Source organism: Kitasatospora griseola, from assembly GCF_044999035.1.
Classification (GTDB): Bacteria; Actinomycetota; Actinomycetes; order Streptomycetales; family Streptomycetaceae; genus Kitasatospora; species Kitasatospora griseola.
On the sequence record NZ_CP173360.1, the window covers coordinates 611,383 to 831,659 of the forward strand.

Consider the following 220,277-nt stretch of genomic DNA (forward strand, 5'->3'; position numbering starts at 1 on the left):
GAGCCGATGGCGTCCAGGGAGGCGCCGAGTCGGCGGTGTGCGGTGTGCAGGATGTCGAGGCGTTCGAGGGCGGTCTGCTGTTCGGTGACGTCCTCGATGGCGGCGACCAGGTAGCGGCGGCCGGTGTCGGAGACGACGGGGAAGAAGGAGACGGCGCCGATCATGTCGCGGCGGGGCTCGCCGGGGGTGCGGCCGCGGATCACGTGTTCGCGGATCCAGTCGCCGTCGTCGAGGGCCTGGCGGGCGAGGGATTCGAGTTCGGCGCCGTCGAAGCCGGGGGCGAAGTCGCCGGCGCGGCGACCGGCGGTCCCGGGGTCGGCCCCGACGCCGGGCCGGGTGTCGGCGTTGCGGGCGGCGGCGTTGTGGCGGACCAGCCGCAGATCCTGGTCGAGCAGGTAGAGGCCGACCGGGGCCTGGGCGAACAGGGCGTCGAGCAGTGCCGTGTCGTGGCCTTCGCCGCTTTCGCCGCCATTGCCGTCGGGGCCGCGGTCGGGGCTGTGGCGGTGGGCTGCGTTTGCGCGCCGCACGGGGTCGCCGGCGGGGTGCCCGCCGGCCTGCGCCTCGTCCGGGCCGTCCGGGCCGTCCACGACGTGCCTCCTTTCCGCGTCGCCGTCCGGGGTGGTGTTCATGACGGCCTGCCCGGGGTCGGCGGGGTGGGCCGGAAGGCGATCAGGGCGATGTCGTCACGGAGGTCGACGACGCCGCTCGCCAGGTGTTCGCACAGGTCGGCGAGGGGGCGGTGGCGGGCTTCGGCGGCGGCTTCGCAGAGGCGGGCGATGCCTCGGCCCAGGTGTTCGCCGGGGACTTCGACCAGGCCGTCGGTGTAGAGCAGCAGGGTCTCGCCGGGGCCTATCGGGTCGCGGTGGGTGACGCGGGGGCGGCGCGGGTCGACGGACAGCGGGACGTCGGCGTCCTCGGCGGCCAGCAGTCGGGGCGGGCCGGTGACGGGCACCAGGACGGGTGGCGGGTGGCCGGCGTTGCTCCACTCGACCTCCCAGTAGCCGTCGGCGCCGTGCCGGGTGAGGCGGGCGTGGACGGCGGTGGCGAAGCTGCCGACGCCCAGTCCTTCGGCGGCGGTGTCGAGTTCGCGCAGGGTGTCGGCGGGGGTGTGGCCGTGCGGGCGGATGTAGGCGATGGAGCGCAGCATGGCGCGCAGTTGGCCCATGGTGGTGGCGGCGGCGAGGTCGTGGCCGGCGACGTCGCCGATGGTCATGGCGAGTGCGCCGTCGGGGAGGGTGAACGCGTCGTACCAGTCGCCGCCGACTTCGGCGTTGCGGTTGCCGGGGCGGTAGCGGGCGGCGAGGTCGGCGCCGCCGACCCGGGGCGGGGTGGTGAGCATGGCGCGTTGCAGGACGACGGCGGAGTGCCGGGCGCGTTGCAGGGCGAGGGCCTGGCGCAGCGGGGCCTGGGCCCGTTGCAGGACTTCGTGCTGGAGTTCGATGTCGGCGGGGCCGGGCGGGGGTGCGCCTTCGCAGTCGGCGGTGGCGGCGAGGGCGACGACGGCGCCGTCGACGACGATCGGCAGCAGGGTGACGCTGGTGGCGCGGGCGGCTCTCAGCCAGCGGGCGGAGACCTCGGGGATGCTGCCGCCGGACACATTGCCGTCGGCGAATTCGAGCGTGGTGGGAGTGCGGTCGGAAACCGCTTTCCCCGCGCGTTCTCCGAGGGTGAAGGTCTGCCGGTTGATGGGTGGCAGCGGGGGCAGTCCGGGGCGGGCGACGGAGGCGACCCGGGTGGCGACGACGGCGCCGCCGGCCGCGTCGGGCTCGCGCAGCACGAAGACGGCGCACACGTCGGTGAGGTCGGGGACGAGGGTGGCGGCGAGGGCGGCGAAGGCGTCCTCGGCGCGCTCGGCCTCGGTGACGGCGCCGGCCCGGGCGAGCAGTCGTTCGCGCAGCCGGTTGCGCCACTGGTCCTCGATGTCGGTGGTGGTGCCGATCCATTCGGCGGGTCCGCCGTTGCGGACGATGGGGACGGCGCGGGCCCGGACGTGCCGGTAGCCGCCGTCCTTGCCGCGGACCCGGAAGACGTGCTCGAACGTGGTGGGCAGGTCGCGGACGGCGTCGGCCCAGCGAGTGGCGAGCTGGTCGCGGTCCTGGGGGTGGACGACGTCGAGCCAGCCGGTGCCGACCGCCCCGGGGAACGGGCGGCCGGTGAAGGCCTCCCAGCCGGGGACGAGTTCGTCGGCGGTGCCGTCGGGGTGCACCAGCCACACCATCTGGGCAGCGGCCGCCATCAGGGCCTCGTAGCGCCGCAGGGTCTGCAGCCGTTCGACGGACAGGCGTTCGGCTTCCAGGGCGGAATGCAGTTCGGCGGTGGTGTCGACGGCGGTGGTGAGGATGGCGGGCCCGTGCGGGGTGCCGGGGGCGTGCAGGGTGCCGGCGGGCGAGCTGGAGTAGACGAAGTGCCGGTGGGCCGTCCCGCCGTCGGGGCAGCTCAGGGTGCGTGGCGCGGTGACCTGCCGGGCGGTGCCGTCGGCGAGCACGGCGTCGAGGGTGGCGACGAAGCGCTCGGCACCCGGTTCCGTGAACACCTCACGGGCCGGGACGCCGAGCGGGCGGTCGCCGAACAGGTCGCGGAACGCGTCGTTGACGTACACCAGCCGGTGGTCGTCGCCGGCGGTCAGTGCGATCGCCACGATGGCCCGGTCGAACACCTCGGGTGTCAGTGGTGTGTCCGGCACCCTGCCGGTCCTCCTCCCGCCCGCCTGCCGGCGGGGTCTCAGGCGAGCAGTTTGCTCTTCGCCGCGCGGTACTCGTCCTCGGAGATGGCGCCGCTGTTCTTCAGGTCGGCGAGCCGGGCGAGTTCGTCGACGTGCCGCCGCCCTGCGTCCTGGTTCTCGGTGCCGGCGGCTTTGCGGACGTAGTCCTGGAAGCTGCTCTCCGCCTGCATGGCGAGCGCCCGGTCACGGTTGCCCATGGATTTTCCGCGGGCGATCAGGTAGACGAGCACGCCGATGTAGGGCAGCAGGACGACGAGGACCGTCCAGCCGGCCTGGCCCCAGCCGCTCAGGTCGTGGCTGTGGAAGATGTCGGTGATCACCTTGAACAGCAGGAACAGCCAGAGGATCCAGAGGAAGAACCACATCATCGTCCAGAACAGGTTGAGCAACGGGTAGTCCATCGGGGGCTCCCTTCCACAGGTTCTTCGAGAGGTATCACCACATTCCGGGCACCGCACTCCGGGTGCCTCGGGCGAGCCGTCACCGAGTGTCCGGCGGCAGGTGCACCCGGTGTTCAGCGGTCGTACGGGGAGATCCGCCAGGCGAGCAGCACCACCAGGAAGGAGGCGATGCTGAAGCCGGTGGCCCACCAGGCGGTGGCGATCTCGCCGCGCATCCAGGCGTTGGTGGCGACGGTGAGCCCCCACAGTTGGCCGATGACGACGGTGATGGCGAGGCCGACGCGGGCGGAGAGGATCGCCGAGCGTTCCGGCTGCTGGTCGGTGCCCGCGCCGGGTCCTGGGCCGGTCGCGGTGACCCGGGCGTCGGCGTACCCGGAGGTCGGCCGGATCTGCGGATAGCGTTCGTGGACGGGCCGGTTGAGGTGCGGTTCGTCACTGCCGGGGTGGTAGCCCTCGGGGAAATGACCTTCGGGGACGCTCACCGCACACCCACCAGGCCTTCCTGACGCATCGTCATGTCTCTTTCTTCCAGCATCATTTGCCGCTCTTCCGACTCGGGCATCCGGCGGCTTCGGCCAGCGCCGGGTTGCGGTCGCGCAGGCCCCGGCACAGGCCCGCCTGCTCGTCCTCGCCGGAGCGGGCGGTGCCGATCGCCCAGACCGCGCCCCGGGCATCCTCGACCATGACCACCTTGGGCAGCGGCCGGGGCGGCGGGCCGGCCGTCACCTCGCCGCTGCGGGCGTCGAACTTCCCTTCGTGGCACGGGCAGTAGAGATCGCCGTCGGGGCCGTGGTCACGTCGCCACAGCACGCCGCAGGCCAGGTGGGTGCAGACGGTGGAGTAGCCGACCAGGGTGCCGTCGGGCAGGCGGATCGCCATCGCCCGATCGTCCTCGCCGGGGTAGTCGAAGCTCACCGCCTGCCCGCGCTCCAGCCGGTCGGCGACCTTCAGCGGAGCGGCGATGCCGTCGCCGTGCCGGTGCAGCACGCCCGCCGAGACGACGGCGGAGCCGACCGCGAGGCCGCCGGAGACGGTGGCGACGATCCGCAGGTAGTCGCGGCGGGTGGTGAGCGAGTCGGCGCTGATCCGCTCACGCAGCGCGGCCTGCTCGGCCCGATGGCCGTCCTCGGGGCTGCCCGGCTCGGGCGGGTCGACGGGGCTGCTCACGCCACCGCTCCGTTCCCGGGCGCGGGCCGCCCGTTGACCTCGATCACGTTCATCCGTTCCCGGGCGCGGGCCGCCCGTTGACCTCGATCACGTTCATCCGTTCCCGGGCGCGGGCCGCCCGCTGACCTCGATCACGTTCATCCGTTCCCGGGCGTGGACCGCCCATTGACCTCGATCACGTTCAACAGCCCGCCGGGGACGGGCGCCCGGCGCTCCGGCGGCACCACCATGGCGACGCCGGTGGAGACGGTGGTGGCGCCGAACACGAACTCGGTGGAGACGTCCACGCCGGGCCGTTCTGCCTGCAACTCCTCGGCGGTGCCGTAGAACAGGGCGCCGGTGGGGCAGACGGTGGCGCACATCGGGGCCAGGCCGTAGGAGGTGCGGTCGTAGCAGAGGTTGCACTTCATCTGGAGCTTCGCCTCCAGATCGATCTTGGGCACGCCGAACGGGCAGGCGTTGACGCAGTTCGCGCAGCCGATGCAACGGGTCGGGTCGGCCTCGTGGACGACGCCGTCCGCGGTGATCAGGATCGCCTCGGCGGGGCAGACCTCGGCGCACGGGGCGACCGGGTCCTCGCAGTGCATGCACACGGTGGGCAGCGAGGCGACGGTGCGACCCTCGTCGGTGTAGTCCAGGTGGATCATCGACTTGCCGCGGTGCGAGTCGCATTCGCGGCACGCCGACACGCAGGCCTGGCAGCCGATGCAGCGGCCGGGGTCGATGAAGATGGTGCGTCCCAGCATCGTGGTTCAGCCCCTCTCTCCGGTGCCTACGCCCTGCGACGAGGTCGGCGGCAGCGGGTCGGTGCGCGGCACCTGGGTCTCCGGGTACGCCTCACGGCCCGGCGGGGTGGGCGGCGCGGGCACCTCGTCGACGGCCCGGGCGCGTTCGATCCGCACCGCGCACACCTTGTACTCGGGGATCTTCGAACGCGGGTCGAGGGCGTCGATTGTCAACTCGTTGGCGGCCACCGGGTACGGCCAGTGGTAGGGCACGAACACGTGGTCCGGTCGGATCGCCTCGGTGACCAGCGCCGGCAGCACCGCGCTGCCGCGCCGGGTGACCACCCGCACCGGCTCGCCGTTGCGGAAGCCCTGCGACGGGTGCACCTCCACCCACGGTCGCGGCGTCTGCTCGACCAGCGCGCCGAGCCGGCGGGTCTGGTTGCCGGACAGGAAGTGCGCGACGGTGCGGCCGGTGGTCAGCGTCATCGGGAAGTCGTCGTCGTACGGATCGGCCGGCGGGTGCCACTCGACTGCCTGGAGGTGGATCTTCCCGTCCGGGTGGTAGCTCCTGCCGTCCTCGAACAGCCTTGGCGTGCCCGGGTGTTCGAGGCCCGGGCAGGGCCACACCAGGCCGCCGGTCCGCTCCAGCCGGTCGTAGGTGATGCCGTAGTAGTCGATCACCGTGCCGGCCGAGGCACGGCGCAGTTCGTCGAACACGTCGCGCGAGCCCTCGAAGGCGAACTTGCCTCCGGCGCCCAGGCGCCGGGCCAGTTCGCACATCACCCAGGTGTCGGTGCGGACGCCCTCGGGGGGCTCCTGCGCCTTGTTGTGCTTGACCACCCGGGCCTCGGCGTTGGCCATCACGCCCTCGTCCTCGGCCCAGGTGGTGACGGGGAAGACCACGTGCGCGTTGGCGGCGGTCTCGGACAGGAAGAAGTCGAACTGGGCGTGGAACTCCAGTTTGTCGTAACCGTCCTTCACCACCGCGTAGTTGGGCAGCGAGACGAACGGGTTGTTGCAGACACCGATCAGGCCGCGGATCTCCTGGCGCTGCATCTGCCACACCATCTCCATCATCGACGTTCCGGCGGGCGGGAGTTCGGACTCCTCGATGCCCCAGATCGCGGCGATCTGGCGGCGGTGCGCCGGGTCGTTGATGGAGCGGCCGCCGGGCAGCAGGTCGGACTTCTGGCCGTGTTCGCGGCCGCCCTGCCCGTTGCCCTGGCCGGTGAGGGTGCCGTAACCGGCGCCCGGGCGGCCCAGGTTGCCGGTCGCGGTGCACAGGTTGATGACGGTCAGGCAGTTCTCCACGCCCTGGGTGTGGTGCTCGATGCCGCGCGCGTGCCAGCCCATCGCCCGCCGCGCCCGGCCGAACGACCTTGCCACCTCGACGACTTGCTCGGCGGGGACGCCGCAGATCTCGGCGGCGCGGCGCGGCGGGTACTGCTTGACGGCGGCCTTCACCTCCGCCCAGCCGGTGGTGTTCGCCGCCAGGAACGCCTCGTCGGTCAGTCCCTCCTCGACGATCACGTGCAGCACCGCGTTGAAGAATGCCGAATCCGTACCGGACTTGAGCGCGACGTGGATGTCGGCGGTGCGGGCGACCGCGGTCTGCCGCGGGTCGACGACGATCAGCGTCGCACCCCGGTCCCGGGCCCCCCACACGTACTGGGTCAGCACCGGGAAGCACTCGCCGACGTTCGCCCCGACGATCAACAGGCAGTCCGTCTGCAGGATGTCGGCGAACGGGTTGGCCGCCCGGTCGATGCCGAACGCCAGCTTGTTGGCGCCCGCGGCGCTCACCATGCACAGCCGGCCGTTGTAGTCCACGTGCCGGGTCTTCAGTGCGACCCGGGCGAACTTGCCCACCAGGTAGGTCTTTTCGGAGAACAGGCTGGCCCCGCCGAGCATCCCGAAAGCGTCCCGGCCGTGCTCGCGCTGGATCCGGTTGATCTGCTCGACCGTGAACTCCAGCGCCTCGTCCCAACTCACCTCGCGGAACGGCTGTTCACGGTCGCGGCGGAGCAGCGGCGCGGTCAGCCGGTCCGGGTGGTTGACCTGCTGGTAGGCGTTGATTCCCTTGGGGCACAGGCGCATTCGGTTGATGTCGTGGTTGCGCGGCTCGACCCCGAACACCTTGCCGTGGCCGTCCACCCGCAGGTACATGCCGCACTGGATGCCGCAGAAGCAGCAGTGGGTGGGCACCAGGGTCTGCTCGGTCTGGTCGGCCCGCCAGGCGGCGGCCGGAAGCCCGCCGGCGTCGCGGAACTCGCGGGTGCCGAGCGGGGCGACGCTCGGGTCCAACGGGACGTGCTCGCCGCTCACTTGAACCCTCGCTTGACGTCCGACAGGTACGCGGTGCCGCGCAGCACCCGCTTGCAGCGCGGGCAGTACTCGGCCCACTCGTCGAAGCCGAGCCGCAGGTCGCGCATGGTGGCGCGCAGGTTGTCGACGGCGGCGGCGGTGTCGATCGGCTGCCCGCAGCGGCGGCACGCCCGCAGCTCCTCGGCGTCCGAACCCTTGCGTCGCGCCGTGTACTTGAACAGCTGCATGCCGACCGCGGCCGGGCGCTGCACGATGTGGAAGAACTTCCCGAACGGCAGATAGACCAGGGTGAGCACCACCGACGCCATGTGCAGGATCGCCAGGAACTCGTAGCCGCCGCCGTGCAGGAACATCTCGGAGAAGGTCAGCAGCAGGCCGGTCACCGAGATGGTGAGCAGGGCCAGCAGCGGGAGGAAGTCGTAGCCGAACCGCTGACCGGTGGTCGCCGCCCGGTCCCGCACCCGTCGCCACAGGAAGTAGCCGACGCCGCCGATCACCATCACCGCGGCCAGGTCCAGCCCGTGGTACAGCGCCCAGCCGAGGAAGCTGCCGGAGTCGAAGCCGAACAGCTTCACCCCCCACAGCCGCATCTCGTAACCCGGGCCGGTTGCGCCGGCGGCGGTGAAGGTGAACCAGCCCCAGGTCAGCGGGAAGGTGATGACGGCCGCCAACAGGCAGCCCCAGAAGATGAGTTGGTGCGCTGCCCAGCGGGCGTGCGAGCGGGCGCCGAGGAACTTCTGGAAACCCAGGTAGGTGGCCGCCATCCGCGGCAGCGCGGTCGGCGAGCGTTTCAGGTTCTCCCAGGACAGCGCCGCGGCCCAGCCCTCCCGGAACATTCGGCGGGCGGCCGGGGCGGAGATCCACATCATGTACCGGTACACCACGCCGAAGGTCAGGAACACCGTCGCCACCGCGTACGGCACCAGCGCCGAGTCGAAGTCCCGCAGCTCCCGGCTGCCCAGCAGGATCGCCGCGATCAGCAGCACGCTCGCCGCCCCGGCCACCATCGACGCCCGACCGGCCGGCGAGGTCGTGACGTCCGACCGCGTCTCCACCGGCACCGCTCCCCCGCGGTACGGCGGCGGCCCGTCCCCCGCCGAACCGCCCCCCGCACTCCCGTCCGGCGACCCCCCGGGGGGCGGCGGTGTCGCGGCCACGCGCACTCTCCTAGCGCTCGACTCGATCCGGTTCAAGGCCCGGGCGCCCGGCATTCCGACCCCGGCGCCCGCCCACCCTCGGACGCTAGCCAGCACCTCCGCCTCCCCGCGCGCCCACTGCACCGTCGGTGGCGCGTCGCTGCGCCGAACGGACGAGCGGGCGGCGAGCCGTCAAGCACCGTTCGACTCACCGGGGTTGATCGCCCGTCAATCGCCTCGGGGCTGGACCGGAGAGCCCTCGCCGATTAAGGTACTACTTCATGTTGAAGGACGTACATAACTTGCCCACCCCCGAACCCTCCCTCGCCAACGACCCCGACGGCCACCTCTACGACCCCGGCGTGCGCAGCTCGATGGCCGCGTTCGCACTCGGCGACGACACCCTCGCGCTGGAGGCCGCCGCCGCAGTCCGCTCCGCCTCGCAGTCCATCGATCGCCTTCGCGCCCACGGCGCCGGCGGCCGCGGCCTCAGCGCCGGAGCCCTCGACCTGCTCACCCGGCTCGGCAACGCCGACGCGGACGGCCTCACCATCGGGGCCCTCGCCCGCGCGGCCGGCGTCAGCTCCCGCAACGTCACCGGCCTGGTCGACACACTGGAACGCGAGAACCTGGCCCGCCGCGTCCAGCACCCCGACGACCGGCGCTCGGTCCGCGTCACCATCAGCCCCGCCGGCCGCGAATGGCTCGACGCGTTCCGCCTGCCGACCCAGCGCGCCATGTCCGCCGTCTTCCGCGGCTTCACTCCCGAGGAGCTCGCGCAGTTCCGGCACCTGTGCCTGCGCCTGGTCGTCAACCAGCAGCAGCTGGAGCAGTACCTCGGCGGCATGCAGTCCTGAACGGCCGACCGCGGAGCGGCTGCCCGGACGCCGGCCGGGATGCTCAGCCGACTGCGGCCGCCGACCGGAAGGCGTCGGCGTTGCGCACGCACCAGGCCTCGAACGTGCCCGGCCGGCGTCCGAGGAGCCGCTCCACGGTGTCGGTGCGCATCCCGACGACATCGGCCCGCATCAGCGCGAACCCTTCGACTATGGCGTCGGCCAGCGCCTGCGGCACGCCGCGGGGGAAGCGGGCGCGGACGGCCTCGGCGGGCTTCCGCGCCTCGCGGACCTCGATGTGGCGGCCGAGCGCTCCGGCGAGGATCCGCACCTGCTCGGCGACCGTGAGGCACTCGTCGCCGGTCAGCACGTACTCCTCACCCCGGTGGCCGTCCTCGGTGAGGACCCGGGCGGCGACGGCGGCGATGTCGGCCGGGTCGATCGGCGCGAAGCGGCCCGGACCGACCGGGTCCAGGACGTACCCCTCCGCGCGGATCGTCGGCACCCACTCCAGGGCGTTCGTCATGAACCCGCCGGGCCGCAGAATGGTGGCCGGGATGCCGCAGCCGCGCACGATCTCCTCGCGTTCGTGGTGCCAGCGTCCCATCGCGGGCATCGGATCGCCCAGCACATTGGCGGACGACAGGTGCACCAGGTGGCGCACCCCCGCCGCTTCGGCGGCGGCGACCGCTTGCGCGGTGTGCGCCGTTCCGATGCCGGGCGTGAGCAGGAACAGCTTCTCGACGCCCGCCAACACGGCTGCGGGCGTGGACGGTTCGTCCAGGTCGCCGACGAAACGCTCGGCCCGCGCGGGCAGCGCGGCGGCCCGGGCCGGGTCGCGGACCAGCAGGCGCAGCTCGGCGCCCTGCGCGTCGAGCGCGCGGACCAGCTCCTGGCCGATGTTTCCGGTCGCACCGGTGATCAGTATCATCGTTCCCCCTGGAGACGTTAGCCGTCTAGCGATTCGGCGAGAACGTTAGCCAGGAACTGATTAGCCGTCAATCGATCTGCTGCGCATGCCTGTTCCGCGATCCGCCCGCTCTTTCCCGGAGGCCGAGATGCCCGAGTTCCTGGACCTGCACGGCAAGACCTCGAAGGCGCTCCGGGCGCTCGCCGACGGCGCGATGCGCCGCCACGGCCTCCACCTCGGACAGAACCACCTGCTCGCCGCCCTGTGGGAACAGGACGGCCGCCCGCCCGGCGAGATCGCCGCGGCGCTCAACGTCACCACGCCGACCGTGGTCAAGATGGCCACCCGGATGGCCACCGCCGGGCTCCTCACCCGCCAACGCGACGACCGGGACAACCGCCTGGTCCGCCTCTGGCTCACCGACGCCGGCCGCGCCCTGCAGGAACCGGTCGAGGCCGAACGCTGGGCCATGGAGGACCATGTCCTGGCCGACCTCACCCCGGCCGAGCGCGCACTCCTGCTGGCCGCCCTCACCAAGGTCCACCGGGCCGCGACGAACCTGCTCACCGCCCCGGCCGACACCTGACCCTTGGAGCGGTCCCGCGTGGACCCTCCGCATGGGGCCGACGGTCGGGCGAGGCCCAGCACGGGGAGGCGCGTCTGAACGCCCACCGGCTCGATGTCGTCACGGCGGGTCCGCTCCCACGCGTCCCGCGCCAGCCGCCGGCGCTGGGTCGGCGCACCTCGCCGCGGCGGGTGTCCCACGCGGTGCCGTTCGGCTCGCAACCCAGCGCTCGGGAAACCCTGTTGGACGCGTGGTTGTCGACGAACGATCGGCTCATCGTCCAGCAGCACCACGAAGTACAGCCGCCAGAAGTCCTCGCTCACCCGCGCCCGCCCCGCCCAGATGGCCCGCAGCCACCGCCACTCGCGATCCGGGCTGTCCGCACATAGCGAGCCGGATCGTCGAACGGCCACGGCGGCGCATCGGCAACTCCGGCCCGCATCGCCCATGCGACGCCAAGGCCCTTACCAGCAGGGCTCCTTGGCGCGCCGGCTCCCTACCCGCGTCAGTACAACTCGCACTCCCACCCTTCGAGTTCCGGCTCACCCGGCGGCAACTCCCCGGTGCAGTACCGGTAGAGAAGCGTCGCCGCCCGGCGCTCGGCGTACTTCTCGTTGACCGGCTCCCCGTTCTCGTCCAGCTCAAGGACGTTGACGAACACGGCGAAGCAGGTCTCCGCCTGCGAAGGCGAATCCCGGAGCTCCGCCCAGTAGTCGATCCCCTCCAGCATCGGATGACCGACCGAACCACGCGCGAGCCGGCCGGCGAAACGCCGGATGGTGGCACCGAGGCACCAGGACCGAGATGTGAAGCCATGCCGGGAACCTGTCCCCTGCCACCAACAGGCGCTGCTGCCGCGCGTCGTACGACGACCTGAGCAGCGACCGGCGCAGCCTCACATCCGGGATCTCAGCACGTCGACCTCGCAGCCCGGCGCGAAGGGGTCGAATCCGTGCTCGACCAGCCAGCGAACCGCCAGCAGGCTTCGCAGTGACCACCACCCGTGGATCACGTCGAGGTCGACGTCGGTGCCGTAGCCGACGAGGACGTCGTCGAGGTGCTCCTGGTGTCCGAGCGTGAAGGTGGCGACGTCGTACAGGGCGTCGCCCTGGCCCGCCTCGGACCAGTCGATGATGCCCGTGACCTCGTCGCCGTCGACGAAGACATGGGCGATCTGCAGGTCGCCGTGCGTGAAGGCCGGGGTCCACGGCCGGAGCGCGGCCTCGGAGACCTGGCGGTTGCGGGTGACCAGGTCGGCGGGCAGGACGCCGTTCGTGACGAGCAGTTCGCACTCGGCGTCGAGTTCCGCGACCAGCGCGGCGATGCTCCGGCCGGCCCGCCCCGGCCGGGGCGGCAGCGGCGCGTCGTGCAGCTGCCGGATGGCGGCGCCCGCCGCGGCCCAACCCGCCGACGATCCGGTCGACGGCCCGCCGAGGCGTCCGAGCGTCGTCCCCGACAGGGCGGCCAGCGCGAGTACGGGCGGTTTGCACCACAGGAGTTCCGGCGTCGGGACCGGCGCGAGGGACATCGCCTCGACCTCGGCGTCGATGCGCGCCCGATCGGCATCCACCTTCAGGAACACGTCACCGACGCGCAGCGTCGCCCGCTCGGAATGCGCGACGACGACTTCCACCTCATCCATGGGCACCCAGTATCCCGGGAACGACCACCGACATCGCCGGGTTTGTCACATGCGGCTACGCGGCCGACCGCGCCCCCGCCGTCCGTCGGCGGCCGCCCGCCGGTGCGGCGTCGCAGAGTGGCCCACCGGCTCGCACCTGCTCCAACGGCCGGACGGGTTTGCGCAGTTGTGCCCTGGTGCGACGTCAGTCGACCCGCGGGGCAGCCGTGCTGTCCCGCAGCACCACCTCGGCGTAGGCCGAACTGGTTTCGGCGGCCTCGCGTCGGCCGCCCTCGCGAAGAGCCAGACGGACGGCGGACTCGCCCATCCTGGCGAGCGGAAGGCGGACGGTGCTCAGCGCCGGGGCCAGATCGGTCGCCAATGGGATGTCGTCGAAGCCGGCCACCGAGATCTCGCCGGGGACGGAGATGCCGCGGTCGCGCAGTTCGGCGAGGACACCGGCAGCGCAGATGTCGGAGAGCGCGAGCACGGCCGTGGGCAGCGGAGTTCCACTCTCCCGGGCGACGTCCAGGATCCGGGCCATCGCGGCCCGACCGCCCTCACGGGTGAACTCCGTGCGCTGGAGCATCCCTTCGGCCGGCGTCAGTCCGATCTCGCGCAGGGCGTCCAGCACGCCGTCGAGGCGGTCCTCGGCGACCCGCATCCGCTCGGGGCCGGTGATCACCGCGAAGTGGCGGTGGCCGAGTCGGGCCAGCGAATGGGTGAGCGAGGCGGCGCCCTCCTTGTTGTCCACCTGGACGGTGTCGTACAGCGGGCCGTGATCGGTGATGGCCGCCACGCGGCCGCCCTGCTCCTGATAGGCCGCCAGCGCCTCGTCCAGCTGCTGGATCACCGAGACGTCGTTGTACGCGGACCCGGCCAGAACGATCGCCCGGACCCGGTGCGCGTGCAGCATCCGGATCGCCTCCAGCTCGCGCCGGGGGTCGCCGTCCGTGCTGGTCACCAGCGACAGCAGGCCCGCGCGGGCGGCGGCGTCGCCGACGCCGCGGGCGATCCCGCCGAAGTAAGGGTCGGCCACGTCGTGCAGCAGCACGCCGATCGTCGCGCCGGACGACCGGGCCAGAGCTTGCGCCGGCGCGTTGGGGAGGTAGCCGAGGGCCTCGGCGCTCGCCCGGACCTTCGCCGACAGCTCCTCCGTCACCGACCGCGCCGAGCCGTTAAGGGCCCGGGAGGCGGTGGCCAGCGAGACACCCGCGTGCCGCGCCACATCCCCGAGAGTGACAGCCACCCGATACTCCCCGATTCCCTCGCCCTGCCCGCTGATGATCGAGGGACAGGTTACCGCTCGGCCGGGTCCGGGCGGCCGAGGCGACCACAACGCCTTGACCGAGGCGGGCGGGCCGCCTAGCCTCGGCGCATGGAAAGCGCTTTCCAAGGGTCCTCTCCGACTCGCATGGAAAGCGCTTTCCATCAGCTCTCGCAACACTTCCCCCAGATCTCCGCGCCGACCCCGACACGGGTTCGACGCCGGTCGGCAGCGGGGCATGGAAAGCGCTTTCCCGCACCGACCCGGGGTCTCCCCGGACGGAGTCGGCAAGCGCTTTCCACGCCCCGCTGCCCACCCTCCCCCTCTCCACCTATCGCCCACGGAAAGGACCCCCCATGTCCCGCAGGGTCATCGGCATCGTCATGAACGGCGTCACCGGCCGGATGGGTTACCGCCAGCACCTGGTGCGCTCGATCCTGGCCATCCGCGAACAGGGCGGCCTGCCGCTGGGCGACGGCCAGGTGCTGTGGCCGGAGCCGATCCTGGTCGGGCGCAGCGCCGCCAAGCTGGAGGAGCTGGCGAAGCGGCACGGCCTGTCGCACTGGACCACCTCGCTGGACGAGGCGCTGGCGCACCCGCTGGCGGAGATCTACTTCGACGCGCAGGTCACCCAGGCCCGGGAGTCCGCGATCAAGGCGGCGATCGCGGCCGGGAAGCACATCTACACCGAGAAGCCGACCGCGGAGTCGCTGGACGCGGCGCTGGAGTTGGCGCGGCTGGCGCGGGCCGCCGGGGTCTGCAACGGCGCGGTGCAGGACAAGCTGTTCCTGCCGGGTCTGCTGAAGCTGAAGCGGCTGGTGGACGGCGGTTTCTTCGGTCGCATCCTGTCGGTGCGCGGCGAGTTCGGCTACTGGGTGTTCGAGGGCGACTGGCAGGACGCGCAGCGTCCGTCCTGGAACTACCGGGCCGAGGACGGCGGCGGCATGATCCTGGACATGTTCCCGCACTGGCGCTACGTGCTGGACGGCATCATCGCCCCGGTCCGCTCGGTGTACGCGCACACCGCCACGCACATTCCGCAGCGGGTCGACGAGCAGGGCCGCCCGTACCCGGCGACGGCGGACGACGCGGCGTACGGCGTGTTCGAGCTGGAGGGCGGGATCGTCGCGCAGGTCAACTCGTCGTGGGCGGTCCGGGTGGACCGGGACGAGCTGGTCGAGTTCCAGGTCGACGGCACCGAGGGCAGCGCGGTCGCCGGGCTGCGCAACTGCCGTATTCAGCACCGTGGTTCGACGCCGAAGCCGGTGTGGAACCCGGACCTGCCGGTCACCGAGTCGTTCCGTGAGCAGTGGCAGCAGGTGCCGGACAACGCCGAGTTCGACAACGGCTTCAAGGTGCAGTGGGAGCTGTTCCTCAAGCACGTCGTGACCGGCGCGCCGTACCAGTGGGACCTGCTGGAGGGCGCCAAGGGCGTGCAGCTGGCCGAGCTGGGCCTGCGTTCGGCCCGCGAGGGCCGCCGGCTGGACGTGCCGGAGCTCAGCCTCTGACTCGTCCGGCCGCAACTGCCGGGACCCGGGGTCCGGGACCGACAGCGGGACCGACGGGGCGGTGCGAGCCGAGACCCGGCTCCGCCCACCGCCCCGTCCAACTCGTCTGCGTCGCCCGGCACGTGAACCCCGTCGACAGCCCTTCCCCGCGTCCCCGACCTTCCGCAGGTTGTGGCCGCCGCTTCCACACCCCTCCCCCATCCCGTCGATCCGTGTGATCGCCCGATCCCAAGGCCTGACACCATGACTCATCTCGATCTGCCCGGCATCGGCCGGTACCAGTTGCGCGAGCCCGTGGCGCTCGCCGCCCCGACGGGGCCGGTCTCGTCCCGAGTGGCGTTCGCGGCCGCCCATGTGGTGGCCGATCCGCTGGGCGGGAACGCGCCCGGTGCGCCGGCCGCCGTGGACTGGGAAGGGACGCTCAAGTTCCGGCACCGGCTCTGGGAGTTGGGCCTGGGGGTGGCCGATGCGATGGACACCGCGCAGCGCGGGATGGGCCTGGACTGGGCCGCGACGCAGGAGCTGATCGCCCGTTCGGGTGCGGAGGCGAAGGCCGTCGGCGGCCGACTGGCGTGCGGTGCGGGCACCGATCAACTGGCGTCCGTGAACGTCTCGTTGGCCGAGGTGTCGGCGGCGTACGAGGAGCAGCTCGCGGTGGTCGAGGCGGCGGGTGCGCAGCCGATCCTGATGGCGAGCCGGGCGCTGGCGGCGTCGGCCCGCGGTCCGGAGGACTACCTGTCGGTGTACGGGAAGCTGGTCGAGCAGGCCGAACAGCCGGTGATTCTGCACTGGTTGGGCGAGATGTTCGATCCGGCGCTGGCCGGCTACTGGGGTTCGGCGGATCTGGATGCGGCCGCGCAGACGGTGCTGGAGCTGATTCGCAGCCACCCGGGCCGGATCGACGGCATCAAGGTGTCGCTGCTGGACGCGGGTCGGGAGGTCGCGTTGCGGCGTGAACTGCCGTCCGGGGTGCGGATGTACACGGGTGACGACTTCAACTACCCGGAGCTGGTGCGGGGTGACGAAGTCGGTCACAGTGACGCGCTGCTGGGCGTGTTCGATCCGATCGCGGAGGTCGCGGCGGCGGCGCTGCGGGCTCTGGACGCCGGTGATCTCGCGCGCTACGATGCGCTGTTCGGTCCGACGGTGCCGCTGGCCCGCCATCTGTTCGCGGCGCCGACGTTCCACTACAAGACGGGCATCGTGTTCCTGGCGTGGCTGTGCGGGCACCAGGAGCACTTCACCATGGTGGCCGGTGCGCAGAGCGGCCGTTCGGTGAGTCACCTGGTGGAGCTGTTCCGACTGGCGGACGTGGCCGGGGTGTTGGGCGATCCGGAGTTGGCGGCGGGTCGGATGCGGGAGTTCCTGGCGCTGGCGGGGGTGCGGGCATGAGCGCGGCGGTGCTGAAGGTGGCCGAGGGGTGCGAGCGGCTGTCGCTGAACCAGATCACCACCAAGGGCTGGAGCCTGGAGGAGGCGGTGCGCGGCTGCGTGGACGCCGGGATTCCGGCGATCGGCCTGTGGCGCGACAAGGTCGCCGAGGCAGGCCTGGCCCGGGCGGCGCGACTGTGCCGGGACGCCGGTGTCGCGGTTAGCAGCCTGTGTCGGGGCGGGTTCCTGACGGCCGGTGACGAGGCGGCGCGCCGGGCGGCGTTCGCGGACAACCTGGCGGCGATCGAGGAGGCGGCCGAACTCGGCACCGACACCCTGGTGTTGGTGGTGGGCGGCCTGCCGTCCGGCAGTCGCGACCTGGTCGGGGCGCGCCGCCAGGTGGCCGACATGATCGGTGAACTCGCGCCTCACGCAGGCGACTTCGGCGTCCGGCTGGCGATCGAGCCGCTGCACCCGATGTTCTGCGCGGACCGGGCGGTGGTCTCCACGCTGGGCCAGGCGCTGGATCTGGCGGAGGCCCATCCGGCCGAGCAGGTCGGTGTCGTGGTGGACAGCTACCACGTGTGGTGGGACCCGGAGTTGGAGCAGCAGGTCGCGCGTGCGGGGGCGGGCAACCGGATCGCCTCGTACCAGGTGTGCGACTGGACGCTGCCGCTGCCGGCGGACGCGCTGCTGGGCCGGGGCCATGTCGGCGACGGGCACATCGACTTCGGTTGGCTGACCGACCGGGTGGCCGAGGCCGGCTACGAGGGCTGGATCGAGGTCGAGCTCTTCAACGAGCAGGTGTGGAACACCCCGGGTGAGCAGACCCTCGCCACCCTGAAGGACCGTCACCGCACGCATCTGGTGCGTCGCTGACGCCGGCGGGCGCGCGGGCCGGCACGCGCAGGTAGGTGGAGGGGCGAGCGGGTCGTCGGCCGGCTCGCCCGCCGCTGTCCGACGGTGTCGTGCCTCACCCTGTCGCGCGCGTCGTGTCGAGATGGTGGGCACCTGGAGCGGTCCGGTTGAGTGGTGCCGCGTCGGGATGGATGCTCCGGCGGAATCGGCGGGCCGAAGTGGCCTGTCGGGGTCCTGTCGGGGTCGGCGGGTCGAGATCGAGAGAGGCGGAGGTGGGGCGGATGCGGATCGTCGTGGCGCCGGACTCGTTCAAGGGGACGATCGACGCGGCAGACGCCGCCGAGGCGCTGTCCTCGGGCTGGCGTTCGGTCCGGTCGGCGGACGAGGTGCGGTGCGTGCCGATGGCGGACGGAGGGGAGGGGACGCTCGCGGCCGTCGTCTCGGCCAGTCCCGGTGCGCGGCTGGTCGACGTCCCCGACGTGGCGGGACCGGACGGGCGGCCGGTGCCCGGGCAGTTCGCGCTGCTGCCGGACGGCACGGCGGTGGTCGAGCTGGCCGTGGCCAGTGGACTCCCTTTGTTGGGCCGCGAGTTGCGTCCACTGACCGCGACGACTCGGGGCACCGGCGAGACCATCGCCGCCGCGCTGGACGCCGGGGCGACCCGGCTGCTGGTCGGCCTCGGCGGCTCGGCATCCACCGACGGCGGATTCGGGCTGCTGTCCGCGCTCGGCGCCCGCCTGCTGGACAGCACGGGCCACGTCATTCCTGACGCTTCGTCGGATCTCGATGCCGCGCTCGACGCTGCGACCGCCTTCGACCGTTCGCGGATTCGCTTCGCCCCGCCCGGCGGGGTGGTGCTGCTCACCGACGTGACCAATCCGCTGCTGGGCGAGCGCGGCGCGGCGGCGGTGTACGGCCCGCAGAAGGGTGCCGGTGAGCGGGAACTTCCGTTGTTGGAACGCAGGTTGGAACGCCTGGCGGAGCTGATGGGCGGCAATCCGTCGCATCCGGGCGCAGGCGCGGCGGGCGGGACGGGGTACGGGCTGCTGGCCGGTTGGGGCGCGGTGGTCGAGCCGGGCGCACCGGCGGTGGCTCGACTCCTCGGGTTGCCGGGCCTTTTGGCGTCCGCGGATCTGCTGATCACCGGCGAGGGCCGGTACGACGCGACCAGTCTCCAGGGGAAGGCCGTCGGCGAGGTGGTGCGCCTGGCCGAGGCAGCGGGCGTCCCGTCGAGCGTGGTGGCGGGCGAGTCGTCGGCGGACGGGGTGCTCACCCTCTCCTCGCTGGCGGGATCCGCGTCCGCCGCCCGGTCCGAACCGGCCCGCTGGCTGCACCGGGCGGGAGCCACGCTGGCGGAGCAGTGGGCGGCGCGCACCTGATCGGGCATCGACCCGCCGGGTCCCCGGCCCGCCGACCGACCAGGTGATCGTCCGCCCGGCCGGTCCGATATTTCGTTGACCCATCACCGGCAACCCGGAAGGCTGTGTCGTCATGTCTACTTTCTCCGACGACCTTCCCCAGCCTCCACCCGCCTCCCAGTCCGTCCCGCCCGCCGACTGGACGGACTGGGAGGCGGCCAATCGCGCCAACTGGGACGAGCGGGTGCCGGTCCATGTCGGCGGGGCGTTCTACGACGTTCCGGCGTTCGTGGCCGGAGCGGAGGTGCTGCGGGACTTCGAGCTCGCGGAGGTCGGAGACATTGCCGGAAAGCGCTTGCTGCACCTGCAGTGCCACATCGGCCTGGACACTCTTTCGTGGGCGCGTCGCGGTGCACTGGTGACGGGGCTGGACTTCTCCGAGCCGGCGCTGGTGGAGGCCGCGCAGTTGGCGAAGCAGCTCGGGGTGGAATCGGCGCGCTTCGTCGCCTCCGATGTGTACGGCGCGGTGGAGGCACTCGGCGGCGAGACCTTCGACGTGGTGTACACGGGCATGGGCGCCCTGAACTGGCTTCCGGACCTGACGCGTTGGGCCCGCACGGTGGCGGCGCTGGTCCGTCCGGGCGGGTTCGCCTACCTGTCGGAGTTCCACCCGATCGCCGAACTCGTCGCAGCGGACGGCCGCACCGTGGTGGAGGACTACTTCGACCGCGCGCCGGCCGTGCTGGACACGCCGGGCAGCTACGCCGACCGGGACGCGCCGATGACGGCCACCCGCACGGTGCAGTGGCGGCACGGAATCGGCGACGTGGTCAGCGCGCTGGCAGCCTCCGGCCTGCACCTGGACTTCCTGCACGAACACGCGCACGGACACTTCTTCCTGCCGCCCGGCCCCCGCCTCCCGCTGGTCTATTCGCTGCGCGCCTCCCGACCGTCCTGACGACCGGCCGGCTCCCCCGGCACCGGCCGGGTTCCGGTCCACCGAGGTCCCGCAGCTCAGGGCACCCGACTACGGCACCGGGGCGGCGTGCACGCCGACCTGACAGCCTGCCCGCCCGCTCAGTGCACCTGGCCGACCAGTGCGTCGACGGCTGCGTGGTGCGCTGCCGGGCGGCCGAGCAGGTCGGTGCTGTCGGCCCACTGGTCGACGCTGCCGGTCGGCGGGAGATCGCGCAGGTCGGGGTCGGTGACGGTGCGCCGGAGGGCGTGGACGAAGCGGTCGGCGTGCAGGACCTGGTACGGGCGGCTGTGGTACGGGCGGCAGGTCGGGTCGATCGGCTCGGTGAGAGCCAGCGCATTGTGGGTACGGGCGGCGGATTCGTAGGCGTCGCACAGGTGGCGCTCGCGAGTGCCGTGGTCGGTCGCGGCGAGAGCGGCGCGCAGCGCGGGCCCGAGGGCGGGGTCGGCAGGCAGGCGGGCGAAGGCCCGGCCGAGCCACTTGCTGTAGGGCGCGTAGGTGCGGTGTTGGAGCAGGGCGAGCCGCATCAGGTCGCGGGCCAGGCGGGCGGCGACGATCGCGGCGCCGAGTTCGTCTACGGTTTCGGCGCAGCGGCCGACGAACGCCTCCTCCTGGGCGATGCGCTGCCACTGACAGGCCATCAGGTAGCGCCACAGCTGGTCGGGGTACCAGCGGAGGCGTCGGCGGACGGCGGTGAGGGTGCCGTGGTCGTCGCGCAGGACGGTGCCGGCGGTGAGTTCGGCGAGTCGCTGTTGCGGGAGGGCGAGCCAGTCGGCGGTGGCGGGGTCGGTGTCGATCCAGGCGGCGGCTCGGGGGCCGAGCCCGGTGGTGAGCCAGCCGGGCAGGTGGTGGACGGTGACGCGGTGGTCGACGGTGGCACCGGCGGCGGGTTCGAGGTGGCTGACCGGGTTGTGCGGGTCGCCGGTGCGACGGTAGTGGGTGGACCAGCCGCGGATCTGCCGGGGCAGGTGCTCGGCGAGCAGGGCGGTGATGGCCGCGCCGTACAGTTCGGCGTCCTCGGGGGTGAGGAAGAGCTGGAGTCGTGGCCCCCAGTCGTGGTCGGTGGAGCGGGCGGTGTCGAAGCCGAGCACTTCGGAGCCCGGGCCGATGCGCGCGGCCGCGTAGCGGAGTTGCGGGTAAGCGCTTTCCAGCAGGGGTCGGACGGCGTCCTCGTACAGTGCTGCGGCGAGTTCGAGTCCCGGGACGAACGGCGGTTCCGGCGTGATCACGCCGCTCACTGTGGCAGTGGGCGCCGCCGGGGTCCATCGCATATCCGCGCAGGTCCGGCCCGCCGCGCCGGCTGTGCTTCCGTCCACCCGCAGGGGGTTCAGCCGACGGCGGCCGGGCGTTTGCGGGGCCGTCCGGAGCGGGGGTCGGCGGCGGAGTCGGGGTTCGTTCCGGCGGCGTGGCGCCGGGGAGGCAGGGGTGCGGTGGTGGCTGGGTGATCGTCGGGGTGGGGGCGGATCGGCATGGCGACCAGCAGGGCGAAGGTCAGCAGGACGTAGGCGCTGCCGCCGAACAGGGTGCCGGGGGTGCGTCCGTCGGGGCGCCAGAGCCACACCATGCCGCTGGAGATGACCAGTTGGAGCAGCCAGCTGACGGTGAGCAGGTCGCGGCGGCGGTCGCGCAGGGCGGCGTCGGCGAGGACGACGAGGGCGGGCAGGGCCCACACCAGGTGGTGCACCCAGGTGATCGGGCTGACCAGGCAGCAGGCGAGGCCGGTGAGGCTGTAGGCGGCGAGGGTGTCGCGGGCCCGGGCGGCGCGGCGCAGGCGGTGGGCCCAGATGGCGAGGACGGCGAGCGAGGCGGCCACCCACAGGACCCGGCCAGGGAGTTGGGGTCCGAGGCGGGCGATGAGTCCTTGCAGGGACTGGTTCGACATGTTGGCGAAGCCGCCGACCCGGTCGGTGTCCCAGAGTGTGGTGGTCCAGAACTGGCGGGAGACCTCGGGGCCGATCAGGAAGCCGATTCCGGTGGCGCCCAGCGTGGTGGCGGTGGCGGTCGCGGCGGCGCGCCACTGGCGGGTGATCAGCAGGTGGACGATGAACAGCGCGGGGGTGAGTTTGATCGCGGCGGCCAGTCCGGTGCCGACTCCGGCGAGGAACTTCCAGCGGCTGTCGGCGAGTTGCCGGTCGCCGAGGACCAGGGCGACCAGCAGCAGGTTGACCTGGCCGAAGCTGAAGGTGTCCCGCACCGGGTTGGTGAGGGCGCACAGGCAGGCGGCCAGTCCGAACGTGTACCAGCGGCACCAGCCGCGCCGGCGGGCGATCGGGTCGATCAGCCAGTACAGCAGCAGCGCGGTGGCGACCGCGGACAGCGCGACGCCGACCGCGATCGCGGGGTGCCAGCCGAACAGCCGCATCGGCAGCATGCAGACCGCGGCGAACGGCGGGTAGGTGAACCCGTAGACGGTGCCGGGGCGGACGTAGTCGTAGAGCTGTCCGGTGTCGAGCCAGTGCCGCACGGTGCCGTAGTACACGCCGATGTCGAACCAGCCGCGGTGGCCGGGGATGACCGCCAGGACGACGGCGGTGACGAGCACGGCGGCGGCGAGGATCGCGGCCCGGGCCGTGGTGGTGCCTCGGGTCAGCACGCCAACTGCCTCTCGTGGAGCGGTGTTCCGCGCTCCGCCATCAGCACGGCTGCGGCACCGATCGCGAAGCCGCCCACGGCGAGCACCAGTTCCGCGCCGTCGGGGCTGAAGCCGTCCGGCATCACGGTGAACGCCAGGACGGCGCAGCCGAGTTCGGCGACCCGGCGGACGGCCGGGGTGCGGACGGCGAGTGCGACGGGGAGCACCGCCCACAGGGCGTACCAAGGTCGGAAGGCCGGCCCGAGGGCGATCAGGGCGGTGAAGGCGAGGGCCAGCGCGGCCATCGGTTCGCTCTCCCGGCGAACAACTCGTCGCGCGAGCAGGGTGATTGCCCCGGCCGCGAGCGCCAGGCCGATCAGGCGGGCGGCGGTGACGGCGCCGTCCGGTGCGGTGCCGGTGAGGTCGGCCGCCAGTCGGCCGAGGCTGCTGCTGGGTGACCAACTGGTGCTGGTGGCGGGGGTGGTGAGGGCGGCGATCCAGCCGTAGCCGGTGCCGGCGGCAGCGGTGACGACGAGCACCGTGACGGTGGCGGCCGCCACTGCCTGGGCGGCGGTGCGCAGCTGGTGACGCCAGCTGCGGTCGGCCGAGGCGAGCAGGCACACCACGGGCAGGGCGAGCGCGGCCGGGGCCTTCACCAGGGCGGCGAGCGCGACCAGCACAGCCGCGGGCAGGACCTGTCGCCGGGTGGCGGCGAGCAGTCCGCCGAGGAGGAGGGCGAACGCCAGGGCGTCGTTGTGCGCGCCGGCGATCAGGTGGAGCAGCACCAGCGGGTTGAGCGCGCCCAGCCGCAGCGCGGCGGCGGGGTCGATGCCGAGCGTGCGGGCGAGGGCGGGCAGCAGGGCGGCCAGTGCGGCGACCGCGAGAACGGCGGTCAGGCGCAGGACGATCGCGCCGGCCCAGGGGTGTTCGGCGAGCGGCGCGGTGGCGCGGGTCAGCAGCAGGAAGGCGGGGCCGTAGGGGGCGGGGGTGCGCTGCCAGACCTGCGGTATCTGGGCTGCGGCCGGCCCGCCGAGGTCGGCGGGTCCGTGCGTGTAGACGTCCAACCCGTGGGCGAGCATGGCGCCTTGGGCGAGGTAGCTGTAGACGTCGCGGCTGAACAGCGGCGGCACGAGCAGCAGCGGGGCGGCCCACCAGGCCAGAGTGGTGGTCAACCAGCGGGTGCCGGGCGGGCGTTGGCCGTCGGCGGGCCGTCCGAGGAGCAGCCAGGCGGCGGTGAGGACGGCGAGGCCGGCGAAGACCAGGACGGTGCCGGCGCCGCCGGAGGCCCGCAGGGTGGGGCCGGTGTCGGCGGCGGGGCGGGCGCCTGCGGTGAGGGCGCCGGCGGCCAGGGCGAGCGATCCCAGGAGTCCGAGCCACCGGTACCGGCTCGGGTAGGCGTTCGCGCCCGTGTTCGGCATGCCGGGAACGCTGGCAGAGCGGTGTGGCGGCCGGGCGACGGGCCCGCGTCCGGCTGGTGACCACGGGGCGTCCGAATCGGAGCGGACCCGGGGCCGGGCATCCGGACCACCGCCGGCGGGCTGCGAACTGCCGTACTCCGCTTGGCGAACCGGCCATTCAGCATGTGCACATCTGGTCTCCCTCGGGTGTCCACCTGAGGGCCAGGCGAGTCGGGGAGACATACCCATGCCGCTCGTGACCGGCTCCGCCCGACCGGTGGGCCGGGTGCGGGCGCAGTGTCGTCGCGTGTCGTCCCGTGCTGTTCGCCGCCACCGTATCGCGCCCCGAGACCCCGGAGAGTCCGCCATGACCACCGCTCCTGCCCGCCCCGTCCAGTCGTCCTCGGCCCCGGTACCTGCCGCGGCCGACCAACAGCCCTCGTACCAGCTGGCGTTCGCACGGACCGCGGAGGAGGTGCGGGCCGCGCAGCGGCTGCGCCACCAGGTGTTCGTGCAGGAGATGGGGGCGGTGCTGAACTCGCCGCTGCCCGGCCTGGACGCGGACCCGTTCGACGAGTTCTGCGACCACCTGCTGGTGCGCGAGCAGCAGAGCGGCGAGGTGGTCGGCACGTACCGGCTGCTGCGTCCCGAACAGGCGCGCCGGGCAGGCCGGTTGTACTCGGACACCGAGTTCGACCTGGCCCGGCTCGGCGGGCTGCGGGACGGCATGGTGGAGGTCGGCCGGTCCTGCATCGCCGAGGCGCACCGGGGCAACGGCGCGGTCATCAACCTGATGTGGGGCGGCATCGCCCGCTACATGACGGCCACCGGCAACGCGTGGCTGGCCGGCTGCTGCTCGGTCCCGCTGTCCGACGGCGGCGCGACCGCGGCCGGGGTGTGGGACGCGGTGTCCGCCAAGTACCTTGCGCCGAAGGAGTACCGGGTCACGCCGCTGCGCCCGTGGTCGGCGGACGGGGTGGCCCGGCAGGGGCGGACGCCGATCCCCGCGCTGCTGCGCGGCTACCTGCGCCTCGGCGCGTGGGTGTGCGGGGAGCCCGCGCACGACCCGGACTTCAACGTGGCGGACCTGTACGTGCTGCTGTCGCTGGAGCGGACCGACCCGCGCTACCTTCGGCACTTCCTGGCCGCGGGGGCGGACCTGCCGATCTCCGCCATCAACTCCCGTCACCTGGAGGGGACTTCGGACGAGGCGGCGACGGCGGCATGAGTGTCTGGCTGCCGACCGCGCCGTGCACGCCCGGTGACTGCGTGACGGTCGCCGGGCCGCGAGCGGGAGTGGCGCGCCGGGTGCTGCGGGTGACCGGCTGTCTGGCGGTGCTGCTCGCCGGCGTCGCGGCGGTGCCCGTGGTGCGGACGCTGCGGTGGCTGCCGGCCGAGCGGCTGGTGCGCTGCTGGGCCTGGCTGTTGCTGGCCGCGCTCGGGGTGCGGGTGCGGCCGATCGCCGTGCCGGGCAAGGAGGTCGGCGGCTCGCTGGTGGTGTCCAACCACATCTCGTGGCTGGACATCCTGCTGGTCGCCGCCGTCCGCCCCGGCCGCATGCTGGCCAAGACCGAGGTCGGCCGCTGGCCGCTGCTCGGCCCGCTCACGGCCTGGGGCGGCACCATCTTCATCGACCGGGACCGCCTGCGGGCCCTGCCCGGGACGGTCGAGCAGATCGCGACGGCGCTGCGCCGCGGCGAGCGGGTGGTCGTCTTCCCCGAGGGCAGCACCTGGTGCGGGCGCGGCGGCGGCCGGTTCCGCCCCGCGCTGTTCGAGGCGGCGGTGCGCGCCGACGTCCCCGTCCAGCCGGTGACGCTGCGCTACCGGACGGCGGACGGCCCGAGCACCGTTCCGGCGTTCGTCGGCGAGGACGGGCTGCTGCCTTCGCTGTGGCGGGTGGTGTCGGTGCGCGGCCTGGTCGGCGAGGTCGAGTTCCTGCCGCAGCTGCCGCCTGTGCTGTTCCCGGGCCGACGCCACCTGGCGGCCGCCGCCCAGCGGGTGGTGGAGCGGGGCCGCCACCTGGACCGGCTCGCCCATCCGTCGGAGCCGCCGGTCCGCGTCCCCGACCGCCGGGAGGTTCCGCGGCCCCGGGTGGACGCCGCGCACTGACCCCGGCGGCCCATGCGCGACGGCGACGGCAGGTACGACCGTACGGCTCCCGTATGATCGGGCGAGTTCTGAGAAGGCGAGGAGTGCTCCATGCAGGTGGACGAGGAGGCCGTCGGCGCGGTGCTGAACCGACTGCGCCGAGCCCAGGGCCAACTGACCGGTGTGATCGCGATGATCGAGGCCGGCCGAGACTGCAAGGACGTGGTCACCCAACTCGCCGCAGTCTCACGCGCCCTCGACCGCGCCGGCTTCAAGATCCTGGCGAGCGGCATGCGGCAGTGCCTCGCGTCCACGGACGAGAACACGCCGCCGATGACCGAGGCGGAGCTGGAGAAGCTGTTCCTCACCCTGGCGTAGCGGGACCTTGCTGATCGTTTCAGCATGAGGTTCGGAGCTTGCGCAGGCAGATGATGCTGCAGGCGAGTTGGAGCAGGCCCAGGTGGAGGTCGGCGCGTATCTCGTAGCGGATCCGCAGACGCTTGAACCGGTGGAGCCAGGCGAAGGTTTGCTCGACCACCCGGCAGAAGCTGGGTGACGTCGTGCCGGTTCGCCCGCCGAGGCGTCGACTCCTCCCAGCGCCTCGGCCGACACCGATGGGTGATCGAGCGCACCGTCGCCCGGCTCAGCGGCTTCCGCCGACTCCACCGCCGCTACGAACGCAAGGGCGAGCACGTCGCCGCGTTCGCCAGCATCGCCGCAGCAGCCATCCGTCTCCGGGGAATCCCCAATCGAGATGGCCACTTATTGGAAGTCGAGCCCCACCGGCGTCCCGGTCCTCGATCTGCTGGTTGGCGGTGATGACCATGTCGCGCAGGAGGCGCTGTTCCTGCTGGAGCAGCCCGTTCTGCCGTTCCGCGTCGGCGAGTTCGTCGCGCAGGCGCTGCAGTTGGGCGCCCTTGGGACCGCTCCTCACTGTCACGCTTCTTCAGCGGAATCGCGGTCCCGCCCGCCGACTTCGTCGAGCAACTGATCGCCGACGGCGACCGCGCCCTCGGGGCCGAACTGACAGCCGCCGTGTGCGAATTGGTCCGCGGCCTGCACCGGACGGCCCTCACCGTCGCCAACCCCAGGTCACCCGGGCCGCGTAGCGGGTCGGCGAGATGCCGAGGCAATGGGCCAATTCGCGCAGTGCGAGGGCGAGTTGGTAGCGCTCCTCGCCCACAGCGGCCCGGTCGAGGTCCTTCTGGAAGACCATCGCGCGCGGCCCTTCGTACTGCCGCACCAACTCGCCGACCACGATCTCGGGTTGGCTGCCGTCCAGCTCAACCGCACACTCCCCCACCGGCCGGGCGCACCGTTGCGGGCAACTCGCAACGGTGTGCTCGTGCGGCATCGCTCGGCCGCCCGCAATGATCCAGGCGGTTGATCACCGACTGACTCTGGAGGGGAAATTCCATGCCGCGACGTCCGTCGCCCCGGCCGTCTCTCGCCCGCGCGGCCACCGGGATCGGGGGGGTCGGCGGGTCGACCGGGCTGGGTGTGGTGGCCGGTGCGCCCTGGTGGGCGATTCTCGCCTGCCAGGGCACGGCACTGCTGGTGGCCGCCCTCCACCCGGTGTTCCCGCAGGACTCGGCGGACCGGCTGGAGTGGTGGCGCCTGTGCTGGACTCGCGGGGCCGCGCCGACGAACGACCCGGCCCCGTGAGCCCCGTGAGGGCCTCGTGAGGACCTCGTTGAGTGTCTCGCTCAGGCGAGCGTGAGGAAGAGCTTCTCCAGCTCCGCCTCGCTCATCGGCGCGCCGCCCTCCTCGGCCTCGGCCATGCACTGGCGCATGCCGCTGGCGACGATCTTGAAGCCGGCCCGGTCCAGGGCGCGGGAGACGGCGGCGAGCTGGGTGACGACGTCCTTGCAGTCGCGACCGGCTTCGATCATGGCGATGACGCCGGCCAGTTGGCCCTGGGCTCGGCGCAGCCGGTTCAGTACGGCGCCGACGGCCGCCTCGTCCACCTGCATCGGGTCTCCTCCTCGTACTGGGCCTTGCTGCGGCGGGTGCCGAGCGGGGCCGGTCATACCCCCACCGGTATCAACCGGGGCGGTGGGCGGGGAATTCCCGCCCACCGGTCGGGGTCGTGCGGTCATGGCTGATCAGACTGCGGATTCCCACGCGCCGTAGCCGCCGAGCAGGTCGGAGGTCTGCGGGTGGCCGTGGTGGCGCAGCAGGCTGGCGGCGATGGACGAGCGGTGGCCGCCGGCGCAGTGCACGACGACGGCGCGGTCCTGCGGTATCTCGGCGAGGCGCGTCGGGAGCTCGGCCAGCGGGATGTGCGTCGAGCCGGGGATCAGCCCGCCCTCGCGCTCCGCTCCGCCGCGCACGTCGATCACCAACGGCGGCTCGCTGCCCGCGAGTTCGTCGCGCAGGTCGGCGACGGTACGGCGGGCGGCCTGGCGCATCTGCTCGGGCACCGAGCGGAACGTCGTCTCGGGGTCGGCGAGGTGGCCGGCGACCCGGTCGAAGCCGATCCGGGCGAGGCGGGTGACGGTCTCCTGCTCGCGGCCCTCGGGGGCGACCACCAGCAGCTGCCAGCTCGGGTCCAGGACGGTGCCGGACTGCTCGGCGAAGCGTCCGTCGGCGGGGACGTTGATGGCCCCGGCCAGGTGTCCGGCGGCGAAGTCGAGCGGGTCGCGGGCGTCGACCACGACGGCGCCCTCGGCGCGGCGGGCGAGGAAGGTCTCGGCGTCCAGCGGGGTGGCGAGCGCGGCGGCGTCGAACAGCTCGCGCTCGCGGCGGTTGAGGTCGGCGTCGTAGCCGAAGTAGCCGGGGGCGGCGGGCTGGCCGGCGGTGACGATGGCGACGAACTCGCCCTCGGTCATCGGCGCGCACGCGTAGTTGGTGGCGCGCTGCTGCCCGATGGTGGACTGGAGCTCGGTGGACAGGTTCTTCCCGCAGGCGGAGCCCGCGCCGTGCGCGGGGTAGACCCGGACCTCGTCGGGCAGTGCCATCAGCTTGTGCTGGACGCTGTCGTACAGCATCCGGCCGAGCTCGTCGGCGGTGACGCCGGCGGAGGCGAGCAGGTCGGGGCGGCCGACGTCGCCGATGAACAGGGCGTCGCCGGTGAGCACGCCGTACGGGACGGCGTCCTCGGCGCGCTCGCGCACCAGCACGCTGATCGACTCGGGGGTGTGGCCGGGCGTCTCCAGGATCTCCAGCTCCACCGTGCCGAGGCTGATCCGCTCGCCCTCGGCGAGCTTGCGGACGGGGAACTCGGTCTCGGCGCGGCGGCCGTAGCCGATCCAGGCGCCGGTGCGGGCGGCGAGTTCGAGGTGGCCGGAGAGGAAGTCGGCGTGGAAGTGGGTGTTGATGACGCCCTCGACCGTGAAGCCGCGCGCTTCGGCCTCGGCCAGGTACTCGTCCACGTCACGGCGCGGGTCGACCACCACGGCGCGGCCGGTGGTCTCGTCCGCGATCAGGTACGAGGCCTGGGAGAGGCAGTCGAGGTAGTACTGGGCGAAGAACACGGATGTCCTCATCTCTGCGTCGGCCGGTCACGGCTGGAGGGTGGAGGTGCGGGCGCGGGTACGGCTTCGAGTACGGGCGCGGCTCCGCATGCGGGTGCGGGTACGGGGCCGATACGCCCCACGCCCGGGCCCGCCGATACCCCCATGGGTATTATTGCAGGCAGTTCTCGACTGTAGCGGATCCCGGGAGATACCGGTGGGGGTATATGCTCGATCCCAACGATATACCCCCTCCGGTATCTTTCTCGGAGCGGCTCGCCGCCCCGAGGTACCGCCGGACCTCGCACGACCCCCGAACGCACCACCCTCACCACCGCCCAGGAGGACCCCGTGGCCACGTCCCACCAGCCGCCCGCTCCCGCGCAGATCGACCCCGCCGAGGCGCACCGCCTGGCCGCCGCCGGCGAGGCGCTGCTGCTCGACGTCCGCGAGCCCGCGGAGTACGCGGAGGTGCACGCGCCCGACGCGGTCCTCCTCCCGCTCGGCAGCCTGGACGGTTTCGTCGCCCCCGAGGGCCGCACCGGCGCGGGCGGCGACGGCCCGCTGGTCCTGGCGCTGTGCCGCTCCGGGAACCGTTCGCAGGTGGCCACCGACGTGCTGAACGCGCGCGGCGTGCGGACGGTCAACGTGGTGGGCGGGATGCGCGCCTGGCTGCAGGCGGGTCTTCCGTCGCACCAGGGCGGGTGTTCCTGCGGCGCCGCGATATGACCGCCGTCCTCCTCGCCCTGATCGCCGGCGCGGTGGTCGGGCTGGCCCTCGGCGGACTCGGCGGCGGCGGCAGCATGCTGGCCGTTCCCGCGTTGATCTACCTGCTCGGCCTCACCCCCGGCACCGCGACCACCGCCAGCCTGCTGATCGTCGCCGTGACCTCCCTCACCGGACTGGTCGCGCACGCCCGGGCCGGCCGCGTCCGCTGGCGCAGCGGGCTGCTGTTCGGCGCCGCCGGACTTCCGTTCGCCGCGCTCGGCGGCGCGCTCTCCCGCCACCTGCCCGGCCCGGCGCTGACCGCCGCGTTCGCGCTGCTCGCGGGCCTGGCCGCCTGGCGGATGCTGTCCTCCGGCCGCGCGTCGCGCAGCCGCCGGGTCGCGGGATCGGCTCCGATCCCCGCGCAGCAGGCGGCGCCCGTGCCCGCCGGGGCACCGGCGCAGCTGTCCCACGGTGGGACGGGTGCCGCGGCGCAGGCGACCGCCGACGGCGCGGCGGGTGCGGTCCGGGTCGCGGAACCGCAGACGGAAAACGCTTTCCCGCCGCCCTCCGAGCACTCCGGTGCCGCCACCGCCACGGACCTCGACGACGCCTCGCCCGCTCCGGCGTCCGCGCGGCGCTCCGCGCTGGCGGGCGCGGGGCTGGGCGCGGCCACCGGTGTGCTGGGAGTCGGCGGCGGGTTCCTCGCCGTGCCCGCGCTGGTGTCGTTCCTGGCGTTCCCGATGGCCGAGGCGATCGGCACCAGCCTGCTGGTGATCGTGCTCAACTCGCTGTCCGCGCTGCTGCCCCGGCTCGGCGGCGCCGCCGACATCCCGTGGTCCGTGGTCGGCCCGTTCGCGGCCGCCGCTGTCCTCGGCGCGTGGGACGGCAAGCGGCTGGCGTCGAAGCTGTCGGGACGCACCCTGCAGCGGATCTTCGCCACGGCCCTGTTGGCGGTGGCCGCCCTGATGCTGGTGGACGCGGTGTTCTGACCGCCGGGTCCACAGCCCTGCGGCAGGCACAGCGCGCCACCTGCCCCGCGCAGCCCCGTCTGCGCACTACGCTCCACTTCCCCGCCCGGCGGCAACCGCTTGCCGGGGCACTCCTGCCCGAAAGGCCCCACACTCCATGACCACGCCCCTGACCGTCGACCAGCTCCAGCCCCGGCTTCAGCAGCTGACCGTCATCGACGTGCGGTCGCCCGGCGAGTTCGCCGGCGGCCACATTCCCGGCGCCCACAACGTGCCGCTGGACCAGCTGTCCCAGGCGCTGCCCGCGCTGCGGGCCGCCGCCGCGCGCGGCGAGCTGGCGATCACCTGCGCCTCGGGCGCCCGGGCCGGCAACGCCTGCGAGCAGCTGTCCGCCGCCGGCATCTCGGCCCTGCTGATCTCCGGCGGCACCGCCGCCTGGACGGCCGGCGGCCACCAGCTGAACAAGGTGCCGGGCCAGAAGGTCCGCTGGGCCATGGACCGCCAGGTCCGCATGGTCGCGGGCTCACTGGTGCTGGCCGGCGTCGTCGTCGACGTGGCCGTGCCCGGCGTGCGCTGGGTGTCGGCCGCGGTCGGCTTCGGCCTGCTGTTCTCGGCGGCCACCAACACCTGCGCGATGGGCGCGATGCTCGGCAAGCTGCCGTACAACCGTCCGCGCAACTCCGGCGCCGCGTTCGAGGCGACGCTCGCCGAGCTGCACGGCGGCAAGTGACTCCTGACTCGGCCGCCGTCGAAGCGCCACCCGGCCTCCGGCCCGGACCCGGGTTCGCCCGGCGGTGAGTGAACTCGGCCCTCGGTGCCGCCCGTCGTCGTGACGGGACGTCGGCACCGAGGGCCTACGCGTGCATCGGTCGTTGGCGCCGGACCTCGACTCGCCGGTGCCGTCCGGCAGTCGGCGCGCCCTGCGATCAGGGCCGAGCGGTCAACGCCCGGCGATCAGGGCCGGGTAGTCAGCGCCCGGCGGTCAACGCTTGGCGATCAGTGCCCGGCGGTCAGCGCTTGGCGGTCAGTGCCCGGTCGGGGTGCAGGAGCCGGCGGGTGCGGTGGGCGCCGCGGGTGCCGCCGGTGTGGCAGGTGCTGCGGTGTCGTGGTGTCCGGCCAGCCAGAATCCGATCAGCAGGCCGACGATGCCGACCACCTTGTGGCGGTTGCGTTTCCACCACGAGGGCGTACCGGCGGCCATGAACCGTAGGTTGGTGAAGTCCGGATGTGCAGTGGGCGGGGCGTCTTTGAACAGTCCCATCGCGGATGATCCTCCTCTCGCGTCGGGGAGGTCATGACCATACGCGCGCATCGCACGGGGCGCAGTCCATTAATCCCGTTTCCGGGGTACCCGCGCGCCCCTCGCGCCCCCTGCGACCCGCCACGCCCGTCCACCCGCAGGCCGGACCGGGCCGGGCCCGGCGTCACCAGTGCGCGGGCCGGGCCAGTCCGGTGCCGATGCGGGTGGTGGAGTCGCCCTTGGCGGCGTTGAGTTGGGACTGCGTCAGGAACAGCGCGTCGGTCAGGTCCGCGCCGCGCAGGTCGGCGTCGCGCAGGTCCGCGCCGATCAGGTCGGCGCTGCGCAGATCCGCCCCGGACAGGTCGGCGGCGATCAGGTAGGCGCCGCGCAGGTTCGCCCCGCGCAGGTCGGCGCCCTTCAGCCGGGCCCCGATCAGGTCCGCGCCGCGGTGGTTGCGCTTCTTTCCGGGCAGCGCATTGCGGGTCAACTCACTTGCCTTCAGTAGGAGTTCGCTGGTCTCGGCGCGGATCGCGGGGACGTCGGCGGCGACCAGGGCGGCGGCGTCCCGGCGGGTCAGCTCGTCGATCGCGTCGCTCGCGCGGCGGAGTTCCGCGTGCACCGGACGGGCCCGCGGGAGCTCCATCGCCTCGGTCAAGTACCAGAGCAGTTCGTGGAGTTGACGCATCACCGGAAACGCTTCGAACATCTGCCGGGCGGTGTCCGGGTCGTCCCGCCAGCTGCGCCCGCCGAAGGTGTGCTGCGAGATCTTCTGGCCGGCGCCGAGGCAGTCGAAGACGGTGCAGCCCTGGTAGCCGCGGTCGCGCAGCTTGACGTGGATCCCGCACCGGTAGTCGGCGTCGAGGTTGCTGCAGGGGGTGCCCGCGTTCTTGTTGGCCGCGAAGTCCGCGGACTTCGCGAAGGGCAGGGCGACGCAGCACAGCCCGAAGCAGGAGGAGCAGTCGGCGAGCAGGTCGAGGCGACGGCCGGTCGGGGTGGGGTGCTGCTGGTCGGTCACGGTGCGGGGTCTCCTGCGGAGCGGGGGCGACGGGCCCGGGTCGGTTCCGTCCGGCCACCATTGTCCCCGGTCGCGGGGGTGCCCCGTCCCCGGGGCACTCAAAGCCGCGAGGCCCCTTCTCCGGGCGCGCCGGTGCCAGGGCGTCCGCAGCTCGGGTCATCCGTCGGGCGACGTCCGCGCGTCGCCGCCGCCCGGGCGGCCGGGGGCGGCACAGTGGTGGCTGGCGCGTCCGGGCCGGACGCGGTGGCGGCCGGCAGGGCGGCGGGAGGAGCAGCGTGGGCATCACCGGCGACTGGTACAGCGAACTGGGTTCGCACATGCGGTTGGTGGCGGGTCCGGACGGGTCGCTGACCGGGGCGTACGTCTCGGCGACGGGCCGGGCGAGCGGCGCGTATCCGCTGGTGGGACGCCTGGTGGCACCGGCGCAGCCCGGGCACGGGACGGCGGTGGGCTGGACGGTGGCGTGGCACAACGACAGCGGCGACGCCGGTTCGGTGACCTCGTGGAGCGGCCAGTACCAGCAGAACGGGGCGGAGTGGATCTCCGCCGCCTGGCTGTTGACGCGGTCCGCGGAGGCCCCGGACGAGTGGGAGTCGACGGTGGTCGGGCACGACCTGTTCACTCGGCAGGAGCCCGATCCGGCCCGTTTGGAGGAGGTGCGGCGGCTGGCGCGCCCACTGCCGCATCCGAAACCCTGAGCACGGCCGGCCGGGCCGGCGCCGCCGCCCGCGGTAGCACCCTCCGCCGGTACAGCGCCGCGACCCGCGGTAGTGGCCGTCGTCCGAGCCCGGGCCGAAACGGGTGGCGTGCCGGCGCGGTCGCGCCTTATGGTCATCGGGCCCATGGTGCTTACAAGCTTTGGGAATTGGTCCGGTTGCCGTGCGGTGGCACCTGCTCACGCGGGTTCGCGACAGCGGGCGGCCGCCGGGCCCGCCCCGGACGACCTCGCGCCCGCCCCTTCCCGTGTGGCGGGTCGGGGCGGGCGCGGGGCGGACGGGCCCGCGGCTACGGAACAGGCGTTCCGGTGGCGGTGATCTCTGCGACGCTGGTCCACGGGCCCCGGTTCCCGGCTTCGCCCAGGGCTCGCAGGCGCACGTAACGTCCGTTCTTCGGCGTGAAGTTGACGGTTCTGGCGGCGGCGGTGTCGGCGAACGTGCCGGCGGCCACGGGGGTGCCCCAGTTGGCGGTGCTGTCGGAGACGTAGATCTCGTAGCCGCCGATCCTGCCATTGACGCTGCCGTCCTGGCGGGGCAGACAGGTGAGGCTGTCGACGCTGTAGCGGGCGCAGAGGTCGAGCTGGATCTCGTGCGGCAGCGGGGTGGCGGTGGTGGACCACTGGGTGTGCCAGATGGTGGCGCTGTTGCCGTCGATGGCGTTGGTCGCGGCGCCGTTCTCGGCGGCGGTCTCCTGGCTGCCGACCGAGACGACCTTCCAATTCGGGGCCGCCGGCGTGACGGGCGTGCCGGCGGGCAGGGTGAGGCCGGTCGCGGTGACGGTGAAGGCACCGGTGACGGCGTGGTTGCCGGCCTTGATCCAGAGCGTGCCGGAGCGGTCGGCGGCGTCGATGGCGACGGTGAAGGTGTCGCCGGAGCGCGTGACGCCGGTGGCGTTGCCGGCGGTGGTGGCGCGGGCGGCGGCGGCCGGGCCGACCACGGCGAACAGTGTCGCCGGCATCAGCAGCACGAGCGTGGTTGCGGTGGGGCGCCGGCCGGGCCTCCGCGCCTTCGTGGCCGCCCTGGGCCGGGGAGCGGGGTCCGTGGGGCGGAACGCATCGGGATTCCTCCTGAGCGAGCGGGGACGGAGGGTGGACGGTGCGTCGCCGGGCCGGAACGGAGGGGTGGGGGTGCGCCAAGTCGCTTGCGGAGCCGCGTGGTTGAACGGTGGGCCGATCCGGCGAGTTGAGCGGTACACATCGCAGCAGCAACCCGGCATGGCATCACGCATTCGTTCAATCCACGTTCTGCGCAGTTTTGCGCAACCGGCGCAGGCCGTTTGCGCGAATCGCCGCGGCGACGAGCGATCGGGCCACCCGGGTGTGCGGAAATGGCGGCAGACGTTCGCCTGCGCGAAAGATCCCTTTGTCCGGGCGCATGCCCGGCTTGGCCAGAACGTTGGCATGCGAGTCGCCATCGTCACCGAATCCTTCCCGCCCGAGGTCAACGGCGTGGCCCACAGCGTGCTGCGGGCCGCCGAACACCTCGTCCGGCGGGGTCACCAGCCACTGGTGATCACGCCCGCGCCGGCCCGGGGCGCGCACTGCCCGCCGCAGTCCTTCGGCCCGGACCGGGAACCGCTGCCGGTGGTGCGCATTCCGTCCGTTCCGCTGCCCCGCTACCCGCAGGTGCGCATCGCGCTGCCCAGCCGCCGGCTGGCCGCCGCGCTGACCGCCCACCGGCCGGACGTGGTGCACCTGGCCAGTCCGTTCATCCTCGGCGCGCGCGCGGCCAGGATCACCGAGCGCCTCGACCTGCCGACGGTGGCCGTCTACCAGACCGACCTGGCCGGGTACGCACAGGCGTACCGGATGGGGCGCGGGCTGGGCTCGGCGCTCGCCTGGGCGCGGATCCGCTCCGTGCACCGCTCCGCCGCGCGCAACCTCGCCCCGTCCACCCCGGCCGCCCAGGACCTGACCGCGCACGGCGTGCGCAACGTCCGGATCTGGGCGCGCGGCGTCGACTCGGCGCGGTTCCACCCCGACCACCGGGACGAGGCCCTGCACCGCTCCCTGGCCCCCGGCGGCGAGGTGCTGGTCGGCTACGTCGGACGGCTCGCCCCGGAGAAGCGGGTCGACCTGCTCGCCGAGGCCTCCCGACTGCCCGGGGTGCGGGTGGTGGTGATCGGCGACGGGCCGAGCGCCCCCGCGCTGAAGGCCGCGATGCCCGGCGCGGTGTTCCTCGGCCGCCGCACGGGTGCCGAACTCGCCCGCTGCTTCGCCTCGTTGGACGTGTTCGTGCACACCGGCCCGCTGGAGACCTTCTGCCAGACCATTCAGGAGGCGATGGCCAGCGGCGTCCCCGTGGTCGCGCCGGCCGTCGGCGGCCCGCTCGACCTGGTCGGCCACCACCGCACCGGTCTGCTGGTCGCCCCCCGGGACGCCGGGGCCGTCGCCCGGGCCGTCGCCGCGCTGGCGGCCGCCCCCGACCTCCGCACCCGCTACGGCGCGGCCGGCCGCGCCGACGTCACCGACCGCACCTGGGAGGCCGTCGGCGACCAGCTCGTCCAGCACTACCAGGACGTCCTCGCCGAGCACCGCGCCCGGTCCGGCGCCGCGTCCTCCCCGACCAACCGGAAAACGCTTTCCGATTCCGTCGCCGCCGCCCCCGCGCCAACCTCGGCCGCCGCGGACGGGCCGGCGGCCGCAGCACCGATACCGACGCCCCGTCAGCCCGAGGCGGCGCCTGCCCTGGCCGCTCCGTCCGCCGCGGCCGTCCCCGCCGGTGAGCTGGTCGAGGAGCAGCCGGCGTGAACGGAGAACTGCGAATCGTCCGGGTGGCGAACTTCGTCACCCCGGTGTCCGGCGGCCTGCGCACCGCGCTCCGGCATCTCGGCGCGGGCTACCTGGCGGCGGGCCACCAACCGGTGCTGGTCGTCCCCGGGGAGCGCCGCAGCGACGAGTGGACCGAGCAGGGCCGGGTCATCACCCTGCCCGGGCCCCGGGTGCCGGGCAGCGGCGGCTACCGGGTGCTCCGGGACCGCCGTCAAGTGGCGTCGGTGCTGGCCGAGTTGGCACCGGACCGCCTGGAGGTGTCGGACCGCACCACGCTGCGTTGGACGGGCGCCTGGGCGAAGGCGCACGGGGTGCGGTCGATGATGGTCTCGCACGAGAGCGCCACCGGCGTGCTCGGCACCTGGGGCCTGCCCGGGCGCACGGCGCGCGGCCTCGCCGACCGGCTCAACTCCCGTACCGCGCAGACCTATGACACGGTGCTGTGCACGACGGCGTGGGCCGCCGAGGAGTTCGAACGGATCGGCGCGGGCAACGTCGTCCAGGCCCCGCTGGGAGTCGACCTGACCACCATGCACCCCGCCCGCCACGACCCCGAGCTGCGGGCGCGGCTGGCCGATCCCGGGCAGGTGCTGCTGGTGATGTGCTCGCGACTGTCGGGCGAGAAGCGGCCGGAGCGGGCGATCGAGGCGCTGGCGGAGCTGCGCCGCCACCACCGTGTCCCGGCGGTGCTGGCCGTCGCCGGGACGGGCCCGCTGCGCCATCGGCTGGAGCGGCAGGCCGCCGAGTTGCGGCAGGCCGCCGAGTTGCGGCTGCCCGTGGCCTTCCTCGGCCACCTGGCCGAACGCGCCGCGGTAGCAGCCCTGTTGGCGACGGCGGACGCGGTGATCGCACCGGGCCCGGTGGAGACCTTCGGCCTGGCCGCGCTCGAAACACTGGCCTGCGGCACCCCGGTCGCGGTGAGCCGCTCCTCCGCGCTCCCCCAGGTGGTCGGCCGGGCGGGCCTCGCCGCCACCGACACGGGCAGCGGATTCGCCGACGCGGTACGCCAGTTGCTCGACCGCCCCGAGGCCGAACGGCGGGCCGCCGCCCGTACCCGGGCCGAGGAGTTCGGCTGGGACGCCGCCGTCACCGCCTTCCTCGCCGCCCACCACGCACCACTCCCCTCCCCCGCCGGGCCCGCCGTCCGACACCGCGCCCCGTAGCGGCCGGTCCCCAACCCCCTCCGCCGCCCTCGGGTCCGCTGCCCGCGCCTCGCAGCGCAGCGGACCCACCCCCGACTCCGCCTTCCGCACCGGGCCCGCCGCCCACCACCTCGCACCGCACCGGGGCGGGACCAACTCCCCACTCCCCCACCGCATTCCACCCCCACCGAACCCCACTTGGAGGGACGTGATGACGGTACGATTCGCTGCTCTCGGCGACTCCCTCACCGAGGGTGTCGGCGACCCCGTTCCCGGCGGTTGGCGCGGCTGGGCGGCGCTGCTCGCGCCCAGTCTCTCGCCGGACCCCGTGGACTTCCGCAACCTCGCCAACAGCGGCGCACTCAGCCGCGACCTGCTGGTCTCCCAACTGCCCGCCGCACTCGCCCTGCGCCCGCAGTACGCGGCGGTGGTGGTCGGCGGCAACGACACCCTGCGCGCTTCCTTCGACCTGAATCTGACGGCGCGTCATTTCACAGCCGTCTTCGCCTCGTTGAAGGCAGTCGGCACCGTCCCGCTCACGGCCTGCCTGCCCGATCCGGGGCGGTTGCTGGGGCTGCCGGCGCCGCTCGCCCGCCCGTTGGCGCGCCGGATGCGCGGCGTCAACGCGGTCGTCCATGCGCTGTCCGAGCAGCACCATGCGGTGCATCTGCATCTCGCGGACCTGCCGTGGACGGACCGGCGCGCTCTGCTGAGCGTGGACCGGCTCCATCCCAGCGCCGCCGGGCACCAGTTGATCGCACGCGGCTTCCACACCCTGCTCGCCGAGGCCGGTCACCCGGTGGGCCCGCCGCCCGCCGAACTTCCCGCCCCCGCACCCGCACCAGGCGCGAACCTGTGGTGGATGGCCACCCAGGGCACCCGCTGGCTGGCGGCCCGCTCCACCGACCTGCTCCCGGGCCTCCTCGCCCTCGCCGCGATCGAGGCCCGTCACCTGCTGCGCGGCTCGGCCCGCCGCCTCGACCACGCGGAGGACCGGACCACCGCCGCCGTCATCGCCCGCATCACCGCCCCCGACCCCACACCGCCCTTCGACCACCGGCCCGCAGCATCCACCGCGGAGCCGTCGACGGCCGACACCCCGGCCCCGGGGTAGGGCGGCAGTCGGCCGGCCGACACCCCAACACCTCACCGCCCCAGGCACATTGGGAAAGTGCCCGGCCGTCGGGGTGGTCGTCACTCGGCGTCCTCGGTCGCGCTCGGCGCCGTAGCGGCCGCTGCCCGGTCGAAATCTCCTGGCCGAGGTGCCGTCGGCCAGGATGTGCCCGATCAGTGTCGAGCTCAGGGCTCTCCGGCAACTGCCGACCCTGTGTTCGGGTCCGTCCGAGCGAGCCGAAGAGTTCGGCAACGCCGTCGAGTTGGGCCGGGCCGGGCGGGTCGGCGGTGAGCGCGGCGAGGACGCGATCGGGCTCCTCGGCGAACAGGTGCTGCTCGACGGCCCGGTCGTACCAGGTCGGGCCGCCGGTGTGCGCCCTGGCGGATGCTCCGGCCCGGGCCGGCAGGGCCCGGATCCTTTCGGTCCGGTCAGAAGAGTCCTGTTGGAGCTGCATGGTGAGCCGGGCCTCCGTCTCCCGCACACGGTCCGACCAGGCTTCCAGGTCGCGCCCCGGGTGAACCGCGACAGCCTCGGCCGCGGCACGCATCCCGGCGGGCGCAGCGCCGAGCCGGCACAGCGGCGTCGCTCCCGTTCGGCTTCGACTTCCTGCTCGGCCAATTCCGCCTGCACGTCCCGGGATCCGGTCGGCCTCCGGTCCGCCCGCCATGCGGTGCGGGCCGGGCCGTCGCGCGGCTCGGCGTCGCGGTCGCCGATCCCACCGAGGCTGGTCTCGTGGTGCAGGCTCCGGCAGGCGATCGGCTCGCCGTCGATGTCGTGCACGATGATCGTCGGCCGACCGACCGGTGCACAGGCACCGGTCGTCGGTCCCGCCGTCCACCACGGCCATACAGCCGGGCCGGTTCGGCGATCCCAGCCCCGTTCAGCCAGGTCCGCGCCACGTCCGGGGACTCCGCCTCGTCCGGTGGCCCCTCCACGATCACCACGTACCCGGCGCGGTCGAACACCTCGCGAAGGCGCGTCGTCGTCGGGGCACCGTCGTCCGTTCCCGGCGTTCCTTCGTCGATCACGGCCGCGAGGCTACCGACGCCGGGCCTATCCATTCGGCCGAGGTCGCTGACGCTCCGCACCGGTGTCGAAGTACGCGTCCAGGTACGCACTCGGCTCCAGCGAGCTGTCCCGCAGCAGCGAGAACACCTCCGCGCCCGCCCCCGGCACCCCGCGGTCGCCCAGACGGTAGGACTGCGCGAAGCCGAGGTACTCGACGCCGCTCTCGCGGGCGTACGTCTCGGCCTCCACCTCGGCCAGGGCGATCGCGTCGTCGGCGGACGGAGCCTGCCAGAGGGTGATCCGCTCCTCGTAGGACCGCCCGCTCGCGGCCGTCCACTCGAAAACGCATCGGACCCCGTACCAGTTCATCCGCTGCTCCACTCCCACTGGGCGACGGGAGCATTCTCCCTGCGGGGATCCGACGAGCCTGCCGTCAGGGGGACTTCGGCAGGCGGATCACGGCCGAGCCGCGTGCGAGGTCGATCCGGGTGCGGTTCGGCGGGGCGCCGTCCTCGTCCTCGTCGCGGAGCATCAGCGCCGACTGGCGTTCCTTCAGCTCGTTCTGCTTGCCGGCCGAGAACTGGGCGTGCAGTTGCTCGAAGCCGGTCGCCGAGATCTGTCCCTGCCGGTGGCCGGGGCGCCAGGGCAGCAGGCCGGCGCGCCCGGCGCGCAGCAGGACCTGGTCGACCACGGCGAGTGCGGTGAGCAGCAGCACCAGGCCCGGCAGCGTCATGAAGACGATGAACCCCATACGGCCAGTATCACCCCTGGGCCGCCCGCCGAACAGGGGTCTCAGGCGGTCTCAGGCGGTTCAGGTTCAGGTTCAGGTTCAGGTTCAGGGGGTGACGATGGCGAACCCGGGGTCGGGTTCGTCGAGGACCGACATGAGGGTGGTCAGCACGGTCGGGTCGCCCGTGTGGTCGATGCCGTCGAGGCCGTGGCCGATGAGCAGGCCCATGAGCTGGGGCTCGGTCAGCACGAGCGTGAGGTCGGCGGAGCCGTCGGCGGCGGGGCGGTGGACCAGGACGCCGTTGCGCAGGCTGGTCCGGTACGTCCGGTCGAGGTCGGTGAACCGCCACAGCACGGTCAGCGAGTGGTCCCACGCCTTGGGGCCGTTGACGCGGATGGCGAGCGAGTCGAAGACCTGCTCGACGGAGAGTGCGGCGGCCATGCTGCCGGCGGTGATCGGGGTGGGCCTGACACCGGTGCGGAGTTCCTGCGCGGCCATCAGGTAGTTGTTGCGCCAAGTGCCGCATTCGGCGCCGTGGCCGAGGCGTTCGAAGGTCTCGGCGAGGAGTTCCTTGGCGCGGGTGTCGTCGGGGGCGGCGAAGGTGGCGTGCTTGAGGAGCTGGGCGGCGAAGCGCAGATCGCCGGCGTCCAGGTAGGAACGGGCCTTGGCGAGGACCTGGTCGAGGCCGCCCATGCAGGCGACGTACCGCTCGGCGGAGGCGGTGGGCGGGTGCTCCCACAGGGAGGCCGGGTGTCCGTCGTACCAGCCCATGTAGCGCTGGTAGATCGCCTTCACGTTGTGGCTCACCGAGCCGTAGTAGCCACGGGCGTGCCAGGCGTGCGCCAGCCGGGGCGGCAACTCGATCAGCTCGGCGATCTCGATGCCGGTGTGGCCCTGGTTGAGCAGGCGCAGCGTCTGGTCGTGGAGGTAGCCGTAGAGGTCGCGCTGCTCCGACAGGAAGGTGGTGAGGCGCTCGGTGCCCCAGGTCGGCCAGTGGTGGGAGGCGAACACGACGTCGGAGTCGGCGGCGAACAGGTCGATCGCCTCGGTCAGGCAGCGCGACCAGACGCGGGCGTCGCGGACCAGGGCGCCGCGCAGGGTCAGGATGTTGTGCAGGTTGTGGGTGGCGTTCTCGGCCATGCACAGGGCGCGCCGCTGGGGCAGGTGGAAGTTCAGCTCGGACGGGGCTTCGGTGTCCGGGGTGAGCTGGAAGCGGAACAGGACCCCGTCGAGGTGTTCCTCCTGTCCGGTGCGAGTGATCTCGACGGTGGGCCGCAGCAGACCGGCTCGTCCCCGGGAGGCGGTGAAGCCGAGGCCGACGCCGATCAGGCCGCGCGGTCCGGGTTCGAGTTCGGCGCCGGTGTGGTAGACGCCGCGGCGGAGCATGGCGGTGCCGGCGTAGACGTTCTCGGCGACGGAGTGCTCCATGAAGCCCTCGGGTGCGACGATCGGGACGTCGTCGTCGGGGCCGATCACGCCGAGCGTCCCGCCGAAGTGGTCGATGTGGGAGTGGGTGAACAGCACCGCAGTGACGGGCCGGTCGCCCCGGTGGGCCCGGTAGAGGGCGAGTCCTTCGGCGGCGCACTCCTCGGACACCAGCGGGTCGACGACCACGACTCCGCGCTCGCCCTCGATCAGGGTCATGTTCGACAGGTCGAAGCCGCGGAGCTGGTACACGCCGTCGGTGACTTCGTACAAGCCGGCCCGGGCGCACAGTTGGGACTGGCGCCACAGGCTCGGATGCGCGGTGTCCGGGCAGTCGCCGCGCAGGAACGCGGTCGCCTCGAAGTCCCAGACCAGGTGCCCGTCCTCCGCCGTGATCCTCGGCTTCGCCGGGCCGGCCACCAGGCCCCGGTCGGCGTCCTCGAAGTCGGTGCGATCAGCGGAGTCGGGGGCGATGTCGGCGGTGCTCACAGCGGGGACCTCCGGATCGGACGGGCGCGCCGGGGCCGGTATGCGCCCGGGCCCCGTCATCCTCGCCAGCCTGGGCGGACGCCGCCCGACGGGAGCGGGCCGAACGGGTGACCGCCGTTCCCCCCGGCGCTCACCCGGCCGTCGGCGATGCCCGAACGCCTCGGCAGGTTCACCGGCCGGTCGGAGAGCGAACGTCGTAGCATCGCCCTCGGAGCATCGTTCGCACCCTGCTGGGAGGCAGTGAACATGAACGTCGGTTTCGTCGGTCTGGGCGCGATGGGCCGGGCGATGGCTCGTCGGCTGCTGGAGGCTGGGCATTCGGTGCGGGTGTGGAACCGGTCGCCGGAGCCGGTGGCGGAGCTGGTCGCGGACGGGGCGTCGGCGGCGACGACGCTCGCGGAGGCGTTCGACGCGGAGGTGGCGATCTCCATGCTGGCGGACGACCGGGTGGTCGAACGCCTGTTGCTGAACGAGGAGTTGCTTTCGTCGGCGCGGGTCGCCGTGCACGTCAACATGGCCACCGTCTCGCCCGGTTTGGCACGCCGTGCGGCGGAGCTGCACGCGCAGCACGGGCTCGGCTACATCGCCGCGCCGGTGCTGGGCCGCTCCGAGGCCGCGGCGGCCGGGAACCTGAACATCCTGGCGTCCGGCCCGGCGGCCGAACTCGACTGGGTGGCACCGCTGTTCGACGCGATGGGCCGACGTACCTGGCATCTCGGCGAGGACCCGGCTGCGGCGAACGTGGCGAAGGTCAGCGCCAACTTCCTCCTGGTGTCGGCGATCGAGGCGTTCTCGGAGGCCGCTGTGCTCGCCGAGGCGAACGGACTCGCCCCGGCCGCGCTGCTCGACGTCCTCGCCAACTCCATCTTCCCCGGCCCGGTTTACGCCGGCTACGGAGCGATGATCGCCGAACAGTCCTTCGATCCGGCCGGGTTCCGCCTCGCGCTCGGGCTGAAGGACGTGAACCTCGCCCTCGGCACCGCCGCCGACGCCAACGTGCCGCTGCCCCTCGGCTCGCTGCTGCGCGACTCCCTGCTCCAGGCCGTCGCCCACGGCCACGGCGAGCAGGACCTCGCCGCGATCTCCACCACCTCCCGCACCCGCGCCGCACTCTGACGCATCGGCAGCTCACCGCCTCGCGCCACCCCGCCCCGACCGCCGCCGCAATCCCGCCGGCGACCTCCGCAGCGACCCCTACCGCGCACCTCCGGGCGCGCGGCGCATCGGCATGCCCACCCCTCTTTTCGTCGTATTGACGACAAGCAATCTTCCGACTTATCGTCGTAGAGACGAAAAGAAAGGACGGTCGCGATCTCCATGGCCGACATCACCCGCCGCTTCGGCTTCCGCCACCTGCGTTCCGCCCCGACCAGCCACATCCGTCACCTGCGGGGCGGGCAGCTCGCCCACGAAGGAGTCGGCCTGGCGTTCTGGTTCCGGCCGCTCACCGCCGCGATATCCGAAGTACCGGCGGACGACCGCGAGTTGGCGATGATGTTCCACGCCCGCACGGCCGATTTCCAGGACCTCGCGGTACAGGCCACCGTCACCTACCGGATCAGCGACCCGGCGATCGCCGCCACCCGCATGGACTTCGGCATCGACCCCGACACCGGCGCATGGCGGGCCGAACCGCTCGCCCAGCTCGCCACCCTGCTCACCGAGACCGCCCAGCAGCACGCCCTCCAGCTGATCGCCCGAACTCCGCTGGCGGACACCCTGGTTGACGGGGTGACAGCGGTCCGCGAACGGATCTCCGAGGGGCTGGCCGCCGAACCCCGGCTGGGCGAGATCGGGCTGACGGTGCTCGCGGTGCGCGTCACCGCCGTCCGGCCCGAGGCCGAACTGGAGCGGGCGCTGCGCACCCCGGCCCGGGAGCAGGTCCAGCAGGAGGCGGACCGGGCGACCTACGAGCGCCGCGCGGTCGCGGTCGAGCGGGAACGCGCCATCGCCGAGAACGAACTCGCCAGCCAGATCGAACTCGCGCGCCGCGAAGAGGAGTTGGTGGCGCAGCAGGGCACGAACGCGCGCCGCGAGGCGGAGCAGAAGGCCGCCGCGGACGCGGTGCGCACCGACGCCGAGGCGTCCCGCCGTACCCGCCTGGCGGTGGCGGAGGCCGAGGCAGCGGGCACGCTGGCCGCCCAACAGGCCGAGGCCGCACGGGCGATGGGCGAGGCGAAGGCCGCCGCCGAGGCGGCGTGGCTGACGGCGCACCAGCAGGTCGGGCCGGAGATCCTGCAGGCGCTGGCGCTGATCCGACTCGCCGAGCACCTGCCGCGGATCGACAGCATCACCCTCACCCCGGACGTGCTGACCGGCCTGCTCACCCGGCTGTCCACCCCGCTCCCCGCCGCCGGCACCGACGCCCCGACCGTCCCGACCGCCCCGGCTGCCCCGGCCCGCGACACGGATCGGCCGGGACGGTGAGTCTCGCGCCGCGCGTGGTGCTGGTCCACCGGCGCACCGAGTACCAGGAGTTGATCGCCCACCACGGCACGCACGGCCAGGCCGAGTTCTTCCTCGCCGGCCGGGGCCGCTCCCTCGACGAGGCGGAGCGCCGGCACGACCTCGCCCGGGAGGCGCTGGCGGAGGTGTCGGCAGCAGTGCCGATGGACTGGCGGCAGACCCGGGTGGAGCGGGCCGACCTGGACCGGTTCCTGTTCGCCCCCGAGGATCTGGTGGTCGTGGTCGGCCAGGACGGGCTGGTCGCCAACACCGCCAAGTACCTGACGGGGCAGCCGGTGATCGGCATCGACGCGGAGCCTGGCCGCAACCCCGGCGTCCTGGTCCGGCACCGCGCCGGCCGGGCCGGGGCGCTGCTGCGGGCGGCCGTCGGACCGGGCGCGGAGCGGCGGCTGGAGCTGCGCACCATGGTGGAGGCGGTGGCGGACGACACCCAGCGGCTGCTGGCGCTGAACGAGATCTACCTCGGACAGCCCGGCCACCAGACGGCCCGCTACCGGCTGTCCGCGCCCGGCGGCGACCCGGAGTCGCAGGCGTCCTCGGGCGTGCTCGTCGGCACCGGCACCGGTGCGACCGGGTGGTGCCGCTCGGCCTGGCTGGAACGGTCCAGCCGGCTGCCACTGCCCGGGCCCATGACGGCGCAGCTGTCCTGGTTCGTCCGGGAGGCCTGGCCGTCCCCCGTGACCGGCACGTCCCGGGTCGAGGGCCTGCTGACCGCCGAGCAGCAGCTGACCCTCACCGTGGAGAGCGAGCGGCTGGTGGCGTTCGGCGACGGCATCGAGTCCGATGCCCTGCACCTCACCTGGGGCCAGACCGTCCGGGTCGGCCCCGCCGAGCAGCGCCTCCACCTGCTCGCCTGACCCGGCCACCCGACCGGGCCGCCGGCCCCGCTGCCTGGGAGCGACCGTCGGCGGCGGCGCTGCCTAGGATGGAACGAACGACGGGAAGGAGGTCCGGCCATGGCTCGACGATTCGCTCTCACCTTCCCCGGGGAGACCGGAGGCCACGCCGACCAGGACGTGGTGGTGGTCGAGGCGACCGGCACCCGAGGACCCGGCGGGCACCTCGTGTACGCGGACGCGTCCGGCATCGTGCAGGCCGAGATCAGCGACGCCGGCGAGGTCCGGATGATGGCCAGCGGCGGCCACCAGACCCCCCGAACGCCCATGCACGCCGAGCCACTGCCCTGAGCGTCGGCCTCCCCGCCGCCGGCTGCCGACCGGCAACGGGAAAGCGCTTGCCGAACACCTTCGGTAAGCGCTTTCCCGTTCCTTTCGGTCAACCGGCCGCCGTCGGTCCCTCAAGCGCTCACCAACGCGAGTGCACCTGCGCCCGCAGGCGGCGGTCGTAGATGTCCTGGACGGCGTGCAGGGTCTGCGGCGACAGCGGCGGGAGAGCGGCCGTCTCGGCGTTGGCCCGAGCCTGCTCGGGGCTGCGGGCGCCGGGGATGACGGTGGTGACACCGGGCTGCTGGACGATCCAGCGCAGCGCGGTCTGCGCGGAGGTGGCACCGGGCGGGGCGAGGCGGGCGAACTCGTCGGCGGCCTCGACACCGGTCACGAAGTCGACACCGGAGAACGTCTCGCCCTGGTCGAACGCGGAGCCGTCCCGGTTGTAGGTGCGGTGGTCGTCCGCACCGAACAGGGTCTCCTTGGTGTACTTGCCGGACAGCAGGCCGGACGCCAGCGGAACGCGGGCGATGATGCCGACGCCGGCCTTCTCGGCCGCGGGCAGCACCTCGTCCAGCGGCTTCAGCCGGAACGGGTTGAGGATGATCTGCACGCTGGCGACACCGGGCCGGGCGATCGCGGTCAGCGCCTCCGCGCAGGTCTCCACGCTGACGCCGTACGCGGCGGTGCGGCCTTCCTCGACCAGGGTGTCGAGCGCGTCGAACACCTCGTCGCTGGAGTACACCGCGGTGGGCGGGCAGTGCAGCTGCACCAGGTCGAGCCGGTCCACCCCCAGGTTGCGGCGCGAACGGTCGGTCCACTCACGGAAGTTGGCGAGGGTGTAGTTCTCCGGCAGCTGCGGCAGCCGGCGGCCGAGCTTGGTGGCGACCATCAGGCCTTCACCCTGCCGGGACTTCAGGAAACGGCCGATCAACTGCTCGCTGCGGCCGTCCCCGTAGACGTCGGCGGTGTCGAAGAACGTCACCCCGGCATCCGCCGCGGCGTCCAGCACCGCCAGCGCGTCGTCCTCCAGCACCACGCCCCAGTCGGCACCCAACTGCCACGTCCCGAGACCCACCACCGACACCGGACGCCCGGTCCTGCCAAGTACACGCTGTTCCATGCGCCGAGCCTGCCACAACGCCCCCCAACGCCCAACCCCCGACACTCCCCGACCTGGAGTGTTGGGGCTTGTGGTGCCCTTCACGCCGCCCTTCGGCCGGCACTCCAGCCGGGCTTCGATCACCGATCAGATGATCTACCGGACGCGGACGCGGACGCGGACGCGGGCGCGGGCGCGGGCGCGGGCGCGGGCGCGGACGCGGGCGCGGGCGCGGGCGCGGGCGCGGCAAGCCGATGCCGGTGCCGGCGCCGGCCTGGTGGCCCCGCACCGTCGGCCCAGAGACGGCGAACCGGCCGACCGGCAGACCGAGCACAACCACGATCACAAAAAGGGTCTGCGCCCGGGCACGCGCCGAGCACGCCTTCGGCCGACTGTGCCCGGTTTCGTTCCGACGATGGAGAAGATCCGGGCCCCGCGGCTCGGGTTGGGCAGGTCCTGCAGGAAGCCCGACAGCGCTGCGGCCGAAGTGGCCTGCAGCAATTGGTCGGTGCGGCCGCCGCGCTGGTGGAGGACTTCGCCGAGCGGCTGCGCGGCCGGACGGGGACGGGCCTGCGCAAGATTGTGCGCACCCTAGCGATCCCGGGCTACCGGCTCGGAGCCGACAAGCCCCTCAGCGAGCGTGACAGCTACGACCTGGCCCAGCCGGACGGCCACCTCGCGACCGAGCCCGTCTACCGGCTCCTGCGCACCCGCGGCCTGCCCGCCGACGATCCCGATCTGCACCATGACCGCGACCTGGCCCGGATCGACAGGGTGCTGGACGAGCTGCCGCAACGCGTCACCGAGAAGGTCCGGGCGTGGGTGGACGTGCTGCGCACCCAGGAGCCCCGACATGACGAGCCGCGCAACTGGGACGGCATCCGCCGCTACCCGACCCGCCTGCGGCCGGTGCCGACCGCCTGGACGCAGGCCGGGACGACCGGCCACCGCAGACCACCGCCAGGACGCGTTGGACGCCCTGGCGGGACCGGCCGACGCGGGCTCACCATCGCGCTGCGCAACCTGCCCCGGGTGCTCATGCGCGAGCGTCCGGTCTTCCGCGACCTGGCCCGCCGCCTTCCGGTGGGAGATCTGACGGGCATTCCGCGACCGGGCCCCCTCCGACCTACTGGCCGACCAGGAGTTCACCCACTGCCCGGCCGCCGACCGGTTCACCTACCGCCACCGGCGCCGGCCCACCAGCGTCAACCCCACCTGCTGGTCACCCAGAAGCCGGCCCTCGACCCGGACCACCCGGCCGTGGCCCGGACGACCATCCAGCTGAATCCGTTCCCGCCCAGGGGGCGCACCCTCACGAGGCCTTCGCCACCGGCAGCCCGCTCAGCGGCGTCGGGGCGGTGAGGGTGAAGCTCTGGTTTTCATCAAATCGCTTCGCTGAGTGGGCAGTTGACCGAATACTGTCAGTCGGTTCGCGTGCTCGCTTCACGGAACATGGGGGTCTCATGACCAGCAAGGAAGTCCCGGACAGCACGTGGTCCGAGGCGGCCCGCCCGGGGCCGGGGGCCCAGGTCCGCCGATTGCGCGTGGTCGTCCCGCTCGCGGTCGTCCTGGCCGCGCTCGTCGCGGGGCTGGTGTGGTGGCAGTGGCCCTCCGACGCGGGCAGCGGGTCGGCCCCGGTGGCGGGGACGGTCCAGGCGACCGTGCTCTCCTCGAAGGAGGTCAGTGCCGCCGTCGGGGAGACGCTGAGCAGCGAGACCCGTGCGAGCAGGCCTGCGGGCCCGCTGCAGGCCGACCCGCCAGGGTGCTCCGTGGCGGTGGGCCCTGCGACCACAGCCGTGTACGAGGGGGGTTGGACGGCCTTCCTGACGGTGGTCCACCAGGATTCCGCCGCCGCCCCCGAGTACACCGCGACCCAGACCGTGGGCCGCTACGCGACCGCGGACCAGGCCCGCTCTGCGTTCGAGAACCTCTCCGAAGGAATCGGTGCCTGCAAGAGCGCCGTACGGGCCGCCCCGGCCGGCGGCACCGCGTCGAAGTGGACCTACCAGGTGGAGGGTTCCACGGCGGAGACTCTGCTTTGGACCGCTGCGCAGGACCAGGCCGGGAGGTGGTCCTGCTACCGGGAAGCCCGACTGAAGTCATCGACGCTCCTTCAGGTCGCGGTCTGCGAGGCAGGCGACGGCCGCACGGCCGCCCACTCGATCGCCGACCGGATCGCGGGGCGGGTGCAGTGACGAATCGGATGCGCCGTCTGTCGACGCTCGCCCTGACCCTGCTCCTGACCGTGCTCGCCCCCACCATGCCGACTCGGGCCGCCACCGCGCCGACTCGGGCCGCCACCGGCTCGTCCGAAGCGGGCGGGGCCGCGATCGAAGCCCTCGCCACCGGTGCCGCCTACCCAGCCTCGCTCAACGCGCAGATCAGGGCGTTCGACCAGCAACTGTCCGCCCTGCCCACCCAGAAGGACCTCGACGACCAGCAGAGCGCGCTCGACAAGCGGACCGCCGCCTACAACGAGCAGTCCCGCGCGGTACTGGACGCGCTCGACGCCAACGACCGGAAGATCGACGCCCACAACGCCGAGGTCGCCCAGTACCCCGACGGCGCACCGCCGTCGGTTGCCGACGCGCTCAACGCCGAGGCCCAGGCCATCAACAGCGAGCAGCAGCAGCTCAAGGACCAGGCCGGGAAGATCGCCGACGAGGGCGACTCGATCAAGACCGACCAGAAGGCCCTGGACGGTCGGAAGTCGGACCTGGACACCAAACGCAGCACCCTGCGGACCACCCGCGGAACCCTGATAGTGCAGATGGCGACCGCCCTCGCAACCCTGCTCACCCCGCCGCCCCCGGGCGCAGGCCGGGCGGACGGGGGCGACCCGGCCCACCCCGCTGCCGCAGCGCCCCAGGTCGACGGCGGCGACAGCGTTTCGGGCGCCACCTCGGGCAAGCCGTTGGACCAGTACGCCGCCCGCACCGGCGAGAAGGTCGACAAACGGCCGGTCACCGCCGTCCTGTCCCCGAACGCCGTATCCAGGGCGAGCTCCGACCACGCAGGCGCCCTCCCGCCGTTGCGGTTCTACGACGGGCTGGTCAAGAAACCCGACGGCACCTACCGCGCCCTGTACTTGAGCAACTCCGCCCGGAAGCCGACCGCGGCCGAGACGGCGTTCGACGACACCGTCGGCCGGGGCGCAGCGGGAATCGCCGTCGTCGACGGCAAGAAGATCCTCATCACCGAGGTCCGGCCGGTCGACGCGCCTGCCGCGCCCCAGCCCGACCAGCAGGTCCGCCACCTGGCCCTCGGGCTGTCGTCCGGAGGGATCAAGGGCTTCGCAGAGGCCCACAGCTTCGAGCACCTGATGAGGAGGGACATCACGAGGGCCGAGCTGCGCCGGGAAACCCTCAGCCGGCTGAACTCGCCGAACTACCGGATCCACTTCTCGCTCAAGGACATGAGCGGGACGGACTACCCCAATATCCTGCTCCGCGGCTACACCTGGGAGACGGACCCCAGATGGAGGGGAAAGATCCCCCAGGTCAACGGCAAGATCCTGCCGTTCGCCGAGAAGTGGGAGTTCGCTCCGAGCGTCACCGACTGGGAGCTGTACATGGTCCACACTCTGCCGGGCGTCCTCGAACGGACCACCTTCTACGACGAGAACGGCACCGTCATGGAGAGCAGTCCCTTCCTCCCCTACTTGGCGCAGCTGCCCCAGTAGCAGCACCAGGCGCCGGAGAGACCGGCGATGCAGGCCGCGTGCCGGCCCGTCAGCGGCATCCTGGCGTCGCTCCGGGCCCACTACCTGAACCACCCGTGGAACAACCGGGCGGCGGAGCACACGGCGGCCCAGCTCGGCACCGCGCAGCGCAGCGGTTTCGCCGTCCCCGGCACCTTGGCCACCAACGCCCCCCCGACAGAGCACGGGAGTTCATTGACCGTCAGTCGGATGCCAGTGGTCTACAAGCCGCTGTGGAACACCCCGTACCAGGAGGACGGCCGGGCGCGACAGGTGTGGGTACGAGAGGTGCACGCGCACGAGATCACCGGCGCGGTGGCCGCCCGCCCCACCTGTTCCAGGCCCTGGTGGCGAAGGCGTTCGACTTCGCCGTCACCGCGGCCGGTGCCCGGTGCTTTCTTGTATGCAAACCCAACGGGCCGTGGGCATGGCAACCCTGCTCGATCTTTCGCTGTCGCTGACCGACTCCAGAAAGGCTCCGAGGCATGAACCGGCCCGCCGCCACCAGTGCTGCCTGAACCCCGCGACCGCCCTGACCGTCCTCTGACGACCCGGCACACGTATGGCACGATGACGGTCTTTCGAGGAGTGGGCCGAGGACGGGTGCGGCGATGGACGACCGGCGGAGCAGGGCGCAGGCCGCGGCGATCCGCTGGGTGGTGCTGGTGGTCGCGCTGCTGTTGCTGATGGTGGGCGCCGGGTATGCGGCGTCGGGCCGGGCGGTGGCGCGGGGCGAAGGCAGTCCAGGGGCGTTCACCGTCACCAAGGAGGCCGTGGACTGCGGCCGTTGCGTGGTCGAGGGCACCTTCACGCCGGACGATCCGGCCGAACCCGCCCTGACCGGCGCCCAGGTGATGGGCCGTCTCCCGGTCCGTGTGCTGGGCGATCAGGCCCGGGCGGTCGGCCACGACGGCAAGGTGTACCCGCCGGACGGCGGCGGGGCGGCGCAGCGCGGCCTGGGGATCGCCGCCGGCGGGCTCGCAGGGCTGCTGCTCTGGCTCTGGTCGGCCGTCCAGGCCCGCCGCCGACGCCGTTCCGCCTCGTTCGCAGGCTGACGGCCGACCGTCACCGATGGCGGCCTGCCGGTGCCGCAACCTGCCCCTCCGCCGACGGGCGGGAGTCGGGGCGTGCACCACGCGACAGGAGGACCGGCCTGAGCCGGGCGGCCTGCCCGGGTGAACACGTGGTGGGCGCGCCGAGCCACCGTGATCGGGCTGGGTCTACTGGTGGCACGGCGGCGGAGACGATCAATGCCGAGCGGGCGTTTCACTGTGCCGCAGGAGCCCTCGCAGGTGCGGCCACCTCCGACCCACCCCCGGCAGCGCCTCGTGGCAGCCATGACCTCCTCGAATGCGGGCACGTCGCCGGCCTGGCCGGGCGTGAGGTGGAAGGCGAGCGGCCTGCAGCGCCCGTCGGCGGCGAGGTGGATCTTCGTGATCGGCCCGCCGCGGAGCGTCCGAGGGCATGGTCGCGCGGCTCGCCGTCCGGAGCCCCTTCTGCCGGGCCCCGGCGGCGTGTTGGTGGGCGCGCACGATCGTCGAGTCGACCGCCACCACCCGGCCCAGGTCGCCCTCGGCGTCGGCCTGGGCGAGCAGGACGGTGAACACTTTCTCCCACGTGCCGTCGAGCGCCCACATCCGCAGCCGGTTGTGGGCGGCCCTCCACGACCCGAAACGCTCCGGCAGGTCCATCCACGGCGTCCCGGTGCGGCACTTGAAAGCGATCGCGTCGATCACATCCCGGTGATCCCGCCACCGCCCGCCCCGACGAGGCGTCCGGTCCGGCGACAACGGCTCTGTCCGGGCCCATTGGGCATCAGTAAACGACGCACCGGATCCAACGATCAGATGATCTGAAAGAAACGGCCCAGGAGCTGTCCGGTCGATCACGTGACCGCGGTCGATTGGCTCGTTGTTCCGGGCATGGGGCGGGCCGAAGGTGGTGAGGGCCCGGGACCGGAGGAAGGCGGGTTGCCCTGCGCAGCCCTCTTCTGAAGCCGGTGTCGGGCCACTACTCTTTCACGAACTCGCCACTCTGGGTGGGGAGTTGACCTCCGAGTGCAACTCGGAGAAGGGGAGGGCCGAACCATGCGTACGCGTAAGGGCTCAGCACTGCTCGCCGCCACGGTGACCGTCGGCATGGCCGCTCTGGGGCTGTCCCAGACTGCGAGCGCCGCCACCACCACCGGGGCACCGACGGTGATCGATGTGACCTCGATGTCGCAGATCCCGACGACGCACAGCAAGCCCGCCGGCCAGGCGGTGGCAAGTGCGACCTACCGCGTCACCATGCGCAACAACCATGGTGGGCAATGTCTGGACGGGGATCTGAACGGCATCGGCAACAACGGCGCCAAGGTGCAGCTCTGGAGCTGCAACGGCTGGGACAACCAGACGTGGATCTGGGTGCCCGACGCGGCGCGCGGTGCGGGCTGGTACACCATCCTGAACGCCCACGGTGGGCAGTGTCTGGACGGGGATCTGGGCCGCATCGGCACCAACGGCGACACGGTGTGGCTCTGGAGCTGCAACAACTGGGACAACCAGGCGTGGGGCTGGAACGGCAGCGTGCTGGTGAACCGGAACGGTGGGCAGTGTCTGGACGGGGATCTGGGCCGCATCGGCACCAACGGCGACACGGTGTGGCTCTGGGGCTGCAACGGCTGGGACAACCAGGCGTGGAAGCTCTACCAGGCCTGACCGGTGACGCGTGGTCGAGAGGCCAGGGCGCGGCCCGGCCGCCCTCGCCGCTGAGCTCGACGGACGACCGCACCGGACGCTCGGCCGGGGTTTCCCGGCCGAGCGCCCGGCTGAACAGCCGCACTCGTCATCCGGCTCCGCTTGCGATCGGCGGGACCCTGCCCAGGTCCTCTCTTCCGGATCTTGTCGGATCAGCGTGCGGCTCCTTCGGCCTCCTGGGGCTGGGGGTGGACGCGCCTCCCGGCCGCCAGGCTGGGGACGGATGATCCGGCGTCGCGCGCCCGGCAAGACCCGGAAGAGAGGGCCTAGCCGGCAAGCGGGGCCTCGAAGCCGGTGACCGCGCCCGGATGCCCGGTCGCGTCGCCGGCCGCACCCGGCCAAATGGTCACCTGGCCCGCCGGGTTCTGCCCGTACAGGTCCGGAACGCCGTCTCCGGTCAGGTCGCCGACCGAGCCGACGACGGGGTAGGCGATGGGGGCGATGCTGTTGCCGATGACGGTGCCCTGGGCCGGGTCGGCGAGCGCGGAGTAGTCGATGGCGCAGTTGTTGGCGGGGTTCCTGGTGATCGGGTACGCGAGGATCCGGCCGGTGCTCCGCTCGCGGGTCCACAGGGTGGCCTGCGAGGTGGTGGTGGTCGTCCCGGCAGCGTCGGTGCAGGTGGTGGTGCCGTTGGCGGGGCCGGGGCCGATCAGGTCGTAGTCGCTCCAGTCGAGGGCGGAGAGCAGCGTGTCCGTCGGGGCGAGCAGCTTGACGCTGTTGCTCCCCGGGGAGAACAGCCAGAGCTTCGTGCCGATCACCGCGACGAGGTTGGTCCTGGCCGGGGTGCTGGTGGTCTCGTTGTTGACGGAGCCGATGGCGAGGATCTGGTTGGCGTTGCTCCAGTCGGTGCCGAGCTCGGACGGGCAGGTGATCGTGACGCCGCCGGCGCTGAGGCAGGTGACCGCGCCCTGGGTGGTGCTGCCGTTGAGGAAGAACGAGGTGCTGTCGGCCAGCCCGGTGGTCCAAGTCCGGTAGAGAGACAGCCGCGGGCTGCCGGCCGAATGGGCGATAAGCTCGTCGTGGCCGATGCCGCCGCGCAGTGAGCCATGATGGGTGATCTGGACGCCCTGCCAAGTGCCGGTGGGCGAGCTGGCTGCGAACCCGAAGAGCTGGCCCGTGTCGGCCGTGTCGGTGGTGTTCTGGATGACGCGGAGGTTGCCGGCGCTGTCCGGCAGCAGGATGTCAGGTTGCCCGTCGCTGTTGATGTCGCCGTAGACAATGCCCTCGGTCGTGAACGCCGTGGCCGGGGACAGAGAGGCGTCGAAGCTGGTCGCGCCGGCAGCCGGGATCCCGAGCAGGCCAAGTCCGAGGGTTCCGGAGGCGATCAAGGCGAGCAGGCGTGGCAACTGCCGCGCCTCGGGGCCGGAAATCCGCAATTTGTGCAGGTCGGAAGTTCGATCGGACATGAATCGCACCCAATTCCTGTGAGTCGCCGACCGGGTGGACGGCTTTGGTTCCCAGATGTTCTCTGTGCAGGATCGAAATGTGAAGCGCCAATGTCGCCATATACCTGAGATCTCCACTTCGAAGTCCCGCAACGATCCCGCGACGGCAGCCCGACCGGTGCGCGATGCACCCCGAACTCACGCAACAGGGACATGCACTGACAAGCCGTCCGGAAGTTCGACAACGACTGCATCGGCGGTGCGGGCCGATTGCCGCCTTCCTCGGCCCGAGCCTTTGCGGATCCACCGGGTCCGAGCGAGGTGCGCGAATGAGAAATTGCACGTCTATGGGTGATCTGAATCCGCTCGGAGAATTCGGCCGCAGTCACGGCCTCGAAACCCGAGAGCCCAACTGGCCGGGCCGCGAGGGCGGTCCACAACGATGCGCGCGGGGAGTACCGGCCCCGGAGTAGGTGGCCCACAGCTCGCCGCCGCCGTCGGACCGGCGCTCGTGCCCGAAGGAGTCGGACTCGCCGAGGATCCGCAGCAGTTCAAGGTGTGACTCGTCGGCGAGGGACGGTGCTCGGAATCGGAGCCGGACGCCGTCCGCCAGGTGCGCCAGCCGTACTTCCTCCCCGGTCAGCGCGACCAGTTGGGCAGCCGCGTCCCACGCCCGGTCGGCAGGCTCCGTCACCGCGGCAGAGCGATTCGCTGCGGCGGGGACAAGTCGTCGAGCGACGTGACGCCCTCCCGTCCGTCCCGCACCCGCCGCACGAACACGCCGCACTCGTGAATGGCCATCACCCGCACGTCCTGGCCCGACCGTTGGTCGTGAGCAGCGCGACCCTCCCGGGGCCGCCACGGCTCCGCCAGGGATTCCACCCATCGGATGGCTTCGGTGAAGCTGTGGAAGGCCAGGGGCTCGCCGTCCGGCCCGGATACGAGGCAACCTCGGTCGCCCTCCACGACCACGCCCCACAGGTCGACCGCGCCCCACAGGTCGACCGCGCCCCACAGGTCGACCGCGCCAGGAGGCGAGGGCAGGGGTACGACCCTGCACCTGGGCGGGAGTTGGACGACTGTCGACATGAGGGTGCTCCTGTGCGCCGCGCTGTGCTTTCCGCTACAAGAGTCGGCCTGCGGGGCTACGCTGAGTAGGCGTCAGGTCGTGACATCGGGGCCTGTCACCGGAGGGAGCACGGGTGGGCCGTCGGGAGGCCGTTCGGGAACAGGCGTTCTGCTCACCGGGGTTCTTCGCCTCGGAGCTGTCGGAGGCCCGCGAGCGCGCGGGGCTGTCACAGGGCGAGCTGGCGCGGCTGATCCCCTGCGACCGGTCGCTGATCAGCCGGATCGAGGCCGCCGAGCGCGTACCGCAGGAGGACTTCGTCCACGCCTGCGACAAGCTCCTGGGCACGGGAGGCATGCTGCTGCGCGTCTGGCAGAAGGTCCCGTGGCACCGGGAGGTCGAACACCCGGACTGGTTCCGCCGCTTCGCCGAGATGGAGGCGCGGGCCACCGTCCTCCGGCAGTACGAGATCGCTTGGATTCCCGGCCTGCTGCAGACGCCGGCCTACGCTCGGGCGCTACTCGCACAGGGCGACGCAGCGGGCGATCAGGACTTGATCGATGAGCGGGTCGCGGCACGGCTGGGTCGACAGGCACGGTTCCTCGAAGCGGACTCGGCACCGTTCCTGGTGGTCATCCTGGACGAGGCAGTGCTGCACCGGGCGGTCGGCGGCCCGATGGTCATGGCCGACCAACTGCGCCACTTGCTGAGACTGGCGCAGCGCCCCAACATCGTTCTCCAGGTGGCGCCTTACGGCATCGGAGAGCGTGCGCCGTTCGGCGCGTCGTTCACTCTGCTGAGACTGCCCGAGGGGCCGGAGTGGCAGTACGCGGAATCGCTCAGCAGAGGTGCGTTCTCCAACAATCCGAGACAGGTCGGTGAGCGATCCCGCGCCTATGATCGGCTCCGGGCCGAAGTCCTGTCGGCACCGGAATCGTCCCGCCTGATCCTCCGCATCATGGAAGGGCTGTTGAACATGAGTCCGAAGGTCGACCTGTCCGCCGCCCGGTGGTTCAAGAGCAGCTACAGCGGCAGCGACGGCGGGCAGTGCATCGAAGCGGCATACGACTTCGTCGACGCCGGCGTGGTGCCGGTGCGTGACTCCAAGGACCCCGGCGGCCCCGTTCTGGGGTTCTCGACCGACACCTGGCAGGCGTTCGTCTCGGCGGTGAAGTCCGGGAGCCTCCCTGCTCTGTGACGGGCTCTCAACCCTGCCGGGACGGAGAATGCAGGAAGGGCCGGATCCCTAGAAACTACCTCAGGATCCGGCCCTTTCCGGGTGTCAGACGTTGACGCCGTAGTCGAGTGCGATGCCGCGCAGGCCGGAGGCGTAGCCCTGGCCGATGGCGCGGAACTTCCATTCGGTGCCGTAGCGGTAGAGCTCGCCGAAGACCATCGCGGTCTCGGTGGAGGCGTCCTCCGACAGGTCGTAGCGGGCGACCTCGGTGCCGTCGGCCTCGTTGACGACTCGGATGAAGGCGTTGCGGACCTGGCCGAAGCTCTGACGGCGCTGTTCGGCGTCGTAGATCGACACCGGGAAGACGACCTTCGCGACCTGCGGCGGGACGGCCGTCAGGTCGACCTTGATCTGCTCGTCGTCGCCGTCGCCGCCGCCGGTCAGGTTGTCGCCGCTGTGCTCGACCGAACCCTCGGGGCTGCGCAGGTTGTTGTAGAAGACGAAGTGCTGGTCGCTGAGGACCCGGCCGGCCTCGTTGCACAGCAGTGCGCTGGCGTCGAGGTCGAAGTCGGCGCCCGTGGTGGCCCGGACGTCCCAGCCGAGGCCGACGATGACGGTGGTGAGTCCCGGGGCCTCCTTAGTCAGCGAGACGTTTCCGCCCTTGGCGAGCGAGACTCCCATATTGCCCTCCTGTGGTATCCCCGTGCCGGGACCGGCAGTTCGGCCCGGCGGCCGGCCCCCGGCCGCGTCCGCGGGCCCAGGCCCCGCAATTGAATCTACAGCACTGTAGATCAGGACGGAATCCACCTTCACGCCGTCAGCACCCCAACGGACGGCAAAGAAACGCCCCACCCGGGAGGCGCGCCGCGCCGGGAGCCGCCTACCGGCGTCGGCCGCCGCCCCGGGCATACCCTTTCCGAGGAGGTGCCCGAGATGAGTGACGACACGACGATCCCCGGTATCGACCCGAAGGTGCCGCCCAGTGGCGACGGCTGCGTGGAGTGTCTGGCCGGCGAGGGCCAGGGCTGGTGGTTCCACCTGCGCCGGTGCGCGGCGTGCGGACACATCGGGTGCTGCGACTCCTCGCCGTCCCAGCACGCCAGCGCGCACGCCCGGTCGGCCGGCCACCCGTTCCTGACCAGTTTCGAACCGGGCGAGGACTGGTTCTGGAACACCGAGACCGAGCAGTTCTACGAGGGCCCGCCGCTGGCCGGTCCGTCCGCGCACCCGGTCACCCAGCCCACCCCGGGCCCGGCCGGGCACGTCCCGATCGACTGGCAGCAGCGCCTGCGCTGACTCCCCCGCCCTGCCGTGACGACCGCACTCGTCCGGCCGCAACGACCGTAGTCGGCCCTGGCCACCGCCCGCGCCGGGTACGGTCGTTGCGGCAGGACGAGTGACGGCGGCGAAGGGGCGGGAACGTGGACGCGCAGCAGTGGGAGACGGTGCGGCGGCTGGCGGCGTGGCTGGCCGACGGCAGTACTCAACCCGCGGAGATGCAGCGGGTGTTGCAGTGCCTGAAGGTCAGCGAGGAGGCCGGGGAGGTGGCCGAGGCGGTGATCGGCGTGCTCGGTCAGAATCCGCGCAAGGGCTTCTCGCACACCTGGGACGACGTCGCGGGCGAGCTGTGCGACGTGATGATCACCGCGATGGTCGCGCTGGTCCGGGTGCACCCGGATCCGGCCGCCGCGTTCGACGCGCACCTGGCCGAGGTCGCGGCCCGGGCGCTGCCCGCACCGGGGGCCGACGCCACCGCGCACTGACAGCCGGGGGGCTCCGTCAGCGGTGCCCGACGACGAACAGCAGGCCCACGAAGCCGGCGAACAGGTGGGTCCCCACGATGTAGATCAGCGCGCGGATCATCATCTGCTTGCGACGCGCCTTCTCATCGCGCACGCCGTCGCTGGTCACACCCGTTCTCCTGTCGTTCTGGGTTCTGCTGCGGTCGTTCGGTCGTTTCGAACCCTTGCAGGGTAGCTCGGCGGGGGCCCGTGGCGGAGATCACGGGGCACTTGGGGCCACCTACGGTGGCGTAGGTCACTTCACACAGTGAACTATCTCCTCCATGGCCGACTACCAGGAGACCCCCGACCTCAATTCGTACGCCGCGCTCGGTGACAGTTTCACCGAGGGCCTGAACGATCCCGGCCCCGACGGGCAGTTCGCCGGCTGGGCCGACCGGCTCGCCGGGATGCTGGCCGGACGGCGGCCGGAGTCCGACTTCCGGTACGCCAACCTGGCCGTGCGCGGCCGCCTGCTGGACCAGATCGTCGCGGAGCAGGTCCCGAAGGTCCGCCAACTCCAGCCCGAACTCGTGACGTTGTGCGCGGGCGGCAACGACATCCTGCGCCCGGGCAGCGACCCGGACCTGATCGCCGCGCACTTCGAGTCGGCCGTCCTGGAGCTGCGCGAGAACGCCGGGCGGGTGCTGATCTGCACCGGCTTCGACACCCGCAACGTGCCCGTGCTGCGCCACCTGCGCGGCAAGGTCGCCACGTACAACTCCCACCTGTGGGCGATCGCCGACCGCAACGGTCTGGCCGTCGCGGACCTGTGGTCGCTGCGCGCGGTGCACGACCGCCGGGCCTGGTCGGACGACCGGCTGCACCTGTCGCCGGAGGGCCACCAGCGAGTGGCGCTGCTGGCGGCGCGCGCCCTGGGCCTCACCGCGGTCGACGACCCGGAGGCCGCCTGGCCGCCCGCGCCGACCACCACCCCGGCGGACCAGCGCCGGGAGAACCTCCAGTGGGCCCGCACCTACCTGCTGCCGTGGGTGGGGCGCCGACTGCGCGGCGAGTCGTCCGGCGACCACGTCGAGGCGAAGCGCCCGGAGCTGCTCCCGCTCTGACCCGAAACGCGGAACCGGGCCCGAGACACCGGACCCGGATACGGGGCCCGAACCGGAGTACCGGACCCGGACCGCGATGCGGGGCCCGGACCGAGACACCGGCCCCGGACCGGAGTACGGGGCCCGACGCGCCGCCGGGCCCGAAATGCGCCTGGACACCACTGCGGGCCGCCCCGCCCCCACGCGGAATGCGGCCCGCAGCCCCCAGGTGAGAACCCTGCCTCGCCCTACTCGACGATCAGCTCCACCGGAACGTTCCCGCTGATCGCCTTGGAGTACGGGCAGACCTGGTGGGCCTGCTTGACCAGGAGCTCGCCGGGCTCGCCGACCAGCGCCTCCGGCAGTTCCACCCGGATCACGACGGCCAGGCCGAGACCGGTGTCGTCCTTGCCGATGGTGACCTCGGCGGTGACGGAGACGTCCGAGACGTCGGTCTTCGACTGGCGGGCGACCAGGCCGAGCGCGCCGGAGAAGCAGGCCGCGTACCCGGCGGCGAACAGCTGCTCGGGGTTGGTGCCCACGCCGTCGCCGCCCAGCGACGGCGGCATCGACAGCTTGAGGTCGAGCTTGCCGTCCGAGGTGACGGAGCGACCGTCGCGGCCGTTCGAGGTGGCAACGGCGGTGTAGAGCGGTTCCATGTCGAGCTCTCCTGTCGTCCTGATCCCAAGTCCTTGACGGACCGGTTCCCGGTGTCCGGCGGTGTGGTCCGCCGGCGCCGTCCCCGGCCTGCCCTGCTCCAGAAGTAAAGCACGCGATTCAATTGCGCACAACTCAATCGTCCACAACTTGGCCGCTTGCTACCCTTGAACCATGACCAGGCACGACGAGAACCGAACTCCCGCGGGGCCCACCGAGGTTGACGCGATGCTGGACGACCTCGCGGCCGCAGGCGCCGACCTGCGCTCCGACCTGCTCCTGCTCGACCAGCAGCTCTGCTTCTCGCTGAACGCCGCCACCCGCGCGTTCGGCAGCGTCTACCGGACGGCGCTGAAGGACCTGGGCCTGACCTACCCCCAGTACCTCGTGATGCTGGTGCTCTGGGAGCACGGCGAACTCCCCGTCAAGCGGCTCGGCGAGCGCCTGCGGCTGGACTCCGGCACGCTCTCCCCGCTGCTCAAGCGGCTGGAGGCGACGGGGCTGGTGGCGCGCGAGCGCAGCCCGCAGGACGAGCGGTCGGTGATCGTCTCGCTCACCCCGGCCGGCCGCGACCTGCGCGACCCCGCCCGCGCCGTCCCCCGCCACATCGGCGCCGCGGCCGGGCTCTCCCTCGCCGAGCTGCGCACCCTGCGCGAACTGCTCACCCGCCTGACCGCGAACCTGGACGCGGCCGAGGCCTGAGGCAACGAACCCGGCCGAGGCCCGAGCGGCGGACGCGGCCGGAGCCCGAGCAGCGAATCCGATCGAAGCCCCAGCGACCGACGCGGCCGAAGCCCGAGCGGCCGACGCGGCCGAAGCCCGAACAGCGAACCCGGCCGAAGCCCGAGCGACCGACGCGGCCGGGGCCCGGACGCAGTACACGCCCGGGCCCCGTTCGCCGCAGTGACCTACCGGTGCCGCAGGTACGCCGCCGCGGTCGCGCGCAGCCGCTCGTGCAGGCCGTCGTACGCGCGGGCCCGGCCGAGGACGGACTTCGGCAGCTTGGCGACCATCGTGTAGTTGGTGTCGCAGACGTTCGCGGCCGGCGCCAGGCCCGCCTGGCTGACCAGCTGGTAGGCGTCGAGCTGGTCCAGGCCGAGGAGTTCGCCGGTCCAGCCGACCAGGTCGTGCTGGCTGATCCGGAACGCGTCCTCCAGCGGGCGGGCGGAGCCGGTGCTGATCAGGTAGTCGTCGTTCTCCAGGCGGGGCCAGGCCGGTCCGCCGCCCTTGACCAGGTCGACGATGACGGTGGTGCGCATCGCGGCCTCGACGGCGGTGCCGCACACCTCGCCCTCGCCCTGGCGGGCGTGGCCGTCGCCGATGGCCAGCAGGCCGCCGTCGACGTTGACGCCGAAGTAGGCGGTGGCGCCGGCCCGCATCTCGGGGGTGTCGAGGTTGCCGCCGTGCGCGCCGGGCGTGATCGAGGCGAGCACCTCGCCGGCGGCGGGGGCGACGCCGACGGTGCCGTGCATCGGGTCCAGCGGCAGGGCGACCGTGAAGTCGCCGCCCCGGGCGCGGAAGTGGCACAGGCCGGCGGCGACGTCGAGGTCGTAGATCCAGACCCGTTCCTCCAGCGCGGGGTGCAGCATCGCGGTCTGGTGGGTGGCGGTGAGTGCGCCGAAGTGCGGGAAGGTGCTGGAGATGCCGTGGTCGCGGGCGGGGGTGATCTCGACGAAGTGCACGGCGAGGACGTCCCCGGGCTCGGCGCCGGCGACGGCGATCGGGCCGGTGACGGGGTTGAGGTAGGGGAAGACGCAGACCTGGCTGGGCAGGTCGCCGATGCCGCGGACCTTGCCGCCGAAGCAGTCCTCGGTGGTCAGTTCGACGATGCTGCCGGGTTGAACGGTCGTCAGCGGGGCGCGTCCGCCGAAGGTGTAGGCCCATTCCTCCGGCGCGGGGGTGAGCTGGACGATCTCGGGCAGTGTCACTTCTCGGTCTCCTCGAGGGTCGGGTCGGCGACGGCCAGTCGGGGCTTGCGGCCGGTCAGCATCAGGCCGGTCAGCACGATCCCGCCGATCAACAGCCAGACGAAGCCCAGCCGTTGGGCCGCGATGTTGGCGTTGACGACCACGTAGCCGAGGATCGCGAAGCCGAGCACCGGGGCGATCAGGTGGCGCCAGTAGTCCTTGCTGCGGTTGCGGATCAGGAAGTGGACGACGACGGCGACGTGCAGCACCAGGAAGGTGGTCAGCGCGCCGAAGTTGACCAGGGTGCTGAGCAGGGTGATGCCGTCGGTGCGCGAGGCCATGTACAGGCCGAGCACCAGCGAGATGCCGGCGGTCAGCAGGGTGGCGTTGACGGGCACCCGGCGGGTGGGGTGGATCTTGGCGAGGAAGCGGGGCAGTTGGCGGTCGCGGGCCATCGCGAACAGCAGCCGGGAGGTGGCGGCCTGCGCGACCAGGGAGTTGGCGAAGCCCCAGGCGACGGCGGTGGACGCGGCGGTCAGGGTGGCCAGCCAGCCGCCGGCGGCGGTGCGGGCGGCGTCGTAGAAGGCGGTGCCGTTCGGGTCGCCGTCGCGGATCAGCGCGTCCGGGTCGGCGACCAGCAGCGACGCCACCCAGGTCTGCACGATGAACAGTGTGCCCGCGAGCAGCAGTGCGGCGACCATCGACCGGCCGATCGCCTTGGTGGAGTCGCGGTTCTCCTCCGAGAGGGTGGAGATGCCGTCGAAGCCGAGGAAGCTGAGCACGGCGATCGAGACCGCGCCGAAGGCCAACGGCCACGAGAAGGTGTCCGAGTTGTACAGCGGCGTGAAGTCGAAGCCGCGGCCCTTGCCGTTGGCGAGCGCGATCACGCCGACCACCAGGAACACGGCGAGCACGACGAGTTCGCCGATCAGCACGGCCTTGTTGACCTTGGCGGTGGTCTCGATGCCCAGGTAGTTGACGACGGTGTTGAGCAGCACGAAGCCGATCAGCCACAGCCAGACCGGGACGGACGGCACCAGCGAGTTCATCGCGACGCCGGCGATCAGGTAGAGCAGGCCGGGCACCAGCACGTAGTCCAGCAGGATCATCCAGCCGGACAGGAAGCCGACGGGTGCGCCGATGCCGCGTCCGGCGTAGGTGTAGACCGAGCCGGCCATCGGGAACGCCCGGGACATCTGGGCGTACGACAGGGCGGTGAACATCATCGCCACCATGCCGAGGACGTAGGCCAGGGCGACCATGCCGCCGGAGCCCTGGAAGACGCCGCCGAAGATGCCGAAGGGGGCGATCGGCACCATGAAGACCAGCCCGTAGACGAGCAGGTCGGTGAAGGTCAGGGACCGGCGGAGCTCCTGTTGGTAGCCGTAGTTCTCGATGCTCCGGGGCGCGGGTGTGTCGGCCATGGTGCTCTCTCTCCGTGACGACCCTGCGGATGTGTGGGGGATGCGTGGGGGAGACTGTAGAGGCAAGTATTTCCATATGGAAGGGTTTTGCGGCTGCGTTCTGCCGGTCGAGACGGCGGGCGCCCGTCGGTACTCGCAGGTCAGCGTGCGGGAAGCGGCGGCAGGACGGTGAAACCGAGGCCCTCGGCCCGGGCCAGGTGCACGGTGCGCAGCTCTCCGTGCAGCAGCCGCCCGGCCGCCCGGGCCAGGCCGTGCGGCTCCAGCGCGTGACGGTCGGCGAGTGTCGCGAGCAGCTGCAGGCCGTCGTAGAGGCCGACCGCGTAGGCGTCCAGGACGGGCGCCCACGGCCCGCACAGTGCCCGGTGCCGCTCGCCCAGCAGCTGCCGGGGCTCCTCGGCCAGGGTGGCGAAGGACGGCATGGCGGCGTACAGCGTCCCGGTGTCGTCGCCGCCGAGCGCGAGCAGGCCGTTCTCCTCCAACGCGCCGGACAGCCGCACCAGTCGGCGGTCGAGTCCGCTGCGGCGCAGCGCGCGGTTGAAGTGGACCAGGTCGCGGCCGATCAGGCTGAGCAGCAGGGCGTCGGCGCGGGCGGTGCGCAGCTCGTCGAGCAGTGGTTCGACGGCCGGCTGGACGGCGCCGAACGGGATGCGGCGCTCCAGGACGATCCGGGCTCCGGCCCGGGTGGCGAGGGCGGCGGCGGCGCGGTGGACGGAACGCGGCCAGATGTAGTCGTTGCCGATCAGCGCCCAGCGTCGGAGTCGGTGACGCTGCGTCAGTTCGTCGACGGCGAGGCCGAGTTGCCCGGACGGGTCGGTGCCGGTGCACAGGACGCCGGGGCGGCGGGTCCCGCCTTCGTGCGGCGGGGTGTAGATGTAGGCGATGCGTCCGGCGGCGACGGTCTCGACGGCGCGGTGGACGTCGCTGGTGTGGCAGCCGGCGAGGGCGTCCAGGGCGCCGGCGTCGAGCAGGCGGCGGACTTCGGCGGCCACGGGGCGGGGTGCGCCGCCGCCGTCGACCAGGACGAGGTCGAGGGGGCGGCCGTGGATGCCGCCGCGGGTGTTGATCTCGTGCGCGGCGAGCAGTGCGCCGTCGAGTGCGGAGGGGCCGGTCAGGCCGAGCGGGCCGGACTGCGGGACGACGAGGCCGACGCGGAACGCGCCGCCCTCCCTGGGGAGGTGCAGCGCGTCGAGCGGGTCGACCAGCCTGGCATCCAGCGTCACCAGTGCGAGTATGGTCGGGATGTCGGCCCCGGGAAAGCCCGCGAGGCTCGGGGGGACCGCGGAACGGGAGGGTCGGATGGCCATCGAGGGTGCGGCTGCCGCGCACGGAACCGTCGCGCCGGGGTCGGCGGGCTCGCCACCGTTGTTGGTGGAGCTGGTGGCACTCGCGCATCGTCGGCTCACGTCCGGTCTGGCGGCGGCGCTCGCGGAGGAGGACTGCACGGTCGACCAGTGGCGGGTGCTGCGGGCGCTGGCGGACGGCGAGGGCCGGTCGATGGGCGAGTTGGCGCAGGCGCTGCTGATTCCACAGGCGAGCCTGAGCCGCCTGGTGGACGCCCTCGCGGATGCGGGGCTGGTCTACCGTCGCCAGGACGACCGGGACCGCCGTCGGATCACCGCCCACCTCTCCCGCCAGGGCGGCTCCCGCCTGTCGCGGCTCGACGCGCTGGCCGCCGCCCACGACCGCGCCGTCCGCGCGGCCTGCGGCCTCCCCGACCCCGCCGGCCCGCTCGCCCGCCTCGCGGCCCTCTGAGCGCCCTCGCGGGCCTCCTACTCAACTCCCGCCGCTCTCACGCCAGTTGCGCCTCCACGTGATCCAGCGCGACCCGCACCGCCCCCAGCGCGACCGCGTCCTCGCCGAGCGTCGAGGAGGCGACCCGGGGCGGCATCGGGCAGAGGGTGTCGAGGGCGTGCTGCACGGGCTCCCGGACGAGGTCGTCGGCGCGGGAGAATCCGCCGCCGACGACGACGAGTTCGGGGTCGAAGGCGAGGGCGACGGTCGCCGCGCCGAGGGTGATGGCGCCGAGGAAGCGGCGGATCCGGTCGGCCGCGTTCGCATCTCCCGATCGCGCGGCGGCGATGAGCGCGGCGACGGCCTGTTCGGAGGATTCCGCGTCGGGGTCGTCGACCAGGTGGCCGGGGGCGGCGTTCCAGCCGATCTCGGGGAGCGCCCCGATCTCGCCGAGCGAGCCGTTGTGGCCGCGTTGCAGGACGCCGCCGTTGAGGACGCCGACGCCCATCCGCATGCCCGCGAGCAGGTAGACGACACCGCCTCGTACTCCGACATCGTGTTCGGCCTGCTCACCCTGGCCGGGTTCTCCTACGCCCCGCAGTTGGCCGATCTGCCCGACCAGAAGCTGTGGCGCATCGACCGCACCGCCGACTACGACGCCTTCAACGAAGCCACCCGCGGCCGCATCGACCTGAAGCGCATCAAGCGGAACTGGGAGGATGTGCTGCGGATCGCAGGGCGTGTCGGGCCGCGGGCGGCCGAGGTGTTTCGGCGGTACGAGGGCTTCAGGCCTCTTCTTCCGGTGCGCGGGCGGTGCTGTCGGCCGGGGTGAGGCAGCGGCGCACGAGGGCGAGGGTGCGCTGTGTGACCGTATCGAGGGGGGTGCCGTTCTCGACGGCGGCCAAGGCGGTGTGCAGCATTCCGGCGATCAGGTCGGCCGTGAGCGCGGGCTCGGGAGCGCCGAGCTCCCGGACGGCGGCGCGGAACGGTTCGACCTGGTCCAGGTGGAGTTCCATCAGCCGTTGCTGGCAGGCCGGAGGGAGGCCGGCGTTCATGAGAGCGAGGGCGGGCCGGTGTGCGCCTTCGGCGCCCAGGCGGAGGCTTTCCCCGAAGAACGCCTCGACGCGTTCCAGTGGGCCGTTCGCGGTGGCGATGGCGCGGGTGAGTGCCTCGTTGGAGCGCCGGAAGGCTTCCTCCGTGATGGTGGCGAGGAGGGCTGCCGAGGAGTCGAAGTACTGGTAGACGCTGGAGCGGGCCAGGCCCGCGCGGGCGCCGACCGCCGCCGGTGTGACGGCGGCGGCGCCCTCGTTGACCAGGATGTCGATCGCCGCTCCGATCAGCGCCTCGCGTTGCTGGGCACGGTGCTCGGCGACGGTGGAGGCGTTGATCTTCGGCATGCGGGCGGGCTCCTGGAGGGGTGGAGAGGGCCGGGAATGCGGTGCCGGTTGGCGGCCGCCCGTCAGGACAGGCGTCCGTCGACCATCTCGTACACCCGGTCGGCAGCGTCCATTATCGCCGTGTCGTGGGTGACCATGACCGTGGCCGTTCCGCGCTCATGGGTCTGTTCGGCGATCAGTCGTACCGCCTCGGCGGACCGTACCCGGTCCAGTGCCGAGGTGGGTTCGTCCACCAGCAGGACGGCGGGGGAGGTCATCAGGGCGCGGGCCAGACCGGCGCGCTGGCGCTCGCCGCCCGACAGCTGGTGCGGACGGGAGCCGGCGCGGTGGGTCAGCCCGACAGCTTCGATGAGTTCGTCTGCGCGGGCCCGGGCAGTGGTGTCGAGGCGTCCGTCGATGTGCAGGGGCAAGAGGAGCTGTTCCCTGACGGTGAGGGAGGCCAGCAGGTTCGACTGCTGGAAGACGAAGCCGATGTGGCGAAGGCGGACGGCGGTGCGTTCCTTGTCCGACAGGGCGGTCAGCTCGGTGCCGGCAATGTGCACGGTGCCCGAGGTGGGCCGCTGGAGGCCGCCGGCGACGGCGAGGAGGCTGGACTTGCCGGATCCGGAGGGGCCGACGACGGCGACGAACTCGCCGGGGGCGACGGTCAGGCCGACGTGGTCGAGGGCGGTGACGGCGGTATCGCCGTCTCCGAGGGTGAGGGTGACGTCGTCCAGGCGCAGCCCGCCGGAGCGGTCGGTGTCCGCGGCGGCCTGGTGGTCGGTGGCGGGTGTGGTCATCGGGTGGCTCCCAGAGCGGTCAGGGGGTCGACGGCGGTGATGCGGCGGACGGCGACGACGGCGCCCACGGTCCCGAGGACGACGAGGAGGCCGGAGGAGGTGGCGATGGCCGGGGCGGAGAGGGAGAAGGGGGCCTTGCCGATCATCGCGCTGCCCAGGGCCAGGCCGACGGCGGTGCCGAGGGCCGTGGCTCCGACGAGCACGGCGACGACCTGGGCGAGCGCGTCGCGCAGGATGTACCCGGTGCGGGCGCCCAGTGCCTTCAGCAGGGCGATCTCGGGCTTGCGCTGGACGGTCCAGACGGTGAAGAACGCGCCGACGACCAAGGCGGAGATGACGTACAGGAATCCCTTGATCAGGGCCATGGTGCTCGACTCGGCCTCATAACCGGGGGACGCGTCGAACGTGGCCTCCTTGGTCTCGGCGAGGGTCCCGGTTGCCTTTTCCGCCGCGGCGACGTCGGTGCCCGGCTTCAGGGTCAGGGCGACGGCGGTGGCCTGTCGGCTCGCGGCCTCGGGCAGGTCGCCGGGCAGGCCGTAGTGCAGATGCCGCCACGTGTCGAGGTCTGCGTAGACGACGCCGATGTGGCCGTAGGAGACGGTCTCGTCGACCAGTCCCACGACCTTCAGCCGCACCTCGCTCTTGTCCGCGGTCAGCACATCGCCGATCTCCACGCCCAGGTCGGCGATCTCCCGGGTGATCACGATGCCCGCACTGCCCTCCTTCAGGCCCTCACCCTTGCCGGGGCTGGGTGCCAGGGGGGAGTCCGGTGCCATGCCGAAGACGGCGAGGTTGACCTGCTCGCCCTTCATGGCGCCCTGGGTCACCTGGGCATTGGCCAGGGTGTTCCCGAACGGCTCCGCGCGCTCCACTCCTGGGGTCTTGGACCAGGTCTGCCAGTCCTCCTGCTCCACGGTTGAGCGGGAGAACTGCTCGCTGGTCGCCTTCTCGTCGAAGGCCATGTGGGTCACGGGCAGCGCGCGCAGCCCGGATATACCGGCGTCCGCCAGACCGGAGGCGAGTCCGGACAGGAGGACACCGAGTACGGCGATGAGCGCGACCACCGCGCCCATCAGGGCGAAGCGACCGCGGGCGAAGCGCAGATCGCGTAGGGCAAGGAACACGGAGCTCTCCGAGCGAGGAAGGAAATGAGGACACGACAGGCTGGCCACGCCGCCTCTTTGCCTAAACTTGACGACGCAGATGTCGGCATCTTATCGGATGTTGCCGACGCACCTGTCGGCATGTTGTTGTCGCGTACGTCGGCCGGATCCTCCCCGCCAGGCCGCCCCTGTGCGGGTGCGGCCTGGCTTCGCCTGGGGTTGTACCCGGTCCGCCGACCGGCCGGATCGCTCGCGAGGCCTGGCCGCCGAGCTGTTGATCACGACGTCGGAGCAGGTTGAAGAAACCGCCGTCACACCCCGAGAGCCGGCGGACCGCCGTCGCAGAGAGTTCCTTCTCACCGGACTGCGTCGTCGGGAGAACAGCACTGACGCCTCGTGCAGTCGGCACCGGCCAGACCAGGGGAATGCTGGGGGTGAGGGCCTGCCTGCAGGAGCTGCGCGATCTCGCCCGGGGCATCCACCCTGCGGTGCTGACCGACCAGCTCCTGCAGTCAGCGACGGCTGTCGCCGGGAGCGAGCAGGCTGGTGAGCTCGGCGATCGCCTCCGGGGGCGGCTTGAAGTAGCGGCGGACGTTCTCCGGATTCTTGTGCCGGGACTTCGCCATCAGCATCAGCAACGACGCGCCCTGTTCGCCGAGGTGGGTCAGGGAAGAATGGCGGTACTCGTGCAGATCCCAGCCCGTTCCAGGTCCGCGTACGGCGGTGTGCTCGTCCAGCAGGGCGCGGGCTTGCCCGTACGACAGCCGGGCGAACCCGGTGTCCGGGCAGACGTCACGCGCGCAGAGCACCTTGCCGGGCCCCGGGCGGCGGTGGGTGACGAACACCGGCCCGCGGGTTCGGCCCTTCAGCAGGCGGGGCAGGAGCCGGGCGGTGCCGGCGTCCCAGTACACGGTCTCCAGCACGTAGTCCTCGCGGGCCCGGCCCCGACGGCGGGCCTTGGTCCGGGCGCCCTTCGCCTTGACCGGGCAGCGACGCCCGGCGAAGTCCAGGTCCTCGATGTTCACACCGAGGACCTCCTCCGCCCTGGCCGAGGTCTCGTAGAGCATCCGCCACAGGGTCTTCTCCCGCAGGTGGACCTCGCGCCGGGCGATCAGCCGGTCGACGGCCATCTTCGATCGGGCCGGGGTCTCGGAGTCCGGTACTGCCAGCCGCTCTGCCCAGGCCGGGACCGTCGGGCCCTCGTACCCGCGCTCGGAGCACCAGCCCGTCCAGGACAGCACGGCGCCGCGGCGGGCGTTCCAGGTGTTCACCGCCGAGCGGCCCCACAGCAGTTCCAGCGCCTCGCCGATCTCGGCGTCCTCCACCACGGGATGACCCTCGGCGCGACCAAGTAGCCGCCCCCGCAGTCGGGTTCGGTCCGACTGCTCGCACGGCCCCCGTGAACCCCACGCCAGGAGAGGGCAGCACGTGACCCCGGTTCCCGCACGCCTGAGCGGCCTGAGCGGCCTGGGCGCGCTCACCCTGGCCGCCGCGGCGCTCACCACGTTCGCGGCCCCGGCGGCGCACGCCGCCGGCACCACCTACTACGTGTCCGCCTCGGCGGGCAGCGACACCAACGGCGGCACCTCTCCCGACGCGCCGTGGAAGTCGCTGGCGCAGGTCGGCAGGCAGACCTTCCAGCCCGGCCTTCCGCCGAACGCCGCCGCCCACATCCTGGGCGCCCAGGGCTGCCTGTGGACCGAACTGATGCCCACCGCCCGCCAGGTCGAGTACATGGCCTTCCCCCGCCTCTGCGCCCTCGCCGAAGCCCTCTGGGGCACCGCCGGCGACTACCCCGAGTTCGCCTTCCGCCTCACCAAACACCTCCGCCGCCTCACCCGCCTGAACGTCACCCCCGGCCCCTCCCACCCACCCGCCCGTCCGTGGCACCCGGGCCCGGTAGGCCGTGTCCGTGTCAGGGCTCCGTGGGACAGTCGGGCCCCAACCGCGAGGGTTAGGCAGAGGAGCGTCCAGGTGTTGCCGGAGATCATCGGGCGGGACGAGTTCGCCGCTCTGATCGTCAGGACCGCTTACCCTCTCGCGCGGCAGCGAGCTCGGCACGGATGTCCTCCAACGAAGCGGTCAGCTCGACGCTCTTCTGCTCCAGTCCGGTGATCGTTCGTTGGAGTTCGTCGATGTCGGCTGGGGCGCCCAACCCCGACTCGCGCCAGGCCTGTTCGCCCAGAACCTGTGACAGCCGGAGCTCCAACTGCTGGATGCGGGCGGCAAGGCGCGCGTTGCGGGCTTGGGCATGTGCGAGGTCTGCCTGGAGCGAGGCCCGGCTGACCGGCGGCCCCGCAGCCGGGTCATGGCCAGTCGGCTCAAGTTCAGCGGCGTGGACCAGGACGAGGAGGTCGCGGTGGCGGTAGAGGAATGTTCGATCCACCCCGGCCTGGCGGGCGATGCCTGAGACGCTGATCGGGGTGCCGTTCTTCGCGGCGTTCTTGATCGCGGCGACCACCCGCTGGCGGCGCCGGTCGGAGTCGGCCTGTCGGCCGGCGTGCATCGCGGGGATCACACGGACGTCCACGGACGGGCGTCCAGCAGCCCGTGCTGGACTCGCGGCTGCGGCATTCCGAGAAGGACGGTCCGTCCGCGGCGGACGACGGCGACCGCTTCCTCGATCCGGGCGCGGTCTTCGGCGGTCAGGCCGGCAAGGTCCGCCCTGACCCGTGAGATCAACCGGCGAACGCGGTGGATTTCTTCTTCGGAGGGCATCGCCTCGGAGCGGGCCCAGTCGTCCGCCTCGAACGCGGACATCAGTTTCTCGCGGCTCCGCAGGAGGTCGGCGAGGTAGCGTTCCGGATCTGGAAGGTAGGACACGTCGGTCTGGAAGTGCTCGCAGCCCAGGCAGTGGAAGCGGAGCGGACAGGCATGGCCGCCGGCCGCGACGTTGGAAGGTTCCTTGCAGACGCCGTAGGCGGTCGCGATCTCGCCGATCGCGCGCCGCACGTGCTCGGAGTCCAGCAGTCCCTGGACCTGGCACCAGACCCGGCTCCCGTGCCGGTCGAACTGCAGGGCCGTGACCCGGTCCACCGCTTCGCGCTCGCGCTCGTCCCGTACTAACGGTGACGTCGGGTATTGGAACTGTCCGAATGTCCCGGGGCCTTTCTGTCCGCTGCCGGTTGTCACGATCGGCTGGCCCCGGATGAGGGAAGGCCAGGCCGGCGGCCGGGCGTGCAGCGGACCTGCTCGGGCAAGCACATCGCTCCGCGTGGTCGCCCCGGCCTGCCGGATGTCGGGGCCTGCACCGCTGCTAGGAACGCTTCCTCGCCGCGGTCGGCATAGCCGCAATCCTGATCGCCTACCGCCGCGCTGGAACAACGGCTAGGATCCACGGCAACATCGCGTGCCGGTCGCCGACTGGGTGAGGCATGGAGGTGTCGGGAGATGCCCTCGGAGGCATTCCTTGTCAGTTGAGTTGAACCACACGATCGTCCATGCCCGGGACAATCGGGAGTCTGCCGAGTTCTTCACGGACTTGCTGGGCGTTGAGATCACCGCAGAGTGGGGCCCGTTCATCGCGGTCGACCTGAGTAATGGCGTCACGCTGGACTTCGCTACGATCCCCGCAGACAAGATCACCCCGCAGCACTACGCCTTCCTGGTCTCCGAGGCGGAGTTCGATGCGGCATACGCGCGGATCACACAGCGCGGTATCGAGCACTACGCCGACCCGCACCGGCAGCACCCTGGCGCGATCAATCACAACGATGGCGGACGCGGCGTGTACTTCATGGACCCGGTCGGCCACGCGATGGAACTCATCACCGTGCCGTATGGCGGCTGGCCTTCGTAAGCACTTGCGCCGAGGGCTGCAGTCTGCGTCGGGGTGCAGCCCTCAACTGCTGCTTGGGCCGAGGAACGCAGTCAGTATCTTTGCGTTCGCCTCCCGATGCCGGCCGTGGCGACGAAGGCCACGGAAGCGACACCCGTGCGTAAGCCGGGGTACAGGGCCACACCGTCGGCATGGGCCTTGGTCGTCGATTCCGCGCGCGAACGCGCGAACCGAAGATGACGCAACCACCGATCGGCGATGGACACCACCTGCAACTCGTCGTCGATCGCGTCGACGGTCACGCCGTACTGGACAGCCACCTCATGCACGCGGTCGCCGAGGCCGGCCAGAAGCGATCGAGCACCTCCTGAGGACGAGGCAGAATGATCGTCATGACGACTTGAAGAGCACCGGCCGGACGCAAGGCCTGGCGCAGGGGCGAAACCGGCTGGTGCGTTCGTGACCGTGAACGCTGGGTCTGCACGGTGCGCCGGGAGCCACTCCGCTCCTACCAGTACCGTGTGCATTCGCCTGAGTCCTCCAGGTTCGAGCGATGCATCGGATTCAACTGGTGCTCGGGGTGCCGGATCTATTCGGGCAACATGGTCTACGTCCACCGCGAGCGGGTCTTGCTCGACGCCCTTGCGTCGCTGTCGGCCGATGACCGCGAACGGTTGCTGCGCAAGGAAGCCGCGCTGATCGACTATCTCGACAGCCGAGACCTCGATCACCGCTGAGCCGAGCATCATGCTGAGCCCCCGGGAGTATCGAGTTCGAGCGAGAAGCGCCGTCAACGGTCTGACGAAGCGTCGGGGCCGTCCCGGAGTTCATCGTGGTGTCCCTGGACGGGCTGATGATGAACACCACGGTCCGGAGTGATGGCACCGTCAGTACCATCGCCATCCGCCCTGAGCCCGATCCGCGACCGGGTCCGGGTCCGGGTCCGGTACGACCGGAACCGCCCGGCGATCTCGGCGCCCCTGGGCACGAGGAGACGGTCCTTGGCACTTGACGGGGTATCCCGGCCGTCGGCGGGCCGACCCGTCGCCGGGCTCCTGGCGGGCGGTCAGGTCTGCCTGTCAGGAGCCCGGCGACGCGGGCACGGGCCCGGCCTCACTTCATCGCGGCCTCCCGGGGGATCTCCTTGACCTCGGCGGTCGGGGCGTTCCGCTTGACCGAGTCGATGCCTTTCTCGCAGGCGCCTTTGGAGTTGTATGCCTCGCCGACCGCGATGATCTCGCCGTTGCCGGCCTTCAGCCGGAACCGGAACTTGCCGGCCTTGTCCTCGTAGATCTCGAACTTCCCGGACATGACGTCTTCCTTCCTGACGTGGGTGTCTGGGCGCGTTCCCGAGGAGTTGCCCGCGAAGGCCGGTCGGCGCTGCAGGACCCTCGTCTGCGTGAGCGTCACCACCCGTCCGGCGGCCGGTTCCCGGGGCGCTGAGGCAGCGCACCGGCCCGATCCCGTGCCGAGGCCGGCATCCGCCGACGCGCGGGGCCGGCCGACGGCACCGCACCGATCGAGGACTGGGCCGTCCTGATGCCCGACGACCCCGAGACCGTGGGCCTGAGACTGTCCGCCCACCACCCTCTCTTCGCCCACCAGGCCGGGGACGGCGTCGGTCTGGGCCGGGGATCGACCGGGCCGGGCGTCGACGGAAGCCTCGGCCGGGCGACCGTGAAGTGCCCCGGCGGCACGGCCGAGGATCCGGGGAGCCGCCTCGAACCGATGAACTCCTCGACGCGGGACGCCCTTGCCGCGGTCGCCCGGCACTCCGCCGAGCGCCACGGCTGCTCGGCACCGGCACCGCCCTGACGGCCCGCCACTCGGAGGCCCGGGAGAGGGGTGGTCAGGCGAACGTGCCGGCAATCCGGTCGGGCCGGGTCGGGCCGTGCGGATCCTGCTGGGCGTCCGGCTCGCCGAGGCGGGCGAGGACGGCCCGGCAGGCGCGCTGCAGTTCCTCGTCCTCCTCGATCGTCGTGAACAGGTTCTTGCCCCGTCCGGGCAGCGCCAGTTGGGCCTGCAGTGCGGGGGCGGCCGGGCGGGCGGCGAGGCCCATCCGCTCCAGGCAGGGCACGACGACGCGGCCGGTGCACGGGTTGTCCGCCCAGGCCGGGAGCAGGACGTCCAGCACCGTCTCGGCCTCGTGCTCGCCGCCGACGTCCCAGAGCGCGGCCGCACAGTGCACGCCGGGCCAGCCCCGGCCCGACGCCCGCTCCCGCAGGCGCGGCAGTGCGGCGGCGGCCGCGGGGCCGATCGCGCCGAGCAGGCCCGCGACGTCGTCGATGTCGCCGGCCCTGAACGGCCCGCCGTCACCGTCCAGCCCGGGCAGCAGCAGCGGCAGAACCTCGTCCGGGTCGGCGCCGACCGCCCAGAGCGCGGTGACCGCGGCGAGCGCCGTCTCGGCGTCCCCCGGCCCGCCGGGCTCGGCCAGGGCACGGATCGCCGACCGGGCGGACGCCGCCGCCGGCCCGAACTGCCGCAGCGCCCGCAGTGCGAAGTGGACGATCGGCCACTGTCCGCCCCGCATCGCGCGGTCGAGCACCTCCTCGACCGCGCCCAGCCCCGCCGGGTCCGCCAGGTCGCCCAACGCGGCCAGGACCCCCACCACCTCCTGCTCGGTCCGCTCCTGATCCAGGTCGAACCCGCGCAGCCGGTCGACCAGCCGGGGCGCCAACTCCCCTGCCGCACCCGGCAGGCGCCCCGCGGCGCGGACCGCGCGCCAGGCGTCCACCCCGTCGTCCAGTGCCACCAGCAGGCTCGGCAGCGCCCGCTCGTCGCCGAGACCGGCCAGCGCGAGGACGGCTTCCTGGTGGGCCCGGCGCAGCTCGCGCCGGGGATGGGCCCACGTGCGGGGCCCGCACTGCCCGCACTGGCCGCCGCACTGCTCGGTGACGAAGGCGGCCAGGGCCGGGCGGGCGGGTTCGGCGAGCGGACCGCACGCGGCGAGGGCGGCGGCGGCCTCCGCGACGACCTGGGGGTGCGGGTCGGCGAGGTGGTCGCCGATCAGCGCGACGAGCGGGCCGTGGTCGCCGCGCCAGGCCTGGATCAGCTCCTTCGCCATCCGCAGGGCGTCCACCCGGGCGCCCGCGTCCTCGCTGCGCAGCTGCTGGGCCAGGAGCTCGGTGCGCTCGGCCACCCGACCGTCCAGCACTTCGTGGAAGGTGTTCAGCAGTGCGGTGACCGGCGAGTGGACCTTGCCGTGCCGGGCGAGTTCCTCGAACGCGGCGATGATGTGGGCCGGCGCGCTGCCGGGCTCGATCGCGGGCTGCGGCGCGGCCGGGGCCGGGGAGTGCCACCAGTCCTCGGCCGGGGCGGGCTGCTCACGCAGCAGGCCGACCGCCGCCCGGACCGCCTCCTGGGCGTCGAACTCCGGGACGCAGCGGGCGCGCTGGACCAGTGCGCCCAGCCGGACGGTCGGATCCAGCGCCGCGTCGTCGAGGAGCTCGCCAAACCATGCGGTCGCGAACTCCGACACCTCCGGCCGCCGCAGCGCCAGCACGGCCGTCGTCCGGAGGACCAGCAGGCGCTCCACCGCACCCGGCTCGGCCGCGAGCCGCTCGCGCAGCACGGCGACGGCGCGCTGCGCGTCGTCGACGAACAGCCCGAGCGCCGGGATCGCCGCCTGCCTCACCAGCCGGTCCGCCGCCGCGGCGAATCCGATGAACGCCTCGGCCCGCTCCCGTACCAGCGTCGCCGCCCCGGGGTGTCCGACGTAGTCCCAGTAGTCGTCCTCGGCGTCCTCGGCGGCAGCGTCCGCTTCCTCGTTGTCCTGTGCGTGGTCTCGCTCGAACGCGAGGCGCTCGATTGCCGATTCACCTATGCTCACCAGCAGCTCGATCACCGCCGCCCGCCCCGGCGCGGCAGCGTCCTGCGCCAGCTCGAACAGGAACGGCAGGCTCGCGGCCGTGCACCCGTACACATCGCCCTGGTGGTGCACGGCACTGTAGAACCTGCTGAGCGCACGGCTGCGCGTCTCCTCCTCGGCGGAGCCGAGCTCGCGCAGTAGCGCCGGCACCTCCTCCGCGGTGCCGTAGGCGTGGTGCATCTTCGACCAGTCGATGTCGTCAAGTCCCTCGAACATGCCCGGCACTCTGCCCACTGCCACTGACACCGGGACGCCGCGGGCACACGGAGGGACCTCCGGCCGGCCGCCGAACTTCCGACCGGGGCAGCAGGCACCGGGGCACCCGTCGTCCTGCACTGAAGCTTCGTCACCCGCCGACTGTCGGCCGTTCCCTCAACGCCTCGGCCTGGAATCCGGCGTGCTCCCATCCCCGGGTCCCGGTCTCGAAGCTGTCGCGCGCCGCGTAATGGCGGCGGTGATCGACGCCTGCCCGCACGGCGTCGCCGGAGCCGACCAGGCCGAGCGCCTGGTCGAGGACGTCCTCGCCGTCGAAGGCCACGCGGTGCGCCTGCCGGAGAATGGCCGGCGTCTCCGGCATCGGCTGCGAGATCGTCCACGTACCGCGGCCGTGAACCCGGGCGGCAACGGGGGGTTGTGCCGTGCGCCTGACCCCGGGTCAGGCGGAGCGGATCGCTCGGGTCGGGGAAGCTCCGAAGGCCGGCGCCGAGGTGTGTCTCGGTGGCGGCCTTCGGCGTAGCCAGTCCGGGTCTCGGCCCGGACTGCCGGCCGGCACGAACGACATCGCCGCGGCTCCGTCGCACCGCTCGAAGAGGCGGAAGCGGATCCGGTTTGCCGCCGGCGGCTACTGGCGAGGCTCGTCCACTGACCGGGTACGGGCGGCTGTGGGCGTCGGCAGGCCCTGGACCCGGTGGGAGATTTCGCGGGCGACGGCGCGACTGCGGCGGACCGCAGGCATCGCCTTTCCCCACGGGGCTGCCCGCCGAGTAGCTGAACGTAGCTGCGGATCGAGTCATGTCGCTCCCCCCGTCCTGTCGCCCGACGGCCGTCAGGTGCGCAGGTGTATCGGCCGGTCTCACCGGTGAGGGTGGGTCCGGCGACGAGCCAGCAGCCTTGGGACGACCGCGCCATCGGCGTACCCCTCGACCGGTAGCCGCAGGTACCGCAGCTGACTCGGAGATTGCTGTCGTTGACCTGGTTGCCCGTCGCGGGGCCGGTGCCGGCACCCGGACGCATCCGCAGGCGGCCGCACGTCGCGGCCACCCCGGACGAGCGCGCCCGAGCAGCGCCGCGCGTCCAGGCACGCCGAACCCGGCGGCCAGGGCACCGAACCGCCCCGCCGCCCCGGTCCGTGGCGTTGCTACTCGCCCGTGACGACTTCCACCCCGCGCCAGAACGCGACCCGGTCACGGACGTGCTCGGCCTCCGGCTTCGGCTCCGGGTAGTACCAGGCGGCGTCCGAGTTCTCGACGCCGTCCACCGAGACCGTCCAGTAGCGGGCCGTGCCCTTCCAGGGACAGGCCGTCGTCGTGTCGCTGGGCACGAACAAGTCCCAGTTCAACGCGTCCGGCGGGAAGTAGTGGTTGCCCTCCACGAGCACCGTGTCCCGGGACTCGGCCAACACCGCGCCGTTCCACACCGCACGCACCATCCGTGCCACCGCCTTCCCCGCTGCACCGACAAGCCCTGTCCCACCGTCAACTCCCCGCACCACCATCGCATTCCGAGCCCGCCCCGCCACCACGGCACGGAGGAACGCCGACACCGATCAGGTACGGGCCGTGGGTGCCGGGGGTGCCGGCACTGGATCAGGCACAGCGCGGCGGCCTCAGACCGGCCTCGTACGCGGCGATGGCCGCCTCCACCCGGTTGCGCACGCCCAACTTCGAGAACACTGCGCTCACATGGGCTTTCACCGTGCCCTCGACCAGATGCAGACCACCCGCGATCTCCGCGTTGGACCACCCCGCAGCCAGTCCGGCCAGCACCTCGCGCTCCCGCTCCGTGAGCCCCTCCAGCGAACGACGCGGATACGCCACCCGACGGGCACGCAGCCCTGCAACCACCCGACCCGCGACCCGGGGGGACAGGTAGGCACCGCCGGCGCCCACCGCCCGCACACCGTTCAGCAACTCCCTCGGATCATCGGCCTTCAACAGGAAGCCGTCGGCGCCGTCCTCCAGAGCGCGAGTGATGTACTCGTTCTGACCGAAGGTCGTCAGCATGATCACACCCACTCCGGCCGACTCCTGACGGAGCCGCGCGGCCGCCGTCAGCCCGTCCATGCCGGGCATCTGAATGTCCAGCAGGACCACGTCCGGCCGGTGCAGGCGGGCGAGCACGAGAGCCTCCCGACCGTCGCCCGCCTCGGTGACCACGTCGACCTGCGGGTCCCTGGCCAGAACGGCCAACACCCCGGCCCGGACCATCGCCTCGTCATCGGCCACCAGGACCCGGACCCGGCGGCCGCCGGCTGTCGTCGATTCCACGCGGCGAGCCTACGACCGGTGCCCCGACGGCTCCTCGGACGAGTGCTGACCGCGGCGACGCGGGCTCCCTCCAGCGGGAACCTCCAGCCGTGGCACACCTATGTCGTGGCCGGCGAGCCCCTGGCCCAGCTGAAGAGTCGTACGACGGCCAGGGCGCTGGCGGGCGACCCGGGCGACGCACGCGAGTACCCGATGTACCCGGACGAGCTGGCCTCGCCGTACACGGACCGCTTCGCCGCCGCGGCCGCCCAGCGGTACGAAGCACTGGGCATCGAGCGCGACGACCCCGACCGGGTCACCAAGATCGCCGCTTTGAACTCGAACGCCTTCGGGGCGCCGGTCGTCCTGTTCTGCTACCTCGACCGGACGATGGGCCCCGGGCAGTGGGCGGACGCGGGGATGTACGTGCAGACGGTCATGCTGCTCCTGAGGGCGGAAGGGCTGCACAGCTGCCCTCAGGTGATGTGGACGATGTATCACCGGACCGTCGGCCAACTGGTCGGGGCCGACGCCCGGCTCGTACTGCTCTGTGGTGTCTCGGTCGGGTTCGAGAAGGAGGACGTGCCGCGGCTGCACACCGGGCGGGCGGACCTGGCGCAGACAGTGGACTTCATCGGAATGTGACGACCGGGCGGTCGAGGCGCCCGCTCCGCCGACGGCCACCGGCGCGGTTGCCCATGCCGACGAGCCGACAGCCACCGGCGCGGCTGCCCCGACGAGCCGACGGCCGTCACCGCCCGGGAATGCCGGACGGCCTGCTGGGGCCGGGCGGCCCTGAGGTGGCGGCTGTCGAGCGGGCGAAGGGTATCTGCGGGAGGCCGTCTCTCCAGGTCTTCACGCCGGCACTGTCCTCGATGGCCCACGCGGACCGGCGTCCAGCCGGCTGCGCACCGTCGCCACCGACGCCGCCCGGTGTGGTGCCCGGGCCGCGCGCGAAGGCGTCGAGCAGCTGCGCGCCCTCGGCATCACCGCCATCACGGCGACCAGAAGCAGGAGGACCCGGTGACCGAGCAGGCCGGGAAGGCCGACGTGCGGACCGAGGTGCCGGACGGCGCAGCGGCCGCAGAGCTGGCGGACGGGCTGCACGGGCGGCGCGCGTTCGGGCTGTTCGGACTTGCGGTCCTCCCTGCCTGGCGCCGGCGACACGTCGCCACCCGGCGATCCCGGTGACGGTCCCGCCGGGTGGTCTGCCGCCCAGGGTCGGGCCCCGGTCCGGCGCGCCCACGACCGGAGGCGGATCTCCGACGTCGGCGGGCGGGCCCGGTACGGATGCCGCGTGATCATTCCTCGCCGGTCCTGGCGCCGTGCCTCGGCCGCCCTCGTCGCCCTGTCCGGCGCGCTCGCCCTCTCCGCCGCGCTCGTCCTGGCCGCCGTTCAGTGCTGCCATGCGGTGGCGGCGGCGAGGGCGGTGAGCTGGTCGAGCGTCAGGGCCGGGTTGCCGGGCTGGGCGTCGTAGCCGGTGGTGCCGTTGTTCTCGGAGATGCTCACGCGGGTGCCGTCGGGGAGGAGTGCGTCGACGAGCCAGCGGACGGGCGGAGTGGGGGAGCTCTTGGTGGCGCCGGAGGTCGAGGTGACGACGTCGGCGCCGCTCTGGGTGCGGGTCGGCTGCCCGCCGGTGGCGAGGTCGGCGAAGAGGCTTCGCGGATTGCCGTCCCTCATCCACTGCGGCGTGACCGAGATGGACAGCAGACTGGTCCGCCCGTCGACGGTCACGATGAGATGGGCCGCGCCCGGGGTGGTCTGCGGAGTGCTGCCGCGGTCACGCTGGACGTCCGACGGCAAGAGGCTTTCGGCCGTGGCCAAGATGGCGTCGGGAAGCGGGAGTTGGGAGCTCGCAGGAGTGTTGGTCGAGGTGGCGAACACCTCGAACACCGGGTTCCACGCCGGGCTGCTGACCACCGCGGCCAACTGCTCGACGGACAGGGCGGGTTCGGTGCGGGTCAGTGGCAGGCCGGCCGTGCGGGAGTTCAGTTCGGAGAGGCGGACGCGGCGGCCGTCGGAGCCGGTCCAGATCGCGGTCCAGGTGGAGGTGGGGCCGCCACCGGGTTCGGGGGTGAACTTCTGAATGACGAGGATCGAGCCGTCCGTACCCACGGTCCGGGTACAGCCGGCGGTGGGACGCTCGGTCGGATCCACGCACTGGGTGCCCTCGGTCCCCGGGCCGATCGGCAGCGCGACCCAGTCGGTGCTGACGGTCATCGCCGAAGCGCCCCGGCCGTCGTCGTACGCGATGTGCGCAAAGGGGCCGCCGAACTGGGCGTCCGAGCCCTCGCCGTACGTGTCGTCGACCCGACCGGGCGGCAACAGCGACGTCAAGGTGTCGATCATGAACTGGCCCGTGACGGCCGGGTTGGCTGTCCGGCGGACGGCCGCGGGTGCGTTCGCACCGCCCGACTGCACAGCGATGCCGCCCAGAGCGACCAGTGTCACCGCGGCGCCCGCTGCTGCGGCCACGGCAGCGCGTCGGCGCAGGACACGTCGCCGACCGAGGCGTTCGCCGGCATCGGCCAGCATCTCGCCGGGCGTGTCGGGGGCGAGATCGGCGGCGTCCCGCAGCAGTTCGGAGACGGCGTTGTCGGAAGGCATGGGGAGAACTCTCCTGCGAGGGTCAGTGACGGACGAGCTCGTCGAGTTGGTCGCCGAGGACGGCGCGGATGCGCTCCAGCGCCCGGCTGCTGCGCGAGCGGACACCGCTGGCGCTCAGTTGGAACACGGCGGCGGTCTCCTCGACGCTGCGGTCCTCCCAGAAACGCAGGACCAGCACGGCGCGGTCCTGCGGGGGCAGCGCACTCAACGCCCGTAGCAGGGTCAGCCGCAGCGAGGGATCGGGATCGCTGACCGTGACCTCGTCGAAGGTGTCGGTCGCCTGCTCACTGCTCGCCCGCCGTCGACGGTGGGACAGAAAGGTATTGACCAGCACGGTCTGGGCATAGCCGGCCGGATTCCCCAACCGGGCTATCTTGCGCCACCGTCCGTAGACCCTGCCCAGGGCCTCCTGCACCAGGTCCTCCGCGAGATGCGCGTCACCGCCCGTCAACAGGTACGCAGTGCGCAGGAGATGACGTCCTCGCGAGACCGCGAACTCCCGGAAGTCCGGAGGCTGCGCCGGATCGGGACTGGCCGATGGATGCTTCATGTCTGTTTAACGCGACGTGCCTGCCGCCGCGTCCCGGGCGGGGCGGCTCATAAGGACGAACGAGAGCTGCAAACGCCGGGCCGATCCACAGGTGGGCGCCTGCGGGCGAGGCTCCGATAAGGTGAGCTGATTTCCGGACTCGTACGCGTGGGGGCGCAGCAGTGACGACCGAGGTGACGACCGACGTGACGCCCGAACTGGCCGAGGCGATCCAGCGTGGCTACGACCAGCGCGACCGGGCGAACATGGCGCCGACGATCGCCTACTTCCAGGCGCTGCTTGCCGAACACCCGGACCACCCGGTCCTCGTGTACGAGGTGGGTGGCGCCTACGACACTGCGGGCCAGGAAGAGACCGCCCGCGGCTACTACGAGCGCGCGCTCGCCCTCGGCCTCGAAGGCGACGTCCTGCGCCGGTGCCTGTGCCAGTACGCCAGCACCCTGAGGTGGCTGGCCGAGTTGGACGAGTCGCTGGCAGTGCTCGACCGCGCCCGCAGGGAATTCCCCGACTCCGACTCCGTCCGCGTCTTCCGCGCCCTGACCCTCAACGATGCCCAGCGGCCGGACGAGGCGGTGGCCGAGTTGCTCTCCGTCGTCACCGACCATACCGAGGTCACCGACCTCGGACGGTGGGCGGTCGGGCTGCGCGGCCTCGCCCAGTGGCTCGCCGACGGCCGCCCCGAATAGGAAGCAGCCGCCCTGCACCTCGGCTGGTGCGCGCACCCGAAACTGGCATGCAAACGGCAGTGCCCAACGGAAGATCGGCTCTCTGTCGCGATGAGTGGCTGTGGGGGCGAGGGCTCCTCTCTCATTCCAGTCAATGACCACTCGATCTGACGACGTCGCACACCTGAGGTGCCACGCCGATCGTGACGGTGAGCCGACATGGGACATCACCGATGGGGCCGGCTCCGAGGCGTGCACCTTCAGCTGTACACAGCGGTGCACACTGGCCCGTACGCCGACAAATGTCGGCGTGCGTATGAATGTGCTCAGCGACGAACGAGTGAACGTGCCCAGTTCCTGAGGTGCGGACAGTCCTCGTTCGGCAGGTCTGCTGTGTCGCCTGTTCGGGTGACAGAGGGCGGCTGACGATGGGATCGGACCCGCGCGCTGGAAGAACGGCGTCAACTGTCCGAGTCGGCCCATACGCTCATCGGGTGACCGATGACGAGATCATTGACGTCTGCCGGAGGATCGCCCAGGAACGGCAGGCGCCCCCGCCGGCGCCGCCCGAAGCCGTTGCCGAGGCGGAACGCGTCATCGGGTTCGCCTTCCCCGCGCTTCTCCGGCGTCTCTACACCGAGGTGTCCAACGGCGGCTTCGGCCCCATCGACGGGGTCCCGCCAGTTGATGTGGGGTCGTGGCAGGAGCACATCGCAGTTCCCTACGAGAACGGGCCGGACCCCAGCGGGCGCATTCCTGCAGGTGTCGTGCCGCTCTACGACTGGGGCTGCACGATGTGGTCGATGATCGACTTCCGCGACCCGGACGGCGCGATGTGGTCCAACGCGGACGGTGACTGCTGGCGGCAAGGGATCACCTTTGGCCAGTGGCTGGTCGCCGCGACGGACGGGAAGTTGCGCTTCGCCTGGCCGGACGGGGTGCCCCCGGAGAGCGAATGGCACCGACCGAACGCACCGGCTGGCCAACAGGAGAGCTAACTCCGGCCGCTACTGAACTTGATTGGGTGATGTCGGAGCCGTTCGCCTGACAGTGGTGGGTGGGCTCCGGTAGCTCTGGGTTCGTGAGGTACGCGCAGGGCGGCGGGCTGACCGACGCCGAGAGGGCCGCGCGGGAGCGGATCCGGCTGCAGGCCGTGGAACGCTTCGAGGGCGGGCAGAAGAACCGGGAGATCGCTGTCGCGCTGCGGGTGAGCGAGCGGTCGGTCGAGCGGTGGCGCCGGTCCTGGCGCGAGCGGGGCGAGGCCGGCCTCCAGTCGAAGGGCTCACCAGGCCGCCCGAGACTCGGCCCGGACCAGATTGCCAGGCTGGAGAGGGAGTTGGAGCGTGGCCCGCTCGCCCACGGCTGGGCGGATCAGCGGTGGACGCTCGCGCGGATCAAGACGCTGATCGGCCGACTGTTCCACGTTTCCTACACGGTCGAGGGCACGTGGCAGTTACTCAAGCGGCACGGCTGGTCGTGGCAGCAGCCCGCCCGCCGGGCGATCGAGCGCGACGACGCGGCGGTCGAGGTGTGGAAGAAGGAGACCTGGCCGCGGGTAAAAGCTGTGCGGCGGCCCTCGGAGCCTGGATCGTCTTCGAGGACGAAGCAGGGCAGTCGATGACGCCGCCGCGCGCCAGGACATGGGGCCGGATCGGCCGGACCCCCGTCGTTCGAGTCCGGGGGCGGGGTTCCGGCCGGGTGTCGATGGCGGGCATGACCTGCTACAAACCCGGCGAACGGTCCCGGCTGATCTACCGCATTCGCGAGTACCGGGGCCGCAAGGACGAGCCGAAGGGCTTCGGCTGGCGCGACTTCCGGGACCTGATCGTCCGCGCCCGGATCCAGCTCGGCGGCCCGATCGTACTGGTCTGGGACAACGTCCGCCTCCACCTGACCAAGCCGCTGCGGGAGTTCATCGCCGCGAACTCCGACTGGCTCACCGTGTTCCAGCTGCCCACCTACGCGCCGGACCTCAACCCACAGGAGGGCATCTGGTCGCTGGTCAAACGCGACATCGGCAACCTCGCCGCCGCCGACCTCGGCCAGATCACCCGAGCCGTGAAGCACCGGCTCAAACAGATCCAGCACCACCCCGACCTCGTCGACGGCTGCCTCGTCGGCACCGGCCTGATCATGGACGGCTGACCGACATCACCCAATCAAGTTCAGTATCAAGCGCCCATCTCGCTGAGCACGTTCATCTGTACTCGGCTGAGCACTTCAACAAGTGCTGTGACCGCATAGGTTTACCGAGGTGGTACCGGTGAATCGGGCTGGATGCCCCAAGGCAGTCCGTCCGAGGGGGTCAGAAGCAGTGCTGGACTCGGTCGGCCCGCGAGCGGCTTCCGCTGCTCGTCCGGTCAGTGGGTGAAACGCGGGTCCGATGCGTCGTACTGGTATCCCCGGGACAGAACCCCCGCGACCTCGATCTCGCCGTGTGCCTCGGCCCACGCGCGGATCAACGCCTTTGCGGCGCTGTGGCGTTCGGCCACCTCGCGCAGCGGCACCACGACTTCGGCCACCACCTCGCCTTCCGGCATGCCCTCGTCGTCGGCGGCCCCGGCGTTGCCGTCATTCACTGCGGCAACCCTGACCCGGCGCGGCGTCCCGGGGGCGTCCGGCAGCGGGATCTGTTTGACGAAGTACGAACCCTCGAAGAAGTAGAAATCATGGACTTCACCGTCGAGCGCCCCTGCCACCGCGGCCCCCATCGAGCCGAGCACGGAGAGAACCGCATCCGTCCACCCTGGGAACGGGAACTCCTGGCTGCCCAGCGTCAGCCAGGCCGGGCCGTCGACGAAGAGGGGATCGCGGGAGTCGACCTTGATCCTGTCCGGAACGACCTGCACGTCGAACAACTGCCACCGCTCCCGTGTACCCGAAACCGCACCGGCTGCGGCCCGTGTTCAGCCTAGTTCTGTGACCGAGGCGTTCGCCAGGTTGCTTGATCACATTGCGAGGGCGGGTCTGCCGCCCCACCGGATGCCTTTCTCGCTGCGAATTCTGGCGCGCTCACGTCGTTGGGCGGCCGGGACATCGGCGTGGCGGGCGTTGGCGTTGCGCCAGCGCAGGAAGCGGTGCAATTTGCGGGTCTGGACCGGGTGGTTCGGGTGGTTGGAGTTGGCGAGCGTGAACTGCCGCAACGGTCCGAAATGTGCCTCGATCGGGTTCGCCCAGGAGGTGTTGGTGGGGGTGAAGCACAGGTGGACGTTGTTGTTCTTCGCCCAGCGCCGGATCTTCTTGCCGTTGTGGGCGGAGAGGCTGTCGAGGATCACGTGGACCGGGGCGCCGTCCGGGCGGGTGGCCCGGATCGACCTGAGGGCGGCCGGCGTGTTCGTGGTGCCCTGTGGCACCTGTTCACACCCCAGAGCGTGTCGTCGCCGACCGAGTAGCAGCCGTGGAAGTGGGTCACGCCATGGGTCCGCTTGCAGGTCGCCGGCAGCCGGTCCGGCCGTCCCTGTTCGGCCCAGCAGCTGCCCGCAGTGGGGCGGATGCCGAGCGGCCCGAACTCGTCGAACGCGAACGTGCGGTCGGGGAAGCGGTCCCGGACGTGTTCGATCCGGTCGAGCTTGGCGTCGCAGTCGGGATCGGTGGACTCCTTCCACGTCTTGGCGCGCTGGAAGGTGACGCCGCGTCGGGCCAGCAGGCAGCGCAGGGCCTCCCGGCCGATCCGGATCACCCGACCGTGGACCCGGCGCAGGAAGGCGAGCAGTTTGCGGATCGACCAGCGGGTGAAGGGCCGGCCGAGCTTGGTCGGGCGAGTGGTGGCCGTCCACACCCCGACATCTCGTCCTTCAAGCCCCAGCCCCCGTCATCGCCAAGGCCCTCGGCTGTCACGGCAGAACAGCCACCCGGCTCGTCACCGAAGCCGGTGGAACCTTCAGCCGATGCATCAGCCGGGATCGAGTCCCATGACCCGTGGGCTGCCAGACGAGAACTCACACGACCGAGGCCCTGAAGGGGTCGGTGGGAACCATCTCGGCCTCGTCGAAGAGTTGCTCCAGCGCCTCGTGGCCATGACGCCGACGGAACTCGTTCTCGGTTGCCGTCACTGGCAAAGCCCACAGGATGCGGGCGTGTCCAGCGGGCAACGCGCAGCGCTCAAGCTCGGGCCCGTGGAGATAGGGCAAGCTGATCAGCAGGTGGTCGCAGACCGAACCCGGCACCCACGGTTCACCGATCGGCATGCTGTGCTCCAGGTCGAGCCGATGCCCTCCGCGGTGGTAGTACGCGATCATCGCCACGAGTTCGACGAACCGCTGGTCACGGACATGGGCGGTCATGACGAACTCAAGTCCGTGGCCGTCCCGCTCCTCCGCAGACCAGCAACCGGCCGTCACATAGGCCCAGCAATCGCTGCGCGGGCCGGGACCCACGACGAGAACTCGTAGGTCGGCCAGCACCTCTCGCCGCCCCGGCCCGATGTCGTACTCGACGACCTCCACAAGATGCCCGTCGAAGAACTTTCGGACATGTGACTCGACGACCTCCGCCGCCCGCACCGTCGCAACACTCACCGCGCGATCATGTCAGACCGCCGACGGGCGCTTTCGACCAATCACTCAGTGTCATACAGCGCTGGCATCTGCGAAGACGGGCGCGGGCGGCCGAGCGGGTCTCGACGACCACCTGGCGAGACGGTCGTGGCCGAGGCCGGGGCGGTTTCCGGCTCCAGGAACGGCGAGCGCTCCACGGACGGCAGGCGCGGGAGGCGGTCGGCGGCAACCGGCTCGTCGATGGCGGACGAGGAGAAAACCAGCCCCACCGGGCTGTGATCGGTACTCATCGCCACAGTCTGTCCCATCGCCGGCACCGCGATCGCACCGGGTCGTTCGACTGCACCTCGATCGCACCGGGTCGTTCGACTGCACCTCGCTGTCGGGCAACAGGCCGGACGGCCCGGACTGTTTCGGCATGACATCCGGCACGGAGTCCGGCACAGCGCCCCGGTGGGCCGCACCTCGTCGGTGGCGCGAAGACGGCGCGGCGAACGGCCTCCCGGTCCTCCCGGTGCCACCAGTGGCAACCTCCGGGTCCGGCCGGTAGTCGTCGGAGGTGGGAGCGGGTGGCCGCCGCGGGTGTGCGGGGGCCACCCGTGGGGGGTCAGAAGCTGTTGAAGGTCAGGCTTTCGTTCCGCGGCCGGTCTTCGTCCTCGTCGGAGGCCATCGCGCTGCCGAATCCGAGGGCGGCGACGACAAGCGCTCCAGCGATGGCGGACAGCGAGGTGAGGACCGCGTGCCAGCCGGAGGGCGCGGTCACGTGCAGGCCGACCTTGTGGGCCACCCACACTGCTGCGAGGAAGCCGCGCGAGGGTACCCAGATGAAGTCGATCGCCGCTCCGGCGATCCCCAGGAGGATGGCGATTCCGACAATCGCACCGGCGGCCACCCGCCCGGCGCCGGAGTAGTTGTCGAACGGTTCCTTGGCGTTGAGCCAGGAAATCACCCCGATGCCCAGGCCCACCACCGGCAGGAAGCCGAGAACGGTGAGGATGGTTCCGACGAACCCGTGGACCGCGCCGAGCAGCAACAGGGCCAGGATCTTCTGCCCCGGCTGCGTGGGCAGGACGAAGTCATGGGCCCACCAGGTGGCCGTCCACAGCCCTGCGGCCGAAGCGCAGACGAACAGCAACCACAGGGTGATCCTGGCGAGTTCCCGGATCGCGCCGCGGTGGGCCTTCCGGTAGTGGTTGACCTCCTTCTCCCGCGCCTTGAGCCGCTGGGCGAGTTCGGTGGCCAGTTCGTTGGCGACCGGCCGCCCTTCGGAGCCGCCGCGGGCGATCATGTCGACCCGGTTCGGGTTGCGGGCCAGGCGGATCGGGCCGTCGACCGAGATGACACTGAGCGTCGGCGTCTGTGGGGCTTCCTGCTCGCGCACCCGGTTGCTGATGAACCCGTACAGGTCGTCGACCGTCACATGGCCGTCCTGGTCCAGGTCGGCTTCGCCGGTGCGCAGACCGTGGACGATGGCGGCCGTGAACAGGGAGGGGGTGCCCGCCTGCCGGCTCCCCATCAAGTCCCGTTCGAAGGCGTACTGGAGCGCGGTGGAGGAGGTGATGACGACACGTCCGCTGCCCTCGAACGTCTCGCTCACATTGACGTCCATCGCCTCGCCGCGTGCGCGCATGGCCCGGTTGAAGGCACCGCTGTAGCAGCAGTCCAGGAGGAGGACGATGCTGCGGCTGGAACTGCTCTCCATGCAGTCGGCAAGGAATTCGGCGCTGACCGACGTCGCCTCGACCAGGTCCGCATCGCTGTCGCGGGCGATGAAGTGGAGACGGTTCCGGCTGTCCTTCTGCCCGTGGCAGGACAGGTGGAGGAGCAGGACGTCGTCGTGCTCCGCCTGTTGGAAGAACTTCTGGATCGAACGCTTCCACTCGGTGGCGGTCGCGTCCCGCAGCACGGTGACGGAGAACCCACCGATCTCGGAGTCCCGGAGCACCGCGCTGAGCTCCCTCGCATCGGCGGCCGCGCCCGGGAGTTCGGCGAAGTTGCGGTCGTCGTGGGACTGGTTGGCGATGATGAGGGCGCGCTTACTCATCGTCCTGCTCCTGCGCAGCCGTTGCCACGAGGCTGGTGAACGCTTCGATGGCAGCCGCCGTCTGTCGCGGCTTTCCGGCGGTGATCTCAAGTACGTTGTCGCCGACCTTGATGTGGATCGTGCCGCTGTTGCGACGGGCCAGCCAGTCCTGCGCCAGCAGGATGAGCGCTCGCAGCGCGGGCGTTCCGGCCAGGCTGAGCAGCAGGGAACTGTAGACGACCGTCTCACCGGCCCTGGTGCCCGTCGGCGCCGACCCTCCCGGAGCGTGGGCAAGGCGCAGAACGCGCAACTGGCGGACCTCCTCCACCAGGAACTCCATTGCCCGGTCGGCGGCTTCAGGGCCTCTCGGGTCACTGAGGTCGAGTCTGACCTCATGTGGTGCTCTGTCCATCTCTCCTACCCCCAAAATGAGGTTGTCGCGATCGGAGCGGCCGACAAGCGCCTCGGAACTCCACTGCCCCGTCCCGACCCGCCGGCTGCCGCAGCCCGGCCCGACCCGATCTCGACGGCCAAGTATGCCGACTCCTGGACGAGTTGACCGGAGAAGACGATCCACTCGCCGACTGACACATACCCCCGGAAGGGCACAGCTCGAACCCGACGCCACCCCTTCCGGCATGTCCCGTTCCGGAACCTGGCGAAGCACGTTGCCGCCCGCCCGGTTGAGGGGTGCGGGGCGACGCTCCGGCGGTCCCGCACTCAACGGCTTGCCCTCGAAACCAGATGCACGAGGGGACTCGCGCGGCTGGAACAGCCGCATGACGATCTTCACCTGTGCAGGATGCGGTGCTGTCCTGACAGCCCCACACCTGCCCGGCGTGTGAGCAGGCCTGGCGGTGTACGGGGAAAATCCAGGGGGCGGACGGCCTCGCGCTGCTACGGTCGGGCGCCATGAGCTGGCTTCCTGATGACTTCGTCCACCCCGTCCTGGTACCGCTGCCGGGCGGTGGCCATCACCTGCGGCCGATCCGGGAGGCGGACACCCCGCTCGACTATCCGGCTGTGATGGGTTCGCGCGAGCGGCTGTGGACCATCTTCGGCCCGGCCTGGGGCTGGCCCGCGGCCACCATGACCTACGAGGCCGACCAGGCCGACCTGTTGCGGCACGAGAAGGAGATCGCCGCACACCAGTCCTTCAACTACGCGCTGTTCGACTCGGCGGAGACAGCCCTGCTCGGCTGTGTCTACATCGACCCACCCGAGAGGGCCGGCGCGGACGGCGAGATCTCCTGGTGGGTGGTGGACGAGCTGGTGGGCAGCAAGGTCGAGCAGGCCCTCGACGCGCTGGTGCCGCAGTGGATCGCCGCCGACTGGCCGTTCGAGCAGCCGCGCTTCCTCGGCCACGAGATCTCCTGGTCGGACTGGCTCGCCCTGCCTGAGCATCCCGACAGGTAAGTGGTTGCTGCCCGCACCGATCTCGAAGGCTGTCGATCGAACGGGAGTCTCGACCGGGTGACTGCGGCGGTTTCCACGCGTGACAGCAGTGCGTCCAGGTGGCTCCGGGGTGCGATCCCATTCCGAATGGTTCCCGGACGCCCTGTTGTCGTTGTTGTACGTGCCTGTGCATGTTGACCTCAACTCGCCTGCAGTGTCGCGCAATTGCCTCGCGCACGTGTACGGCGACGCGGCCGACCATCAGGACCGGGCACACCGGTGTCCGTCGGACAGGACGAACGCGGAGTGCGCGGCCGTCCGGCCCCCGCAGCACCGCCCTGGCAGTGTCCGTCCTCCCCGAGCCAGCGGGGGTCTGTGGGAGCCGGAGGTGGAGGCGGAGGCGGAGGCGGGCAAGGGTGGCCATGGCGTGACGGTGGACAGCTCGTTCGTCGTCGTAGGTGGCCAGGGCCCGGTTCTGTTTGAGCTGGCTGAAACCGCACATCGACGACGTTGCGCCGCCGGTACAGGTCCCTGCCGAGCCTGCCGACGGGTCAGGAACCCGGGCAGAACTCCGCCTTCAGCTCGGCGGTGAAGAGGTCGATCGGCCCGTTGCCGCCGTTCAGCCAGTCTCCGTTGACGTTGGTGGAGAGCAGGTGGCGGCCGTCGCGGCTGCCGTAGGTGTAGGTCCACGAGCCGTTGATGGCGCCGCCCATGCCCCAGACGGTGGTGCAGGGCAGATCGACGGAACTGACGCCCAGGCCGTAGGCGGTGTCCTTGATCCACTTGTCCGCCGGGGTCCGGACCATGGTGAACATCTCCTGCTGCTGGGCCGGCGGCAGCAGTCGTCCGGCCAGCAGGGCGGCGAAGAAGGTGTTGAGGTCGCGGGTGGTGGAGATCATGTCGCCGGACGCCCAGCCCCAGGACGGGCTCAGCTCGGTCACGTCGTAGTCCGGGGTGTTCGGGTCGGTGTACCCGAGGTGGGAGTACTCCCGCCCGTGCGGCCCGTGGAGGGTGACGTCGTCGGCGGCGGGCTCGTAGGTGCTGGTGAGGCCCAGCGGGGCGGTGATGCGCTGTCGGATCTGCTGGGCCAGGGTGCTGCCGGAGGCCCGTTCGACGATCATCCCGGCGAGGACGTAGTTGGTGTCGGAGTACGTCCAGCCGGTGCCGGGGGCGAAGTCGGGCCGGTGGGCGCGGGCGATGCCGACGAGCCGCTCGGGGGTGAAGTGGTCGAAGCGGTGCTGCAGGAAGGGCTCGTGCCAGAACTCCTTCCCGATCTCGTCGTCCGTGGCGAAGTTGGGGACGCCGCTGGTGTGGTTGAGCAACTGCCGGACGGTGATCCGGTCGGGCTGGTAGCCGGGGGCGTCGAGGACGCCGGGCAGCCAGTGCTCCATGCTGTCGTCCAGGCTCAGCCGGCCCTCGGCGGCGAGCTGGAGCACGACCGTGGAGACGAAGGTCTTGGTGGTGCTGCCGATCCGGAACCGGTCCTGCTCCTGGCGGGGCCGTCCGGTGGCGATGTCTGCGACGCCCGCGTCGCCGAACCAACGGTGGCGCCCGTCCCGCACCTCGGCGACGGCTCCGGGGAGTCCACCGGCCGTCACACCCCGGTCGAGCACGGCCTGCACACCCGGGTGACGGTCCCGCTGCCCGGTCTGCTCGGCGAACACCGGTGCGGCGGTGGTCACGGTGGCGGCGAGCACGGCCCCGGCGAGCAGGGCGGTGACGGTGGCGCGGGTGGTGGTCCTCATGGCGTGTTCCCCCTCGACGGTGCTTCCCGTTGACGGAGAGAACGCTCCCGTCAGTTGACGAAGCCGTCAACACAAACTCCATCGGCACGCTCACATCTCCGCAGGTCAGGTGGCGTATTTCCTTGCAATGGGACTGCCCATGAATGCAACACCTCCACACTCCCATTGCAACAACGCGAGCATCGGGCGGATACTCCCCTGACCATCGCAAGGAACCTGCGCAAGGAACCCGCGCAAGGAACCCGCGCAAGGAACCCGAGAGAACGATGAGACGAGGGGACGAGGGGACGAGGACGGATGCCCGGAGGCCGACTGACCCTGCAGGACCGCCGCCAGATCGCCACCGGCCTGGCCGAGGGGCTCGGCTACGGCGAGATCGCCCGCGGCCTCGGTCGGCCGACCTCGACCGTCACCCGCGAGATCGGCCGCAACGGCGGCCCGTCCGGCTACCGGGCCGAGCGCGCCCAGCACGCGACCGCCCAGCGCTCCCGTCGCAGCCGTACCGCGCCCGCCCCGCGCCGGACCGTCCCGGCCCGCGCCGGCCTCGACCGGGACCCGGTCGCCGTCAGCCGCGACCGGGACCCCGCCGCCGTCGGCGAATTCGCCGACCAGCTGGCCGAGTTGCTGGTGCACGTCGGCATGCCCCGGATGGCGGCCCGGGTGCTCGGCTGCCTCTACGTCACCGACGAGGGCAGCCTGACCTCCGGCGACCTGGTGCAGCGACTGCAGGTCAGCCCGGCCGCCGTCTCCAAGGCGATCGGCTACCTGGAGGGGCAGGCGCTGGTCCATCGGGAGCGCGACGACCGGCAGCGCCGCGAGCGGTACGTCATCGGCGCCGACATCTGGTACCGCGCCCTGCTGGCCAGCGCCGAACGCAACGCGATGCTCGCCGGGATCACCCGCCACGGCGCCGAGCTGCTCGGGCCCGCCACCCCCGCGGGCGCCCGGATGGACGACGCGTCCGCGCTGCTGGAGCGGATCGGCCAGGACATCGTGCGGTCCGTCCGGCAGTGGTACGAGGAGCGCGGCCCGGTCCCGTCCTGATCGCCCGACGACCCGCCCCCTCCCGGCCGCCGACGTACGGGCCCGCGGAGCCCGTACGCGCCGTCGCCGGCTCAAATGCAGCGGCCCGGCGCCGACAACGAATCGCCAACGCCAGTGACTCGTCCGTCAGTTCAGGTCGAAGCAGCACGAACGGAACAACGACCGACCCACTCCGCGGACGCGAGCCTAGGACTCGTAGCGCTCGACCTCCTCGACGCTGCGCACACTGGCCTGGTTCGGGTCCTCGCCGGCGTCGGTGCGGGCGCGGCGCTGGCGCAGCAGGTCCCAGCACTGGTCGAGCTGTTCCTCGAGGTCCTTGAGTTCGCGCTGTTCGGTGGACTGGTCGATGCGGCCCTCCAGGAGGGCGGCGCGCAGCTTCCGTTCCGTCTCAACCATGTCGCTGATCCGGTCCAGGATGCGGCGGTCGGCGCCGCCCGTGCTCTGCTCGTCCATCGGGGCTCTCCTCGCGGTCGTCTGCGCCTCACTGTAGGTAGCGGGGGTGCGGGCCGCCAGCAGGGCGGATCGGGGCGGCGTTCCGGCGTGGCGTGGCGCGTTGCCCCGAACGGGGGAGCGTAATTGACAGGGCGTCAGGGGGTTGCCAGGATCGCTTATTGAAAACGACTTCCACTTCCAGTCGCTCCGAAAGGCGCTACCCCCATGTCCCTGGACGTCTCCCCCTCCCTGCTGGCGCTGGCCGAACGCGACGAGGTCGCCGACGCCGACTTCCTCGCCACCGTCCGCACCTCGCTGCCCTACGCGTACCGGCTGGTCAACGACCTGACGGCGGAACTCGCCACCACGGACGCCGAGTTCGCGGACAACACGGTCGCCCCGACGGACGCCGAGCGGGCCCAGCTGCTGCGCGCGCTGGCCAGCGACTCGATCCGCGGGGCGCTGGAGCGGCACTTCTCGGTGAAGCTGGCCTTCCAGAACTGCCACCGGCTGGCGGCCTTCCACCCGAACGCCGAACAGACGGACGCCTACCGGAGGTTCACCTCGCCGCGGGCCCAACTTCTCAACCAGTCACCCGAGTTGCGGGACTGCTGACCCCGTTCACCGCCGCAGCGCCCGAACGCCCGTCGCCCCCGACACGGAGTCCGGGGGCGCCGGGCGTTCGGCGGGCGTCCGCCCAACTCGCCTCAGCCGGCGCCGACTTCGGCGTCCCGCTGGGGCGCCGCCGGCTCCACCGGCGCGGCCACCGGCCGGCCGCGACGGGAGGGCACCAGCAGCGCCGCGAACGCCGCGGCCAGGCAGAACGCCGCGAGCAGCGCGAAGCCGTCGGTGTAGCCGGACTCCAGCGGGCGGCCGGAGGGCTGCAGCTGGCCGGTGACCAGGCAGGTCATCAGCGCGGCGCCCATCGAGCCGCCGATGGTGCGGATGTTGGCGTTCATGCCGGTGGCGGCGCCGGTCTGGGCGGGCGAGACGCTCTGCACGATCAGGTTGCTCATCGAGGCGAACGCCAGGCCGACGCCGAGGCCGAACACGCCGGACGCGACGGCGACGTCCGCCTGCGTGCCGTGCCGGGCGGCGAGCAGCGCGCAGGCGACGGCGCCGAACAGCGCGCCGGTGACCAGCTGCGCCTTGGCGGGGAAGCGACCGGCCAGGCGTCCGCCGAGGATGCCGGAGACGAACATCGCGCCGACCATCGGCAGCATCAGCAGCCCGGCCCCGGTGACGGTGGAGCCGAAGCCGTAGCCCGCACTGGCGGGGGTCTGGACGAATCCGGGAAGGAACGCCCATACGGCGTACATGCCGCCGCCGAACAGCAGGGCGGCGGTGTTGGTGGTCCACACGGCGGGCAGTCGCATCACCCGCAGGTCGATCAGCGGGTTGCGGGAGCGGGCTTCGTTGAACGCCCAGAGCGCGAACAGTGCGACGGCGGCGGCGAGCAGGCCGAGCACCCGGGCCGATCCCCAGCCCCACTGGGCGGCCTGACTGACCGGCAGCAGCAGGGCGACCAGCCAGCCGGAGAGCAGCAGGGCGGAGATCCAGTCGACGCTGCCCTCGCTGCGGGTCGGCGACTCGGGGACGTAGCGCCAGGCGAGCAGCACGGTGCCGGCCACCACGATGACGGGCAGCCAGAACAGCCAGCGGTAGTCCAGCGCGCCGACGATCGGGCCGGCCAGCACCATGCCGAGGCCGCTGCCGACGGCGATCACCGCGGACAGGTTGCTGATGCCGGTGGGGACCCGCCCGGGCGGGAACTCGTCGCGGATGATGCCGAAGGACAGCGGGAACAGCGCGCCCGCGATGCCCTGGAGCACCCGGGCGGCCAGCAGCACCGCGATGTTGGGGGCGAGCGCGGCGACCAGGCAGCCGGTCAGCAGGGCGACCAGCGCGGCCACCAGGGTGCGCTTCTTGCCGACCAGGTCGCCGACCCGGCCGAGGATCGGGGTGAACACCGAAGCGGACAGCAGGTAGGCGGTCATCACCCAGGTGACGGTGGACTGCGAGGTGTGCATCGCCTCTTGGACGATCGGCAGGGCCGGCGTGATCAGCGACTGGAGCAGCGCGAACACGCCCGCTCCGGCGGCGAGCACGCCGAAGGTGAGGCGGTGGGACTGGCGGTTCATCGAACCCTCTCGGGACTCGGGTCGCGGCGCACGGAGACAACGCCGCAGCGGCGTGCAATGGCAGGCAGGCGCCCGAACGGGCGATGGTACGGAGAAGGAGTGATCCGTGGTGCAGAACGGTCGATGCCGACGTGGCCGTCACCGGCACGGCCAATGCCAGTACGGTCAAACGGAATTGACGACGACGAGGCGGCTTCCGTCAATCGCGATTGACGGAAGTGGTGCAGGTCCGGTCAACCCCGGTTGACGACAGGGGTGCCGGCGCGGGTGACACGGGCGGCCCGCCGCCGATGGTGGGGCAGGCCGAAGTTCGGGCCCCGATGCTAAAGTCGAGGCATGCCTCCAGATTAGCGGAGGTGAGCCTCCGGTTCAATTCGGATGTGTCGAAACGAGGTCCCCGTGTCCGAACCGATCTCCGTCGGCGAGTTCCTCGCCGCCCAGCGCCCGCGCCGCGCCGACGCCGCGCGCAACTTCGACGCGCTGCTCACCGCCGCCCGCGAGGCCTTCGCCGAACACGGCGCCGAGGCCTCCCTGGAGGACATCGCCCGCCGGGCCGGCGTCGGCATCGGCACCCTCTACCGCAACTTCCCGACCCGCCGGCACCTCTTCGAGGCGGTCTACGCCAACGAGGTCGACGACCTCGGCCGGGTGGCGGCCGCGCTGGCCGACCTGCCTTCCTGGGACGCCCTGACCGCGTGGCTGCGCCGCTTCGTCGACTACGCGATGACCAAGCGCGCCATCCGCGAGGCCCTCCAGGGCGAGGAGACCGCTGTCTTCCTCGCCTGCCGCCGCTCCATGTACGACGCCGGCACTCCCCTGCTGGAACGCGCCCAGCAGGACGGCGCCGTCCGCGCCGACATGGACATGGACGACCTGCTCCGGATGGTCTCCGGCATCGCCTCCGTCGCCTTCCCGGACGAGGAGCAGCGCGCCAAGGTCCTCGCCATCGCCCTGGACGGCATCCGCCCCCGCCCCTGACGCCGGCCCCCTGAACCTCCTCCCCTCCCCCGCTCCTGACGTCTCCTCAGTTCTCGCCGAACGGGTCCGCGGGGTCGCGGCCCACCAGGCCCAGCAGCCGGTCCTGCGGATCGGCGTCGGCCGGCACCGGCACCGCGTCCGCGAACAGGCCCGAGGCCGACAACGCACCGGCCTGCGGGGCGATCTCGGCCAGCGCGAAGCTCGCCGCCGCCGGGTCCATCCGAGCGTCCGCACCGATCCCCGTGGCCAGGTCCCAGCCGTGCACGATCGCGTCCACCGTCATCTCCCGGCAGTACCCGGCCGCCCGCCGCCGCCCGTACGAGAGATGGACGGTCCGCCGCAGCGCGCCCGGCTCGGCGAACGCGGCCCGGGCGGCGTCGGCGGCGGCCGTCCAGGCCGCCACCGGGTCGTCGCCGAGCACGTCGCCGTCGTAGCGGTCACCGACCTCGGCGACCGTCGCACCGGCGAGCAGGTCCGGCACCCACAGCTGTTCGTAGGTCAGGTGCCCGACCAGTTGGCGGACCGTCCAGTCGGTGCACGGCGTGCGGGCCTGCCAACGGTCGTCGGGGACGGCGCGGACCAGCCGGCCGAAGTGGTCCAGGGCGCCGGCGTGCAGCGCGAGCAGGTCCTGGTCGTCGAGGTGCGTCGCCATGGGCCCACGCTTGCCCGCCCGCGCCGCCCGGGCAAGGCGACACCCCGCAGCGACACCCCGCAGCGACGGCGGGCTACTCGACCGGCGCCTTCTCGCGCAGCAGCTGCACGAACGCCCGCATCCACCCCGGGTGGTCGGGCCAGGCACGGGCGGAGACCACCGCGCCGTCCACCACCGCGTCCCCGTCCACGAAGTCCGCCCCGCCGGCGGCCACGTCCGGCTCCAGCGCCGGGTACGCGGCCGTGCGGCGGCCGGCCATCGAACCGGTCCGCAGGGTGATCAGCGGCCCGTGGCAGATCTGCGCGAGCGGCTTGTCGTCGGCCACGAAGTGCGACACGATCCGCTGCACCTCGGGGTCGTTGCGCAGGTATTCGGGCGCCCGGCCGCCGGGCAGCACCAGCGCCACGTACTGCGCCGGGTCCACGTCCGCGAACGCCAGGTCGGCGGGCCAGGTGTAGCCGGCCTTCTCGGTGTAGGTGTCGAACCCGGGGACGAAGTCGTGCACCACGAACTGCAGGGTCTTCTTGGTCGGCGCGGCGATGTCCACCTCGTACCCCTCCTCCAGCAGCCGCTGGTAGGGGTAGAACACCTCCAGCGACTCGGCCGCGTCACCGGTGATGATCAGGATCCTTGCTGCCATTCGTGGCTCCCGTCCCGTTCCTCGCGCCTGGCGCGTCGCCCACCCCCGACGGGGCCGACGCTGCCACCCTGCCCGCTGACACGCCGTCAAATCAATGGGGCGCGCGCAGCACGGCGCACGGCCGGGGCGTGCGCTCCGCCGCTCGATGCAGTGTCCGCCCGGCCGGGGGTACTCCGGGGGCGACCCGCCCGGGGCGCGCCTAGCGTGCTGACGGGGCCGGCCTCGGGTTGACGCTCGCGGTGCCGCCGGGCCCGGCCGCCACCACAAGTCCGCCGGCACGGGAGGTCGTCATGCAGCACTCGCACATCGTTGACTCCGCCACCGTCGCCAACCTGCGCGATCTCGGCGGCATCGACCTGCCCGGCGGCGCCCGGGTCCGGTCCGGACTGGCGTTGCGTTCCGGCCAGTTGGACCGGCTCGACGCGGCCGGGGACCCGATGTTCGACGCGCTCGGCGTGCGCACCGTCATCGACCTGCGCAGCGGCCCCGACCGCGCCGCCCACCCGGACCGGGTGCCCCGCGGGGCACACCTGCTGGTCGCCGACGTGCTCGCCGATCGGGCGGGCCACAGCGTCACCGCCACGCTGATCGCCGCACTCGACGACCCCGCCACCGCCAACCGCACCCTCGGCCGCGGCCGCGCGGCCCTCGCCCTCCGCGAGGACTACCGCGCCTTCGTCACCTCCACGGCCGCCCGGCAGGCCTACAAGCAGCTGCTCACCGCGCTCGCCCACCAGGGCGGCGGCCCGGTGCTGTTCCACTGCACCGCCGGCAAGGACCGCACCGGCTGGGGCGCCAGCCTGATCCTGCTGCTGCTCGGCGCGGACGAGGAGACCGTCCGCACCGAGTACCTGTCCGTGGACCCGGCGGTGCACATCCGGTACGCGCCGATGCTGGAACGTTTCCTCTCCGGTGGCGGCGACCCGGAGATCGCCGACGCGATCCTGTCGGTCCGCGCCGAGTACCTGGCCGCCGCCCTCGACACCCTCGCCGACCACTGGGGCGACCCGGAGAGCTACGCCCGCGCCGCGCTCGGCCTCAAGGACGAGACCCTGGACAGCCTCCGCAACCGCTTGGTGCGGGCGTCCTGACGGGTCGTCGGCGGGCGGCCGGAAAGCGCCTTCCCGTTGGTTCGGCGACTCGTGCGCACAGCGACGGGAAGGCGTTTTCCGGCCGCCCCTGACACGCGCACGCCCCTCGGAGAGCAGGCTCGTCTCGGAGAGCAGGCTCGTCTCGGAGAGCAGGCTCGTCTCGGAGGGCAGGATCGTCCGTCGCCAGGTGGCCACCACAGGAGCCGGAGAGCGGTTTCCGCAGGCCGTCCGGCTCTCGGGCAGCCACCCGACCTGACCCGGCGTCAGCCGGTCGCGCCGGCCGCTCCGACGCAGGCCTCGTTGCCCTCGGGGTCGGCCAGGATCCAGAGGGCGGGGGCGTCCGCGTCCGTGACCAGGCGGCCGCCGGCGGCGAGGGCGGCGGCGACCCGCTGCGCGGCGATGTCGTGCGGGACCCACACGTCCACGTGCACGCGGTTGCGCTGGGGCCGGGGCTCGTCCATCTGCTGGAAGTAGAACGGCGCGCCGCGGCGGGCCGGGTCGAGCAGGTCCTCGGGGCTGCCGGCGCGGTCGCGGTAGCCGAGCAGGGCCCGCCAGAAGGCGACCACGGCGGGCCGTTCCAGGGCGTCCACGGTGACCTGCACGGTCTGCACGGCGTGCGGGTCGGCGCTCGCGCCGAACTCGCGGGCGGCGGCGGAGATCCGCCGGGCTAGCTCGACGTGACGCTCCGTCAGGCCGTAGAACTCCTCGCCCGGCTTGATCAGTCGGACGGTGACGCCGTCGGGCCGCAGGTCCACGTCCGGTGCGCCGAGACCGTCCACGGCGGTGGCGATCGCGGCCACCAGCCGGGCGCCGTCGGCGAAGGAGCCGGTGCGGAAGAACGTGCACGCCCCTTCGCCCAGGACCCGCCAGTCCTCCGTACCGGACGCGGCGTGGAACGCCGACGGCCGGATCCTGACGTCCGCCTCGACCTGCTCGCCCTGCCCGCCCTGCCCGGCCTGCCCGCCCTGTCCGGCCTGCCCGACCTGCCCGCCCTGCCCGCCCTGCCCGACCTGCCCGCCCTGCCCGCCCTGCCCGACCTGCCCGCCCTGCAACTGAAGCTCTGTCATCCGGGCAGCGTAGCGCCGCAGTCCGACAGAATGATCACCACCACGGGTCAGCGGGCCCCCGTCCAGGCCAGCAGGTGGTCGACCGACCAGGCGTTGATGATCCGCTCGGCGTCCAGGCCCAGCGCGACGGCCCGTTCGCAGCCGGCGATCTGCCAGTCGAGCTGGCCGGGGGCGTGCGCGTCGGTGTCCACGGCGAACAGGCAGCCGAGGTCGACGGCGAGGGCGAGCAGGTCGTCCGGCGGATCCTGGCGGTCCGGGCGGCAGTTGATCTCGACGGCGGTGTCGTGCTCCCGGCAGGCGGTGAACACCGCCTCCGCGTCGAACTCGGACTGCGGGCGCGGCTTGTCGCCGAGCCGCCGCCCGGTGCAGTGGCCGAGCACGTCGACCAGCGGGTTGCGGACCGCGGCCAGCATCCGGCGGGTCATCGCGGCGCCGTCCATCCGCAGCTTGGAGTGCACCGAGGCGACCACCACGTCCAGCCGGCCCAGCAGTTCCTCGTCCTGGTCGAGCGAGCCGTCGTCGAGGATGTCGCACTCGATGCCGGACAGCAGCCGGAACGGGGTGAGCCGGCCGTTCAGGTCCTCGATCACGTCGAGCTGGTCGCGCAGCCGCTCGGCGCTCAGGCCGTTGGCGACCGTCAGGCGCGGCGAGTGGTCGGTGAGCGCGGCCCACGAGTGGCCGAGGTCGCGGGCGGTACGGGCCATCAGTTCGATCGGGGCCCCGCCGTCGGACCAGTCCGAGTGCAGGTGGCAGTCGCCGCGGAGCTGCTCGCGCAGCCGGAGCGCGGCGGTGGACGGCGCGGGCCCGGCGGCCGCCCGGGCCTCCGTCTCCAGCAGGTACTGCGGGGTGCGGCCCGCCGTGGCGTCGACGATCACCCGGGCGGTGACGGGGCCGACGCCCGGCAGGCGTTCCGCGGCGGCGACGTCGACCGGCCCCGGGGGCAGCCCGGCGGCGGCTTCGGCGGCGGTGCGGAACGCCTTCACCCGGTAGGGGGAGGCGAGTTCACGCTCCAGCAGGAAGGCGATGCGTTCCAGGGCGGTGACCGGATCCATGCGGCCAGTCTGCGCGGGGCGGTACCGGGCCGCATGCGGGTTGCCGCCGGACGGCCGTGGGGTCGGACGGGCGCACGTGACGGGAGCGGCGGCGGGTGCTGCGGGGCCTCTGATCTGCCCCAAACCCTTGTTGACAGTCTGTCTCATTGGTTTACTCCTCCTGGAGCCCCTGCCCCCGCCACCCTCCGGAGCCCGCCCATGCCCGACACCGCCGCCCCCACCGGGACGATCGCCCAGCAGCGCAACGCCGACCGCGAGCTCAACGCGTCCCGCCTGCTGCGCGCCTCCGCCAAGCACTCCCACGACCCGCTCACCGAGGTCGACTGGACCGCCCCCGTCGACCCCGACCACTACGCGCTGCCCGCCCACCGCGTCACCCTGTACGGCACTCCGCTCTGGGAACGCCTCGACGAACGGCAGCGCGCGCAGCTGAGCGTCCATCAACTCGCCTCCACCACGGCGGCCGGCATCTGGTTCGAACTGGTCCTGATGGAGGGCCTGATCCGGCACGTCTACGCGAACGACCTCACCACCGGGCACGCCCAGTACGCGCTGACCGAGGTCGCGGACGAGTGCCGGCACTCCACCATGTTCGCCCGCTACATCACCGCCACCGGGTACCCGTCGGCCCGGCCCACCAAGCGCGCGGACCGGCTCGGGCGGCTGCACTTCCTGCTCAACGACACCACGATGACCTTCGCCGGGGCGATATTCGTCGAGGAGTTCACGGACGCGATGCAGCGGGAGATGATCCGGGACGAGAGCCTGCAGCCGCTGGCCCGCTCGGTCGCCCGGATCCACGTCATCGAGGAGGCCCGGCACATCGGCTACGCCAAGCCCGAACTCGAACGCCGCTGGGCCCGGATGACCCCCGCCCGCCGCGCCGTCTTCCGCCGCGCCCTCGCGCTCCTGGCCCGCCAGTCCGTCGCGGAGATCGTCAACCCCCGCGTCTACGCCCTCGCCGGCCTCGACCCCGCCGAGGCCGCCCGCGCCGCCGCCGCCAACCCCCACTGGCGCCAGGCCCGCATCGACTGGTCCCGCAAGGCCCTCGACTTCTTCGCCGACCTCGGCATCATCACCCCCTCCACCACCCGCCGCTGGCAACGCGCCTCGCTCCTCCCCTGACCCGGTCGCCCGCCCGTACCCCTCCGCCGCCGACTGTCCGGAGGGGCGTGGCGGACTGGGCGCGGGGGTGGGTTCTGACGGAGGATTCGTTGCGTGAGTGATGCTGCGGGTGCGGTCGGCGGGATTCGGCTGGGGACGGGGCGTGGGCGGTGGGTCGTCGCGGCGACCGCGCTGGGGTCCGGGATGGCGATGCTGGACGGCACGGTGGTGAACGTCGCGTTGCCGCGGATCGGGGAGGACCTGGGGGCGAATCTCGCCTCGTTGCAGTGGACGATCAACGCCTACATGCTGACTCTCGCCGCGTTGATCCTGCTGGGCGGTTCGCTCGGTGACCGGTACGGCCGCCGTCGGGTGTTCCTGATCGGGGTGTGCTGGTTCGCGTTGGCGTCGGCGGGCTGCGCGGCGGCGCCGAACGTCGACGTGCTGATTCTGGCCCGGGCGCTGCAGGGCATCGGTGGCGCGTTGTTGACGCCGGGTTCGCTGGCGATGCTGCAGGCGGTGTTCCACGAGGACGACCGGGCGGGCGCGGTGGGTGCCTGGTCGGGTCTGGGCGGTGTCGCGGCGGCGGTCGGTCCGTTCCTCGGGGGTTGGCTGGTGGACGGTCCGGGCTGGCGGTGGATCTTTCTGCTGAACCTGCCATTGGCGGCGGTCGTGGTGGCGGTGACGGTCCGTCATGTCCCGGAGACCCGTGATCCGGACGAGCAGGGCCGCTTCGACGTGCTGGGCGCGCTGCTCGCGGCGCTGGCGCTGGCGGGGCTCACGTACGCGTTGACGGAGGCGGGTTCCGGGCTGACGCCGGGCGCGATCGTCGCGGGGCTGGCGGGTGTGGCGCTGACGGCCGCGTTCATCCTGGTCGAGCACCGGTCGCCGAACCCGATGCTGCCGCTGTCACTGTTCCGGTCGCGGCTGTTCACCTCGGTCAACCTGGTGACGCTGTGCGTGTACGCGGCGTTCAGCGGGGTGTTCCTGCTGCTGACGGTGCAGTTGCAGATCGTCGCCGGGTTCACGCCGCTGCTGTCGGGAGTGGCGCTGGTGCCGATCACGGTGCTGATGCTGCTGTTCTCGGGGCGGGCCGGCCAGTTCGGCCGCACGGTCGGGCCCCGGCTGCCGCTGACGGTCGGCCCGTTGCTGGTGGCGGCCGGGGTGCTGCTGATGCTGCGGATCGGCCCGGACGCGAACTACTGGCTGGACGTGCTGCCCGCGGTGACCGTCCAGGGCGCGGGCATGACCCTGCTGGTGGCGCCGTTGACCGCGACCGTCCTCGCCGCCGTCGACGTCCGCCGGGCCGGCATCGCGTCCGGTGTGAACAATGCCGCCGCCCGCGCCGCGGGGCTGTTCGCGGTGGCGGCGATCCCGCCGCTGGCCGGTCTGAGCGGTGACGCGTACCGGATCCCGTCCGAGGTGGACAGCGCTTTCCGTACGTCCATGCTGATCTGCGCCGCGCTGCTCGCCGCCGGCGCCGCGATCGCGTTCACGACCATTCGCGCGGACTCGCTCGCCCCGCCCCACCCCGTCGCCGAACCGGACTGCGACTGGTACTGCGCGCCGACCTCCCCGCCGATCCATCCGAACCACGAGGAGGCCTGACGGCGTGTCGCCCGGAGCCGTTACTTCAGGACGACGGTCACGGTGGGAACCGGCATCGTGTGGGGCCCGGTCGGTCCGGGGGTCGGCGCCCCCGTCGGCTGCGGTGGCGCCGTCGTCGTCGGCGCGGGGTGGACCGGCTCGGCAGGAGTGATCGGCACCCCGGTGGGCGCGGGCCGCTGGGTGACCGGTGTCCCGGTGGGCGTGGGCGCCTTCGTGGTTCCGGTGGGGGCCGGCATGGTCGTGCCGATGGGTCCCGGCCCCGGAGGCGTCGTCGTCGAGCCCGGTGAGGTCTCGACGTACCCCCAGCTGACGTCGATGGGGCCGCCCTTGGGGTCACCGCCGAGCGCCACGAAAGCCCCGAGCGACAGATCGAGGTCGTGGAGCGGCATGCCGGCGGGCGCGCGGTCGAGGACGGTCGCGACGATCGACGTCCCCCCGTGCTGGATCCAGACCGACTGGAAGCAGTGCGGCGCCGAGTATCCGTTGCCGAACTCGGCGGGGCTCAGTGCCACCACCAGGTCGCCCGGTACGGATGCCTGGCCGCAGGCGCCGAGACCCACGGGGTAGTGCGTCGCCCGTCCCGTGTAGGCGGCGCTGGGCGAGGCCGTCGCCAGCGTGATGCCGCCGGCGAGCAGCAGCGCAGCCGCTCCGGTCTTCGCCGTTCGTGCCCTCATGAACTCCTCTTCTCTGCCTGCCTGCGCCGACCGGCGCCGGTGGGCACCACGCTCGCAGCCCCCGCTCACGCCCGGCTCACGTCCGGCGTGCGCGGGCCGGCTCAGCGGTGCGGCCGTTCCGGCCGGTGCATGCGCGAAGCCCCGGAGGGCTCCTGCGGGTGCAGGAGCCCTCCGGGGCTTCGCGACGGCGACGGGGCGTCAGCGTCAGAGGATGTCGCCCGGGACGTACTTGGCGGCCTCGGGGTGGGCGGCGGCGACGGCCTCGATGCGGCGGACGATCTCGCCGACCTGGGCGGCGGCGGCGCCGGTGAAGGAGAGGCGGTCGGCGAGCAGGGCGTCGATCGCTGCGCGATCGAGCGGGATCCGGGTGTCGGCGGCGAGCGCCGGGACCAGGGTGTTCTCGCGGGCGCCCTCGCGCATGGCCAGCGCGGCGGCCACGGCGTGCTCCTTGATGACCTCGTGCGCGGTCTCCCGGCCGACGCCGGCCCGGACGGCCGCCATCAGGACCTTGGTGGTGGCCAGGAACGGGAGGTAGCGGTCGAGCTCGGCCTCGATGACGGCGGGGAAGGCGCCGAACTCGTCGAGAACGGTGAGGAAGGTCTCCAGCAGGCCGTCGAAGGCGAAGAACGCGTCCGGCAGCGCGACCCGGCGGACCACGGAGCAGGAGACGTCGCCCTCGTTCCACTGGTCGCCGCCGAGCTCGGCGGTCATCGAGGCGTAGCCGCGCAGGATGACGGCGAGGCCGTTGACGCGCTCGCAGGAGCGGGTGTTCATCTTGTGCGGCATGGCCGAGGAGCCGACCTGGCCGGCCTTGAAGCCCTCGGTGACCAGCTCGTGGCCGGCCATCAGGCGGATGGTCTTGGCGATGCTGGACGGGCCGGCGGAGAGCTGGACCAGGGTGGAGACCACGTCGTAGTCGAGCGAGCGCGGGTAGACCTGGCCGACCGAGGTGAGGACGTTGTCGAAGCCGAGGTGGCCCGCCACCCGGCGCTCCAGCTCGGCGAGCTTCTGGGCGTCGCCGCCGAGGAGGTCGAGCATGTCCTGGGAGGTGCCGACCGGGCCCTTGACGCCGCGCAGCGGGTAGCGGGCGATCAGCTCTTCCAGGCGGGCGAAGGCGGCCAGGACCTCGTCGGCGGCGGTCGCGAAACGCTTGCCGAGGGTGGTGGCCTGGGCGGCGACGTTGTGCGAGCGGCCGGCCATGACGAGCTCGCCGTACTGGGCGGAGAGCCGGCCGAGGCGGACCAGGACGGCCACCGTGCGGTCGCGGACGTGCTCCAGGGACTGGCGGATCTGCAGCTGCTCGACGTTCTCGGTGAGGTCGCGCGAGGTCATGCCCTTGTGGATCTGCTCGTGCCCGGCGAGTTCGGAGAACTCCTCGATGCGGGCCTTCACGTCGTGCCGGGTGACCTTCTCGCGGGCGGCGATGGACGCCAGGTCGACCTGGTCGACGACGCGCTCGTAGTCGGCGATCGCGGTGGGCGGCACCTCGATGCCGAGGTCCTGCTGGGCCTTCAGGACGGCCAGCCACAGGTGGCGCTCCAGTACCACCTTGTGCTCGGGGGACCACAGCTGGGCCAGGGTCGCCGAGGCGTACCGGGAGGCCAGGACATTGGGGATCTTGGGCTTCGCGCTCACGCTTCGCAAGCCTAACAGTCGAGGTCAGGAGGGAACGCAGCGCCTCCGCCGCGAGGAGGGGTAGCATGGCCGGTTGAACATTGACTCACATGCCACCGTAGAACTTCCTCAGGGCAAGGATATCACGTTGACCGAAGAGATGGCAAGCGACGTCGTCCTGGCAGCCGAACTCCGCACCGAGCAGCGCCGGTTGACGGAGCTGTACGCCCGACTGGACGCCACCCGCGAACAGGCCCGCGCCGCGCTGGAACAGGCCGGCGCCGAGAGCGCGCGGCCCGGCGGCACCCGGCAGGCCCGGCTGGAGCAGGAGGTGGTGCTCGCCGAGCGCACCCGCCGGCTGGCCCGGCTGACCGCCGTCGAACGCGGCCTGTGCTTCGGCCGGATCGACGGCCGCGACGGCGCCGTCCACCACCTCGGCCGGATCGGCCTGCTGGACGAGGAGTTCGAACCGGTGCTGCTGGACTGGCGGGCCCCCGCCGCCCGCCCGTTCTACACCGCGAGCGCCGCCGACCCGGCCGGTCTGCTGCGCCGCCGCCACCTGCGCACCCGGGGCCGGCAGGTGGTCGGCCTGGACGACGAGGCGTTCGACCTGGACGCGCTGGACGCCGACGGCCGCCGCACCCTGGTCGGCGAGGCCGCGCTGCTGGCCGAGCTGCGCCGGGCCCGGACGGGGCGGATGCGCGAGGTGGTGGCGACCATCCAGGCCGAGCAGGACCGGGTGATTCGCTCCGGGCTGCACGGCGCGGTGGTGGTGCACGGCGGCCCCGGCACCGGCAAGACGGTGGCCGCGCTGCACCGGGCCGCGTACCTGCTGTACACCCACCGGGAGGTGCTGGAGCGGCGCGGCGTGCTGGTGATCGGCCCCAACCCGGCGTTCCTGCGCTACATCGAGCAGGTGCTGCCCTCGCTCGGCGAGACCGAGGTGCTGCTGCGCACCCTCGGCGAGCTGTTCCCGGGCGTGCACGCGGTTGACGCGGACCGACCGGAAACCGCTTTCCTGAAGGGTTCGCCGAAGATGGCCGAGGTGCTCGCCGAGGCGGTGCGCCTGCACCAGCGGCTGCCCGCCGGGGACGGCCTGATCACCGCGCTCGACCTGCCGCTCCCCCGCCGGCTGCTGGCCGCCGCCCGGGACGGCGCCCGGGGCCTGCGGCTGCCGCACAACGCGGCCCGCGCCGAGTTCCTGCGCACCGCCCTGCGCGGCCTGGCCCGGGCCCGCGCGGACGCGATCGGCCGCCCGTGGGACGAGGAGGAGGCCCGGTACGCGCCGGGCGAGCTGTGGGCCGAGCCGGAGGTGCGGGCCGCCCTGGACGCGATGTGGCCGCTGCTGACGCCGCAGCGGCTGGTCACGTCGCTGCTCGCCGACCCGGAGCGCCTCGCCCCGTCCCTGACCCCCGCCGAACGCGCCGCGCTGCACCGCGCGCCCGGCGCACCGTGGACGGTGGAGGACGTCCCGCTGCTGGACGAGGCCGCCGAACTGCTCGGCAGCGACGGCGCGGAGCAGCGCCGGGCCGCCGCCGAGCGGGGACGGGCCCGGGCCGATGCCGAGCAGTACGCCCGTGGAGTGCTCCAAGTGACCGACCAGGAGGGCGAGTTGGAAGCGGCGGCGCTGGCGGACCGGCACGCCGAGGAGGGGCCGTACCGGTCGACGGCCGAGCGGGCGGCGGCGGACCGGGAGTGGACGTTCGGGCATGTGGTGGTCGACGAGGCGCAGGAGGTGTCGGCGCTGGCCTGGCGGATGGTGATGCGGCGGATCCCGACCCGGTCGCTGACGGTGGTGGGCGATCTGGCGCAGACCTCGTCGGCGGCGGGCACGCACGACTGGCAGGAGATGCTGGGCCGCTACCTGGGCACGCGCTGGCGGGAGGAGCGCCTGACCGTCAACTACCGCACCCCGGCGCCGATCATGGCGGTGGCGGCGGCGCTGCTGGCGGCCGTCGATCCGGCGGCGCGGGCGCCCGAGTCGGTGCGGGCCGAGGGCGAGGCGCCGCGGGCGGTGATGGTCGGGGACTACGCGGCGCAACTGCCCGCGCTGCTGGCGCCGGACGGGCCGGGCACCACGGGGCTGGTGGTGCCGGACGACCGGCTGGCGGAGTTGGCGCACCTGGGGGCGCTGACTGCCGCGCAGAGCAAGGGACTCGAGTTCGACGCGGTGGTGGTGGCCGATCCGGCGGCGATCCTGGCGCAGTCCCCGCGCGGCGGCCATGACCTGTACGTGGCGCTGACCCGGGCCACCCGCCGGCTGACCGTCGCCCACCACGGCCCGCTGCCGGAGCCGCTGCGGGCGGCGTTCCAACGAGCGGCTGTCGACCGGGTGGCTGTCGACCGGACAGGGTCGGCGAAAATGGGGTGATCCGGACGGGCGGGACGGGTTAGGGTCCCGCCATGACGACTCGTACGTTCCGCATCATGGTGCGCGGCGCCTTCGACGCCCTCACCCCCGAGCAGCACGCCGAACTGACGGCCGCCGCGGCCGAGCACGACGTGCTGAAGGCGCAGTTCACCGACGAGGGCCATCTGACGTACGACCTGTCGGCGCGCCCGTTCTTCACCTTCCGGTTCCTGGAGTACGGCGAGGCGGAGGAGGACGTCGTGGCGGCGTCGGTGCGGGCGGAGACGGCGGCGGAGCTGTGGCTGACGGACCGCGGGTACGGCTACAAGAACCTGAAGTCGCAGGCGCAGGACATGTCGCTGGCGGCGGTGGGCGCGCGGGGCAAGCAGGAGGCCCGGCGGAAGTCCTGACGGCCGGTCAGAACAGCGTGTCCTGTTCGGCGGCGGGGCGGGCCCGGGGCAGCAGGGTGAGGCCGTCGCAGGTGTCCGCGGGTTCGGCGTGCAGGGTCCAGCCGGTGAGCAGGCGGGTGTCGAGGAGCAGCGGGGGCCCGGCGGGCGGGTCGAGGAAGAGGTGGCCGCCGATCGGTCGGCGCAGTCGGCCGGTCAGGCGGGCGCCGTCGCTGAGGGCCTTGACCTGCTGGTACTGATCGGGGGCGCCGGCGGTGAGGCCGTACAGCTCGACCTGGTCGGTGACGGGGTGGTCGGGCAGCAGGGTGAGCGGGTGCCCCGCGGGCGGTTGCCGGGCGAGCAGGTGCAGGGCGCGGGTGCGGCCGGCGGTGAGTTCGGCGTGCCGGTCGGCGGCGGTGGGGAGCGTCCACCAGGCGGGGTACTTGGTGGCGGCGGGGATCCGTTCGCGGGCCAGTTTGGCGTGGGCGAGGGCGAGTTCGGCGCGGCGGACGGCGGGCAGCGGGCCGTGGGCGACGAACGTCCAGGTGAGGGCGGCCTGTTCGAGCAGGCGGACGGTGCCGCGTTCTTCGGCGGTGAGGCCGACCTTGAGCAGGCCGGGGCCGAACCAGGCGAGGTAGAGGCGGTAGCTGCGGCCGTCGTCGAGGATCCGGTCGCGGGCGAGTTGCAGGCCGCGGTCGGCGCTCTGGCAGGTGGGGCACTGGGTGGTGGTGCCGTCGGGTTCGATGGCGGCGTGGTGCGGGCAGGGGCGGTGGCCACGGGCGGTGGAGGCGCCGGTGCAGCGGCGCGGGCCGGCGATCCGCCAGGCGACGGGGAGTCCGTCGGTGAGCGGCCGGTCGTGGCGGGTGCGGCCGTCGGTGGCGGTGAGGCGGGGTGCGCCGTCCAGCCAGCGCAGTCCGGTCGAGGTCCATCCGTTCGCCTGGTGCATCCGGCGAGCGTAGGGCATGGGACCGACAGCGGGCACCCGAGGGGCGACGGCCGGTCAGGGGCGGAGCAGCGGCAGGACCTGTTGGCAGAGCCGGGACAGTGCGGCGCGTTGCTCGGCGTCGAGGCTGTCGAAGGCCTGGCGGGCACGGGTCATGTCGTCACGGATCCGGTCGAGGACGGTGCGGCCGTCGTCGGTGATGGTGACGATCTTGACGCGGCGGTCGGCGGCGGCGGCTTCGCGGTGGGCGTAGCCGAGTGCTTCGAGGCGGTCGACGATGCCGGTGACGTTGGAGGCGTCGCAGCCGAGGCGTCCGGCGAGGGCGCGCATCGGAACGGGTTCGAGGACGGCCTTGAGTGCTTTGGCCTGCGAGGAGTTGAGTCCGTGGCGGGCCGCGGCGGCGGCGAAGTCCTGGAAGTAGGCCGTGCCGACGGCCGCGACCTGCTCCATCAGCTCGGTGGTGGAGGGGGTGGTGCCGGTGCCTGTGGTGCTGCCCATGGCGGTCAGGGTACGCCCATCGTTTCAGTGCCTCCAGTATTGAGTGAGGCAAGTAATCAAAATGTCCAGGAACGGCGGGCGTTACAGCACCAGACGGTCGAACAGGTGGTGGAGTTCCGCCTCCGGGTCGGCGGTCAGGCCGGTGTGCACGGGGCCGGGCTGGACGACGGCGCTGCGCGGGGCGGTGAGCCAGCGGAAGCGCTGCCCGGGGTTGTCCGCGGCGGCCGGTCCGGCGGCCTCGCCGCCCGCGCAGACCGCTGCGATGCCGCGCAGGGCGCGCCGCACGCCGGCCACGTCGGCGACCGCGTCGAGGGCGAGCAGCCGGCCCTGGTCGAGGTGGGTGCGGGCGCCGAGGTAGCCGGAGTCGCGGCAGTACAGCAGCACGCCGATGTTGACGCACTCGCCGCGCTCGACCCGGGGGACGGCGCGGATCAGCGCGTACTCGTAGTCCTTGGGGTGCTGGTCCATCAGCCGGCCACCTCCGGGAGCCAGTCGCGGGGCCCGGCGAGGCGGGCGGTGAGCTGCGCGGTGTAGGCGGCGCGGACGGCGTCGGGGCCGTCGAAGCCGGGCTCGTCGGCGAGCCAGACGTCCGGGACGGCCGCGACGGCGGCGGGCAGGGCGGCCTCGGCCAGCGCGGCGAGTTCGGCGTCCACCTTCGACAGGTGGCCGGCGGCGTGCCGCAGGGCGTGGTCGGAGGCGTCGTAGGGCTTGCGCCGCCAGGCTTCGGCGCGCGCCCAGCTGTGGTGGAAGATCAGGCTGGCGCCGTGGTCGATGACCCGCAGGCCGCCGGCGGCGACCAGCAGGTTGGGGTTGCGCCAGGACCGGTCGACGTTGCCGATCAGCGCGTCGAACCAGAGCACCCGGGCGGCGGTGTCGACGTCGACGTCGAAGCAGAGCGGGTCGAAGTTGAGCGCCCCGGACACGAACGCCATGCCGAGGTTGGCGCCGCCGCTGGCCCGCATCTGGTCCTGGATCTGCACCTCGGGCTCGCTGCGGGCGAGCACCGGGTCGAGGTCGACCAGAGCCAGTTCGGGCACCGGCAGGCCGAGCCCGCGGCCGAGTTCACCGGCCAGCACCTCGGCGACCAGCGCCTTGCGGCCCTGGGCCGCGCCGACCCATTTCAACACGTACAGACGGCGGTCGTCGGCCTCGATCAGGCCGGGCATCGAACCGCCTTCGCGCAGCGGCGTCGCGTAGCGGACGGCCGTCACCTCGGAGAGCATCCCGACAGCCTAGCGGCCCTCATCGGCGGCTCCGGCCGGGAGCCGCTGGAGATGCACCCTCCGTGGGCCCGTGCGAGTGTGGCCAACAGTCGTCCTTAAGTCAGTCACGGACTCAGTCACGGACCCGCAAACGTAGGGGATGAACGATGGAACGACCTCGGATCCTGATCGTCGGCGGCGGCTTCGCCGGGCTGGAGTGCGCGCGCCGCCTGGAGCGCAAGCTCGCCCCTTCCGAGGCGGAGATCTCCCTGGTCACGCCGTTCAGTTACCAGCTGTACCTGCCGCTGCTGCCGCACGTCGCCGCCGGGGTGCTGACCCCGCAGTCGGTGGCGATCTCGCTGCGGCGCACGCTGCGCCGCACCCACATAGTCCCCGGCGGGGCGATCGGCATCGACCCGCGCTCCAGGGTGGCGGTGGTCCGCAAGATCACCGACGAGGTGGTGGCGGAGAAGTACGACTACCTGGTGCTGTCACCGGGCAGCGTCACCCGGACCTTCGACATCCCGGGCCTGCCGGACTACGCCCGCGGCATGAAGACCCTCGCCGAGGCGACGTACATCCGCGACCACGTGATCGCGCAGCTCGACCTGGCCTCCGCGTCGATGGACGAGAAGGAGCGGGCCTCACGGCTGCAGTTCGTGGTGGTCGGCGGCGGCTACGCGGGCACCGAGACGGCGGCCTGTCTGCAACGGCTGACCACGGCGGCGATCCGGCGCTACCCGCGACTGGACCCGGACCTGATCAAGTGGCACCTGATCGACATCGCGCCGAAGTTGATGCCGGAGCTGGGCGACAAGCTCGGCGAGACCGCGATGGAGATCCTCCGCGGCCGCGGCGTGGACGTGTCGCTGGGCGTGTCGGTCGCGGAGGTCGGCGCGGAGACGGTGAAGTTCACCGACGGCCGCACGCTGCCGTGCCGGACGCTGATCTGGACGGCGGGCGTGGCCGCGTCCCCGCTGATCGGCACGCTGGACGCGGAGACGGTGCGCGGACGCCTCGCGGTGACCGCGGAGATGCGGGTACCGCAGTTCGAGGGCATGTTCGCGCTCGGCGACGCCGCCGCGGTGCCGGACCTCGCCAAGGGCGACGGCGCGGTCTGCCCGCCGACCGCGCAGCACTCGGCGCGGCAGGGCCGGCAGCTCGCCGACAACCTGGTGGCGGCGGTCCGCAACCAGCCGCTGCAGCCGTACTTCCACAAGGACCTGGGCCTGGTGGTCGACCTCGGCGGAAAGGACGCGGTGTCCAAGCCGATGGGCGTGGAACTGCACGGCCTGCCCGCCCAGTTGGTGGCGCGCGGCTACCACGTGATGGCGATGCGCACCAACGCCGCGAAGTACCGCACCAGCGCGAACTGGCTGCTGAACGCCACCGCCGGCGACGACTTCGTCCGCACCGGCTTCCTGGCCCGCCAGCCCGCCCGCCTGCGGGACTTCGAGTACACCGACGCCTACCTCTCCCGCGACCAGGTCCGCGAACACGCCCAGGCCCTGCTGGCCAAGGGCTGACCTTTCGGCGCGGTGGAGCCCCCGCCCCCGGGCGGGGGCTTCGTCACACGGTGTACGGGTACAGCTCGGCGTGCTCACGCGGGACGGCGACCTCCAACGGGCCGGGCAGCCGGCCGGGCAGGTCCAGCAGGACCAGGCTGTCGCCGATCCGCAGCGCCGCCTCGCCGTCGAACTCGCCCACCAGCACCACCAGTTCACCGTCGACGCGGACCTCCGGCCCGGGTCCGGCGGCCGGGCGGACGGCGGCGTGCTCCTCGTCGATCGTCCACTCCACGACGTACGGCCCGGGCAGATCGGCCGGGTCTCCGCACCAGCGGGCGACGGCCGGGCCGTACGGGGTCACCACCTCGGCGAGCCCGGCGCGCAGCCTCCGGAGGAGCTCGACCCGCATCTCAGGTCACCCGCGATCCGTGGCCCGGGCCGCGCAGGGCGGCGGCGATGGCGGCGGCCAGGGCGGGGGCTTCGGCGGGGTCGAGGGGGGCGATGCCGATCCGGATGGCGGGCGGGGAGGCGAGGCGGAAGCGGGAGCCGGGGGCGACCACCCAGCCGCGGTGCAGCAGGGCGGCGGCGACGGCGGTCTCGTCGGGCACGGGCACCCAGACGTTGACGCCGCTCTCGCCGTGGGCCCGGACGCCCTGCGCGGCGAGCGCGGTGAGCAGCGCGTCGCGGCGGGCCCGGTAGGCGGCGGCGATCGGGGCGGCGGGGGCGGCGTCGGTGCGACGCAGCTCGACGACGGCGCGTTGCAGCAGGTGGCTGACCCAGCCGGCGTCCAGGCGTTGGCGGCCGAGGACCCGGGCGACGGTATCCGCGTCGCCGGTGACGACGGCGACCCGCAGATCGGGGCCGAGGGCCTTGGCGGCGGAGCGCACCAGCGCCCAGTGGGTGACGGTGGTGCCGCCGCGGCCGTCGGCGGCGAGCGACTGGAAGGGCTGGTCGACCATGCCGTGGCCGTGGTCGTCCTCGATCAGGACGGTGCCGGGGCGGGCGGCGAGGACGGTGCGCAGTGCGGCGGCGCGGGCGGGGGTGAGGGCGGCGCCGGTGGGGTTCTGGGCGCGGCTGGTGACGATCAGGGCGCGGGCGCCGGCGTCGAGGGCGGCGGCGACGGCGTGCGGGAGCGGGCCTTCGTCGTCGACCGGGACGGGGGCGGTGCGCAGGCCGAGGGCGGGCAGCAGGTCGAGGACGCTGCCCCAGCCGGGGTCTTCGACGGCGACGGTGTCGCCGGTGCGCAGGGTGGCGGCGAGGACGCGGCCGATGGTGTCCAGGGCGCCGGAGCAGACGGCGAGTTCGCCGTCGGGGGCGCCGTCGGCGCGGAATTCGGCGCGGAAGCCGTCGAGGAGTTCGGGTTCGGCGACGGGGTCGCCGTACAGGACGGCGGGGCCGGCCGCGGCAGCGGCCAGGGCGGGGCCGAGCGGGGGCAGCAGGGCGGGGTCGGGGTTGCCGGCCGACAGGTCGCGGGCGCCGGGCGGGACGGGCAGCCGGGCTTCGTCGCGGGGCGTGGTGGCGGGGCGGGGCCGGATCCGGCTGCCGCGGCGGCCGGCGGTCTCGATGACGCCGCGTTCGCGCAGCAGGCGGTAGGCGGCGGCGGCGGTGTTGGGGTTGACGCCGAGTTCGGCGGCCAGGTCGCGCATCGGCGGCAGGGCGGCTCCGGGTTCCAACCTCCCGTCGGCGACGGCGCGTTCGATGTCGGCGGCGATCTCGCTGGCTCGCCGACCCGTGATCCGATACTCTCCTAGCACAAAGGGAATTATGCACTAGTACATTGGGGGTTGTCATGTCGGACACGCCGAGGGACACGTACGCCCGGAACGATCTCACCACCCCCACCCGGGACAAGGAGCGGGCCGCCTGGGACCGGGACGCGGTGCACGCGATCCTGGACGCCGGGTACCTGTGCCACCTGGGCTTCGTCCGGGACGGCGCGCCGGTGGTGCTGCCCACGCTGTACGCGCGGGTCGGCGAGCGGCTGTACATCCACGGCTCGACCGGCAGCCGCCCGCTGCGCGGGGCGCGCGACGAGCAGGGCCTGGCGGTGTGCGTGACGGTGACGCACCTGGACGGCCTGGTGCTGGCGAAGTCGGCGTTCAACCACTCCGTCAACTACCGCTCGGTGGTGGCGCACGGCACCGCCCACCAGGTCACCGACCCCGAGGAGCTGCGGATCGCGCTGGACGCGATCGTCGAGCAGGTGGCGCCGGGGCGGGCCGCGGACTGCCGGCCGGGCAGTGCGAAGGAGCTGGCGGCGACGGCGGTGATCCGGCTGGAGCTGGACCAGGTGTCGGCGAAGTCCCGCACGGGCGACGTGGTCGACGACGAGGCGGACCTCGACCTGCCGTACTGGGCGGGCGTGGTCCCCGTCGCCCCGGTCTACGGCACGCCGCAGGCCTCGCCGCACTCGGACCTCCCGCTGCCCGGGTACCTGGCCGGCCCGACGTGCTGATCCGCGGCTGGGACCACGGCACCGAGCAGGAGTGGCAGGAGTGGCTGGCGGCCGGACGGGACTTCGGCACGCTGGCCGCCAACGGGCCCGAGGGCCCGGTCCTGGTGCCCACGCACTTCCTGCTGGACGTCGCGGCGGGCGAGATCCTGCTGCACCTGGCCGCCCCCAATCCGCTGCTGGCGGCGGTGCGGGCCGACCCGCACGTGACGTTGGCGGTCACCGACGACTACGCGTTCGCGCCGGGCCGCTGGCGCGGCGCGCCGTACACGCCGACCAGCTACTACGCCTCGGTGCAGTTCTCCTGCACCGCCGAGCTGGTGGAGGACCCGGCCGGCAAGGCGGAGATCCTCAACCGGCAGCTGGCGCACTTCCAGCCCGAGTGGCCCGAGGACCGGGTGGTGGTCGGGGCGGCGCCGTACGGGCCGCAGCTGACCGGCCTGCGCGGGCTGCGGCTGACGGTGCGCCGGGTGCGGGCGAAGTTCAAGTACGACGACAAGAAGCCGGTGGAGGTGCAGCTGGAGATCGCGGAGCGGCTGGCCGAGCGGTACGCGGCGACCGGGAACCCGCAGGACGCGGCGGCCCGGGCGCAGCTGCTGCGGCGACGCACCCGTCGCCCCGCCCTCGGCGGTTCATCGGACTGACAGCTCATCGGTTCCGGGCGTGTCGAAGCCGCGCCGCGGGGTAGCCGCTGGTCGAATTACCTCCGGATAAATCCGCCCGTGACCGGACGGATCATCACGTAGGGAGAGAGCACTGGCTACCCACTCCGCCGTCCGGGACGAGCACCTCGGCCATGTGGTGTTCATCTCCGCCGCCGCCGCGATGGGCGGCTTCCTGTTCGGCTACGACAGTGCGGTGATCAACGGCGCGGTCACCGGCATCCAGAAGCACTTCGGCGTCGGCAACGGCGAGACCGCGTTCGTGGTGGCCATCGCCCTGCTGGGCTCGGCGGCCGGCGCGGTGATGGCCGGCTGGCTGGCCGACCACCTGGGCCGGGTGCGGACCATGCTGCTGGCCGCGACGCTGTTCGCGATCAGCGGCATCGGGTCGATGTTCCCGCCCAGCATCGAGGTGCTGGGGGTGTGGCGCGTGCTCGGCGGCATCGCGATCGGCATCGCCTCGGTGATCGCCCCCACCTACATCGCCGAGGTCGCGCCGACCGCCTACCGGGGCCGCCTCGCCTCGTTCCAGCAGATGGCGATCGTGCTCGGCATCACCGTCTCGCAGCTCGCCAACTGGGCGCTCAACCAGGCCGCGGGCGGCGAGTCCACCAACCACCTGGCGGGCATCCAGGCCTGGCAGTGGATGCTCGGCGTGGAGGCGGTGCCCGCCCTGGTCTACGGGCTGATGGCGATGGCCATCCCCGAGTCGCCGCGCTACCTGATCGCCGACGGGCGCGAGGAGCAGGCCCGCAAGGTGCTGGTCGAGGTGGAGGGCCCGGCCGTCGACCTGGACAGCCGGGTGGCGGAGATCCGCCGGGTGCTGGACACCCGGCGCAAGCCGCGGCTGACGGACCTGCTCGGCGGGCGGTTCGGGCTGCTGCCGATCGTCTGGGTCGGCATCGGCGCCTCGGTGTTCCAGCAGTTCGTCGGCATCAACGTGATCTTCTACTACTCGTCGTTCCTGTGGCAGTCGGTCGGCATCAACGAGTCCAACTCGCTGCTGATCTCGCTGTCCACCTCGATCGTCAACGTCATCGGCACGGTGGTCGCGATGGCGCTGGTCGACCGGATCGGCCGCAAGCCGCTGGCGCTGGCCGGGTCGGTCGGCATGGCGATCGCGCTCGCGCTGGCCGCCTGGGCGTTCTCCTTCCGGCACGGCACCGGCAACACCGCCACCCTGGACAACACGCACGCCACCGTCGCACTGGTCGCCGCGCACGTCTTCGTGTTCTGCTTCGCGTTCTCCTGGGGCGTGGTGGTGTGGGTGCTGCTCGGCGAGATGTTCCCGAACACGATCCGGGCACTGGCCCTGTCGGTCGCCGCGTCGGCGCAGTGGATCGCCAACTGGGCGATCACCGTCAGCTTCCCGAACCTGGCGGACTGGAACCTGTCCGCGACGTACGTCATCTACGCCTGCTTCGCCCTGCTGTCGATCCCGTTCGTGGCCTTCTGCATCAAGGAGACCAAGGGCAAAGCGCTGGAAGAGATGGGCTGAACTCTCGCTGACACACCGTCACTGTGGCGGTGCGGGAGGTGGATCCGGGCCTAGAGTGCCAGACGAACCTTCCTGCCCGCCGCCGCGCGCGGCCACCCCGACGGAGAGGCCATGGACGCTGCCCGCCAGAACGTCAGCTTCGCCGGCCCCTCCGGCCGGACCGTGCACGGCTACCTGGCGGTGCCGCCCGCCGGGGTCGGCCCCGGAGTCCTGGTGATCCAGGAGTGGTGGGGCCTGACCCGGCACATCGCGGAACTCACCGACCGGCTCGCCGCCGAGGGCTTCCTCGCCCTCGCGCCCGACCTGTACGGCGGCACCGTCACCCACGACCGGGACGCGGCCGCCCGGATGAAGCGCGAACTGCCGCCCGAACGCGCCGCGGAGGAGCTCGCCGCGGCCGTCTCGCACCTGCTGGCGCACCCCGGGGCGGTCGGCGACGCGATCGGCGTGACCGGCTTCTGCATGGGCGGCGGCCTCGCCCTGCAGCTCGCCGCCCGCGAGGGCGACCGGGTCGCCGCCGTCGTCCCGTTCTACGGCCTGCCCGGCGACCCCGACTACGACTACCGCGGCCTGACCGCGCACGTCCTCGGCCACTTCGGCGAGCAGGACGCCTCGCTGCCCGCCGCCGTGGTCGACGAGGCCGCGATCCGGATCGGCGAGGCCACCGGCCGCCGCCCCGAGATCCACTTCTACCCGGCCGACCACGCCTTCATGAACGACGAGAAGACCCCCAGCAGCTACGACCCGCTGCAGGCCGCCATCGCCTGGCGCCGCACCCTCACCTTCCTCTGGGCGCACCTGGGTTGACGGAAAACCCCTGGTCCGGGCCGGGCGGCGGGTGGTAGTCCTGGCGGATGCCGATCGGGGAGAAGGTCCTGCTGCGGGCTCGGCAGGAGAGCGATGTCGCGGTGCTGCACGCGGAGTTGTACGAGGACGTCGCGATGCGCACCCGCACCGACGGGCGGCCCTGGCGGCCGCTGCCCGTCGAGGCCTCGCCGTTCCGGACGACGGGGGCCGAGGAGCCGGCGGTGTTCTCGGCGGTGGAGCGCGCGAGCGGCGAACTCGCCGGCGCCGCGGTGCTGTGGGGCGTCAACACCCATCACCGCTCCGCCCACCTGGGGATGTCCCTGCGGCCCGCTGTGCGCGGGCGCGGCCTCGGGACGGACGTGGTGCGGGTCCTGTGCCGGTACGGCTTCGAGGTGCGCGGCCTGCACCGCCTGCAGGTGGACACGCCGGCGGACAACACGGCGATGATCGGCGCCGCCGAACGGGCCGGGTTCCGCGTCGAGGGGACGATGCGCGGGGCCGCCCGGGTGTCCGGCCGGTTCGTCGACGAGGTGGTACTGGGGCTGCTCGCGGAGGACTGGGCGCCCTGAAATTCGGTGGACAGGGCGGTCGCCTGCGGGCCATCGTCGGGCGGTGCGAATCACCTACCCGGCCTGGGCCGGCCGCAACTACCGGATTCAGACCGCCGCCACGGTGGTGAGCGGCCTGGGCAACGCCGCCGCGCCGATCGCCACCGCGTTCGCCGTGCTGGGCGCGGGCTGGGGCACCGCCGAGGTGGGCTACGTGACGGCGGCGCGGACGGTGCCGCTGGTGGTGCTGATGCTGATCGGCGGGGCAGTGGCCGACCGCTGGCCGCGGCACGTGGTGATGGTGGGCGCCAACGCCTTCAACGCGGTGTCGCAGGCGGCGCTGGCCGCGCTGGTGCTGATCGGGCATCCGCCGCTGTGGGCGCTGCTGGCGCTGGCCGCGGCGGGCGGCGCCGGGCAGGCGTTCTACACCCCGGCCGCGGAGGGCGTGATCCTCCAGGCGGTGTCGGCCGAGCACGCGTCGAAGGCGCTCTCGGTGTTCAAGATGGGCACGAACGGCGCGCAGATCGCCGGCGCCGCGCTCGGCGGCCTGCTCGCCGCGGCGACCGACCCCGGCTGGGTGCTGGCGGGCGACGCGGCCTGTTTCGCGGTGGCCGCGCTGATGCGCACCGGCCTGACGCAGGTCGGCGGGCAGCGCGCGGCCGGGCCCAGCCTGGTGCACGAACTGCGGGTCGGCTGGCGGGAGTTCGTCTCGCGCCGCTGGCTGTGGGCGATCGTCGTGCAGTTCTCCCTGATGAACGCCTGTGTGCTGGCCGTCGAGACGGTTTACGGGCCGGTGATCGCCGAGGACCGGATGGGCGGAGCCGGGGCGTGGGGCACCGCGATGGCCGCGCTCAGCGTCGGCATGGTGGTGAGCGCGGTGCTGATGGCCCGTTGGCAGCCGCGCCGGATCCTGCTGGTCGGCAACGGCGGCGTGTTCCTGTTCGGCCTGCCCGCGCTGGCGCTGGCGCTCGACCTGCCGCTGGTCCCCGTCGTGGTGGCGATGTTCCTGTCCGGCGTCGGCGTCACGGTGTTCGTGGTGGGCTGGCTGGTGGCGCTCCGTCAGGAGATCCCCGAGGAGCTGCTGTCGCGGATCTCCGCGTACGACGCCTTCGGCTCCTTCGCGCTGATGCCGGCGGGCACCGCGCTGGCCGGTCCGGCGGCGGACGTGCTGGGCCGCTCCGGCGCGCTGTGGGCCTGCGCGTTGACGTGCCTGGGCCTGGCCGCGGCGGTGCTGCTGGTGCCGGAGGTACGGCAGTTGGAGCGCAAGGTGCCCGAGGCGCGCGGCAACCTGCCGCAACCGGAGCCTGCCACGTCCGGGTGACTGCCGCCCCGGTCTGCAACCCCCGGGGGCCGGAATGCGTCCGTGCGGGCAACTGGCCACGACCCGGTGAGGAACCCGCATGGGCAAGCCGCTGCTGTACGTTGACGTCGACGGGGTGCTGAACCCGGTGTTCCCGCACCCCGACGAGGACTTCGACTCCCATACCCTGCTGGGCTATTCGGTGCTGCTGTCACCGCGCCACGGCGAGTGGCTGCACGAACTGGCCGAGCGCTACGACCTGGTGTGGGCGACCACCTGGGAGTTCGAGGCGAATCGGTACATCGCCCCGCTGCTGGGTCTGCCCGACCTCCCGGTGGTCAAGTTCAGCGGCTACGTCCCGCAGCCGGGCGACCCGCGAGTGCCGCTGATGGAGCTGTTCTCCGCCTTCAAGTGGGCGCCGCTGCTGCGCTACGCCCAGGGCCGCCCGTTCGCCTGGATCGACGACTGCATCCCCGCGCGGCTGGTGCGCCGCAGCCTGCTGCGCCCGGACCGGCTGCTGATGCCGATCGACCCGGCGCAGGGCCTGCAGCGCGAGCACGTGGAGCGGCTGCTGCGCCGTCCCCCGTCGCAGACCTGGCTCAACCGGTGGGCGGGCTGACCGGCGCCGAACCGGCGCCCCGGCGCGCGCCCACCTCGACCCAGACGTGCTCCCAGCGGGCGGTGCGGGCGTGCCCGAAGCGGTCGCCGTGGCGCAGCACCCGCAGCACCGCCAACGTCTGGGTGCGGTCGGGTCGTTCGACGACCTTGAGGCTGACCTTGGTGGCGCCGCCGTTGCGGTCGTGCTCGACCAGGGGCCGGCGGCCGGTGAGCTTGTGCAGCGCGTCCGCGATCCGGCGGGCGCGCTCCTGGTCCCGCTCCCGCTCGCCGTGCCACCCCTGCTGCCCGCCCATGCCGCTCCCGTTCCCCTGCCTGCGGGCACGCCGCGCGCCCGCCGGGCGTCACCCTACTCGCAGCTGACCGCCCGTCAGGAACGGGCGTTTCAGGACGGCAGCCAGCTGACGTGCCCGGCCAGCAGGGCGTAGCCGACGAAGGCCACGGTGTCGATCAGGGCGTGCGCGGCGACCAGCGGGCCGACCCGGCGCCAGCGGCGGTACAGCAGGCAGAACACCACGCCCATCACCATGTTGCCGACCAGGCCGCCGACGCCCTGGTACAGGTGGTAGGAGCCGCGCAGGACGGCGCTGGCGGTGATGATCGCGGGCCAGGACCAGCCGATCTGGTGCAGGCGGCGCACCAGGTAGCCGACCACCACGACCTCTTCGAGGATGGCGTTCTGCCAGGCGGCGGCGACCAGCACCGGGATCCGCCACCACACGTCGGGCAGGCCGGAGGGGGCGACGGTCAGGTTGAAGCCCGCCGCCTGCGCGCCGAGGTAGAGGGCGAGCCCGGAGCCGCCGATGGCCGCGGCGAGGAGCGTGCCGCGGCCGAGGTCGGAGAGCTTGCGGCGCAGGTCGAAGCCGATGGTGCGCAGCGAGGCGCCTTCGCGGACCAGCAGGTAGCCGACCAGCACGACGGGCATCAGGCCGCGGGCGATGTAGTACAGCTGCCAGGCGAGGTCGAGCCAGGGGCGGCCGGGGGCGCGGGAGGCGTTGAGGGTGGCGACCTGCTGGCCGAGGCCGACGGGTTCGGTGAGCGAGCCGGCGAAGCTGATCAGCGCGGAGACGCCGCTCGCGCCGAGCGAGAGCCCGAGCACGATGAGCAGTTCGACGGCGAGCAGCCGGCGGGAGGGGGTCTTGGTGGTGGCTGGCTCGGCCGAGGCGGTGGTCACTGGTCTCCCCGAGGGCGGATGCGGCCCGGAGCTCACGGTCGGCTCCGGGCCGATCATCCTTTCACAGGACGATGAGACGTTCCTGGACCCTGTTCAGGGGCGTCGGTGCGGTCAGTCCACCGGCCAGGTGTGCACGGGCTCGCCGCTGCGCATGCCCTCGATGTAGCGCCGGGTCATCTCGGCGATCGCCGCGTTCGGGTCGAGGCCGCGGCGTTCGCGCAGCCGGTGCACGGTGGCCGCCTGCCAGGCGGCGCCGTTGGTGCGGCGCAGGCAGCGCTGCTCGATGATCCCGAGGTAGTGGTCGCGGTCGCGGGCGGCGATGCCCCACCGGTCCAGCCCCTGGTGGGCGAGCGGCAGCAGTTCGTTCAGCACCAGGTCGGTGGCGGGCAGTTCGATCAGGCCCCGGGCCCCGCGCCCGGAGCGGGGCCACCACTGGACGGCGTCGATGCCGTGCCGGGCGCCGTTGAGGAAGTTCTGGTCGGCCTTCTCGTACGGCAGCCTGGTCCAGATCGGGCGGGGCTGTTCGGCCAGCATCCGGACCAGGCCGTAGAAGAAGGCGGCGTTGGCCAGGATGTCGGCGACGGTCGGGCCGGCGGGCAGGCAGCGGTTCTCCACCCGCAGGTGGGCGACGCCGCCGGCGACGTCGTACACGGGGCGGTTCCAGCGGTAGATGGTGCCGTTGTGCAGCCGCATCTCGCCGAGCCGGGGCGCGCCGCCGGAGGCCAGCACCTTGACCGGGTCCTCGTCGTCGCAGATCGGCAGCAGCGCCGGGAAGTACTTCAGGTTCTCCTCGAACAGGTCGTAGGCGGAGTCGACCCAGCGCTCCCCGAACCAGGTGATCGGGCGCACCCCCTGGGCCTTGAGCTCGGCCGTACGGGTGTCGCAGGCCTGCTGGAACAGCACCGGGCGGGTCTCGCGCCACAGCTCGCGGCCGAACAGGAACGGCGAGTTCGCGCCGAGCGCGAGCTGGACGCCGCAGATCGCCTGGGCGGCGTTCCACACCGAGGCGAACCGGGCGGGGGTGACCTGGAGGTGCAGTTGCAGGGAGGTGGCGGCGGCCTCGGCGACCATCGACACCGAGTCGATGGTGAGCCGCTCCACGCCGTCGATGTCGAGCGCGATGTCCTCGCCGCGGGCGGCCAGGATCTGGTCGCTGAGCAGGGTGTAGCGGTCGTTGCTGGACATCGCCTCCAGCCCGGCGTGCTCCAGGTCCAGGGTGGGCAGGATGCCGACCATGACGAGCCGTCCGCCGGCCTGCCCGGCCCGCCGGTCGGCGTAGCGCAGGGCGGTGCCGAGTTCCTCGCGCAGGTCCTCGAAGACGTGTCCGCCCAGGCGGCGCGGGGCGATGTTGAGCTCGACGTTGAAGCGGCCGAGCTCGGTCTGGAAGTCGGTGGAGGCGATCGCGTCCAGCACCGCTTCGTTGCCGAGCATGGGCTGCCCCTGCTCGTCGGCCAGATTGAGTTCGATCTCCAGGCCCATCATGGCCTTCGGCCGGTCGAACCGTTCCTCCCTGAGCATCCGCCCCAGGACGTCCAGACAGGACTGGAGCTTGCGGCGGTACAGCTGCCGGTCGGCCAGCTCCGCCCGGGTCGCCACGACCTTCTCGCCCACGGGTGCCTTCCCTCCCCTCGGTCGACAGTGCCTGTGCATCATGCCCCGCGCGAAGATTTATAGCCCACGGTCCGAACAGCCGAACGCCACACCGTTTCTGACGACACGTCAGCTCAAACCCACTTGCGCGACGCCACGGAACGTGATATGAAGGTCACCCTGCGCACTTGTTCGAGTAGAATTCGCACGCCGCTCAGGCCAGGTCAGGGCCGTCCGAGACTCCCCCACCGTCGAGGGACTCGTCGACGACCCGCCCACCCCCTCGGCGATCTTGCCCAACCGGACACGGCCAGACCCCTCGCTGTCGAAGCCATGCCGGTATGCCGCAGTACGCCGATCTCGAACGGAGAGGCGACTCACCATGACGTTGCACCTGTCCCAGCCCCCGGCCGGCGCCCTGCACGCCGTCCGCTCGGCCCTCGCGCCCGGGGCGGCCCTGCCGCCGTCCGCGGCCGCCGTGCTCCGCCATAGCGCCGACCGCCCCGAGCCGCTGCTCGCGCTGCCCGTGCACGCCCTGCGCGGGCCCGCGCCCCGGCTGGCCGACGCGGACTGCATCGGCTGGCGGTTCCTGCTGTGCGCGGCCCGCCCGGACGCGGCGGGGCCGCCGTGCCCGCACGGGGACTGCGACGGCGCGGGCGGGGCGGCGCACGGGCGGCCGGAGCACCGCCCGCTGGTCACGGGCGAGTTCACCGAGGACGGGCTGGAGCACGTGGTGGCCGCCGCCGAGGTCGCCGCCGGCGCGGACGGGCCGGTGTTCTCGCACCTGACCGCCGGCCCCTACCTGGACTCCACCGTCCGGGCGCTGCGCCAGGCCTGGCAGCTGGTGCACCCCTCCCACACCCACTACGAGCCGCGGCTGCTCTCGCTGCCCGAGCACTACGCGTCCGCGCTGTGGCTGCACAGCGCGCTGCCCGGTGAGGACCTGCTGATCCCGCTGGCCCCCGCCCCGCTCGGGATGGCGGCCCATCAGGTGCTGTCCGCCGCCGAACTGCCCGTCCGGCTGGCGAACGCCCCGGCGGCGCGGCCGACGGCGCTGATCGGCTGACGCCCCGCCCGGCCCTGTTCCCCGGTGCCATCGCTCGGCGTACCACCCCAACGGGCCATGCCGTAATGATCCGATCGGATCGTTCCGGGATGGCCCGTTCGGGCGCGGACCGGGCCGCCCGACGCCCGGTAGGGTGATCTCGCCCGATCTTCTGTGGCGCATGTCACCAAATGCCTGCGCGAGCGCCCGGAGAGTCGGACACTGGTGTCGGCCCGGGGGAAGACCACACGTCCTACCCGGCTGACGCCGTTTCACACCTGATGCGGCGAGAAAGTTTCCGTCGACAGGGCGGGCGCCCCGGGGGGTGACCGTGCGACGGCGCGAATCCCGAGCGAAGCGAGGTACAACGATGTGCCAGCACCGAACCGACTGCCCGTCCGCCGAGTCCTCGGACCGTGAGGCGGCCGAGCCGGTCGCCCGCCACCCCGAGCAGGGCTGGAGCCTGCTCTGCAACGGGGTGCTGCTGTTCGACGACACCGGCGAACTGCTGCCGGACGGCCGCGTGATCGCCCCGCGCCGCACCTTGCTGATCGCCGCCTGAACGCGATTCGAGCTGTCTTCGCCGATCGTCGCCCGCCCGGAGTGCGCCCTCCCGGCGGGCTTCGGCATTTTCCGGCCCTTCGTCGGGAAACCGCCCCGGGGGGCCGGTTCAGGATCCGCCGAGCGGGAGATCGGCCGGCGTGGACGGGTCGTACCAGAAACTGAGCATCGGGGCGTGCCACTGCCAGTCGAGGGCGCTGTAGAGGGCGCGCCCCTCGGTGGTGCCGACCAGCAGGCCGGTGCGCGCGCCGGCCGCGTGCGCCTCGCTCTGCAGGGTGCGCATCAGCAGTGAGCCGAGGCCGCGGCGGCGGTGCTCGGGGGCCGTCTCCACCTGGTCGACGGCGGCGAGCAGCGAACCCTCGGAGTCGGGCGCGATGCCGATCTGCCCCCGTGCGGCGTACTCGCCCTCGACGGTGCGCACCATCGCGCGGACGACGCCGCCGCGGCTCCAGGTGGTGATCCGGTAGCCGGCCGGGACGGCCGGGTGCTCGGGGCGCAGCCGACAGGTCATCAGGTGGCCGGGGACGTCCACGTGCCAGCCCGGTCCGATCCACGGCAGGGCGCGCTCGTCGACGTCGAACAGCTTGAGCCAGGTCCACGGGACGGTGGTGCCCCCGGTGAGTGTGCGGACGTCCGACTCGACGGGGGCGGGCAGCACGTGCCGCCAAGGGTGGCGGGGTTGGCCGACGTCGATGCTCCAGCCCCAGGGTTCGGGCCGCGGGTCGGCGGCGCCGCGGGCGACCGTCCAGCCGCAGAGCCAGTCCCGGACGAGGGCGGGCACGGTCGGGTCGTCGGGCATGGGCACACTCCGAGATCGGTAAGGGTCCATTTGGTAAGGGTCCAATTGCACCCGGGGATATTACCTGCCGACGGTGCGGACGTCCCGGGCTTTTCCTCGCGCGCCCCGCCGCACCGAGATGTCTGTACAGGTTGCGGAGCGCGTCATCCACCGGCCATCCGCCGCACTGGTCCAGTCCACCTGGGCGGCCTAGGAATGGTCGCGGCCGGGCGGAGCGAAGCCCGGAACCGTGCACGAGGAGCCCCCGATGAGTCCCGAACTGTCGCGCCGTACCCTGCTGGGCGGTGCCGCCGCCGCGACCGTGCTGTCCGCACTGCCGCTGAGTGTCCGTCAGGCGCTGGCCGCGCCGGCCCGCCCGGGCAAGCTGGAGGACATCCAGCACGTGGTGGTCTTCATGCAGGAGAACCGGGCGTTCGACCACTACTTCGGCACCCTGCCGGGTGTCCGCGGCTTCGGCGACCGCGCCGCCGTGCGCGGCGTCAACGGCCGCTCGATCTTCCACCAGCCCGACCCGTCGCGGCCCGAGGGCCACCTGCTGCCCTTCCCGATGAACGCCGCCCACACCAGCGCCTACCAGCAGGGCGCGCCCGCGTTCGGCTACGTCGACTCGATGAGCGCCTGGAACGACGGCCGGGCGGACGGCTCGGTGACCCGGCGCTCCTCCGGCTGGCTCGGCCAGGGCTACTACGAGAGCGCCGACATGCCCTTCTACCACGCGCTGGCCTCGGTGTTCACCACCTGCGACGCGTACTACGCCTCGGTGCAGTGCAACACCAACACCAACCGCGAGCACCTGATGTCGGGCACCAGCGGCGGCACCGTCCGCGACACCCCGGTGACCGACAACTCCGAGCCCGCCGCCGGGTTCGAGTGGACCACCTACGCGGAGCGCCTGGAGCGCGCCGGGGTCAGCTGGCGGACGTACCAGGCGCTGGACAACTTCGACGACAACGCGCTCGCCTGGTTCACCAACTTCATCAAGGCGAAGCCCGGTTCGGCGCTGTACGAGCGCGGACTGCGGCAGGTCGGCGACCCGGCGAAGCAGGGCGACCCGTTCGCGATGGGCGACGCGCTGGTCGAGGCGTTCGCCGCCGACGTGCGGGACGACAGGCTGCCGCAGGTGTCCTGGCTGATCGCGCCCGCCGCGCTGTCCGAGCACGCCAACTACGCCCCGCCGAACGGCGAGCACCTGACGGCCCGGCTGCTGGCGGCGCTGACCGCCAACCCGGACGTGTGGGCGAAGACCGTGTTCATCCTCAACTACGACGAGCACGGCGGCTTCTTCGACCACCAGCTGCCGCCGGTGCCGCCGCTGGCCGCCGGGCGCGGCGCCTCCACCGTCCCCGTGGACGGCGAGGTGGTGGTGCGGGTGTCCAAGGGCGGCTCGACCTACCACCGGGTGGTCGGGCAGGACGGCCGCTACCGGGTCAGGAACGCGGACGGCAGCCTGGGTTGGTCCACCGCGCTGCCCGCCGGGGAGACCCTGGTGGCTGGCCCGTTCCCGATGGGCCTGGGCGTGCGGGTGCCGATGGTGGTGGTCTCGCCGTGGACCCGCGGCGGCGTGGTCGACTCGACGGTGTACGACCACACCTCGGTGATCCGCTTCCTGGAGCAGCGGTTCGGCGTCGCCGAGCCGAACATCTCGCCGTGGCGGCGGGCGGTCACCGGCGACCTCACCAACCTGTTCGACTTCTCCGGGCAGGACCCGGCGTGGCCCGCGCTGCCCGACACCTCCGGCAACCGGCAGAAGGTCACCGACACCGGCAAGCTGCCCGCGCCGACCGTCCCCAAGCCGCAGCGCTTCCCGCAGCAGCCGCGCGCCACCCGCACCGCCCGGCCGGTCCCGTACCACCTGCAGGTCAAGGCGCGGGTCCGCAAGGGCGTGCTCACCCTGGACCTGGCCAACCCCGGCCGGCAGGGCGCGGTGATCGCCGCCTACCCGGAGCCCGGCGCCGCGCCCCGGCACTACACGGTGGACGTGAAGGGCAAGCTCTCCGACAGCTGGCAGCTCGGCCCGGACGGTTACGACCTGCGCCTGCACGGCCCGAACGGCGCGCTGTGGCACCTGCGCGGCGACGCGGCCGGCTCCTACGAGGCGTCGGTCTCCGAGGACGGCGGCGGCGGTTGGCAGTTGGCCGTCGAGGTCGCCAACCGCACCTCCGTCAGCCGGGTGATGACCATCGGCGACCTGGCCTACGGCGGCGGGCAGCGCGAGGTGCGGCTCGGCGCGGGCGAGTCCGCGGTCGTCAACCTGCCGGTGGGCAAGGAGGGTTGGTACGACGTGGTGGTCACCGCCCGGGACGACGCCCGCTACCGGTTCCGCCGGGCCGGCCGACTGCCGAACCGGGCCGTGGGCTTCACCGACCCGGCGATCGGCCTGGCCGACCCGCTGACCGTCGACGTCACGCTGGGCTCCGCGTCCGCCACCATCGACGAGCCGCTGCTGCTACCCGGCCGGCCCGCCCGGCTCAAGGCCCGGTTCACCGCCACCGCCGACCTCGCCGCGCTGGAGGCCTCGCCGCTGCTGCCCGACGGCTGGCCCGCGGCCCGGGTGGTGACCGCACCGCCGTCGGCCGTCCCCGCCGGCGCCGTCGTCGAAGCCGAGTGGGAGGTCGTGCCGCCCGCGGCGCTCCCCGCGACCGGTGCCAGCCGCCTGCTGGTCACCGCCCGTGCCACCGCCGCCGACCGGTACGCCGTCGCCGACGGCGAGCTCGCGGCGCGCACCGCACCCTCGATGGCCGGGTACCTGCTCGGCGAGGACTTCGAGTCGCTGGCCCCGCAGCTCGCCCCCGTCGCGGGGGTGCTGGGCTGGACCGCGAAGGCGCCCGCCGGCTGGTCGGTGGTCAACGCGCCCGGCATGCCGCAGGGCACCGTCCGCCTCCAGGGCTGGACCTTCCACACCAAGCGCGAGTGGTCCACCCCCGCCGGCCAGGACCGCGGCAACTTCACCCGCGGCCTCGGCATCCTCGCCGTCGCCGACCCCGACGACTGGGACGACACCGGATCCCCGTCCGCCAAGGGCAGGTTCGACTCCACCCTGGTCTCCCCCGCCGTCCCGATCCCGCCCGGCGCCACCACCCTGCACCTCGCCTTCGACTCCCACTACCGCCAGGAGGCCCCCCAGAAGGCCACCGTCACCGCCGTCTTCGACACCGGCGCCGAGACCCGCCTGCTCACCTACAGCAGCGACGCCACCGGCAACGACAACGCCGGCAAGGACGCCGAGAACGCCTTCGTCACCCGCCAGTTCGCCGTCCCGCCGAACGCGGGCACGGTCACCCTGAAGTTCCGCATGTACGACGCGGGCAACAACTGGTACTGGGCCGTCGACCACGTCCGCCTGGACGTCCGCCCGATCAGCGGCTGAGCCGAAGAAAGCCGGGCCCCGCTCCTGATGTGCCGTCAGGAGCGAGGCCCGGCTTCGCCGTTCAGACGATCTGGATGGCCCGGACCCGGGGCGGGTTGTTGGGGAAGGTGATGTCCGTCCAACGGTCGATCCGCACCGAGTCGCCGTTGACGTCGTAGTAGATCAGGTCGTTGTTGCCGGTGGAGATGCGGTCCACCCACCAGCTGCCGAAGTCGGTGGTGCCGCCGTTGGCATAGCAGTCGACGCTCTGCCGGCCGTCCAGGTGCGACCAGATCTTCAGGAAGTTCTCGCCGCCGACGCACTGCACGTGGTCGATGGCGAACGCGTGGCCGCTCGGCACGGTGATGGTGAACGCGATCGCCGCCGCGAACGCCGTGGCCAGCGAACAGACGACCCTCTTGGTCCTCGAGAACACGGGATTCCCCTTCGCACGAAGCCTGCCGGCGAACGGCCCACTGCCGCCCACCCGCTCCGGGAGCCCTCAAGTTAGCGAGGGCGGTCCCCCGTTCGGCCGCAACACTCCGAACGCGAACCACCCCCGCGCGACTTCACCCGTTCGTGTCAGGGCAGTTGTCGAGGCGCTTGTCAGGGCACGTGTCAGGGCGCTTGTCAGGGACGAGCGAAGAACGGTTTCTGGTCGAGTTGCCGGGGCAGGAACGCCAGTTGCAGGCCGTGGTCCAGCCGGAGGCGCAGGGTGTCGTCGGCGGCCAGGGCCTGGGCGAGGCGGGTGGCCAGCGGGCGGGGGTCGGCGGCGGGGTCGGCGAGGACCAGGGCGAGGGTGGCGTCCGCCTCGGTGGAGGGGACGAGGTGGGCGGCGGCGATCTCCGGCTCGGGGGCGAGCAGGTCGCGCAGCGCCCGGTGCACCTCGGGGTCGGCGTGCGGCGGGAGGTAGGGCCGGTTCTCGGCGACGGCGCGCAGGCGGGCGCCGGTCAGCAGGTAGGTGACGGGGCCCGCCGGGTCGACCAGCAGGATCTCGGCGCGCTCGGAGAAGGCGACCATCGCGGCCTGCGGGGCGGCCACCGGCGCGGGCCGGGCGTCCGCGCGCCAGGCGGCCATGGTCTCCATCGAGGTGAACGCGGGCAGGGCGCGCCGGCCGTCGGCGGACTCCAGCACCGGCACCGCCATGTCGCTGGTCTTCTCGCGCTTGTGCCCGTTCTCGTCGTACTCCACCTCCCCGAGCACGGCCACGATCGGCACCATCAGCCGGCTCGGCGTCAACGCGGACAGCAACTCGCCCTCGGTGGACGGGTCCTGCTGCCAGGCGGCGAGGGCTGCGGCGAGGACGGGATCGGCGGTGCCGTCGTCCTCGGCGAACCCGGGATCGGGGATGTTCTTGCGCTCCACCCGTCGAGCGTATGCCACGTTTACGTCGGGGCGGTCGGCGGTGCGCGTGCGGGGCGCGGGCGCGCCGTGGGAGGAGTGCGGCCGGCTCCTGTGCGCGTGACTCCGGCGGTTCGCCCCACGGACGCGGCGGCGGTGCGGCACGCTGGGCGCAGATGGTGCCGGTGGAAGGGGAGATGGTGGGGTACGACCCGATGTTCGCGGTCCGCGGGGCGGCCGATGCGGTGGCCGAGGCGGCGAAGGACGTGGCCGGCGGGCATGCCGCCTGGGACCGGCCGGCGGACGCCGTCAATTCGCTGGAGCAGATGGAGAAGCTGACCGTCGCGCTCGCGGATCTGCTGCGGCAGCAGGCCGACGCGCTGCCGAGGCTGACCGCGGACCCGCAGGCCGGGGACGCGGCCAAGCTGGTCTCGGAGGCGGCGGCCACCGCCGCGAAGCTGGTGGAGCAGATCCGGAAGGCCGGTGGCACGGCGCGTTCCGTCCGCTGACCCGGGCCACCGAGACCCGTCCCCGCCCGGTGCCGCCATGATGATCGGACGGGCCCACCCGGTGTGGGCGGATCGTCGGGCGGGAGTGGTGCGGGCATGGGTGGGTTGCGGATCGGCGTGCTGGCTCCGTTGAGCCGGCCGGGCTGGGTCGAGGCGGGTCAGCAACTGCTGGGCGGAATGGAGTTGGCCGTCCGGGAGGCCGAGGCGGCGGGCGGCGTCGGCGGCCGGCCGGTGGAGCTGCTGGTGCGGGACACGGCGGCCGATCCGCAGCGGGCGACAGCGGCGGTCGACGAGCTGGCCGCGCTCGGCGTGCGCGCGATCGCGGGCGAGTTCCACAGCGTGGCGGCCCGGGCGGCCGCGACCCGGGCGGACCGGCTCGGGGTGCCGTTCCTCTGCTCGTCGGCGGTGCTGGACGCCCTGACCGACCGCCCGACGGAGCTGGTGGCCCGACTGGCGCCCGCCCAGTCGCACGGCTGGCGGGTGTACGCGGAGTTCCTGCTCGCCGCCGGCCACCGCCGCGTCGCGGTGGCGACCCAACACGGCGCGTACTGGGAGGCCGGCGCCCGCATCCTGCACGAGCGCCTCGCGGCGGACGGCGGCGGCGTGGTCGAGCTGGACGCCGATCCCGGCACGGTCGGCGACGCCCTCGCCGCGTCGGGGGCGAGCGCCGTCCTGCTGCTGACGGGCTTCCCCGACCCGGCGGTCCCGATCGTCCGGGCCGTCCGCCGGGACCGGCGGCTGGCCGGTGTGCTGATCGGCGCGCCGGCCGGACAGCCCGAATTCGCCGAATGGGAACGCCTGTTGGGCGCGGACGCCGCCGGAATCCCCTTCCTGCGCTACCTGCCGGAGCGCCTCGACCCGCTCGGCGCGCGGGTCGAGGCGGCGCTGCGCGAACACCTGGGCGCGGAGCCGTCGTTCGTCGCGTTCGAGGGCTGGGACACCGTCACCGTGCTGACGGCGATGGCGAGTTCGGGCGCCGCCGACTGGTCCGACGTCCGGGTGACGGGCAGCCGGGGGCCGATCCGGTTCGACCGGGTGCCGGGGATCGGTGTGCGGCAGTGGGCCTGGGCTCCCGTCCAGGTGGCCGACCGTGACCCGGCCGCACCAGGCCGGTGGCGGGTGCTGCACACCGGCTGAACAGCACGACGGTGCCCGCCCCGGGGCGGGGGCGGGCACTCGTCGGCGCGCGCACGCCCGGCAGGCGGGCGCGGAGAAGTCGGGAAATCAGTCTGATGAACTACCCGGAACGGGGGCCTACCGCCCGGTAGGGGGATGTGGCAGTCTGCGGCCATGGCTCTCGCTGAAACCACCGCTCCCGGCGGCACCGTGTCCGAGCGCGCCCGGTACGACCGGGCGACGGCCCACCTGGAAGCGCCGCTGGCGATCGTCGACCTGGCGGCGTTCGACGCCAATGCGGCGGACCTGGTGCGGCGGGCCGGCGGGAAGCCGGTCCGGGTGGCGTCCAAGTCGGTGCGCTGCCGGGCGCTGCTGGCCCGGGTGTTGGCCCGGGACGGCTTCGCGGGCGTCATGAGTTTCACGCTCGCGGAGTCGCTGTGGCTGGTGCGCAGCGGGTTCACGGACGTGCTGCTGGCGTACCCGTCGGCGGACCGGGCCGGGTTCGGGCGGCTGACCGCGGATCCGGAGCTGGCCCGGCAGGTGACCCTGCTGGTCGACGACGTGGCGCAGCTGGATCTGATCGACGCGGCCCGGGAGGGCTCGGCGACGGTGCGGGTCTGCCTGGAGCTGGACACCTCGCTGCACCTGCTGGGCGGCCGGGTCCGGGTCGGGGCGCGGCGGTCGCCGCTGCGCACGCCCGAGCAGCTGGGCCGGTTCGCCGAGCTGGTGAACGGGCGGCGCGGCTTCCAGGTGGTCGGGCTGATGGCGTACGAGGGCCATGTTGCGGGTGTCGGCGACGCGGTTCCGGGCCGGGCGGTGCGGTCGGCGGCGATCCGGCTGATGCAGGCGAAGGCGCGGGCCGAGCTGGCGCACCGGCGGGCCGAGGTGGTGCGCCGGGTGCGGCAGGTCGCCGAGCTGGAGTTCGTGAACGGCGGCGGCACCGGCAGCGTGGAGTCCACGGTGGCGGAGCGCGCGGTGACCGAGGTGGCGGCCGGTTCGGGCCTGTTCGTTCCGCGATTGTTCGACAACTACCGTTCGTTCCGGGGCCGTCCGGCGGCGCTGTTCGCGCAGCCGGTGGTGCGGCGGCCCGGGGTCGGCGTGGTGACGGTGCTCGGCGGCGGCTACCCGGCGTCCGGCCCGGCGGGGGCGGACCGCTCCCCCGTCCCGTACCTGCCGGCCGGTCTGCGCTACGACCCGCAGGAGGGCGCGGGCGAGGTGCAGACGCCGCTGCTGGGTTCGGCGGCGGACGACCTGCTGATCGGCGACCGGGTGTGGTTCCGGCACGCGAAGGCCGGCGAGCTGTGCGAGCGGTTCGCACAGCTGCACCTGGTCGAGGGCGACGCGGTGGTGGAGACCGTACCGACCTACCGCGGCGAGGGTCACACCTTCCTGTAGGCCGTCCGGGAGGCGCTGGTGTCGCGGGCTGCTTCGTAGGCGGTTCCGATGCGCAGGAGGACGGGCTCGGCGAGTTCCCCCGCGATCAGCTGCAGGCCGATGGGAAGGCCCGCACCGTCCAGCCCGATCGGCAGCGTCAGGGCGGGCAGACCGGTGACGTTGGCCGGCGCCGTGAGTCGCACGTACGCGTCGGTGACGGTCTCGGTCGAGCCGTCCGGCCAGTGCACCTCGGACTGTTCGCGCTCGGTGGCCGTGCAGGCGACCGTCGGTGCGGCGATCACGTCGATGCGGCCGAACAGGTCGCGCCAGGCCTGCCGGACGACGGTGCGGGCGCGTTGCGCCCGCAGGTAGTCGCCGGCCGGGAGGAGACTCCCGGCTTCGAGCAGCACCCGCACGTCCTCGCCGAACAGGTCCGGGCTGTGCCGCAGGTGGTGTTCGTGGGCGGAGGCCGCTTCCGGTCCCATCAGGCCCCACACGACGGGCAGCAGGTAGTCGGTCAGCGGGACCTCCACCTCGACCGCCGTCGCGCCGAGGCCGGTGAGGAGGTCGACGGAGGCCCGGACCGCTTCCTCCACGTCCGGTGTCACCCGGTCGAAGAAGTGGTTCCGGGGGATGCCGATGCGCAGGCCCCGCAGGTCCGTCGAGCCGTCGTACGCACCATGGGTGCGGGGCGGGGCGATGCTCGCCGGGTCGCGCGGATCGCGGCCGGCGAGTGCGTCGAGGACGAGTGCGGCGTCGAGGGTGCTCCGGGTGATCGGGCCGACGTGGTCCAGGGACCACGACAGCGGTGCGACGCCGTGCCGGGAGACCAGGCCGTAGGTGGGCTTGAGTCCCACGACGCCGTTGAGGGCCGCGGGAACCCTGATGGAGCCGGCGGTGTCGGTCCCCAGCGCGAAGACGGCCGAGCCGACCGCCACGGCCACCGCCGAACCGCCGCTGGAACCGCCGGCGATGCGGCCGGGGTGCCGGGCGTTGGTCGTCCGGGGCGTGATCAGGCCGTAGGCGAACTCGTGGGTGTGCGTCTTGCCGATCAGCACGGCGCCCGCGGTCGCCAGCCGGGCGGCCACCGTGCTGTCCGCCGCGGGCAGGCGGCCGGCCCAGACCCGGGAGCCTGCCGTGGTGGGCACCCCGGCGGTGTCGATGTTGTCCTTGAGCGCGAAGGGAATTCCGTGGAGGGGGCCGCGGTGCCGGCCCGCCAGCACGTCCCGCTCCGCTCGCGCCGCTGCCGCCCTGGCGGCCTCGGCGGTGACGGTGGCGTACGCGTGGAGGCCGCCCTCGGTCTCGTCGAGGCGTCCCAGGACCGATTCGGTCAGCTCGACGGGCGAGAGGTCCTTCGCCGCGACGGCCTCGGCGGCGGCGGCGAGCGTGAGCTCATAGGGCTGCATCGTCGGGCCCTCCGGGCGCGGCCGCGGGGTCGTCGACGGCCTGGAAGACCGGTGCCGGGGCGACCCCGGTGAGGTCGAGCTCGCACAGTGTGCCGATCTGGCCGTGGAGCCGGCTGCTCAGCGCGATGGCCGCGAGCAGCCGGTCGTCCACCGGCGGCGGTTCCGAGTGCGGCGCGGGCGGGGCCCCTTGGGCGGCCGGCTCGGGCGGGACGGTGGGCAAGGACACTGACGCTTCCTCTCGGGAAAGCCCGACGGCCCTGCTGACCGGGGAGATCGACAGGGCCGCCGGGCGGAATCAGGCCCGCGTGCCGGTCACGGCCGGCACGCGGGGCGTGCGGTGCGCGGGGGCCGTACGAGGGGAGCGGGGTGGCCGGGCCGGGTCACAGGTCCACGGTGACGTCGTACTTCTCGAGCCACGCGTTGATCGAGAGCGGCACCTCCAGATCGATGCGGGTGATCTGCGTGCTCTCGGAGCTGACGGGACGGTTCAGGCGGTCCGTGACCCGGTCCAGGTCCAGGAGCGGCAGGATGGGCGCCTTGCCGTCGGCGATGACCTCCGCCAGCCGGTCGCGGAGCTTCTTCTCGTAACCGGAGTCCTGGGTGCTCGGGTAGGGGGCCTTGACGCGCTCCACGATGGACTGGGGCAGCACGTCACGGGTGGCCGCGCGCAGCAGGCTCTTCTCCCGGCCGTCGAACTTCTTCATGGCCCAGGGGGTGTTGAAGACGTACTCGACGAGCCGGTGGTCGCAGAACGGGACGCGGACCTCCAGCCCCACGGCCATGCTCATCCGGTCCTTGCGGTCCAGGAGGGTGTTCACGAAGCGGGTGAGGTTGAGGTAGCCGAGCTCCCGCATCCTCTTCTCAAGACCGGTCTCCCCGGCGAGCACGGGGACTTCGGCTATCGCCTCGTGGTAGCTCTGGCGCCGGCGCCCGGGGATGTCGAGCCGCCCCAGGAGGCTCCGGTCGAACAGCGGGGTGCCGTCGTAGAACGGGCCGGGTGTGCTGGTGAGCCAGGGGAAGGTCTCGGCGGTGAGCACCTCCGGGTCGTGGAACCAGCTGTAGCCGCCGAAGAGTTCGTCCGCCGATTCGCCGGACAGGGCGACGGTGGACCGTTCGCGCACGGCACGGAAGAGCAGGTACAGGGAGGGCCACAGGTCCCCGTACCACACGGGCGGCAGGTCGGTGGCGGCCAGGACGGCGGCGCGGATCGCCGGGTCGCTCAGGTCGTCGCTGTCGAGCAGGATCTCCTTGTGGTCCGCCTTGACGAGTTCGGCGAGGTCGCGGACGAACGGCGCGTCGGGGGTGCTGCGCAGGGGGTCCGGCACGAAGTTCTCGGCGGCGCCGACGAAGTCGACGGAGAAGGAGCGCACGGGGCCGGCGCCCTCGGCCTTGAGGGCCTTGGCGGCGAGCGCGGTCACGGCCGAGGAGTCCAGGCCGCCCGAGAGGAGGCTGCACAGCGGGACGTCGGAGACGAGCTGCCGGGAGACGATGTCCTCCAGCAGTTCCCGCACGGTTCCGATCGTCCTGTCCAGCGGGTCGGTGTGCTCCTTGGCCTCGAGCGCCCAGTACCGGTGCTTGCTCAGGCCCTGGCGGGTCACCCGGACGATGTGCCCGGGGCGGACCTCCGACATGCCGGTGAAGATGGCGTGCTCAGGGGTCTTGACCATGTCCAGCAGTTCCCGCAGGCCGTCGGCGTTCACCCGCCGGGGAACCTCCCGGTTCGCCAGGATCGCCTTGGGCTCCGAGCCGAACAGGACCCCGTGGCGGGTGGGGAAGTAGTAGAGCGGCTTGACGCCCATCCGGTCGCGGACCAGGAGCAGTTCCTCGCGGCGGACGTCCCAGACGGCGAACGCGAACATGCCGTTGAGCCGGTCGACCATGCCCTGGCCCCACGCGAGGTAGGCCTGCAGGACGACCTCGGTGTCGCTCTCGGTACGGAAGCGGTGGCCCCGGGAGACCAGCTCGGCGCGCAGCTCCCGGTAGTTGTATATCTCGCCGCTGAAGGTCAGGACGGCCAGCGGGCGGCCGTCCTCCTCCGCGACCATCGGCTGCCGGCCGCCCTCGAGGTCGATCACGGACAGCCTGCGGTGACCGATGGCCGCGTGCCGGTCGAGCCAGGTTCCCCCGGCGTCCGGACCGCGGCAGGCCATGGTCTCCGTCATGGCGTCGATCGTGGAGCGCTCGAGTGTCAGATCACGCTCGAAGTCCACCCAGCCGACAATTCCGCACATGTGTGTTGTCCTCTCCGTAAGGTGTGGCACCGGGGGCGCGGCGCACGGGCCGCGGCGGGGCGCCGGAATCCCGTGCGGGACGGGATTCCGGGCGACCCGGGGGTGACGGTAGGAACCAGGTCTACGAGCCGCTCAGGAGCGCGTGGCGCTCGGCCAGCTGAGACCGCGGGCGAAGTGGATCAAGGTGACCAGGACCATCAGGGCGGCCGTGATGCCGCCGAGGGTCATGACCGTGGACGGGGAGGTGCGGTCCACGATGCTCCCCCCGACCAGCGCGCCGATCGAGATCGTCGCCTGGAAGGAGGCGGTGAACAGCACCGAGGCCGCCTCGGGCGCGTTGGGCGCCGCCTTGGCGAACCAGGTCTGGGACGACACGGGGACCGCTCCGTAGGCGACGCCCCAGACGATCAGCAGCGCCACCGCCCCGACGTTCGAGCCGCCGAGCACCGGCAGCAGCAGGGTGGCCCCGGCGAGCAGGGCGGCCGCCGCGCCGAACCCGACGCGGGGACGCCGGGCGACCAGGGAGCTGCCCACGAAGTTGCCGACGATTCCGGCGACTCCGTAGATCAGCAGGAAGACGGTGATCAGCTTGGGGCCCGCATGCGTGACCTGTTCGAGGAACGGGGTCACGTAGGTGTAGGTCCCGAAGTGGGCCAGCACGATGAGGAAGGTCAGCAGCAGGGCGAAGCGGGTGTTCACGCTGCGGAACATGCCGCCCAGCACGCTCATCCGGGTGGTCTCGATCGGCGGCAGCGGCGGCATGACGAGCAGCAGCATGACGAGCACGCCGACCGTCAGGACGCCCATGACGACGAACGCCGTCCGCCAGCCCGCCACATCGCCGATGAACGTGCCGACCGGGACGCCGAGCACAGACCCCAGCGGGACGGCCGAGAAGATCACCGAGACGGCCCGGCCGACCTTCTCCGCCGGCACCAGCCGGTCGGCGAGTCCGGCCCCGATCGACCAGAACCCTCCGATGGTGATGCCCACCATGACCCGCGACACCAGGACCAGCCAGTAGTCCGGCGCCACGGCGGCCAGGCCGTTCGCCAGGGCCAGCAGCAGCATGAACGCGCACAGCATCTTCCGGCGGTCGATGCGCGCGGTCGCCATCGTGACCAGCGGCGCCGAGATCGCTGCAAGGAATCCGGGCATGGTCATCATCAGTCCTGCCATCCCGTCCGAGATGGTGAAACTGGATCCGATCGAAGTGAGCAGGCCGATCGGCAGGATCTCGGTGGTGACGATCGAGAAGATCCCCAGCATTACTGACAATACGGCCAGCCATTCGATCACTGGTGATCGGGCCGGCAGGCCGGTTCCGCCGGGGTGCGAAGTGGCGGTAGTTGTTGAGGCCATGAATTCCGTCCTTGAAGTGCCTTTCGGTGCCCGGCAAGTCCAGCAGGTTCCCCGGGATGCGGGCTGGCGGCTTTACGACATCACCGTTACGAGGGACGGCCGGCGACCCGAATCCGCCGCCCCGGAGCACTGTTGCCGCAGGTCGAAGCGGCCTTTCCGGGGCGACGGCCGCGCCTGAAGGGGCGTCAAGTCGGCTGCTACTTAGGCAGGTTGCCGACCAGGAACTGGCATGCCCGGCCCGCCGCCGGTGCTACGCTGAATCCGCAGGGCGTCGGACTCTTCTCCGGGGCCGGCGCCGCGTCGCGGCAATTCACGGATACTTTGGCAAATCCGCATTGACCCGGGCCGGTTCGACGGTGACGGTATGAGCCATGCCGATCCCGATAGCCCTCGTTTTCGCTGCAGGAATCTCAAGCCTCGACCTTGCGGCCGCGCGTGAGATGTTCGGCGTCAATCGCGCCGGCGCTGGTCTGGTCGACCCGTGGTACGACTTCGCCGCGTACGTCGTGGACCCTGTACAGAGTTGTGACGCATGCCGTATTGATCGGCTGTGCAGTCTCGACGAACTGGCCAAGGCCCACACCGTGATCGTCCCGGGCTGGCCGGACGTCACGCAGGCGCCGCCCACTGCTCTGGTGAACGCGATCCGCGACGCGCACGAGGCCGGTGCGCGCATCGTCTCCGCCGGCACGGGCGCCTTCGTGCTGGCGGCGGCCGGCCTGCTGGACGGGCGGCGGGTCGCCACCCACTGGGCCCATGCCGACCTGCTGGCGGCCCGGTACCCCCGCGTGCGGGTCGACACGGACGCCCTCTACGTCGACGAGGGGGACATCCTCAGCTCCGCCGGCGGAGCGGCCACCATCGACCTGTTCCTGCACCTGGTGCGGCTGGACCACGGGGCCGCCGTCGCCAAGGCCCTGGCACACCGGCTGGTCATGCCCCACCAGACCACCGACGAGCAGGCGCCGCCCTCCGCCCCGTCCGAGCCCGGCGCCGAGGACCGGGTGCTCACCGAGGTGCTGTCCTGGGCCGCCGGGCGACTGGACCAGCAGGTGACCGTCGAGGACATGGCGCAGCAGGCGAACGTCAGCCGCCGCACCCTGGTCCGCCGGTTCCGGGCCGGCACCGGCATGGCCCCCCTCCAGTGGCTCCTGACCCAGCGCGTTCAACTCGCCCAACGGCTGCTGGAGACCACCCACCTCAGCATCGAGCAGGTCGCCACGCAGACCGGCATGGGCACGGCGGCCACCCTGCGCCGGCACTTCAGCCGCACGGTCGGGGTGCCGCCGGACTCCTACCGGCGCTGGTTCCGCGGCCGGGGCCGGGGCGACTGGAGTCCGGTGCCGTTGGCGTAGCGCCGGCCTCCGGGAGGGCGGCCCCGCGGCGCTCCCCGACCACGACGCCCCTGATCGATTTCCGCAGCCCCGAAGGGAGAACCCGTTCATGAACACCGAGGACGCGTCCGTGCAGGCGCGGTCCGTACCACCGCACCTGCCCGAGGCCTTCTACCGCGAGCTGGGGCCCGGCAGGTTCGCCAGCAGTCCGGCCACCGCGGGGCCGTGGAGCGCGAAGTTCCAGCACGGCGGTCCCCCGTCGGCCCTGCTCGGGCGGGCACTGGAACGGCACGAACCGCGGGAGGGCCTGCGGATCGCCCGGGTCACGGTGGAACTGCCGCGTCCGGTCCCGGTCGCCGAACTCCGGGTCGAGGTACGGACCGTGCGTTCCGGCCGGCGCGCGGAACTGGTCGAGGGGGAGATCAGCTCCGGCGGGCAGACGGTGATGCTGGCCCGGGCCTGGCGGCTGGCCGCGAGCCCGCCGGACACCCCGTCCCTGTACCCCGGGCCGAAGCCCCCGCCGCTGCCCGGCGCGCAGCCACCGCACACCATGGCCGACGCCCACCTGGACGGCTACATCGCGGCCATGGAGTGGCGGTTCGAACCGGGAAAGGGCTTCGACGCGATGGGGCCCGGCACGGTCTGGGCGCGTCAGCGCGTCCCGCTGCTCGCGGGTCACGAGGACACGCCGCTGACCCGCGCGCTGACGCTGGCGGACAGCAACTGGGCCGTCGCCTTCGAGCTCGACCACCGCGGGCGATTCGTCATCAACACCGACGTGACGCTGCTCCTGCACCGCGATCCCGTCGGGGAGTGGCTCTGCCTGCGCTCCACCACGGAGGCGAGCCCCGACGGCTCGGGTCTGGCCCAGGGACGGCTGGCCGATGTCGTGGGGGACTGCGGCCGGGTGCTGCAGACGCTGCTGGTCGATGAACGCTGACTGCGGGAGCTCGTCGCCGGCCCTTCCAGCACGTGCAGACGCGGGAGGGCCGGCGGCGGATGCGCGGCGAGCCGGCCGCGCGGCGACCGGGACCGGCGACGGGAGGCGCCGGCTACTGCGGCCAGTCGACCAGCAGTTTGCGCGGGCCGCGGAAGGAGACGTTGGCGGGGAAGTCGAAGTCCTGGTCCTCGACGAGGCGCATCCCGGGCGCCCGCTGGGCCAGCAGGTCGAGGGCGATCCGCGCCTCCATGCGCGCGAGCGGGGCGCCTATGCAGTAGTGGATGCCCTGGCCGAAGGAGAGGTGCTTGCGGGAGTCCTCGCGGTGGACGTCGAAGGTCTCCGGGGCTTCGAAGTGCTTCGCGTCCCGGTTGGCCGCGCCGAGCAGCAGCAGGATCTTCGCGTTCGCGGGGATCTCGACTCCGCCCACGGTGACCGCCCTGGTGGTGATGCGTCGCCAGGCGGGGATGCTGCTGTCGTAGCGGAGGATCTCCTCGACGGCCTTGGGGATGAGCGACCGGTCGGCGCACAGGTCGTCCCACTGCCCGCGGTTGACGAGCAGCCGGCGGACCGCGTTGCCGGTGAAGCTCGTGGTGGTCTCGTGACCGGCGAAGCTCAGCCCGTACGCGACGTTCGTGATGTCCGGGATCGACAGGCTCTCGGGATCCGCCTGGTGGATGCGGATCAGGTCGCTGGTGAAGTCGTCGACCGGTTCGGCCAGGCGCCTGGCGACGAACTCCTCGCAGTACTGCCAGTAGTTGACCATGTTGTTGGCGATGTCGCGCTGCTCGTCGACCGTCGGCCGGCCCCAGCTGAAGGCGATGCGGTTGCCGCACCACGACTTCAACATGTCCATGTCCTCATCGGGAAAGCCGATGAACGTGAAGATCATGTACGCGGGGAGCGGATAGGTCAGCGCCGACACCAGGTCGACCACGCCGGGTTCGATCGCGTCGACCAGCTCCGTGGCCTTGGCCCAGACCTTCGGTTCCAGGGTCGCGATCCGTCGCGCGGAGAACGCCTTCTGGTTGTGGCGGCGGATCCGGGTGTGCCGGGGCGGGTCGCAGTCGGACATCACCGGGTAGGCGTGGAAGCCGCCCTTGAGGATGGACTGGGCCTCCTCGGCCAGTGGGAAGACCGGACGCTGCCCGACCGCCGCGGAGAACGTCCCGGGGTCCATCAGGGCGCTCTGAATGTCGTCGAAGCGGGTGATCACCCACATGTCGATCGCCGGCGCGTAGAAAGCCGCAGCCTCTTCTCGCACTCCGGAAAGGATCGGATACGGGTCGGCGACATAGGCGTCGCCCAGCGGATCGAAGCTGTGATTGACGGGGCACGCCATCGCGTCCGTCATGACGGAACCTCCTGGGTTCGGTGATCTCCAGTGTCGCCGGGCCCGGCTCTCCTGGAAAGGTGATTGATATGGACGGAAACCCGGGTTTTTCTCATGGCTGAGCGCATGAGCCTGCGTCAGTTGGACTATTTCGTGACGGCCGCCGAAGTCGGCACGATGACCGCCGCCGCCCAGCTGCTGTACGTCTCGCAGTCCGCGGTGTCCGCGGGGATCGGCGAGCTGGAGCACCAGCTCGGAGTGCAGTTGCTGGTCCGCGCGAAGGCGAAGGGGCTCACCCTCACACCCGCCGGACGCCTGTTCCTGCCGGAGGCCCGGGCGCTGCTCGCCCGCAGCGAGGAACTCCGGCTCGGAATGCGGGAGGCGGGCCGCGGGCTGGCCGGCCGGCTGACGATCGGCTGTTTCAGCACCTTGGCGCCGTTCCTGCTGCCGTGCGTGCTGGAGGAATTCCGGACCGTCTGTCCCGATGTCACCCTCGATTTCGTCGAAGGATCCCTCGACGAATTGCAGCATCTGCTGCGCGAGGGGACATGCGAATCGGCCCTGCTCTACGGCGCCGACATTCAGGCCGGAATCGACTTCGACGCGCTGTACTCCGTCGTGCCGCACGTCCTGCTGCCGCAGGGGCATGCACTGGCCGGGGCGGAGGCGGTCCGGCTCGCGGAGCTCGCCGAGCACGACATGATCATGCTCGACGTGCCGCCCAGCCTCCGCTATTTCACCGAGGTGCTCGCCGCCGCCGGGGTCGGCCCCCGGATCCGGTACAGCACCGAGAGCTTCGAGACGGTCCGCAGCCTGGTCGCCCGCGGCGCCGGCTACTCCCTGCTCATCCAGCGCCCCGCCCTGGCCGTCAGCTACGAAGGGTTGGGCCTGCAGGTGCGGCGCATCGCCGACGACGTCGCCCCGCTCCCCGTCGGACTGGCCCGGCTCTCGGGCACCCGGCCCACCCGGCGGGCGGCGGCGTTCGCCGCGTTCTGCCGCGAGCGGGTCGCGGGCGCGGCGGACGCGACGCGGCGTGCTTCCCCGGCGGCCGGCGCGACGACCCCGCTGCCGCGGCAGCGCCGGGGGCACCGAGAGGCGGCCGGCACCGGGACCGTCTCATGACGCCGGATCGGCCTGCGGCCGGGCCGCCACCAGCGGGTGGTCGGCGTCCGCGGGGTCCGTCGCCGAGGCTCCGCCGGGCGAGCCGAGCTCGACGAAGAACCCGCGGTCGGCAGCGGCGTAGTCCGCCCACTCGGCCGGCACGTGGTCCTCGTAGAAGACCGCTTCGACCGGGCAGACCGGCTCACAGGCGCCGCAGTCGACGCACTCGTCGGGCTGGATGTACATCTTGCGCGGGCCCTCGTAGATGCAGTCGACGGGGCACTCCTCGATGCACGCCTTGTCCTTGACGTCCACACAGGGCTGGGCGATGACGAAAGCCATGGTTCAGTCCTCCACTTTCCGGGTGTCGGCGCCGGCGGGCAGCGCCGCGAGGTCGCCCTCGCCCCGCTGTTCGCCGGCGGCGTCGAGTTGTTCGGCCGTCGGTGGCCGCAGGGGCTCACGGGTCGCCGCGGGGTGCTCGCTCCAGAGCTCGGCCGTGACCGGGCCGGGGAGCACGACGGCGCCGGCGGTCCCGGGGGCGGGAGAGGTCGGGTGCTCCCCTGCGGGGGTGATCAGGGCCAGCTGCGGCTGCGGGGCGCTCGGGGCCGTCGTCAGGCCGACCAGCAGGAGGTTCCCCACGATCGCCGTGCGGGCCCGCCGCGGGCCCGTCAGCTCGGACGGGGCGGTCGCGGAGGTCTGCAGCAGCGTTTCGTAGAGCCGGACGGCGCCCGGGAAGTCGTCGTCGTGCACGGCGCGCCGCACCAGCAGCCGTGGCGTCGCGAGGTGCGGGTCGGTGGAGACGCCGTCCCGGCCCTCGGACGGGCGGGCCTCCTCGCCCTTCCACGGGCGGTGCTCGACCAGTTCGGCCACCGTGCCGTCGGGGTAGCGGACCCGGGCCCGGGCTCCCGGCAGGATGGGCTCGGGCGGTTCGAGAACGGTGGTGCCGGTGCCGTCCAGCAGCGCCAGCTGCCGGTCGAGCGACGGCACGATCAGGGAGTAGGCGGTCTGCCGTTGGACCGCGGTGAAGGGGCGTTCGCTGGCGATGAGGAGGAGGTTTCCGACGGCGGCCAGCTCCAGGCCGCCGAAGTCGGGGATGGGCATCCGCAGGTCGGCGGGCACGCCGAGCAGGCGCTCGTAGAAGGCGAGGTGATCGTCGAGGTCGCGCACGTCGATGAGCGACCGGGCGAGCAGCCGCGGCCGGGGCAGCGCCGAGGAGTCGGGCCGGGCGCGGAACCAGCGCTCGGGGTTGGCGGGTCGTCGGGGCACGGACATCGTCAGCCCTTCTTCGGGTCGGGGGCCGGGGCGCACCACCACGGCCGCGCGGTCAGCCCCCAGGCCGTCAGCTCCTCGGCCACCAGCCGGTGCAGCGAGGTGGAGTCGCCGAAGTGGTCGGGCATGCCGGTGACGGTCAGGGCCATGCGGGAGCCCAGCCGGCACAGGCACAGCGAGGCCCGGAGCCGGGCCTTGTCCGGGTGCAGGCCCGGCACGTTCATGGTGCGCAGGGCCACGGACTCGGCGGTGCGGCCGGCGAGACGGGCCACGGCGTCGGGGGCCTGCCCGAAGTTCGAGGCCACCGCGTCGGTCTGCTGCGCACCGGGATTCTTCAGCGCACCGGCGAGGCGGGTCGGCAGCAGGTGCCACAGCGGTGCGGGCACCAGCGTGGCGCTGTGCGCGCCGGAGCCCTCCAGGAGCGTCTTCGTCGCCTGCCGGGTCCGGCGCAGGTCTTCGTGCTGCACGGGGCGGTCCGGCACGCCCAGGGGTACGACGACCAGGGCGTTGGCGCGTTCGTCGGCCGCGCCGCGGCGCAGGTTCATCGGGATGCCGAGCTCGATGTCGCTCCGCTCCTGGCGTGGCACGTGGGCGCGGACGAGGTTGGCGGCGATCTCCAGGAACAGGCTGTTGGTCGTGCCGCCGCAGGCGCGGGCCCGCTCCTCCCACGCGGCGGCGTCCACGTCGACGATGGCCGTGGTGAAGAAGCGGGGCTGCGCCGGGGGGCCGGGCGGCGGGGCGGGGCGCCGGCGCAGTGCCGTGCCGATCAGCGCGCGTCGGCGGGGGTTCCCGGCCAGCTCCAGGGACCAGCGGGCCGACTGGACGACGGCCCCTCCCACTTGCCGCAGGGCGTCGGCGGCATCGCTGTGGCGCAGGCCGGCGGGCCGGCGGGCGACGGTGCTGCCGGCGAGCGCGTTGAGGATGCCCAGGCCGTCGCTGCGGAAGTGCGGCACGGTCAGTGAGACCAGGCAGCCGCCCCGGTAGGGGGCGGCCGCGAGGCGCCACAGGGCCGCGGAGTCGGTCGGCAGGGGCTCCTGGATCTGGGCGTCGATCCACTGCGGCGCGGTGGCGTCGGTCAGCGGCCGCTGCTCCAGGTGCAGCGGCTGCGTGTTGGCGGCCCGGACCCAGGCGCGGCGGGCTCCCGGGAAGCGCACCGGGGCCGCTCGGCGGCTGAGCAGTCCCCCGTCGAGACGTCGCCATTCGGCCTGCAGCGCCTCGGCGGGGAGCGGGGCGGAGAAGCGCCACAGGACCTGGACGACGCGGGAGGAGCCGAGCGACTGCGCCGCGTGGTGCAGCATCTCGTCGGTGGGGTTGAGCCGCCAGGACGTCGCGTCGTTCATCGGGCGACCGCCTTGAGCAGTTCGTCGGCCGCGTGCCGGCCGACGGCGGGGGCGAGCTTGAAGCCGCCCCCGTTCCAGCCGACGGCGGTGACCAGGCCCCGGGGGTGGGGCCAGCTCGTGACCGCTCCCGGGCCGTCGGGGGTGAGGGCGTCGTAGGCGGCGACGCCGCCGACGGCACGGGCGCCCGACAGCTGCGGGCACCGGTGCCGGACGACGCCGCGGACGCGTTGCTCCTCGGCGGCCGGAACGGTCTGCCGCACGGTGGCGGGCACACCGGTCCGGGTGGAGGACACGCCCGCCAGGACGACTCCGTCGGTGTCCCACCGCCGCAGCCACGCCCCGGTGCTGCCGTCGACGACGGTGGGCAGGTTCGCCAGGCTCGCGGTGTCCTCGCAGCGGAACAGGCAGTAGCCGACCGCCCGGGTGCGCATGGGCAGCCGGACGCCCACGGATGCGGCCAGGGGCTCGCTCTCGGCGCCGGCCGCGAGCAGGACGGCGTCCGCATACACGGGGCCCGAGGTGGTCCGGACGCCGCGGATGCGGGACAGGGGGCGCGTCAGCAGCGCGGTGGCCCGGGCGGTGAGCAGGCGCAGCGTGCTCCCGGCGTCGCGCAGCACGGCCCGGGCGACGGCCGTGACCGGCAGCCAGCCGGCGCGCGGTTCGAGGACGCCGAGCAGGTGCTCGGGGACGGCGAGGCCGGGGAACGTCCTTCCGATCTCGCCGGAGTCGAGGACGACGGTCTCGTGCCCGGCGGCGTGTGCCGCCTCCAGTGCCGCCCCGGCGCGGACCAGGGAGTCGCGGTCGAGCAGCGTCAGGCTGCCGTGTTCGCGCAGCTCGGGCCAGGTGCCGTGCCAGCCGCGCCGCTGGTAGAGCGCACAGCCTTCGGCGGCCCAGGCGGCGTGGGCGCCGGTGGGCTCGAAGGCGCGCACGAGCCCGCCGGAGGCGCTGGTCGCCCCGCCGGTGGCCCCCGTGTCGTCGATCAGGACCACCGATGCGCCGTGGGCGGTGAGCCGTTCGGCGGTGGCCAGGCCGATGATGCCTCCGCCGACGATCGCCACGTCCGCCGTGAGGGCCGTCGTCACTGCAGGACCCGTTCGGCCAGCCGGTGCCGGGGCGCGTCCGCGTCCCGCAGCAGCAGGAGCGATTCGGTGACGTCGGAGGACCGTGCCGACAGCATGGCCAGGGCCCCGGCGTCGCCCATGCCGTGGCTGGCCTCGCACAGTCCGTTGAGGTAGACCTTCAGCGGGCGCGGGGCGGTGGCGGAGGCCTTGAGCGCGATCGAGTAGTCGCGGTCCACGACGGGGACGCCGTCGTCGTCCAGGGGCAGGCGGTGGGCCACGCCCTCCAGGAGCGGGTGGTAGCGCTCGTCGCCCGCACCGGTGCCGAAGTCCTTGAAGCCGGTGGCCAGGATGACGACGTCGGCGTCGACGGTTTCCGGGGTGAAGTGGTTGATGTCGCGCACCGTCAGGCGGTGCGGTCCGCCCGGTGCCGCGGCGGCGACCTCGGTGACCTCGGTGAACGGCAGCAGGCGCAGGCGGTCGGACCCGGTGAGCTCGTACTCGCGCTGGACGCCCACGAGCCGGTCGATCACGTCCTGGTCGCAGGCGGCGTAGTTGATGGAGCGCAGCTCCTCGCGCAGGCGTCGCTTCGTCGCGGTGGGCAGGGGGTGGAAGTAGTCGACGAACTCCGGCAGGAACACCTGGCGGCTGTAGGGGCTGGTGTCCTTGAGCCGGAACCCGATGCCGCGGTGGATGGAGGTGACCTGCCGGACGTTCGGGCGCTCCAGCAGGTCGAGCACGATCTCGATGGCGCTCTGGCTGGCCCCCACGACCGCGACCCGGATGTCCTCGTGCGCCAGGGCCCTGATGGAGGAGAGGTAGCGGGCCGAGTGGAAGACGGTCCTGCCGAGGGCGTGGTGGAAGGCGGACGGGATCCGGGGAGAGCGGCCGGTGCCCACGATGACGGTCTCGCCGAGATAGCGCCGGCCCTCCCGGGTCTCCACGCAGAACAGCTCGCCGCCGTCCGCGTCGTCGACGAGGGAGAGCGCCGTGGCGGACTGCTGGTAGTCCACGGAGGGTGCGAAGGACTCCGCGACCCAGGCGAGGTAGCCGGCGTACTCACGACGCAGCGGGAACTTGGTGTTCAGGTGCAGGTAGTCGGTCAGCATCCCCCGGGAGGCGAGGTACTTGATGAAGGTGTGGGGGCTGTCCTGGTTGCGCTGCATGACCAGGTCGCGGAACGGGTTGTTCTGGATGTCCGCGCCGGGCAGCAGCTGTTCGTCCTGCCACTGGAAGCCGGGCGACCGCTCGATGAAGTGGACCTCGTGCAGGCGGCCGAGTTCCTCGAGCGCCACGGCCAGAGAGAGGTTCGCCGGCCCGAAGCCGATACCCAATATCGGATGAACCTTGTCCTTCGTCACTCTTCACGCATCCTCAGCTTGTCGCGTGTGCGGGAGGGTCCGCGCCGGGCGGGGCGCTTGCGGGCGCCCCGCCCGGCGCGGTCGTTCCCGCCCCGGCGGGATTGACGGGTCCGGCGGTGGGTCAGGAGCTCAGCAGGGTCGTCTCGGTGATCGCGTTGGCGTCGTCGACGTGGACGACACGGGACTTGAATCCGACCTGCTCGTCCTCGTTCAGCTGCGCGTAGCTGATGATGATGACCTTGTCGCCCGGCTGGACGAGGCGGGCGGCGGCGCCGTTGATCACGATCTGCCCCGCCGGGGGTTCCGGGGAGTCGTCCAGGATGGTGTAGGTCTCGAACCGGGCGCCGTTGTTGACGTTGACGACGTGGACCAGTTCGTGGACTCCGATCTCGGCGGCCTCCAGCAGTTCCGGCGAGATGGTGATCGAACCGACGTAGTTCAGGTTGCTGTCGGTGACGGTCGCGCGATGGATCTTCGAGTGCATGAAGGTGCGCTGCATGATGCGTCTCCCTGACGGTGTGTGGTGTGCGGGTCGGCGCGGGACGGCGGGTGGGACGGTCGGTTGCGCGGCGGATCAGCTGCCCTCGGGCGCCGGGAGGCTGCGGCCGACGGACAACCGGGCGAATGCGGCCGGCGGTCGGCGGTCGAGGTCTGCCAGCAGGGGCGGGTTCCCCACCGTGGAGGGGGCGCCGAAGGCGTCGGACACCTGCTCGGCGAGGTCCGGGGTCACGGGCCAGGCCAGGGTGCGCAGCGTCCAGAGGTACTGCAGGGCGCCGGAGACCTCGCCGGGGTCGTCGGTGTCGAGGTCCGCGCAGCGCAGGGCGAGGACCTCCAGGTGCAGGGCGAGTGCCTCCGCCGCCCTGCGGATGGAGAAGGTCTCCAGTCGGTAGGCGTCCTCGAAGCGCCGGCGGGACGCCTGCAGCGCGGTGGTCCACCAGGGCGACGGCTCGGCGTCGACGGACCGCCCGGCCAGGGCGGCGGTGAACTTCCCGGCGATGGTCGCGACGGGGGCGTCGAACCGGGTGGCCAGGGTGGAGGCGGCGACCGGCTCGCTGAATTCGGACTGTTGCAGCTCGGGACTGGTCAGGGACAGCACGAAGCGGGTCCGGTCGCGGCCGAACGCCTCCAGGAACTCCCCGGCCCAGCGCACGTCGCCCTTGCTGGTGGAGAACTTGCGGCCCTCCAGCAGGTAGTACTGGTTGGTGAGGGTCCGGGTCCTGGGCAGCTCGACCGGCAGCCCGTGCCGCACGGCCAGCAGCGACAGGGCGACGTAGACGAACGCGTTGTAGAAGCCGTTGTCGATGCCGATGAACTGGACCAGCTCGTCCGCGCCGGCCTGCCGGCTCGCCCGGGCCCGGTCGAGCCAGTACAGGTGGCCGACGTAGATCTCCGGCCAGGCGTTGACGGCCTGGCCCGGAGCGTCGGGGCCGTCCCAGTCCACCTGGATCCCCCAGCTGCTGGGGTAGGTGACCGGAATGTACGGCAGCGGCCCGGCGAGGGACTGTTCGACGACCCGCTCCAGATCGGGACGGAGCCTGATGTCCGAGGACCGGTACCAGTTGGTGAGCATCGACCGGTAGCGCTCCAGGTCCAGGACCCAGATGGAGACCGGCCGGCGGGGCAGGGCCGAGGCCGTGTCGGCCACGGGCAGCAGCGCGCCCGGCAGGTTGTACAGACCGCAGGCCTCGCAGACGCCGGCCCGGGCGTGCGCCAGACAGGTCGGGCAGCGCCCGGTGACGAAGGCCTCGGCCCGGTACTCGCCCGCGACCTCGTCGTAGGGCAGCTCCACCTCACGGCGGTCGAAGGCGCCGTGCCGCCACAGGTGGGTGAAGAAGTTCTCGACGAAGGCGGTGTAGTCGGCGTCGGGACGCTCGAAGAGATCGACGTCGACGCCGGCCAGCGCCAGGGTCTTGGTCACGCTGTCGAAGGCCTGCCGGATGAGCGACTCGGGTTCCGTGCCGAGCCGCTCGGCGGTCGTGACGACATAGGTCTGGTTGTCGTCGGTGCTGGTGCCGAAGGCCACGTCGTGCCCGTGGATCTTCTGCGCCCGGGCGCACACGTCGCTGCCCAGCACCGGCCCCGACAGGTGTCCGAGGTGGAGGTCCCCGTTGGGGGTGGGCGGCGAGAAGGTGACGTTGATCCGTCGCCGTCCCCGGTCGGCGCCGCGCGAGGCGTCGGTCGTCATGGAACCCCTCCTCACTGAGCGGGCTGGAGCCAGTAGATGCTGACGAAGGTCAGCGGCTCGTCGGCGCTGACGTTGGTGACGATGTGGTCGGTGCCGTGGGGGATGTAGATGACGTCGCCGGGGACGACGTCCCGCTCCTCGTCGGCCACCCGTGCCCGGCCGCGCCCGCTGACGAAGATGAACGTCTCGTCGGTGGCGTGCCCGTGCGGGGTGCTGGACTCCGTGGGCCTGATGGAGCACAGGGTGCTGTTCCACGGCGGGGTGACGACGCCGTCCCAGGGGTAGAGCTGGCGGATGTCGCACCCGTTCTTGCGGATCAGTTCGTCACCGGTCGCTGTCTTGACGTGCATGCGGTGTCCTCTCGTGTCTGCCGCCGCGCGCCCCGCCCCGCGACGGGAGCCGGCGTGCCTGGCGTGCCTGGTGTGCTGCGGAGTGGCTCCGGTCCCGGAGGCCGGGTCATCCCAGGGCGAAGAGGCGCTCGATGACCTCGGGTTCGAAGGACTCGGGGGGCACCTGGAAGGGGCCCTTGAAGGTGGCCATCCGCGATCCCGCCAACACCGGGTCGGTGGGCCACACTTCGGCGTACGCCCGGCGGCGGGCGACACCCGCGGGCGTGAAGGTCATGTTCATCGTGGTGCGCACCGAGCCGGAGATCCGCAGGCGGTGCATCCGGATCTCGCGCTCCCGGGCGTAGGGTTCGAGGGCCTTCGGCTCCCACGTGCTGGAGGACCGCAGGGCGTCGCGCACCATGCGCGCGTCCCGCAGCGCGATGGACAGCCCCTGCCCGATGACCGGATCGGTCCACCCGGCCGCGTCCCCGACCAGTACCGCCCCCGGGGCGAAGGGCAGATCGGCCCACGCGTCGTTCATCGGGTAGAAGGCGCAGGTCGCGGACGGCGTGGCCGTGGCGAACATCTCGCGGTCGGGAAGGCAGTCGAGCTGGAAGGCCTGCAGGAACTCGGCGTGCCGGTTCGGCCCGGAGAATCGGCCCTTCTGGGCGACGTCGTGCAGCAGGTACAGCCTTGCGCGGCCGCCCTCGCGCGGGAAGACGAAGTACAGCAGGTCCCCCTCGGTGCCGATGGAGGTGACGTTCACCGGCCAGGCGTCCAGGTTCTCCACCAGCATCCCGCCGCCGAGGGAGTTCGGCGGGGTCTGGGTCAGGCCGATGCCCAGCTGCCGGCGCACGGTCGACATCCGCCCGTCGGCGCCCACCACGAGGCGGCAGTCCACCTCGTACTCGAGGTCGTTGTGCTCGTAGCGGACCCGGGGGTTGGCTCCACCGCTCACCAGGACGTCGCCCACGCCCCGTACGACGGTGGCGCCGGCGTCCTCCGCCGCGTTGGACAGCGCCTCGCAGGCCTCGGGGTGCCCGACGTCCAGCACTCCGCGGATTCCGGGAAGCATTTTGTCCAGGTGCAGGGCTCTGGCCCGGGCGGTTTCCGGGTCGACTATTTCGTCGAATCCGACGAAGCGGTCGACGTAGGTGCCACCGGCCTTGAGAATGCACTCCTCCAGTCCCAGCTCAAGGAGTTCCGCGACACCCCAGCAGTTGATCACTTCACCGCGGACCTTGTCCCGGTAGACGGTCTGCCGTTCGAGGAGCAGCACCTGGTGCCCGTCCCCGGCCAAGGCGGCGGCCAGCGCGGATCCGGCGATCCCGCCGCCGACGATGACCGCGTCAATGCGTTCAGCTTTCGCCATGGAATCCCCTCCGGAACATGAATACGAGCACGCCGGGCAGGGCCGAGGAAATCGTCGGCCGAACCTGTTGTGCCGAGTTCGTCATGAATTGAATCATCGCTGCCGCATCGGGCCGGGACGAGACGAGGACGTGACACTCGTCGTTCACTTTGGGCCACGGCGCGAATGCCCCGGAAGGAATCTTGACCGAGGGGCGTGCCGGACACCACCGGCCTTCCGCCGAATTCCGACCGGGCAGATGTCCTGTTCGGCCCTGTTATTCAGCGAACGGGACATTGACGTCGTGCGGGATCCCGGGCGGTGTTCCCCGAGATGCGGAACGGAAGAAGTGGGTCGGATGGGTCTCGTGAGAGGAAAGGAGATCCGCGCTGCAAAAAGCGGTCAAACTGCTCAGGCTTCCCGGTCGGCGCAGATTCCGTGCAGGGTGATGTCCCAGATCTGCCGGAGCTGCTCCACGGCGTCCGGTTTCCTGGCTTCCTCGAGGGCGGTACGTGTCCGGGCCTCGGTCCCGGTGAGCAGGTGCGCGACCAGGGAGGCCAGGGCGGCCGGGGACGTGCCGGCCCGCAACTGGCCCGCACGGTGGGCGTGGCGGGCCAGTTCGCCGACCGCCGGCAGCCAGCAGGCCGACAACCCGGGCCGGCTGTCGGGGCGTTCGCGCATGAGCCGGGCGGTCGACCGTACGGCGATGTCGTCCTCCAGGAGCCTGGCGAGATGCATCGTGAGTTCGACGATCAGATCGAGGGGAGGACCGGCGCCCGCCGTCACGCGGTCGACGACGGCGCGGACCGCACTGCGCCCGAGGTCCTGGACGGCGTCCGCCAGTTCGATCTTCGAGCCGAAGTGGAAGGTGAGGGCGCCGGTGGTGGTCCCCGCCGCTTTGGACACCTGCAGCATTGACGTGCCCGCATAGCCGTGTCGATCGAACTCCGCGGCGGCTGCGTGGACCAGAGCGATTCGGGTTCGTACTGCTCGTGCCTGCATGTGGTGGCTCCGGGGCATTGGCTGGTCGCAGGGGCTGGGAGGCTGGAACTCCCCAGGGAAGCATTTGCAATCACGGCCGGTACAGGGAGGCGGCGCGAAGATCAGCCACCTGATGGTGCTGAGCGACGCGGCACGCGGCATCGCAGCCGCAGTGCGATTGCACCGGGTTTGAACCCTCGGACCAGCCGGTGGCCGAATCCTTCCACATCCCGAGCAATGACCTCGATATGAAGTCGATTTGCCCCGATGTGTGCTGTCTGGTTTCCAGTCTCTGAAAACATCGTCGACTCAATTATTCTTGGCTCCGGGAGCGACGCTTCAAAGGGAAGGGTGCCAATGCAGTTACGCTGCTCCATTGCCGCCGGTTCAGTGCCCTCCACTGATCAGTTGTCCGCCTTTGTGGACTCCGTGTTCGTCCATCTGCAGCGTGCCGATCAGCGCCGCCGGGGCCACGCCTACCTCCACGGGCTGCTCACCGTCCCGGGCAAGAAAACGGTCCGGAGCGTGGCGGCCGCCGCCACGGACTCGCCGACCGCCTCGCAATCGCTCCAGCAGTTCGTCAACTCCAGTCCGTGGCACTGGGAAGCCGTCCGTCATGAGCTGGCCTGTTGGGCCGAAACGCGACTGCGGCCCCAGGCATGGACGGTCGCCACCACGGTGCTGCCCAAGCGCGGAGACCACTCGTGCGGGGTGCACCGGCGCTTCGTTCCCCAGCTGGGTCGGACGGTGAACTGCCAGGTGGGGATCGGGCTGTTCCTGTCCGACCGGGCTTCGGCGGTGCCCGTCGACTGGCGTCTGCACCTCCCGGAGGACTGGTCGCTCCCCTACCTTCGCGGGCAGGCGCGCGTCCCGAGCAACGTGCGGCCCCTGCCCATCTGGGCCGACGCCCTCGACATGGTGGATCGGCTGAAACACTCCGGTGACCTGGCCCCCGCCCCGCTCGTGGCCGACATACGCGGCACCAGGAGGACATCGGACCTGCTGCGTCTCCTGCTGCGCCATGGCCACGACTTCGTACTCGCCGTCCCCGGCGACCTCATGGTCGTACCGGTCTCCGAGGCCGGCCGCGAACTCCAGGCAGCCACGTCCGCGTCCTCGCTGGGCGCCCCGCACAGCCTGGTCCGGCTGCCCTCCACCACCGGCGGCTGGTCGCGGGAGACGTACCGCCTGGTCACCGAGCGGCGGCGCCCCTCGGTCGTCTGGATCACCAACATGGTGCGGCAGCGGACGGACGAACTGCTCTCCCTCCTCGAATGCCACGCGGCCACCGGTGAGGCGGCGCGCGAACTGGCGCTGGACTTCGGGCTGCAGGACTTCGAGGGCCGCTCCTACCCGGGCTGGCACCGTTACATGACCCTGATGTCCGCGGCCTACGCCTACCGGAGGCTGGCCGACGTCCCGTAGGACCGGGCGTGAGCCGGACGCCCGCCACTGCCGACCGGAAGGCCGGCGTCCGGCCTGCCGGGACGGGCGGCGACGGACGGCGACGGGCGGCGGAAAAGATTTTTCGGAGCCGTGTCGAGAACCCCGGCACGGCTCCGTCCCCGGGGTGAAGGCGACCACAATGGGTCGCGTCACCACTGAGGAGTGAGAACGATGGCGAAGTACCTGCTGCTGAAGCACTACCGCGGCAACCCGCCGGCGGTGAACTGCGTGCCGATGGACCAGTGGACGCCCGAGGAGGTCACCGCGCACATCGACTACATGAACGCCTTCGCGGACCGGCTGAAGGAGACCGGCGAGTTCGTCGACGCGCAGGCGCTGGCCCCGCAGGGCACCTGGGTGCGGTCCGACGGCGAGGGCCGCCCGCCGGTCACCGACGGACCGTTCGCCGAGACCAAGGACCTGATCGCCGGCTGGATGGCGATCGACGTGGACTCCTACGAGCGGGCACTGGAGCTGGCCGCCGAACTCTCCGCGGCGCCGGGCGCGAACGGCGAGCCGATCCACGAGTGGCTGGAGCTGCGCCCGTTCCTCACCGAGATGCCGAACACCGTCACCGAGTGAACGACCACCGTCACCGAATGGACGGCCACGAGCGGGACGGCCGGGCGGACGCCATGGACGAGACACTGCTGCGCGTCCTGACGCCGGAGGTGCTGGCCGTCCTGGTCCGTCGCGGCGCGGACTTCGCGGCCGCCGAGGACGCCGTCCAGGAGGCGCTGCTGGAGGCGGTGCGGACCTGGCCGGCCGATCCGCCGCGCGACCCGAAGGGCTGGCTGATCACCGTCGGCTGGCGGCGTTTCCTGGACGCGGCCCGCTCGGACGCCTCGCGCCGCCGCCGCGAGGACCTGGTGGACGAGCAGCCGGAGCCCGGGCCGGTGCCGGCCGTCGACGACTCCCTGCGGCTGTACTTCCTGTGCGCGCACCCGTCGTTGACGCCGGCCTCGGCGGTGGCGCTGACGCTGCGCGCCGTCGGCGGGCTGACCACCCGTCAGATCGCGCAGGCGTACCTGGTGCCGGAGGCGACGATGGCCCAGCGGATCAGTCGCGCGAAGCGGACGGTGAGCGGGGCGCGGCTGGACCGGCCCGGCGACCTGGCGACGGTGCTGCGGGTGCTGTACCTGGTGTTCAACGAGGGCTACTCGGGGGACGTCGACCTGGCGGCGGAGGCGATCCGGCTGACCCGGCAGCTGGCCGCCCGGGTCGACCACCCGGAGGTGTCCGGCCTGCTGGCGCTGATGCTGCTGCACCACGCCCGCCGGGCCGGGCGCACCGCGCCGGACGGCAGCCTCGTCCCGCTGGCCGAGCAGGACCGCACCCGGTGGGACACCGCGCTGATCGCCGAGGGGGTGACGGTCCTTCAGGCCGCGCTGGCCCGTGACCGGTTGGGCGAGTTCCAGGCGCAGGCCGCGATCGCCGCGCTGCACGCGGACGCGCCGAGGGCCGAGGAGACGGACTGGGTGCAGATCGTGGAGTGGTACGACGAGTTGGCCGCGCTGACGGACAGTCCGGTGGTGCGGCTCAACCGGGCCGTCGCGGTCGGCGAGGCGGACGGCCCGCGGGCGGGCCTGGCCGCGCTCGCCGCGCTGGACGACGCGCTGCCCCGGCACACCGCCGCGTCCGCGTACCTGCACGAGCGCTCCGGCGACCTGCGGGCGGCGGCCCGGCTGTACGCCGAGGCCGCGGCGAAGGCCGGCGCGGTGGCCGAGCGGGACCATCTGGTGCGGCAGGCCGCGCGGCTCAACACCCTTCTGCGCGAAGAGGGTTGAGCCGCGCGGCGGCCGGCGTTCAGGTGGTGGTGCCGGTGCCCGCCGGGCCGCCCTGGACGGTGGCGATGCCCTTGACGATGGCGTCCATCTGGTCGACGCCCGGGGCCTTGTCGGCGATGTCGAAGCCGAAGCGGACGGCGGTCAGCGCCTTGCCGTCGGCGGTCGGGAAGACCACCGTCTCCACGTACCCGTTGTTGCCCTTGGACACGTTCACCTGCCAGCGCACCAGGTAGCCGGCGCGGCCGAGCACCGTGACCGCCTCGCTCTTCAGCTCCTGGTGCCCGGTGATGTCGCCGTAGGACTCCTTCGCGGCGTCCGCGATGTCCTGCTGCGCGGCCTGCTTGGCGTCGGTGCCGCTGATCCGGCTGGTGGAGACGCCGCCCAGCGAGCAGGTGTCCGATCCGTCGGCACAGGTGTACGCGCCGACGAACGCGCTGGCGAAGCCCTTCGTGGTGGTGCCGCCCGTCCAGCCGTCCGGGACCGTCAACGAGATGCCGTTGACCATGTCGACGGCGAGGTTCGTGCTCGCGCCGCCGCCCTTGCCGCTTCCCCCGCCGCCCTGGCCCGGGAAGCTCGGCAGGCCGTTGCCGGGGCCGCCGCCCTTGCCGTTCCCGCCGCCCTGGCCGTTCTGACCGCCCTGGCCGTTCCCGCCGCCGTAGCCGTCGCCGGGGGTGCCGTTGGACCCGTGGCGGCCCTGCGGCGCCTGGTGGGCGGAGGCGGACCTGTCCGAACGCCCGTCCATCGCCAGGTAGGTGGCGCCGGAGCCGACGGCCAGGCCGAGCAGCGCGGCCGCCGAGGCCGCGATCAGCACCGGCTTGGCCGGGCCGCGGCGCCGCTTGACCGGCGGCTGCTCGCCGTACGGGGGCAGCGGCGGATAGTGGACGGCCTGCCCGGAGGCGTCCAGCACGGTGCCCTCCAGGACGCTGGTGTCCTCGGTGCCGGACGCGGGCGGCGGCACGGCGTCGGCCGGTGTGTCGGCGGGCGCGTCGGTGGGCGCGGCCGAGGCCGGGCGGGTGCTGGCGGTCCAGCCCTTGCCGTCCCACCAGCGCTCGGGGCGGGGGTCGCTGTCGGTGTCGACGGGGTCCGGGTACCACCCGGCCGGAATCTGCTGCTCGGTCACACCCAAGACCCTAAGCGGCCCCGGATAAGCGGGAAATCAGCGTGCGGCCACAATCCGGGGTCCGGCGATGAGATTCGGGTGAGAATCGCGCACAACCGCCGTTCGGGTGGTCCGGGTACGCCGACCGGGGCGTGTTCTGTGCTCCACGCGCCTGACAGGCGCACGCCGGTGGAGCGTCGCACTACCGGGGGCGCGGCAGCGGGACAGAATGCGCGCCATGACCTCTCGCCCCGTGATCGGCATCAGCACCTTCCTCACCGACGCCGGCTGGGGGCGGTGGGACTCCATGCGGTCGGTCCTGCTCCCCGAGCGCTACCCGGCCCTGTTCCAGCAGGCCGGCGGCATCGCCGTCATGCTGCCGCCCGACGCCCCCGAGCACGCGGCCACCGCGGTGGCCCGCCTCGACGGCCTGGTGCTGGCCGGCGGCGAGGACGTCTCCCCCGCGCTGTACGGCGAACCCGCCCACCCGCGGACGGTGGCCTCCGCCCCCGAGCGCGACCTGTGGGAGGCCGCGCTGATCCGCGCCGCGCTCGCCTCCGGCACCCCGCTGCTGGGCATCTGCCGCGGCATGCAACTGCTCAACGTGGTCTGCGGCGGCTCGCTGATCCAGCACCTCCCGGACGTGGTCGGCGAGGACCACGACCACCTCGGCGCGCCCACCGAGTACGGCCGCCACCCGATCCACCCCGTCGCCGGCACCCTGCTCGCCGACCTGCTCCCCGAACCATCCGTCGTCGTCCCCACCTACCACCACCAGGCCGTCGCCCGCCTCGGCGAAGGCCTCACCGCCTGCGCCCACGCCACCGACGGCACCGTCGAGGCCATCGAGGGCCCCGGCTTCACCCTCGGCGTCCAATGGCACCCCGAACAGGGCGACGACACCCGCCTCGCCCACGCCCTCCTCCACGCCACCCGCCGAACCCCGATCCCGGTCCCGGCCGCCTGACCGGAGGTCGGTATCGGGCCTCCTGGGCGTGAGCCCTGGCGCCGTCGCCCTACGGGAGCGTGAGGCCGGAGATCGCGGCGAGGGTGCCGAGGGTGGCGGCGGCCAGCAGGCAGGGGACGACGGTGCGGCGCAGGAGGAGCAGCCAGGCGGCGGCGAGGGCGAGGATCGCGTACTGCCAGGGCTGGTGCAGGGCCAGCGCCAGCGGGATCGCGGAGCCGGCGATGGCGCCGATGACGGCCGGTCCGGCGCCGGTGAGGAAGTCCTGGACGGCGGTGTTGGCGCGCAGGCGGTCGAAGTGGGCGGCGCCCAGCAGGACGAGCAGGAAGGAGGGGCCGAAGGCCACGGCCGCGGCGAACAGTCCGCCGAGGACGCCGGCCGCCGCGTAGCCGACCACGGCGACGGTCTGGACGACCGGGCCGGGGGTGATCTGGCCGAGGGCGACGGCGTTCAGGAACTGGCCGTCCGTCATCCAGTGGTAGCGGTGCACCGCGTCCTGCTGCATCAGCGGGATGATCACGAAGCCGCCGCCGTAGGAGAGCGCGCCCACCTTGAAGGCGACCCAGGCGAGCGCGCCGAACCCGCCGGTCGCGGCCAGGCCGGGGACGAGCAGCGGCAGCGCGGCGCGCGGGGCGTCACCCTTCGGTCGCGGCGGCGCGGTGTCACCCGTTCGGCTGATTCGGCGGGCACCGCGCCGGAAGGCGATCTCGGCGGTGCCGGTGGCCAGCAGGACCAGCACCAGCCACGGGCCGGTGAGGATCGCGGCCGCCGCGCCGAGCAGCAGGTAGCAGACCCAGCGGACCCGGGCCGCGCCGGCGCCCGAGCGCTGCAGGCTGGCCGGGACGAGCGCGCTCGCGGCCTGCGCGGCGACGGCGGCGACCGCCGCGCCGGCCCCGGCGGCCGCGCCGAGCACCCAGCGCGGCGGGTTGCCGGCCAGGAACAGCGCGGACAGCAGCAGGATCAGCACCAGCCCGGGCAGGATGAACGCCGCCCCGCCGACCAGCGCGCCGGCCGTTCCGCGCACCCGCCAGGCGGTGAAGATCGCCAGCTGGGTGGAGGCGGGTCCGGGCAGCAGATTGGTGGCGGCGATGCCGTCCTCGAACTCGCTCGCGGCGAGCCAGCCGCGCTGCTCCACGCACAGCCGGCGCAGCAGCAGGATGTGCGCGGGCGGCCCGCCGAACCCGAGCACGCCGATCCGGCCCCACTCCTTGGCGATCACCGTCAGCGGCACCTGCTCCGTCACCACTCCGCACTCCCGTCGGCGCCTCGAAAACCCGCACGACCTGCGCGGATGCGGGCCGCACCCTACCTGACCCGAATGGCCTACAGGAGAACGACAACGGTCACCAGTGCAACCTTTGGATCTTCCTCCGAATTGGGGTTCACTTCGGGGTCGGAGACCGCAGCGGAGGAGCCTCGATGGCCGAGCACGAGCACGCGCACGCGCACGACGACCACGATCGCGATCACGACGACCACGGGCACGACCACGGGCGCGGTGGCCACGCGGGCCACAGCCACGCCGTCGCGGCGGACGCGGACCGCCGGTGGCTGTGGAGCGCGCTGATCCTGCTGGTGGTGTTCATGGCCGGCGAGGTGGTGGTCGGTTTCGCCGCCCAGTCGCTGGCGCTGATCTCGGACGCGGCGCACATGCTGACGGACGCGGCGTCGATCGCGCTGGCGCTGGTGGCGATGCGGCTGGCGGCGCGTCCGGCGCGCGGCGGCTACACGTTCGGGCTGAAGCGGGCGGAGATCCTGTCCGCGCAGGCGAACGGGGTGACGCTGCTGGTGCTGTCGGCGTGGCTGGGCTACGAGGCGGTCGCCCGGCTGATCTCGCCGCCGGCGGTGACGGGGTCGCTGGTGCTGGTGACGGCGCTGGTGGGCGTGGTGGTGAACATCGCGGCGACCTGGTGCATGTCGAAGGCGAACCGGTCCTCGCTGAACGTGGAAGGCGCCTTCCAGCACGTCCTGACCGACCTGTACGCGTTCATCGCGACGGCGGTGGCCGGTGCGGTGGTGCTGTTCACCGGATTCGTCCGGGCGGACGCGATCGCCTCGCTGGTGGTGGTGGCGCTGATGCTGCGGGCCGGGATCGGGCTGGTCCGGGACTCGGCGCGGATCTTCCTGGAGGCGGCGCCCGCCGGCATCGACCCGGACCAGGTCGCGGACCGGCTGGTGGACACCGACCAGGTGGAGGAGATCCACGACCTGCACATCTGGGAGATCACCTCCAACCAGCCGGCGCTGTCGGCGCACATCCTGGTCGCCCCGGGCGGCGACTGCCACGCGGTGCAGCGCGAGCTGCAGCGGCGGCTGCGCGAGGAGTACCGGATCACCCACGCCACCCTCCAGGTCGACCACGTCGGCGAGAGCGGCGCGGACGGGCTGCTGCAGATCTCCTCCAGCAGCGCGGCGGCAGCTGCCGAGCAGGAGGCCCGCGAGCACTGCGAGGACGCCCACGGCCCGGTGCACCGCTCGGGCCCGCACCCGCACTGACCCGGCGTCGACCGCACCGGCCCGCGCCCGCACCCGCACTGACCCGGCGTCGACCGCACCGGCCCTCGCCCGCGCCCGTGCCGACCGGACGTCGACCGCGCTGTCGGCGGCATGCGGCATGATCGGAGGGTGACCGCACCGAACGCACCGCGCCTGATGCTGCTCGACACCGCCAGCCTCTACTTCCGCGCCTACTTCGGCGTACCGGATTCACTGCGCTCGCCGCAGGGCGAGCCGGTGAACGCGGTGCGCGGGCTGCTGGACTTCATCACCCGCCTGGTCCAGGACCACGGCCCGGACCACCTGGTGGCCTGCATGGACGCCGACTGGCGGCCGCAGTGGCGGGTCGACCTGATCCCGACCTACAAGACGCACCGCGTCGCGGAGGCCGCGACCGACGGCGAGGAGGAGGTGCCGGACACCCTCGCCCCGCAGGTCCCGGTGATCGAGCAGGTGCTGGACGCCATCGGCCTGGCCCGGGTCGGCGTGCCCGACTACGAGGCGGACGACGTGATCGGCACCCTGGCCACCCGCGCCACCGGCCCGGTCGAGATCGTCACCGGCGACCGGGACCTGTTCCAACTGGTCGACGACGCCCGCGCCGTGACGGTGCTGTACCCGGCGAAGGGCATCGGCGCGGCCCAGCGCATGGACGACGCGGCCCTGCTGGAGAAGTACGGCGTCCCCGGCTCGTCCTACGCCGACCTCGCGGCCCTGCGCGGCGACGCCAGCGACGGCCTGCCGGGCGTGAAGGGCATCGGCGAGAAGACCGCCACCCAACTGATCCGGACCTACGGCGACTTGGCGGCCGTCCGCGCCGCCGCCGCCGACCCCGCCTCCAAGCTCACCCCGGCCCGCCGCAAGAACCTCCTCGAAGCGGCCCCGTACCTGGACGTCGCCCCGACCGTGGTCCGGGTCGCCACCGACATCCGACTCCCCGCCTTCGACCCGCGGTTGCCCCGCGAGCCGCGCGACCCCATGGCCCTGGAGTCGCTCGCCGACCGCTGGGGCCTGGGCACCTCCCTGACCCGCCTGCTGGAGACCCTCGCCGCTGCCGGAACCGGGGTGGCGTCCTGATGCCGACAGCGACGGACGGCCCGGAGGCAGCGGCCTAGATGTAGCCCTCGCGCAGGGCGTAGGCCACCGCGTGGGCGCGGTTGCGGAGTTGGAAGCGGGTGGTGACGGTGTGGATGATGTTCTTGATCGTCCGCTCCGAGTAGAGGAGTTTGACGGCGATCTCCCCGGTGTCCATGCCGTCGGCGACCAGGCGCAGGACGTCGACCTCGCGGGGCAGCATGCCGTAGTCGGCGGGGTTGTTGTCCGGGCCGTCGCCGGTGCGTCGGCGGCCCATGCAGCCGATCAGTTTGCCGAGCAGGTCCGGGGGCAGGTCGCCGTGGCCGCGGACGGCGGTGCGGACGGCCTGGCGCAGGCGTTCGCCGGTGACCTCGCGGCGCCACAGGATGGTGGTGACGCCGAGCGAGACCACGTTGAGCAGCTCGGGCTCCTGGATCCGGTCCAGGATCAGCACCACGCGCGTCCGTTCGGCCTTGACCAGCCGGGACAGGCCGGCCATGGCGGCCTCGTCGAAGGTGTCGGCGACCAGCAGGGCGACGCCGGTGCCGGCCTGGTGGTGGTCCTCCTCGACGAGCGATATCTCCGGGCACTGCCGGAGGTAGCTCACCACTCCGGCTCGGGAGAGCGGGTCCAGGGCGTGGACGGCGACCGGGGTCGGCCGGGCGGTCTGGGCCGGGATCGTTCGGGCGGTCTGCGTCGGGATCGTTCGGGTCGTCGTCGCGCGGACGTCGTCGGCGTACTGAAGCACGGCGCTGGATTCCTTTCGTTGCGCTTGGCGGTGCGCCCACCGCCCCCCACTGGCGGCGGCGCACCGTCGGAACCGGTCGGCTGGCGTCGTCCGCACGAGACGCCGTCTCTCCTCCTCCTGCGGCCCGGCTGGCACCGCGGGAGCTCCCGTGTCCGTCTGAGGTCCGACGGACATGTGCACCGGGGCCGACGCTATCCGCCGCCGATCAATAAAAGATTGACGGATCCGCATCCGCGTCATCGGTTCCCGTTCGGCGGGGGAAGTTTTCTTTTTTCCGGGCCCGCCGGGCGGACGATCCGCGCCGCGGCCGTTTCCGCGGCCGGTCGCGGCGGAATCGAAAGCGCGCGGACGGGCGGCCGACAAGGCCCCGGCGCGGCGGCGGAATTGCGCCCGCCCCGGCACCGCGGCCGGTTGGTCGGAACCGCTACCGTCTGACGATGACGGAAATCGGAGAGCCCCGCGGCACGTCGGCTTCGGAGCCGGACGGCGGGGAACGGCTGCGCCTGGGTCTGCTCGGGCCGGTGCAGGCCTGGTGCGGGGAGCGCGAGTTGGAGCTCGGTCCGCCGCAGCAGCGGGCACTGCTCACCGCGTTGGCGCTGCGGGCGCGCCGGATCGTGTCGGTCGACGAGTTGCTCGACGCGCTGTGGGAGGAGCCGCCGGCCCGGGCCGCCACCGTCGTGCGGACGTACGTGTCGCGGCTGCGGCGGGTGCTGGAGCCGGACCGGGTGCACCCGACGGTGCTGGTGTCCTCGGGCAGCGGCTACGTGCTGCGGCTCCCGGCGGACTGCGTGGACGCCGAGGTGTTCGAGAGCCGGGTCGCGGCGGCGGGCCGGGCCCGCGCGCTGGGGGACGTCGCCGGGGCGCTCGGGCTGCTGCGGGAGGCGTGCGGGCTGTGGCACGGCGAGCCGCTGGCCGGGCTGCCGGGGCCGTTCGCCCAGGCGCACCGGGCCCGGCTGGTCGAGCGTCGGCTGAACGCCGTCCAGGCCTGGCTGGAGACCGAGTTGGAGGCGGGGCGGCACGCGGAGGTGATCGGTGAGCTGACCATCTGGGTCAGCCAGTACCCGCTGCTGGAGCCGATGCGGGAGCTGCTGATGCTGGCGCTGTACCGCAGCGGACGGCAGGCCGAGGCGCTGGGCGTGTACGCGGACGCCCGCCGCACGCTGCTGGAGCAGCTGGGGGTCGATCCGGGGCCGCGGCTGCGCGAGCTGCACCTGGGCGTCCTGTCGGGCGATCCGCAGCTGGCCGCGCCGGCCGCCGCGCCCGCGCCGGTGGTCGAGGCGGGCGGCGGGCCGACCGGGCCGGTGCCGGTCGCGCCGGCCCAGCTGCCCGCCGACCTCTCCGACTGGACCGGCCGGGACGAGCTGTGCGCGGCGCTGTGCGCGGACCTGGCGCCCGGCGGTCCGGCCATGCCGGTGGTGGGGGTGTCGGGCCTGGGCGGGGTCGGCAAGTCGGCGCTGGCGGTGCACGTCGCGCACGCGGTGGGCGGGCTGTACCCGGACGCCCAGCTGTACGTGAACCTGCAGGGGGCGGGGGCGTTCCCGGCCGATCCGGGCGAGGTGCTGGCCGGTTTCCTCGGCGCGCTGGGCGTGGCCGACGCGGCGATCCCGCAGGGGACGGCGGAGCGGGCCGCCCTGTTCCGGTCCCGGGTGGCGGGCCTGCGGGTGCTGATCGTGCTGGACGACGCCCGCGACAGCCGGCAGATCGGGCCGCTGCTGCCCGGCAGCCGCTCCTGCGCGGTGCTGGTGACCGGCCGGGCCTGGCTGTCAGGGGTTCCGATGACCCGTCGGGTCGCCCTGGAGCCGCTGACCTCGGAGGAGTCGGTGCGGCTGCTCACCGCGATCGCCGGGGCGTCCCGGGTGGCGGCCGAGCCGGCGGCGGCCCGGCGGCTGGCGGCGGCCTGCGGGTTCCTGCCGCTGGCGGTGCGGACGGCGGCGTCCCGGCTGGCGGCCCGTCCGGCCTGGCAGCTGTCGCACATGGCGGACCGGCTGGCCTCGGAGCGGCGGCGGCTGGCCGAGCTGGAGACCGGGGAGCTGGCGGTCGCCGCGTCGTTCCGGCTCAGCTACGACCAGCTCGACCCGGAGACCGCCCGCGCGTTCCGGCTGCTGTCGCTGGCGGACGGCCCGGGCGTGTCCTCGGCGGCGGCCGCGGTGCTGCTGGAGCTGCCGGAGCCGGCGGCCGAGCGGCTGGCCGAGGCGCTGACCGACCTGGGGCTGCTGTCCTGCCCGTTCCCGGGCCGTTACCAGTACCACGACCTGCTGCGGCTGTTCGCCCGCGAGCTGGTCCGGGAGGTGGACGGGGAGGCGGTCGGGCGGGCCGCCGTCGAGCGGCTGCTGCGGCACTACCTGGCGACGGTGGCGGGCCTGTACCGGGTGGTCCGGCCCGGCTACCCGTTCCCGGACCTGGTGGCGGCGGAGGTCGCCGGGCCGGCGCCCGCCGTTCCGGCCTTCGCCGGGCCGGCCGAGGGGCTGCGCTGGGCCCGGCAGGAGGTCGCCGCCGTGCTGGCGGTCGCCGAGCAGGTCACCCGGGACCCGGACGGCCCGCTGGCGGTGGTCGCGGACCTGACGCTGGTGCTGATCCAGCTGATCGACCTGGGCATGGCCGTGCCGGAGCTGTGCGACCTGGCCGGACGGGTGGCCGAGGCCGCCGGGGCGGCGGGCCTGCCGGAGAGCGAGGCGCGGGCCCGGTACACGCTGATGTGGGCGCAGCGGGAGTTCCAGCGCACCTGGCAGGCCCGGTCCGAGGCGGCCCGGGTGGTGACGCTGGCCCGGCGGACGGGGCAGACGGCGCTGCTGCCGGGGGCGCTGATCGTGCTGGCGCTGACCGGTCTCCCGCGCTGCACCGACGAGGAGGTCACCGCCTGGTGCGACGAGGCCGTCGCGCTGAGCGTCGAGCTGGGCAACCGGTCCTCGCACGCCTTCGTCGAGGGGATGGCGGCGCTGGCCGACCTCGCCGTCGACCGGCCGGAGTCGGCCCTGGCCCGGGCCGAGCGCAGCCTGGTGACGTTCCGGGAGCTGGGCGACTTCGTCGGCCAGGTGCACGTGCTGTACGCGCGGGCGACGGCGCTGCACGGGCTGGGCCGGTTCGAGGAGGCGTGCGAGGACTTCCGGGAGTGCCTGGGGGCGCTGCGCGCGCTCGGCGCCCGGGACCGGATGCCGGGCGTGCTGCTGGGCCTGGCCGAGTCCTGCCGGGCCGCCGGGCTGCCGGCCCGGGCGCTGGAGGCGGCCGAGCAGGCGCTGGCGATCGCCCGGAAGGTCGGCCTGGAGCACCGCGGGGCGAGCGCGCTGGCCGCCATCGGGCGGGCGCTGTTCGACCTCGGGGAGCGCGACCGGGGCCGGGCCTGCCTGGCGTAGCCGGCCCTTCCGGGGCGGTCCGGAAGTAAAGGTCTTCGCCGTCTCCGGAACATCTCCACCGCAAATCCGTTATCTTCCCGAGATATTCGGCGCAGGCTGCGCAACGATCATCACGGATCAATTTCGACGTGAACGCCCGCGCGGCGAATTGACATTCCGGAGATCATTCGCTCGGAGCGGGCGCCGGGCCACCGGACTTCGGGTACGGAAGTCGGGCCGCACCGGCCGCCGACGATTCCCGGCCGGATTCCGCACGACCGTTCTCCGTTCACCTGGAGGACCCCGGGGCGCACTCGAACCATTTCGCGCAGGGGTCCGTCCGGGCGCCGGTCCGAGGCCGCCCCGGGGCAGGGCAGGCTGCCCCATCGGGCAGTGTCGGCGGGCGGTGCGGGCGGCCCGGGAGCAGAGCGTTGACACTCCGGATTGGTCCAGTCCACTGTGGGGCGACCAGGTCATCCACGGTGCCGCCGCAGCCCTCCGCCCGCGCCGGCGAGCTCGTCCGGGACGGCGCGACGGACCGGCCCCGGCCGCTCCCCCGCTCGACCGCCGAGCGTCGCAACGAATCTGACGATCAGACGGAGATTCCCATCACCATGCAACGAGTCTGCCTCGCCCTGCCCACCATGCGGGCCTGCCCCGGCACCATCGCGGACCTCACCGAGGAGGCGGCCTACGCCGTCGAGACCTTCGGGGTCGAGGTCCACCTCCTCGTCCTCGACACCACCGAGGACGCCGAGTTCGCGAAGAACGCGGACGCCGTGGCCGCGCTGACGCCCGCCCCCGGCGTGTTCGTCCACCACCTCGGCAACGAGGCGCAGCGCGAGTTCTTCCTCGACGTGGCGCGGCGCTCCGGCGGCGCCGACCCCGAGCTGCTGCTCGACCTGATGCTGCCGCCGACCGTCGCGTACGGCTCCTGCGTCAACCGGATCTTCCTGGGCGCCGCCGCCCTGGGCTGCACCTCGGCGCACCTGCGCAACGACGACTTCGACTACCAGGTCGTCGACGGCGAGAAGATGTTCCCGATCCACCACGAGCTGCTGTCGATCGGCAAGCCGGCCGGCCGGGCGGTGGCCGGGGTGGCCCGCTCCGAGCTCGACCCGGCGGACGCGGACAAGCCGGTGATGCTGGTCAGCGCCGCCTTCATGGGCGAACTCAACGTGGACATCGGCGAGATCAACGAGCTGGACCCCGAGGTCTACCGGGACCTGGTACGACTGTGGACGCCGCGGGTGTGGACCCGGGAGCAGCAGGACGCCATGGTGGACGTCTCCTTCAAGGGCGCCGAGCCGGAGACCTTCGACAGCGACGACTCGGTGCTCGGCGTGCCGGACATCTGGGACGTCTACATGTGCAACGTCGCCCTGGACCACCGGGGTTACGAGGTGCTGCCGCTGGTGCCGTCGCTGCGCACCATCGGCGCCGACTACGCGCTGCTGCACGCCCTGGTGCACTCCAAGCTGCCCGCCGTCATCCACAAGCGGCACATCGTCAACTACTACACGCCCGAACGCCGGGTCGGCGCCGGGTTCGTCTCGTACCAGCTGCGCTTCGTCAAGATGCTGCTCTCGATGCTGTACCTGTACCCGGTCTACGGCCAGATGATCGACCTCGGCCGCGGGCTGCTGGACGAGCGGCACGAGCTGCTGGTGGAGCCGATCCTAGGACTGGTGCGGGGCACCGTCGACCTGGACCGGGACGTGAACGAGCAGTGCCTGGACGAGGTGGACCGGCTCTACCGCAAGCTGGGCGGCAAGTACGCCGAGCTGGCGGACGTGGTGGCCGGGCAGCGGCAGCAACTGCTGGACGAGGCCCGGGAGGACGCCGAGCGCTGGGCCGTGCTGATCGAGGCCTGGGCCCCGATGGTGGCCGCCGCCCGCGAGCGGGGGCTCGTCGGGTGAGCGGGGAGTTCCTGATCCGTCAACTGGCCGACGGGGACTGGGACGCGGTGGTCGCGCTGGAGCACGACGCCTACGCGGCCGACGGCCTGTCGGAGGGCCGGGAGGCGCTGCAGTCCCGGGCCCGCTGCTCGCCGGAGACCTGCTTCGTGCTGGAACAGCACGGCGTCGTCCGCGGCTACCTGCTGAGCCTGCCGTACCCGCCGCTGCGCTGCCCGGACCTCGCCGTGGCGGAGGCCGGGGCGTTCGAGTCGGACAACCTGCACGTCCACGACCTGGTGCTGGCCGAGGAGCTGCGCGGCCGGGAGCTCGCCGCGAACCTGATGGAGCACGCGCAGGCGCGGGCGGCGGAGGGGGGCTTCGCGCAGATCTCGATGATCGCGGTGCGCGGCTCCGACATCCTGCTGCGCTTCTACGGCTACCGCGCGCACCGGGAGGTGGCCGTGCCCGCGTCCTACGGGCGGCGTGCGGTCTACATGTCGAGGCCGGTGGGCTGACCGCGGCAGTACTTGAGGAGCCCGACCGGCCTGGCTGCCGGTCGGGCTCAACGCGTCTGCGCAGAAAGGAAGTTCGGTTCAGGAGGGGGCGGCCCAGGTGCGGTGGCGGACGGTGAAGGGGCGGTCCTCGTCGACGGCGACCGCCGCGCGGAACGGGCCCGGGACGGGGACGTCGGCGAGCCGGAGCGGGCCGGGGCCGAGCGGGCCCGGGTCGGCCAGGCGCAGCGGGGAGGGGCCGGCCAGCGGGAGGCCGAGGCCCTGGGCGAGCCGGCCGCCGTAGACCTTGACGCAGGCCTCGCGGCGGCACCAGAGCCGGGTGAAGCGGTCGGCGCCGTCGGCCGGGGTGGGCGCGTCGAGGACGAGTGCCGCGTCGGCGGGCGGGAAGTGCCGGCGGGCGATCCGGATGCCGACGCCGGGCGGGCGGAGCTGCTCGACGTCCGCGCCGACCCGGCGCCCGTCCGCGACGGCGAGCAGCGCGAGGGCGCCCGAGGCGGACCAGTTGACGTCGATCCGGCCGCCGGCCGCGGGGCTGGGCCTGCCGTGCGGGCCGCGTCGCCACGCCAGGTCGGTGGGCGCGACGTCGAGCCGTTCGGCGATCAGCAGCCGGACGGCGCCGCGGACCACGGTGAACCGCTCGCCCTGCCGCGGGTCGCGGGCCCGGTCGGCCCGCTCCCGTTCCTCGGCGTCGAGCAGGCCGTACAGCCGGCGGACGACGGCCGGGGGCTGGTCGGTGGGGATGCTCCAGACGTCGACGACGTCGGTGGCGCTTTCCCGTGCAGGGGCGTTCACGGCAGGGTCAGGGTGCTGAGCCGGCCCAGGCGGCGGTCGTGGTCGGCGACCAGCAGCGGGCCGGGCCCGGGGAGGCGGTCGGCGAGCAGGCTCCAGACGCCGGTGAACGGCTGTCCGGGCCGGGCCGCCCGGGCGCCTTCGGGGGTGTCGCCGGAGGCGAGGTCCGCGGCGAGCAACAGCCCGGCGCCCGGCCCGAGTCGACGGTGTTCGTCGAGAGCGGAGCGCAGCGCCTGCGCGCTGTCCGGCTCGGCCTGCTGGCGGACCCGCATCCCCTCCCCCGGGGCCTCCTCGCAGACCAGGACGACGGCCCGGTGCTCGGCGGGCAGCTCGACGGGCTCGGCGGGCCGGTAGTGCAGGGCGCTCTGCTCGGCGAGCACGATCACGGCCCGCCGGCAGCCGCCGGTGCGGTGGTGGGCGGCGGCGATCCGCAGCGCGGCGAAGGCGGTGGCGCTGCCCTGGTCGCAGACGGCGAAGGCGGTCGGCTGCCCGGGGCAGTGGCGGCTGAGCCGGAGCGAGGAGGGCGCGGCGGGCAGGACGTCCGGGGAGGAGAAGGCGAGGATCAGCAGGTCCGCGGGTTCGCCCCCGGGCAGCGCCTGTTCGACCAGGCCGGCGGCCATCTCGCCGTAGTCGTACCCGGCGCCTTCGGCCAGCAGGTCCTCGCGCAGCGGCAGGCCGTACGGGCGGACCAGGTCGCCGGTGAAGACGCGCAGGTCGGGGTGGAGCGCGGCGGCGGAGTGGCCGTCGAATCCGGCGGCGACCGCCCTGGTCACGCGCAGGCCGCGGGTCTCGGCGGGCATCGGGTCAGTCCTCGTCGGCGTAGTGCCCGACGACGTAGTCGGTGAGGCTGTCGACGGTGCGGATGTCGTCGATGCCGAGGTGCTCGACGTCGACCTGGATGGCGAGCGTCTCCTCGATGTCCAGGACCAGTTCGACGATGCCGGAGGAGGTGAGGCCGTAGTCGTCGAAGAAGCAGGCGTTCGCGGGGATGTCGGCGAGTTCGACGCCCAGGACGCGCGGCAGCACGTCCTCGATGCCGCGCCGGATGCGGCCGCGCACCTCGGGGTCGACCGACTTGGTGGTGGGCAGGGCGGAGTCTGACATGGGTGGACCGTCCAGTGCTGGGTGGGGAGGAACGAGGGTGCGGCGGCGGGTCAGTGCTGCAGGACCATGGCCGCGAAGGTGGCGCCGACGCCGGCGGCGGCGATCAGGTAGTGGTCGCCGGGCCGGAGCGCTCCGCCGGTGGTGGCGGTGCGGAGGTTGACGAAGGCGTCCGCGGCGAAGCTGTGCCCGACCGTGAGCACGTTGTCCAGGACCACCCGCTCGACGGGGTGGCCGAGTTGGCGGCAGATCATCCGCCAGGAGGCCTGGTTGACGTTGTGCGGGAGCAGCAGCGCGATGTCGGAGAGGTCCAGACCGGCCTGGTCGAGCGCGGCCTGCACGGTCTCGATCATGGTGGGCTGGTACTCCCGCTGGTAGCGGACCATCAGCTCCGGGTCCTCGGCCGGCCGGCCGTAGAACTCGGGGCGCTGGCGGACCGCGTAGGACAGCACCCGGTTCCGGTCGCCGCCGGGGCTGACCAGGCAGGCCGTCGAGGCCTCGGCGAAGATCGTGGTCTCGGGGAGGACCTGGGCGTCCCGGGTGAAGGTCTTCTCCCCCGCCACCACCAGGGCCAGCGCCGACGGGTCGCCGTCGTCCGCGAGCAGTCGCCCGGCCAGGTCGACGGCCAACAGCGAGGCGGCGCAGGCCTGTTGGGTGACGGTGAAGGCGTCGGCGCGGGTGAGGCCGAAGCGTTCCCGGAGCTGGTGCAGGGGGTTGAGCGGGTAGGGCACGGCGACCGGTGTGTTGCGGGCGTGCAGCAGGTACCGGACCCGGTGTTCGTTGCCGCGCAGTTCGGGCAGGGCCCGGACGGCGGCGTCCAGCAGGTCGAGCAGCGTCCCGTCCGGGTCCAGGCGCACCTGGTCCAGGCCGTGGAAGCGGCGGAAGAGTCGGAGTTGACGTGGGGTAAGGCCGATCCGGGCGCCCACGTCCTCGATCGATTCGAGTCGCGGGGGGAGGTGGACGGCCACTGCCTCCAGTGCGGTCACGCCGGTTAGTATTCCCACGCTCCGCGGGTCGCACAAGCGATCACCGCCCTGGAGCCCCCTCCCTCACCCCCGTTGCCGTCGAGCCGGTGGAGCCTTCCGATGACTGATCCCCAGCACTACTCCGCATACCGAGAAACCGCTTCCGACCTGGCCTCCGGGCCTCCCGCCGCCCTCGACCCGGGGTTGCTGGCCGCGCTGGCCGAGGCCGCCGACGCGCTGCCCGATTGGGCAGAGTCGCTCGCCCCCGAGGACCGACTCGACGGTGATCTCGCCCTGGACGAAAGCGAGTTCGCCGCCCTGGACGCGCTGCTGCGGGAGCGCTTCGGCACCGACCTGGGCGCGCTGCGGGCCGGCCTCGGCCTGGACCAACTGGCTGCGCTGACCGTCGGCGACCTGGCGGAGCTGGTGCGCCGATGAGCCGCTTCCTGATGGCAGTGCCCCCGCTGGCCGGGCACGTCAATCCGGCGGCCGGGATCGCGAACGAGCTGGTCGCGCGCGGCCACGAGGTCGCCTGGACCGGCACCGAGACGATGCTGCGGCCGCTGCTCGGCCCCGACGCCCGGATCTTCGGCACCGGCAACCGGATGTTCCGGCCGATGGGCGGCCACGGCCTGGCCTCGCTGCGTTCGCTGTGGGAGGGCTTCGTCGTCCCGTACGCCAGGTTCACCCTGAAGCCGCTGGACGCGGTGGTCCGGGAGTTCCGGCCGGACGCGCTGCTGGTGGACCAGCACACCCCGGCGGGCGCGCTGGTCGCGCACCGGCACGGGCTGCCGTGGGCGACGCTGGCGCCGGGGGCGATGGAGCTGGGCCGCCCGTACCGGCACCTGCCGCAGGTCGAGGCCTGGACGGCGGGCCTGCTGGCGGGCCTGTGGGAGCGGGCGCAGCTGCCCGCCGAGGAGTTCGCCGATCCGCGCCTCTCGCCGCACCTGGTGCTGGCCACCACCGGGCGGGCGCTGCTCGGCGACCTGCCGACGCTGCCGCAACTCGCCCTGGTGGGGCCGGTGCTGACCGAGCGGCCGGCCGACCCGGCGTTCCCGTGGGAGCGCCTGGAGCCGGGCCGGCGCACCGTGCTGGTCACCATGGGGACAATGTCGGACGTCGTCGGCGCGGACTTCCTGCACCGCACCGTCGAGGCGCTGGCGCTGCTCGGCGGCGACGTTCGTGCGGTGATCGCCGCGCCCCGCGGGGCACTGCCGGCTGCCCTTCCGGACTCCGTCACGGTGGTCGATCGGGCACCGATCCTGGAGCTGCTGTCCGGGGGCCGCTTGGACGCGGTGCTCTGCCATGGTGGGATGAACACCGTGGTCGAGTCGCTGGCGCACGGTGTCCCCGTGCTGGCGGCGCCGATCCGCAACGACCAGCCGTTCGTGGCGCAGCGGGTCGTGGAGGCCGGGGCCGGCCTCCGGGTCCCGTTCGCCCGGGTCAGTCCGCCGGTGATCGCCGAGCGGCTGCGGCGGGTGCTCGACGAGCCCTCCCACCGGACGGCCGCCGAGCTGATCGGTCGTCAACTTCTGTCCGGCGGAGGGGCGTCGACCGCCGCCGACCGGATGGAAGCGCTGGTCGCCCCCTGATTCCGCCTCGCGCCCGCCAACCCCCGCCTTCTGCGCGGGAGTTGACGGGCGTGAGCCCCCGTACACCGCCCCAGCCCGGGAGTTCTGGTTGATCGAGACCAAGGGACTTCGCAAGTCCTATCCGTCCGGTAAGCACGGCCGCACCGTCGTCGACGCCGTCCGCGGCATCGATCTGGAGGTCCGAGCGGGCGAGATCTTCGGCTTCCTCGGCCCGAACGGCGCCGGGAAGACCACCACCCTGCGCATGCTCGCGACGCTCATCCGCCCGGACGGCGGCGAAGCCCTGATCGCCGGCGCCGACCTGCTGGCCGACCCGGCCGGGGTCCGCCGGCGGATCGGCTACGTCGCCCAGGGCGGCGGCACCGCCGACGCGGTCACCGGCCGGGAGGAGCTGGTGATGCAGGCCCGGATGTACGGCAGCCGCAAGGCCGACGCCCGGTGCCAGGCCGAGGACGCCCTGAAGGCCTTCGACCTGACCGAGTTCGCCGACCGCCACTGCAGCACCTACTCCGGCGGCCAGCGCCGCCGGGTGGACATCGCCCTCGGGGTGATCCACTCCCCGAAGGTGCTGTTCCTGGACGAGCCGACGGTCGGCCTCGACCCGGCCAGCCGCGGCCAGGTGTGGGCCGAGATCAAGCGGCTGCGCACCGAGGGCATGACCGTGGTGGTGACCACCCACTACCTGGACGAGGCCGACGCGCTCTGCGACCGGGTCGCGATCGTCGACCACGGCCAGGTCGTCGTCGAGGGCACGCCCGAGGCGCTCAAGCGCGAGATCTCCGGCGACGTCGTCCTGCTCGGCCTCGCCGCCGGGGAGGCCGAGCCCGCGGCCGACGCCCTGCGCGGTCAGCCCTGCCTGCACCGGCTGGAGCCGGGCGAGGACGGCCTGCGGCTCTACCTGGACGACGGTGCGGCGGCGATCCCGCTGCTGCTGAGCGTCCTGAACGGGGCGGGCATCGTCCCCGGCACGGTGCAGCTCCAACGGCCGAGCCTGGACGACGTGTTCCTGGCCCGCACCGGCCGATCCATCGAACAGTCCTGACGAGAGATCCCTGGGGTTCCTTCCGTGAAGCTCGCCCGTGACACCTGGCTGGTCTTCCAGCGGCAAGTGCTGCTGATGTGGCGCACACCGATCTGGATCGTCATCGGCATCACCCAGCCGGTCTTCTACCTGCTGCTGTTCGCCCCGCTGCTCAAAAAGGTGCTCGCCCCCATGGGCGCCACCAGCTACGCCGAGGCCTACCAGATCTACGTCCCCGGCCTGTTGGCGGTGCTCTGCATCTTCGGCGGCCTCTACACCGGCTTCAGCCTGCTCGGCGAGCTGAAGGCCGGCATCATCGAGCGCTCCCGGGTGACCCCGGTCAGCCGGCTCGCCCTGCTGCTGGGGCGGGCGCTGCGCGAGACGGTCGGGCTGCTCGTCCAGGCGGTCATCATCACGCTGGTCGCGCTGCCGTTCGGCCTGCGGGTCGACCCGGGGAGCCTGCTGCTGGCCTACCTGCTGCTCGCCCTGCTGGCGCTGATGACCTCGGCCGTCTCGTACGGCATCGCCCTCGCCCTGCCCAACGACGCCGCGATGGCGCCGGTGGTGAACACCATCGCCCAGCCGATCGGCCTGCTCTCCGGCGTGCTGCTGCCGCTGGCGCTGGCGCCGATGTGGCTGCAGCGGGTGGCGGAGTGGAACCCCTTCTACTGGGCGGTGGAGGGCATGCGGGCGCTGTTCTCCGGGCACCCCGGCGACAGCGTGGTCTGGCAGGGGCTGCTGATCGTCACGGTGCTGACGGTCGCGGCCGTGTTCTACTCGGCCCGGCTGTTCTCGGCCCGGATCCGGTAGCCGCACCCGGCCGGGGAGCGGGGAGGGGCTGCGGCCCCTCCCCGCTCCGTCGTGCTCAGCCCGCGGCTGCCCGGACGAAGTCGGCCAGCCGGGCCACGCCCTCCTCGATCTGCTGCTCGCTCAGGGCGCTGATCGACAGCCGCAGGCGGCGCTCGCCGCCGCCCGCCGGGTAGAACGGGGCCATCGGCGTCCAGAGCACGCCGTGTTCGCGGGCGCAGCGCTCCATCGCCGCCTCGTCGGCGGTGAACGGCACCTGGAGCACGGCGAAGAAGCCGCCCGCCGGCTCGTTCCAGGACACGCCGAGCCGGGCCCGTTCGGCCGGCGGGAAGTGCCGCGCCAACTCCCGCAGCAGCGCGGCGAGGTTGGCCGCGTAGTGGGCGCGGGCGGGGGCGTTGGCGTCCCGCAGCCGGCAGTCGTGCCGGAGCAGCATGCCGCCGATCACGGCCTGGCTGAGCGCCGGGGTGTTGACCGTCGTCATGCTCTTCAGCTTGGCCAGCTCGTCGGCGAGCAGCGTGGTGCGGCCGTCGGGGGCGAGCACCTGCTGGTCGGCGACGACGTAGCCGAGCCGGGCGCCGGGGAAGCAGGTCTTGGCGAAGGAGCCGAGGTAGATCACCTGGCGGCGCCGGTCCAGCGCCTTCAGGGTCGGGCGGTCGCCGGCCTCGCGGGCGAAGAAGCCGTACGGGTTGTCCTCGATCACCAGCAGCCCCTCCTCGGCCGCCGCGTCCAGCAGCCCGGCGCGCGCCTCGACCGGCATGCTGGTGCCGGACGGGTTGGCGAAGTCGGGGACGACGTACAGCGCGCGCGGACGGCGGCCGGCCGCCCGGACGGCGCGGGCCGCCGCCCGCACGGCCTGCGGGTCGGGGCCGCCGTCGGGGCCCTCCGGGACGGGGACGGTCGCCACGTCGAGCAGCCGGGCGGCGCCGGTGACGCCGACGTAGCAGGGCGAGCTGACCAGCAGGACGTCCTCGGGCGTGGCGCACAGCGCGCGCAGCACCAGCAGCATGCCCTCCTGGGCGCCGACGGTGAGCACCAGCGACTCGGGGGCGGCGTGCAGGCCCTCGTCGTTGGCGAGGGTGCGGGCGACCAGGTCGGCGATGATGCCCTTGGTCGGCCCGTACTGGAACAGCGCGGTCCGCACGGCGCTGCCGCTGAGGCCGCGTTCGGCGAGGTGGGCGAGGTAGGCGTCCAGGTGGCCGTGGACGTCCTCGGGCTCGAAGAAGCCCTCGTGCGGCCGGCCCGGGGCGAAGGACAGCGCGTCCGGGTAGCGCTCGGTGACCTCGTTGAGGAACGTCATCGCGTCCAGCAGCGGGTCGGCCAGGCTGGCGTGCAGCTCGCCCAGCCGGAGCGTGGTGGTCGTCGTCACCGCAGGGCCTCCCGCAGTCGGTCGGCGGCGTGGCGCTGGGCGTCGCGGCCGTCGTCCAGGACGCCGGCCATCGCGAAGAAGCCGTGCGGCATGCCGTCGTAGCGGCGCAGCTCGACGGGGACGCCGGCGGCGCGCAGGGCTCGTGCGTACGCCTCGCCCTCGTCGCGCAGCGGATCGTACTCGGCGGTGATCACCGTCGCGGGCGGCAGCCCGGCCAGCGAGGGGGCGCGCAGCGGGGACGCCAGCGGGTCCGCGCCGTCGGCCGGGTCGGCGAGGTAGTGGCCCCAGTACCAGGCGACCGAGCGGCGGTTGAACAGCAGCGGGTCGTCGTGCTCGCGGACGGACGGGGTGTCCGCGGCGTGGTCCGTGTTGGGGTAGACCAGCAGCTGGTGACGCAGCGCCGGGCCCCCGCGCTCCCGGGCGGCCAGGGTGAGCGCGGCGGCCAGGTTGCCGCCGGCGCTGTCGCCGCCGACCGCGATCCGCTCGGGATCGACGCCCAGTTCGGCGGCGTTCGCGGCGATCCACTCGGCGCCGGCGATCACGTCGTGCACGGCGGCCGGGAAGGGGTGCTCGGGGGCGAGCCGGTAACCGACCGAGACGGTCACGCAGCCGACGGCGTTGGTGAGGCGACGGCAGATCGCGTCGCCGGTGTCCGGCGAGCCGAGAGTCCAGCCGCCGCCGAACAGGTAGAGCAGGACGGGGAGTCGGCCGTCGCGCTCGGGACGATAGACCCGCAGCGGCAGCGGACCGCCGGGGCCGGGAACGGTCAACTCCTCGACCGAGCCCACCGGTTCGGGGTTCCCGGCGGCGGCCCGGATGTCGGCGAGATCCGCGGCGCGGGCCTCGGCGAGCGTACGGGTGTACAACGGCGGCGTACCGGCCGCGGCGCGCTGCGCGCGCATGGCCTCGGCCTGGGGATGCAGTGGCAAGGGACGTTCCTGGAGGATCGGGCCGCCGGTCAGTGGCGGCGGGTCGGTACGGGGTTCTGCGAGGGTGCGAAACCAGGGAGCCCAACCAGGGGCGCGTGGGGGCACCTCCCGGCCCGCTAGGGCTGGGGGAGAACTGCGCGAAGCGGAAGGCACTCACCCGCAAGATCGCGACGCAGGAGAATGACCTGCACGTGTCCGCGACCTTACGGACTGGTTGGCGCTTGTCGCGCAGTTCCGCCCCCCCTCGGCTTCGCCTGGGGGTACCTCCGGCGCTCGCGTGTTCTCACCCGCCTGCGTTCAGCGACCGTCGGGGACGACCGCACTGCGGTCGAGGTCGGTCAGGCGTGGGCGGCCCAACAGGGCGAGGGTGTCGTCGAGTTCGGCCTTCAGCAGGTCGAGGACCCGCGTGGCGCCGTTCTCGCCGTCGGCGGCGAGGCCCCACAGCAGGGGCCGGCCGATCAGGACGGCTCGGGCGCCGAGGGCGATCGCGAGGGCAACATCCGTGCCCGTCCGGACACCGCCGTCCAGGAGGACGGGCAGGTTCGGCGGTACGGCGTCGGCCACTTCGGGCAGTGCGGCGAGGGACGGGAGGGCACCGTCGAGCTGGCGGCCGCCGTGGTTGGAGACCAGGACGGCGTCGACGCCGTGCTCGGCGGCGAGCCGGGCGTCCTCCGCGGTGAGGATCCCCTTGAGGACGATCGGCAGGCGGGTGCGTTCGCGCAGCCAGGCGAGGTCGGCCCAGGTCAGGGTGGGGTCGAACTGCTCCTTGGCGTGGTCGGCGAGGCCCGAACTGCCGTGGCCGGCGCGGTGGCTGGCAGCCATCACGGCCTGGTCGACGTTGACGGCGCGGACGTGCGCGGGGATGGCGAAGCTGTTACGGGCGTCGCGCAGGCGGCGACCGATCCGGGGGGCGTCGACGGTCAGCACCAGAGCGCGGAATCCGGCGGCTTCGGCGCGTTCGACCAGGGCGGCCAGCACGTCGCGGCGGCGCAGCCAGTACAGCTGGAGCCAGAGCGGGCCGGTGGCGGCCTCGGCGATGGATTCCAGGGTGCGGCTGGCGAAGATCCCGGCCACCATGAGCGCGCCGGCGCGGCCCGCGGCGCGGGCGGTGGCGACCTCGCCCTCGGGATGGAACAGCTGGTGGTAGGCCATCGGGGCGATGCCGATCGGGGTCTCCAGGCGGCTGCCGAGCAGGGTGAGGCCCTGGTCGGTGGCAGAGACGTCGACCATGGTGCGCGGGCGCAGCCGGCACTCCTCGAACCCGGCCCGGTTGGCGGCGAGGGTGCGTTCGGCGCCGCTGCCGCCCTGCACGAAGTCCCAGATCTCGGCGGGGAGTCGGTCGCGGGCGGCGCGTTCGAAGTCGGCCGGTTCCAGCGCTTCCACGGGTCTGCCTTTCCGGGCAGGCCTCGGTCGGGCCCGCTCCGGCCCGGCAGCGTAGGAGGCCACGCCCCCAATGGTCTAGACATTGCTTCGACTCAAACGCCTGTGCAATCGTCAGAAAGCCGAACCGACCCCGTTCGTCGTGACCGGCGTCCTTCCAACCTCCCCTTCGTGGAGTGGCGTTGACCGGATCTTCTTCTCTCCCCGCCCAGCCGTACGAGGCCGCCGAGGCCCCGCACGACTGGGTGGACCGCTACCTGCTGGCCGGCCCCGCCGACCAGGAGTGCCTGCGCTTCGGCGCCCCCGTGGACCGGGCGGCGCTGCGCGCCCTGGTCGCCGAGCAGGCCGCCCGGCTCACCGCCGCCGGTCTGCGCCGCGGCGGCACGGCCGCGCTGCGGCTGGCGCCCTCGCTCGGCTACGTCGCCGCGCTGCTCGCCTGCTGGCAGCTGGGCGCCCAGGCCGTCCTGCTGGACCACCGGCTCACCGACCGCGAGGTCGCGCTCGCCGTCGAACGGCTGGCGCCCGAGGTGCTGGTCGGGTCGGCGCACGGCCCGGCGGCGGCGCTGCGGGGGTTCGCCGAGACCGACCCGGTGCCGGTGGCGCTGCCGAACGGCCGCCCGGCCGCGACCGGCCACGCCCTGGTGCAGCTCAGCTCGGGCTCGACCGGCCCGGCCAAGGTGATCGCCCGTACCGCCGCCGACCTGCTGCGCGAACTCGACTGCTACGCACGGCTGGAGGCGTTCCCGAAGGCCGGCGGCCGGGTGGTCCTGCTCTCCTCGGTGGTGCACGTCCTCGGCCTGGTCGGCGGGCTGCTCAACAGCCTGTACGCCCGGGTGCCGCTGACCGTCCCCGCGCGGATGACCACGGCGGGCATCCTGGCCACGATCGCCGCGGACGACCGGCCGACCACCGTGATCGGCGTCCCGTTCCACGCCGAGCTGCTGGCGGGGGCGACCGACGCGCCGCCGCTGCCGCAACTGCGCCGGATGATCGTCGCCGGCGAGCTGGTCCGCCCGGGCCTGCCCGCCGCCTTCGCCGACCGGTACGGCGTGCCGCTGGGCACCATGTACGGGATGACCGAGCTCGGCGTCATCGCCACCGACCTCGACGGTGCCCTGCACCCCGAGGCCGTGCCCGTCCACGGCATGGACGTGCGCGAGGACGGCGGCGAACTGCACATCGCGACGCCCGTCTCCCCGTACCCCGGCCTCACCGACCCCACCCGCTGGTCGGACGGCCGGCTGCACACCCGCGACGCCGGCCGGGTCGACCCGGCGACCGGCCGGATCACCGTGCTCGGCCGCCGCGACTCGCAGGTCTCGATCGGCGGCCTCAAGGTCGACCTCAACGAGGTCGAGCACACCCTGGCCGCCCTGCCGGAGGTCCGCGAGGCCGTGGTGGTCTTCGTCGACGGCGCCATCGAGGCCTACCTGGCCACCGAGAGCGCCGGAACCGCGGATCGGGCCGACGCCGTCCGCGAGGCGCTGACCCGCGAGTTGGCCGCCTTCAAGCGGCCCCGGCAGCTCACCTTCCTCCCGGCGCTGCCCCGCACCGCCACCGGCAAGCTCGTCCGCGACACCGCCGCGCTGCGCGCCGCCGCACCCTGATCACGCCTTGATCGACCGCACACCGTTCCGAACCCCGACCCAGCACGAGGAGCACACCATGCAGGAGCGCATCCACGAGTTCGTCATCGCGGCACTCGCCGGGATGAACTACGACGTCGACGAGGTCACCGGCGACACCGACCTCGGCCCGGCCGGCCTCGACCTCGAGTCGCTGGCGCTCGCCGAGCTCTCGGTCCAGGTCGAGGACGAGTTCGGGGTCAAGTTCGAGGTGGAGGAGATGGAGACCACCGCGCTGATGACCCTCGACCAGTTCACCGCCGACGTGGCCCGCCGGATCGCCGCCGACTCCACCGCTGCCGCCGGTACCGCCGCGTGAGCACGACCGTGCTGCCGGACCGGACCGAGGTCGTGGCGATGCTCGCGGCGTTCGGGCAGCGGCCCGCGGACCGCGTGCCCGAGAACCTCGGCTCGCTCGAACTCACCTGGCTGACCACCGAGTTCGAGCAGCGCTACGGCATCGAGCTGGAGCTCTCGGACGAGCGGTTCGCCGCCGTCCGCACGGTGGACGACGCCGTCGCGGTGCTGCGCGAGGCCGTGCTCGCCGCCGCGCCCTCCCCGGGCGGGGTCGCCCGGTCATGAGCAGCAGCGCACCGCCGGCCGGACGGCCGGTGTTCACCGGCCTCGGGGTGCTCAGCACCTTCGGCGCCGGGCTCGCCCCGCTGGCCGCCGCGACCGCCACGGCCGGGGCCGGCTTCGCCGAGGTGACCCGCTTCGACGTCGCCCGGCGCGGCACCCGGCGGGCGGCTCTGCTGGCCGACCCACCACCGCTCGCCGACGCAGTGCTCGGCGCCGTCACCGACGCCTGCGCGCAGTCCGAACTTCCGTCCGGTGCACCGCTGTTGCTCGCCCTGCACAGTGACCTGCGCACTCGCGGGGTCGCCGAGGAGGTGTCGCGGGGCGCCGCCGCCCTCGGCCTGGCCGGGGTGACCCGGGTCTACACCGGCGCCTGCGTGGCCGCCGCCACCGCGGTGGCCGACGCGGCCGCCATGGTCGGCTCCGGCCGGCACCCCCGGGTGCTGGTCGCGGCCGGGCACCTGGTGGAGCCGGGCGTCTTCGCGGCCTTCGACGCGGGCCGGGCGCTGGCCCGCGACGGCGAGCTGCGGCCGTTCAGCACCGGGCGCAGCGGCACCCTGCTCGGGGACGCCGCGGTGGCCGTGGTGGTCGAGGCGGCGGACGCCGCCGCCGGGCGCGGTGCCCGTCCGCTGGCCCGGCTGGCGGGCTGGGGCCGCTCCGGGGACGCGCACCACGTGTGCCGGCCGCGGCCGGACGGCGCGGGCGTGGCCCGGGCTGCCCGGTCCGCGCTGGCCCGGGCGGGGGTCGCCCCGTCCGAGGTGGGCTACGTCAACGCCAACGGCACCGGTTCGCCGATGTCCGACCTGGCGGAGGCCCGGGCGCTGCGCGAGGTGTTCGGCGACGCACTGGCCGGGTTGCCGGTCAGCTCCAGCAAGTCCGTCCACGGGCACGCCCTGGAGGCCTCCGCGCTGCTCGAACTCGCCGTCACCATCGGCGCGTTGGGCAGCGGGCGGCTGCCGGTGAACGCCGGCTGGCTGGGCCCGGACCCGGAGATCGGGCTGAACCTGGTGCTGGCCGGGCCCCGCGAGGACGCCCGTCCCCGCTACGCGCTGAGCCTCAACTCGGCGTTCGGCGGCGCGAACACCGCACTCCTGGTGGCCGCCGCATGAACCACCTGCGCACGCTCGCCACCGCGGCCTGGACCGACGGCGAGCCGCCGCCCCCGCTGCCCGGCTTCTCGGCCTCGACCTTCAACCCACTGGTCGCGGCCGTCGCCGAACGCTGCCTGGCCGCGCACTACGGCGCACCAGGCGAGCGGGGCAAGCCCGGCCAGCCCGGGGAACGCGGGGAAACCGGCGGGCCCGGCGGAGCCGAGGAGCCCAACGGACACATCGAGCCGAACAAGCCGGGGGAACCCGGGGAACCCGGTGGACCTGCGTTGCCAGGCACACCCGGCACACCCGGCACACCCGGGGACTGCGGGTTGCCAGGCGTGCCCGGCGGACCCGGATTGCCTGGCAGCCCAGAGACGAAGCCCGGTGAGCCTCGCGGACCCATCGCCTCCGGCGGCCTCGGGGACTGCGAGTTGCCTGGTGGACCCGGGTTGCCCAGCGAACCCGGGGCGCCCGGCGAGCCCGGCGAACCCGGTGGACCTGCGTTGCCAGGCGCACCCGGCACACCCGGCACGCCCGGGGACTGCGGGTTGCCAGGCGTGCCCGGCGGACCCGGATTGCCTGGCGGCCCCGGGACGAAGCCCGGTGAGCCTCGCGGACCCATCGCCTCCGGCAGCCCCGGGGACTGCGGGTTGCCTGGTGGACCCGGGTTGCCCAGCGAGCCCAGCGAGCCCGGCGAACCCGGGGCGCCCGGCGGACCTGGGTCGCCCAACAAGCCTGGCGAGCCCGAGTTGCCCGGCGGACCTCGCGGACCCGACAAGCCTGGGTTTCCCGGGGAGTCGCGTCGCACCGGCCTGCTGCTCGCCAGCGCCGGGGGTGACCGCGCCACCGCGCTGGCCATCGACACCGGCGCGGCGGGGCATCGGATGCCGCCGCTGCTGTTCTTCCAGTCCAACCCGAACGCCGTCCTCGGGCACATCGCCGCCCGCTGGGGCCTGACCGGCCCGGTCGTCGCGATCAGCCTCGCGACCGCCGCCGCACCTGGTGAAGTCCCGCCGGACGCACTGGAGTTGGCCGCCCTGCTGCTCGCGGACGGCGACGCCGACCAGGTCCTGGTCATCGCCGCCGAGCAGCCCGACCAGCCCAACCAGCCCGAACACGCCGAACACGCTCGGAGCAAGGTCGGCCACGCCACCGCCGTCCTGGTCACCGCCGCCTGAGCCCTCGTCCGCGCGCACCCCGCTTTCCGACACCCCGTCCGTACGCGTCCCCGCACACCGCACACCGCATGGTCAGCACCATGGGAGGGATCCATCACCATGAGCACCCGCAGCATCCGCAGCCTCCTGGCGAACGACCCGGACGTCGGCGCCGGGAACGTGCTGACCAGCAGGATCGCCCTGGGCATCGGCCTGGACGAGCCGGCGCTGACCTTCGACACCCCGGTGGACGGCCACGCCGCCCGGGAGGCCCTCACCCTGCGCGAGGCCGACCGCGCCGTCCGGGCCCGGGCGGCCGCGCTGCACGCCCTCGGGGTCGGCCGGCGGGACGTGGTGGTGGTGTACGTGAGCGCCGCCGCCGACCAGGTGCTGTCCTTCCTGGCGCTGACCCGGCTCGGCGCGATCCCGGCGCTGCTCAACCCCGGAGTGGAGGGCGAGCGCGCGGCCCGCTACATCGCCCGGCTCGGCGCCGCCGGCATCCTCACCGACCCCGCGCACCGGGCCGAACTCGCCGAGTACGACCCGGCGGCCCCGGTGCTCGCCGACGCCGCCGACCTCGGCGCCGCCGACCCGGACGCGGCGCCCGCCCCCTACCGCCACCACGCGGACGACCCGATCGCGATCACCCACTCCTCCGGCACCACCGGGATGCCCAAGGCGGTGGTGCACTCGCACGCCAGCCTGTACGCGTCGATCCGGCACCGCGCCGCGCTGCCCCGGCCGCAGGGCATCGACCGGGTGCTCAGCGTGCTGCCCGCCGCGCACGCCGCGACGCTGATCGCGCTCAATCTGGCGCTCAGCTTCGAGGCCCGACTGCACCTGATCTCGCAGCAGACCGGCCCGGCCGTGCCGGAGGCGATCGAGCGCTGGCGGCCGCAGAGCGTGTTCGGCTTCGCCACCACCTGGGCCGACCTGGCCCGGCAGGACCTGTCCGCCCGCGACCTGTCCTCGGTCGGCCTGTGGTGGAACACCGGCGACTGCGCGCACGAGGCGCACATCCGCCGCCTGATCGCCCAGGGTTCGCGCGAGACCGTCACCCGCGAGGGCCGCGTCCGCCTGCCGGGCTCGGTGTTCGTCGACGGCCTGGGCTCGACCGAGATGGGCCACTCGCACTTCCACATCACCCACGCCCCCGGCACCGAGAAGTACGGCCGCTGCGTCGGCCGTCCGCACACCTTCGTCGACTGCGAGGTGGTCGGCCCGGACGGCGAGCCGCTCGGCCCCGGCGAGGTCGGCGAACTCGCCACCGCCTCCCCGACCCTGGCGCCCGGCTACTGGAACGACTCGGTCACCACCTACCGCACCCGGCTGCGCGGCCGCTTCCTCACCGGCGACCTGATGTACCGGGACGAGGAGGGCTACTACTACCACGTCGACCGGCTGGTCGACTCGGTCGACCTCGGCGGCGGCCGGCGGCTGTACACCGCGATGTCCGAGGAACGGGTGCTGGCCGACGTCCCCGGCGTGCAGGACTGCACGGTCGTCGCGGTGAAGGACGGCGACCGGGTGGTCACCGACGTGCTGCTGCTGCTCGCGGCCGGCGCCGACCCGGCCGTCGACCGCACCGAGGAGGTGGTCGCCGCGCTCGACGAGCACACCGCCGCCACCGTCCGCTCGGTCCTGGTGGTCGACGACGCGGACATCCCGCTCGGCCCGACCGGCAAGGTCCGCAAGGTCCTGCTGCGCGAGCGCCACCTCGGCGCGCTGAACCTCGCGGCCGGCGCCCCTTCGACGACCGCCCTGTCGACGACCGCCCCCTCGACGACCGCCCTGTCGACGACCGCCCTCTCGGCTGCCGCCCGATGACCCGGGTCGGACGGCCGGGCGCCGTCGTCACCGGCCTGGGCATGGTCACCTCGCTGGGCCGCAGGCCGGGCGACGTCTTCGAGGCGCTGACCTCCGGGTTCAGCGGCATCACCGCCGTACCGGAGGGCCACGTCGCGCACGGCTGGCTGCCCGCCGCCGGGATCGCCCCGCACATCGACGGCCGGGAGGTGCTGCCGCCGACCGAGACCCGCTGCGTCGACCGCTTCGCGCTGCTGGCGATGGCCGCCGCGGACGACGCGCTGGCCGACGCCGGGCTGGTGGTCGGCCGCGACGTCGACGCCCGCCGCACCGCCGTGGTGCTGGGCACCGGCGGCGGCGGCCTGGAGACCTACGAGCAGCAGGCGCAGCGCCGCCGGGAGCGCGGCCGCCCCGGCGTCAGCCCGTACCTGTTGCCCGGGATGCTCTCCAACATGGCCACCGCCCGGGTCGCGATCAAGCACGGCATCCGCGGCTTCAGCACCGCGATCGTGACGGCCTGCGCGGCCGGCGCCCAGGCGGTGGCCGAGGGGCTGCGGCTGATCCGGGCCGGCGACGCGGACGTGGTGGTGTGCGGCGGGACGGACGCCTCGCTGCATCCGACGATCGTCTCCGCCTTCGCCAACGCCCGTGCGCTGGCCCAGGGTTGGGAGGATCCGGCGCAGGCGTCCCGGCCGTTCGACGCCCGCCGCAACGGCTTCGTGCTGGGCGACGGCAGCGCCGTCCTGGTCCTGGAGAGCGCCGAGCACGCGGCTGCCCGCGGCGCGGCCGGGTACGCCGAACTGATCGGTTGGGGCTCCAGCACCGACGCCCACCACCCGACCATGCCCCGCCCCGACGGCGCGGGCGCCGCCGACGCCATGCGCGCCGCCCTCGCCAACGCCGGCCTGGCCCCGTCCGACATCGGCTACGTCAACGCGCACGGCACCGGCACCAAACTCGGCGACGTCGCCGAATCGGCCGCGCTGAACGCCGTGTTCGGCGAGCACCGGCCCGCCGTCAGCTCCACCAAGGGCGCCACCGGCCACCTGCTGGGCGCGGCCGGGGCGGTGGAGGCCGCCGTCACCGCGCTGGCCGTGGCCCGCGGCCTGCTCCCGCCGACCCTCAACCTGGACGACCCCGACCCGGCGTGCGCGCTGGACCACGTCCGCGGCGCCGCCCGGCCGGTCCGGCTGCGGGCCGCGCTCAGCAACGCGTTCGCGTTCGGCGGCCACAACACCAGTCTGGTCTTCGGGCCGACGCCCACCAGCACCGTCAAGTAAGGCCACCAGCGCCGAAGAGGCCGCCACGGCCCGCTGCCTTCGCGCTCGAATCCCAGCTGCCAGGAGCCCAGTTGCCCATCCAGACGATCACCCACGTCGAGTACCACTGCGCGGATGCCGCGCGGACCGCCGCCGAGCTGCAGGACGGCTTCGGCTTCCGGCGCGACGCCGACCAGCCCGTGTGGACGCCCGCGCTGCGGGCCGTCCACCTGGTCCAGGGCGGCATCCGGCTGCGGCTGCTGTCCAGCGGGATCGGCGGCCACCCGGTGGCCGACTGGGTGGAGCGGCACGGCGAAGGCGTCGCCGTGCTGGCGCTCGGCTGCGCCGACCCGGCGGCGGCGCTGGAGCGGGCCGAGCGGCACGGCGCCGAGGTGCTGGACCGCGCCGGCGCGCTGATCGCCGGCTTCGGCGACACCGCGCTGCGCTTCGTCCCGCTGCCGGAGAGCGCGCCGGAGCCTGCCGGCGGCGACCTGCTGGACGCCCTCGACCACGTCGCGATCTGCGTGCCCGCCGGGCGGCTCGCCGCGTCCGTGCGGTTCTGCGAAGCCGCGCTCGGCATGCGCCTGATCTTCGGCGAGTACATCGAGGTCGGCGAGCAGGCGATGGACTCCAGCGTGGTGCAGAGCGCCTCCGGGGACGTCACCTTCACCCTGATCGAGCCGGACACCGACCGCCGGGCCGGCCAGATCGACACCTTCCTCGCCGACCACGACGGCGCGGGCGTCCAGCACCTGGCCCTGCGCACCGACGACATCGCCACCGCCGTCCGCACCGCCCGCTCGCGCGGCGTCGAGTTCCTGGCCACTCCCGGCGCCTACTACGACGGCCTGGCCGAGCGGCTCGGCGACACCGCGATCCCGGTCGGGACGCTGCGAGAACTGGACGTGCTGGTCGACCAGGACCACGGCGGCCAGCTGTTCCAGATCTTCGCCCGCTCCACCCACCCCCGGCGGACCTTCTTCCTGGAACTGATCGAACGCCAGGGCGCGGGCACCTTCGGCACCGCCAACATCAAGGCCCTGTACGAGGCGGTCGAGCGCCAGCGCGCCGCCGCCGCCGTCTGACCGGCCGCTCCCACCCGACCCGACCGCCCTCCGAGGAGGACCGCCCCATGACCGTCGCACCCGAGTTCGTCCTGACCCCGGCCGAGACCGCCCTGCTGCCCACGCCCGAGGACGTGGCCGGCTACCGCGAGCACGGCTGGTACCTGTCCGGGCGGCTGTTCACCGACCAGGAGCTCGACACCCTCCAGGCCGCCACCGACGACTACTACGAGGGCCGGCGCGACCGCACCCTCGCCGTCCGGCCGCCGCGGCTGGCCGCCTGGGAGCCCGCGCACGGGCCGGTCCAGCGGCACAACGACTACGTGCACTACGAGAGCGACGCGATCGCCGCGATCCTGCGCAAACCGCTGGTCGGCGCCGTCGCCGCGGTGCTCGCCGGGGCCGAGGAGATCCGGATCTTCCAGTCGACGCTGATCTTCAAGCCGCCGGTGCCGGAGGAGCCCTCCAACCAGGTGCCGTGGCACTTCGACAAGCACTACTGGCACACCTCGACCTCGGAGGAGATGCTGACCGCCTTCATCCCGTTCCACGACTGCGGGGTGGAGAACGGCACCATCACCATGGTCGACGGCAGCAACCGCTGGACGGAGCTGCCCTCCGAGGAGGACGCCACCCGGCACTTCGCCCAGCGCGACCGCGCCGAGCTGGAGTCGATCCTGGCCGCCAACGCGCGCCACAACGGCGCCGAGGTGCGCAAGGTCCCGGTGGTGATCCCGCGCGGGCACGTCAGCTTCCACCACTGCCGCACCTACCACGGCAGTGGCGCCAACCTGGCCGACTTCCCGCGCCGGGCGATCTCGCTGCACCTCCAGGACGGCGCCAACGCGTACCGCCACGCCACCCGCCCGGACGGCAGCCCCGCCTCGTACAACCACGACGTGCTGGTCCGCCGCACCGCCGACGGCCGCCCCGACTACGCCGACCCGGAGATCTGCCCGGTCGTCTGGCGGGGAGCCCGGTGACGGGCCTGCCCGGCTCGGCCGACCTCGGCTCCCCCGCCGGGCGCTACCGGATGCTGCGGCTGATCCGCGGCTTCGAGGAGCTCGCGCTCGGCCTGGTGAAGTCCGGGGAGATCACCGGCGGCATCCACCCGTACATCGGGCAGGAGGCGGTGGCGGTCGGCGTCTGCGCCGCACTGCGCCCGCAGGACCGGATCACCTCCACCCACCGGGGCCACGGCCACGTGCTCGCCAAGGGCGCGGACCCGAGCCGGCTGCTGGCCGAACTGCTGGGCCGCACCGGCGGGTTGAACCGGGGGCGGGGCGGCTCGATGCACGCCGCGGACTTCTCGCTCGGCATCCTGGGCGCCAACGGCATGGTCGGCGCCGGCGGCGCGATCGCGGTCGGCGCCGCCTGGTCGGCCCGGCAGGCCGACGAGGACCGGATCGCCGTCGCGTTCTTCGGCGACGGCGCGCTCAACCAGGGCGTCCTGCTGGAGTCGTTCAACCTGGCCGCGATGTGGCGGCTGCCGGTGCTGTTCGTCTGCGAGAACAACGGCTACGCCACCACGCTGCCGGCCGCCACCGCGGTGGCCGGCAGCGCCACCGGTCGGGCCGCCGCCTTCGGGATCCCCGCCGTCGAGGTGGACGGGATGGACACCGAGGCCGTCCGGACGGCGGCCGCCGAGGCCGTCGCCCGGGCCGCGGCCGGCGGCGGCCCGGGCTTCCTGGAGTGCCGCACCTACCGCTTCGAGGGGCACCACACCATGGAACGGCTGATGAAACTGCGCTACCGCACCCCGGAGGAGGTCGCCGACTGGCGCGCCCTCGACCCGCTGCCGCGCGCCGCCGCGCTGCTGCCGCCCGGCCTGGCCGAGCGGCTGGACGACTCGGTCGCGCAACAGCTGGCCGCCGCCCGGCAGTTCGCGCTCGACTCCGAACTCCCCTCCCCCGACGGCGCGTCGGAGCACCTCTACGCGGACGGGATGCGTCCGAGGGCGGGGTCCGGGGCATGAGGCTCTCCTACACCAAGGCGCTCAACCGGGCGCTCACCGACGCCCTCGCCGAGGACCCGGCGGTCTGCGTGTTCGGCGAGGACATCGGCGCCGGAATGGCCGGCCCCACCCTCAACCTGCTCGACCGCTTCGGCCCCGGCCGGATCGTCGACACCCCGCTCTCCGAGCAGGCGTTCACCTCGATGGCGATCGGCGCCGCGCTGACCGGGCGGCGGCCGGTGATCGAGTTCCAGATCCCCTCGCTGCTGTTCCTGGTCTTCGAGCAACTCGTCAACCAGGCGCACAAGTTCTCGCTGATGACCGGCGGCCAGGCGAACGTCCCGCTGACCTGCCTGGTGCCGGGCTCCGGCTCCCGGGACGGCTGGGCCGGGCAGCACTCCGACCACCCGTACAGCCTGTTCGCGCACGCCGGGATGAAGACCGTGGTCCCGGCCACGCCCACCGACGCCTACGGGCTGCTCCGGTCGGCGATCGCCGACCCGGACCCGGTGGTCGTCTTCGCCCCGGCCGGCGCCCTGCCGGTGCGCGAGACCGTGACCCGGGAGCTGGCGCCGATCCCGCTCGGCTCGGCCCGGATCCACCGCGAGGGCGCCGACGTCACCGTGGTCGCCGTCGGCCACCTGGTGCACGACGCGCTGGCCGTCGCGGAGGAACTCGCCCCGGAGGTCTCCGTCGAGGTGTTCGACCCGCGCACCCTGTACCCGTTCGACTGGACGGCACTGGCCGCCTCGCTGGAGCGCACCGGCCGGCTGGTCGTCGTCGACGACTCCAACCGCAGCTGCGGCATCGGCGGCGAGATCGTCGCCACCGCCGCCGAGGAGATGCGCCTGATCGCCCCGCCCCGGCGGATCACCCGCCCGGACGGCACCGTGCTGCCGTTCGCCCCCGCACTGGACCGCGCCCTGCAGCCGAGCCGCGACCACCTGCGCGACGCCGTCCGTGCGGTGATGAAGCATCGGCCGACCTCCAGCCGCGAGGACCTGGGCCGTTGAACCTGACCGCCGAACTCACCTCCCTCAGCCCGGCCTTGCGCTCCGCCCTGGCGGCGTCCGGCGACGACCGGATCTTCTACGACCTGGCCGGCATCACCCGCCGCTACACCGCGCTGCGGGACGAACTCCCGGGCGTCGCCGTCCGGTTCGCCATGAAGGCCTGCCCGGTGGACGAGGTGCTGGCCGAACTCGCCGCGCTCGGCGCCGGTTTCGACGCCGCCGGCCCGAACGAGATCGCCCAGGCGCTGCGCACCGGCGTCCCGGCCGAGCGGGTGCACTACGGCAACACCGTCAAGTCGGACCGGGGCATCGCCGAGGCCCACCGCCTGGGCATCCGGGACTTCGCCACCGACAGCCTCGCGGACGTCGCCGCGATCGCCGAACACGCCCCGGGCGCCCGGGTGTTCTGCCGGCTCGCCACCACCGGCAAGGGCGCGCTCTGGGGCCTGAGCCGCAAGTACGGCTGCTCGGCGGCGGACGCCGTCCGGGTGATGACCGCGGCCCGGGCGGCCGGGCTGACCCCCGCCGGGCTCTCGGTGCACGTCGGCTCGCAGCAGCTGACCGCCGAGGCCTGGGCGGCGGCCTTCGACCTGCTCGCCGACGCCATGGTGGAGCTCGAACGGGACGGGATCCGGCTCGACCACGTCAACCTCGGCGGCGGCCTGCCCGCCCTCGGCTACGTCGACCGGCACGGCACCGCGCTCGAACCACCGCTCGACGAGATCTTCCGCACCGTCCGGCAGGGCCTCGACCGGCTGCGCCGCCTGCACGGCGGCGAGCTGGCGTTCGTCCTGGAGCCCGGCCGCCACCTGGTCGCCGACCAGGGCGCGATCCGCACCCACGTCTACCGACTGACGGACCGTCAGCAGCCGGACGGCGAGCGGGAGCACTGGCTCTACCTGGGCTGCGGGAAGTTCAACGGGCTGTACGAGATGGACCAGGTGCAGTACCGGCTGGTCTTCCCGACCCACCCGGACGAGGACCGCGTTCCCGCCGTGATCGCCGGCCCGACCTGCGACAGCGACGACACCTTCCCGCACGGGCGCACCACCGGCCGGGTGCCGGTGCCCCGGGGGGTGGCCTCCGGCGACCCGGTGTGGATCCTCGCCAGCGGCGCGTACGCGGTCAGCTACCTCACCCAGGGATTCAACGGCTTCGACCCGCTGCCGTGCACGGTGCTCCCGGCCGACGCCTGACCCCGGTCCGGGCGTCCCCGGCTCGACCACACCGACGAGGACGGACGCGAACGGGCCCGGCCGCCGACCGGCCGGGCCCGCTGCGCAGGTACCGCTACCCGACGGACGAGTACGCGATGATGCCGCGCCGCATGCCGTCGACGGCCTTGCGGGCGGTGCGGCGGAGCTCGACGTTGTCGCCGGCGGCGTCCTGGATCTGGCCGAGGACGTCGATCAGCTGCTTGGTCCAGCGGACGAAGTCGCCGGCGGGCATGTCGGCGTCGCGCAGGACGGCGTCCAGGTCGTGGCCGAGGGCCCAGCGGTAGGCGGCCCAGGCGAAGCCCAGGTCGGGTTCGCGCTGGCCGACGCCCTCCGCGGTGGAGATCTTGTGCTGCTCCTCCAGGGCGTCGAGCTTGCCCCAGATCCGGACCATCCGGCCGAGCGCGTCCTTCGCGCCGCCCTCGGGGACCCGGGGGGCGGTGGCGTCGTCGGACTGCCGGGCCTCGTAGACCAGCGCGGAGGCGCAGGCGGCGAGTTCGGCGGCGGCGAGACCGTCCCAGACGCCTTCGCGGATGCACTCGGAGGCGAGCAGGTCGAGCTCGCCGTAGAGCCGGGCCAGCCGCTTGCCGTCGTCGGTGACGGTGTCGCCGCTGAGGTAGCCGAGCTCGGTGAGCAGGCCGCAGACCCGGTCGAAGGTGCGGGCGATGGTGTGGGTGCGGGAGCGCATCCGGCGTTCCAGCAGTTCGGTGTCGCGGTGCAGGCGGTGGTAGCGCTCGGACCAGCGGGCGTGGTCCTCGCGTTCGTCGCAGCCGTGGCAGGGGTGCTGGCGCAGCGCGGCGCGCAGCCGGGCGATCTCGGGGTCGTCGGCGGCGGCGGCGCGGCCCTTGCGGAACCGCTCGGGTTCGAGGTGGCCGGCCTTGGTGCGCAGCGCGGAGGCGAGGTCGCGGCGGGACTGCGGGCTGCGCGGGTTGAAGGACTTGGGGATGCGCATCCGGTCCATGGCGGCGACCGGGTGCGGGAAGTCGATCATCGCGAGGCGCTTGACCTGGCGTTCGGCGGTGAGCACGACGGGGCGCGGCCCGTCCTGGTAGTCGGGGTGGCGGGGGCCGGTGCGCCCGTGCCGGCCCCGGACGTCCGGCGGGAGGCCGGGGTCGAGGACGAGCGCGAGGCCGGCGAACTTGCCGGTGGGGACGTGGATGATGTCGCCGGGCTTGAGCTGCTCGATGGAGTCGACGGCGGCGGCGCGGCGCTGCGTGGAGCCCTCGCGGGCGAGCTCGTTCTCTCGGTCCTTGAGCTGCCGGCGAAGCGACATGTACTCGTCGAAGTCGCCGAGGTGGCAGGTCATCGACTCGCGATAGCCGTCCAGGCCCTCCTCGTTGCGCTGGACCTGGCGGGCGATGCCGACCACCGAGCGGTCCGCCTGGAACTGCGCGAAGGAGGTCTCCAGCAGTTCGCGGGAGCGGTGCCGCCCGAACTGGCCGACCAGGTTGACGGCCATGTTGTAGGACGGGCGGAAGGAGGACTTCAGCGGGTAGGTGCGGGTGCCGGCCAGGCCGGCCAGCGCCTCCGGGTCGAGGCCGCGCTGCCACAGCACCACGGCGTGGCCCTCGATGTCGATGCCGCGGCGGCCGGCCCGGCCGGTGAGCTGGGTGTACTCGCCGGGGGTGATGTCGGCGTGGGTCTCGCCGTTCCACTTGACCAGCTTCTCCATGACCACCGAGCGGGCGGGCATGTTGATGCCGAGGGCGAGCGTCTCGGTGGCGAAGACCGCCTTGACCAGGCCCTTGACGAAGAGTTCCTCGACGACTTCCTTGAACCTGGGCAGCATGCCGGCGTGGTGGGCGGCGATGCCGCGCTCCAGGCCGTCGAGCCACTCGAAGTAGCCGAGCACGTTGAGGTCCTCGTCGGGGATGTCGCGGCAGCGTTCCTCGACGAACCGGCGGACGGTGGCGCGGTCGGCCTCGCGGTTCAGCCGCAGGCCGGAGTTGAGGCACTGCTGGACGGCGGCCTCGCAGCCGGCCCGGCTGAAGATGAAGGTGATCGCGGGGAGCAGGCCTTCGGCGTCCAGCCGGTCGATGACGTCGACCCGGCTCGGCGTCCAGACCCGGCCGGGGCGGCCGGCGGGCATCGAGCGGCCGCGGCCGCGGGCGAACCTGTCCCGGCCGCGGTCGGCCTCGGAGCGGGCCAGGCGCACCAGCTCGGGGTTGACCGCCTTCGCCGGGTTCTTCAGGCTGCCCTTGGGGCGGCCGTCCCGGTCGGGGCTGGCGAACAGGTCGTACATCCGGTTGCCGGCCATCACGTGCTGCCAGAGCGGGACGGGGCGGTGCTCGGAGACGATCACCTCGGTGCCGCCGCGCACGGTGTCCAGCCAGTCGCCGAACTCCTCGGCGTTGGAGACGGTCGCGGACAGCGACGCCAGGATCACGGATTCGGGGAGGTGGATGATGACCTCCTCCCAGACGGCGCCGCGGAAGCGGTCGGCGAGGTAGTGCACCTCGTCCATCACCACGTAGCCGAGGCCGTCGAGGGCGCTGGAGCCCGCGTACAGCATGTTGCGCAGCACCTCGGTGGTCATCACGACCACCGGCGCATCGCCGTTGACGGAGTTGTCGCCGGTGAGCAGGCCGACCTTGGCCTGGCCGTAGCGCTTGACCAGGTCGCCGTACTTCTGGTTGGACAGCGCCTTGATCGGCGTGGTGTAGAAGCACTTGCGCCCGGCGGCCAGCGCCAGGTGGACGGCGAACTCGCCGACGATGGTCTTGCCGCTGCCGGTGGGGGCGGCGACCAGGACGCCCTTGCCGCTCTCCAGCGTCTCGCAGGCGCGGACCTGGAAGTCGTCGAGCGGGAAGTCGTACAACTGCTGGAAGCCGTAGAGGGCCGTCGCCTGCTCCCTGGCGCGTTCGCGGGAGGCCGCGTACCGCTCGGCGGGGCTGAGCTGCTCTTCGGGCGTGGGGCTGCCGTGCACTGGCGTCACCTTTTCTTCCCGTGGGTGTGGCTGGACGGGGGCGCAGACGGCGACGCCTGCGGCTGCGGGGCCGCGGCCCTGGCGGGCGACGGGGCGCAGCGGGTGCTTGGGGTGTGGTGATCGAGCATCTCAGCCTGAGATTACCCGTCTGGAGTGACATCAACAGCCGACTTTTCCGGCAGCTGAAATCGCCGGCGGGAGACGGTGCGATGCGTGATCGGACGGCTGCTCGGGGTGAGCGTCGCCGCAGGTGGGCCGGGCCGCGAAAATCCGGTGCGGGTCGAACGGGCGTTCCGCTAGCGTCCTCGTCGTGGCCAAGTTGAACCAGATCATCGCCGTGGAAAAAGGCGTCAAGTCGAAGTCGTTCCAGGAGCTGACGCAGGCTCACCAGGATCTGCAGAAGCCCGCCCTGCTGGCCGGCATCTCCCGGACGTACCAGCCGAAGGACGAGGAGGGCGAGCAGTTGCCGCCCGAGTCGACGCGGGTGCAGGTCAAGGCGGAGGACGTGCTGCGCACCACCGCCGCCACGCTCACCCGGCTGTTCGACGTCACCGCGACGAAGGACTGGGCCAACACCGAGGCCCGGGCCGACGTGGTGGTGGACGGGCGGACGCTGGTGGCCGACGCGCCCGTCACGTACCTGCTGTTCCTGGAGAAGCAGCTGACCGACCTGCGGACGTTCGTCCGCAAGCTGCCGGTGCTGGACGCCGCCGAGTCCTGGTCGCACGACCCGTCCTCGGACGCGTGGAAGACCGAGGCGGTGCGCACCATCCGCACCAAGAAGGTGCCGCGCAACCACGTGAAGGCGGAGGCGACGGAGAAGCACCCGGCGCAGGTCGAGGTCTACTACGAGGACGTCGCGATCGGGTACTGGACGACCGTGAAGTTCTCCGGCGCGCTGCCCGCGCGCCGGGTGAACGAGCTGCTGGAGCGGGTGGAGAAGCTCCAGCAGGCGGTGCAGTTCGCCCGTGAGGAGGCGAACGCCGCGGAGGTCACCGACCGCCGGGTCGGCGACGCCGTGTTCGGCTACCTGTTCGGGTAGCCCCAAGAGCCCCCCGGGTGAGACCGGGGGTGGCGCGAGAAGCGCAAGCTGACACTGAAGTTGAAGCTGACTTCGGGGCACAGGTGGAGGTTCGAGTCCTCCCCCCGGCACCACACGCGCCGGGGTGGCCCAACCAGGCAGAGGCAACCCCGTCAATCTCAGACTCTCGCTCAAGTCTCAGCATTCGCCGCCGAGCGCCGGATCGACCGGTCGAGGGCCGGTAACGTCGGATGCGGGTTCGACTCCCGCCTGCGCCTCTTCCTGGCGCGGTAGCTTCAATGGCAAAGCACGACGTTGTGAGAGTGACCCTCGGCCTTAAACGTGCCGGCGCAGAGCAATTGGGTGGCACCTCAGGAGCCCGGGAGCTGGATACCGCTCCCGGGCTCCGTCACGTTCGGGGGCCGGCTTTCCCGAGTGGGCGTTTCCGAGAAGTGTTCACATCCTGAGTTTCAAATGTCTTCAAGTGATCAGCGATTCGACGTTTTTCGATCGGAGGTCGCCCAGCTTCGAACGATTCCGGTCAACACTCGGCCGAAGTGCGATCCGGTTCCTACAGTCGTGCCGACCGAGCAGGCCGCGACAGCAGCAGGAGGACAGGCGATGGCGAATCTCGAAACCTCGCTCAAGGAAGCCATGACCATCGAAGGAGCCATCGGCGTGGCGCTGGTGGACTACGGCAGCGGAATGGCGCTGGGGACTCTCGGCGACGGCGGGGAGATCGACCTGAATGTCGCCGCGGCCGCCAACACCGACCTGGTGCGTGCCAAGATGCGGGCGATGGAGCTGCTCAACCTCCACGACGACGGGATCGAGGACATCCTGGTCACCCTGACCGGGCAGTACCACCTGATCCGCCCGCTGACCACGGCCGGCGGGCGCGGGCTGTTCCTCTACCTCGCGCTCAACCGCAGCCGGTCCAACCTGGCGATGGCCCGGCACCAGTTGAAGCGGATCGAGGCGTCCCTGGAGGTCTGAGCGCGGGGCGGCGGCCCACGGGCCGCCGGAGACAAGGGGAGGAAGCATGCCCGTACCGCTGTACCAGGCCAAGGCCGAGTTCTTCCGGATGCTCGGCCATCCGGTCCGGATCCGAGTGCTCGAACTGCTCCAGGCGGGGCCGACGCCCGTCCGCGAGCTGCTGCCCGAACTCGACGTCGAACCGTCCAGCCTCTCCCAGCAGTTGGCCATCCTGCGCCGCTCCGGCCTGGTCACCGCCACCCGCGAGGGTTCCACGGTGGTCTACGCGCTGGCCGGCGCCGACGTCGCCGAACTGCTGCGCACCGCCCGCCGGATACTCACCGAGCTGCTCGCCGATCAGGGCATGCTGCTGGAGGAGCTCCGCGCTTCCCCCTGACACGCCGACGGGCCACCCGCCCCCAGCACCGGGTGGCCCAGCCGGGTGCACTCGCGAGTATCTGTGCTGTGTGACATTTCACAGGTCATACTTCTAGCCGAACCCACCCCTGCCCCGCAACGATCGGCTGGTGACTCACACCGACCCCTTTCTCGCGCTGAGCGCCGCCACCGGCCGCTTCAGCTACGGCTCGCCCCGCGCCGTCACCCTCGCCGCCGACGCCCGCCGCGCCCTGTTCCTGCGCTCCACCGGCCCGACCGACCCGGTCGAGCGCCTGTGGAGCTTCGACCTGACGACCCGCCAGGAGCACCTGGTGGCCGACCCGTTGGCGCTGGCGCCCGGGCGCACCGGCGCGGTCGCGGACCTGCCGCCGGTGGAGCGCCGGCTGCGCGAGCGGATCCGGGTATGGGCGCCCGGCATCGGCTCGTTCGCGGCCACGGCCGATCTCGCCACGGCGGTCTTCACCCTCGACGGCCGGCTGTTCCGGTGCGACACCGCGACCGGCTCCTGCACCGAACTCCCGGTCGCCGGTCCCGCGTTCGACCCGCGCCCGAGCGCGGACGGCGCGCTGGTCGCGTACGTCGCCGACGACGCGCTGCACCTGACCTCGGGCGGCCGGCTCAGCCCGGCGGACGGGGCCCGCTGGGGCGTGGCGGAGTTCGCGGCGGCGGAGGAGCTGGGCCGCTCCCGGGGCCACTGGTGGTCGCCCGACGGCTCCGCGGTGCTGGCCGCCCGGGTGGACGAATCGGCGGTGCCGCTCCGGCACTTCGCCGACCCGGCGCACCCGGAGCGGGAGCCGGAGTCGTTCGCGTACCCGCAGGCGGGCGGCCCGAACGCGGACGTCCAGCTGTGGGTGCTGCGGCTGTCCGGCGACCGCACCCGGCTGCGCTGGGACGACGCCGAGTTCCCGTACCTGCTGGCGGCCGACTGGGAGGGCGACGGGGAGATCCTGCTGACCGTCGCGGACCGCCTGCAGCAGCGGGTGCTGCTGCTGAGCGCCGACCCGGCCACCGGCGTCACGCGCGAACTCTCCCGCACCGAGGACGAGTTCTGGGTGGACCCGCTGCCGGGCACGCCGCTGCGGCTGCCCGACGGGCGGGTGCTGACCTCGGCGGACACCCCGGCGGCGCGCGGGCTGGCGCTGGACGGCAAGGCGCTGACGGACGAGCGCCTGCAGGTGCGCCGGGTGGTCGGGCCGTGGCACGGCGGACTGCTGGTCGAGGCGGGCGACGGCGACCCGGCCGACCAGCAGGTGTTCTTGCTGGACCCGGACGGCGGCGCGCCGGAGCGGCTCACCGAGGGCCCGGGCGTGCACACCGTGGCCGCGCACGGCGAGGGCGTGCTGCTGCTCGTCTCGGCGTCCCTCGACGGCGTCCGCCGCGAGCTGGTCGGGCCCGGCGGCGCCCGCACCGCGTTCCCCGACCTGTCGGCCGAACTCCCCTACCGGCCGGAGCCGTTGCTGCGACGGGCCACCGAGCACGGGCTGCCCTCGGCGGTGCTGTACCCGCGCGGGCACGTGGCGGGGAACCGACTGCCGGTGCTGCTGGACGTGTACGGCGGGCCGGGCTTCCAGGCGGTGGCGAACGAGCCGCGCCGCTGGCAGCTGAAGCAGTGGTGGGCCGACCAGGGCTTCGCGGTGGTGACCGTGGACAACCGCGGAACGCCTTTCGTGTCACCGGAGTTCACCCGGGCGATCTTCCGCCGCTTCTCGCAGGTGGCGATCGACGACCAGGTGGCGGCGCTGCAGGCGCTGGGCGCGGAGCACCCGGATCTGGACCTGACCCGGGTGGGCGTGCGCGGCTGGTCGTACGGCGGATACTTCGCGGCGCTGGCGGTGCTGCGCCGCCCGGACGTGTTCCACGTGGCGAGCGCGGGTGCGCCGCCGACCGACTTCCGGCTGTACGACACGGCGTACACCGAGCGGTACTTGGGGCTGCCGCAGGACAACCCGCAGGGGTACGAGGCGGACTGCCTGCTGGCCGACGCGCCGTCACTGCGCCGTCCGCTGCTGCTGATCCACGGGTTGGCGGACGACAACGTGCACCCGTCGCACTCGCTGCTGCTGTCGCAGGCGCTGAACCGGGCGGGGCGTCCGCACGCGGTGCTGCCGCTGCCGGGGGTGAGCCACATGCTGCCGGACGGCGAGCTGGAGCGGGTGGCGGCGGTGGAGCTCGCCTTCCTCCGCGAGAACTTGGGCCTGCGGCAGGAGTTGGGCACTACCCCTTCCACCTGATGCATGACATGTGAAATATTACCGACCATTCCTTTACCTCCCCCTTTCCTACTGAGGAGCGGGTCACTTGCGCAGACTCCCCACAGCCCTGCTGGCTGCCCTGACCACCGGCGCGATAGCCCTGGCCGCCGCCCCCGCCCAGGCCCAACCGTCCACCGCCGCCCCGCAGTCGGCGACCGACGGCCGGGAGGCGCCGCCCTCGCCGGTGCCGCCGCAGGAGCGGGCCCGGCAGGCGCTCAAGGCGCAGGCCATGGCACAGGTCAACCAGGGCAAGGTCGCCAAGAGCGACAAGGGCACCACCCCGGCCAAGGTCAAGATCGGCAACGACTACGTCCAGCTGGCCCACCAGCGCACCGACAAGGTGTTCGTGATCCTCGCCCAGTTCGGCGACCAGGTCGACAACACCACGCTGTACGACGGCAAGCCGCGCTACGGCGGCACCCCCGGCCCGCAGCACAACCGGATTCCGCAGCCGGGCGCGAACGACACCCACACCTACTGGCAGAACGACTTCAGCCGCGACTTCTACCGGAAGATGTTCTTCGACGACGCGCCGGGCGCGAACTCGATGCGCAACTTCTACCGCACCCAGTCCTCGGGCCGGTACGACATCGAGGGCACCGTCACCGACTGGGTCACCCTGCCGTGGAACGAGGCCCGCTACGGCTCCAACAAGGGCCCGCAGGGCGGCGGCGGCTGGACCCAGGCGCAGGAGTTCGTCCGGGACGCCACCAAGGCCTGGTACGACGGCGAGATCGCCAAGGGCCGCACGGCCGCGGACGTCAAGGCGGAGCTGGCGCAGTACGACGTCCAGGACCGCTACGACTACGACAAGGACGGCAACTTCGACGAGCCGGACGGCTACCTCGACAACGTGATCGTGGTGCACGCCGGCGTCGACGAGACCTGGGGCGGCGGCGCGCAGGGCGGCGACGCCCTGTGGGCGCACCGCAGCTGGACCTTCCCCGACCCGACCGGGCAGACCGGCCCGGCGGGCAACCGGATCGGCGGCGCGCCGGTCGGCGACACCGGCCTGTACGTGTACGACTACGTGCAGGCGGGTGAGAACAGCGGCGTGGGCCTGTTCTCCCACGAGTTCGGGCACAACCTGGGCCTGCCGGACCTGTACTCGACCAACGGCGGCGACAACTCCGTCAGCTTCTGGTCGCTGATGTCCTCGGGCTCGTACCTGGGCAAGGGGCGCAACACCACCGGCGCGTACCCGGGCGACCTGGACGCCTGGAGCAAGCTGCAGATGGGCTGGCTGAACTACGACGAGGCGCAGGCCGCCACCCGTTCCAGCCACACCCTGGGCGTGTCCGGCTACAACACCGACCAGGCGCAGGCCGTCCTGGTGCACCTGCCGCCGGCTTCGACCACGACCACGCTGGCCGACCCGTTCGAGGGTGGCGCGCAGTGGTGGAGCGACAGCGGCGACAACATGGACGCCTCGCTGTCGCGCACCGTGGACCTGACCGGGAAGACCTCCTCGGCCGCCCTCGACGCCGCGGCCTGGTGGGACACCGAGCAGGACTACGACTTCTTCACGGTGGAGGCGTCCGCGGACGGCGGCCGTACCTGGACGCCACTGCACGGCACCGTCGACGGGCTGCCGATCGGCGACACCACGGCGAACACGCCCGGCCTGAGCGGCAGTTCGGGCGGCTGGCGACAGCTGCACCTCCCGCTGGACGGGTACCTCGGCAAGCAGGTGCAGGTGCGCTTCCACGTCACCTCCGACACCAACACGCACGGCCGGGGCGTGCTGGTGGACGCGGTGAAGCTGACCGCGGACGGCGCGGTGCTGCTGGCCGACGGCGCGGAGGGCGGCCCGGGCGACTGGGCGGCCGTCGGGTTCTCGGTCATCCACGGCAAGGACGCCGTCAAGCAGCACCCGCGGGCCTACCTGGTGGAGAACCGCCGCTACACCGGGTACGGCGCGTTCCTGAAGACCGGGCCGTACAACTTCGGCTACTCGGGTGTGCCGGGCAAGGCCGACGTGATCGACAACTACCCGTACCAGGAGGGGGTGTTGGTCTGGCTGTGGGACACCTCCTACGAGAACAACAACACCGTCGACCACCTGGGCGGCGGGCTGATCCTGCCGGTGGACGCGCACCCGAAGGCGCTGCGGTTCGCGGACGGCTCGCTCACCAACGGGCGTTCGCAGTCCTACGACGCGACGTTCTCGCTGAAGAAGACCGACGCGTTCACGCTGCACAAGGCGGGCGTGGCGACCAGGGTTCCCTCGGAGCCGGCGGTGCCGGCCTTCGACGACCACAGCGGGGTGTACACCGACCCGGCGATCCCGCAGCTCGGGGTGAAGGTGCCCGACACCAACACCCGGATCGAGGTGGTCCGCGAGACCCAGGGCGGCAAGCTGACCACCGTCCGGGTGGGCCCGGCGTCCTGAGCTCCGCGGTGATCCGAAGTACCGGTCGGCCGAAGGCCGTTCCTCTTGTAAAGGCTTCTTTAGAAAGATAGCTTTGGATACATGAGCGAACAGCCGTCGGCCGTCCGGCTGACCGACCCGCGCGCCCTGCGCGCCTACGCCCATCCGACCCGGATGACCCTGGTGGGCCTGCTCCGCGTGCACGGGCCGCTGACCGCGACCCGGGCCGCGGAGCTGCTCGGCACCGAGTCCGTCGCCAGCTGCTCCTTCCACCTGCGCCAACTCGCCAAGTACGGGCTGGTGGAGGAGGCCGGCGGCGGGCGCGGGCGGGAGAAGCCCTGGCAGGCCACCGCCGACCTCACCAGCTGGGACTCCTCCCCCGCCGACCCCGATCAGGCCGCCGCCGTCGACACCCTGCAACGCGCGGTGCTGGACGGCTACTTCGCCCGCGCCACCGGCTGGCTGACGCACCGCGCCGAGGAGACGCCCGAGTGGCGCGAGGCGGCCGGCTTCGGCGACACCGTGGTGCGGGTCACCCCCGAGGAGCTCACCGAACTCCTCACCCGCATCGAGGAATTGACCCGCCCCTACCTGGAGCGCACGGCCGACCGGCCGGAGGGCGCGCGCGCCGTCCAGCTGATGCAGCTGGCCGTGCCGACGGACGTGCGGCCGTGATCGGCCGGCTCCGGATACCCGAACTGCTGCGCGAGACGGCCTTCCGCCGCTACTGGACCGGACAGACCGTCTCCTCGCTGGGCGACCAGGTCACCCTGCTGGTGATCCCGCTGATCGCGGTCTCCGCGCTGCACGCGGACGCCGCGCAGATGGGCTACCTGGCCGCCGCCGGCTACCTGCCGTACCTGCTGCTGTCGCTGCACGCGGGCAGCTGGGCCGACCGCTCCCGGCAGCGGCGCCGGGTGATGATCGTCACCGACCTGGGCCGCGCTGCGGCGCTGCTGACCGTACCGATCGCCTGGGCCGCCGGGCTGTTGACGCTCTTTCAGCTGTACGCCGTGGTGCTGGCCGTCGGCTCGCTGTCGGTGTTCTTCAACGTCTGCAACGCGCCGCTGTTCGTCGCCCTGGTCCCCGCCGAGCAGTACCTGAGCGGCAACGCGCTGATCAACGGCAGCCGCGCGGCCAGCTTCGTGGTGGGCCCGGGCCTCGGCGGCCTGCTGGTCCAACTGCTGTCCGCGCCATTGGCGTTGGTGGCGGACGCGCTGTCCTTCGTGGCGTCCGCGCTGTTCCTGCGCCGGATCAGCCCCGAGGAGCCGCCGCCCGCCGAGGCCGGGCGCGGCTCGACCGGCGAGGGCCTGCGCTGGATCCGCCGCTCCCCCGTGATGCGCGCGGCGCTGCTCGGCACCGCCACGGTCAACCTGTTCACCTTCGTCCTCAGCGCCCTGTTCGTGCTCTACGCGACCCGTGAACTCGGCTTCAGCGCGGGCCTGTTGGGCGCGGTGTTGGGCGCCGCCGCGGTCGGCACGCTGCTCGGCGCGGCGCTCACCGGGCGGGTGGCGGCCCGGATCGGCATCGGCCCGGCCTTCCTGTTCGGCCTGGTGGCGTTCGCCGCGCCGATGCTGCTGATCCCGCTGGCCGGCGGGTCGCGCGTCACGGCCGCCGCCCTGCTGTTCGCCGCGGAGTTCCTGTCCGGCATCGGCATGATGATCCTCGACATCTCGGCGGGCACCATCTTCGCCGCCTGCATCCCGGACGCCCTGCGCTCCCGGGTCTCCGGCGCCTACCAGGCCGTCAACTACGGCGTGCGGCCGCTCGGTTCGCTGCTCGGCGGGCTGCTCGGCTCCACCCTGGGCCTGCGCCCCGCGCTCTGGATCGCCGCGATCGGAGCGATCGCTTCCGGACTGTGGGTGGTCTTCTCGCCGATCCCGCGGCTGCGCGAACTGCCCGGTCGGGACGGGGCGGTGGACCCGGAGAATCCCGCTGACCAGGAGGAACGACTCGAACATTCGACCTGACGTCGGGTCGGGATTCCGGGGCACGATAGCGCATTCGGGCATATGCCCGACGGATATGGCCGAAAGTCTCGCCCCGCGGGGGCCCCGCCGGTAGCGTTGCGTCCCGGTCAGACTACCGCAGGTGAAAGCGGTGGCAGCGACGCACCGTGTCCGGCACGGTGGGGAGGGAACGCCGTACGTGTCCGGGATCGAAGAGTGCCTTGCGGAAGCCATGGGGATCACCGGCGCCCTGGGGGTCAGCCTGGTCGACTGGACCAACGGCCTGGCCATCGGCACCGCCGGACTGGGCCCCGACGGCGACCACGAGGTCGGGGCGGCCGACGCCACCGAACTGGCCCGGGCCGTCACCCAGACCCCGTCGTTCGCCGACCCGGACTCCGGCGCCCCGCCCGCCGAGGACGTCATCGTCACCTCGGCCGGCAACTACCACCTGATCCGGTTCGTCCCCGCCGCCTTCGACGCGAACGTCTTCCTCTACCTCCGGCTGGACCGCGACCACGCCAACCTGGCGATGGCCCGGCTCCGCCTCGCCGCCATCGCCGACCGACTGGTGCTCACCTGATGTGGTCCGCCGACACCCTCACGCCCGCCTCCACCACCGGCCCCTACCGCGTCCCGCCGATGCCGACCGTGCCGCCGCTGCTGGTCGCCTCCCCTCAACTCGCCGCCCCGGCCCCGCAGTCGATCCCCCGCCCGCGGCGCACCCAGGCCGCGCCGCTCCCCCGCCGTCGACGCTCCGCCTGCGCGCCCGCCACCACGTTCGAGGCGGCGCTCACCGACCTCGCCACCGAGGGCGCCACCGGCGTCCTGCACGGCCCGGACGGCGCGGTGCACCTGGCGGCCGGCCTGGTGGTGCACGCCGAGTCCCCGCGCGGGGCGAGCGTCGGCCACCTGCTCACCGCCGCCGGCCGGGTCACCGTCCGCGCCTGGGAGGAGAGCATGGCGCTGACCGGCGGACACCCCGCCGACCACCTGCTCGCCGCCGGACTGGTCGGCCGCGGCGAACTCGAACTCGCCCGCTTGGCCGCCACCTTGGACGGCGCCCACGACGCGCTCGCCCAGCACGGCGGCGAGCTGCGCTTCGACTCCGCCGCCCGCCCCGGCTTCCGGCTCGCCCGCCCGCTGTCCGTCCTGGAGCTGCGCGGCGCGGTCGGCCGACGCCGCGCCCTGCTGGACTCCTGCTGGCCGTCCGCCGAACTCGACTCCGCCCCGCCGGTCGCCACCGGCGCCGTCCCGGTCCGCCGCACCGCCGTGCCGCGCCACCGCCGGCAGGCGCTGCTGGCCGCCGCCGACGGCACCCGCACCGTGCCCGAACTGGCCCGGCTGCTGGGCCGCACCACCTTCGGCGCCCTGCTGGACGTCCGGCAGCTGGCCGCCGCCGGGCTGCTCTCGGCCGGCCGGCCCGCCGTCCTCCCCGACCCGCCACCGGCCGCCGCGCCCGGTCCGGCGCCGCCGGACGTGCTGCTGCCGCCCGGCCCGCGCTCCTACGACTCCTCGGACCCGGAGGTGGGCCTGCTGCTCCGACTACGTGCCGCCCTGGAGGCCCTGTGACCGCCCTGTCCGCCCGCACCTGCCCGCCGTCCGAGTCATGAAGCGCACGTTCCGTCAACTGACCGCGAGGAGGACGCCCGTGCTGCCCGAAGCCGAGGTGCAGGCCGAACTGCGGGGCCTGCGGTCCCGCGTCCCGCATCTGACGGGTTCGCTGGTCGCCACCGTCGACGGCCTGGTGGTGGCCCATGACACCAGCGCCCTGGAGGCGGAGAGCGTGGCCGCGCTCACCGCCGCCGCGCTCGGCGTGGGCGCGCGGCTCACGGAGGCCACCGGGCAGGGCGCCTTCCTGGAGCTGATCACGCGCGGCGAGCGCGGCTACACGGCGACGTACGCCGCCGGCGCGTACACGGTGCTCACGCTGCTGGCCGACGCGCAGGCCAACGTCGGCCGCCTGCACCTGGAGGCCCGCCGCGCCGGCGCGCGGATAGCCGCCCTGGCCGACGCGGACCTCGACCGCAGCCCGCTCTGACCCTCCCGTTCTCCCCCTTCGACGTTCGTCCCGTCTCCGCACCACCCGTCCCGTCGATCTGACGTGCCGTCAATTCGCTTACCGGAAGAGGTACTTGCACCATGTCTACGCTGGAAACCGCGCTCAAGGAGATCATGGGGTCGGTCGAGGGCGCCATCGGTGTCGCCCTGGTCGACTACAACAGCGGCATGGCCCTGGGCCTGATCGGCGGCGGCCCCGACCTGGACCTGAACGTCGCCGCCGCCGGCAACACCGACGTGGTCCGGGCCAAGCTCCGCGCGATGGAACTGCTCAACCTGAACGAGGCGATCGAGGACATCCTGATCACCCTCTCCTCCCAGTACCACCTGATCCGCCCGCTCACCTCCCGCTCCGGCAAGGGCCTGTTCCTCTACCTGGCGCTGGACCGCAACCGGGCGAACCTGGCGATGGCCCGCCACCAGCTGAAGAAGGTCGAGACCGACCTGGAGGTCTGAGGTCAGCCGACCCGGCCGAGGGTGAGCAGGCCCCCGGTGGGCACCCGGACGGCGAGTTCCGTCCCGTCGACCGGGGTCTGCGCCCGCGCCACCTCCCCGCCCAGGCAGTCCTGCACCAGCAGTTCGACCGGGCCCGGCGCCCGGTCGAACTCGATCCGCACCAGGGTGTCCGGGTCGGCGTTCGCCACCAGCAGCCTCCGCCAGTGGCCCGCGGCGCGCAGCGGCAGCGGGGCGTAGCGGCCGAACGCCAGCGCGCCCGCGCGCCGCGCCTCGATCACGGGGTACGCCAACTCGGGCCGGTGCGGGCGCAGTTCGCCGCGCTGGAGCAGCTCGCGGTGCTCGGCCATGACGCCCAGCCAGAACCTCAGTGCGGCCAGCTGCTCCGGGCGCTGCGCGGCGAGGTCGACGGAGACCTGGGCGGTGGCGAACAGCACCGACTGGAGCAGCACGGCGATCTGTTCCGGGCTCTCCTCGGGGTGCCAGGTCAGCGGGTCGGCGTGCACGGCGAGCGGCCCGGCGGTGAGGCGCAGGTCGGCGGTGCGGACCCGGTTCTCCACGGCGTTGTGCGGGCAGTCGGCGGCCCGGACCATGGTGGCGTAGGGCCACAGGCCGGGGCCGAGGTAGTCCTGGCGGTGTTCGACCAGCACGTCGGGGCGGGTGGCGCGGAGCCGTTCGTCGAGGGCGGCGAGCAGTCTCTGCACGCCTTCGGCGACGGTGGCGCAGTCCGCTTCGGGCGAGGCGGTGTGGGGCGCGGCGCCGGCTGCGGGCCGGTGGGCGAAGGTGTCGACGAAGTCGATCTTCAGGCCGTCGACGCCGTGCTGCTCGACGGCGGCGCCGAGCCGGTCGACCTGGTGGGCGCGGACGGTGGGGCTGCGCGGGTCGAGCAGGTAGGTCTCCAGTGTCGGCAGGTGGGCGAGGGTGTGGCCGGCCAGCCGGGTCGCCGCTTCGCTGCGGTCGCCGACGAACGGGACGGCGTGCCACAGCAGGTAGTTCAGGCCGAGGTCGCGGACCCGGGCGACGTGCGCGGCGAAGTCCGGGAAGTCGGTGGGGGCGGGCTGCCAGTCGCCGGTGGTGGCGTAGGAGCGGGTGCGCTCGTCGGTCTGCCAGCCGTCGTCGACGATCAGGCTGCGGAAGCCGAGCGGTGCGGCGAGTTCGGCGAGGCGCTCGACGTCGGTGGCGGCCATCGCCAGGTGCAGGGCGTACCAGGTGCAGAACACCGGCTCGAACGCGGCGTCGGGGACGGCGCGGACGGGCGCGAGGCCGGCCCACCAGTCGGCGCACTCCCGGACGGTGTCGGCGAAGTGACGGCCGCTCAGGTCGAGGCGCAGGGCGATCCCGGGGCCGTCCTGCTCGATCCACCAGCTGTAGCGCCCGGTCTCCTCGACCGCGCCTTCGCCGATGGCGACGGGTCGGACGAGTTCGCCGACCGCGAAGGTGCACAGCGCGCTGTCGCCCTGGCCGACCAGGCTGCCGACGGGTGCGCCCTTGGGCAGTGACGCCTCCCGGGGGTTCGCCCAGCTCGGCGGCAGCCAGCGGGCGTTGGTGTTGGGCGTCCAGTAGCCGGTGGCGCCGATGCAGGGCAGTTGCCATTCGATCCGCAGGCGGGCGTCCGGCTCGACGGTGGTCGCCTCGATCAGCAGCACGCCGGGGACGGCGAGTTCGGTCACGGTCACGGCCGGGGCGCTCACGCTCCCGACCGCCGTCACCCGGAGGGTGAGCAGGCCGGCGTCGACGGTGCGGGAGGTCTCGGTGCGACCGGACGGCGGTGCGGAGCCGTCCCAGGACAGTGCGGTCACGCGGGGTTTCCTTTCGCGGGAAGTGGTCCCACTCCGGCCGGCCGCGGAAGCGGGAGAACGGCCGGCCGGAGCGGGGGTTCGAGGCGTCGGCCCGGCGACGCGCGCCGGTCGGCGGCGCAGCGGGCCTTCGCAGGTGTGGTCGGCGGGAGAGCGTGGGCTCTCCCGTCCCGCCCGCGAGGTGCGCTACGTCTCGGGGAAGTGGCAGGCGACCTGGCGGGTGGGCGTGTCGGGGGCGAGCACCGGCGCCTCGGTCCGGCAGATTGCCTGCGCCTTGGGGCAGCGCGGGTGGAAGGTACAGCCGGGCGGGGGGCTGGCGGGGCTGGGCGGGTCGCCGAGCAGGACGATGCGTTCGCGGGCGCGCTCGGCGGCCGGGTCGGGCAGCGGGACGGCGGACAGCAGCGCCTTGGTGTACGGGTGGGCGGGGCGCTCGTACACGTCCGCCCGGTCGCCGAGTTCGACGATCCGGCCGAGGTACATGACGGCGACCCGGTGGCTGAGGTGTTTGACCACGGCGAGGTCGTGCGCGATGAAGACGTAGGCGACGCCGAGTTCGGCCTGCAGGCGTTCCATCAGGCCGACGATCTGCGCCTGGATGGAGACGTCGAGCGCGGACACCGGCTCGTCCGCGACGACGAGTTCGGGCCGGGTCGCGAGCGCCCGGGCGATGCCGATGCGTTGGGCCTGGCCCCCGGAGAACTGGTGCGGGTAGCGCTCCAGGTGTTCGGGGGCGAGCCCGACCAGCCGGATCAGGTCCCGGACCTCCTCGCGGATCGTCGAAGGGGAGGCGCCCTGCGCACGCAGCGGGGCCGCGATGATCTGCTGGACGGTCTTGCGCGGGTTGAGCGAGGCGAACGGGTCCTGGAAGATCATCTGGAACTTGCTGCGCAGCGGCCGCAGTTGGCGCTGCGGGGCCCGGGTGATGTCCTGTCCGCGGAAGCTGACCTGCCCGGCCGTCGGGTCGAGCAGGCGGACCAGCATCCGTCCGGTGGTGGACTTGCCGCAGCCGGATTCGCCGACCAGTCCGAGGGTCTCGCCGGGGCGGACGTCGAAGCTGACGCCGTCCACGGCGCGGACGCCGGGGGCCCGGCGCAGGACGCCGCGCGGGCCGGGGAAGGTCATGCCGAGGTCGCGGACGCTCAGCACCGCGGTGTCGGTGGTCATGCGGTCACCTCGTCGTGGATGCAGGCGCTGCGGTGGCCGCCGGCGACGGTGCGCAGCGGCGGCCGTTCGCCGGTGCAGCGGGTGTCGGGCGTGGCGGCGTACGCGGGGCAGCGGGGGTGGAAGGCGCAGCCGGCGGGCGGGGCGAGCAGGGACGGCGGGGTGCCGGGGATCGCGCGCAGGGCGGTGTCGGGCGCCGCGTCGAGGCGGGGCAGGGAGTCGAGCAGCCCGCGGGTGTACGGGTGCCGGGGGGTGGTGAACAGCGCTTCGGCGTCGGCCTGTTCGACCGCGGAGCCGCCGTACATGACGAGGACGTCGTCGGCGGCGCGGGCGATGACGCCGAGGTCGTGGGTGATCAGGACGAGGCCGAGGCCGCGCTCGCGCTGGAGGCGGGTCAGCAGGTCGAGGACCTGGGCCTGGACGGTGACGTCGAGGGCGGTGGTGGGTTCGTCGGCGATGATCAGGTCGGGTTCGCAGGACAGCGCGAGGGCGATCATGGCGCGTTGGCGCATGCCGCCGGAGAACTGGTGCGGGTGTTCGCGGGCGCGCCGGGCGGGTTCGGGGATGCCGACGTCGCCGAGGACGTCGACGGCGCGGGCGTGGGCGGCTTTCCGGGTGCCGCCGAAGTGGCTGCGGTAGGCCTCGGCGATCTGGTCGCCGACGGTGAAGTAGGGGTGCAGGGCGGTGAGGGCGTCCTGGAACACCATCGCCATTTTCCGTCCGCGCAGGGTGCGCAGGTGGTCGTCAGGGGCGCCGATCAGCTCGGTGCCGTCGAGTTGCGCGGAGCCGGTGACGGTGGCGCCGCGGTGCAGTCCCATGACGGCGAGGGAGGTGACGGACTTTCCGGAGCCGGATTCGCCGACGATGCCGAGGGTGCGTCCGCGTTCGACGGTGAAGTCGATGCCTTTGACGGCGTGGACGGTGCCTTCGGCGGTGTCGAAGGTGACGGCGAGGTTCTGTACGGCGAGCAGGGGTGTGGTCATGCGAGCCTCGCCCTCGGGTCGATCCAGGCGTAGAGGAGGTCCACGACCAGGTTGGAGCTGACGATGAAGAAGGAGGCGAGCAGGGTGACGCCCATGACGACGGGCTGGTCGGACTTGTTGAGGGAGTCGGCGAAGAGTTTGCCGATGCCGGGGAGGCTGAACAGGGATTCGGTGATCAGGGCGCCGGCCAGCAGTCCGCCGAGGTCCATGCCGAGCATGGTGACGACGGGGGTGAGGGCGGGGCGCAGGCCGTGCTTGCCGACGACGCGGCGCTCGCGCAGGCCTTTGGCGCGGGCGGTGCGCACGTACGGTTCGGCCATCGTCTCGATGACGGAGTTGCGCGTCATCCGGGCGTAGATGGCGGCGTTCAGCAGGGCGAGGGTGATCCACGGCAGGATCAGGTTGGAGATCCACTGGCCGGGGTGCTCGGTGAAGGCGATGTAGCGGGGGTAGGGCAGCAGGCCGGCCACTGTGACGACCAGGTAGAGCAGGATCATCGCGGTGAAGTAGACCGGCAGGGCGGCGATGCCGATGGTGCCGACCATCAGGGTGCGGTCGAGGCGGGTGCCGCGGCGCAGCGCGGAGACCACGCCGGTGCCGACGCCGAGGAGCAGCCAGAGGGCGGCGGCGCCGAGGGCGAGGGAGATGCTGGTGGGCAGCCGGTCCATCATCAGGTCCCAGACGGGCTGGGCGGACTGGAAGGAGTAGCCGAAGCAGGGGAAGCCGCACTGGACGGCGTACTGGCCGGTGCCGAGGGTCTGGCCGGCGAAGATGCCGGTGACGTAGTGCCAGAACTGGACGATCAGGGGGTCGGCCAGTCCGAGCTGTTGGCGGACGAGTTCGATGCGTTCGGTGGAGCAGTCCTTGCCGCAGAACTGGACGGCGGGGTCGGCGGGGAACAGGTAGAAGACGGCGAAGGTGAGCGCGCAGACGACCAGCAGGGTGGCGGCCATAGCAGCGAGCCGGCGGAGCAGGTATCCGATCACGTCCGGCTGCCCTTCGGGTCGAGGGCGTCCCGCAGGGCGTCGCCGACCAGGGTGAAGGCCAGGACCACCAGGAACAGGCAGGCGCTGGGGAGGATGAAGAACATCGGGTCGACCTTGTAGTAGAGCACCGCGTCGGAGATCATCTGCCCCCACGAGGGGGTGGGCGGGCGGATGCCGACGCCGAGGAAGCTGAGTGCGGCCTCGGTGCCGATCAGGCCGGGGACGGCGAGGGTGACGTAGACGATGATGGTGCCGGTGAGGTTGGGCAGGATCTCGCCGAACAGGATGCGGCTGTTGCGGGTGCCGCTGGCGCGGGCGGCCTCGACGTACTCGCGGTGTTTGAGGGAGAGGGTCTGGCCGCGGACCACGCGGGCGATGTAGGGCCAGGAGAACAGCGACATGACACCGATCAGCAGCAGGACGCGGTTGACGTCCCGGGCGACGGAGAGCAGCGCGATCATGAAGATCAGGCTGGGGAACGACATCATGACGTCCATGAACCGGCTGATCAGGGCGTCGGTGCGGCCGCCGAAGTAGCCGGCGGTGATGCCGAGGACGGTGCCGATCAGGGTGATCATCAGGGCGGCGCTGAACGCGACCAGGAGGCTGATCTGGGCGCCGTAGAGCAGCCGGGCGAAGATGTCGCGGCCGAGCAGCGGTTCGACGCCGAGCCAGTGCTGGGGGCTGATGCCGCCGAGGGCGCCGCGGGGCAGGCCGCCGAGGTAGGGGTCGACGGCTTTCTTGTCGACGGTGTCGGGGCGGGTGCCGCTGATCGCGGTGAGCACCGGCGCGAGGAGTGCGGCCAGGACGAAGAAGGCGATGATGGCGGCGCCGACAAGGGCGGCCTTCTGACGGCGCAGGCGGTGCAGGGCGAGCTTCCAGGGGGACGCGGGGGCCTCGGTGGTGTCCGGGGCCCCCGCCCCCTCGGCCGCGGCCGTCGGGAGCGGGGTGGTCATGGTGGGAACTCCCGCTCTACTTGACGGACTTGAGGCCGATGCCCGCGTAGTCGAGCTGCCCGGCCCAGACCGGGTGGGCGTACGCTCCGGCGATGTTGGAGCCGACCAGGACGGGCTTCTTCTGCCAGATCAGCGGGACGGCGGGCGAGGCCTCCATGATCTTGGCGTCCAGCGCGAGCCAGGCCTCGTTGGCCTTCTTCAGGTCGTCCAGGCCGGCGATCCGGTCGAGTTCGGCGTTGACCGTCGGGTCGTCGAACCGGGTCATGTTGCCGTTGTTGCCCTTGTCCTTGACCGCCCGGCCGTCGAAGATCATCGGCAGGAAGGTGCCGGCGGACGGGTAGTCGGGGCACCAGCCGAGGCTGGTGAGTCCGGGCTGCTTCTCCTTGTCGCCGACGATCGAGTTGACGGCGGTGGGGTCGACGGTGGTGATCGTGACGTTCACCCCCGCGCGCTTGAGGGCGGCCTGGATGGCCTCGGCCTGCGCCTTGCCGCCGGTGGAGGTGACGAAGTCGGTGGAGAAGCCGTTCGGGAAGCCCGCCTCGGCGAGCAGCTGCTTGGCCTTCTCGGGGTCGCCGCCGGGCTTGATCTTGAAGTGGTCGACGGCCGTGCCGGCGGTGAGCATCGGGGGCAGGTAGGTGGTGGCGATGTCGTTGAACGCGGGGCCGCCGGTGGCGGCGGCGAAGGACTCCTTGTCCACCGCGTACTGCATCGCCAGACGGACCTTGGCGTTGTCGAACGGCGCCTTGGTGGTGTTCATGTCCAGCTTGGTGGTGCAGCCCGCGTTCTCGCTGATCAGGCGCTTCTTGACGTCGGGGTTGGTGAGCACCTCGGAGATCTTCGCGGGCGTCAGGTCCACGTAGGAGATGGCGCTCTTGTCGTCGCCCTGGTCGGCGATCAGGCGGTCGGCGATGCCGGTGCCCTTGAGGGTCTGGTCGACCACGATCTTGTCGGGGTACGCCTTGCGGACCGGGTCGGTGGCCTGGTCCCAGTTGGTGTTGCGGACCAGCACCATGCGCTTGCCGCGGTCGTAGCTCTCGATCTTGTACGGGCCGGAGGAGACCGGGTGGTTGGAGTAGTTGGCGCCCGCCTCCTTGGCCTTGGGGACGGGCGAGAAGGTGGGCAGGGTGACGGTGTAGCCGAACTCGGCGACCGGGCGCTTGAGGTGGAAGACGATCGTCTTGGCGTCCGGGACCTCGATGGCGTCGCTGCCGAGCCGTTCGCCGCCCAGCGGGCCCTTGTACCCGGCCGGGGCGTTGAGGTAGCGCACCGCGTAGTCGGGCCCGCCGGCCAGTTCCGGCGAGTACGACCGCTCGACGTTGTACTTGATGTCGTCGGCGGTGATCGGGGTGCCGTCCTCGTACTTGAGGTTGTCCTTCAGATGGAAGGTCCAGGTCTTCGCGCCGTCGCTGGAGGTGCCGAGGTCGGTGGCCAGGTCGGGTTCGATCTTCAGGCCCTCGGCGCCGGGGGCGGCCTTGAAGGTGGTCAGGGTGCGGTAGAGCATTCGCACGCCGACGTCCATCACCGGCATGGTCCAGTTGCGGGCGGGGTCGAGCTGGTCGAAGTCCTGGTTCGACAGGATCGTCAGGGTGCCGCCCTTGACGGGGGTGCCGCCGACGATGCCGTTGCCTTCGGTGGTCACACCCTGCGGTCCGCCGCTGTCGTCACCGCCGCCGCCGTTGCTGCCGCACGCGGCGAGGACGAGGGTGAGGGACGCCGCGATGGCCGCCGCGAGGGCGGCGTGGGTACGCCTGTTCATGTGCATCTCCGGAACTGGGGGCTGCTCAACGGGGATCAGGTCACCGAGAGTTCGGCGCCTCCGGGGATCGATGCCGCCGGGGTCTGGCCCGCTCTGAGGTGTGACCCGTAACATAGTAATGTGAAATTGCACTGCGCAATGAGGTGGCCCGACTGTTACCGAGCCGTGTCATTGCTCGCCGCTCAGCAGTGCAATTTCCTTGCCGCTCACACCCGTTGTCCCTGTTTCGCCCCCGCTCGGAGGAGTTCCACCCGATGGCCGACCAGCCCGCACTGAACACCGGCAGCCACGACCTGCCCATCACCCCCGCCCTGGCCGCCTTCATGGCCGACCAGTGGGCCGCCACCCCGCTGCCCGCCGACAGCCGCGTCCCCGGCCACGCGTACTTCCCGGCCCGCCGGGCCCGGATCGCCGCCGCCTTCCCCGGCGAGCGACTGCTCGTCCCCGCGGGGCAGTTGAAGATCCGCAGCAACGACTGCGACTACCGCTTCCGCCCGAACAGCGCCTACGCCCACCTCACCGGGCTGACCGGTGAGGAGCAGGTCGGCCACGTCCTGGTGATCGAGCCCGACGGCGAGGCCGTGCTGTACCTGCGGCCCCGCTCCGACCGGGCCGGCGGCTCCGCCGAGTTCTACCGCGACCGCCGCTACGGCGAGTTCTGGGTCGGCCGGCGCGCCGACCTCGCCGAGGCCGCCCAGCTCACCGGCCTGCGCACCGCCCACCTCGACGACCTGCCGAAGCTGTTCACCACCGGCGCGCCCACCCGCGTCCTCGCCGACGTCGACCCCGTCCTGGACGCCCTGGCCGGCCGCCCGTCCGCCGACCACGCCGCCCGCGACGGCCAACTCGCCGCCGCGCTCAGCGAGTTGCGCCTGATCAAGGACCCGTGGGAGGTCGACCAGCTCCAGCTCTCCGTCGACCACACCGCCGCGGGCTTCGCCGACGTGGTCCGCGCGCTGCCCGCCGCACTGCGCCACCACCGCGGCGAGCGCATCCTGGAGGGCGCGTTCAACGCCCGCGCCCGCGCCGAGGGCAACGGCACCGGCTACGAGACCATCGTCGCCTCCGGCGCGCACGCCTGCGTGCTGCACTGGATCCGCAACGACGGCCCGCTCGACCCGGCCCAGCTCCTGCTGCTCGACGCGGGCGTGGAGACCGACACCCTCTACACCGCCGACATCACCCGCACCCTGCCGCTGTCCGGAACCTTCTCCCCCGCCCAGCGCGACGCCTACGAACTCGTCCTCGCCGCGCAGAACGCCGGCATCGCCACGCTGCGCCCCGGCGCGTCCTTCCGCGACTTCCACCGTGCCGCGATGCGGGTGATCGCCGAGGGCCTCGCCGAGTGGGGCGTGCTGCCCGTCTCCGCCGAGGAGGCGCTGCGCGAGGACTCCGGCCTGTACCGCCGCTACACCCTCTGCGCCAGCGGCCACATGCTCGGCCTGGACGTCCACGACTGCGCGAAGGCCCGCGCCGAGACGTACCTGGACGGCGTGCTGGAGGAAGGCATGGTCCTCACCGTCGAGCCGGGCCTCTACCTCCAGCCCGACGACCTCACCCTGCCGCCCGCGCTGCGCGGCATCGGCATCCGCATCGAGGACGACCTGGTGATCACCGCCGACGGCGCCCGCCTGATGTCCGCCGAGCTGCCGCGCACGGTGGACGGCATCGAGTCCTGGATGGGCGAGCTGCTGGGCTGATGTCCGGATGAACGATCGGGTCACGGGTGCGCAGGCCCAGCCCCCGTGACCGACCGTGGCCTCCGTACCGATCGCATCGCCCGCATCGCCCGCATCGTGGCGGACCTCCCCGTCTCAACGACGTCGACAGCGTCTACGCGACGGCCCGGGAGCAACTCGCGCGGGGCGACGCCGCGTTCCTCGCCTAAGGGCTGTCTTCAAACCGCCGTCGCAGCCCTGCGGCGTCCGGTGCGTGCTCTCGGCGTGCCGGGTGGAAGGCCTCGTACTGGGTGTACTCGGCTTTTCGCCCGGTGCGGCGAGAGTGCGTGCCAGGGGGCGTGGGGCAGGCGGCGGTTTGAAGACAGGCCCCAGCTCGGCCTCGCCCTCGCCGGGCACCTCGGCGGGGCGGAGCCGAAGTGGCAGTACCGCAGCGTCCTCGACCACCTGGTCCGGCTCCTGGCCGCCCGGCCCGGCGCCGAGAACGTCCGGCAGGCGCTGCGGCTGCTCACCGCGGCACCCGGCTCCGGCCGCCCCGCATCCTCGCTGCCGGCGTCCGGCCACCGCCCGGCCACCGTCCGGCCGACCTCGCCGCCGCGTTCGCCGAGCCCGCCCCGAACGAGCTACGGGCCTGCCCGGTCCACGAGTTGATCCTGCGCGGCGTGGACCTCGACACCGTCGCCGGCGCCTCCGCGTGGGCGGGCCGCCCCGCAGTTCGCCCACCACCCACTGGGCGCGCTGCCCCTGACGCCCTCCCCGCTGGAGGCGCTCGCCGACCTGCCCGGCCACGGCCCGTACGGCAGTTGCCACGCGCTGCCGTCCGGGGGTTCGGAAGGCGAGCAGTTGACGGCCCGCCGCACCACCGAACCGCTGCCGCCCGCCGCCGAAACGACCACCCCGGAGGCGGCCGAGGCCCTGGGCCGGGCCGTCGCGAACTGGGCCGAGGGGTCCAACGGCCGCATCGAGGCCGGGTGTTCGAGTTCGCCGCACCGCTGCCCGTCGAGTCCGTCCCGGTCGCCCTGCTCGCCCTCGGCCTGGACTGCCTCGCCGGCGCCGAGCCCTCCGCGCTCTCCGTCACCGCCTGCCCACCGGCCGAGGCCTGGAGCGTCCTGTTCGCCGCCGCCTCCACCGGCGGCGCCTACAACCACGGCGTGCAGGGCGCCTACGGCCGCCTCGCCGCGTGGCAGTCGCCGGCCGCACTGGCCGACGCCGGCCTCCCCACCGCCGAGGCCCGCGCCACCGCCTGTCACTGGTTCACCTTCGACGCCCCCGCCCCCTGGTTCGACCGCATCGCCTGGGACTTCGGCCCCGCCGCCCTCACCCCCGACCGCCGCCGCCTCGCCGTCCTCGCGGCCACCGACACGGACACCGACACCGACTGACGCCCCCTCACGGGGCGTAGCGCAACAGCACCACATCGCCCACCGTCTCGGCCCCCAGCAACGTCATCCGATGCGTGCTGCCGCCCGGGAACGCGGCCGGATACACGAAACGCGGCGCACCCGCCTCGCCGACCAGCAGCGGCGCCACCGCCAGCTGGACCTCGTCGGCGAGGCCCAGCGACAGGAACTGCGTGTGAATCCGCCCGCCGCCCTCCACCATCAGCCGCCGCACCCCACGGGCCGCCAGGTCGTCGAGCATCGCCCCGAAGTCGACGCTGTCACCGGTGCTCACCACCTCGGCCAGCCCGTCCAGCGTGCCGCCCAGCCTCGACTCCCCGGCGTCGGTGGTGTACACGACCTTCCGGTCGCCGAAGTGCCAGAACTTCAACCCCCGATCGAGATCGCCGCTCGCCGAGACCGTCACCTTCAACGGGTACGCCGGCTTCCCCGCCGCGACCCGCTCGGCCCGCCGCCGCTCGCTGTTGACGAGGAGCCGCGGATCGTCCGCCCGCAGCGTGTTCCCGCCGACCAGGACGGCGTCCGACTCGGCCCGCACCTGGTCCACCCGGTCGAAGTCCTCGGCGTTCGACAGCAGCAGCCGCTCCGCCGAGGTGTCGTCGATGTACCCGTCGATCGAGGTGGCGACGCTCAGCAGCACGTACGGGCGCTCGGCCATGGTGGCTCCGTTCTTCGCGGACGGACCCCGGCGGTCCTCGGGCATGATCACACGCCCCGGACCTGTCGGTGACCGACGGAAGTTCGAGTGACCCCGGCGCACGGCCCCGGTAGGGTCGGCCGATGCCCGAGCTGCAGCGGCTGCGCGCCGACCACGCCCCGGCGGTCCTGGCCTTCGAGCTGGCGAACCGCGCCTACTTCGCCGCCTCGATCCCCGACCGCGGCGACGAGTACTTCGACCGGTTCGCCGAGCGCCACGACGCCCTGCTGGCCGAGCAGGAGGCCGGCGTCTGCATCTTCCATCTGCTCGTCGCCGAGGACGGCTCGGTCCTCGGCAGGTTCAACCTGTACGACCTGGAGAACGGCGCCGCCGTCCTCGGCTACCGGGTCGCGGAACAGGCCGCCGGACGCGGCCTGGCAACGACGGCCGTCCAGCAGCTCTGCCGGACGGCGCCGGCGCTGCACGGCCTGCACACCCTGCGGGCGGCCACCTCCCACGACAACGCCGCGTCCCGGCAGGTCCTGACCAAGGCCGGGTTCGTCCCCGACGGCCCCGCCGCCCCGGCCGACCTCGGCGGCAGACCGGGCACCTGGTACCGGCGCGACCTCCGGCCCTAGGCCGGGCCCTACGCCGGGTCCTACCCGGCGCGCTGCGCGTCCTCCCACAGCGCGCGGGTCACCTTCGCCGCGCCGCCCTCGCGGGCCGAAGCGTGGGCGGTGCCCGCCCACAGGTGCATGCCCTCGACGTCGCCGCGACCGGTCGCGGCCGCCCGCAACGGCTGGGTGAGGTAGTGGACTTCGGGGTAGGCCGACGGGGCGTCGGCGTCGTAGCGGTCGATGAAGGAGTTGCGGAGGGCCCGGGCAGGGCGGCCCGTGAACGCGCGGGTGACGGTCGTCCCGGGGAGCTCGACCAGGGCGCGGCGGTGCGCGGCCGAGGCGCCGGATTCGTCGGTGCGCAGGTAGGCGGTGCCGAGTTGGGCGGCGACCGCACCCGCCCGCAGCGCGGCGACGATCGCCCGGCCGTCGCCGAGGCCGCCGGCGGCGATCAGCGGGAGCGGCGTCACCTCCCGTACGGCGGCGAGCAGTTCGAGCAGCGGGAGGGTGCCCGGGGTGTCCTCGGCGCGGTGGGTGCCGCGGTGGCCGCCGGCCTCCGGACCCTGCACGGTCAGGGCGTCCATGCCGAGCGCGGTGGCGGCGCGGGCCTCCTCCGGGCTGGTGACGGTGCCGAGTTGGCGGATGCCCGCGGCCCGGAGCGCGTCGACCTCGTCCCGGCCGGGCAGCCCGAAGGTGTACGAGACGTACGGGACGGGGTCGCGCAGCAGCGCGTCGAGCTTCGCCTCCCAGCCGTCCCGGTCGGACCGGACCTCGGCGGGCAGCTCCACGCCCCACCGCTCGGCCTCCGGGCGGAGCCGCTCCCGGTAGGCGACGACCGGCCCCGGATCGGAGGGCGGCGCGGGCACGAACAGGTTGACGCCGAACGGGCGGTCCGTCAGCTCGCGGGTCCGGCGGACCTGGTCGAGCATCCCGTCGGCCGTCCGGTAGCCGGCGGCGAGGAAGCCCAGGCCGCCCGCGCCGTTGACGGCCGCGACCAGCTCGGGAGTGCTCGGGCCGCCCGCCATCGGGGCCGCGATCAGCGGCACCTCCCAGTCGAATGCCATGCCGCTCCCTCGCCTCCGTGCGCACCGATCCCCGGTCGCTGCCCACCCTACGTCCACGGCCGATCCCGCCGACGGCCGCCCGGTGGGCCGTCGATCTCCCGCTTGCCGGAGCCCTCGCCGCACCGGGATACTCCCCGGGTGCTGTTGACCTGGATCGCCGAGGTGGCGGACGAACCGCTGGCGCTGGAGCCGGCCGACCGGCGGGTGGAGTGGGAGACCAACACCTGGCTGCTGAGCGCGGCGGACGAGGACCGGCGGTCCCTGACCGTGCGTGAGGTGGTCGCCGCCTTCGAGCGCACCGCCGGACGCATCCGGGAGCGCGTCCGCGAACTGGGCTTCGCCGGGGTGGCGACGTTCTACCTGTGGCACGACCGGCAGGCCGACCAACTCCGGTGCTCCACCGGATCGGTGCCCGCCGAGGAGCTGCCGTTCGGCGCCGCGTACCTGCCGGTCGACGATCTCGGCCCGGTCGTCGAGGGCTTCCTGCGCGCCGAGCAGCAGGATCCCGAGGAGGTTGACGACCCGCCGGAGCCCGACCCCGAGTTCCCGCCCTTTCCCGTGTGGGCGCGCAGCGTCGGAACGGCCCCGCGCTGACGCTGCCCCGGCCCGCCCGCACGGCCGAACGGACGCGAACGGACGCGAACGGGTGGCGTGACGGGCATCACATCCGCGGG

217 protein-coding genes and 8 pseudogenes (1 of these 225 running past the window's edge) are annotated in these 220,277 nt (G+C 72.9%); 114 read left to right on the top strand and 111 right to left on the bottom strand.

Annotated features, from left to right (window positions below):
- From ACI1MP_RS02995 to ACI1MP_RS03030, 8 genes are all read right to left on the bottom strand, one after another.
- A protein-coding gene (locus tag ACI1MP_RS02995; RefSeq protein WP_404867628.1) for a SpoIIE family protein phosphatase crosses the window boundary here: on the bottom strand, window positions 1–629 show its beginning. The gene continues 1,705 nt to the left of window position 1, outside the view; 629 of the gene's 2,334 nt are visible here — the first part of the coding sequence; it begins with the start codon at window positions 627–629; its stop codon lies off the left edge, out of view.
- The gene (locus ACI1MP_RS03000; RefSeq protein ID WP_380344432.1) at window positions 626–2,683 is read right to left on the bottom strand and encodes a SpoIIE family protein phosphatase; all 2,058 of its coding nucleotides are present in this window, start codon (window positions 2,681–2,683) and stop codon (window positions 626–628) included. Before ACI1MP_RS03000 ends, ACI1MP_RS02995 begins: the two co-directional genes overlap by 4 nt.
- Window positions 2,684–2,721: 38 nt before the next feature.
- Window positions 2,722–3,123, bottom strand: coding sequence for an SHOCT domain-containing protein (locus ACI1MP_RS03005; RefSeq protein WP_100584470.1), 402 nt, complete (start codon window positions 3,121–3,123; stop codon window positions 2,722–2,724).
- A gap of 113 nt (window positions 3,124–3,236) precedes the next feature.
- Entirely contained in the window at window positions 3,237–3,605 is a 369-nt protein-coding gene (locus tag ACI1MP_RS03010) for a hypothetical protein (RefSeq protein ID WP_100584471.1), read from the bottom strand.
- A 52-nt stretch (window positions 3,606–3,657) separates the two neighbouring features.
- A complete protein-coding gene (locus ACI1MP_RS03015; protein WP_100584472.1) occupies window positions 3,658–4,290 on the bottom strand; it encodes a ubiquinol-cytochrome c reductase iron-sulfur subunit in 633 nt (210 codons plus the stop codon).
- 137 nt (window positions 4,291–4,427) lie between these two features.
- Complete coding sequence (locus ACI1MP_RS03020) at window positions 4,428–5,036, bottom strand: 4Fe-4S dicluster domain-containing protein (protein ID WP_100584473.1); 609 nt, start codon at window positions 5,034–5,036, stop codon at window positions 4,428–4,430.
- A 6-nt stretch (window positions 5,037–5,042) separates the two neighbouring features.
- Window positions 5,043–7,343 carry a molybdopterin oxidoreductase family protein gene (locus ACI1MP_RS03025; protein WP_404867629.1) on the bottom strand — a complete coding sequence of 767 codons (2,301 nt, stop codon included), beginning with the start codon at window positions 7,341–7,343 and terminating at the stop codon, window positions 5,043–5,045.
- On the bottom strand, window positions 7,340–8,554 hold the full coding sequence (locus ACI1MP_RS03030) for an MFS transporter (RefSeq protein ID WP_404867630.1): 1,215 nt from the start codon (window positions 8,552–8,554) through the stop codon (window positions 7,340–7,342). The genes ACI1MP_RS03025 and ACI1MP_RS03030 overlap by 4 nt, the downstream gene beginning before the upstream one ends.
- A 227-nt stretch (window positions 8,555–8,781) precedes the next feature.
- Here ACI1MP_RS03030 and ACI1MP_RS03035 point away from each other — a divergent pair, with 227 nt between their 5' ends.
- Complete coding sequence (locus tag ACI1MP_RS03035) at window positions 8,782–9,336, top strand: MarR family winged helix-turn-helix transcriptional regulator (RefSeq protein ID WP_404867631.1); 555 nt, start codon at window positions 8,782–8,784, stop codon at window positions 9,334–9,336.
- A 43-nt stretch (window positions 9,337–9,379) separates the two neighbouring features.
- Here the strand turns inward: ACI1MP_RS03035 and ACI1MP_RS03040 are convergent, their stop codons facing one another.
- Window positions 9,380–10,246, bottom strand: coding sequence for an NAD(P)H-binding protein (locus ACI1MP_RS03040; RefSeq protein WP_404867632.1), 867 nt, complete (start codon window positions 10,244–10,246; stop codon window positions 9,380–9,382).
- Window positions 10,247–10,373: 127 nt separating this feature from the next.
- On the opposite strand from ACI1MP_RS03040, the gene ACI1MP_RS03045 reads away from it, so the two are divergent.
- Window positions 10,374–10,811 carry a MarR family winged helix-turn-helix transcriptional regulator gene (locus ACI1MP_RS03045; protein WP_404867633.1) on the top strand — a complete coding sequence of 146 codons (438 nt, stop codon included), beginning with the start codon at window positions 10,374–10,376 and terminating at the stop codon, window positions 10,809–10,811.
- Window positions 10,812–11,295: 484 nt separating this feature from the next.
- Here the strand turns inward: ACI1MP_RS03045 and ACI1MP_RS03050 are convergent, their stop codons facing one another.
- From ACI1MP_RS03050 to ACI1MP_RS03060, 3 genes are all read right to left on the bottom strand, one after another.
- Complete coding sequence (locus ACI1MP_RS03050; RefSeq protein WP_404867634.1) at window positions 11,296–11,520, bottom strand: hypothetical protein; 225 nt, start codon at window positions 11,518–11,520, stop codon at window positions 11,296–11,298.
- Between the two features lie 165 nt (window positions 11,521–11,685).
- Entirely contained in the window at window positions 11,686–12,432 is a 747-nt protein-coding gene (locus ACI1MP_RS03055) for a phosphotransferase family protein (protein ID WP_404867635.1), read from the bottom strand.
- 184 nt (window positions 12,433–12,616) lie between these two features.
- Window positions 12,617–13,660: a LacI family DNA-binding transcriptional regulator gene (locus tag ACI1MP_RS03060; protein WP_363481873.1), complete on the bottom strand. Its 1,044-nt coding sequence runs from the start codon at window positions 13,658–13,660 to the stop codon at window positions 12,617–12,619.
- A 374-nt stretch (window positions 13,661–14,034) separates the two neighbouring features.
- Here ACI1MP_RS03060 and ACI1MP_RS03065 point away from each other — a divergent pair, with 374 nt between their 5' ends.
- The 5 genes from ACI1MP_RS03065 to ACI1MP_RS03085 all read left to right on the top strand — a co-directional run bounded on the left by ACI1MP_RS03065 (window position 14,035) and on the right by ACI1MP_RS03085 (window position 19,730).
- The gene (locus tag ACI1MP_RS03065; RefSeq protein ID WP_043911738.1) at window positions 14,035–15,186 is read left to right on the top strand and encodes a Gfo/Idh/MocA family protein; all 1,152 of its coding nucleotides are present in this window, start codon (window positions 14,035–14,037) and stop codon (window positions 15,184–15,186) included.
- Window positions 15,187–15,429: 243 nt separating this feature from the next.
- Window positions 15,430–16,578, top strand: a complete 1,149-nt coding sequence (locus ACI1MP_RS03070) for a dihydrodipicolinate synthase family protein (protein ID WP_404867636.1) — start codon at window positions 15,430–15,432, stop codon at window positions 16,576–16,578.
- Entirely contained in the window at window positions 16,575–17,435 is an 861-nt protein-coding gene (locus ACI1MP_RS03075) for a sugar phosphate isomerase/epimerase family protein (protein WP_404867637.1), read from the top strand. Before ACI1MP_RS03070 ends, ACI1MP_RS03075 begins: the two co-directional genes overlap by 4 nt.
- 260 nt (window positions 17,436–17,695) lie before the next feature.
- Window positions 17,696–18,793, top strand: a complete 1,098-nt coding sequence (locus ACI1MP_RS03080; RefSeq protein ID WP_404867638.1) for a glycerate kinase — start codon at window positions 17,696–17,698, stop codon at window positions 18,791–18,793.
- A 112-nt stretch (window positions 18,794–18,905) separates the two neighbouring features.
- Window positions 18,906–19,730, top strand: a complete 825-nt coding sequence (locus ACI1MP_RS03085) for a class I SAM-dependent methyltransferase (RefSeq protein WP_380331808.1) — start codon at window positions 18,906–18,908, stop codon at window positions 19,728–19,730.
- 119 nt (window positions 19,731–19,849) lie between these two features.
- On the opposite strand, the gene ACI1MP_RS03090 is transcribed toward ACI1MP_RS03085, so the two are convergent.
- The 3 genes from ACI1MP_RS03090 to mptB form a co-directional block, all read right to left on the bottom strand.
- Window positions 19,850–20,977, bottom strand: coding sequence for a DUF4037 domain-containing protein (locus ACI1MP_RS03090; RefSeq protein WP_404867639.1), 1,128 nt, complete (start codon window positions 20,975–20,977; stop codon window positions 19,850–19,852).
- Window positions 20,978–21,075: 98 nt separating this feature from the next.
- Entirely contained in the window at window positions 21,076–22,341 is a 1,266-nt protein-coding gene (locus tag ACI1MP_RS03095; protein ID WP_404867640.1) for a glycosyltransferase 87 family protein, read from the bottom strand.
- Window positions 22,335–23,738 (bottom strand): polyprenol phosphomannose-dependent alpha 1,6 mannosyltransferase MptB, encoded by a 1,404-nt coding sequence (gene mptB, locus ACI1MP_RS03100; RefSeq protein ID WP_404867641.1) that lies wholly within the window; start codon window positions 23,736–23,738, stop codon window positions 22,335–22,337. The genes ACI1MP_RS03095 and mptB overlap by 7 nt, the downstream gene beginning before the upstream one ends.
- Before the next feature lie 346 nt (window positions 23,739–24,084).
- On the opposite strand from mptB, the gene ACI1MP_RS03105 reads away from it, so the two are divergent.
- The 3 genes from ACI1MP_RS03105 to ACI1MP_RS03115 all read left to right on the top strand — a co-directional run bounded on the left by ACI1MP_RS03105 (window position 24,085) and on the right by ACI1MP_RS03115 (window position 26,183).
- Window positions 24,085–24,945 carry a GNAT family N-acetyltransferase gene (locus ACI1MP_RS03105; RefSeq protein WP_404867642.1) on the top strand — a complete coding sequence of 287 codons (861 nt, stop codon included), beginning with the start codon at window positions 24,085–24,087 and terminating at the stop codon, window positions 24,943–24,945.
- Entirely contained in the window at window positions 24,942–25,826 is an 885-nt protein-coding gene (locus ACI1MP_RS03110; RefSeq protein WP_404867643.1) for a lysophospholipid acyltransferase family protein, read from the top strand. Before ACI1MP_RS03105 ends, ACI1MP_RS03110 begins: the two co-directional genes overlap by 4 nt.
- Window positions 25,827–25,916: 90 nt before the next feature.
- Window positions 25,917–26,183 carry a metal-sensitive transcriptional regulator gene (locus tag ACI1MP_RS03115; protein ID WP_100584489.1) on the top strand — a complete coding sequence of 89 codons (267 nt, stop codon included), beginning with the start codon at window positions 25,917–25,919 and terminating at the stop codon, window positions 26,181–26,183.
- A gap of 19 nt (window positions 26,184–26,202) precedes the next feature.
- On the opposite strand, the pseudogene ACI1MP_RS03120 reads toward ACI1MP_RS03115, so the two are convergent.
- Window positions 26,203–26,343, bottom strand: a pseudogene (locus ACI1MP_RS03120) (IS5/IS1182 family transposase); the annotation flags it as partial.
- Between the two features lie 26 nt (window positions 26,344–26,369).
- Between ACI1MP_RS03120 and ACI1MP_RS03125 the strand changes: the two are divergent.
- Both ACI1MP_RS03125 and ACI1MP_RS03130 read left to right on the top strand, forming a co-directional pair.
- Window positions 26,370–26,534, top strand: a pseudogene (locus ACI1MP_RS03125) (transposase); the annotation flags it as partial.
- A gap of 25 nt (window positions 26,535–26,559) precedes the next feature.
- On the top strand, window positions 26,560–26,796 hold the full coding sequence (locus ACI1MP_RS03130) for a hypothetical protein (protein WP_404870884.1): 237 nt from the start codon (window positions 26,560–26,562) through the stop codon (window positions 26,794–26,796).
- Window positions 26,797–26,877: 81 nt separating this feature from the next.
- On the opposite strand, the gene ACI1MP_RS03135 is transcribed toward ACI1MP_RS03130, so the two are convergent.
- On the bottom strand, window positions 26,878–27,108 hold the full coding sequence (locus ACI1MP_RS03135; protein WP_404867644.1) for a hypothetical protein: 231 nt from the start codon (window positions 27,106–27,108) through the stop codon (window positions 26,878–26,880).
- A gap of 113 nt (window positions 27,109–27,221) precedes the next feature.
- On the opposite strand from ACI1MP_RS03135, the gene ACI1MP_RS03140 reads away from it, so the two are divergent.
- The gene (locus ACI1MP_RS03140; RefSeq protein WP_380331829.1) at window positions 27,222–27,470 is read left to right on the top strand and encodes a hypothetical protein; all 249 of its coding nucleotides are present in this window, start codon (window positions 27,222–27,224) and stop codon (window positions 27,468–27,470) included.
- A gap of 41 nt (window positions 27,471–27,511) precedes the next feature.
- Here ACI1MP_RS03140 and ACI1MP_RS03145 read toward each other — a convergent pair whose 3' ends face one another.
- Window positions 27,512–27,778, bottom strand: coding sequence for a metal-sensitive transcriptional regulator (locus ACI1MP_RS03145; protein WP_043911727.1), 267 nt, complete (start codon window positions 27,776–27,778; stop codon window positions 27,512–27,514).
- A 132-nt stretch (window positions 27,779–27,910) separates the two neighbouring features.
- Window positions 27,911–29,281, bottom strand: a complete 1,371-nt coding sequence (locus ACI1MP_RS03150; RefSeq protein WP_380331832.1) for a rhodanese-like domain-containing protein — start codon at window positions 29,279–29,281, stop codon at window positions 27,911–27,913.
- Between the two features lie 330 nt (window positions 29,282–29,611).
- Between ACI1MP_RS03150 and ACI1MP_RS03155 the strand changes: the two genes are divergently transcribed.
- From ACI1MP_RS03155 to ACI1MP_RS03165, 3 genes are all read left to right on the top strand, one after another.
- On the top strand, window positions 29,612–29,989 hold the full coding sequence (locus ACI1MP_RS03155; RefSeq protein ID WP_404867645.1) for a rhodanese-like domain-containing protein: 378 nt from the start codon (window positions 29,612–29,614) through the stop codon (window positions 29,987–29,989).
- A complete protein-coding gene (locus ACI1MP_RS03160) occupies window positions 29,986–30,957 on the top strand; it encodes a sulfite exporter TauE/SafE family protein (RefSeq protein WP_404867646.1) in 972 nt (323 codons plus the stop codon). Before ACI1MP_RS03155 ends, ACI1MP_RS03160 begins: the two co-directional genes overlap by 4 nt.
- A 136-nt stretch (window positions 30,958–31,093) precedes the next feature.
- Window positions 31,094–31,666, top strand: a complete 573-nt coding sequence (locus ACI1MP_RS03165) for a rhodanese-like domain-containing protein (RefSeq protein WP_100584496.1) — start codon at window positions 31,094–31,096, stop codon at window positions 31,664–31,666.
- Window positions 31,667–31,960: 294 nt separating this feature from the next.
- Here ACI1MP_RS03165 and ACI1MP_RS03170 read toward each other — a convergent pair whose 3' ends face one another.
- Both ACI1MP_RS03170 and ACI1MP_RS03175 read right to left on the bottom strand, forming a co-directional pair.
- Window positions 31,961–32,197, bottom strand: a complete 237-nt coding sequence (locus ACI1MP_RS03170) for a hypothetical protein (protein WP_100584497.1) — start codon at window positions 32,195–32,197, stop codon at window positions 31,961–31,963.
- Between the two features lie 163 nt (window positions 32,198–32,360).
- Window positions 32,361–33,191, bottom strand: a complete 831-nt coding sequence (locus ACI1MP_RS03175; protein ID WP_404867647.1) for a pentapeptide repeat-containing protein — start codon at window positions 33,189–33,191, stop codon at window positions 32,361–32,363.
- Window positions 33,192–33,466: 275 nt separating this feature from the next.
- On the opposite strand from ACI1MP_RS03175, the gene ACI1MP_RS03180 reads away from it, so the two are divergent.
- Complete coding sequence (locus ACI1MP_RS03180) at window positions 33,467–33,889, top strand: avidin/streptavidin family protein (protein ID WP_100584499.1); 423 nt, start codon at window positions 33,467–33,469, stop codon at window positions 33,887–33,889.
- Window positions 33,890–34,196: 307 nt separating this feature from the next.
- Here the strand turns inward: ACI1MP_RS03180 and ACI1MP_RS03185 are convergent, their stop codons facing one another.
- Complete coding sequence (locus ACI1MP_RS03185) at window positions 34,197–34,865, bottom strand: discoidin domain-containing protein (RefSeq protein WP_404867648.1); 669 nt, start codon at window positions 34,863–34,865, stop codon at window positions 34,197–34,199.
- A gap of 442 nt (window positions 34,866–35,307) precedes the next feature.
- Here ACI1MP_RS03185 and ACI1MP_RS03190 point away from each other — a divergent pair.
- From ACI1MP_RS03190 to ACI1MP_RS03200, 3 genes and pseudogenes are all read left to right on the top strand, one after another.
- Window positions 35,308–36,447, top strand: a pseudogene (locus tag ACI1MP_RS03190) (glycosyltransferase family 4 protein); the annotation flags it as partial.
- Between the two features lie 206 nt (window positions 36,448–36,653).
- Window positions 36,654–37,841 (top strand): glycosyltransferase, encoded by a 1,188-nt coding sequence (locus tag ACI1MP_RS03195; protein ID WP_404867649.1) that lies wholly within the window; start codon window positions 36,654–36,656, stop codon window positions 37,839–37,841.
- Window positions 37,842–38,031: 190 nt separating this feature from the next.
- Window positions 38,032–38,934: an SGNH/GDSL hydrolase family protein gene (locus ACI1MP_RS03200; protein ID WP_404867650.1), complete on the top strand. Its 903-nt coding sequence runs from the start codon at window positions 38,032–38,034 to the stop codon at window positions 38,932–38,934.
- A gap of 1,053 nt (window positions 38,935–39,987) precedes the next feature.
- Here the strand turns inward: ACI1MP_RS03200 and ACI1MP_RS03205 are convergent.
- The 3 genes from ACI1MP_RS03205 to ACI1MP_RS03215 all read right to left on the bottom strand — a co-directional run bounded on the left by ACI1MP_RS03205 (window position 39,988) and on the right by ACI1MP_RS03215 (window position 42,646).
- On the bottom strand, window positions 39,988–40,311 hold the full coding sequence (locus tag ACI1MP_RS03205) for a hypothetical protein (RefSeq protein WP_404867651.1): 324 nt from the start codon (window positions 40,309–40,311) through the stop codon (window positions 39,988–39,990).
- A gap of 64 nt (window positions 40,312–40,375) precedes the next feature.
- Complete coding sequence (locus tag ACI1MP_RS03210; RefSeq protein WP_100584504.1) at window positions 40,376–40,693, bottom strand: DUF6191 domain-containing protein; 318 nt, start codon at window positions 40,691–40,693, stop codon at window positions 40,376–40,378.
- Window positions 40,694–40,777: 84 nt separating this feature from the next.
- The gene (locus ACI1MP_RS03215; RefSeq protein ID WP_380331865.1) at window positions 40,778–42,646 is read right to left on the bottom strand and encodes an alkyl/aryl-sulfatase; all 1,869 of its coding nucleotides are present in this window, start codon (window positions 42,644–42,646) and stop codon (window positions 40,778–40,780) included.
- 87 nt (window positions 42,647–42,733) lie between these two features.
- Here ACI1MP_RS03215 and ACI1MP_RS03220 point away from each other — a divergent pair, with 87 nt between their 5' ends.
- The 4 genes from ACI1MP_RS03220 (at window position 42,734) to ACI1MP_RS03235 (ending at window position 46,239) form a co-directional block, all read left to right on the top strand.
- Window positions 42,734–43,702, top strand: a complete 969-nt coding sequence (locus ACI1MP_RS03220; RefSeq protein ID WP_404867652.1) for an NAD(P)-dependent oxidoreductase — start codon at window positions 42,734–42,736, stop codon at window positions 43,700–43,702.
- Window positions 43,703–43,903: 201 nt separating this feature from the next.
- Window positions 43,904–45,013 (top strand): SPFH domain-containing protein, encoded by a 1,110-nt coding sequence (locus tag ACI1MP_RS03225; RefSeq protein ID WP_404867653.1) that lies wholly within the window; start codon window positions 43,904–43,906, stop codon window positions 45,011–45,013.
- Complete coding sequence (locus ACI1MP_RS03230) at window positions 45,010–45,909, top strand: hypothetical protein (RefSeq protein ID WP_380331872.1); 900 nt, start codon at window positions 45,010–45,012, stop codon at window positions 45,907–45,909. The genes ACI1MP_RS03225 and ACI1MP_RS03230 overlap by 4 nt, the downstream gene beginning before the upstream one ends.
- A 99-nt stretch (window positions 45,910–46,008) precedes the next feature.
- Entirely contained in the window at window positions 46,009–46,239 is a 231-nt protein-coding gene (locus tag ACI1MP_RS03235; RefSeq protein ID WP_100584508.1) for a DUF6296 family protein, read from the top strand.
- 118 nt (window positions 46,240–46,357) lie between these two features.
- Here ACI1MP_RS03235 and ACI1MP_RS03240 read toward each other — a convergent pair whose 3' ends face one another.
- Window positions 46,358–47,341, bottom strand: coding sequence for an aldo/keto reductase (locus tag ACI1MP_RS03240; protein ID WP_043911712.1), 984 nt, complete (start codon window positions 47,339–47,341; stop codon window positions 46,358–46,360).
- A 480-nt stretch (window positions 47,342–47,821) separates the two neighbouring features.
- On the opposite strand from ACI1MP_RS03240, the gene ACI1MP_RS03245 reads away from it, so the two are divergent.
- From ACI1MP_RS03245 to ACI1MP_RS03260, 4 genes are all read left to right on the top strand, one after another.
- On the top strand, window positions 47,822–48,682 hold the full coding sequence (locus tag ACI1MP_RS03245; protein ID WP_404867654.1) for a hypothetical protein: 861 nt from the start codon (window positions 47,822–47,824) through the stop codon (window positions 48,680–48,682).
- Window positions 48,683–48,783: 101 nt separating this feature from the next.
- Window positions 48,784–49,515, top strand: a complete 732-nt coding sequence (locus ACI1MP_RS03250) for a sensor domain-containing protein (RefSeq protein WP_404867655.1) — start codon at window positions 48,784–48,786, stop codon at window positions 49,513–49,515.
- Window positions 49,512–51,002 carry a hypothetical protein gene (locus tag ACI1MP_RS03255; protein WP_404867656.1) on the top strand — a complete coding sequence of 497 codons (1,491 nt, stop codon included), beginning with the start codon at window positions 49,512–49,514 and terminating at the stop codon, window positions 51,000–51,002. The genes ACI1MP_RS03250 and ACI1MP_RS03255 overlap by 4 nt, the downstream gene beginning before the upstream one ends.
- A gap of 629 nt (window positions 51,003–51,631) precedes the next feature.
- On the top strand, window positions 51,632–52,075 hold the full coding sequence (locus ACI1MP_RS03260; protein WP_380331887.1) for a hypothetical protein: 444 nt from the start codon (window positions 51,632–51,634) through the stop codon (window positions 52,073–52,075).
- Window positions 52,076–52,267: 192 nt separating this feature from the next.
- On the opposite strand, the gene ACI1MP_RS03265 is transcribed toward ACI1MP_RS03260, so the two are convergent.
- A complete protein-coding gene (locus ACI1MP_RS03265) occupies window positions 52,268–52,909 on the bottom strand; it encodes an IS5 family transposase (protein WP_404867657.1) in 642 nt (213 codons plus the stop codon).
- A gap of 198 nt (window positions 52,910–53,107) precedes the next feature.
- Between ACI1MP_RS03265 and ACI1MP_RS03270 the strand changes: the two genes are divergently transcribed.
- Entirely contained in the window at window positions 53,108–53,719 is a 612-nt protein-coding gene (locus tag ACI1MP_RS03270; RefSeq protein WP_404867658.1) for an RICIN domain-containing protein, read from the top strand.
- Window positions 53,720–54,024: 305 nt separating this feature from the next.
- Here the strand turns inward: ACI1MP_RS03270 and ACI1MP_RS03275 are convergent, their stop codons facing one another.
- Together ACI1MP_RS03275 and ACI1MP_RS03280 are read right to left on the bottom strand one after the other, a co-directional pair.
- Window positions 54,025–55,164, bottom strand: coding sequence for a hypothetical protein (locus tag ACI1MP_RS03275; RefSeq protein WP_404867659.1), 1,140 nt, complete (start codon window positions 55,162–55,164; stop codon window positions 54,025–54,027).
- 364 nt (window positions 55,165–55,528) lie between these two features.
- The gene (locus ACI1MP_RS03280) at window positions 55,529–55,837 is read right to left on the bottom strand and encodes a hypothetical protein (RefSeq protein WP_404867660.1); all 309 of its coding nucleotides are present in this window, start codon (window positions 55,835–55,837) and stop codon (window positions 55,529–55,531) included.
- A gap of 508 nt (window positions 55,838–56,345) precedes the next feature.
- Between ACI1MP_RS03280 and ACI1MP_RS03285 the strand changes: the two genes are divergently transcribed.
- Complete coding sequence (locus ACI1MP_RS03285; protein WP_404867661.1) at window positions 56,346–57,407, top strand: Scr1 family TA system antitoxin-like transcriptional regulator; 1,062 nt, start codon at window positions 56,346–56,348, stop codon at window positions 57,405–57,407.
- A gap of 84 nt (window positions 57,408–57,491) precedes the next feature.
- Here ACI1MP_RS03285 and ACI1MP_RS03290 read toward each other — a convergent pair whose 3' ends face one another.
- Window positions 57,492–58,067 (bottom strand): TerD family protein, encoded by a 576-nt coding sequence (locus ACI1MP_RS03290; protein WP_043911706.1) that lies wholly within the window; start codon window positions 58,065–58,067, stop codon window positions 57,492–57,494.
- Between the two features lie 252 nt (window positions 58,068–58,319).
- On the opposite strand from ACI1MP_RS03290, the gene ACI1MP_RS03295 reads away from it, so the two are divergent.
- Both ACI1MP_RS03295 and ACI1MP_RS03300 read left to right on the top strand, forming a co-directional pair.
- Window positions 58,320–58,682 (top strand): UBP-type zinc finger domain-containing protein, encoded by a 363-nt coding sequence (locus tag ACI1MP_RS03295; protein WP_380331906.1) that lies wholly within the window; start codon window positions 58,320–58,322, stop codon window positions 58,680–58,682.
- Between the two features lie 125 nt (window positions 58,683–58,807).
- The gene (locus ACI1MP_RS03300; RefSeq protein WP_404867662.1) at window positions 58,808–59,149 is read left to right on the top strand and encodes a MazG-like family protein; all 342 of its coding nucleotides are present in this window, start codon (window positions 58,808–58,810) and stop codon (window positions 59,147–59,149) included.
- Between the two features lie 16 nt (window positions 59,150–59,165).
- On the opposite strand, the gene ACI1MP_RS03305 is transcribed toward ACI1MP_RS03300, so the two are convergent.
- Window positions 59,166–59,297, bottom strand: a complete 132-nt coding sequence (locus ACI1MP_RS03305; RefSeq protein ID WP_232733748.1) for a DUF6126 family protein — start codon at window positions 59,295–59,297, stop codon at window positions 59,166–59,168.
- Between the two features lie 154 nt (window positions 59,298–59,451).
- Here ACI1MP_RS03305 and ACI1MP_RS03310 point away from each other — a divergent pair, with 154 nt between their 5' ends.
- Entirely contained in the window at window positions 59,452–60,234 is a 783-nt protein-coding gene (locus ACI1MP_RS03310) for an SGNH/GDSL hydrolase family protein (RefSeq protein WP_404867663.1), read from the top strand.
- Between the two features lie 227 nt (window positions 60,235–60,461).
- Here ACI1MP_RS03310 and ACI1MP_RS03315 read toward each other — a convergent pair whose 3' ends face one another.
- Window positions 60,462–60,872: an organic hydroperoxide resistance protein gene (locus ACI1MP_RS03315; RefSeq protein WP_043911702.1), complete on the bottom strand. Its 411-nt coding sequence runs from the start codon at window positions 60,870–60,872 to the stop codon at window positions 60,462–60,464.
- Between the two features lie 226 nt (window positions 60,873–61,098).
- On the opposite strand from ACI1MP_RS03315, the gene ACI1MP_RS03320 reads away from it, so the two are divergent.
- The gene (locus tag ACI1MP_RS03320; RefSeq protein ID WP_100584521.1) at window positions 61,099–61,572 is read left to right on the top strand and encodes a MarR family winged helix-turn-helix transcriptional regulator; all 474 of its coding nucleotides are present in this window, start codon (window positions 61,099–61,101) and stop codon (window positions 61,570–61,572) included.
- A gap of 206 nt (window positions 61,573–61,778) precedes the next feature.
- Here ACI1MP_RS03320 and ACI1MP_RS03325 read toward each other — a convergent pair whose 3' ends face one another.
- The 3 genes from ACI1MP_RS03325 to ACI1MP_RS03335 form a co-directional block, all read right to left on the bottom strand.
- On the bottom strand, window positions 61,779–62,798 hold the full coding sequence (locus ACI1MP_RS03325; protein WP_404867664.1) for an acetamidase/formamidase family protein: 1,020 nt from the start codon (window positions 62,796–62,798) through the stop codon (window positions 61,779–61,781).
- A complete protein-coding gene (locus ACI1MP_RS03330) occupies window positions 62,795–64,201 on the bottom strand; it encodes an APC family permease (RefSeq protein WP_404867665.1) in 1,407 nt (468 codons plus the stop codon). Before ACI1MP_RS03330 ends, ACI1MP_RS03325 begins: the two co-directional genes overlap by 4 nt.
- A gap of 140 nt (window positions 64,202–64,341) precedes the next feature.
- Window positions 64,342–65,421, bottom strand: a complete 1,080-nt coding sequence (locus ACI1MP_RS03335) for a substrate-binding domain-containing protein (protein ID WP_404867666.1) — start codon at window positions 65,419–65,421, stop codon at window positions 64,342–64,344.
- 76 nt (window positions 65,422–65,497) lie between these two features.
- Between ACI1MP_RS03335 and ACI1MP_RS03340 the strand changes: the two genes are divergently transcribed.
- Window positions 65,498–65,953 carry a MarR family winged helix-turn-helix transcriptional regulator gene (locus tag ACI1MP_RS03340; protein WP_404867667.1) on the top strand — a complete coding sequence of 152 codons (456 nt, stop codon included), beginning with the start codon at window positions 65,498–65,500 and terminating at the stop codon, window positions 65,951–65,953.
- 37 nt (window positions 65,954–65,990) lie between these two features.
- Here ACI1MP_RS03340 and ACI1MP_RS03345 read toward each other — a convergent pair whose 3' ends face one another.
- Entirely contained in the window at window positions 65,991–66,446 is a 456-nt protein-coding gene (locus tag ACI1MP_RS03345) for an ROK family protein (protein WP_404867668.1), read from the bottom strand.
- Window positions 66,447–66,458: 12 nt separating this feature from the next.
- Between ACI1MP_RS03345 and ACI1MP_RS03350 the strand changes: the two are divergent.
- Window positions 66,459–66,701 (top strand): annotated as a pseudogene (locus ACI1MP_RS03350) (Tn3 family transposase); the annotation flags it as partial.
- A gap of 16 nt (window positions 66,702–66,717) precedes the next feature.
- Here the strand turns inward: ACI1MP_RS03350 and ACI1MP_RS03355 are convergent.
- The 4 genes from ACI1MP_RS03355 to ACI1MP_RS03370 all read right to left on the bottom strand — a co-directional run bounded on the left by ACI1MP_RS03355 (window position 66,718) and on the right by ACI1MP_RS03370 (window position 70,539).
- Window positions 66,718–67,329, bottom strand: a complete 612-nt coding sequence (locus ACI1MP_RS03355; RefSeq protein ID WP_380331931.1) for a TetR/AcrR family transcriptional regulator — start codon at window positions 67,327–67,329, stop codon at window positions 66,718–66,720.
- 62 nt (window positions 67,330–67,391) lie between these two features.
- Complete coding sequence (locus ACI1MP_RS03360) at window positions 67,392–68,108, bottom strand: ABC transporter ATP-binding protein (protein WP_380331934.1); 717 nt, start codon at window positions 68,106–68,108, stop codon at window positions 67,392–67,394.
- Complete coding sequence (locus ACI1MP_RS03365; RefSeq protein ID WP_189275372.1) at window positions 68,105–69,232, bottom strand: FtsX-like permease family protein; 1,128 nt, start codon at window positions 69,230–69,232, stop codon at window positions 68,105–68,107. The genes ACI1MP_RS03360 and ACI1MP_RS03365 overlap by 4 nt, the downstream gene beginning before the upstream one ends.
- Window positions 69,233–69,723: 491 nt before the next feature.
- Complete coding sequence (locus ACI1MP_RS03370; RefSeq protein WP_380331938.1) at window positions 69,724–70,539, bottom strand: tyrosine-type recombinase/integrase; 816 nt, start codon at window positions 70,537–70,539, stop codon at window positions 69,724–69,726.
- A 220-nt stretch (window positions 70,540–70,759) separates the two neighbouring features.
- Here ACI1MP_RS03370 and ACI1MP_RS03375 point away from each other — a divergent pair, with 220 nt between their 5' ends.
- Entirely contained in the window at window positions 70,760–71,326 is a 567-nt protein-coding gene (locus ACI1MP_RS03375; protein WP_404870761.1) for a family 20 glycosylhydrolase, read from the top strand.
- On the opposite strand, the gene ACI1MP_RS03380 is transcribed toward ACI1MP_RS03375, so the two are convergent.
- Window positions 71,232–71,741 (bottom strand): DUF6262 family protein, encoded by a 510-nt coding sequence (locus ACI1MP_RS03380; RefSeq protein WP_404867669.1) that lies wholly within the window; start codon window positions 71,739–71,741, stop codon window positions 71,232–71,234. The two genes, ACI1MP_RS03375 and ACI1MP_RS03380, sit on opposite strands and share 95 nt — an antisense overlap.
- Window positions 71,726–72,415: a hypothetical protein gene (locus ACI1MP_RS03385; RefSeq protein WP_404867670.1), complete on the bottom strand. Its 690-nt coding sequence runs from the start codon at window positions 72,413–72,415 to the stop codon at window positions 71,726–71,728. The genes ACI1MP_RS03380 and ACI1MP_RS03385 overlap by 16 nt, the downstream gene beginning before the upstream one ends.
- A gap of 205 nt (window positions 72,416–72,620) precedes the next feature.
- Between ACI1MP_RS03385 and ACI1MP_RS03390 the strand changes: the two genes are divergently transcribed.
- Window positions 72,621–73,010, top strand: a complete 390-nt coding sequence (locus ACI1MP_RS03390; RefSeq protein ID WP_189278698.1) for a VOC family protein — start codon at window positions 72,621–72,623, stop codon at window positions 73,008–73,010.
- Window positions 73,011–73,081: 71 nt separating this feature from the next.
- On the opposite strand, the gene ACI1MP_RS03395 is transcribed toward ACI1MP_RS03390, so the two are convergent.
- Window positions 73,082–73,309, bottom strand: coding sequence for a hypothetical protein (locus ACI1MP_RS03395; protein ID WP_404867671.1), 228 nt, complete (start codon window positions 73,307–73,309; stop codon window positions 73,082–73,084).
- 282 nt (window positions 73,310–73,591) lie between these two features.
- Between ACI1MP_RS03395 and ACI1MP_RS03400 the strand changes: the two genes are divergently transcribed.
- On the top strand, window positions 73,592–73,726 hold the full coding sequence (locus tag ACI1MP_RS03400) for a hypothetical protein (protein ID WP_404867672.1): 135 nt from the start codon (window positions 73,592–73,594) through the stop codon (window positions 73,724–73,726).
- 376 nt (window positions 73,727–74,102) lie between these two features.
- Here ACI1MP_RS03400 and ACI1MP_RS03405 read toward each other — a convergent pair whose 3' ends face one another.
- On the bottom strand, window positions 74,103–74,300 hold the full coding sequence (locus ACI1MP_RS03405) for a YegP family protein (protein ID WP_100584533.1): 198 nt from the start codon (window positions 74,298–74,300) through the stop codon (window positions 74,103–74,105).
- A gap of 228 nt (window positions 74,301–74,528) precedes the next feature.
- On the opposite strand from ACI1MP_RS03405, the gene ACI1MP_RS03410 reads away from it, so the two are divergent.
- On the top strand, window positions 74,529–74,804 hold the full coding sequence (locus ACI1MP_RS03410; protein ID WP_404867673.1) for a hypothetical protein: 276 nt from the start codon (window positions 74,529–74,531) through the stop codon (window positions 74,802–74,804).
- Between the two features lie 34 nt (window positions 74,805–74,838).
- On the opposite strand, the gene ACI1MP_RS03415 is transcribed toward ACI1MP_RS03410, so the two are convergent.
- The 4 genes from ACI1MP_RS03415 to ACI1MP_RS03430 all read right to left on the bottom strand — a co-directional run bounded on the left by ACI1MP_RS03415 (window position 74,839) and on the right by ACI1MP_RS03430 (window position 79,283).
- Complete coding sequence (locus tag ACI1MP_RS03415) at window positions 74,839–77,073, bottom strand: HEAT repeat domain-containing protein (protein ID WP_404867674.1); 2,235 nt, start codon at window positions 77,071–77,073, stop codon at window positions 74,839–74,841.
- 130 nt (window positions 77,074–77,203) lie between these two features.
- Window positions 77,204–77,434: a hypothetical protein gene (locus tag ACI1MP_RS03420; protein ID WP_404867675.1), complete on the bottom strand. Its 231-nt coding sequence runs from the start codon at window positions 77,432–77,434 to the stop codon at window positions 77,204–77,206.
- A gap of 780 nt (window positions 77,435–78,214) precedes the next feature.
- Complete coding sequence (locus ACI1MP_RS03425) at window positions 78,215–78,505, bottom strand: DUF427 domain-containing protein (RefSeq protein WP_189275359.1); 291 nt, start codon at window positions 78,503–78,505, stop codon at window positions 78,215–78,217.
- A gap of 157 nt (window positions 78,506–78,662) precedes the next feature.
- The gene (locus ACI1MP_RS03430; RefSeq protein ID WP_404870762.1) at window positions 78,663–79,283 is read right to left on the bottom strand and encodes a response regulator; all 621 of its coding nucleotides are present in this window, start codon (window positions 79,281–79,283) and stop codon (window positions 78,663–78,665) included.
- A 78-nt stretch (window positions 79,284–79,361) separates the two neighbouring features.
- Between ACI1MP_RS03430 and ACI1MP_RS03435 the strand changes: the two genes are divergently transcribed.
- Together ACI1MP_RS03435 and ACI1MP_RS03440 are read left to right on the top strand one after the other, a co-directional pair.
- On the top strand, window positions 79,362–79,967 hold the full coding sequence (locus ACI1MP_RS03435; RefSeq protein ID WP_404867676.1) for a nitroreductase: 606 nt from the start codon (window positions 79,362–79,364) through the stop codon (window positions 79,965–79,967).
- A 378-nt stretch (window positions 79,968–80,345) separates the two neighbouring features.
- On the top strand, window positions 80,346–80,513 hold the full coding sequence (locus tag ACI1MP_RS03440) for a hypothetical protein (protein WP_404867677.1): 168 nt from the start codon (window positions 80,346–80,348) through the stop codon (window positions 80,511–80,513).
- Window positions 80,514–80,717: 204 nt separating this feature from the next.
- On the opposite strand, the gene ACI1MP_RS03445 is transcribed toward ACI1MP_RS03440, so the two are convergent.
- Window positions 80,718–81,929: a hypothetical protein gene (locus ACI1MP_RS03445; RefSeq protein WP_404867678.1), complete on the bottom strand. Its 1,212-nt coding sequence runs from the start codon at window positions 81,927–81,929 to the stop codon at window positions 80,718–80,720.
- Between the two features lie 22 nt (window positions 81,930–81,951).
- Window positions 81,952–82,479: a SigE family RNA polymerase sigma factor gene (locus ACI1MP_RS03450; RefSeq protein ID WP_404867679.1), complete on the bottom strand. Its 528-nt coding sequence runs from the start codon at window positions 82,477–82,479 to the stop codon at window positions 81,952–81,954.
- Between the two features lie 161 nt (window positions 82,480–82,640).
- Here ACI1MP_RS03450 and ACI1MP_RS03455 point away from each other — a divergent pair, with 161 nt between their 5' ends.
- The 4 genes from ACI1MP_RS03455 (at window position 82,641) to ACI1MP_RS03470 (ending at window position 85,289) form a co-directional block, all read left to right on the top strand.
- Window positions 82,641–83,165, top strand: a complete 525-nt coding sequence (locus tag ACI1MP_RS03455) for a tetratricopeptide repeat protein (RefSeq protein WP_404867680.1) — start codon at window positions 82,641–82,643, stop codon at window positions 83,163–83,165.
- Between the two features lie 473 nt (window positions 83,166–83,638).
- Complete coding sequence (locus ACI1MP_RS03460; RefSeq protein WP_404867681.1) at window positions 83,639–84,142, top strand: hypothetical protein; 504 nt, start codon at window positions 83,639–83,641, stop codon at window positions 84,140–84,142.
- A gap of 83 nt (window positions 84,143–84,225) precedes the next feature.
- The gene (locus ACI1MP_RS03465; RefSeq protein WP_404867265.1) at window positions 84,226–84,765 is read left to right on the top strand and encodes a winged helix-turn-helix domain-containing protein; all 540 of its coding nucleotides are present in this window, start codon (window positions 84,226–84,228) and stop codon (window positions 84,763–84,765) included.
- Window positions 84,762–85,289, top strand: coding sequence for a transposase (locus ACI1MP_RS03470; protein WP_404867266.1), 528 nt, complete (start codon window positions 84,762–84,764; stop codon window positions 85,287–85,289). Before ACI1MP_RS03465 ends, ACI1MP_RS03470 begins: the two co-directional genes overlap by 4 nt.
- Window positions 85,290–85,504: 215 nt before the next feature.
- Here the strand turns inward: ACI1MP_RS03470 and ACI1MP_RS03475 are convergent, their stop codons facing one another.
- From ACI1MP_RS03475 to ACI1MP_RS03500, 6 genes and pseudogenes are all read right to left on the bottom strand, one after another.
- The gene (locus ACI1MP_RS03475; protein ID WP_404867682.1) at window positions 85,505–86,002 is read right to left on the bottom strand and encodes a hypothetical protein; all 498 of its coding nucleotides are present in this window, start codon (window positions 86,000–86,002) and stop codon (window positions 85,505–85,507) included.
- Between the two features lie 90 nt (window positions 86,003–86,092).
- Window positions 86,093–86,922 (bottom strand): annotated as a pseudogene (locus ACI1MP_RS03480) (IS630 family transposase); the annotation flags it as partial.
- Between the two features lie 160 nt (window positions 86,923–87,082).
- A complete protein-coding gene (locus ACI1MP_RS03485; protein WP_404867683.1) occupies window positions 87,083–87,661 on the bottom strand; it encodes a suppressor of fused domain protein in 579 nt (192 codons plus the stop codon).
- Between the two features lie 41 nt (window positions 87,662–87,702).
- A complete protein-coding gene (locus ACI1MP_RS03490) occupies window positions 87,703–87,930 on the bottom strand; it encodes a hypothetical protein (protein WP_380331982.1) in 228 nt (75 codons plus the stop codon).
- 317 nt (window positions 87,931–88,247) lie between these two features.
- Complete coding sequence (locus tag ACI1MP_RS03495) at window positions 88,248–89,684, bottom strand: caspase domain-containing protein (protein ID WP_404867684.1); 1,437 nt, start codon at window positions 89,682–89,684, stop codon at window positions 88,248–88,250.
- Window positions 89,677–89,991, bottom strand: a complete 315-nt coding sequence (locus ACI1MP_RS03500; RefSeq protein ID WP_157815379.1) for a hypothetical protein — start codon at window positions 89,989–89,991, stop codon at window positions 89,677–89,679. The genes ACI1MP_RS03495 and ACI1MP_RS03500 overlap by 8 nt, the downstream gene beginning before the upstream one ends.
- 584 nt (window positions 89,992–90,575) lie before the next feature.
- Here ACI1MP_RS03500 and ACI1MP_RS03505 point away from each other — a divergent pair.
- Window positions 90,576–91,079 (top strand): N-acetyltransferase, encoded by a 504-nt coding sequence (locus ACI1MP_RS03505; RefSeq protein ID WP_380331989.1) that lies wholly within the window; start codon window positions 90,576–90,578, stop codon window positions 91,077–91,079.
- A gap of 530 nt (window positions 91,080–91,609) precedes the next feature.
- Here ACI1MP_RS03505 and ACI1MP_RS03510 read toward each other — a convergent pair.
- A complete protein-coding gene (locus ACI1MP_RS03510) occupies window positions 91,610–92,803 on the bottom strand; it encodes a serine hydrolase domain-containing protein (protein ID WP_380331992.1) in 1,194 nt (397 codons plus the stop codon).
- A gap of 297 nt (window positions 92,804–93,100) precedes the next feature.
- Between ACI1MP_RS03510 and ACI1MP_RS03515 the strand changes: the two genes are divergently transcribed.
- Window positions 93,101–93,847 (top strand): helix-turn-helix domain-containing protein, encoded by a 747-nt coding sequence (locus ACI1MP_RS03515; protein WP_404867685.1) that lies wholly within the window; start codon window positions 93,101–93,103, stop codon window positions 93,845–93,847.
- A 186-nt stretch (window positions 93,848–94,033) separates the two neighbouring features.
- Here ACI1MP_RS03515 and ACI1MP_RS03520 read toward each other — a convergent pair whose 3' ends face one another.
- Window positions 94,034–94,300, bottom strand: coding sequence for a DUF2630 family protein (locus ACI1MP_RS03520; RefSeq protein ID WP_100584550.1), 267 nt, complete (start codon window positions 94,298–94,300; stop codon window positions 94,034–94,036).
- A 204-nt stretch (window positions 94,301–94,504) separates the two neighbouring features.
- Here ACI1MP_RS03520 and ACI1MP_RS03525 point away from each other — a divergent pair, with 204 nt between their 5' ends.
- Complete coding sequence (locus ACI1MP_RS03525) at window positions 94,505–94,894, top strand: SCO5389 family protein (RefSeq protein WP_380331999.1); 390 nt, start codon at window positions 94,505–94,507, stop codon at window positions 94,892–94,894.
- Between the two features lie 92 nt (window positions 94,895–94,986).
- Here the strand turns inward: ACI1MP_RS03525 and ACI1MP_RS03530 are convergent, their stop codons facing one another.
- Entirely contained in the window at window positions 94,987–96,420 is a 1,434-nt protein-coding gene (locus ACI1MP_RS03530; protein ID WP_380332002.1) for an MFS transporter, read from the bottom strand.
- A gap of 399 nt (window positions 96,421–96,819) precedes the next feature.
- Between ACI1MP_RS03530 and ACI1MP_RS03535 the strand changes: the two genes are divergently transcribed.
- Window positions 96,820–97,398 carry a TetR/AcrR family transcriptional regulator gene (locus ACI1MP_RS03535; protein WP_380332005.1) on the top strand — a complete coding sequence of 193 codons (579 nt, stop codon included), beginning with the start codon at window positions 96,820–96,822 and terminating at the stop codon, window positions 97,396–97,398.
- A gap of 46 nt (window positions 97,399–97,444) precedes the next feature.
- Here ACI1MP_RS03535 and ACI1MP_RS03540 read toward each other — a convergent pair whose 3' ends face one another.
- Window positions 97,445–98,050, bottom strand: a complete 606-nt coding sequence (locus tag ACI1MP_RS03540) for a TIGR03086 family metal-binding protein (protein ID WP_380332008.1) — start codon at window positions 98,048–98,050, stop codon at window positions 97,445–97,447.
- Between the two features lie 73 nt (window positions 98,051–98,123).
- The gene (locus tag ACI1MP_RS03545) at window positions 98,124–98,690 is read right to left on the bottom strand and encodes a DJ-1/PfpI family protein (protein ID WP_100584554.1); all 567 of its coding nucleotides are present in this window, start codon (window positions 98,688–98,690) and stop codon (window positions 98,124–98,126) included.
- Between the two features lie 290 nt (window positions 98,691–98,980).
- Here ACI1MP_RS03545 and ACI1MP_RS03550 point away from each other — a divergent pair, with 290 nt between their 5' ends.
- Window positions 98,981–99,781, top strand: a complete 801-nt coding sequence (locus ACI1MP_RS03550; RefSeq protein ID WP_404867686.1) for a tyrosine-protein phosphatase — start codon at window positions 98,981–98,983, stop codon at window positions 99,779–99,781.
- Window positions 99,782–100,044: 263 nt separating this feature from the next.
- Here the strand turns inward: ACI1MP_RS03550 and ACI1MP_RS03555 are convergent, their stop codons facing one another.
- Together ACI1MP_RS03555 and ACI1MP_RS03560 are read right to left on the bottom strand one after the other, a co-directional pair.
- On the bottom strand, window positions 100,045–100,848 hold the full coding sequence (locus ACI1MP_RS03555; protein WP_404867687.1) for a VOC family protein: 804 nt from the start codon (window positions 100,846–100,848) through the stop codon (window positions 100,045–100,047).
- A 47-nt stretch (window positions 100,849–100,895) separates the two neighbouring features.
- Window positions 100,896–101,900 (bottom strand): PHP domain-containing protein, encoded by a 1,005-nt coding sequence (locus tag ACI1MP_RS03560; protein ID WP_404867688.1) that lies wholly within the window; start codon window positions 101,898–101,900, stop codon window positions 100,896–100,898.
- Between the two features lie 198 nt (window positions 101,901–102,098).
- On the opposite strand from ACI1MP_RS03560, the gene ACI1MP_RS03565 reads away from it, so the two are divergent.
- Complete coding sequence (locus ACI1MP_RS03565; RefSeq protein WP_404867689.1) at window positions 102,099–103,025, top strand: diiron oxygenase; 927 nt, start codon at window positions 102,099–102,101, stop codon at window positions 103,023–103,025.
- Between the two features lie 93 nt (window positions 103,026–103,118).
- Window positions 103,119–104,612 (top strand): MFS transporter, encoded by a 1,494-nt coding sequence (locus ACI1MP_RS03570; protein WP_404867690.1) that lies wholly within the window; start codon window positions 103,119–103,121, stop codon window positions 104,610–104,612.
- Window positions 104,613–104,632: 20 nt separating this feature from the next.
- Here ACI1MP_RS03570 and ACI1MP_RS03575 read toward each other — a convergent pair whose 3' ends face one another.
- Complete coding sequence (locus ACI1MP_RS03575; RefSeq protein WP_404867691.1) at window positions 104,633–105,286, bottom strand: hypothetical protein; 654 nt, start codon at window positions 105,284–105,286, stop codon at window positions 104,633–104,635.
- 204 nt (window positions 105,287–105,490) lie between these two features.
- The gene (gene purB, locus ACI1MP_RS03580) at window positions 105,491–106,930 is read right to left on the bottom strand and encodes an adenylosuccinate lyase (protein WP_380332029.1); all 1,440 of its coding nucleotides are present in this window, start codon (window positions 106,928–106,930) and stop codon (window positions 105,491–105,493) included.
- Between the two features lie 118 nt (window positions 106,931–107,048).
- Between purB and ACI1MP_RS03585 the strand changes: the two genes are divergently transcribed.
- Both ACI1MP_RS03585 and ACI1MP_RS03590 read left to right on the top strand, forming a co-directional pair.
- Window positions 107,049–109,271 (top strand): HelD family protein, encoded by a 2,223-nt coding sequence (locus ACI1MP_RS03585; protein WP_404867692.1) that lies wholly within the window; start codon window positions 107,049–107,051, stop codon window positions 109,269–109,271.
- A gap of 32 nt (window positions 109,272–109,303) precedes the next feature.
- Window positions 109,304–109,660, top strand: coding sequence for a DUF6204 family protein (locus ACI1MP_RS03590; RefSeq protein WP_043911676.1), 357 nt, complete (start codon window positions 109,304–109,306; stop codon window positions 109,658–109,660).
- Window positions 109,661–109,667: 7 nt separating this feature from the next.
- On the opposite strand, the gene ACI1MP_RS03595 is transcribed toward ACI1MP_RS03590, so the two are convergent.
- The 4 genes from ACI1MP_RS03595 to ACI1MP_RS03610 form a co-directional block, all read right to left on the bottom strand.
- Window positions 109,668–110,582 carry a DUF2797 domain-containing protein gene (locus ACI1MP_RS03595; RefSeq protein WP_404867693.1) on the bottom strand — a complete coding sequence of 305 codons (915 nt, stop codon included), beginning with the start codon at window positions 110,580–110,582 and terminating at the stop codon, window positions 109,668–109,670.
- Window positions 110,583–110,636: 54 nt separating this feature from the next.
- Window positions 110,637–111,077: a MarR family winged helix-turn-helix transcriptional regulator gene (locus ACI1MP_RS03600; RefSeq protein WP_043911675.1), complete on the bottom strand. Its 441-nt coding sequence runs from the start codon at window positions 111,075–111,077 to the stop codon at window positions 110,637–110,639.
- An 81-nt stretch (window positions 111,078–111,158) separates the two neighbouring features.
- Window positions 111,159–111,548, bottom strand: a complete 390-nt coding sequence (locus ACI1MP_RS03605; RefSeq protein ID WP_198520366.1) for a DUF3037 domain-containing protein — start codon at window positions 111,546–111,548, stop codon at window positions 111,159–111,161.
- Entirely contained in the window at window positions 111,545–112,300 is a 756-nt protein-coding gene (locus tag ACI1MP_RS03610; protein WP_100584565.1) for a HipA family kinase, read from the bottom strand. Before ACI1MP_RS03610 ends, ACI1MP_RS03605 begins: the two co-directional genes overlap by 4 nt.
- 146 nt (window positions 112,301–112,446) lie before the next feature.
- On the opposite strand from ACI1MP_RS03610, the gene ACI1MP_RS03615 reads away from it, so the two are divergent.
- Window positions 112,447–113,805: an NAD(P)/FAD-dependent oxidoreductase gene (locus ACI1MP_RS03615; RefSeq protein ID WP_100584566.1), complete on the top strand. Its 1,359-nt coding sequence runs from the start codon at window positions 112,447–112,449 to the stop codon at window positions 113,803–113,805.
- Between the two features lie 43 nt (window positions 113,806–113,848).
- On the opposite strand, the gene ACI1MP_RS03620 is transcribed toward ACI1MP_RS03615, so the two are convergent.
- On the bottom strand, window positions 113,849–114,196 hold the full coding sequence (locus ACI1MP_RS03620) for a hypothetical protein (RefSeq protein ID WP_404867694.1): 348 nt from the start codon (window positions 114,194–114,196) through the stop codon (window positions 113,849–113,851).
- A gap of 1 nt (window position 114,197) precedes the next feature.
- Entirely contained in the window at window positions 114,198–115,541 is a 1,344-nt protein-coding gene (locus ACI1MP_RS03625) for an aminotransferase class I/II-fold pyridoxal phosphate-dependent enzyme (protein WP_380332043.1), read from the bottom strand.
- Window positions 115,542–115,576: 35 nt separating this feature from the next.
- On the opposite strand from ACI1MP_RS03625, the gene ACI1MP_RS03630 reads away from it, so the two are divergent.
- From ACI1MP_RS03630 to ACI1MP_RS03660, 7 genes are all read left to right on the top strand, one after another.
- Window positions 115,577–116,242: a pyridoxamine 5'-phosphate oxidase family protein gene (locus tag ACI1MP_RS03630; protein ID WP_380332046.1), complete on the top strand. Its 666-nt coding sequence runs from the start codon at window positions 115,577–115,579 to the stop codon at window positions 116,240–116,242.
- Window positions 116,236–116,883, top strand: a complete 648-nt coding sequence (locus ACI1MP_RS03635; protein WP_404867695.1) for an FMN-binding negative transcriptional regulator — start codon at window positions 116,236–116,238, stop codon at window positions 116,881–116,883. The genes ACI1MP_RS03630 and ACI1MP_RS03635 overlap by 7 nt, the downstream gene beginning before the upstream one ends.
- A 154-nt stretch (window positions 116,884–117,037) precedes the next feature.
- Window positions 117,038–118,399, top strand: a complete 1,362-nt coding sequence (locus ACI1MP_RS03640) for a sugar porter family MFS transporter (protein ID WP_380332052.1) — start codon at window positions 117,038–117,040, stop codon at window positions 118,397–118,399.
- A 111-nt stretch (window positions 118,400–118,510) separates the two neighbouring features.
- Window positions 118,511–119,206 (top strand): dienelactone hydrolase family protein, encoded by a 696-nt coding sequence (locus tag ACI1MP_RS03645; RefSeq protein ID WP_404867696.1) that lies wholly within the window; start codon window positions 118,511–118,513, stop codon window positions 119,204–119,206.
- Window positions 119,207–119,253: 47 nt separating this feature from the next.
- Window positions 119,254–119,775 (top strand): GNAT family N-acetyltransferase, encoded by a 522-nt coding sequence (locus ACI1MP_RS03650; protein ID WP_380332058.1) that lies wholly within the window; start codon window positions 119,254–119,256, stop codon window positions 119,773–119,775.
- A 43-nt stretch (window positions 119,776–119,818) separates the two neighbouring features.
- Window positions 119,819–121,075, top strand: a complete 1,257-nt coding sequence (locus ACI1MP_RS03655; RefSeq protein ID WP_100584574.1) for an MFS transporter — start codon at window positions 119,819–119,821, stop codon at window positions 121,073–121,075.
- 79 nt (window positions 121,076–121,154) lie between these two features.
- Window positions 121,155–121,673, top strand: a complete 519-nt coding sequence (locus tag ACI1MP_RS03660) for an HAD domain-containing protein (protein WP_380332061.1) — start codon at window positions 121,155–121,157, stop codon at window positions 121,671–121,673.
- Here the strand turns inward: ACI1MP_RS03660 and ACI1MP_RS03665 are convergent.
- The 3 genes from ACI1MP_RS03665 to ACI1MP_RS03675 all read right to left on the bottom strand — a co-directional run bounded on the left by ACI1MP_RS03665 (window position 121,654) and on the right by ACI1MP_RS03675 (window position 124,454).
- The gene (locus tag ACI1MP_RS03665) at window positions 121,654–121,965 is read right to left on the bottom strand and encodes a hypothetical protein (protein ID WP_189276774.1); all 312 of its coding nucleotides are present in this window, start codon (window positions 121,963–121,965) and stop codon (window positions 121,654–121,656) included. The genes ACI1MP_RS03660 and ACI1MP_RS03665 overlap by 20 nt on opposite strands.
- Window positions 121,966–122,054: 89 nt before the next feature.
- On the bottom strand, window positions 122,055–122,843 hold the full coding sequence (locus tag ACI1MP_RS03670) for a CPBP family intramembrane glutamic endopeptidase (protein WP_380332065.1): 789 nt from the start codon (window positions 122,841–122,843) through the stop codon (window positions 122,055–122,057).
- 111 nt (window positions 122,844–122,954) lie between these two features.
- Window positions 122,955–124,454 carry a glutamate--cysteine ligase gene (locus ACI1MP_RS03675; protein WP_404867697.1) on the bottom strand — a complete coding sequence of 500 codons (1,500 nt, stop codon included), beginning with the start codon at window positions 124,452–124,454 and terminating at the stop codon, window positions 122,955–122,957.
- A gap of 361 nt (window positions 124,455–124,815) precedes the next feature.
- On the opposite strand from ACI1MP_RS03675, the gene ACI1MP_RS03680 reads away from it, so the two are divergent.
- Both ACI1MP_RS03680 and ACI1MP_RS03685 read left to right on the top strand, forming a co-directional pair.
- Entirely contained in the window at window positions 124,816–125,499 is a 684-nt protein-coding gene (locus ACI1MP_RS03680) for a hypothetical protein (protein WP_380332071.1), read from the top strand.
- 349 nt (window positions 125,500–125,848) lie between these two features.
- The gene (locus ACI1MP_RS03685; protein WP_043911656.1) at window positions 125,849–126,040 is read left to right on the top strand and encodes a DUF5999 family protein; all 192 of its coding nucleotides are present in this window, start codon (window positions 125,849–125,851) and stop codon (window positions 126,038–126,040) included.
- Between the two features lie 108 nt (window positions 126,041–126,148).
- On the opposite strand, the gene ACI1MP_RS03690 is transcribed toward ACI1MP_RS03685, so the two are convergent.
- Entirely contained in the window at window positions 126,149–126,838 is a 690-nt protein-coding gene (locus tag ACI1MP_RS03690; RefSeq protein WP_380332074.1) for a GNAT family N-acetyltransferase, read from the bottom strand.
- 247 nt (window positions 126,839–127,085) lie between these two features.
- Here ACI1MP_RS03690 and ACI1MP_RS03695 point away from each other — a divergent pair, with 247 nt between their 5' ends.
- Window positions 127,086–130,205, top strand: a complete 3,120-nt coding sequence (locus tag ACI1MP_RS03695; RefSeq protein WP_404867698.1) for a phosphocholine-specific phospholipase C — start codon at window positions 127,086–127,088, stop codon at window positions 130,203–130,205.
- 61 nt (window positions 130,206–130,266) lie between these two features.
- Here ACI1MP_RS03695 and ACI1MP_RS03700 read toward each other — a convergent pair whose 3' ends face one another.
- Window positions 130,267–130,620: a beta/gamma crystallin domain-containing protein gene (locus ACI1MP_RS03700; protein WP_100584581.1), complete on the bottom strand. Its 354-nt coding sequence runs from the start codon at window positions 130,618–130,620 to the stop codon at window positions 130,267–130,269.
- Between the two features lie 194 nt (window positions 130,621–130,814).
- A complete protein-coding gene (locus ACI1MP_RS03705) occupies window positions 130,815–131,549 on the bottom strand; it encodes an SseB family protein (protein WP_100584582.1) in 735 nt (244 codons plus the stop codon).
- Between the two features lie 152 nt (window positions 131,550–131,701).
- On the opposite strand from ACI1MP_RS03705, the gene ACI1MP_RS03710 reads away from it, so the two are divergent.
- The 3 genes from ACI1MP_RS03710 (at window position 131,702) to ACI1MP_RS03720 (ending at window position 134,545) form a co-directional block, all read left to right on the top strand.
- On the top strand, window positions 131,702–132,034 hold the full coding sequence (locus tag ACI1MP_RS03710; RefSeq protein WP_404867699.1) for a hypothetical protein: 333 nt from the start codon (window positions 131,702–131,704) through the stop codon (window positions 132,032–132,034).
- A gap of 96 nt (window positions 132,035–132,130) precedes the next feature.
- A complete protein-coding gene (locus ACI1MP_RS03715) occupies window positions 132,131–133,171 on the top strand; it encodes an ABC transporter substrate-binding protein (protein WP_404867700.1) in 1,041 nt (346 codons plus the stop codon).
- A 153-nt stretch (window positions 133,172–133,324) separates the two neighbouring features.
- Window positions 133,325–134,545: an alanine racemase gene (locus tag ACI1MP_RS03720; RefSeq protein WP_404867701.1), complete on the top strand. Its 1,221-nt coding sequence runs from the start codon at window positions 133,325–133,327 to the stop codon at window positions 134,543–134,545.
- Here ACI1MP_RS03720 and ACI1MP_RS03725 read toward each other — a convergent pair.
- The 4 genes from ACI1MP_RS03725 to ACI1MP_RS03740 form a co-directional block, all read right to left on the bottom strand.
- Window positions 134,530–135,930, bottom strand: coding sequence for an amidase (locus ACI1MP_RS03725; protein WP_404867702.1), 1,401 nt, complete (start codon window positions 135,928–135,930; stop codon window positions 134,530–134,532). The two genes, ACI1MP_RS03720 and ACI1MP_RS03725, sit on opposite strands and share 16 nt — an antisense overlap.
- Entirely contained in the window at window positions 135,917–136,156 is a 240-nt protein-coding gene (locus ACI1MP_RS03730) for a hypothetical protein (RefSeq protein ID WP_380332139.1), read from the bottom strand. The genes ACI1MP_RS03725 and ACI1MP_RS03730 overlap by 14 nt, the downstream gene beginning before the upstream one ends.
- 154 nt (window positions 136,157–136,310) lie before the next feature.
- Window positions 136,311–138,161 carry an asparagine synthase (glutamine-hydrolyzing) gene (gene asnB / locus ACI1MP_RS03735; protein ID WP_380332141.1) on the bottom strand — a complete coding sequence of 617 codons (1,851 nt, stop codon included), beginning with the start codon at window positions 138,159–138,161 and terminating at the stop codon, window positions 136,311–136,313.
- A gap of 132 nt (window positions 138,162–138,293) precedes the next feature.
- The gene (locus tag ACI1MP_RS03740; protein ID WP_189276752.1) at window positions 138,294–139,523 is read right to left on the bottom strand and encodes an MFS transporter; all 1,230 of its coding nucleotides are present in this window, start codon (window positions 139,521–139,523) and stop codon (window positions 138,294–138,296) included.
- A gap of 371 nt (window positions 139,524–139,894) precedes the next feature.
- Here ACI1MP_RS03740 and ACI1MP_RS03745 point away from each other — a divergent pair, with 371 nt between their 5' ends.
- Both ACI1MP_RS03745 and ACI1MP_RS03750 read left to right on the top strand, forming a co-directional pair.
- A complete protein-coding gene (locus tag ACI1MP_RS03745) occupies window positions 139,895–140,878 on the top strand; it encodes a GlxA family transcriptional regulator (RefSeq protein ID WP_380332147.1) in 984 nt (327 codons plus the stop codon).
- An 88-nt stretch (window positions 140,879–140,966) separates the two neighbouring features.
- A complete protein-coding gene (locus ACI1MP_RS03750) occupies window positions 140,967–141,797 on the top strand; it encodes a thioesterase family protein (RefSeq protein WP_380332150.1) in 831 nt (276 codons plus the stop codon).
- A gap of 112 nt (window positions 141,798–141,909) precedes the next feature.
- Here ACI1MP_RS03750 and ACI1MP_RS03755 read toward each other — a convergent pair whose 3' ends face one another.
- Window positions 141,910–143,148: a cytochrome P450 gene (locus ACI1MP_RS03755; protein ID WP_404867703.1), complete on the bottom strand. Its 1,239-nt coding sequence runs from the start codon at window positions 143,146–143,148 to the stop codon at window positions 141,910–141,912.
- A gap of 93 nt (window positions 143,149–143,241) precedes the next feature.
- On the opposite strand from ACI1MP_RS03755, the gene ACI1MP_RS03760 reads away from it, so the two are divergent.
- The gene (locus tag ACI1MP_RS03760; RefSeq protein WP_404867704.1) at window positions 143,242–144,249 is read left to right on the top strand and encodes a LysR substrate-binding domain-containing protein; all 1,008 of its coding nucleotides are present in this window, start codon (window positions 143,242–143,244) and stop codon (window positions 144,247–144,249) included.
- On the opposite strand, the gene fdxA is transcribed toward ACI1MP_RS03760, so the two are convergent.
- The 10 genes from fdxA to ACI1MP_RS03810 form a co-directional block, all read right to left on the bottom strand.
- A complete protein-coding gene (gene fdxA / locus ACI1MP_RS03765) occupies window positions 144,244–144,570 on the bottom strand; it encodes a ferredoxin (RefSeq protein WP_100584594.1) in 327 nt (108 codons plus the stop codon). The two genes, ACI1MP_RS03760 and fdxA, sit on opposite strands and share 6 nt — an antisense overlap.
- A 3-nt stretch (window positions 144,571–144,573) precedes the next feature.
- Window positions 144,574–145,500, bottom strand: coding sequence for a VOC family protein (locus tag ACI1MP_RS03770; protein WP_404867705.1), 927 nt, complete (start codon window positions 145,498–145,500; stop codon window positions 144,574–144,576).
- A gap of 2 nt (window positions 145,501–145,502) precedes the next feature.
- Window positions 145,503–146,837: a hypothetical protein gene (locus ACI1MP_RS03775; RefSeq protein WP_404867706.1), complete on the bottom strand. Its 1,335-nt coding sequence runs from the start codon at window positions 146,835–146,837 to the stop codon at window positions 145,503–145,505.
- Window positions 146,834–147,919 carry an NAD(P)/FAD-dependent oxidoreductase gene (locus tag ACI1MP_RS03780; RefSeq protein ID WP_404867707.1) on the bottom strand — a complete coding sequence of 362 codons (1,086 nt, stop codon included), beginning with the start codon at window positions 147,917–147,919 and terminating at the stop codon, window positions 146,834–146,836. The genes ACI1MP_RS03775 and ACI1MP_RS03780 overlap by 4 nt, the downstream gene beginning before the upstream one ends.
- Entirely contained in the window at window positions 147,916–149,256 is a 1,341-nt protein-coding gene (locus ACI1MP_RS03785) for a SidA/IucD/PvdA family monooxygenase (RefSeq protein ID WP_404867708.1), read from the bottom strand. The genes ACI1MP_RS03780 and ACI1MP_RS03785 overlap by 4 nt, the downstream gene beginning before the upstream one ends.
- Window positions 149,257–149,377: 121 nt before the next feature.
- Window positions 149,378–149,755, bottom strand: a complete 378-nt coding sequence (panD, locus tag ACI1MP_RS03790; RefSeq protein ID WP_043911639.1) for an aspartate 1-decarboxylase — start codon at window positions 149,753–149,755, stop codon at window positions 149,378–149,380.
- Between the two features lie 75 nt (window positions 149,756–149,830).
- Window positions 149,831–151,441 carry a class I tRNA ligase family protein gene (locus tag ACI1MP_RS03795; RefSeq protein ID WP_404867709.1) on the bottom strand — a complete coding sequence of 537 codons (1,611 nt, stop codon included), beginning with the start codon at window positions 151,439–151,441 and terminating at the stop codon, window positions 149,831–149,833.
- 11 nt (window positions 151,442–151,452) lie between these two features.
- Complete coding sequence (locus ACI1MP_RS03800) at window positions 151,453–151,791, bottom strand: cupin domain-containing protein (protein ID WP_100584600.1); 339 nt, start codon at window positions 151,789–151,791, stop codon at window positions 151,453–151,455.
- A gap of 106 nt (window positions 151,792–151,897) precedes the next feature.
- On the bottom strand, window positions 151,898–153,142 hold the full coding sequence (locus ACI1MP_RS03805) for an NAD(P)/FAD-dependent oxidoreductase (protein WP_100584601.1): 1,245 nt from the start codon (window positions 153,140–153,142) through the stop codon (window positions 151,898–151,900).
- A 390-nt stretch (window positions 153,143–153,532) separates the two neighbouring features.
- Entirely contained in the window at window positions 153,533–154,141 is a 609-nt protein-coding gene (locus ACI1MP_RS03810) for a TetR family transcriptional regulator (protein ID WP_380332176.1), read from the bottom strand.
- A gap of 369 nt (window positions 154,142–154,510) precedes the next feature.
- Between ACI1MP_RS03810 and ACI1MP_RS03815 the strand changes: the two genes are divergently transcribed.
- From ACI1MP_RS03815 to ACI1MP_RS03825, 3 genes are all read left to right on the top strand, one after another.
- The gene (locus ACI1MP_RS03815; RefSeq protein ID WP_380332179.1) at window positions 154,511–155,527 is read left to right on the top strand and encodes an IS701 family transposase; all 1,017 of its coding nucleotides are present in this window, start codon (window positions 154,511–154,513) and stop codon (window positions 155,525–155,527) included.
- A 192-nt stretch (window positions 155,528–155,719) separates the two neighbouring features.
- Complete coding sequence (locus ACI1MP_RS03820; protein ID WP_100584604.1) at window positions 155,720–156,130, top strand: YciI family protein; 411 nt, start codon at window positions 155,720–155,722, stop codon at window positions 156,128–156,130.
- A gap of 53 nt (window positions 156,131–156,183) precedes the next feature.
- A complete protein-coding gene (locus tag ACI1MP_RS03825; RefSeq protein ID WP_380332826.1) occupies window positions 156,184–157,335 on the top strand; it encodes an RNA polymerase sigma factor in 1,152 nt (383 codons plus the stop codon).
- Between the two features lie 19 nt (window positions 157,336–157,354).
- Here the strand turns inward: ACI1MP_RS03825 and ACI1MP_RS03830 are convergent, their stop codons facing one another.
- Window positions 157,355–158,455, bottom strand: a complete 1,101-nt coding sequence (locus tag ACI1MP_RS03830) for a DUF2510 domain-containing protein (protein WP_404867710.1) — start codon at window positions 158,453–158,455, stop codon at window positions 157,355–157,357.
- A 217-nt stretch (window positions 158,456–158,672) separates the two neighbouring features.
- Between ACI1MP_RS03830 and ACI1MP_RS03835 the strand changes: the two genes are divergently transcribed.
- Complete coding sequence (locus ACI1MP_RS03835) at window positions 158,673–159,401, top strand: gamma-glutamyl-gamma-aminobutyrate hydrolase family protein (protein WP_404867711.1); 729 nt, start codon at window positions 158,673–158,675, stop codon at window positions 159,399–159,401.
- A gap of 49 nt (window positions 159,402–159,450) precedes the next feature.
- Here ACI1MP_RS03835 and chrA read toward each other — a convergent pair whose 3' ends face one another.
- Window positions 159,451–160,641: a chromate efflux transporter gene (chrA, locus tag ACI1MP_RS03840; RefSeq protein WP_404867712.1), complete on the bottom strand. Its 1,191-nt coding sequence runs from the start codon at window positions 160,639–160,641 to the stop codon at window positions 159,451–159,453.
- Between the two features lie 176 nt (window positions 160,642–160,817).
- Here chrA and ACI1MP_RS03845 point away from each other — a divergent pair, with 176 nt between their 5' ends.
- Both ACI1MP_RS03845 and ACI1MP_RS03850 read left to right on the top strand, forming a co-directional pair.
- Window positions 160,818–161,894, top strand: coding sequence for a cation diffusion facilitator family transporter (locus tag ACI1MP_RS03845; RefSeq protein ID WP_404867713.1), 1,077 nt, complete (start codon window positions 160,818–160,820; stop codon window positions 161,892–161,894).
- Between the two features lie 156 nt (window positions 161,895–162,050).
- Window positions 162,051–162,971: a 5'-3' exonuclease H3TH domain-containing protein gene (locus ACI1MP_RS03850; protein WP_380332828.1), complete on the top strand. Its 921-nt coding sequence runs from the start codon at window positions 162,051–162,053 to the stop codon at window positions 162,969–162,971.
- A 34-nt stretch (window positions 162,972–163,005) separates the two neighbouring features.
- Here the strand turns inward: ACI1MP_RS03850 and ACI1MP_RS03855 are convergent, their stop codons facing one another.
- Window positions 163,006–163,716 (bottom strand): LuxR C-terminal-related transcriptional regulator, encoded by a 711-nt coding sequence (locus ACI1MP_RS03855; protein ID WP_404867714.1) that lies wholly within the window; start codon window positions 163,714–163,716, stop codon window positions 163,006–163,008.
- A gap of 437 nt (window positions 163,717–164,153) precedes the next feature.
- Between ACI1MP_RS03855 and ACI1MP_RS03860 the strand changes: the two genes are divergently transcribed.
- From ACI1MP_RS03860 to ACI1MP_RS03870, 3 genes are all read left to right on the top strand, one after another.
- Complete coding sequence (locus ACI1MP_RS03860; protein ID WP_404867715.1) at window positions 164,154–167,066, top strand: BTAD domain-containing putative transcriptional regulator; 2,913 nt, start codon at window positions 164,154–164,156, stop codon at window positions 167,064–167,066.
- A 593-nt stretch (window positions 167,067–167,659) separates the two neighbouring features.
- Window positions 167,660–168,964 carry a DUF6271 family protein gene (locus ACI1MP_RS03865; RefSeq protein WP_380332199.1) on the top strand — a complete coding sequence of 435 codons (1,305 nt, stop codon included), beginning with the start codon at window positions 167,660–167,662 and terminating at the stop codon, window positions 168,962–168,964.
- Window positions 168,961–169,458, top strand: a complete 498-nt coding sequence (locus tag ACI1MP_RS03870; protein ID WP_380332202.1) for a GNAT family N-acetyltransferase — start codon at window positions 168,961–168,963, stop codon at window positions 169,456–169,458. The genes ACI1MP_RS03865 and ACI1MP_RS03870 overlap by 4 nt, the downstream gene beginning before the upstream one ends.
- A 78-nt stretch (window positions 169,459–169,536) precedes the next feature.
- On the opposite strand, the gene ACI1MP_RS03875 is transcribed toward ACI1MP_RS03870, so the two are convergent.
- From ACI1MP_RS03875 to ACI1MP_RS03890, 4 genes are read right to left on the bottom strand one after another with little or no spacing between them, the layout of a single operon-like run.
- Window positions 169,537–170,247, bottom strand: coding sequence for a 4'-phosphopantetheinyl transferase family protein (locus ACI1MP_RS03875; RefSeq protein WP_404867716.1), 711 nt, complete (start codon window positions 170,245–170,247; stop codon window positions 169,537–169,539).
- A complete protein-coding gene (locus tag ACI1MP_RS03880; protein WP_404867717.1) occupies window positions 170,244–171,044 on the bottom strand; it encodes a hypothetical protein in 801 nt (266 codons plus the stop codon). Before ACI1MP_RS03880 ends, ACI1MP_RS03875 begins: the two co-directional genes overlap by 4 nt.
- A 4-nt stretch (window positions 171,045–171,048) precedes the next feature.
- A complete protein-coding gene (locus ACI1MP_RS03885) occupies window positions 171,049–171,348 on the bottom strand; it encodes an acyl carrier protein (RefSeq protein WP_404867718.1) in 300 nt (99 codons plus the stop codon).
- A 50-nt stretch (window positions 171,349–171,398) separates the two neighbouring features.
- Complete coding sequence (locus ACI1MP_RS03890; RefSeq protein WP_404867719.1) at window positions 171,399–172,331, bottom strand: 3-oxoacyl-[acyl-carrier-protein] synthase III C-terminal domain-containing protein; 933 nt, start codon at window positions 172,329–172,331, stop codon at window positions 171,399–171,401.
- A gap of 99 nt (window positions 172,332–172,430) precedes the next feature.
- On the opposite strand from ACI1MP_RS03890, the gene ACI1MP_RS03895 reads away from it, so the two are divergent.
- From ACI1MP_RS03895 to ACI1MP_RS03910, 4 genes are all read left to right on the top strand, one after another.
- Window positions 172,431–172,748 carry a hypothetical protein gene (locus tag ACI1MP_RS03895; RefSeq protein WP_380332214.1) on the top strand — a complete coding sequence of 106 codons (318 nt, stop codon included), beginning with the start codon at window positions 172,431–172,433 and terminating at the stop codon, window positions 172,746–172,748.
- Complete coding sequence (locus ACI1MP_RS03900; RefSeq protein WP_404867720.1) at window positions 172,745–173,902, top strand: glycosyltransferase; 1,158 nt, start codon at window positions 172,745–172,747, stop codon at window positions 173,900–173,902. Before ACI1MP_RS03895 ends, ACI1MP_RS03900 begins: the two co-directional genes overlap by 4 nt.
- Window positions 173,903–173,990: 88 nt before the next feature.
- Window positions 173,991–174,944, top strand: coding sequence for an ATP-binding cassette domain-containing protein (locus tag ACI1MP_RS03905; protein WP_404867721.1), 954 nt, complete (start codon window positions 173,991–173,993; stop codon window positions 174,942–174,944).
- Window positions 174,945–174,968: 24 nt separating this feature from the next.
- Complete coding sequence (locus tag ACI1MP_RS03910; protein WP_100584631.1) at window positions 174,969–175,733, top strand: ABC transporter permease; 765 nt, start codon at window positions 174,969–174,971, stop codon at window positions 175,731–175,733.
- 55 nt (window positions 175,734–175,788) lie between these two features.
- On the opposite strand, the gene ACI1MP_RS03915 is transcribed toward ACI1MP_RS03910, so the two are convergent.
- The 3 genes from ACI1MP_RS03915 to ACI1MP_RS03925 form a co-directional block, all read right to left on the bottom strand.
- Complete coding sequence (locus ACI1MP_RS03915; protein ID WP_404867722.1) at window positions 175,789–177,096, bottom strand: PLP-dependent aminotransferase family protein; 1,308 nt, start codon at window positions 177,094–177,096, stop codon at window positions 175,789–175,791.
- Window positions 177,093–178,025 carry an alpha/beta hydrolase gene (locus ACI1MP_RS03920; RefSeq protein WP_387989302.1) on the bottom strand — a complete coding sequence of 311 codons (933 nt, stop codon included), beginning with the start codon at window positions 178,023–178,025 and terminating at the stop codon, window positions 177,093–177,095. The genes ACI1MP_RS03915 and ACI1MP_RS03920 overlap by 4 nt, the downstream gene beginning before the upstream one ends.
- Window positions 178,026–178,322: 297 nt before the next feature.
- Window positions 178,323–179,408: an alpha-hydroxy acid oxidase gene (locus ACI1MP_RS03925; protein ID WP_380332229.1), complete on the bottom strand. Its 1,086-nt coding sequence runs from the start codon at window positions 179,406–179,408 to the stop codon at window positions 178,323–178,325.
- A 173-nt stretch (window positions 179,409–179,581) separates the two neighbouring features.
- Here ACI1MP_RS03925 and ACI1MP_RS03930 point away from each other — a divergent pair, with 173 nt between their 5' ends.
- The 12 genes from ACI1MP_RS03930 (at window position 179,582) to ACI1MP_RS03985 (ending at window position 192,149) form a co-directional block, all read left to right on the top strand.
- On the top strand, window positions 179,582–181,012 hold the full coding sequence (locus ACI1MP_RS03930; protein ID WP_404867723.1) for a class I adenylate-forming enzyme family protein: 1,431 nt from the start codon (window positions 179,582–179,584) through the stop codon (window positions 181,010–181,012).
- Between the two features lie 58 nt (window positions 181,013–181,070).
- Window positions 181,071–181,349: an acyl carrier protein gene (locus ACI1MP_RS03935; RefSeq protein ID WP_043912717.1), complete on the top strand. Its 279-nt coding sequence runs from the start codon at window positions 181,071–181,073 to the stop codon at window positions 181,347–181,349.
- On the top strand, window positions 181,346–181,612 hold the full coding sequence (locus ACI1MP_RS03940) for an acyl carrier protein (RefSeq protein WP_404867724.1): 267 nt from the start codon (window positions 181,346–181,348) through the stop codon (window positions 181,610–181,612). The genes ACI1MP_RS03935 and ACI1MP_RS03940 overlap by 4 nt, the downstream gene beginning before the upstream one ends.
- On the top strand, window positions 181,609–182,715 hold the full coding sequence (locus ACI1MP_RS03945; protein WP_404867725.1) for a beta-ketoacyl synthase N-terminal-like domain-containing protein: 1,107 nt from the start codon (window positions 181,609–181,611) through the stop codon (window positions 182,713–182,715). Before ACI1MP_RS03940 ends, ACI1MP_RS03945 begins: the two co-directional genes overlap by 4 nt.
- Before the next feature lie 734 nt (window positions 182,716–183,449).
- Window positions 183,450–183,878: a beta-ketoacyl synthase N-terminal-like domain-containing protein gene (locus ACI1MP_RS03950; protein ID WP_404867726.1), complete on the top strand. Its 429-nt coding sequence runs from the start codon at window positions 183,450–183,452 to the stop codon at window positions 183,876–183,878.
- 99 nt (window positions 183,879–183,977) lie between these two features.
- The gene (locus ACI1MP_RS03955; protein WP_404867727.1) at window positions 183,978–185,684 is read left to right on the top strand and encodes a class I adenylate-forming enzyme family protein; all 1,707 of its coding nucleotides are present in this window, start codon (window positions 183,978–183,980) and stop codon (window positions 185,682–185,684) included.
- On the top strand, window positions 185,681–186,943 hold the full coding sequence (locus tag ACI1MP_RS03960) for a beta-ketoacyl-[acyl-carrier-protein] synthase family protein (protein WP_404867728.1): 1,263 nt from the start codon (window positions 185,681–185,683) through the stop codon (window positions 186,941–186,943). Before ACI1MP_RS03955 ends, ACI1MP_RS03960 begins: the two co-directional genes overlap by 4 nt.
- A gap of 71 nt (window positions 186,944–187,014) precedes the next feature.
- Window positions 187,015–188,007 carry a VOC family protein gene (locus tag ACI1MP_RS03965; RefSeq protein WP_380332250.1) on the top strand — a complete coding sequence of 331 codons (993 nt, stop codon included), beginning with the start codon at window positions 187,015–187,017 and terminating at the stop codon, window positions 188,005–188,007.
- A gap of 47 nt (window positions 188,008–188,054) precedes the next feature.
- The gene (locus tag ACI1MP_RS03970; protein ID WP_404867729.1) at window positions 188,055–188,969 is read left to right on the top strand and encodes a phytanoyl-CoA dioxygenase family protein; all 915 of its coding nucleotides are present in this window, start codon (window positions 188,055–188,057) and stop codon (window positions 188,967–188,969) included.
- Window positions 188,966–189,961 carry a thiamine pyrophosphate-dependent dehydrogenase E1 component subunit alpha gene (locus tag ACI1MP_RS03975; RefSeq protein WP_404867730.1) on the top strand — a complete coding sequence of 332 codons (996 nt, stop codon included), beginning with the start codon at window positions 188,966–188,968 and terminating at the stop codon, window positions 189,959–189,961. Before ACI1MP_RS03970 ends, ACI1MP_RS03975 begins: the two co-directional genes overlap by 4 nt.
- Window positions 189,958–190,953 (top strand): alpha-ketoacid dehydrogenase subunit beta, encoded by a 996-nt coding sequence (locus ACI1MP_RS03980; RefSeq protein ID WP_380332258.1) that lies wholly within the window; start codon window positions 189,958–189,960, stop codon window positions 190,951–190,953. Before ACI1MP_RS03975 ends, ACI1MP_RS03980 begins: the two co-directional genes overlap by 4 nt.
- On the top strand, window positions 190,950–192,149 hold the full coding sequence (locus ACI1MP_RS03985) for a type III PLP-dependent enzyme (protein WP_404867731.1): 1,200 nt from the start codon (window positions 190,950–190,952) through the stop codon (window positions 192,147–192,149). Before ACI1MP_RS03980 ends, ACI1MP_RS03985 begins: the two co-directional genes overlap by 4 nt.
- 94 nt (window positions 192,150–192,243) lie before the next feature.
- Here the strand turns inward: ACI1MP_RS03985 and ACI1MP_RS03990 are convergent, their stop codons facing one another.
- Window positions 192,244–195,093: a DEAD/DEAH box helicase gene (locus ACI1MP_RS03990; RefSeq protein ID WP_404867732.1), complete on the bottom strand. Its 2,850-nt coding sequence runs from the start codon at window positions 195,091–195,093 to the stop codon at window positions 192,244–192,246.
- Window positions 195,094–195,403: 310 nt separating this feature from the next.
- Here ACI1MP_RS03990 and ACI1MP_RS03995 point away from each other — a divergent pair, with 310 nt between their 5' ends.
- The 11 genes from ACI1MP_RS03995 to ACI1MP_RS04045 all read left to right on the top strand — a co-directional run bounded on the left by ACI1MP_RS03995 (window position 195,404) and on the right by ACI1MP_RS04045 (window position 206,577).
- Complete coding sequence (locus tag ACI1MP_RS03995) at window positions 195,404–196,135, top strand: hypothetical protein (RefSeq protein ID WP_043911601.1); 732 nt, start codon at window positions 195,404–195,406, stop codon at window positions 196,133–196,135.
- A 600-nt stretch (window positions 196,136–196,735) separates the two neighbouring features.
- Window positions 196,736–197,110, top strand: a complete 375-nt coding sequence (locus ACI1MP_RS04000; RefSeq protein WP_043911600.1) for a hypothetical protein — start codon at window positions 196,736–196,738, stop codon at window positions 197,108–197,110.
- 46 nt (window positions 197,111–197,156) lie between these two features.
- A complete protein-coding gene (locus ACI1MP_RS04005; RefSeq protein WP_043911599.1) occupies window positions 197,157–197,486 on the top strand; it encodes a helix-turn-helix transcriptional regulator in 330 nt (109 codons plus the stop codon).
- 130 nt (window positions 197,487–197,616) lie between these two features.
- Window positions 197,617–199,719 carry a prolyl oligopeptidase family serine peptidase gene (locus tag ACI1MP_RS04010; RefSeq protein ID WP_404867733.1) on the top strand — a complete coding sequence of 701 codons (2,103 nt, stop codon included), beginning with the start codon at window positions 197,617–197,619 and terminating at the stop codon, window positions 199,717–199,719.
- Between the two features lie 67 nt (window positions 199,720–199,786).
- On the top strand, window positions 199,787–202,132 hold the full coding sequence (locus tag ACI1MP_RS04015; protein ID WP_404867734.1) for an immune inhibitor A domain-containing protein: 2,346 nt from the start codon (window positions 199,787–199,789) through the stop codon (window positions 202,130–202,132).
- 81 nt (window positions 202,133–202,213) lie between these two features.
- Complete coding sequence (locus ACI1MP_RS04020) at window positions 202,214–202,786, top strand: winged helix-turn-helix domain-containing protein (RefSeq protein WP_404867735.1); 573 nt, start codon at window positions 202,214–202,216, stop codon at window positions 202,784–202,786.
- A complete protein-coding gene (locus tag ACI1MP_RS04025) occupies window positions 202,783–204,081 on the top strand; it encodes an MFS transporter (protein ID WP_380332278.1) in 1,299 nt (432 codons plus the stop codon). The genes ACI1MP_RS04020 and ACI1MP_RS04025 overlap by 4 nt, the downstream gene beginning before the upstream one ends.
- A gap of 178 nt (window positions 204,082–204,259) precedes the next feature.
- A complete protein-coding gene (locus ACI1MP_RS04030) occupies window positions 204,260–204,643 on the top strand; it encodes a hypothetical protein (protein WP_380332281.1) in 384 nt (127 codons plus the stop codon).
- The gene (locus tag ACI1MP_RS04035) at window positions 204,643–205,632 is read left to right on the top strand and encodes a transcriptional regulator (protein ID WP_404867736.1); all 990 of its coding nucleotides are present in this window, start codon (window positions 204,643–204,645) and stop codon (window positions 205,630–205,632) included. Before ACI1MP_RS04030 ends, ACI1MP_RS04035 begins: the two co-directional genes overlap by 1 nt.
- A 37-nt stretch (window positions 205,633–205,669) precedes the next feature.
- On the top strand, window positions 205,670–206,101 hold the full coding sequence (locus ACI1MP_RS04040; RefSeq protein ID WP_232733764.1) for a roadblock/LC7 domain-containing protein: 432 nt from the start codon (window positions 205,670–205,672) through the stop codon (window positions 206,099–206,101).
- 101 nt (window positions 206,102–206,202) lie between these two features.
- Window positions 206,203–206,577, top strand: coding sequence for a hypothetical protein (locus tag ACI1MP_RS04045; protein WP_100584654.1), 375 nt, complete (start codon window positions 206,203–206,205; stop codon window positions 206,575–206,577).
- A 2-nt stretch (window positions 206,578–206,579) separates the two neighbouring features.
- On the opposite strand, the gene ACI1MP_RS04050 is transcribed toward ACI1MP_RS04045, so the two are convergent.
- The 6 genes from ACI1MP_RS04050 to ACI1MP_RS04075 form a co-directional block, all read right to left on the bottom strand.
- A complete protein-coding gene (locus ACI1MP_RS04050) occupies window positions 206,580–208,373 on the bottom strand; it encodes a glycoside hydrolase family 36 protein (RefSeq protein ID WP_404867737.1) in 1,794 nt (597 codons plus the stop codon).
- A 183-nt stretch (window positions 208,374–208,556) separates the two neighbouring features.
- Window positions 208,557–209,534 (bottom strand): ABC transporter ATP-binding protein, encoded by a 978-nt coding sequence (locus ACI1MP_RS04055; protein WP_404867738.1) that lies wholly within the window; start codon window positions 209,532–209,534, stop codon window positions 208,557–208,559.
- Window positions 209,531–210,514 carry an ABC transporter ATP-binding protein gene (locus tag ACI1MP_RS04060; protein WP_380332293.1) on the bottom strand — a complete coding sequence of 328 codons (984 nt, stop codon included), beginning with the start codon at window positions 210,512–210,514 and terminating at the stop codon, window positions 209,531–209,533. Before ACI1MP_RS04060 ends, ACI1MP_RS04055 begins: the two co-directional genes overlap by 4 nt.
- On the bottom strand, window positions 210,511–211,500 hold the full coding sequence (locus ACI1MP_RS04065; RefSeq protein ID WP_380332296.1) for an ABC transporter permease: 990 nt from the start codon (window positions 211,498–211,500) through the stop codon (window positions 210,511–210,513). Before ACI1MP_RS04065 ends, ACI1MP_RS04060 begins: the two co-directional genes overlap by 4 nt.
- The gene (locus ACI1MP_RS04070) at window positions 211,497–212,456 is read right to left on the bottom strand and encodes an ABC transporter permease (protein WP_380332299.1); all 960 of its coding nucleotides are present in this window, start codon (window positions 212,454–212,456) and stop codon (window positions 211,497–211,499) included. The genes ACI1MP_RS04065 and ACI1MP_RS04070 overlap by 4 nt, the downstream gene beginning before the upstream one ends.
- 16 nt (window positions 212,457–212,472) lie before the next feature.
- Window positions 212,473–214,212 (bottom strand): ABC transporter substrate-binding protein, encoded by a 1,740-nt coding sequence (locus tag ACI1MP_RS04075; protein WP_380332302.1) that lies wholly within the window; start codon window positions 214,210–214,212, stop codon window positions 212,473–212,475.
- 254 nt (window positions 214,213–214,466) lie between these two features.
- Here ACI1MP_RS04075 and ACI1MP_RS04080 point away from each other — a divergent pair, with 254 nt between their 5' ends.
- From ACI1MP_RS04080 to ACI1MP_RS04095, 4 genes and pseudogenes are all read left to right on the top strand, one after another.
- Window positions 214,467–215,912, top strand: a complete 1,446-nt coding sequence (locus ACI1MP_RS04080; protein ID WP_380332305.1) for an aminopeptidase P family protein — start codon at window positions 214,467–214,469, stop codon at window positions 215,910–215,912.
- 243 nt (window positions 215,913–216,155) lie between these two features.
- A pseudogene (locus ACI1MP_RS04085) lies at window positions 216,156–216,353 on the top strand (hypothetical protein); the annotation flags it as partial.
- A pseudogene (locus tag ACI1MP_RS04090) lies at window positions 216,308–216,577 on the top strand (DUF6183 family protein); the annotation flags it as partial. The pseudogenes ACI1MP_RS04085 and ACI1MP_RS04090, both read left to right, overlap by 46 nt.
- 70 nt (window positions 216,578–216,647) lie before the next feature.
- Window positions 216,648–217,270, top strand: a pseudogene (locus ACI1MP_RS04095) (DUF6183 family protein).
- A gap of 7 nt (window positions 217,271–217,277) precedes the next feature.
- Here ACI1MP_RS04095 and ACI1MP_RS04100 read toward each other — a convergent pair.
- Entirely contained in the window at window positions 217,278–217,991 is a 714-nt protein-coding gene (locus ACI1MP_RS04100; protein WP_404867739.1) for a RibD family protein, read from the bottom strand.
- 77 nt (window positions 217,992–218,068) lie between these two features.
- Between ACI1MP_RS04100 and ACI1MP_RS04105 the strand changes: the two genes are divergently transcribed.
- Window positions 218,069–218,563, top strand: a complete 495-nt coding sequence (locus ACI1MP_RS04105) for a GNAT family N-acetyltransferase (RefSeq protein ID WP_404867740.1) — start codon at window positions 218,069–218,071, stop codon at window positions 218,561–218,563.
- A gap of 20 nt (window positions 218,564–218,583) precedes the next feature.
- Here ACI1MP_RS04105 and ACI1MP_RS04110 read toward each other — a convergent pair whose 3' ends face one another.
- Window positions 218,584–219,603 (bottom strand): NAD(P)H-dependent flavin oxidoreductase, encoded by a 1,020-nt coding sequence (locus tag ACI1MP_RS04110; protein WP_404867741.1) that lies wholly within the window; start codon window positions 219,601–219,603, stop codon window positions 218,584–218,586.
- 138 nt (window positions 219,604–219,741) lie between these two features.
- Here ACI1MP_RS04110 and ACI1MP_RS04115 point away from each other — a divergent pair, with 138 nt between their 5' ends.
- The gene (locus ACI1MP_RS04115; RefSeq protein ID WP_380332320.1) at window positions 219,742–220,197 is read left to right on the top strand and encodes a hypothetical protein; all 456 of its coding nucleotides are present in this window, start codon (window positions 219,742–219,744) and stop codon (window positions 220,195–220,197) included.
- The last annotated feature ends 80 nt before the right edge of the window (window positions 220,198–220,277 follow it).

What these genes read in the sequence shown, in the direction of transcription:
- ACI1MP_RS03005 (WP_100584470.1), bottom strand. Translation starts at nt 3,123, where the DNA reads ATGGACTACCCGTTGCTCAACCTGTTCTGGACGATGATGTGGTTCTTC.
- ACI1MP_RS03020 (WP_100584473.1), bottom strand. Translation starts at nt 5,036, where the DNA reads ATGCTGGGACGCACCATCTTCATCGACCCCGGCCGCTGCATCGGCTGC.
- ACI1MP_RS03030 (WP_404867630.1), bottom strand. Translation starts at nt 8,554, where the DNA reads ATGCCGGGCGCCCGGGCCTTGAACCGGATCGAGTCGAGCGCTAGGAGA.
- ACI1MP_RS03040 (WP_404867632.1), bottom strand. Translation starts at nt 10,246, where the DNA reads ATGATACTGATCACCGGTGCGACCGGAAACATCGGCCAGGAGCTGGTC.
- ACI1MP_RS03045 (WP_404867633.1), top strand. Translation starts at nt 10,374, where the DNA reads ATGCCCGAGTTCCTGGACCTGCACGGCAAGACCTCGAAGGCGCTCCGG.
- ACI1MP_RS03050 (WP_404867634.1), bottom strand. Translation starts at nt 11,520, where the DNA reads ATGCTGGAGGGGATCGACTACTGGGCGGAGCTCCGGGATTCGCCTTCG.
- ACI1MP_RS03055 (WP_404867635.1), bottom strand. Translation starts at nt 12,432, where the DNA reads ATGGATGAGGTGGAAGTCGTCGTCGCGCATTCCGAGCGGGCGACGCTG.
- ACI1MP_RS03065 (WP_043911738.1), top strand. Translation starts at nt 14,035, where the DNA reads ATGTCCCGCAGGGTCATCGGCATCGTCATGAACGGCGTCACCGGCCGG.
- ACI1MP_RS03070 (WP_404867636.1), top strand. Translation starts at nt 15,430, where the DNA reads ATGACTCATCTCGATCTGCCCGGCATCGGCCGGTACCAGTTGCGCGAG.
- ACI1MP_RS03075 (WP_404867637.1), top strand. Translation starts at nt 16,575, where the DNA reads ATGAGCGCGGCGGTGCTGAAGGTGGCCGAGGGGTGCGAGCGGCTGTCG.
- ACI1MP_RS03080 (WP_404867638.1), top strand. Translation starts at nt 17,696, where the DNA reads ATGCGGATCGTCGTGGCGCCGGACTCGTTCAAGGGGACGATCGACGCG.
- ACI1MP_RS03085 (WP_380331808.1), top strand. Translation starts at nt 18,906, where the DNA reads ATGTCTACTTTCTCCGACGACCTTCCCCAGCCTCCACCCGCCTCCCAG.
- mptB (WP_404867641.1), bottom strand. Translation starts at nt 23,738, where the DNA reads ATGCCGAACACGGGCGCGAACGCCTACCCGAGCCGGTACCGGTGGCTC.
- ACI1MP_RS03105 (WP_404867642.1), top strand. Translation starts at nt 24,085, where the DNA reads ATGACCACCGCTCCTGCCCGCCCCGTCCAGTCGTCCTCGGCCCCGGTA.
- ACI1MP_RS03110 (WP_404867643.1), top strand. Translation starts at nt 24,942, where the DNA reads ATGAGTGTCTGGCTGCCGACCGCGCCGTGCACGCCCGGTGACTGCGTG.
- ACI1MP_RS03115 (WP_100584489.1), top strand. Translation starts at nt 25,917, where the DNA reads ATGCAGGTGGACGAGGAGGCCGTCGGCGCGGTGCTGAACCGACTGCGC.
- ACI1MP_RS03130 (WP_404870884.1), top strand. Translation starts at nt 26,560, where the DNA reads ATGGCCACTTATTGGAAGTCGAGCCCCACCGGCGTCCCGGTCCTCGAT.
- ACI1MP_RS03140 (WP_380331829.1), top strand. Translation starts at nt 27,222, where the DNA reads ATGCCGCGACGTCCGTCGCCCCGGCCGTCTCTCGCCCGCGCGGCCACC.
- ACI1MP_RS03145 (WP_043911727.1), bottom strand. Translation starts at nt 27,778, where the DNA reads ATGCAGGTGGACGAGGCGGCCGTCGGCGCCGTACTGAACCGGCTGCGC.
- ACI1MP_RS03160 (WP_404867646.1), top strand. Translation starts at nt 29,986, where the DNA reads ATGACCGCCGTCCTCCTCGCCCTGATCGCCGGCGCGGTGGTCGGGCTG.
- ACI1MP_RS03165 (WP_100584496.1), top strand. Translation starts at nt 31,094, where the DNA reads ATGACCACGCCCCTGACCGTCGACCAGCTCCAGCCCCGGCTTCAGCAG.
- ACI1MP_RS03170 (WP_100584497.1), bottom strand. Translation starts at nt 32,197, where the DNA reads ATGGGACTGTTCAAAGACGCCCCGCCCACTGCACATCCGGACTTCACC.
- ACI1MP_RS03185 (WP_404867648.1), bottom strand. Translation starts at nt 34,865, where the DNA reads ATGCCGGCGACACTGTTCGCCGTGGTCGGCCCGGCCGCCGCCGCCCGC.
- ACI1MP_RS03200 (WP_404867650.1), top strand. Translation starts at nt 38,032, where the DNA reads ATGACGGTACGATTCGCTGCTCTCGGCGACTCCCTCACCGAGGGTGTC.
- ACI1MP_RS03205 (WP_404867651.1), bottom strand. Translation starts at nt 40,311, where the DNA reads ATGAACTGGTACGGGGTCCGATGCGTTTTCGAGTGGACGGCCGCGAGC.
- ACI1MP_RS03210 (WP_100584504.1), bottom strand. Translation starts at nt 40,693, where the DNA reads ATGGGGTTCATCGTCTTCATGACGCTGCCGGGCCTGGTGCTGCTGCTC.
- ACI1MP_RS03215 (WP_380331865.1), bottom strand. Translation starts at nt 42,646, where the DNA reads ATGACGGGGCCCGGGCGCATACCGGCCCCGGCGCGCCCGTCCGATCCG.
- ACI1MP_RS03220 (WP_404867652.1), top strand. Translation starts at nt 42,734, where the DNA reads ATGCCCGAACGCCTCGGCAGGTTCACCGGCCGGTCGGAGAGCGAACGT.
- ACI1MP_RS03225 (WP_404867653.1), top strand. Translation starts at nt 43,904, where the DNA reads ATGGCCGACATCACCCGCCGCTTCGGCTTCCGCCACCTGCGTTCCGCC.
- ACI1MP_RS03235 (WP_100584508.1), top strand. Translation starts at nt 46,009, where the DNA reads ATGGCTCGACGATTCGCTCTCACCTTCCCCGGGGAGACCGGAGGCCAC.
- ACI1MP_RS03240 (WP_043911712.1), bottom strand. Translation starts at nt 47,341, where the DNA reads ATGGAACAGCGTGTACTTGGCAGGACCGGGCGTCCGGTGTCGGTGGTG.
- ACI1MP_RS03250 (WP_404867655.1), top strand. Translation starts at nt 48,784, where the DNA reads ATGACCAGCAAGGAAGTCCCGGACAGCACGTGGTCCGAGGCGGCCCGC.
- ACI1MP_RS03260 (WP_380331887.1), top strand. Translation starts at nt 51,632, where the DNA reads ATGGACGACCGGCGGAGCAGGGCGCAGGCCGCGGCGATCCGCTGGGTG.
- ACI1MP_RS03270 (WP_404867658.1), top strand. Translation starts at nt 53,108, where the DNA reads ATGCGTACGCGTAAGGGCTCAGCACTGCTCGCCGCCACGGTGACCGTC.
- ACI1MP_RS03275 (WP_404867659.1), bottom strand. Translation starts at nt 55,164, where the DNA reads ATGTCCGATCGAACTTCCGACCTGCACAAATTGCGGATTTCCGGCCCC.
- ACI1MP_RS03290 (WP_043911706.1), bottom strand. Translation starts at nt 58,067, where the DNA reads ATGGGAGTCTCGCTCGCCAAGGGCGGAAACGTCTCGCTGACTAAGGAG.
- ACI1MP_RS03295 (WP_380331906.1), top strand. Translation starts at nt 58,320, where the DNA reads ATGAGTGACGACACGACGATCCCCGGTATCGACCCGAAGGTGCCGCCC.
- ACI1MP_RS03310 (WP_404867663.1), top strand. Translation starts at nt 59,452, where the DNA reads ATGGCCGACTACCAGGAGACCCCCGACCTCAATTCGTACGCCGCGCTC.
- ACI1MP_RS03315 (WP_043911702.1), bottom strand. Translation starts at nt 60,872, where the DNA reads ATGGAACCGCTCTACACCGCCGTTGCCACCTCGAACGGCCGCGACGGT.
- ACI1MP_RS03320 (WP_100584521.1), top strand. Translation starts at nt 61,099, where the DNA reads ATGCTGGACGACCTCGCGGCCGCAGGCGCCGACCTGCGCTCCGACCTG.
- ACI1MP_RS03330 (WP_404867665.1), bottom strand. Translation starts at nt 64,201, where the DNA reads ATGGCCGACACACCCGCGCCCCGGAGCATCGAGAACTACGGCTACCAA.
- ACI1MP_RS03340 (WP_404867667.1), top strand. Translation starts at nt 65,498, where the DNA reads ATGGCCATCGAGGGTGCGGCTGCCGCGCACGGAACCGTCGCGCCGGGG.
- ACI1MP_RS03345 (WP_404867668.1), bottom strand. Translation starts at nt 66,446, where the DNA reads ATGCGGATGGGCGTCGGCGTCCTCAACGGCGGCGTCCTGCAACGCGGC.
- ACI1MP_RS03355 (WP_380331931.1), bottom strand. Translation starts at nt 67,329, where the DNA reads ATGCCGAAGATCAACGCCTCCACCGTCGCCGAGCACCGTGCCCAGCAA.
- ACI1MP_RS03360 (WP_380331934.1), bottom strand. Translation starts at nt 68,108, where the DNA reads ATGACCACACCCGCCACCGACCACCAGGCCGCCGCGGACACCGACCGC.
- ACI1MP_RS03400 (WP_404867672.1), top strand. Translation starts at nt 73,592, where the DNA reads ATGGTCTACGTCCACCGCGAGCGGGTCTTGCTCGACGCCCTTGCGTCG.
- ACI1MP_RS03405 (WP_100584533.1), bottom strand. Translation starts at nt 74,300, where the DNA reads ATGTCCGGGAAGTTCGAGATCTACGAGGACAAGGCCGGCAAGTTCCGG.
- ACI1MP_RS03410 (WP_404867673.1), top strand. Translation starts at nt 74,529, where the DNA reads ATGCCCGACGACCCCGAGACCGTGGGCCTGAGACTGTCCGCCCACCAC.
- ACI1MP_RS03415 (WP_404867674.1), bottom strand. Translation starts at nt 77,073, where the DNA reads ATGTTCGAGGGACTTGACGACATCGACTGGTCGAAGATGCACCACGCC.
- ACI1MP_RS03420 (WP_404867675.1), bottom strand. Translation starts at nt 77,434, where the DNA reads ATGCCGGAGACGCCGGCCATTCTCCGGCAGGCGCACCGCGTGGCCTTC.
- ACI1MP_RS03425 (WP_189275359.1), bottom strand. Translation starts at nt 78,505, where the DNA reads ATGGTGCGTGCGGTGTGGAACGGCGCGGTGTTGGCCGAGTCCCGGGAC.
- ACI1MP_RS03430 (WP_404870762.1), bottom strand. Translation starts at nt 79,283, where the DNA reads ATGGTCCGGGCCGGGGTGTTGGCCGTTCTGGCCAGGGACCCGCAGGTC.
- ACI1MP_RS03445 (WP_404867678.1), bottom strand. Translation starts at nt 81,929, where the DNA reads ATGCCTTCCGACAACGCCGTCTCCGAACTGCTGCGGGACGCCGCCGAT.
- ACI1MP_RS03450 (WP_404867679.1), bottom strand. Translation starts at nt 82,479, where the DNA reads ATGAAGCATCCATCGGCCAGTCCCGATCCGGCGCAGCCTCCGGACTTC.
- ACI1MP_RS03470 (WP_404867266.1), top strand. Translation starts at nt 84,762, where the DNA reads ATGACGCCGCCGCGCGCCAGGACATGGGGCCGGATCGGCCGGACCCCC.
- ACI1MP_RS03490 (WP_380331982.1), bottom strand. Translation starts at nt 87,930, where the DNA reads ATGAGTACCGATCACAGCCCGGTGGGGCTGGTTTTCTCCTCGTCCGCC.
- ACI1MP_RS03495 (WP_404867684.1), bottom strand. Translation starts at nt 89,684, where the DNA reads ATGAGTAAGCGCGCCCTCATCATCGCCAACCAGTCCCACGACGACCGC.
- ACI1MP_RS03505 (WP_380331989.1), top strand. Translation starts at nt 90,576, where the DNA reads ATGAGCTGGCTTCCTGATGACTTCGTCCACCCCGTCCTGGTACCGCTG.
- ACI1MP_RS03510 (WP_380331992.1), bottom strand. Translation starts at nt 92,803, where the DNA reads ATGAGGACCACCACCCGCGCCACCGTCACCGCCCTGCTCGCCGGGGCC.
- ACI1MP_RS03515 (WP_404867685.1), top strand. Translation starts at nt 93,101, where the DNA reads ATGCCCGGAGGCCGACTGACCCTGCAGGACCGCCGCCAGATCGCCACC.
- ACI1MP_RS03520 (WP_100584550.1), bottom strand. Translation starts at nt 94,300, where the DNA reads ATGGACGAGCAGAGCACGGGCGGCGCCGACCGCCGCATCCTGGACCGG.
- ACI1MP_RS03525 (WP_380331999.1), top strand. Translation starts at nt 94,505, where the DNA reads ATGTCCCTGGACGTCTCCCCCTCCCTGCTGGCGCTGGCCGAACGCGAC.
- ACI1MP_RS03530 (WP_380332002.1), bottom strand. Translation starts at nt 96,420, where the DNA reads ATGAACCGCCAGTCCCACCGCCTCACCTTCGGCGTGCTCGCCGCCGGA.
- ACI1MP_RS03540 (WP_380332008.1), bottom strand. Translation starts at nt 98,050, where the DNA reads ATGGCGACGCACCTCGACGACCAGGACCTGCTCGCGCTGCACGCCGGC.
- ACI1MP_RS03545 (WP_100584554.1), bottom strand. Translation starts at nt 98,690, where the DNA reads ATGGCAGCAAGGATCCTGATCATCACCGGTGACGCGGCCGAGTCGCTG.
- ACI1MP_RS03550 (WP_404867686.1), top strand. Translation starts at nt 98,981, where the DNA reads ATGCAGCACTCGCACATCGTTGACTCCGCCACCGTCGCCAACCTGCGC.
- ACI1MP_RS03555 (WP_404867687.1), bottom strand. Translation starts at nt 100,848, where the DNA reads ATGACAGAGCTTCAGTTGCAGGGCGGGCAGGTCGGGCAGGGCGGGCAG.
- ACI1MP_RS03560 (WP_404867688.1), bottom strand. Translation starts at nt 101,900, where the DNA reads ATGGATCCGGTCACCGCCCTGGAACGCATCGCCTTCCTGCTGGAGCGT.
- ACI1MP_RS03565 (WP_404867689.1), top strand. Translation starts at nt 102,099, where the DNA reads ATGCCCGACACCGCCGCCCCCACCGGGACGATCGCCCAGCAGCGCAAC.
- ACI1MP_RS03575 (WP_404867691.1), bottom strand. Translation starts at nt 105,286, where the DNA reads ATGAGGGCACGAACGGCGAAGACCGGAGCGGCTGCGCTGCTGCTCGCC.
- ACI1MP_RS03590 (WP_043911676.1), top strand. Translation starts at nt 109,304, where the DNA reads ATGACGACTCGTACGTTCCGCATCATGGTGCGCGGCGCCTTCGACGCC.
- ACI1MP_RS03595 (WP_404867693.1), bottom strand. Translation starts at nt 110,582, where the DNA reads ATGCACCAGGCGAACGGATGGACCTCGACCGGACTGCGCTGGCTGGAC.
- ACI1MP_RS03600 (WP_043911675.1), bottom strand. Translation starts at nt 111,077, where the DNA reads ATGGGCAGCACCACAGGCACCGGCACCACCCCCTCCACCACCGAGCTG.
- ACI1MP_RS03610 (WP_100584565.1), bottom strand. Translation starts at nt 112,300, where the DNA reads ATGCTCTCCGAGGTGACGGCCGTCCGCTACGCGACGCCGCTGCGCGAA.
- ACI1MP_RS03615 (WP_100584566.1), top strand. Translation starts at nt 112,447, where the DNA reads ATGGAACGACCTCGGATCCTGATCGTCGGCGGCGGCTTCGCCGGGCTG.
- ACI1MP_RS03620 (WP_404867694.1), bottom strand. Translation starts at nt 114,196, where the DNA reads ATGCGGGTCGAGCTCCTCCGGAGGCTGCGCGCCGGGCTCGCCGAGGTG.
- ACI1MP_RS03630 (WP_380332046.1), top strand. Translation starts at nt 115,577, where the DNA reads ATGTCGGACACGCCGAGGGACACGTACGCCCGGAACGATCTCACCACC.
- ACI1MP_RS03645 (WP_404867696.1), top strand. Translation starts at nt 118,511, where the DNA reads ATGGACGCTGCCCGCCAGAACGTCAGCTTCGCCGGCCCCTCCGGCCGG.
- ACI1MP_RS03650 (WP_380332058.1), top strand. Translation starts at nt 119,254, where the DNA reads ATGCCGATCGGGGAGAAGGTCCTGCTGCGGGCTCGGCAGGAGAGCGAT.
- ACI1MP_RS03660 (WP_380332061.1), top strand. Translation starts at nt 121,155, where the DNA reads ATGGGCAAGCCGCTGCTGTACGTTGACGTCGACGGGGTGCTGAACCCG.
- ACI1MP_RS03665 (WP_189276774.1), bottom strand. Translation starts at nt 121,965, where the DNA reads ATGGGCGGGCAGCAGGGGTGGCACGGCGAGCGGGAGCGGGACCAGGAG.
- ACI1MP_RS03680 (WP_380332071.1), top strand. Translation starts at nt 124,816, where the DNA reads ATGACGTTGCACCTGTCCCAGCCCCCGGCCGGCGCCCTGCACGCCGTC.
- ACI1MP_RS03685 (WP_043911656.1), top strand. Translation starts at nt 125,849, where the DNA reads ATGTGCCAGCACCGAACCGACTGCCCGTCCGCCGAGTCCTCGGACCGT.
- ACI1MP_RS03690 (WP_380332074.1), bottom strand. Translation starts at nt 126,838, where the DNA reads ATGCCCGACGACCCGACCGTGCCCGCCCTCGTCCGGGACTGGCTCTGC.
- ACI1MP_RS03695 (WP_404867698.1), top strand. Translation starts at nt 127,086, where the DNA reads ATGAGTCCCGAACTGTCGCGCCGTACCCTGCTGGGCGGTGCCGCCGCC.
- ACI1MP_RS03710 (WP_404867699.1), top strand. Translation starts at nt 131,702, where the DNA reads ATGGTGCCGGTGGAAGGGGAGATGGTGGGGTACGACCCGATGTTCGCG.
- ACI1MP_RS03715 (WP_404867700.1), top strand. Translation starts at nt 132,131, where the DNA reads ATGGGTGGGTTGCGGATCGGCGTGCTGGCTCCGTTGAGCCGGCCGGGC.
- ACI1MP_RS03720 (WP_404867701.1), top strand. Translation starts at nt 133,325, where the DNA reads ATGGCTCTCGCTGAAACCACCGCTCCCGGCGGCACCGTGTCCGAGCGC.
- ACI1MP_RS03725 (WP_404867702.1), bottom strand. Translation starts at nt 135,930, where the DNA reads ATGCAGCCCTATGAGCTCACGCTCGCCGCCGCCGCCGAGGCCGTCGCG.
- asnB (WP_380332141.1), bottom strand. Translation starts at nt 138,161, where the DNA reads ATGTGCGGAATTGTCGGCTGGGTGGACTTCGAGCGTGATCTGACACTC.
- ACI1MP_RS03740 (WP_189276752.1), bottom strand. Translation starts at nt 139,523, where the DNA reads ATGGCCTCAACAACTACCGCCACTTCGCACCCCGGCGGAACCGGCCTG.
- ACI1MP_RS03745 (WP_380332147.1), top strand. Translation starts at nt 139,895, where the DNA reads ATGCCGATCCCGATAGCCCTCGTTTTCGCTGCAGGAATCTCAAGCCTC.
- ACI1MP_RS03750 (WP_380332150.1), top strand. Translation starts at nt 140,967, where the DNA reads ATGAACACCGAGGACGCGTCCGTGCAGGCGCGGTCCGTACCACCGCAC.
- ACI1MP_RS03755 (WP_404867703.1), bottom strand. Translation starts at nt 143,148, where the DNA reads ATGACGGACGCGATGGCGTGCCCCGTCAATCACAGCTTCGATCCGCTG.
- ACI1MP_RS03760 (WP_404867704.1), top strand. Translation starts at nt 143,242, where the DNA reads ATGGCTGAGCGCATGAGCCTGCGTCAGTTGGACTATTTCGTGACGGCC.
- fdxA (WP_100584594.1), bottom strand. Translation starts at nt 144,570, where the DNA reads ATGGCTTTCGTCATCGCCCAGCCCTGTGTGGACGTCAAGGACAAGGCG.
- ACI1MP_RS03770 (WP_404867705.1), bottom strand. Translation starts at nt 145,500, where the DNA reads ATGTCCGTGCCCCGACGACCCGCCAACCCCGAGCGCTGGTTCCGCGCC.
- ACI1MP_RS03775 (WP_404867706.1), bottom strand. Translation starts at nt 146,837, where the DNA reads ATGAACGACGCGACGTCCTGGCGGCTCAACCCCACCGACGAGATGCTG.
- panD (WP_043911639.1), bottom strand. Translation starts at nt 149,755, where the DNA reads ATGCAGCGCACCTTCATGCACTCGAAGATCCATCGCGCGACCGTCACC.
- ACI1MP_RS03795 (WP_404867709.1), bottom strand. Translation starts at nt 151,441, where the DNA reads ATGACGACCGACGCCTCGCGCGGCGCCGACCGGGGACGGCGACGGATC.
- ACI1MP_RS03800 (WP_100584600.1), bottom strand. Translation starts at nt 151,791, where the DNA reads ATGCACGTCAAGACAGCGACCGGTGACGAACTGATCCGCAAGAACGGG.
- ACI1MP_RS03805 (WP_100584601.1), bottom strand. Translation starts at nt 153,142, where the DNA reads ATGGCGAAAGCTGAACGCATTGACGCGGTCATCGTCGGCGGCGGGATC.
- ACI1MP_RS03810 (WP_380332176.1), bottom strand. Translation starts at nt 154,141, where the DNA reads ATGCCCCGGAGCCACCACATGCAGGCACGAGCAGTACGAACCCGAATC.
- ACI1MP_RS03820 (WP_100584604.1), top strand. Translation starts at nt 155,720, where the DNA reads ATGGCGAAGTACCTGCTGCTGAAGCACTACCGCGGCAACCCGCCGGCG.
- ACI1MP_RS03825 (WP_380332826.1), top strand. Translation starts at nt 156,184, where the DNA reads ATGGACGAGACACTGCTGCGCGTCCTGACGCCGGAGGTGCTGGCCGTC.
- ACI1MP_RS03835 (WP_404867711.1), top strand. Translation starts at nt 158,673, where the DNA reads ATGACCTCTCGCCCCGTGATCGGCATCAGCACCTTCCTCACCGACGCC.
- ACI1MP_RS03845 (WP_404867713.1), top strand. Translation starts at nt 160,818, where the DNA reads ATGGCCGAGCACGAGCACGCGCACGCGCACGACGACCACGATCGCGAT.
- ACI1MP_RS03850 (WP_380332828.1), top strand. Translation starts at nt 162,051, where the DNA reads ATGCTGCTCGACACCGCCAGCCTCTACTTCCGCGCCTACTTCGGCGTA.
- ACI1MP_RS03860 (WP_404867715.1), top strand. Translation starts at nt 164,154, where the DNA reads ATGACGGAAATCGGAGAGCCCCGCGGCACGTCGGCTTCGGAGCCGGAC.
- ACI1MP_RS03865 (WP_380332199.1), top strand. Translation starts at nt 167,660, where the DNA reads ATGCAACGAGTCTGCCTCGCCCTGCCCACCATGCGGGCCTGCCCCGGC.
- ACI1MP_RS03880 (WP_404867717.1), bottom strand. Translation starts at nt 171,044, where the DNA reads ATGCCCGCCGAGACCCGCGGCCTGCGCGTGACCAGGGCGGTCGCCGCC.
- ACI1MP_RS03885 (WP_404867718.1), bottom strand. Translation starts at nt 171,348, where the DNA reads ATGTCAGACTCCGCCCTGCCCACCACCAAGTCGGTCGACCCCGAGGTG.
- ACI1MP_RS03895 (WP_380332214.1), top strand. Translation starts at nt 172,431, where the DNA reads ATGACTGATCCCCAGCACTACTCCGCATACCGAGAAACCGCTTCCGAC.
- ACI1MP_RS03900 (WP_404867720.1), top strand. Translation starts at nt 172,745, where the DNA reads ATGAGCCGCTTCCTGATGGCAGTGCCCCCGCTGGCCGGGCACGTCAAT.
- ACI1MP_RS03935 (WP_043912717.1), top strand. Translation starts at nt 181,071, where the DNA reads ATGCAGGAGCGCATCCACGAGTTCGTCATCGCGGCACTCGCCGGGATG.
- ACI1MP_RS03945 (WP_404867725.1), top strand. Translation starts at nt 181,609, where the DNA reads ATGAGCAGCAGCGCACCGCCGGCCGGACGGCCGGTGTTCACCGGCCTC.
- ACI1MP_RS03955 (WP_404867727.1), top strand. Translation starts at nt 183,978, where the DNA reads ATGAGCACCCGCAGCATCCGCAGCCTCCTGGCGAACGACCCGGACGTC.
- ACI1MP_RS03960 (WP_404867728.1), top strand. Translation starts at nt 185,681, where the DNA reads ATGACCCGGGTCGGACGGCCGGGCGCCGTCGTCACCGGCCTGGGCATG.
- ACI1MP_RS03970 (WP_404867729.1), top strand. Translation starts at nt 188,055, where the DNA reads ATGACCGTCGCACCCGAGTTCGTCCTGACCCCGGCCGAGACCGCCCTG.
- ACI1MP_RS03980 (WP_380332258.1), top strand. Translation starts at nt 189,958, where the DNA reads ATGAGGCTCTCCTACACCAAGGCGCTCAACCGGGCGCTCACCGACGCC.
- ACI1MP_RS04000 (WP_043911600.1), top strand. Translation starts at nt 196,736, where the DNA reads ATGGCGAATCTCGAAACCTCGCTCAAGGAAGCCATGACCATCGAAGGA.
- ACI1MP_RS04005 (WP_043911599.1), top strand. Translation starts at nt 197,157, where the DNA reads ATGCCCGTACCGCTGTACCAGGCCAAGGCCGAGTTCTTCCGGATGCTC.
- ACI1MP_RS04020 (WP_404867735.1), top strand. Translation starts at nt 202,214, where the DNA reads ATGAGCGAACAGCCGTCGGCCGTCCGGCTGACCGACCCGCGCGCCCTG.
- ACI1MP_RS04035 (WP_404867736.1), top strand. Translation starts at nt 204,643, where the DNA reads ATGTGGTCCGCCGACACCCTCACGCCCGCCTCCACCACCGGCCCCTAC.
- ACI1MP_RS04040 (WP_232733764.1), top strand. Translation starts at nt 205,670, where the DNA reads ATGAAGCGCACGTTCCGTCAACTGACCGCGAGGAGGACGCCCGTGCTG.
- ACI1MP_RS04045 (WP_100584654.1), top strand. Translation starts at nt 206,203, where the DNA reads ATGTCTACGCTGGAAACCGCGCTCAAGGAGATCATGGGGTCGGTCGAG.
- ACI1MP_RS04055 (WP_404867738.1), bottom strand. Translation starts at nt 209,534, where the DNA reads ATGACCACCGACACCGCGGTGCTGAGCGTCCGCGACCTCGGCATGACC.
- ACI1MP_RS04060 (WP_380332293.1), bottom strand. Translation starts at nt 210,514, where the DNA reads ATGACCACACCCCTGCTCGCCGTACAGAACCTCGCCGTCACCTTCGAC.
- ACI1MP_RS04070 (WP_380332299.1), bottom strand. Translation starts at nt 212,456, where the DNA reads ATGACCACCCCGCTCCCGACGGCCGCGGCCGAGGGGGCGGGGGCCCCG.
- ACI1MP_RS04075 (WP_380332302.1), bottom strand. Translation starts at nt 214,212, where the DNA reads ATGAACAGGCGTACCCACGCCGCCCTCGCGGCGGCCATCGCGGCGTCC.
- ACI1MP_RS04080 (WP_380332305.1), top strand. Translation starts at nt 214,467, where the DNA reads ATGGCCGACCAGCCCGCACTGAACACCGGCAGCCACGACCTGCCCATC.
- ACI1MP_RS04100 (WP_404867739.1), bottom strand. Translation starts at nt 217,991, where the DNA reads ATGCCCGAGGACCGCCGGGGTCCGTCCGCGAAGAACGGAGCCACCATG.
- ACI1MP_RS04105 (WP_404867740.1), top strand. Translation starts at nt 218,069, where the DNA reads ATGCCCGAGCTGCAGCGGCTGCGCGCCGACCACGCCCCGGCGGTCCTG.
- ACI1MP_RS04110 (WP_404867741.1), bottom strand. Translation starts at nt 219,603, where the DNA reads ATGGCATTCGACTGGGAGGTGCCGCTGATCGCGGCCCCGATGGCGGGC.